This window comes from Falsirhodobacter sp. 1013 (assembly GCF_051195255.1).
GTDB lineage: Bacteria > Pseudomonadota > Alphaproteobacteria > Rhodobacterales > Rhodobacteraceae > Falsirhodobacter.
Map to the genome: position 1 here is coordinate 1 of NZ_JBNJLK010000008.1, position 162,965 is coordinate 162,965.

General features: G+C 66.1%; 153 protein-coding genes, 5 tRNA genes, 1 other RNA gene, 3 pseudogenes and 1 riboswitch. Of the genes and pseudogenes, 80 read left to right on the forward strand and 82 right to left on the reverse strand.

Features of this window, described 5'->3' with window-relative positions; genetic code table 11:
- Positions 1–310 precede the first annotated feature (310 nt).
- Together parE and ACSHZY_RS12020 are read right to left on the reverse strand one after the other, a co-directional pair.
- Positions 311–2,260, reverse strand: a complete 1,950-nt coding sequence (gene parE / locus ACSHZY_RS12015) for a DNA topoisomerase IV subunit B (RefSeq protein WP_435169423.1) — start codon at positions 2,258–2,260, stop codon at positions 311–313.
- 60 nt (positions 2,261–2,320) lie between these two features.
- Entirely contained in the window at positions 2,321–2,974 is a 654-nt protein-coding gene (locus ACSHZY_RS12020; protein WP_435169425.1) for a glutathione S-transferase family protein, read from the reverse strand.
- 122 nt (positions 2,975–3,096) lie between these two features.
- Here ACSHZY_RS12020 and ACSHZY_RS12025 point away from each other — a divergent pair, with 122 nt between their 5' ends.
- The 6 genes and pseudogenes from ACSHZY_RS12025 (at position 3,097) to ACSHZY_RS12050 (ending at position 10,380) form a co-directional block, all read left to right on the forward strand.
- A complete protein-coding gene (locus ACSHZY_RS12025) occupies positions 3,097–4,434 on the forward strand; it encodes an MATE family efflux transporter (protein WP_435169689.1) in 1,338 nt (445 codons plus the stop codon).
- A 57-nt stretch (positions 4,435–4,491) separates the two neighbouring features.
- Positions 4,492–5,277 (forward strand): ribose-5-phosphate isomerase RpiA, encoded by a 786-nt coding sequence (gene rpiA / locus ACSHZY_RS12030; RefSeq protein WP_435169427.1) that lies wholly within the window; start codon positions 4,492–4,494, stop codon positions 5,275–5,277.
- Between the two features lie 4 nt (positions 5,278–5,281).
- Positions 5,282–6,640, forward strand: coding sequence for a glutathione-disulfide reductase (gene gor / locus ACSHZY_RS12035; RefSeq protein ID WP_435169429.1), 1,359 nt, complete (start codon positions 5,282–5,284; stop codon positions 6,638–6,640).
- Between the two features lie 55 nt (positions 6,641–6,695).
- Entirely contained in the window at positions 6,696–7,838 is a 1,143-nt protein-coding gene (gene hflK, locus ACSHZY_RS12040) for an FtsH protease activity modulator HflK (protein WP_435169431.1), read from the forward strand.
- A pseudogene (gene hflC, locus ACSHZY_RS12045) lies at positions 7,838–8,719 on the forward strand (protease modulator HflC); the annotation flags it as partial. The gene hflK and the pseudogene hflC, both read left to right, overlap by 1 nt.
- A 191-nt stretch (positions 8,720–8,910) precedes the next feature.
- A complete protein-coding gene (locus ACSHZY_RS12050; RefSeq protein ID WP_435169691.1) occupies positions 8,911–10,380 on the forward strand; it encodes a Do family serine endopeptidase in 1,470 nt (489 codons plus the stop codon).
- Here ACSHZY_RS12050 and ACSHZY_RS12055 read toward each other — a convergent pair.
- Positions 10,367–10,741: a peptidoglycan-binding protein gene (locus ACSHZY_RS12055; RefSeq protein WP_435169433.1), complete on the reverse strand. Its 375-nt coding sequence runs from the start codon at positions 10,739–10,741 to the stop codon at positions 10,367–10,369. The two genes, ACSHZY_RS12050 and ACSHZY_RS12055, sit on opposite strands and share 14 nt — an antisense overlap.
- A gap of 111 nt (positions 10,742–10,852) precedes the next feature.
- On the opposite strand from ACSHZY_RS12055, the gene ACSHZY_RS12060 reads away from it, so the two are divergent.
- Together ACSHZY_RS12060 and phaR are read left to right on the forward strand one after the other, a co-directional pair.
- The gene (locus ACSHZY_RS12060) at positions 10,853–11,176 is read left to right on the forward strand and encodes a 2Fe-2S iron-sulfur cluster-binding protein (RefSeq protein WP_435169435.1); all 324 of its coding nucleotides are present in this window, start codon (positions 10,853–10,855) and stop codon (positions 11,174–11,176) included.
- A 193-nt stretch (positions 11,177–11,369) separates the two neighbouring features.
- Positions 11,370–11,663: pseudogene (gene phaR, locus ACSHZY_RS12065) on the forward strand (polyhydroxyalkanoate synthesis repressor PhaR); the annotation flags it as partial.
- 119 nt (positions 11,664–11,782) lie between these two features.
- On the opposite strand, the gene ACSHZY_RS12070 reads toward phaR, so the two are convergent.
- Positions 11,783–11,926, reverse strand: a complete 144-nt coding sequence (locus ACSHZY_RS12070; protein ID WP_435169437.1) for a hypothetical protein — start codon at positions 11,924–11,926, stop codon at positions 11,783–11,785.
- 18 nt (positions 11,927–11,944) lie between these two features.
- Here ACSHZY_RS12070 and ACSHZY_RS12075 point away from each other — a divergent pair, with 18 nt between their 5' ends.
- A complete protein-coding gene (locus tag ACSHZY_RS12075) occupies positions 11,945–13,051 on the forward strand; it encodes a PA0069 family radical SAM protein (protein WP_435169438.1) in 1,107 nt (368 codons plus the stop codon).
- Here ACSHZY_RS12075 and ACSHZY_RS12080 read toward each other — a convergent pair.
- Positions 13,033–13,356: a DUF1476 domain-containing protein gene (locus tag ACSHZY_RS12080; protein WP_435169440.1), complete on the reverse strand. Its 324-nt coding sequence runs from the start codon at positions 13,354–13,356 to the stop codon at positions 13,033–13,035. The two genes, ACSHZY_RS12075 and ACSHZY_RS12080, sit on opposite strands and share 19 nt — an antisense overlap.
- Positions 13,357–13,506: 150 nt before the next feature.
- Here ACSHZY_RS12080 and ACSHZY_RS12085 point away from each other — a divergent pair, with 150 nt between their 5' ends.
- The 3 genes from ACSHZY_RS12085 (at position 13,507) to ACSHZY_RS12095 (ending at position 14,866) form a co-directional block, all read left to right on the forward strand.
- Entirely contained in the window at positions 13,507–14,247 is a 741-nt protein-coding gene (locus ACSHZY_RS12085) for a phosphoribosylaminoimidazolesuccinocarboxamide synthase (RefSeq protein WP_435169442.1), read from the forward strand.
- An 11-nt stretch (positions 14,248–14,258) separates the two neighbouring features.
- Entirely contained in the window at positions 14,259–14,498 is a 240-nt protein-coding gene (gene purS, locus ACSHZY_RS12090; protein WP_435169444.1) for a phosphoribosylformylglycinamidine synthase subunit PurS, read from the forward strand.
- A 101-nt stretch (positions 14,499–14,599) separates the two neighbouring features.
- Positions 14,600–14,866, forward strand: coding sequence for a hypothetical protein (locus tag ACSHZY_RS12095; protein WP_435169446.1), 267 nt, complete (start codon positions 14,600–14,602; stop codon positions 14,864–14,866).
- On the opposite strand, the gene ACSHZY_RS12100 is transcribed toward ACSHZY_RS12095, so the two are convergent.
- Genes ACSHZY_RS12100 through glyA form a run of 3 tightly spaced genes read right to left on the reverse strand, consistent with a single transcriptional unit; the run spans position 14,867 to position 17,447 of the window.
- The gene (locus ACSHZY_RS12100; RefSeq protein ID WP_435169448.1) at positions 14,867–15,349 is read right to left on the reverse strand and encodes a metal-dependent hydrolase; all 483 of its coding nucleotides are present in this window, start codon (positions 15,347–15,349) and stop codon (positions 14,867–14,869) included.
- Positions 15,349–16,119, reverse strand: coding sequence for an alpha/beta fold hydrolase (locus ACSHZY_RS12105; protein WP_435169450.1), 771 nt, complete (start codon positions 16,117–16,119; stop codon positions 15,349–15,351). The genes ACSHZY_RS12100 and ACSHZY_RS12105 overlap by 1 nt, the downstream gene beginning before the upstream one ends.
- A 32-nt stretch (positions 16,120–16,151) precedes the next feature.
- Positions 16,152–17,447 (reverse strand): serine hydroxymethyltransferase, encoded by a 1,296-nt coding sequence (gene glyA, locus ACSHZY_RS12110; RefSeq protein ID WP_435169452.1) that lies wholly within the window; start codon positions 17,445–17,447, stop codon positions 16,152–16,154.
- Positions 17,448–17,561: 114 nt separating this feature from the next.
- Between glyA and ACSHZY_RS12115 the strand changes: the two genes are divergently transcribed.
- Positions 17,562–18,329: an NAD kinase gene (locus ACSHZY_RS12115; RefSeq protein WP_435169453.1), complete on the forward strand. Its 768-nt coding sequence runs from the start codon at positions 17,562–17,564 to the stop codon at positions 18,327–18,329.
- On the opposite strand, the gene ACSHZY_RS12120 is transcribed toward ACSHZY_RS12115, so the two are convergent.
- Positions 18,330–20,609 carry an NADP-dependent malic enzyme gene (locus ACSHZY_RS12120; protein ID WP_435169455.1) on the reverse strand — a complete coding sequence of 760 codons (2,280 nt, stop codon included), beginning with the start codon at positions 20,607–20,609 and terminating at the stop codon, positions 18,330–18,332.
- A gap of 112 nt (positions 20,610–20,721) precedes the next feature.
- On the opposite strand from ACSHZY_RS12120, the gene ACSHZY_RS12125 reads away from it, so the two are divergent.
- The 5 genes from ACSHZY_RS12125 to upp are packed head-to-tail and all read left to right on the forward strand — an operon-like array spanning position 20,722 to position 24,994.
- Positions 20,722–21,129: a cytidine deaminase gene (locus ACSHZY_RS12125; protein ID WP_435169457.1), complete on the forward strand. Its 408-nt coding sequence runs from the start codon at positions 20,722–20,724 to the stop codon at positions 21,127–21,129.
- Positions 21,130–22,440, forward strand: a complete 1,311-nt coding sequence (locus tag ACSHZY_RS12130; protein WP_435169459.1) for a thymidine phosphorylase — start codon at positions 21,130–21,132, stop codon at positions 22,438–22,440.
- Positions 22,437–23,576, forward strand: coding sequence for a phosphopentomutase (locus tag ACSHZY_RS12135; protein ID WP_435169461.1), 1,140 nt, complete (start codon positions 22,437–22,439; stop codon positions 23,574–23,576). The genes ACSHZY_RS12130 and ACSHZY_RS12135 overlap by 4 nt, the downstream gene beginning before the upstream one ends.
- Positions 23,566–24,360 (forward strand): hypothetical protein, encoded by a 795-nt coding sequence (locus ACSHZY_RS12140; RefSeq protein ID WP_435169463.1) that lies wholly within the window; start codon positions 23,566–23,568, stop codon positions 24,358–24,360. Before ACSHZY_RS12135 ends, ACSHZY_RS12140 begins: the two co-directional genes overlap by 11 nt.
- Positions 24,350–24,994, forward strand: coding sequence for a uracil phosphoribosyltransferase (upp, locus tag ACSHZY_RS12145; RefSeq protein ID WP_435169464.1), 645 nt, complete (start codon positions 24,350–24,352; stop codon positions 24,992–24,994). The genes ACSHZY_RS12140 and upp overlap by 11 nt, the downstream gene beginning before the upstream one ends.
- Before the next feature lie 9 nt (positions 24,995–25,003).
- On the opposite strand, the gene ACSHZY_RS12150 is transcribed toward upp, so the two are convergent.
- From ACSHZY_RS12150 to ACSHZY_RS12160, 3 genes are read right to left on the reverse strand one after another with little or no spacing between them, the layout of a single operon-like run.
- Complete coding sequence (locus ACSHZY_RS12150; RefSeq protein WP_435169466.1) at positions 25,004–26,032, reverse strand: hypothetical protein; 1,029 nt, start codon at positions 26,030–26,032, stop codon at positions 25,004–25,006.
- Positions 26,029–26,631, reverse strand: a complete 603-nt coding sequence (locus ACSHZY_RS12155; RefSeq protein WP_435169468.1) for a thymidine kinase — start codon at positions 26,629–26,631, stop codon at positions 26,029–26,031. Before ACSHZY_RS12155 ends, ACSHZY_RS12150 begins: the two co-directional genes overlap by 4 nt.
- A gap of 43 nt (positions 26,632–26,674) precedes the next feature.
- Entirely contained in the window at positions 26,675–27,979 is a 1,305-nt protein-coding gene (locus tag ACSHZY_RS12160; RefSeq protein WP_435169470.1) for a DEAD/DEAH box helicase, read from the reverse strand.
- 217 nt (positions 27,980–28,196) lie between these two features.
- On the opposite strand from ACSHZY_RS12160, the gene purQ reads away from it, so the two are divergent.
- The 6 genes from purQ to ACSHZY_RS12190 all read left to right on the forward strand — a co-directional run bounded on the left by purQ (position 28,197) and on the right by ACSHZY_RS12190 (position 36,030).
- Positions 28,197–28,865, forward strand: coding sequence for a phosphoribosylformylglycinamidine synthase subunit PurQ (gene purQ, locus ACSHZY_RS12165; RefSeq protein ID WP_435169472.1), 669 nt, complete (start codon positions 28,197–28,199; stop codon positions 28,863–28,865).
- 46 nt (positions 28,866–28,911) lie between these two features.
- Positions 28,912–30,675 (forward strand): sensor histidine kinase, encoded by a 1,764-nt coding sequence (locus ACSHZY_RS12170; RefSeq protein ID WP_435169474.1) that lies wholly within the window; start codon positions 28,912–28,914, stop codon positions 30,673–30,675.
- A 7-nt stretch (positions 30,676–30,682) separates the two neighbouring features.
- Positions 30,683–32,011, forward strand: coding sequence for a sigma-54-dependent transcriptional regulator (locus tag ACSHZY_RS12175; protein ID WP_435169476.1), 1,329 nt, complete (start codon positions 30,683–30,685; stop codon positions 32,009–32,011).
- A gap of 168 nt (positions 32,012–32,179) precedes the next feature.
- On the forward strand, positions 32,180–32,326 hold the full coding sequence (locus ACSHZY_RS12180) for a hypothetical protein (protein ID WP_435169478.1): 147 nt from the start codon (positions 32,180–32,182) through the stop codon (positions 32,324–32,326).
- Positions 32,327–32,734: 408 nt separating this feature from the next.
- Positions 32,735–35,167 (forward strand): Rne/Rng family ribonuclease, encoded by a 2,433-nt coding sequence (locus ACSHZY_RS12185; RefSeq protein ID WP_435169480.1) that lies wholly within the window; start codon positions 32,735–32,737, stop codon positions 35,165–35,167.
- 113 nt (positions 35,168–35,280) lie between these two features.
- A complete protein-coding gene (locus ACSHZY_RS12190; protein ID WP_435169482.1) occupies positions 35,281–36,030 on the forward strand; it encodes a cytochrome c biogenesis CcdA family protein in 750 nt (249 codons plus the stop codon).
- Here ACSHZY_RS12190 and ACSHZY_RS12195 read toward each other — a convergent pair.
- The 5 genes from ACSHZY_RS12195 to ssrA form a co-directional block, all read right to left on the reverse strand.
- Positions 36,027–36,239 carry a ribbon-helix-helix domain-containing protein gene (locus ACSHZY_RS12195; RefSeq protein WP_435169484.1) on the reverse strand — a complete coding sequence of 71 codons (213 nt, stop codon included), beginning with the start codon at positions 36,237–36,239 and terminating at the stop codon, positions 36,027–36,029. The two genes, ACSHZY_RS12190 and ACSHZY_RS12195, sit on opposite strands and share 4 nt — an antisense overlap.
- On the reverse strand, positions 36,236–36,421 hold the full coding sequence (locus tag ACSHZY_RS12200; protein ID WP_435169486.1) for a DUF4169 family protein: 186 nt from the start codon (positions 36,419–36,421) through the stop codon (positions 36,236–36,238). The genes ACSHZY_RS12195 and ACSHZY_RS12200 overlap by 4 nt, the downstream gene beginning before the upstream one ends.
- On the reverse strand, positions 36,421–37,815 hold the full coding sequence (fumC, locus tag ACSHZY_RS12205) for a class II fumarate hydratase (RefSeq protein ID WP_271971746.1): 1,395 nt from the start codon (positions 37,813–37,815) through the stop codon (positions 36,421–36,423). The genes ACSHZY_RS12200 and fumC overlap by 1 nt, the downstream gene beginning before the upstream one ends.
- Positions 37,816–37,900: 85 nt before the next feature.
- The gene (locus ACSHZY_RS12210) at positions 37,901–38,359 is read right to left on the reverse strand and encodes an SspB family protein (protein WP_435169488.1); all 459 of its coding nucleotides are present in this window, start codon (positions 38,357–38,359) and stop codon (positions 37,901–37,903) included.
- A 57-nt stretch (positions 38,360–38,416) separates the two neighbouring features.
- Positions 38,417–38,771, reverse strand: a transfer-messenger RNA (tmRNA) gene (ssrA, locus tag ACSHZY_RS12215).
- Between the two features lie 48 nt (positions 38,772–38,819).
- Here ssrA and ACSHZY_RS12220 point away from each other — a divergent pair.
- Positions 38,820–39,152, forward strand: coding sequence for a DUF3140 domain-containing protein (locus ACSHZY_RS12220; protein ID WP_435169490.1), 333 nt, complete (start codon positions 38,820–38,822; stop codon positions 39,150–39,152).
- Positions 39,153–39,167: 15 nt separating this feature from the next.
- Here the strand turns inward: ACSHZY_RS12220 and ACSHZY_RS12225 are convergent, their stop codons facing one another.
- The gene (locus ACSHZY_RS12225) at positions 39,168–40,211 is read right to left on the reverse strand and encodes an ABC transporter substrate-binding protein (RefSeq protein ID WP_435169492.1); all 1,044 of its coding nucleotides are present in this window, start codon (positions 40,209–40,211) and stop codon (positions 39,168–39,170) included.
- 159 nt (positions 40,212–40,370) lie between these two features.
- Here ACSHZY_RS12225 and ACSHZY_RS12230 point away from each other — a divergent pair, with 159 nt between their 5' ends.
- The 4 genes and pseudogenes from ACSHZY_RS12230 (at position 40,371) to ACSHZY_RS12245 (ending at position 44,880) form a co-directional block, all read left to right on the forward strand.
- Positions 40,371–41,348 (forward strand): MDR family oxidoreductase, encoded by a 978-nt coding sequence (locus ACSHZY_RS12230; protein ID WP_435169494.1) that lies wholly within the window; start codon positions 40,371–40,373, stop codon positions 41,346–41,348.
- Positions 41,345–42,727, forward strand: a pseudogene (locus tag ACSHZY_RS12235) (cryptochrome/photolyase family protein). Before ACSHZY_RS12230 ends, ACSHZY_RS12235 begins: the two are co-directional and overlap by 4 nt.
- A 69-nt stretch (positions 42,728–42,796) precedes the next feature.
- Entirely contained in the window at positions 42,797–44,005 is a 1,209-nt protein-coding gene (locus ACSHZY_RS12240; RefSeq protein ID WP_435169495.1) for a class I SAM-dependent methyltransferase, read from the forward strand.
- Positions 44,002–44,880, forward strand: coding sequence for an NUDIX domain-containing protein (locus tag ACSHZY_RS12245; RefSeq protein ID WP_435169497.1), 879 nt, complete (start codon positions 44,002–44,004; stop codon positions 44,878–44,880). The genes ACSHZY_RS12240 and ACSHZY_RS12245 overlap by 4 nt, the downstream gene beginning before the upstream one ends.
- A 16-nt stretch (positions 44,881–44,896) precedes the next feature.
- Here the strand turns inward: ACSHZY_RS12245 and thrS are convergent, their stop codons facing one another.
- Complete coding sequence (thrS, locus tag ACSHZY_RS12250; RefSeq protein WP_435169499.1) at positions 44,897–46,837, reverse strand: threonine--tRNA ligase; 1,941 nt, start codon at positions 46,835–46,837, stop codon at positions 44,897–44,899.
- A 127-nt stretch (positions 46,838–46,964) separates the two neighbouring features.
- On the opposite strand from thrS, the gene ACSHZY_RS12255 reads away from it, so the two are divergent.
- Together ACSHZY_RS12255 and ACSHZY_RS12260 are read left to right on the forward strand one after the other, a co-directional pair.
- A complete protein-coding gene (locus ACSHZY_RS12255; protein ID WP_435169501.1) occupies positions 46,965–47,696 on the forward strand; it encodes an alpha/beta hydrolase in 732 nt (243 codons plus the stop codon).
- The gene (locus tag ACSHZY_RS12260; protein WP_435169503.1) at positions 47,683–48,486 is read left to right on the forward strand and encodes an alpha/beta hydrolase; all 804 of its coding nucleotides are present in this window, start codon (positions 47,683–47,685) and stop codon (positions 48,484–48,486) included. Before ACSHZY_RS12255 ends, ACSHZY_RS12260 begins: the two co-directional genes overlap by 14 nt.
- Here ACSHZY_RS12260 and ACSHZY_RS12265 read toward each other — a convergent pair.
- Both ACSHZY_RS12265 and ACSHZY_RS12270 read right to left on the reverse strand, forming a co-directional pair.
- A complete protein-coding gene (locus tag ACSHZY_RS12265; protein WP_435169504.1) occupies positions 48,458–50,047 on the reverse strand; it encodes an ATP-dependent DNA ligase in 1,590 nt (529 codons plus the stop codon). The genes ACSHZY_RS12260 and ACSHZY_RS12265 overlap by 29 nt on opposite strands.
- Complete coding sequence (locus ACSHZY_RS12270; protein ID WP_435169506.1) at positions 50,044–51,060, reverse strand: ligase-associated DNA damage response exonuclease; 1,017 nt, start codon at positions 51,058–51,060, stop codon at positions 50,044–50,046. The genes ACSHZY_RS12265 and ACSHZY_RS12270 overlap by 4 nt, the downstream gene beginning before the upstream one ends.
- Positions 51,061–51,227: 167 nt before the next feature.
- On the opposite strand from ACSHZY_RS12270, the gene ACSHZY_RS12275 reads away from it, so the two are divergent.
- From ACSHZY_RS12275 to ACSHZY_RS12290, 4 genes are read left to right on the forward strand one after another with little or no spacing between them, the layout of a single operon-like run.
- Positions 51,228–52,619 (forward strand): circularly permuted type 2 ATP-grasp protein, encoded by a 1,392-nt coding sequence (locus tag ACSHZY_RS12275; RefSeq protein ID WP_435169693.1) that lies wholly within the window; start codon positions 51,228–51,230, stop codon positions 52,617–52,619.
- 4 nt (positions 52,620–52,623) lie between these two features.
- Positions 52,624–53,574, forward strand: a complete 951-nt coding sequence (locus tag ACSHZY_RS12280; RefSeq protein WP_435169507.1) for an alpha-E domain-containing protein — start codon at positions 52,624–52,626, stop codon at positions 53,572–53,574.
- Positions 53,571–54,368, forward strand: coding sequence for a transglutaminase family protein (locus tag ACSHZY_RS12285; RefSeq protein WP_435169509.1), 798 nt, complete (start codon positions 53,571–53,573; stop codon positions 54,366–54,368). Before ACSHZY_RS12280 ends, ACSHZY_RS12285 begins: the two co-directional genes overlap by 4 nt.
- Before the next feature lie 30 nt (positions 54,369–54,398).
- Complete coding sequence (locus ACSHZY_RS12290; RefSeq protein WP_435169511.1) at positions 54,399–55,124, forward strand: proteasome-type protease; 726 nt, start codon at positions 54,399–54,401, stop codon at positions 55,122–55,124.
- Here ACSHZY_RS12290 and ACSHZY_RS12295 read toward each other — a convergent pair.
- Together ACSHZY_RS12295 and ACSHZY_RS12300 are read right to left on the reverse strand one after the other, a co-directional pair.
- Complete coding sequence (locus tag ACSHZY_RS12295) at positions 55,114–55,968, reverse strand: alpha/beta fold hydrolase (RefSeq protein WP_435169513.1); 855 nt, start codon at positions 55,966–55,968, stop codon at positions 55,114–55,116. The genes ACSHZY_RS12290 and ACSHZY_RS12295 overlap by 11 nt on opposite strands.
- Positions 55,965–56,249 carry an SCP2 sterol-binding domain-containing protein gene (locus ACSHZY_RS12300; protein ID WP_435169514.1) on the reverse strand — a complete coding sequence of 95 codons (285 nt, stop codon included), beginning with the start codon at positions 56,247–56,249 and terminating at the stop codon, positions 55,965–55,967. Before ACSHZY_RS12300 ends, ACSHZY_RS12295 begins: the two co-directional genes overlap by 4 nt.
- A 95-nt stretch (positions 56,250–56,344) precedes the next feature.
- On the opposite strand from ACSHZY_RS12300, the gene ACSHZY_RS12305 reads away from it, so the two are divergent.
- From ACSHZY_RS12305 to ACSHZY_RS12325, 5 genes are all read left to right on the forward strand, one after another.
- A complete protein-coding gene (locus ACSHZY_RS12305) occupies positions 56,345–56,842 on the forward strand; it encodes a tetratricopeptide repeat protein (RefSeq protein WP_435169516.1) in 498 nt (165 codons plus the stop codon).
- Positions 56,843–56,847: 5 nt separating this feature from the next.
- Positions 56,848–59,580 carry a helicase-related protein gene (locus ACSHZY_RS12310; RefSeq protein WP_435169518.1) on the forward strand — a complete coding sequence of 911 codons (2,733 nt, stop codon included), beginning with the start codon at positions 56,848–56,850 and terminating at the stop codon, positions 59,578–59,580.
- A 13-nt stretch (positions 59,581–59,593) separates the two neighbouring features.
- The gene (locus ACSHZY_RS12315) at positions 59,594–59,875 is read left to right on the forward strand and encodes an RNA-binding S4 domain-containing protein (protein WP_435169520.1); all 282 of its coding nucleotides are present in this window, start codon (positions 59,594–59,596) and stop codon (positions 59,873–59,875) included.
- Between the two features lie 114 nt (positions 59,876–59,989).
- The gene (fdxA, locus tag ACSHZY_RS12320; RefSeq protein WP_271971711.1) at positions 59,990–60,328 is read left to right on the forward strand and encodes a ferredoxin FdxA; all 339 of its coding nucleotides are present in this window, start codon (positions 59,990–59,992) and stop codon (positions 60,326–60,328) included.
- Positions 60,329–60,522: 194 nt separating this feature from the next.
- On the forward strand, positions 60,523–61,032 hold the full coding sequence (locus tag ACSHZY_RS12325) for a CarD family transcriptional regulator (protein ID WP_435169522.1): 510 nt from the start codon (positions 60,523–60,525) through the stop codon (positions 61,030–61,032).
- Positions 61,033–61,087: 55 nt separating this feature from the next.
- Here the strand turns inward: ACSHZY_RS12325 and ACSHZY_RS12330 are convergent, their stop codons facing one another.
- The gene (locus tag ACSHZY_RS12330) at positions 61,088–63,436 is read right to left on the reverse strand and encodes a hypothetical protein (protein WP_435169524.1); all 2,349 of its coding nucleotides are present in this window, start codon (positions 63,434–63,436) and stop codon (positions 61,088–61,090) included.
- 150 nt (positions 63,437–63,586) lie between these two features.
- Here ACSHZY_RS12330 and ACSHZY_RS12335 point away from each other — a divergent pair, with 150 nt between their 5' ends.
- Positions 63,587–64,264, forward strand: coding sequence for an SIMPL domain-containing protein (locus ACSHZY_RS12335; protein WP_435169525.1), 678 nt, complete (start codon positions 63,587–63,589; stop codon positions 64,262–64,264).
- Here the strand turns inward: ACSHZY_RS12335 and ACSHZY_RS12340 are convergent.
- Complete coding sequence (locus ACSHZY_RS12340) at positions 64,261–65,247, reverse strand: hypothetical protein (protein WP_435169527.1); 987 nt, start codon at positions 65,245–65,247, stop codon at positions 64,261–64,263. The genes ACSHZY_RS12335 and ACSHZY_RS12340 overlap by 4 nt on opposite strands.
- A gap of 64 nt (positions 65,248–65,311) precedes the next feature.
- Positions 65,312–65,395, reverse strand: a tRNA-Tyr gene (locus ACSHZY_RS12345).
- A 109-nt stretch (positions 65,396–65,504) separates the two neighbouring features.
- On the opposite strand from ACSHZY_RS12345, the gene rlmB reads away from it, so the two are divergent.
- Together rlmB and ACSHZY_RS12355 are read left to right on the forward strand one after the other, a co-directional pair.
- Positions 65,505–66,287 (forward strand): 23S rRNA (guanosine(2251)-2'-O)-methyltransferase RlmB, encoded by a 783-nt coding sequence (gene rlmB / locus ACSHZY_RS12350; protein ID WP_435169528.1) that lies wholly within the window; start codon positions 65,505–65,507, stop codon positions 66,285–66,287.
- Positions 66,288–66,527: 240 nt separating this feature from the next.
- Entirely contained in the window at positions 66,528–66,944 is a 417-nt protein-coding gene (locus tag ACSHZY_RS12355) for a CoA-binding protein (protein WP_435169530.1), read from the forward strand.
- Here the strand turns inward: ACSHZY_RS12355 and ACSHZY_RS12360 are convergent.
- From ACSHZY_RS12360 to hisA, 3 genes are read right to left on the reverse strand one after another with little or no spacing between them, the layout of a single operon-like run.
- Positions 66,934–67,242 (reverse strand): phosphoribosyl-ATP diphosphatase, encoded by a 309-nt coding sequence (locus tag ACSHZY_RS12360; protein ID WP_435169532.1) that lies wholly within the window; start codon positions 67,240–67,242, stop codon positions 66,934–66,936. The two genes, ACSHZY_RS12355 and ACSHZY_RS12360, sit on opposite strands and share 11 nt — an antisense overlap.
- A complete protein-coding gene (gene hisF, locus ACSHZY_RS12365; RefSeq protein ID WP_435169534.1) occupies positions 67,239–68,000 on the reverse strand; it encodes an imidazole glycerol phosphate synthase subunit HisF in 762 nt (253 codons plus the stop codon). Before hisF ends, ACSHZY_RS12360 begins: the two co-directional genes overlap by 4 nt.
- Before the next feature lie 28 nt (positions 68,001–68,028).
- Complete coding sequence (gene hisA, locus ACSHZY_RS12370; RefSeq protein WP_435169536.1) at positions 68,029–68,745, reverse strand: 1-(5-phosphoribosyl)-5-[(5-phosphoribosylamino)methylideneamino]imidazole-4-carboxamide isomerase; 717 nt, start codon at positions 68,743–68,745, stop codon at positions 68,029–68,031.
- A gap of 91 nt (positions 68,746–68,836) precedes the next feature.
- Between hisA and ACSHZY_RS12375 the strand changes: the two genes are divergently transcribed.
- Complete coding sequence (locus ACSHZY_RS12375; RefSeq protein ID WP_435169538.1) at positions 68,837–69,214, forward strand: DUF2147 domain-containing protein; 378 nt, start codon at positions 68,837–68,839, stop codon at positions 69,212–69,214.
- Here the strand turns inward: ACSHZY_RS12375 and hisH are convergent.
- The 5 genes from hisH to ACSHZY_RS12400 form a co-directional block, all read right to left on the reverse strand.
- Positions 69,211–69,846, reverse strand: coding sequence for an imidazole glycerol phosphate synthase subunit HisH (gene hisH, locus ACSHZY_RS12380; RefSeq protein WP_435169539.1), 636 nt, complete (start codon positions 69,844–69,846; stop codon positions 69,211–69,213). The genes ACSHZY_RS12375 and hisH overlap by 4 nt on opposite strands.
- Positions 69,846–70,430, reverse strand: coding sequence for an imidazoleglycerol-phosphate dehydratase HisB (hisB, locus tag ACSHZY_RS12385; protein WP_435169541.1), 585 nt, complete (start codon positions 70,428–70,430; stop codon positions 69,846–69,848). The genes hisH and hisB overlap by 1 nt, the downstream gene beginning before the upstream one ends.
- Positions 70,431–70,494: 64 nt before the next feature.
- Positions 70,495–70,569: transfer RNA gene (locus ACSHZY_RS12390), tRNA-Gly, on the reverse strand.
- A 21-nt stretch (positions 70,570–70,590) separates the two neighbouring features.
- A tRNA-Gly gene (locus ACSHZY_RS12395) sits at positions 70,591–70,665 on the reverse strand.
- A 164-nt stretch (positions 70,666–70,829) separates the two neighbouring features.
- Positions 70,830–71,024, reverse strand: a complete 195-nt coding sequence (locus ACSHZY_RS12400) for a hypothetical protein (protein WP_271971689.1) — start codon at positions 71,022–71,024, stop codon at positions 70,830–70,832.
- A 278-nt stretch (positions 71,025–71,302) separates the two neighbouring features.
- On the opposite strand from ACSHZY_RS12400, the gene ACSHZY_RS12405 reads away from it, so the two are divergent.
- Positions 71,303–73,645: an ATP-dependent helicase gene (locus tag ACSHZY_RS12405; protein ID WP_435169543.1), complete on the forward strand. Its 2,343-nt coding sequence runs from the start codon at positions 71,303–71,305 to the stop codon at positions 73,643–73,645.
- 441 nt (positions 73,646–74,086) lie between these two features.
- On the opposite strand, the gene ACSHZY_RS12410 is transcribed toward ACSHZY_RS12405, so the two are convergent.
- Complete coding sequence (locus ACSHZY_RS12410; RefSeq protein WP_435169545.1) at positions 74,087–74,296, reverse strand: DUF1127 domain-containing protein; 210 nt, start codon at positions 74,294–74,296, stop codon at positions 74,087–74,089.
- A 259-nt stretch (positions 74,297–74,555) separates the two neighbouring features.
- On the opposite strand from ACSHZY_RS12410, the gene ACSHZY_RS12415 reads away from it, so the two are divergent.
- The 21 genes from ACSHZY_RS12415 (at position 74,556) to recN (ending at position 98,856) form a co-directional block, all read left to right on the forward strand.
- On the forward strand, positions 74,556–75,608 hold the full coding sequence (locus tag ACSHZY_RS12415) for an Mrp/NBP35 family ATP-binding protein (protein ID WP_435169547.1): 1,053 nt from the start codon (positions 74,556–74,558) through the stop codon (positions 75,606–75,608).
- Between the two features lie 595 nt (positions 75,609–76,203).
- Complete coding sequence (gene mraZ / locus ACSHZY_RS12420; protein WP_435169549.1) at positions 76,204–76,716, forward strand: division/cell wall cluster transcriptional repressor MraZ; 513 nt, start codon at positions 76,204–76,206, stop codon at positions 76,714–76,716.
- A gap of 2 nt (positions 76,717–76,718) precedes the next feature.
- Positions 76,719–77,684, forward strand: coding sequence for a 16S rRNA (cytosine(1402)-N(4))-methyltransferase RsmH (gene rsmH / locus ACSHZY_RS12425; RefSeq protein WP_435169550.1), 966 nt, complete (start codon positions 76,719–76,721; stop codon positions 77,682–77,684).
- The gene (gene ftsL / locus ACSHZY_RS12430) at positions 77,684–78,028 is read left to right on the forward strand and encodes a cell division protein FtsL (RefSeq protein ID WP_435169552.1); all 345 of its coding nucleotides are present in this window, start codon (positions 77,684–77,686) and stop codon (positions 78,026–78,028) included. Before rsmH ends, ftsL begins: the two co-directional genes overlap by 1 nt.
- Positions 78,025–79,809 (forward strand): peptidoglycan D,D-transpeptidase FtsI family protein, encoded by a 1,785-nt coding sequence (locus ACSHZY_RS12435; RefSeq protein ID WP_435169554.1) that lies wholly within the window; start codon positions 78,025–78,027, stop codon positions 79,807–79,809. Before ftsL ends, ACSHZY_RS12435 begins: the two co-directional genes overlap by 4 nt.
- A gap of 10 nt (positions 79,810–79,819) precedes the next feature.
- On the forward strand, positions 79,820–81,289 hold the full coding sequence (locus ACSHZY_RS12440) for a UDP-N-acetylmuramoyl-L-alanyl-D-glutamate--2,6-diaminopimelate ligase (RefSeq protein ID WP_435169556.1): 1,470 nt from the start codon (positions 79,820–79,822) through the stop codon (positions 81,287–81,289).
- A gap of 61 nt (positions 81,290–81,350) precedes the next feature.
- The gene (locus ACSHZY_RS12445; protein ID WP_435169558.1) at positions 81,351–82,784 is read left to right on the forward strand and encodes a UDP-N-acetylmuramoyl-tripeptide--D-alanyl-D-alanine ligase; all 1,434 of its coding nucleotides are present in this window, start codon (positions 81,351–81,353) and stop codon (positions 82,782–82,784) included.
- Complete coding sequence (mraY, locus tag ACSHZY_RS12450; protein WP_435169560.1) at positions 82,784–83,863, forward strand: phospho-N-acetylmuramoyl-pentapeptide-transferase; 1,080 nt, start codon at positions 82,784–82,786, stop codon at positions 83,861–83,863. The genes ACSHZY_RS12445 and mraY overlap by 1 nt, the downstream gene beginning before the upstream one ends.
- Before the next feature lie 52 nt (positions 83,864–83,915).
- Positions 83,916–85,313 carry a UDP-N-acetylmuramoyl-L-alanine--D-glutamate ligase gene (gene murD, locus ACSHZY_RS12455; protein WP_435169562.1) on the forward strand — a complete coding sequence of 466 codons (1,398 nt, stop codon included), beginning with the start codon at positions 83,916–83,918 and terminating at the stop codon, positions 85,311–85,313.
- 85 nt (positions 85,314–85,398) lie between these two features.
- A complete protein-coding gene (locus ACSHZY_RS12460; protein ID WP_435169564.1) occupies positions 85,399–86,565 on the forward strand; it encodes a peptidoglycan glycosyltransferase FtsW in 1,167 nt (388 codons plus the stop codon).
- Complete coding sequence (murG, locus tag ACSHZY_RS12465) at positions 86,565–87,662, forward strand: undecaprenyldiphospho-muramoylpentapeptide beta-N-acetylglucosaminyltransferase (RefSeq protein WP_435169566.1); 1,098 nt, start codon at positions 86,565–86,567, stop codon at positions 87,660–87,662. The genes ACSHZY_RS12460 and murG overlap by 1 nt, the downstream gene beginning before the upstream one ends.
- On the forward strand, positions 87,659–89,053 hold the full coding sequence (gene murC, locus ACSHZY_RS12470) for a UDP-N-acetylmuramate--L-alanine ligase (protein WP_435169568.1): 1,395 nt from the start codon (positions 87,659–87,661) through the stop codon (positions 89,051–89,053). The genes murG and murC overlap by 4 nt, the downstream gene beginning before the upstream one ends.
- On the forward strand, positions 89,050–89,280 hold the full coding sequence (locus ACSHZY_RS12475; protein ID WP_435169570.1) for a DUF2484 family protein: 231 nt from the start codon (positions 89,050–89,052) through the stop codon (positions 89,278–89,280). Before murC ends, ACSHZY_RS12475 begins: the two co-directional genes overlap by 4 nt.
- Entirely contained in the window at positions 89,277–90,197 is a 921-nt protein-coding gene (gene murB, locus ACSHZY_RS12480; protein WP_435169572.1) for a UDP-N-acetylmuramate dehydrogenase, read from the forward strand. Before ACSHZY_RS12475 ends, murB begins: the two co-directional genes overlap by 4 nt.
- 45 nt (positions 90,198–90,242) lie before the next feature.
- On the forward strand, positions 90,243–91,166 hold the full coding sequence (locus ACSHZY_RS12485; protein WP_435169574.1) for a D-alanine--D-alanine ligase: 924 nt from the start codon (positions 90,243–90,245) through the stop codon (positions 91,164–91,166).
- Between the two features lie 35 nt (positions 91,167–91,201).
- Positions 91,202–92,017, forward strand: coding sequence for a cell division protein FtsQ/DivIB (locus ACSHZY_RS12490; RefSeq protein ID WP_435169575.1), 816 nt, complete (start codon positions 91,202–91,204; stop codon positions 92,015–92,017).
- Between the two features lie 11 nt (positions 92,018–92,028).
- Entirely contained in the window at positions 92,029–93,363 is a 1,335-nt protein-coding gene (gene ftsA, locus ACSHZY_RS12495) for a cell division protein FtsA (RefSeq protein WP_435169577.1), read from the forward strand.
- 176 nt (positions 93,364–93,539) lie between these two features.
- Positions 93,540–95,150: a cell division protein FtsZ gene (gene ftsZ / locus ACSHZY_RS12500; protein ID WP_435169579.1), complete on the forward strand. Its 1,611-nt coding sequence runs from the start codon at positions 93,540–93,542 to the stop codon at positions 95,148–95,150.
- Positions 95,151–95,334: 184 nt separating this feature from the next.
- Positions 95,335–96,255 (forward strand): UDP-3-O-acyl-N-acetylglucosamine deacetylase, encoded by a 921-nt coding sequence (lpxC, locus tag ACSHZY_RS12505; protein ID WP_435169581.1) that lies wholly within the window; start codon positions 95,335–95,337, stop codon positions 96,253–96,255.
- Between the two features lie 96 nt (positions 96,256–96,351).
- On the forward strand, positions 96,352–97,191 hold the full coding sequence (locus tag ACSHZY_RS12510) for an outer membrane protein assembly factor BamD (RefSeq protein ID WP_435169583.1): 840 nt from the start codon (positions 96,352–96,354) through the stop codon (positions 97,189–97,191).
- A 21-nt stretch (positions 97,192–97,212) separates the two neighbouring features.
- Positions 97,213–98,856, forward strand: a complete 1,644-nt coding sequence (gene recN, locus ACSHZY_RS12515) for a DNA repair protein RecN (RefSeq protein WP_435169585.1) — start codon at positions 97,213–97,215, stop codon at positions 98,854–98,856.
- Here recN and ACSHZY_RS12520 read toward each other — a convergent pair.
- The 10 genes from ACSHZY_RS12520 to rlmJ all read right to left on the reverse strand — a co-directional run bounded on the left by ACSHZY_RS12520 (position 98,853) and on the right by rlmJ (position 108,229).
- The gene (locus ACSHZY_RS12520; protein ID WP_435169586.1) at positions 98,853–100,220 is read right to left on the reverse strand and encodes an aminotransferase; all 1,368 of its coding nucleotides are present in this window, start codon (positions 100,218–100,220) and stop codon (positions 98,853–98,855) included. The genes recN and ACSHZY_RS12520 overlap by 4 nt on opposite strands.
- 56 nt (positions 100,221–100,276) lie before the next feature.
- On the reverse strand, positions 100,277–101,548 hold the full coding sequence (locus tag ACSHZY_RS12525; protein ID WP_435169587.1) for an NAD(P)/FAD-dependent oxidoreductase: 1,272 nt from the start codon (positions 101,546–101,548) through the stop codon (positions 100,277–100,279).
- Positions 101,545–102,900: a glutamine synthetase family protein gene (locus ACSHZY_RS12530; RefSeq protein ID WP_435169588.1), complete on the reverse strand. Its 1,356-nt coding sequence runs from the start codon at positions 102,898–102,900 to the stop codon at positions 101,545–101,547. Before ACSHZY_RS12530 ends, ACSHZY_RS12525 begins: the two co-directional genes overlap by 4 nt.
- Before the next feature lie 3 nt (positions 102,901–102,903).
- Positions 102,904–103,578: a type 1 glutamine amidotransferase gene (locus tag ACSHZY_RS12535; protein WP_435169590.1), complete on the reverse strand. Its 675-nt coding sequence runs from the start codon at positions 103,576–103,578 to the stop codon at positions 102,904–102,906.
- A 60-nt stretch (positions 103,579–103,638) separates the two neighbouring features.
- Positions 103,639–104,484 carry an ABC transporter permease gene (locus tag ACSHZY_RS12540; protein ID WP_435169592.1) on the reverse strand — a complete coding sequence of 282 codons (846 nt, stop codon included), beginning with the start codon at positions 104,482–104,484 and terminating at the stop codon, positions 103,639–103,641.
- Positions 104,481–105,371: an ABC transporter permease gene (locus ACSHZY_RS12545; RefSeq protein WP_435169594.1), complete on the reverse strand. Its 891-nt coding sequence runs from the start codon at positions 105,369–105,371 to the stop codon at positions 104,481–104,483. The genes ACSHZY_RS12540 and ACSHZY_RS12545 overlap by 4 nt, the downstream gene beginning before the upstream one ends.
- Before the next feature lie 36 nt (positions 105,372–105,407).
- Complete coding sequence (locus tag ACSHZY_RS12550) at positions 105,408–106,133, reverse strand: transporter substrate-binding domain-containing protein (RefSeq protein ID WP_435169596.1); 726 nt, start codon at positions 106,131–106,133, stop codon at positions 105,408–105,410.
- Positions 106,134–106,153: 20 nt separating this feature from the next.
- On the reverse strand, positions 106,154–106,927 hold the full coding sequence (locus ACSHZY_RS12555) for an ABC transporter ATP-binding protein (protein WP_435169598.1): 774 nt from the start codon (positions 106,925–106,927) through the stop codon (positions 106,154–106,156).
- A 61-nt stretch (positions 106,928–106,988) separates the two neighbouring features.
- The gene (locus ACSHZY_RS12560; RefSeq protein ID WP_435169600.1) at positions 106,989–107,426 is read right to left on the reverse strand and encodes a TerB family tellurite resistance protein; all 438 of its coding nucleotides are present in this window, start codon (positions 107,424–107,426) and stop codon (positions 106,989–106,991) included.
- Positions 107,427–107,458: 32 nt separating this feature from the next.
- Positions 107,459–108,229 carry a 23S rRNA (adenine(2030)-N(6))-methyltransferase RlmJ gene (rlmJ, locus tag ACSHZY_RS12565; protein WP_435169602.1) on the reverse strand — a complete coding sequence of 257 codons (771 nt, stop codon included), beginning with the start codon at positions 108,227–108,229 and terminating at the stop codon, positions 107,459–107,461.
- Positions 108,230–108,364: 135 nt separating this feature from the next.
- Between rlmJ and ACSHZY_RS12570 the strand changes: the two genes are divergently transcribed.
- Complete coding sequence (locus tag ACSHZY_RS12570) at positions 108,365–109,675, forward strand: MFS transporter (protein WP_435169604.1); 1,311 nt, start codon at positions 108,365–108,367, stop codon at positions 109,673–109,675.
- 130 nt (positions 109,676–109,805) lie between these two features.
- On the opposite strand, the gene ACSHZY_RS12575 is transcribed toward ACSHZY_RS12570, so the two are convergent.
- The 6 genes from ACSHZY_RS12575 to ACSHZY_RS12600 form a co-directional block, all read right to left on the reverse strand.
- Positions 109,806–111,449: a CTP synthase gene (locus ACSHZY_RS12575; protein WP_435169606.1), complete on the reverse strand. Its 1,644-nt coding sequence runs from the start codon at positions 111,447–111,449 to the stop codon at positions 109,806–109,808.
- A gap of 152 nt (positions 111,450–111,601) precedes the next feature.
- Positions 111,602–112,036 (reverse strand): preprotein translocase subunit SecG, encoded by a 435-nt coding sequence (secG, locus tag ACSHZY_RS12580; protein ID WP_435169607.1) that lies wholly within the window; start codon positions 112,034–112,036, stop codon positions 111,602–111,604.
- A 69-nt stretch (positions 112,037–112,105) separates the two neighbouring features.
- The gene (locus ACSHZY_RS12585) at positions 112,106–112,312 is read right to left on the reverse strand and encodes a hypothetical protein (RefSeq protein ID WP_435169608.1); all 207 of its coding nucleotides are present in this window, start codon (positions 112,310–112,312) and stop codon (positions 112,106–112,108) included.
- Between the two features lie 155 nt (positions 112,313–112,467).
- Complete coding sequence (locus tag ACSHZY_RS12590) at positions 112,468–112,917, reverse strand: MarR family winged helix-turn-helix transcriptional regulator (RefSeq protein ID WP_435169609.1); 450 nt, start codon at positions 112,915–112,917, stop codon at positions 112,468–112,470.
- Between the two features lie 45 nt (positions 112,918–112,962).
- Positions 112,963–114,147, reverse strand: a complete 1,185-nt coding sequence (locus ACSHZY_RS12595; RefSeq protein ID WP_435169611.1) for a 3-deoxy-D-manno-octulosonic acid transferase — start codon at positions 114,145–114,147, stop codon at positions 112,963–112,965.
- The gene (locus ACSHZY_RS12600) at positions 114,144–114,383 is read right to left on the reverse strand and encodes a DUF6476 family protein (RefSeq protein WP_435169613.1); all 240 of its coding nucleotides are present in this window, start codon (positions 114,381–114,383) and stop codon (positions 114,144–114,146) included. The genes ACSHZY_RS12595 and ACSHZY_RS12600 overlap by 4 nt, the downstream gene beginning before the upstream one ends.
- A 52-nt stretch (positions 114,384–114,435) precedes the next feature.
- Here ACSHZY_RS12600 and ACSHZY_RS12605 point away from each other — a divergent pair, with 52 nt between their 5' ends.
- From ACSHZY_RS12605 to rpoH, 3 genes are all read left to right on the forward strand, one after another.
- On the forward strand, positions 114,436–115,479 hold the full coding sequence (locus tag ACSHZY_RS12605) for an RluA family pseudouridine synthase (protein ID WP_435169615.1): 1,044 nt from the start codon (positions 114,436–114,438) through the stop codon (positions 115,477–115,479).
- A 105-nt stretch (positions 115,480–115,584) separates the two neighbouring features.
- On the forward strand, positions 115,585–116,007 hold the full coding sequence (locus ACSHZY_RS12610) for a hypothetical protein (protein WP_435169617.1): 423 nt from the start codon (positions 115,585–115,587) through the stop codon (positions 116,005–116,007).
- 270 nt (positions 116,008–116,277) lie between these two features.
- Positions 116,278–117,171, forward strand: coding sequence for an RNA polymerase sigma factor RpoH (gene rpoH, locus ACSHZY_RS12615; protein ID WP_435169619.1), 894 nt, complete (start codon positions 116,278–116,280; stop codon positions 117,169–117,171).
- 52 nt (positions 117,172–117,223) lie between these two features.
- On the opposite strand, the gene ACSHZY_RS12620 is transcribed toward rpoH, so the two are convergent.
- The 3 genes from ACSHZY_RS12620 to fni are packed head-to-tail and all read right to left on the reverse strand — an operon-like array spanning position 117,224 to position 121,525.
- Entirely contained in the window at positions 117,224–119,041 is a 1,818-nt protein-coding gene (locus ACSHZY_RS12620; protein WP_435169621.1) for a M3 family oligoendopeptidase, read from the reverse strand.
- Positions 119,042–119,090: 49 nt separating this feature from the next.
- Positions 119,091–120,482 (reverse strand): 30S ribosomal protein S12 methylthiotransferase RimO, encoded by a 1,392-nt coding sequence (gene rimO / locus ACSHZY_RS12625; protein WP_435169622.1) that lies wholly within the window; start codon positions 120,480–120,482, stop codon positions 119,091–119,093.
- Positions 120,483–120,514: 32 nt separating this feature from the next.
- Positions 120,515–121,525, reverse strand: a complete 1,011-nt coding sequence (gene fni, locus ACSHZY_RS12630; protein WP_435169624.1) for a type 2 isopentenyl-diphosphate Delta-isomerase — start codon at positions 121,523–121,525, stop codon at positions 120,515–120,517.
- 100 nt (positions 121,526–121,625) lie between these two features.
- On the opposite strand from fni, the gene ACSHZY_RS12635 reads away from it, so the two are divergent.
- Complete coding sequence (locus ACSHZY_RS12635; RefSeq protein WP_435169625.1) at positions 121,626–122,573, forward strand: polyprenyl synthetase family protein; 948 nt, start codon at positions 121,626–121,628, stop codon at positions 122,571–122,573.
- Entirely contained in the window at positions 122,573–123,079 is a 507-nt protein-coding gene (locus tag ACSHZY_RS12640) for a sterol desaturase family protein (protein ID WP_435169627.1), read from the forward strand. Before ACSHZY_RS12635 ends, ACSHZY_RS12640 begins: the two co-directional genes overlap by 1 nt.
- Here ACSHZY_RS12640 and ACSHZY_RS12645 read toward each other — a convergent pair.
- From ACSHZY_RS12645 to ACSHZY_RS12670, 6 genes are all read right to left on the reverse strand, one after another.
- On the reverse strand, positions 123,064–123,954 hold the full coding sequence (locus ACSHZY_RS12645; protein ID WP_435169629.1) for a phytoene/squalene synthase family protein: 891 nt from the start codon (positions 123,952–123,954) through the stop codon (positions 123,064–123,066). The genes ACSHZY_RS12640 and ACSHZY_RS12645 overlap by 16 nt on opposite strands.
- A complete protein-coding gene (locus ACSHZY_RS12650; protein ID WP_435169631.1) occupies positions 123,951–125,405 on the reverse strand; it encodes a phytoene desaturase in 1,455 nt (484 codons plus the stop codon). The genes ACSHZY_RS12645 and ACSHZY_RS12650 overlap by 4 nt, the downstream gene beginning before the upstream one ends.
- Positions 125,398–126,528 (reverse strand): lycopene beta-cyclase CrtY, encoded by a 1,131-nt coding sequence (gene crtY / locus ACSHZY_RS12655; RefSeq protein WP_435169633.1) that lies wholly within the window; start codon positions 126,526–126,528, stop codon positions 125,398–125,400. The genes ACSHZY_RS12650 and crtY overlap by 8 nt, the downstream gene beginning before the upstream one ends.
- A gap of 127 nt (positions 126,529–126,655) precedes the next feature.
- Positions 126,656–126,730, reverse strand: a tRNA-Glu gene (locus ACSHZY_RS12660).
- A gap of 226 nt (positions 126,731–126,956) precedes the next feature.
- Positions 126,957–128,048, reverse strand: coding sequence for an acyltransferase family protein (locus ACSHZY_RS12665; protein ID WP_435169634.1), 1,092 nt, complete (start codon positions 128,046–128,048; stop codon positions 126,957–126,959).
- 398 nt (positions 128,049–128,446) lie between these two features.
- Positions 128,447–129,745 (reverse strand): O-antigen ligase family protein, encoded by a 1,299-nt coding sequence (locus tag ACSHZY_RS12670; protein WP_435169635.1) that lies wholly within the window; start codon positions 129,743–129,745, stop codon positions 128,447–128,449.
- A gap of 259 nt (positions 129,746–130,004) precedes the next feature.
- On the opposite strand from ACSHZY_RS12670, the gene ACSHZY_RS12675 reads away from it, so the two are divergent.
- A complete protein-coding gene (locus tag ACSHZY_RS12675) occupies positions 130,005–130,976 on the forward strand; it encodes an IS481 family transposase (protein ID WP_435169637.1) in 972 nt (323 codons plus the stop codon).
- 415 nt (positions 130,977–131,391) lie between these two features.
- Here the strand turns inward: ACSHZY_RS12675 and ACSHZY_RS12680 are convergent, their stop codons facing one another.
- From ACSHZY_RS12680 to ACSHZY_RS12695, 4 genes are read right to left on the reverse strand one after another with little or no spacing between them, the layout of a single operon-like run.
- Entirely contained in the window at positions 131,392–132,504 is a 1,113-nt protein-coding gene (locus ACSHZY_RS12680; protein ID WP_435169638.1) for a glycosyltransferase, read from the reverse strand.
- Positions 132,505–132,523: 19 nt separating this feature from the next.
- Positions 132,524–133,432, reverse strand: coding sequence for a hypothetical protein (locus tag ACSHZY_RS12685; RefSeq protein WP_435169640.1), 909 nt, complete (start codon positions 133,430–133,432; stop codon positions 132,524–132,526).
- Between the two features lie 43 nt (positions 133,433–133,475).
- The gene (locus ACSHZY_RS12690) at positions 133,476–134,342 is read right to left on the reverse strand and encodes a glycosyltransferase (RefSeq protein WP_435169642.1); all 867 of its coding nucleotides are present in this window, start codon (positions 134,340–134,342) and stop codon (positions 133,476–133,478) included.
- Positions 134,339–135,880: a lipopolysaccharide biosynthesis protein gene (locus ACSHZY_RS12695; protein ID WP_435169644.1), complete on the reverse strand. Its 1,542-nt coding sequence runs from the start codon at positions 135,878–135,880 to the stop codon at positions 134,339–134,341. The genes ACSHZY_RS12690 and ACSHZY_RS12695 overlap by 4 nt, the downstream gene beginning before the upstream one ends.
- A gap of 501 nt (positions 135,881–136,381) precedes the next feature.
- On the opposite strand from ACSHZY_RS12695, the gene ACSHZY_RS12700 reads away from it, so the two are divergent.
- Both ACSHZY_RS12700 and opgC read left to right on the forward strand, forming a co-directional pair.
- Positions 136,382–137,509, forward strand: a complete 1,128-nt coding sequence (locus tag ACSHZY_RS12700) for a glycosyltransferase family 2 protein (protein WP_435169646.1) — start codon at positions 136,382–136,384, stop codon at positions 137,507–137,509.
- A gap of 121 nt (positions 137,510–137,630) precedes the next feature.
- Entirely contained in the window at positions 137,631–138,815 is a 1,185-nt protein-coding gene (gene opgC / locus ACSHZY_RS12705; protein ID WP_435169647.1) for an OpgC domain-containing protein, read from the forward strand.
- A 207-nt stretch (positions 138,816–139,022) separates the two neighbouring features.
- On the opposite strand, the gene ACSHZY_RS12710 is transcribed toward opgC, so the two are convergent.
- The 16 genes from ACSHZY_RS12710 to purD form a co-directional block, all read right to left on the reverse strand.
- A tRNA-Glu gene (locus ACSHZY_RS12710) sits at positions 139,023–139,097 on the reverse strand.
- 48 nt (positions 139,098–139,145) lie between these two features.
- On the reverse strand, positions 139,146–140,897 hold the full coding sequence (recJ, locus tag ACSHZY_RS12715; RefSeq protein WP_435169649.1) for a single-stranded-DNA-specific exonuclease RecJ: 1,752 nt from the start codon (positions 140,895–140,897) through the stop codon (positions 139,146–139,148).
- A 52-nt stretch (positions 140,898–140,949) separates the two neighbouring features.
- On the reverse strand, positions 140,950–141,918 hold the full coding sequence (glpX, locus tag ACSHZY_RS12720; protein ID WP_435169651.1) for a class II fructose-bisphosphatase: 969 nt from the start codon (positions 141,916–141,918) through the stop codon (positions 140,950–140,952).
- Between the two features lie 78 nt (positions 141,919–141,996).
- Entirely contained in the window at positions 141,997–143,283 is a 1,287-nt protein-coding gene (locus ACSHZY_RS12725; RefSeq protein ID WP_435169652.1) for a homoserine dehydrogenase, read from the reverse strand.
- A gap of 58 nt (positions 143,284–143,341) precedes the next feature.
- Positions 143,342–143,551 carry a hypothetical protein gene (locus ACSHZY_RS12730; protein WP_435169654.1) on the reverse strand — a complete coding sequence of 70 codons (210 nt, stop codon included), beginning with the start codon at positions 143,549–143,551 and terminating at the stop codon, positions 143,342–143,344.
- Complete coding sequence (locus ACSHZY_RS12735) at positions 143,548–144,039, reverse strand: flavin reductase family protein (RefSeq protein ID WP_435169656.1); 492 nt, start codon at positions 144,037–144,039, stop codon at positions 143,548–143,550. The genes ACSHZY_RS12730 and ACSHZY_RS12735 overlap by 4 nt, the downstream gene beginning before the upstream one ends.
- A 54-nt stretch (positions 144,040–144,093) precedes the next feature.
- Complete coding sequence (gene purF, locus ACSHZY_RS12740; RefSeq protein ID WP_435169658.1) at positions 144,094–145,557, reverse strand: amidophosphoribosyltransferase; 1,464 nt, start codon at positions 145,555–145,557, stop codon at positions 144,094–144,096.
- Positions 145,558–145,635: 78 nt separating this feature from the next.
- Entirely contained in the window at positions 145,636–146,238 is a 603-nt protein-coding gene (locus tag ACSHZY_RS12745) for a CvpA family protein (protein WP_435169660.1), read from the reverse strand.
- Positions 146,239–146,253: 15 nt separating this feature from the next.
- Entirely contained in the window at positions 146,254–147,612 is a 1,359-nt protein-coding gene (gene radA / locus ACSHZY_RS12750; protein ID WP_435169661.1) for a DNA repair protein RadA, read from the reverse strand.
- Entirely contained in the window at positions 147,612–148,358 is a 747-nt protein-coding gene (locus tag ACSHZY_RS12755) for an ABC transporter ATP-binding protein (RefSeq protein WP_435169663.1), read from the reverse strand. The genes radA and ACSHZY_RS12755 overlap by 1 nt, the downstream gene beginning before the upstream one ends.
- Positions 148,355–149,137: an MlaE family ABC transporter permease gene (locus tag ACSHZY_RS12760; RefSeq protein ID WP_435169665.1), complete on the reverse strand. Its 783-nt coding sequence runs from the start codon at positions 149,135–149,137 to the stop codon at positions 148,355–148,357. Before ACSHZY_RS12760 ends, ACSHZY_RS12755 begins: the two co-directional genes overlap by 4 nt.
- Positions 149,134–150,183 carry an alanine racemase gene (gene alr, locus ACSHZY_RS12765; RefSeq protein WP_435169666.1) on the reverse strand — a complete coding sequence of 350 codons (1,050 nt, stop codon included), beginning with the start codon at positions 150,181–150,183 and terminating at the stop codon, positions 149,134–149,136. Before alr ends, ACSHZY_RS12760 begins: the two co-directional genes overlap by 4 nt.
- A gap of 48 nt (positions 150,184–150,231) precedes the next feature.
- On the reverse strand, positions 150,232–152,475 hold the full coding sequence (gene ptsP / locus ACSHZY_RS12770) for a phosphoenolpyruvate--protein phosphotransferase (protein WP_435169668.1): 2,244 nt from the start codon (positions 152,473–152,475) through the stop codon (positions 150,232–150,234).
- 18 nt (positions 152,476–152,493) lie between these two features.
- Positions 152,494–153,753, reverse strand: a complete 1,260-nt coding sequence (locus tag ACSHZY_RS12775) for an aspartate kinase (protein WP_435169670.1) — start codon at positions 153,751–153,753, stop codon at positions 152,494–152,496.
- A gap of 66 nt (positions 153,754–153,819) precedes the next feature.
- Positions 153,820–154,707 carry a bestrophin family protein gene (locus ACSHZY_RS12780; protein WP_435169672.1) on the reverse strand — a complete coding sequence of 296 codons (888 nt, stop codon included), beginning with the start codon at positions 154,705–154,707 and terminating at the stop codon, positions 153,820–153,822.
- Entirely contained in the window at positions 154,704–155,969 is a 1,266-nt protein-coding gene (purD, locus tag ACSHZY_RS12785; RefSeq protein WP_435169674.1) for a phosphoribosylamine--glycine ligase, read from the reverse strand. Before purD ends, ACSHZY_RS12780 begins: the two co-directional genes overlap by 4 nt.
- 72 nt (positions 155,970–156,041) lie before the next feature.
- On the opposite strand from purD, the gene xseA reads away from it, so the two are divergent.
- Positions 156,042–157,589 (forward strand): exodeoxyribonuclease VII large subunit, encoded by a 1,548-nt coding sequence (gene xseA, locus ACSHZY_RS12790; protein WP_435169675.1) that lies wholly within the window; start codon positions 156,042–156,044, stop codon positions 157,587–157,589.
- Here the strand turns inward: xseA and ACSHZY_RS12795 are convergent.
- Positions 157,586–157,972, reverse strand: a complete 387-nt coding sequence (locus tag ACSHZY_RS12795) for a hypothetical protein (protein WP_435169677.1) — start codon at positions 157,970–157,972, stop codon at positions 157,586–157,588. The two genes, xseA and ACSHZY_RS12795, sit on opposite strands and share 4 nt — an antisense overlap.
- 116 nt (positions 157,973–158,088) lie before the next feature.
- Here ACSHZY_RS12795 and ftsY point away from each other — a divergent pair, with 116 nt between their 5' ends.
- The 3 genes from ftsY to ACSHZY_RS12810 are packed head-to-tail and all read left to right on the forward strand — an operon-like array spanning position 158,089 to position 160,586.
- Entirely contained in the window at positions 158,089–159,072 is a 984-nt protein-coding gene (gene ftsY / locus ACSHZY_RS12800; RefSeq protein ID WP_435169679.1) for a signal recognition particle-docking protein FtsY, read from the forward strand.
- Positions 159,073–159,088: 16 nt separating this feature from the next.
- Positions 159,089–159,979, forward strand: coding sequence for an EamA family transporter (locus ACSHZY_RS12805; protein ID WP_435169681.1), 891 nt, complete (start codon positions 159,089–159,091; stop codon positions 159,977–159,979).
- 10 nt (positions 159,980–159,989) lie between these two features.
- Complete coding sequence (locus ACSHZY_RS12810; protein WP_435169683.1) at positions 159,990–160,586, forward strand: inner membrane-spanning protein YciB; 597 nt, start codon at positions 159,990–159,992, stop codon at positions 160,584–160,586.
- Here ACSHZY_RS12810 and ACSHZY_RS12815 read toward each other — a convergent pair.
- The gene (locus ACSHZY_RS12815; protein WP_435169685.1) at positions 160,565–161,449 is read right to left on the reverse strand and encodes a hypothetical protein; all 885 of its coding nucleotides are present in this window, start codon (positions 161,447–161,449) and stop codon (positions 160,565–160,567) included. The genes ACSHZY_RS12810 and ACSHZY_RS12815 overlap by 22 nt on opposite strands.
- Before the next feature lie 75 nt (positions 161,450–161,524).
- A riboswitch (SAM riboswitch) is annotated at positions 161,525–161,602 on the forward strand.
- 44 nt (positions 161,603–161,646) lie between these two features.
- Between ACSHZY_RS12815 and metZ the strand changes: the two genes are divergently transcribed.
- Positions 161,647–162,828 (forward strand): O-succinylhomoserine sulfhydrylase, encoded by a 1,182-nt coding sequence (gene metZ / locus ACSHZY_RS12820; protein ID WP_435169687.1) that lies wholly within the window; start codon positions 161,647–161,649, stop codon positions 162,826–162,828.
- Positions 162,829–162,965 lie beyond the last annotated feature (137 nt).

The following is a 162,965-nucleotide window of genomic DNA, read 5'->3' on the forward strand; positions in this document are numbered from 1 at the left end:
GGTCGTCGGGAAAACGATTCACCGGATCGTTTTCTGCTCCTCCTCACTCCCCAACTCCCGGCTCCGCTGCGCGAGCGACGCTTGCGATCGCGGTATCGCGGTATCGCTGCTCGGACAGACTGCGTGGCCGCGGCGCTGTCGTGACGAACTTGTCCCATAGGGCATCCTTCCATTCCAACGAAAGGGTCGCACCATCAAACCGTCCGATCAGACACCTAAGACGCTTCTGAAAATCGCGCAAAGTGAAGGTGTGGTCATGAAGGATGGAGCCACGAAGAAATGGATCCTGCGCAAGCATTTCTGACCTCTCTCAGACGTCCAGCTCTTCCACGAATTTCGCGTTTTCCTGAATGTATTGGAAGCGCAGTTCGGGCTTCTTGCCCATCAGGCGTTCCACCAGATCGCCGGCCTCGCTGTCCTCGTCGATGGAGACGCGGATCAGCTTGCGGGTGGCAGGGTTCATGGTCGTGTCCTTCAGGTCCTTGGCGTCCATCTCTCCCAGACCCTTGAAGCGCTGGACGTCGATCTTGCCCTTGCCGCCCAGACCCTTCTTCAGCCACTTTTCCTTTTCCACGTCATCGGCGACGTACATCCGCCGCGCGCCCTGCGTCAGGCGATAAAGGGGCGGGCAGGCCAGGTACAGGTGCCCCCGGTCGATCAGCGGGCGCATCTGGGTGAAGAAGAACGTCATCAGCAGCGATGCGATGTGCGCGCCGTCCACGTCGGCGTCCGTCATGATGATGATCTTCTCGTAGCGCAGATCGTCCACGTTGAAGCGTGTGCCCATGCTGACGCCCAGCGCTTCGCAGATGTCACGGATCTCGGTGTTGTCGTTCAGCTTGCCGGATGCCGCGCCAAGGACGTTCAGGATCTTGCCCTTCAAGGGCAGCAGGGCCTGCGTTTCGCGCGACCGCGCGCCCTTGGCCGACCCGCCGGCGCTGTCGCCCTCGACGATGAACAATTCGGTCCCCGCGCGGTTCTTGGCCGTGCAGTCGGTCAGCTTGCCCGGAAGGCGCAGCTTCTTCGTGGCCGACTTGCGCTGCGTTTCCTTTTCCGCGCGGCGGCGCATCCGTTCCTCGGCGCGCAGCACCAGGAAATCGAGGATCGCCCCCGCCGACTTGTTGTCCGAAGCAAGCCAGTTGTCGAAGTGGTCGCGGACCGAGGCTTCGACATATTTCACCGCTTCTTCCGTCGACAGCCGGTCCTTGGTCTGGCCCACGAAGGATGGCTCCCGGATGAAGATGGAGATCAGGGCGCAGCCGCCGGCCAGAAGGTCATCGCGGGTGATGTCGGCGGCCTTGCGATTCTTCACCAGTTCCCCGTAAGCCTTGATCCCCTTCAGGATGGCGGCCCAGAAGCCCTGTTCATGCGTGCCCCCTTCGGGCGTGGGCACGGTGTTGCAATAGGAATGGATGAACCCGTCGCGCGCCGGCGTCCAGTTGATCGCCCATTCGATGCGGCCCGGAACGCCGAACTTCTCCTCGAAGATCACCTTTCCGGCGAAGGGACGCTCGGAATAAGTCGTGGTGGTGCCCAGCGTCTCGTTCAGGAAGTCGGCAAGGCCGTTGGGATACTGGAACGTGGCCTCGGCTGGGGTTTCCCCATCGTCGACGGCGGTCTTCCAGCGGATTTCGACGCCCGAGAAGAGATAGGCCTTCGACCGCACCATCTTGTAAAGGCGGGCGGGCTTCAGCTGCAGGTGGCCGAAGATTTCGGCGTCCGGGTGGAAGGTGACGGTGGTGCCGCGGCGGTTCGGGGCGGGGCCGACCTTGGTCACGGGCCCCTGCGGCACGCCGCGCGAGAATTCCTGCACGTAAAGCTCGCGGTTGCGCGCCACCTCAACCCGCATGCGGTCCGACAGGGCGTTCACGACGGACGACCCCACGCCGTTCAACCCGCCCGAGGTCGAATACGCCTTGTTCGAGAATTTGCCCCCCGCGTGCAGGGTGCACAGGATCACCTCCAGCGCGGACTTGCCGGGGAACTTCGGATGCGGATCGACCGGGATGCCGCGGCCGTTGTCGCGGACGGTCACGGAATGGTCGGCGTGCAGTTCCACCTCGATGCGGTTTGCATGGCCCGCCACCGCCTCGTCCATGGAGTTGTCGAGCACTTCGGCCACCAGATGGTGCAGGGCGCGTTCGTCCGTGCCGCCGATGTACATGCCGGGCCGCTTGCGCACAGGCTCCAGCCCCTCCAGCACCTCGATGGAGGAGGCGTCGTAGGTTTCGTGGTTCTGGGAGAGCAGATCGTCGGGCATCGTCATTCCTTCCGGTGGCCCGCCATTAGACCACCGGAGGAAGGGGTGGGCAAGCCGCCCTTACGCGGGCTCCGCCTCGCGCGCGGCCATCATCGCCTTGAAGGCCGGGCGGTCCTGGCATTTGCCAAGCCAAGCGCCAAGGGCCGGAAACTCCGCGATCAGCGCCGAATGGCCTTGGGCGTAGCGGACGCATTCGGCCATGTTGATGTCGGCCACGGTGAAGCGATCGCCCACAAGATGGCCGTGGCGGGCCAGATGGCGCTCCAGCACGGCAAAGGGGCGGCGCAGCTTTTCGGCGCAGATGGCGATGTGGGCCTGCGCCTCAGCGCTGTCTTCCTGCGCGCGGGTCTGCTGGATTTCCAGCGCGGGGCTTTCCACGCTGGTCGCGGCCATCAGTGTCCACTGGTCGGTCAGCGCATCCTCGGCCGGGGTCTGCGGACCCAATGCACCCCCATGCACCTTGGCCAGATACTGCGTGATGGCCAGCGACTCGGTCAGGATCAGGCCGTCCTCCTCCATCACCGGGACCTGGCCCAGCGGATTGACGGCCAGGAACTCCTCGGACCGGGTGTTGAAGGGAGCGTCGGCGGCCTGCGGATCGGCCAGCCGGTAGGCCTGGATCACCGGGACATGGTGGAACGGCATCCCGATCTCCTTCAACAGCCAGAGGGGACGCGTCGCGCGCGAACGATAGACGCCGTAGATCGTCAGCATGGAAAACTCCTTCGTCTGCAGGGGCACCCAAGCATGAAGCGATCGCTACGAAAAGCGTTTTCGCTGTTCACAATCCGCCCGTCCCTTGGGCATAAGGCAGGGGAAGGAGCGTTTCCATGTCCATGACCAAAGCCGCCCATATCCGCGCCACGCTGGTGCTGGGTCTTCCCCTGATCGGCAGCAACCTCGCGCAGATGTCCCTGCATGTCAGCGACTCGGTCATGCTGGGCCGGTACGGGGTGCACGAACTGGCGGCGGTGGTGCTGGGAACGTCGCTGTTCTTTGTGACCTTCATCCTGGGATCGGGCTTTGCGCATGCGGTGATGCCGCTGGTCGCCTCGGCCCTGGGTCGCGGGGACGAGGCGCAGGTGCGCCGCGACACCCGCATGGGCCTGTGGCTGTCCATCGCCTATGGCGCGATGACCTATCCGCTGTTCTGGAATTCAAAGGCGCTGCTGCTGGCGCTGGGGCAGGATCCGGACGTGGCACGGCTGGCACAGGACTTCCTGCGCATCGCGGGGGCCGGCATGATCCCGGCGCTGCTGGTCATGGTGCTGCGCAGCTACCTTGCCGCGTTGGAGCGGACGCGCATCGTGCTGTGGTCCACCCTGTCGGCCGTCGTGCTGAACATCGCCGTGGGCTGGCCGCTGATCTTCGGTCACTGGGGGATGCCGGAACTGGGTGTGCGCGGCGCCGCCATCGCCAGCCTGTTCGTGCAGACGCTGAACATCATCGTTCTGGGCGGTTACGCGGCCTTCCTGCCCGCCCTGCGCCGGTTCGACCTGTTCGCCCGCTTCTGGCGGCCCGACTGGCAGGCGCTGGGGCAGGTGGCCCGTCTGGGCGTGCCCATCGGCCTGACCGGCCTGGCCGAGGCGGGGCTGTTTCAGGCCACCGCCATCATGATGGGCTGGATCGGCACGGTGGAGCTTGCGGCCCATGGCATCGCGCTGGAAGTCGCGGCCCTGTCCTTCATGGTGCATCTGGGCGTGGCCAATGCGGCCACGGTGCGGGTCGCCCGCTTCCACGGGCAGGGGGACAATGCGGCCATGCGGACGGCCGCGCGGGTGGCCATCGGCATCTCGGTTGCGGTGGGCTGCGTGGTGGTCGCCATCTACCTGACCTTGCCGCAGCAGATCATCGGGCTGTTCCTGTCCGAAGGAAAGCCCAACACGGCCACCATCATCGCCTATGGCACGGGCCTTCTGGCCATCGCGGCGCTGTTCCAGTTCGCCGACGCCATGCAGGCCGTGGCGCTGGGCCTGCTGCGCGGGCTGAAGGACACGCGCCTGCCGATGGTGCTGGCCGTCATCAGCTATTGGGTGATCGGGCTGCCCATGGGCTATGCGCTGGGCTTCCCCTTGGGCCTTGGCGGGCACGGGCTGTGGCTGGGGCTGGTGATCGGGCTGGCGCTGGCGGCGGTGCTGCTGATGACCCGCTTCTGGCGGTTCGCGCCGCGCTGATTGTGCGCGGGCGGTGCTTTGCCTATAAGCGGGGCACCCTGTTCCAGAGAGACCGCCATGGCCGCTGACCTGTCCCCGATCGAAAAGGCGAAGTTCGCCGCCTCGAAACGCGCCGTCGATTTCGTGACGGACGGCATGAAGGTGGGCCTTGGCACCGGATCGACCGCCGCATGGATGGTGCGCTGCCTCGCCGACCGCGTGCGCGAGGAGGGGCTGAAGCTCACCTGCGTCGCCACCTCCACCCGCACGGCGGATCTGGCCCGCAGCCTCGGCCTGACGGTGGTCGCGCTGGAGGAGGCGCGCTGGCTGGACCTGACCATCGACGGCGCGGACGAGGCGGACGGGCAGCTTTCGCTCATCAAGGGGGGCGGGGCGGCGCTGTTGCAGGAAAAGATCGTGGCCACCGCGTCCGACCGGATGATCGTGATCGCGGACGCGGCCAAGCAGGTCCACGCCCTTGGCGCCTTCCCCCTGCCGGTGGAGGTGATCCCCTTCGGCTGGATCGCCACCGCCCGCCTGATCGAGGAGCATCTGGCCGCGCAGGACGTGCTGGGCCATGACATCCGCCTGCGCATGAACGGCGACCGGCCGCTGCGCACGGACGAAAACAACTACATCCTCGACCTGCATCTGAAGCGGATCGGCAACCCGCGCGCGCTGGCGCTGATGCTGAACCAGATCGCGGGCGTCGTGGAAAACGGCCTGTTCATCGACATCTGCGACACGCTTGTGCTGGGTCATCCCGATGGCCGGGTGGAGGTGATCGCCGACGATGGCGCGCGAAGCGAGGGGCGCGTCGACATCGCCGCCTCGGCCAACATCTTTTCTGACCTCGGAGACTGAGCCCATGACCTTTGACTATGATCTGTTCGTCATCGGCGGCGGTTCGGGCGGCGTGCGCGCGGCCCGCGTGGCGGCGGGCGATCACGGCGCCAAGGTCGCGCTGGCCGAGGAATATCGCATGGGCGGCACCTGCGTCATCCGCGGCTGCGTTCCCAAGAAGCTGATGGTCTTCGCCAGCGAATATGGCGGCATGGCCGAAGATGCGCAGGCCTATGGCTGGGACCTGGAGGTGAAGGGCTTCGACTGGACCCGCTTTCACGCCAGCCTTGAACGGGAACTGGACCGTCTGGAAGGCGCCTATCGCAACACGCTGAAAAACGCCGGCGTGCAGACCTTCGACCAGCGCGCGACGGTGGTGGACCCGCACACCGTGGCCCTGGCCGATGGCACGCGCATCACGACCAAGCACATCCTGGTCGCCGTCGGCGGTCGCCCCTTCGTGCCGGAGTTCGAGGGGTCGGAACTTGTCATCACCTCCAACGAGATCTTCCACCTGACCGCGATGCCGAAAAAGGCGCTGATCGTGGGCGGCGGCTATATCGCGTCGGAATTCGCCTGCATCCTTAACGGGATGGGTGTGGAAGCGCACCAGTATTACCGTGGCCACCAGATCCTGCGCGGGTTCGACGACGAATGCCGCAACCACATCGCCACCCACATGCAGGCGCATGGCGTCCACATCCACACCGGCCGCGACATCGTCCGGCTGGAAAAGGACGCGGAGGGCCTTCTGGCCACCGCGACGGACGGTTCGACCGACCGCTTCGACATCGTGATGTACGCCACGGGCCGTGTGCCCAACACCGAAGGGCTGGGTCTGGCCGAGGCGGGCGTGAAGATGGGCCTGAAGGGCGAGGTGGTGGTCGACGACTACAGCCAGACCTCGGTTCCCTCGATCTTCGCCGTGGGCGACGTGACCGACCGCATCGCGCTGACCCCCATCGCCATCCGCGAAGGCCACGCCTTTGCCGACACGGTGTTCGGCGGGCAGAAGCGGACGGCGGACTGGGACCTCGTCCCCTCGGCCGTGTTCACGCAGCCGGAATTCGGCACCGTGGGCCTGTCCGAGGAGGAAGCCGCGGCCAAGGGCCCGATCGAAGTCTACACCACCGCCTTCCGCCCGATGCAGACGCTGTTTGCCGGGCGGCAGGACCGCGTGTTCATGAAGCTGGTGGTTTCGGCGCAGACCCGCGTCGTGCTGGGCTGTCATATCGTCGCACCCCATGCGGGGGAAATGATCCAGCTGGCCGGCATTGCGGTCAAGATGGGCGCGACGAAAGAGGATTTCGACCGCACGGTGGCCGTGCATCCGTCGATGTCCGAGGAACTGGTGACACTGCGCAAGCCGGCCCGGACAACTTGATTTCCGGGGCCGGATGGCCAATTTGGCTGAAGCTTGAAGAAGGGAAGACGAGTTCATGTCGAATGGCGGGCCGTGGGGCGGCGGCGGAGGGGGCGGACAGGATCCGCGCGATGACAAAAACCGGGGTGGCCGCAAGCCGGAGGGCAACGGGTCCGACATCGACCAACTGGTGAAGAAGGGCCAGGATCAGCTTCGGGTGATCCTGGGCGGGCGCGGTGGCCGCACGGGGGGCACGCCGCCCACGGGTGCGGGATCCGTTCCGCCCAAGCTGATCGTGCTGGGGGTCATCGTGGCCCTGGCGGTCGCGTGGGCCTTCGCTTCCATCTACACCGTCCGGCCCGAGCAGCGGTCGGTCCAGCTGTTCTTGGGGCAGTTCCAGAAGATCGGCCAGCCGGGCCTGAACTTCGCCCCTTGGCCGCTGGTCACGCACGAGATCGTGGAAGTGACGGGCGAACGCAGCACCGACATCGGCAATGGTCAGCAAGGCGCGCTGGACACCGGGCTGATGCTGACGCAGGACCAGAACATCGTGGACATCGGGTTCCAGGTGGTCTGGAACGTGTCCGATCCGGCGGCGCTTCTGTTCAACCTTCAGGACCCGGCCGACACGATCCGCGCCGTGTCCGAAAGCGCCATGCGCGACATCATCGCGCGCTCCAACCTGTCGCCCATCCTCAACCGTGATCGAGGCGCCATCGCGAACGAGCTTCTGGGCGCGGTGCAGGGCACGCTGGACACCTATGACGCGGGCATCAACGTGATCCGCATCAACTTCGACCGCGCCGATCCGCCCGAGGAGGTGATCGACAGCTTCCGCGAAGTGCAGGCCGCCCAGCAGGAGCGGGTGCGTCTGGAAAACGAGGCCGAAGCCTATCGCAACCGCGTCACCGCCGGCGCGCGTGGCGAGGCGGCCCGGGTGACCGAGGGGGCCGAGGCGTATCGCGCGCAGGCCGTGAACACCGCGCAGGGTGAGGCGAGCCGCTTCAACTCGGTCTACGACCAGTATGTGACGGCACCGCAGGTGACGCGCGAACGCATGTATCTTGAAACGATGGAGCAGGTCTTGGGCGGCATGAACACGACGATCCTCGACGGCGTGACCGGAGAGGGCGGGGTCGTGCCCTACCTGCCGCTGGACCAGTTCGGCCGCGCCCCGGCGCAGGCCCAGGCCCCGGCCGCACAAGGAGGAGCGAACTGATGGGACGCGCAATCTATGTCCTGCCGGCGCTGATCCTGGTGCTGGTGGCGGCCCTCTCCTCGGTCTTCATCGTGGACGAACGGGAAAAGGCGCTGGTGCTGCAATTCGGACAGGTGAAGGCCGTGCGCGAGGAGCCTGGCCTCGGCTTCAAGCTGCCGCTGGTGCAGGAGGTCGTCCGCTATGACGGCCGCATCCTGAGCCTGCAGACGCAGCCGCTGGAAGTGACACCGGCCGACGATCGCCGTCTGGTCGTGGACGCCTTCGCCCGCTGGCGCATCACCGATCTGGTGGAGTTCCGGGAAAGCGTCGGCAACGGCGGCATCCCCGTCGCGCAGGCCCGGCTGGAGCGGATCATGACCGCCGCCATCCGTCAGGTGCTGGGCGGCGTGAACTCCGACCGCGTCCTGTCCGAAGACCGGATCCCGCTGATGGTGCAGATCCGCGACATCGCGCGCCAGCAATCCCAAAGCCTTGGGGTGGAGATCATCGACGTGCGCATGACGCGCACCGATCTGCCGCAGCAGAACCTTGCGGCGACCTATGCCCGCATGCGCGCCGAACGCCAGCGCGAAGCGGCGGACGAGATCGCCCGCGGCAACGAGGCTGCGCAGCGCATCCGCGCCACCGCCGACCGCGAGGTCGTGGAGGTCACGTCCAAGGCCAATGCCGATGCCGACGTGATCCGCGGTCAGGCCGACGCCGAACGCAACCGGATCCTGGCCGAAGCCTACAACCGCGATGCGGAGTTCTTCGCCTTCTCGCGTTCGCTGGAAGCGTATCGCACGGCCCTGCCGCAGCAGGGAAAATCCATCGTGCTGACGCCCGAGTCGGAGTTCTTCCGATACCTCGGTTCCCCCGAAGGGACGGCCCCCGCCGCGCCGTGATCCGACAAGGCCGCCTTCGGGCGGCCTTTCCTTTTGCGATTGTTGCAATCTCTCACACCCAGTTGACGCGGCGCGACGGGTGTTTGCATTGCGCCAAACCCCGCCTAACTGCCATGTCATGGTCATCAGAGCGGATCTTCCGTTCCTGTCAGACACAACGAAAGGAATACGGGGTGCCGTCCAACGTCATGTCCAATCCACGCAATCGCAAGGTTCTCCGCTCTGCGCTGGCGCTGTCCGTCGCCGGTTCCCTGGCCTTCGGCTCGCTGCCGCTGACCGCGCTGCCTGTCGCCGCCCAAGATGCCCCGGCCAGTTTTGCCGATCTTGCGCAGAAGATCAGCCCCTCGGTCGTGAACATCACCACCACGACGACGATCGCGTCCAACACCGACGAACAGCAGCCGATCTTCCCGCCCGGATCGCCGTTCGAGGATCTGTTCCGCGACTTCATGGACCCCCGCGGCCAGCAGCCCCAGCACCCGCAGCGGTCCGAGGCGCTGGGCTCCGGCTTCATCATCTCGGAAGATGGCTACATCGTGACGAACAACCACGTCATCGAAAACGCCGACGACATCCAGATCGAGACGTTCACCGGCAAGACCCTCAAGGCCAAGCTGATCGGCACCGACAAGAGCACGGACATCGCGCTTCTGAAGGTCGAAAGCCCCGAGCCGCTGCCTTTCGTGCCCTTCGGCGACAGCGACCACATGCGCGTGGGCGACTGGGTTCTGGCCATGGGCAACCCGCTGGGGCAGGGCTTCTCGGCCTCCTCGGGGATCGTGTCGGCGCGCAACCGGGCGCTGTCGGGCACCTATGACGACTATATCCAGACCGACGCCGCCATCAACCGCGGCAACTCGGGCGGGCCGCTGTTCAACATGGACGGCCAGGTGATCGGCGTGAACACCGCGATCCTGTCGCCCAATGGAGGGTCGATCGGGATCGGCTTCTCCATGGCGTCGAACGTGGTGCAGAAGGTCGTGGACCAGCTGCGCGAGTTCGGCGAAACCCGCCGCGGCTGGCTGGGCGTGCAGATCCAGGACGTGACCCCCGACGTGGCCGAGGCGATCGGCCTGCAGGACGCGCAGGGCGCCCTGATCACCGACGTGCCGGAAGGTCCCGCACGCGACGCCGGCATTCAGTCGGGCGACGTCGTGACCTCGTTCGCGGGGCAGGAGGTGAAGGACACCCGCGACCTCGTGAACCGCGTGGCGGACGCGCCCATCGGCCAGTCCGTGCCGCTGACGGTCCTGCGCGACGGCAACACCCAGACGCTGAGCGTGACGTTGGGGCGGCGCGAGGAAGCCCAGACCGCCGAAGATGGTGGCGATGATGCCCCCGGCCAGTCGCAAAGCAACGGCGAGATGCTGGGGCTGAGCGTGACGCCGCTGAACCCGCAGGTCGCGCAGGAACTGGGGCTGGAGGCGGGGACCGAAGGTCTGGCCATCACCGGCGTGGACGAGATGTCGGACGCCTTCACCAAGGGCGTGCGCGCGGGCGACGTGATCACCGAAGCCAATCAGGAGCCGGTAACCAACATCCAGGCGCTGGAACAGCAGATCAAGTCCGCGACCGAGGCGGGCCGCAAGTCGGTCCTGCTGCTGATCCGCCGCGAAGGCCAGCCGCGCTTCGTCGCCCTGCCGGTCAGCCCTTCCTGACGGCCGCGCTTTCAACGATCCCCAGCGCCTCGGCCGCAGGCCAGGTCAGCCGGGGGTCGTCCCGCCCGAACAGGGCCTGATACTTCCGGACGGCCTCCTGCGTGGCGGGGCCGTTCTTTCCGTTTGCGGGGCCGGTGTACAGGTTCCGTGCCGCCAAGGCGCGCTGCAGCTCCGTCACGCGGGCGGGGGTCAGGTCCGCGTCGCACAGGATGCGTATTCGGGCCTTGGCGGGACCGTCGAAGCACTGGCCCGCAGGCTCCTCGAGGCGCGCCGCGCCGGTCAGCACCGGGTTCTGCGGTTGCGGCACGTGGGGATAGCTGGAACAACCGGCCAGCAGCAGGACAAGGGCAAGGCGGATCATCACGTTCTCCTCTTTTTCGCCGTTCTGCCGCAAAGGGCGCGTCGGGGGAAGCTGGCATCCCTTCAGGGTTTCGCCTATGTCACCCGCAGGCAATCACCCCCCGAGGATCCCATGGCGAAGATCACCTATATCGAACATGACGGCACCGAACATGTGGTGGACGTGAAACCCGGACTGACCGTGATGGAAGGCGCCCGCGACAACGGCGTGCGGGGGATCGAGGCGGATTGCGGCGGCGCCTGCGCCTGTTCCACCTGCCACGTCTATGTGGATGCCGCGTGGGTGGACCGGCTTCCCGCGAAAGGTGACATGGAGGAGGACATGCTGGACTTCGCCTGGCAGCCCGATCCCGCGACCTCGCGGCTGACCTGCCAGATCAAGGTGACCGAGGCGATGGATGGCCTGGTCGTGCGGATGCCCGAGCGCCAGATCTGAGGCGAAACGGCGTTGCCCGTACCCTGACCGGGTGCTACAGGCTGACCTGCGACAAAACCGCGCAGGTCAGCCAGGGAGCCCGCCAATGGGCCGAGCCTTCGATCCCGACATCCTTCCCCACGCCACGGGCGGCGCTTTCTTTTCTGCCCGCATCCCCCTAGGGTCGGCGAAATCTCGGGGGAGAGGGGAGTGCATGGACCGTGACAAGCCGCTGCTGATCAAGCGCTATGCCAGTCGTCGTCTCTACAACACCGAAACCAGCGATTACGTCACGCTGGAGGATCTGGCCCGCGTGATCCAGGGCGGGCGCGACGTGTCCGTGATCGACCTGAAGACCGGCGATGACGTGACGCGGCAATACCTTCTTCAGATCATCGCGGAGCATGAGGCCAAGGGCAAGAACGTCCTGCCGCTGGGCCTGCTGACCGACCTGATCCGCAGCTATTCCAGCGAAGCGGAGTCGGTCATTCCGCAATTCCTCGCCGCCACCTTCCAGCCCGAACCGCAGCGACCGGCCGACCCGCGGGGCTGGGAAGGCCGGCCCACCAAGGACCTGGCCGAAATCCGGCAGCAACTGGCCGATCTTCAGGACAAGCTGTCGCGGCTTTAACGCAGGCGCAGCACCGCCGCCGCGATCAGGGCGACGACGGCCAGCGCGCCCAGCGTGCCGCTGGCCGTGGCCAGCGCCACGGTGCCGGCCGCCGCCGCGATCACGACCGCCAGAAGTGTCAGGAAACGGGGTAGGGGCATCTGGTAAATGTTCCTTTAATGTTCTATTATCCCGTCATGGGACCGCAGGATGACACGCTTCGCCCCCATCAAAGGGCACGGGCCCGTGGCGCGGTCAGCAACGCCACCGGGCGATATGAAACGGCCACGCATTGGGCCTTTGACGACGGCTGGGACGTCCCCGAGGAGGACCGCCTGATCCGGACCGAGGTCCGCCTGGAGCGCCCCCGTTCGGCCATCACCTACAACCGGTCGCCCGATCTGCCCTTCGACCGGTCGATCAACCCTTACCGCGGATGCGAACATGGCTGCATCTATTGCTTTGCCCGCCCCACGCACGCCTATCTGAACCTGTCGCCCGGCCTTGATTTCGAAACGAAGCTGATCGCGCGGCCCGGCATCGGCAAGGTGCTGGAACAGGAGTTGCGGGCGAAATCCTACATCCCCCGCACCATCGCCCTTGGCACCAACACGGATCCATACCAGCCGATCGAGGCGGAACACGGCGTCATGCGCGAGGTGCTGGAGGTTCTGCATGATTTCCATCACCCGCTGGCCATCGTGACCAAGGGCGCGATGGTGGAACGGGACATCGACCTGCTGGCGCCCATGGCGGCGCAAGGGCTGGCGCGGGTCGGCCTGTCGGTCACCACGCTGGACCCCACTCTTGCCCGCCGGCTGGAACCGCGCGCGGCGGCCCCGGCTCGGCGCCTGGCCGCCATCCGCAGGCTGTCCGAGGCGGGGATACCTGTCCGTGTCATGGTCGCCCCCGTCATCCCCGGCCTGACCGATCCCGAACTGGAAACGATCCTGGACGCCGCGCGGGATGCCGGAGCGGTGGCGGCCAGCTGGATCATGCTGCGCCTTCCGCTGGAAATCTCCCCCCTGTTTCAGGAATGGCTGGAGGCGCATGCCCCCGGCCGCGCCGCCAAGGTGATGGCGCGCATCCGCGAAACCCATGGCGGGCGGGACTACGATCCCGAATGGGGACGGCGCATGCGCGGGCAGGGGATCTGGTCGGACCTGATCGGCCAGCGGTTCGACAAGGCGGTCGCGCGGCTGGGGCTGCTGGTGCCGCAGCCGCCCCTGCGCACTGACCTGTTCCATCCGCCGCCGCGTGCGGGCGATCAACTGACGTTGTTCTGACCGGACAGCTGGGCCTTGGCCTGAACCCCCATCTCAGCCAGCTTCCTGCGGATGTCGGCTTCCGACGCATGGCCCTGAAGGTCCTCCACCAGAAGGCGCACCACATCCTCGGGCCCCGCCTCCTCGAAATCGGCGCGCATGACGGCGGCGGCATAGTCGTCGGCCTCCGTGCCCGTCTTGCCCAGCATTTCGGCGGCCCACAGGCCAAGAAGGCGGTTGCGGCGCGCCTCGATGCGAAACCGCATCTCGGTGTCCTGGGTGAACTGGGTCTCGAAGGCGCGGGCGCGGTCGGTCAGGTTGGCCATGATGTCACTCCTTTTCCCCCGTGAAACATGGGGGCGACGTCCCCGCACTCAAGGCGCGCCCTTGCGACGGATCGCCGCTTCCCGTATAGCGCGTGGATGGAAACGGGTGGCCTTGCGCCGCCCTGTCCGCATTTGGGTTTCGGGGTGATGATGGCACGGCGCAAGAAGGTCTATGAAGGCAAGGCCAAGATCCTTTTTGAAGGCCCTGAGCCCGGCACCCTGATCCAGTATTTCAAGGATGACGCGACCGAAGGCGACGAACGCCCCGAAGGGCGCGGCGTCCTGAACAACCGCTTGTCCGAATTTTTTATGACCGGCCTGAACACGGTGGGCGTTCCCACGCATTTCATCCGCCGGATGAACATGCGCGAACAACTGGTCCGCATGGCCGAGATGCTGCCGCTGGAGGTGATGGTCCGCAACCACGCCGCCACGGGCATTTCCGACCGTCTGGGCATCCCCGAAGGTACCGCGCTGCCGCGGCCGATCGTGGAATACTACTTCAAGGACGACAACCTGGGCTGCCCCCTGGTGGCGGAGGAGCATATCGTCGCCTTCGGCTGGGCCAACCAGCAGGATCTGGACGATATCGTGGCGCTGGTCCTGCGCGTGAACGACTTCCTGTCGGGCGTGATGATGGGCGTGGGCGTCCGTCTGGCCGACTTCCGTCTGGAAGTGGGCCGCGTCTGGGAAGGCGACTTCATGCGCCTGATCGTCGCGGACGAGATCACGCCCGACAACTGCACCCTGTGGGACACGCGGGGCCAGGACGCCGACGGCAACCTGCGCGAGCCGGGCCCCTTGGCCGACATGCCGACCGAACTGGCGCGCCGTCTGGGCGTTCTGCCGTCGAACGTGACGCATATGACGAAATCGACTCTCATCAACTGAAGGTGCATCCGATGAAAGCCCGTGTTCACATCATGCTCAAGGACGGTGTTCTGGATCCGCAGGGCGAAGCCGTCCGCCACGCGCTGGGCACGCTGGGCTTTGCCGGCGTCGAAGGTGTCCGTCAGGGCAAGGTGATCGAGCTTGACCTGACCGCCACCGACAAGGCCGCGGCCGAGACGGAGGTGCGCCAGATGTGCGAAAAGCTGCTGGCGAACACCGTGATCGAAAAATACACGGTCGACATCGTCTGATAGGGTAAGGCGGCGGGCGAAATCCCGCCGCTTTTCCTTTTGGGCCTTCGGGTGTCCGGCCCTAGCTGTTAGGCATCGAGTCCTGAGAAGGAACTACGGCCATGACGCAGAGCCTGCCCCCCCAACATCTGGATCCGGCCACCGCCGCCCTGATCGACAGCCACCTGAAGGCCATCGACGTCGTGCGCATCCGCGTGCTGGGGGATGACCGCTCCGCCTCCGACGCGGTAGAGGCGCATCTTCTGGCCAAGGGGCTGGGGGTGGAGGTGTCCTTGTCCGAGCACATGATCCCCCCGCCGCGCAACCGCTACGTCTTCCGCTATCAGGGGCGGACGGCCTTCCTGACCATCGCCCCCGACATCCCCTGATCAGCGACGATTTCGGCGCAGCGTCCATAGGGCCAGCGCGACGATCGCGAGTTCCAGCCCGAAACTCCCGTGCAGGATGAAGTTCCAAACCCACCACGCGTGGCGGTCCGGAACCTCCATCAATCCGAAGGTCCGGTCGGAGAAGGGGGCGAGCCACGCGATCTCGGCCACGACGCTGTCCAGCACCATGTGCAGCAGCAGCGACGCCAGCGCGACACCGGCAACGACTCCGCCGTCGCGCCAGCCCGCCAGCCGCCCCAAGATCCAGAACAGCGCGGCCACGGCCACCCAGAACAGCGGCCAGTGAAACAGGAAGTCGTGGTGCAGGTTCTGCCGGTCGTTGACCAGATAGAACCACAGAAGGTCGGTGTCCGGCAGCACCGCCGCCACCAGCCCCACCCCCATCAGGCGCCGCCGCCGTTGAAGCCCGCGCGTCAGGCGGTCCGTCAGCAGGTATCCGGCCGGCAGGTGGGCGATGAACATCAGCTGTCGAGGAAGATGCGCACCGTCGCCTCGAACTCGCGCGGCTGGTCAGCGTGCAGCCAGTGGCCCGCCTCCGGCAGCTTCACGATGCGGGCGCGGGGGAACAGGGTGCGGATGACCGGCCGGTGTTCCGGCAGGATGTAGTCGGACCGCCCGCCTGCCACGAACAGGGCCGACCCTTCGAACGGGCCTTCCGCGCCGGTCCAGCCCAGTATGTTTGGCATCTCCCGCTCCAGCACGTCGAGGTTGATCTTCCAGCGCGGGGGATCGGCCTTCAGGTCCAGCGACTGCAGGAAGAAGGCGCGCAGGCCGGGATCGTCCTCGAACTCCGCCAAACGGCGGTCGGCCTCTCCCCGGGTCTTCAGGTCGGTCAGCTTCAGCGCCCGCATGGTGCGGATGTGCTGGCTTTGGTCATGCCCATAGGCCACAGGCGCAATGTCGGCCACCACCAGCCGCCGGATCAGGTCGGGCTGCGTCAGCGCCAGCTGCATCACCGCCTTGCCGCCCATCGAATGGCCCAGCAGATCGACCCTGCCGCCCAGCGAACCGATCACCTCGGCGATGTCGCCCGCCATGTCGGGATAGGTGTGGCTGTCCGCGCGGAAGCTGTCGCCGTGATTGCGCTGGTCCACCGCGATCACGTCCCGCCGGTCGGCCAGGTTGCGCGCGATGGAGTTGAAGTTACGCCCCAGCCCGAACAGGCCGTGCACGATGACCAGCGGCACGGCATCGGACGGTTCGCGCGCAGGATGGACAAGGGTGTTCAGCATCATGAAAAAGGGGGCGCGAGGCCCCCCATCCCTTACAGGTTCGGATACAGCGGGAAGCGCGCGCAGAGCGCCTGCACCTCGGCCGCGACCTTCGCCTCGACCTCGGCATTGCCCTCGCTGCCATGGGCGGCCAGACCGTCCACCACTTCGACGATCCAGTCGGCGATCTGGCGGAACTCCGCCTCACCAAATCCGCGGGTGGTGCCGGCGGGCGCGCCCAGACGGATGCCCGAGGTCACGAACGGCTTTTCCGGATCGAACGGCACGCCGTTCTTGTTGCAGGTGATGTGCGCGCGGCCCAGCGCCTCCTCGGCGGCCTTGCCGGTCACCTTCTTGGGGCGCAGGTCGGCAAGGCACAGGTGGTTGTCGGTGCCGCCCGACACGATGTCGATCCCGCCCTTCATCAGCTGGTCGGCCATGGCGGCGGCGTTCGCCTTCACCTGGGCCGCGTACTCCTTGAACTCGGGGCGCAGCGCTTCGCCGAAGGCCACGGCCTTGGCGGCGATGACGTGCATCAGCGGACCGCCCTGAAGGCCGGGGAAGACGGCGGAGTTCAGCTTCTTCGCCAGCGCCTCGTCATTCGTCAGGATCATGCCGCCGCGCGGGCCGCGCAGCGACTTGTGCGTCGTCGTCGTCACCACATGCGCGTGCGGCACGGGGGAAGGGTGCACGCCACCGGCGACCAGACCGGCGATGTGGGCCATGTCGACCATCAGGTAGGCGCCCACCTCATCCGCGATCTTCCGGAATTCGGCCCAGTCCCAGACGCGGGAATAGGCGGTGCCACCGGCCACGATCAGCTTCGGCTTGTGCTCACGCGCCTTGGCGCGGATGTCGTCCATGTCCAGAAGCTGGTCCTGCTGGCGCACGCCATAGCTGACCACGTTGAACCACTTGCCCGACATGTTCACCGGCGAACCATGCGTCAGGTGCCCGCCCGAGTTCAGGTCCAGACCCATGAACGTGTCGCCCGGCTGCAGCAGCGCCAGGAACACCGCCTGGTTCATCTGGCTGCCCGAGTTCGGCTGCACGTTGACAAAGCCCGCGCCGAACAACTCCTTCGCACGCTCGATCGCCAGCGTTTCGGTCACGTCCACATGCTGGCAGCCGCCGTAATAGCGTTTGCCCGGATAGCCTTCCGCATACTTGTTCGTCAGGACCGAGCCCTGCGCTTCCAGCACGGCCAGCGACACGATGTTCTCGGACGCGATCAGCTCGATCTCGTCGCGCTGGCGGCCCAGCTCGTTCGTGATGGTGGCGAACAGGTTGGGATCGCTGTCGGCCAGGGATTTGGTGAAGTAACCGGCGTCGATGTGCGGGGCGGTCATGGGGCTCTCCTGCGCTTTCCGTTGGCGCTGTTTACCGCAGGCACGCGTCTGCCGAAAGGCCCGACTGGCACACGGGTGCTTGAGTTTTCGTCATGCAGGCCGCAAGACGGACTCATGATCCAGCGCAGCCGCATCCATTTCACCGCCAGCGCCACACCGGTCGCCGCCACCGCCCTGGCCGAACTGACACGCCGGCATGGCCAGACCCCGCTGCCCGAGGCGGAGGTGATCGTCGCCTTGGGTGGTGACGGCTTCATGCTGCAAACGCTGCACGACTTGAACGGGCGCGACGTGCCGGTCTATGGCATGAACCGCGGCACGGTCGGCTTCCTGATGAACAGCTTCTCGCTCGAGGATCTGCCCAAGCGGCTGGCCGAGGCGGAGGAGGAGGTCATCAACCCCTTGGCCATGGTGGCCGAAACCGTGGCGGGGGAGGTGCACCAGGAACTGGCCATCAACGAGGTCAGCTTCCTGCGGCAGGGTCCCCAGGCGGCGCGTTTGCGCATTTCGGTGGATGGCAAGCTGCGGCTGGACGAACTCGTATGCGACGGGGTGATCATCGCGACGCCGGCGGGATCGACCGCCTACAATTATTCGGCGCATGGGCCGATCCTGCCCATCGGGTCCGACGTGCTGGCCCTGACGGCGGTCGCGCCCTTCCGCCCGCGCCGCTGGCGGGGCGCCCTGCTGCCCAACACGGCGGTGGTGCGCTTCGACGTGCTGGACCCGGGCAAGCGCCCGGTGATGGCGGATGCCGATGGCCGGTCGGTGCGCGACGTGCGGTCGGTCGAAGTGCGCTCCCAGCCCGCGATCTGTCACCGGATCCTGTTCGATCCGGGCCACGGGCTGGAAGAGCGACTGATCCGCGAACAGTTCGTCTGATCAGCCGTATTGCGACACGGCCGTGCCGGCGATGGCCGCCACGTTCAGCAACCCGCGCGCGGTGGCGGCCGGCGTCACAATATGCGCCCGGTTGCCCATGCCCATCAGGATCGGCCCGACTTCCAGCGCGCCCGCCTTGGTCTTGAGGATGTTGCGCACCCCCGAGGCCGTGTCCGAATTGGCGAAGATCAGGACGTTGGCCGTGCCTTCGAACCGGCTGCCGGGGAAGATGCGATCGCGCGAGGTCTGGTCCAGCGCGGTGTCGATGTGCATCTCGCCCTCATAGGCGAAGTCCACGCCGCGCGCGTCCAGCATCGCCAGCGCCGCTCGCATCCGGCGCCCCGAATCGTTGTCGAGGTTGCCGAACTGCGAGGAGGAGCAGAGCGCCACCTTCGGCTCGATCCCGAACCGCTTCACGTGGCGGGCGGCGCCCATCACGGTTTCCGTGATCTGTTCGGGCGTCGGTTCGGAATGGATGTGGGTGTCGGCGATGAACAGCGGCCCGTCTTCCAGGATCATCAGCGACAAGGCGCCTACGGGATGCAGCCCGTCCCGTGCCAGGATCTGTTCGATGAACGAAAGGTGCGACAGGTATTGCCCGAAGGTGCCGCAGATCATGCTGTCGGCCTCGCCGCGATGCACCATGGTGGCGGCGATGGCGGTGGTGTTGGTCCGCATGACGGACCGTGCCACCTCGGGGGTGACGCCGTGGCGGGCGCGCAGATGCAGGTAGGTTTCCCAGTATTCGCGGTAACGGGCGTCGCTTTCGGGGTTCACGATCTCGAAATCCACCTCGGGGCGGATGGTCAGGCCCGCGCGTTCGGCGCGCATGGCCACGACCTCCGGACGGCCGATCAGGATCGGCTTGTCGGTCGTTTCCTCCAGCATGGCGTTCGCGGCGCGCAGGACGCGCTCATCCTCGCCCTCGGCAAAGACGATCCGGCGGGAATGCTGGGCCGAGGCTTCGAAGACCGGACGCATGATCAGCGACGACCGGATCATGGAACTGTCCAGCGCGTGCTTGTAGGCGGCCAGATCCTCGATCGGGCGGGTGGCGACGCCGCTTTCCATCGCGGCCTTGGCCACGGCGGTCGCGACCACGCCCATCAGCCGCGGGTCGAACGGCTTCGGGATCAGGTAGTTCGGCCCGAAGGTCAGCTGCTCGCCGGCATAGGCGGCCGCGGCCTCCGCGCTCGTGGTGGCGCGGGCCAAGGCGGCGATGCCTTCGATGCAGGCGATCTTCATCTCGTCGTTGATGGTCGTGGCACCCACGTCCAGTGCGCCGCGGAAGATGAACGGGAAGCAGAGGACGTTGTTCACCTGGTTCGGGAAGTCCGACCGCCCCGTGGCGATCAGCGCACCGGGAGAGGCTTCGCGCGCCACCTCGGGCAGGATCTCGGGCGTGGGATTGGCGAGCGCGAAGATGATGGGCTTCGGCGCCATCTTCGCCACCATCTCTCCCTTCAGGACGCCGGGGCCCGACAGGCCAAGGAACAGGTCGGCGCCGTCGATCACGTCGGCAAGGGTGCGCTTGTCGGTCTTTTGCGCGTATTCGGCCTTCTGGGGCGTCATCTCCTCGGTCCGGCCTTCATAGACCAGGCCGGCGATGTCGCAAAGCCACACGTTTTCACGCTTCACGCCCAGCTTCAGCAGCATGTTCAGGCAGGCGATGCCCGCCGCCCCGCCGCCGGTGGAGACGACTTTGATGTCTTCCCACTTCTTGCCGGTGACATGCAGCGCGTTCGTGGCTGCCGCGCCCACCACGATGGCCGTGCCGTGCTGGTCGTCGTGGAAGACCGGAATGCCCATGCGGCTGCGGCAGATGTCCTCGACGATGAAGCAGTCGGGGGCCTTGATGTCTTCAAGGTTGATGGCGCCGAAGGTCGGCTCCAGCGCGCAGACGATGTCGGCCAGCTTGTAGGGGTCGGGCTCGTTCACCTCGATGTCGAAACAGTCGATGTTGGCGAACTTCTTGAACAGGACGGCCTTGCCTTCCATCACCGGCTTCGACGCCAGCGCACCGATGTTGCCAAGGCCCAGCACCGCCGTCCCGTTGGAGATCACGGCCACGAGATTTCCGCGTGAGGTGTAGCGGCTGGCGTCCTGTGGGTTGGCCTTGATCTCCAGGCAGGCCTCGGCCACGCCGGGGGAATAGGCCAGCGACAGGTCGCGCCCGTTCGCCAGCGGCTTGGTGGCGCGCACCTCCAGCTTCCCGGGGCGCGGGAATTCGTGGTAGTTCAGCGCGGGATGGCGGGTCTTGTCTTGCCGCTGGTCGTCCATGGCGTCCTCCGAAAACTGGTTTAATGTTAAACCATTCCTGACCGGGCACAAGGCGCGCTTGCATCCCGTGCGGCCCGTGCCCACACTTGTGCCGAAGAACCCGGAGCATGCAATGACCATTCCCGACCCCCGCCTTCTGGACGCCGCAAGCGGCGCGCGCCTGAACGCCTATGCGCCTTATTCCAACTTCAAGGTGGGCGCCGCGATCCGCACGCTGACCGGCCACATCTATGTCGGCTGCAACGTGGAGAACGTGGCCTATCCCGAAGGCACCTGCGCCGAGGCGGGCGCCATCGCCGCCATGATCGTTGCCGGAGAGACCGAGATCGCTGAAATCCTCGTGATCGCGGACAGCCCGTCGCCCGTGCCGCCCTGCGGCGGGTGCCGCCAGAAGATCGCTGAATTCGCAGGGCAGGGCGCGACCGTCACCCTGTGCACCACCGACGGCAAGGCGCGCGACATGACGGTGGCGGACCTGCTGCCCGGCGTGTTTTCCGCCCTGCACATGGACCGGGCCTGAATGGACATCCCGCGGTTCCTGCGTTCCCTGCGCGAAGGGGCGGGGCCTTCGCCCGCCGGTCTTCAGGCCTTTGCCCAGGGGCTGGCCGATGGAAGCGTCAGTGACGCGCAGGCCGGCGCCTTCGCCATGGCCGTCTGCCTGCGCGGCCTTGGAGAGGCGGGCCGCGTCGCGCTGACGACCGCCATGCGCGATTCCGGCACGGTGATGGAGTGGAGCCTGCCGGGCCCCGTCCTCGACAAGCATTCCACGGGTGGGGTGGGCGATTCCGTGTCGCTTCTGCTGGCGCCGGCGCTGGCCGCCTGCGGGGCCTATGTCCCGATGATCTCGGGCCGCGCGCTGGGCCATACCGGGGGGACGCTGGACAAGCTGGAAGCGATCCCCGGCGTAAAGGTGGACTTGGATGTCATGGCGCTGCGCCGGCAGGTGGAACAGACCCGCTGCGCCATCGTGGCCGCGAATGACGACATCGCCCCCGCCGACCGGCGCCTTTACGCGCTGCGCGACCGGACGGGAACGGTGGACAACCTTGACCTTATCACCGCCTCCATCCTGTCGAAAAAGCTGGCGGCGGGGCTGGAAGGGCTGGTTCTGGACGTGAAGGTCGGCTCCGGCGCGTTCATGAAGACGCTGGAGGATGCGGAGGCACTGGCCGACGCCCTTGTGGCCGCTGCCCAAGGGGCGGGTTGCAGGACCCGCGCCCTGATCACCGACATGGACCAGCCCTTGTCCACCGCCATGGGCAACGCGCTGGAGGTGGCGGAGGTGATGGAAACGCTGACGGCCACCTCGATCAACCTGTCCCTGTGGGAAGTGACCGTGGCTTTGGGCGGCGAGGCGCTGGTGCTGGGCGGGCTGGCCCCGGACGCCGAAACCGGTGATGGCATGATCGCCGACGCGCTGGAATCCGGCCGCGCGGCGGAATATTTCGCGCGGATGATCGCGGCGCAGGGCGGACCCGCCGATTTCGTGGAACGTTGGCCGGACCGCCTGCCTTCCGCCCCCGTGGTGATGGAAATCCCGTCCCCCACCGCTGGATATGTGGCCGCCATGGACGCCGAGGCGCTGGGCCATGTCGTGCACCGGCTGGGCACGGGGCGGGTGCGGGCGGGTCAGCGGGCCAACCCCTCGGTCGGGTTGACCGACCTTGCGGGAATCGGAGAGCGGGTGGAGCGCGACGAGCCGCTCGGCTTCGTGCACGCGGCGTCGGAATCGGACGCCGAGCGCGCCATTCAGGCCGTTCAGGCCGCCTATCGACGCTTCGAGGCGGAGGAGCCCCCCGAAACCGACCTGATCCATGCGAGGATCGGATGAGCCGCGCTTTCCTGATCGTGATGGACAGCGTGGGCATCGGCGGCGGGCCCGATGCGGCGGCCTTCGTGGATGAAGGGGCGAACACGCTGGCCCATATCGCGGCGCAGCATCCTTTGCGGCTACCGGTGCTGGACGGCCTTGGCCTTGGCGCGGCGCTGCGGCTGGCCAGTGGGGCCGGGGCGCCCGGCCTTGGCGCGGTCCCGACCGGCCTTTGGGGCGCCGCGACCGAGGTGTCGCGCGGCAAGGACACCCCCTCGGGCCATTGGGAGCTGGCGGGCGTTCCGGTGCCGTGGGAGTGGAGCTATTTTCCCGACGCCCCCTTCGATGCGGAACTGGTGGCCGAGGTCTGCCGGCTGGCCGATGTGGACGGCATTCTTGACGGTGGCCATTCCGGCGGGATCGCCGTCCTGAACCGGCTGGGGGAGGAGCATCTGCGGACGGGGCGCCCGATCTGCTACACCTCGGCCGACAGCGTGTTCCAGATCGCGGCGCATGAGGAGGCGTTCGGACGGGACCGGCTGTTGACCCTGTGCGAACGTCTGGCGCCGATGCTGCACGCCCGCCGGATCGGGCGCGTCATCGCGCGGCCCTTCGTGGGCGCTCCGGGTGCGTTCCGCCGCACTGAAAACCGGCGTGACTATGCCATCGCGCCGCCCGCGCCCACGATCCTGGATCGTGCGCAGGCGGCAGGGCATGTCACCCATGCGGTGGGCAAGATCGGGGACATCTTCTCGCATCGCGGAATCGATCGGCTGCACAAGGGCGCGGATGATGCCGCATTGGCCAAACATCTGGTGCGGCTGGCGAAGGAGGCCGAGGACGGTGCGCTGGTCTTCGCCAACTTCGTGGAGTTCGACAGCCTGTACGGCCATCCCCGCGACGTCGAAGGCTATGCCCGGCATCTGGAATGGTTCGACGGCGTGGCGGGCCGACTGATCGACGGGCTGCGGCCGGGGGACATCGCGATCTTCACCGCCGACCATGGCAACGACCCCACATGGCGGGGCAGCGACCACACCCGCGAACGCGTGCCCGTTCTGGTGGCAGGGCAGGGCGCGGGGGAGTTGGGGCTGATCCCCTTCACGGCCGTGGCCGGACTGGTGGCCCGTCATCTTGGAGTGTCCGATGAAGCTTGACCTGACGCTGGACCTGATCGGCAGCGCGCCGCCCCGCCTGATCGCCGATCTGGCCCGCGAAAAGGCGGTGGACCTGTCCCGCCTGTTCAAGGGCGACGGCTATGACCTGCGCCACGGACGGCTTGCGGCCTATGACGCGGCGGCCAGCGTGGTGACGACCCCGCGCGACGTGGCACGTCTGGCCGATGCCGTGCTGGATGCGGGCTATGCCGAACTGCGCCTGACGCCGTCGCCCGGCTGGGCCGATCTGGTCGCGGGCGTGGCCGAGGGGGCGGCCGGGCGGCTGCACACCGTCATCGCCCGCCTTCCGCGCCACCTGGGGCCGGAGGCGCTGCGCCCCATGGCCCTTGTGGCGGCGGAACACGGCTCCTCCCTCGCGCTGACGGGGACGGCGGGGAAGGTGGAGGATCACGCGTGGTCGCTGGACTGTGCGGCGGAGGCAGGGCTGCCCCTGATCCTGGACGGCACCGATGTGACCCGCAGCCCCCGCCGCATCCGCTGCGCCACCCTGACCGACGCCGAGGCGGAACATCTGGCGGAAATCGGGATCGGGGTCGAACTGACGGACTGGAAGGAAGCCGGCCGGCTGTACGACCGGGGGGTCACGCTGGCGCTGGGCCGCGGGTTTGCCGCCTTCGACCCGCTGGACCTGCCGAACCGCCTGCACGACGCCTTTGATTGGGACGACGCGGTTTTCGACGATCTGGACCGGAAGGCCCTTGCCGTGACCGTGTGCGATGATACGACGCGGGACCGCCTGAAGGAGATGACCGATGCCCGATGAGACGCTGCCCCACCTGACCGTCGTGACGCACCCCTTGGTGCAGCACAAGCTGACGCTGATGCGGAAGAAGGACACCTCCACCGCCAGCTTCCGCCGCCTTCTGCGCGAGGTGAGCCTGCTGCTGGGATACGAGATCACGCGCCATCTGGACATGACCACCGTCCGGATCGAGACGCCAGTGACGGAGATGGACGCCCCCATCCTGGACGGCAAGAAGCTGGCGCTGGTGTCGATCCTGCGGGCGGGGAACGGCCTGCTGGACGGGTTGCTGGAGCTGGTTCCGGCGGCGCGTGTGGGCTTCATCGGCCTGTACCGCGATCCGGAAACGCTGCAGCCCGTGCAGTATTACGCCAAGGTGCCCGACGCGCTGGAGGATCGTCTGACCATCGCGGTGGATCCGATGCTGGCGACGGGCAACTCCTCGGTCGCGGCGATCGATCTGCTGAAGGCGAAGGGCGCGAAGAACCTGCGCTTCCTGTGCCTTCTCGCCTCGCCCGAGGGGGTGGAGGTGATGCGCCGCGCCCATCCGGACGTGCCGATCATCACGGCCGCGCTGGATGACCACCTGAACGACCACGGCTACATCGTTCCGGGCCTGGGCGATGCGGGCGACCGGATGTTCGGCACGAAGTAAGGCCGCGGGTCATTCCCGGCAGATGCCCGACAGGCTGACCCATTCGTTGTCGTCCATGATCGCCACGGGGGCGCCGGCGGGAAAAGGTTCGCTGTCCATCAGGGCGGCGGTGCGGGTGCTTGGCGGCAAGGTGCGAAGCCACGGCGTCGTCGGCACCTTGGCCACCGTGAACTGGGTCAGCAGCACCTCGGCCGGAATGTCGGCGGGGGTGGCCTGCGCAAGGGCCTCGGCATAACCATCCATGGCCCCTTCGGGCAGGGCGCCCGTGGTCAGAAGCCGCAGCGTGGCCCAGATGCCGGCATGTTTCAGCAGCGGCCGCAGCGGATCCTCGATCGCGAAACGCAGGCCTTCGGCCAATGCGGCACCGGCCACAGCGTCGGGGGAATCCTGCCCTTCGACCAAGGCCGCCGGGATCAGGATCTGGCGGTTCGGCAGGTGGACGGGGTGGGTCAGCCCTTCCGGCACGATGATGATCCGCCAGGAGGCCGCGCCGAAGACGCGGGTGGCCAGCGTTTCCGTGGCCGCCCGGCCCAAGGGGGCGGCACAGGGAGCACCGGTGACATGCACCATCTCGGCCAGGGCCATCTCTCCCAGACGGGTGCGGGTGGCGGGGGGGACCACGTCGATCGTGTGCGAGATGATGGCCCGCGGCACGAAGAAGGCCGACAGGATGACCAGCGCCAGAAGGCCGCCCAGCATCAGGTTGCGCAGCCGGCCGGGATTGGGACGGGCGGATTCGAGGGCACCGCGCACGGTGGACAGGGCGGCGATCATGTCCGCCTCCTCGATCTCCACGGTTTCGCCCTCATGGTCGTCGCCCGGGGCGTAGATGGCGGGAATGGTGTTGTTCAGGCGCTGGACAGCCGGAAGGGACCAATGTGTCAGGGGCTGGTCGTTCTGCGGATCGGCGAGGATCAGGGACGCCTCGCGGAAGAAGACGATGACCTCGCGCCGCTGGGCGGCTGCATGCTCGCGCCAGAGGCCAGGGCATTCGAGCCGGGCATACTGGCGAAGGGCGGTCATGCGCCGTTGCGTCATGTCATCGTCTCTCCGACCGCCTCGCGCCAGTGCCGGCGGCACAGCGAGACATAGGTTTCATTGCCGCCGATCTGCACCTGCGCGCCTGTCCGCAGGGCCGTACCGTCCGGGCCGCGACGGACGACCATCGTCGCCTTGCGCCCGCAATGGCAGATGGTGCGGATTTCGCGCAAGTCATCCGCCAGCGCCAGCAAAGCGGCCGATCCGGGGAAAAGCTGGCCCCGGAAATCGACGCGCAGGCCATAGCACATGACGGGAATGCCCAGATCGTCGGCCACCTGGGCCAGTTGCCAGACCTGGGCTTCGGTCAGGAACTGCGCCTCGTCCAGAAAGACGCAGGCGGGGGGCGTCACCGCCTGCCGCGCGTGGATGCGGGCGAAAAGGTCACAAGTTTCGGTGAAGGTTTCCGCATCCTCGGCGATGCCGATGCGGCTGGCAATGCGCCCCGGGCCCGCGCGCTCCGGACCTGAACGTGTGTCCAACGCGGCCGTCAGGGTCATCACCTGCATTCCACGTTCACGATAGTTGTGCGCCGCCTGCAGAAGCAGCGTCGATTTGCCAGCGTTCATCGTGGAGTAGTGGAAGTAGAGCTTCGCCATGCGCATCCCATAGCGCAGGGCGAAGCGGTGGGGAAGTGGCCCCTTAGCGTGCGGCGCGGCGCGGTGCCGTGGCACCACCCGGCTTGCCCTGCGGACGCGGCGGGCGCGCCTTGGCCTTGGAGGCGTCCGGCTTGCCCGGGGCATGGCCGCGCGGCTTGTGCTGCGGGCGGGCGCCACGGTTCTGGCCGGGCTTCGGAGCCGCCGCCACGTCCGAGGCGGCCCAGGGCGCGCCACCGACGACCGGGATCGCCTTTTTCAGCAGCTTCTCGATGTCGCGGAACTCGCCCATCTCGGCCGGGGCGCAGAAGGCGATCGCGCGGCCTTCGGTGCCGGCGCGGGCCGTGCGGCCGATGCGGTGGACGTAGTTCTCCGCCACGTTCGGCATGTCGTAGTTGTAGACGTGCTTCACGCCGGGGATGTCGATCCCGCGGGCCGCGACGTCCGTCGCCACCAGAACCTCCACCGTGCCTTCACGGAATTCGGTCAGGGTGCGGTCGCGCTGGTTCTGGCTTTTGTTGCCGTGGATGGACCCGGCCTTGAAGCCCCAGTTGACCAGCAGCTTCATCAGCTTCTCCGAACCGTGCTTGGTGCGGCCGAACACGATCGACCGCTCGCCCGGATGCTCTTTCAGGTAGCTTTCCAGCAGCTTGGCCTTGTCGCCCTGGGGCGTGAAGTGCACGGCCTGCGTCACCTTGTCGGCGGGCTTGCCGGGGGGCGAAACCTGGACCTTCACCGGGTTGCGCAGGTAGGTCTGGGCCAACTCCTCGATGTCTTTCGGCATTGTGGCCGAGAAGAGCATCGTCTGGCGGCGCAGCGGGATGTATTTCGCGATCTTCCGCAGGGAATGGATGAAGCCCATGTCCAGCATATGGTCGGCCTCGTCCAGCACGAGATAGCCGCACTGGTCGAGGTTCACGTCGCCGCGTTCCAGAAGGTCGATCAGGCGGCCGGGGGTGGCCACCAGCACGTCCGTGCCCTTGGACAGGCGTTCGGCCTGACGGAACAGCGACGCGCCGCCCACAACGGTCGTGACCTTGGCGGGCGTGCCCTTGGTGAACATCGTCAGGTTGTCGGAGATCTGGGTGACCAGTTCCCGCGTCGGCGCAAGGATCAGCGCGCGCACGTTCTTGGGCCCCGGCGGGTGGCCGATGTCCAGGATGCGGTGCAGCAGCGGCAGGCCGAAGGCCGCCGTCTTGCCGGTGCCGGTCTGGGCCAGGCCCATCAGGTCCGACCCCTTCATGATGTGGGGGATCGCCTGTTCCTGGATCGGGGTCGGCGTGGTCAGTTTCGTGTGGGAAAGGGCTTTCAGCAGCTTTTCGCTGAGGCCGAGATCGGCGAACGTCGTCATGGGATATCCCTGATTGGCGGTGGTGTGCGGCGGAATTGCCGCGGACCCCTGCGTGATCGTGGGAACCGGATGACCGTGCCTTTGTCGGCTGCTCACGCGGCAGCGGCGGTCGGTTGTGGTGCAGATGGCCGATCCTTGCCCGAAAGTCAAGGCTCTGGTCACGCAGGCCGCTTTGCGCTATGGCACGCGCAATCCTTCCAGCCAGAGGTTCGCGCCCATGAAAGCCGCCGTCATCACCTATCCCGGGTCCAACTGCGACCGTGATCTGGCCGTCGCCTTCCGTGACGCGGGGGCCGAGGTCGTGACGGTGTGGCACAAGGACACCTCCCTGCCGGAGGGCGTGGATGTGGTCGGGGTACCGGGCGGATTTTCCTTTGGCGACTACCTGCGCTGCGGGGCCATAGCGGCACGTTCACCCATCTCCTCGGCGCTGGCCGCGCATGTGGAACGGGGCGGCTATGCCATCGGCATCTGCAACGGCTTTCAGGTCTTGACGGAAACAGGCCTGCTGCCGGGCGCGCTGATGCGGAACGCCGGGCTGAAATACATCTGCCGGCAGGTCCACCTGAAGGTCCACACCGCCGACAGCGTGTTCACCCGAGGCTATGCCAAGGGCGTGTCGATCACCGTGCCGATCGCGCATCATGACGGCAACTACACCGCCGATCCTGACACGCTGGCGCAGCTGGCGGCCGAGGACCGGATCGCCTTCACCTATCTGGACAACCCCAACGGGGCCATGAACGACATCGCGGGCATCCTGTCGGCCAACCGCCGCGTGCTGGGCATGATGCCGCACCCGGAACGCGCGATGGACCCGATGCTGGGCAGCGGCGACGGCCGCGCGCTGTTCGACGCCCTGTTGGGCAGGATGGCGCTTGCCTGATCGAACCCCGCTTGAGGGTGAGCGGGCGCGGGAATATCCTGCGCCGATGACGAAACGCGACCACAGCGACGAGGATGGAGACGCACGCCCGGGAATCTCGTGGCGGCTGCGGATCATCCTTGTCGTGCTGACGGTGATCGCGGTGACCATGGTGCTGGTCACGAACCGCTGGATGACCGAACGCGCCACGGAAACAACGCGCAACAGCGCCGAAGTGCGGATGGCGCTGTATGCGGGCAACCTTCTGAACGAATTGCAGCGCACGTCCGTCGTGCCGCTGCTGCTGGCGCGGGACTCGGCGCTGATCGGGGCGCTGTCCTCCAACGACTACGTTGCAACCTCGCAGCGGCTGATCTCGTTCCAGACCGAGATCGGATCGGCCTCGATCTCGCTTCTGGACCGGACTGGGCGCGTGGTGGGGGCGACGAACCGGAACCTGCTGGGAACCAGCTACCGCAACGACGCCTTCTTCGTGGACGCGATGCGGACGAAGGAAACGGTCTTCTCCTCCACCCGCCGGATCGAGGGGGCGTTCGATTTCACCTACTCCCGTGCCGTGGTGCAGGACGGGCAGGTGATCGGCGTCGTCGCGATCGCGGTGGACCTGATGAAATACGAACGCGCCTGGGCAGGCCTTCAGGACGCGGTCCTTGTGACCGACAGCGAGGGCGTCGTGATCCTGGCCACCGAACCGCGCTGGCGCGGCCTGAAGCTGGCCGAGGCGCTGGCGGTGCAGGACCCGCCTTCGGCCATCCGCCGCGCGTTCCAGCTGACGGCCGACTGGGCGCAAGAGCCGCCCGACGCCTATCTGGCCGGCGAGGCCGTTTTGCGCGCCGACGCGCGCGTGCCCTTCCGTGGCTGGCGGTTGATCACCTTCACCGCCTATGACGGCGTGCGCGAACGCGTGAACGCGGTCCTGGCGCTGGAGATCATGGGCTTTGCGATCCTGATGGCCGCGACCTTCTACATGCTGTCGCGCCGCGCTTGGTCGCGCAGCCTGTCGCTGCAGCGTGAATCCGCGGAACTCCGGCTGTTGAACCAGCGCCTGCAGCGCGAGATTTCCGAACGGGAAAAGGCGCAGAAGGAACTGGCCTCGGCCGAGGCGACGCTGGCGCAATCGTCGAAGCTGGCGGCCCTGGGTGAAATGTCGGCCGCCGTCAGCCACGAGCTGAACCAGCCGCTGGCGGCGATGAAGACCTATCTGGCCGGCGCGCGCCTTCTGTTGCAGCGCAAGCGGACCGAGGAGGCGATGTCCTCGTTCCAGCGCATCGACGACCTGATCGAGCGGATGGGCGCCATCACCCGCCAGTTGAAATCCTATGCCCGCAAGGGCGGCGAGGCGTTCGAGCCGGTGGATGTGCGCCATTGCGTGTCGGGCGCGCTGTCGATGATGGAGCCGCAGCTGAAGGTCCGCGTGGTCCGCATCAACCGCCAGATCCCGCGCAAGCCCGTCATGGTGCTGGCCGACCGGCTGCGGCTGGAGCAGGTGATCATCAACCTGCTGCGCAACGCGCTGGACGCGACCAAGGACGTCGCTTCCCCACAGATCGACATCACGCTGGACGAGGGCCAGACGGTGAGTTTGCGCGTACGCGACAGCGGCCCCGGCATCGCCGATCTGGGCAACCTGTTCGAGCCGTTCTACACCACGAAGAAGCCCGGGGAGGGCGTCGGGCTGGGCCTCGCGATATCGTCAGGGATCGTGAAGGATCTGGGTGGCCGGCTGACCGCGACGAATGCCAGGGAGGGTGGGGCTGTTTTCGAAGTGCAACTGCCCTTACTTCAAGAACGATTGAAAGCAGCTGAGTGAGGTTTGTATGGCTCGAGCAATGAAGGTCGCGATCGTCGACGACGAGGCCGACATGCGGCAGTCGGTCAGCCAGTGGCTGGCCTTGTCGGGGTTTGATGCCGAAACCTACGGGTCGGCCGAAGATGCGCTGAAGGCGATCGGTCCGGATTATCCGGGCATCGTGGTCAGCGACATCCGCATGCCGGGCATGGACGGGATGGCGCTGCTGAAACGGTTCATGTCGCTGGATTCGGGCCTGCCGGTCATCATGATCACCGGCCATGGCGACGTGCCCATGGCGGTGGAAGCGATGCGCCTTGGCGCCTTCGACTTCCTGGAAAAGCCGTTCAACCCCGACCGCATGACCGAACTGGCCAAGAAGGCGACGCAGGCGCGGCGCATGACGCTGGACAACCGCGCCCTGCGGCGCGAGTTGTCGGATGCCAGCGTCATCATGCAGAAGCTGATCGGCACCTCCCCCGCGATGGAGCGGCTGCGCGAGGACATCCTGGATCTGGGGCAGGCCGACAGCCACGTGCTGATCGACGGCGAGACGGGGACCGGTAAGACGCTGGTGGCGCACGCGCTGCACGCCGTGGGTCCGCGGGCGGGCAAGAAGTTCGTCACGATCTCTTGCGCCGCATGGACCGAGGATCAGCTTCAGGCGAAGCTCTTCGGCCCGGTGGAGGAAGGCGGCCTGCCGCTGGTGGACGAGGCGCGCGGCGGCACCCTGTGCCTTGAGGACGTGGAGGCGCTGAGCCACCCGCTGCAATCGCGTCTTCTGACGCTGATCAACCAGCAGGACATTCCGCCGGAAACGCGGATCATCGCGATCTGCAACCAGCACGCGCCCGACAAGACGCTGGAGGACGTGCTGCGGCCCGACCTCTTCTATCGCCTGGGCGCGATGACCATCGTTTTGCCGCCCCTGCGCACGCGGGGCGAGGACATGCTGACCCTGTTCACCCGCATGTCCGAGCAGTTTTCCGAGGAATACGGCTGCGAGGCGCCACAGGTGACGGCGCAGGAAGCGGCGCAGCTTCTGCAGGCCCCTTGGCCCGGCAATGTGCGCCAGCTGGTCAACATCGCGGAACGCGCGGTGCTGCAGAACCGTCGTGGCTCGGGTTCCATCGCGTCGCTGCTGATGGCCGACAACGAGGCATCGGGGCCGGCCCTGACGACCGAAGGCAAGCCCCTGAAGGATTATGTCGAGGCGTTCGAGCGGATGCTGATCGACAACACGATGCGCCGTCACAAGGGCTCCATCGTGGCGGTAATGGAAGAGCTGTGCTTGCCGCGCCGTACGCTGAACGAGAAGATGGCGAAATACAGTTTGCAGCGGGCCGATTACGTCTGACAGCATGGGCGCAGGACACTCCCTGCGCCCTTTTCCATGAGGGCTCGATGCTGCGTATCCTGATGCTGTCGATGCTGGTGGTCGCCTGTGCGCCCCATGAAGGACCCCACCGCGACGTGGTGCTCGGCGGGGGGGCGGGACCAACAGCCCGCGAGGCCTGAAAGCCGGTTGGCACCCGCGTCGGAGCCGCAGACGGAAACCGAGCCGGACCGCGAAGCGACGGGCGCGATCGGTGGCTCGGTCTCGGGCGAGCTGACCGGTGGCGAAGCTGTCGCAGGCGGGCTGATCGGCGGCGGGGTCGGGGCCATCCACTGACGCGGGTTCACGAAACGGGCCTGTGGAAAAGACCCATTGTGTTTTGAACCATGCTGCCCTTATTGTTGCAGGACGTAGCCTTGCGCCGGAAGGCGGGCCGCGTGCACACAGTTTCGCCATCCGCGAAGGACCAAGGGGGAAGCCCTTCTGGCGGACGCAGATGGCAGTTCAGGCCGAAAGGTCACGACATTTGCCCGCCGGGTCTTTGGCGGGTCGATCAACAGGGCGCCTGATGCGCCCGGGACAGAACCGCGATGGGCGCAGGACTGATGACAGGAGATGAGAGGTGCCGTTCCGGCGCCCCGATGCCCTGTCCGCCGCGCATCCACGCCCCTACAAGCCGCCACACGCAGCCTGACCGATCCCGCCTGCGGGGAAGAAACGTCTGTTTGGGCGCATTGGAACACAATGGCCAAGAAAATGCTGATCGATGCCACGCACCCGGAGGAAACCCGGGTCGTCGTGGTGGACGGAAACAAGGTCGAGGAGTTTGACTTCGAGACCGTAAACAGGCGCCAGATCTCGGGCAACATCTACCTTGCCAAGGTGATGCGGGTGGAGCCGTCGCTGCAGGCGGCTTTTGTCGATTACGGTGGGAACCGTCACGGCTTCCTCGCCTTCGCTGAGATCCACCCGGATTACTACCAGATCCCCGTCGCGGACCGTGAGGCGCTGCTGGCCGAGGAACGCGCCTTCGCACGTGACGACGAGGAAGCCTCCAAGCGTCAGGACGCCGAAGAAGCAGCGTCGGTCGAAGAGGGCGAGGACGGCGACGAGGCCGACGAGATCGAGTCGATTGCCGAAGAGGATGTGAGCGAGGAAATCCGCGCGCCCCGCAAGCCGCGCGCCCGCCGCTACAAGATCCAGGAAGTGATCAAGGTCCGCCAGATCATGCTGGTTCAGGTCGTGAAGGAGGAGCGGGGCAACAAGGGTGCCGCGCTGACGACCTATCTGTCGCTGGCTGGCCGTTACTGCGTGCTGATGCCGAACACGGCGCGGGGCGGCGGGATTTCCCGCAAGATCACGCAGGCGGCGGATCGCAAGAAGCTGAAGGAAATCGCGGCCGAACTGTCGGTGCCGGAAGGCGCGGGCCTGATCATCCGCACCGCCGGATCGAAGCGCACGAAGCCCGAGATCCGTCGCGACTACGAATACCTGATGCGCCTGTGGGAACAGATCCGCGAACTGACGCTGAAATCGGTCGCGCCCGCCCAGATCTATGAAGAAGGCGACCTGATCAAGCGCACGATCCGCGACCTCTTCAACTCGGAGATCGAGGAAGTGCTGGTCGAGGGCGAGGACGGCTATCGCACCGCCAAGGACTTCATGCGGATGATCATGCCCGATCATGCGCGGCAGGTGAAACGCTATGCCGACCAGATGCCGCTGTTTGCACGCTATCAGGTGGAAAGCTATCTCGGCGGCATGTTCAATCCGATCGTGCAGCTGAAATCCGGCGGCTACATCGTGATCGGCGTGACCGAGGCGCTGGTGGCCGTGGACGTGAACTCCGGCCGGGCGACGAAGGAAGGCTCCATCGAGGAGACGGCGCTGAAGACGAACCTGGAGGCCGCCGAGGAGGTGGCACGCCAGCTGCGTCTGCGCGACCTGGCCGGCCTGATCGTCATCGACTTCATCGACATGGATGAGCGCAAGAACAACATCGCGGTCGAAAAGCGTCTGAAGGACAAGCTGAAGACGGACCGCGCCCGCATCCAGGTGGGCCGTATCTCGGGCTTCGGGCTGATGGAGATGAGCCGTCAGCGCCTGCATCCGGGCATGCTTGAATCCACGACGCAGCCCTGCTCGCACTGCCACGGCACGGGCCTGATCCGTTCGGATGACAGCCTGTCGTTGCAGGTCCTGCGCCAGCTGGAAGAAGAAGGCACGCGCAAGCGGTCGAAAGAGGTGCTGCTGAAGGCGCCGGTCGCGGTCGTGAACTTCCTGATGAACAACAAGCGCGAACACATCGCGCTGATCGAGACGCGCTATGGCATGGCCGTGCGGATCGAGGCGGACCCGCATCTGGTGTCGCCCGACTACTCGATCGAGAAGTTCAACACCGCCACCCGCATCGTGCCGGCCTCCTCGGTCATCACGGGCGACGCCTCGCTGATGGGCGAGCTGGTGGAAGAGGAAGAGCTGGATCTGCCGGTGACTGTGGAGGAGGTCGAAGAGGCCGAAACCGTGGACATGCGGGACGCGACCGAAGCCGCCGATGCGGCAGACGTCGCGGAGGAGCCGGGTGAAGGCGGCGGCAAGAAGAAGCGCCGCCGTCGTCGCCGTCGCCGGTCGGGCCAGGCCGAACTTTCGGGTGCCGAAGCCGCCTCGGACGAAGACTCGGCGGGCGGTGAAAGCGTGGCCGAGGAGATCGCGGAAGCACCGATCGACCCCGAGCCGCAGCCCGTACCCGCCCCGATCGCCGAGCCTGCGCCGGAGCCTGTCGTGGAAGTGGCGGCCGAGCCGAAGCGCCGCAGCCGCAGCCGCAAGAAGGCCGAGCCTGTGATCGAACCCGCCGCCGAGGCCGAGGAGGTTGCCACCGAGGCCGCGCCAAAACGGACCCGCACGCGCACCCGCAAGGCGGCCGAGCCGGTAGCCGAGGACGCAGCCGCCCCCAAGCGCAGCCGCAAGAAGGCCGAGCCGGCGGCGGAAGCCGCTCCGGCGGAGGAGGCGGCGCCCAAGCGCAGCCGCAGCCGCAAGAAGGCCGAGCCGGTGGCCGAACCCGTGGCGGAGGCGGCACCTGTCGTGGCGCCCGAACCCGCCGCCGCGCCCGAGCCGGCGCCCGCCGAGGAGCCTGCGGAAGACGCCAAGCCGCGTCGCCGCGGCTGGTGGGCCGTGTAAGCCAATCCGGAAGAAAGGGCGCCTTCGGGCGCCCTTTTTGCACGCGGAAGTGACGCTGCCCCTCTCGTGATCCGCGGGCGGATCATGTTATGCCAGCGGGGACAGGAGGGCACATGGCCGGTTTCGACATGTTGGACGCGGGGCTTTTGTCCGCGATGATGATCGCGCTGACCGCAGGCGTGCTCAGCTTCCTCAGCCCCTGCGTGCTGCCCATCGTGCCGCCCTATCTGGCGTATATGAGCGGGATCAGCATGAACGACATGCGCGGGGAAGGGGGGCGCCGCCGCATCCTCCTGCCGGCGCTGTTCTTCGTGATGGGGCTGTCGACCGTCTTCCTGTTCCTCGGGCTGGCGGCCTCGGCGCTAGGCACGGCGCTTCTGCAATATCAGGACGTGATGACGAAGGTGGCCGGGGTCGTGGTGATCCTGTTCGGCCTGCACTTTATCGGCCTGCTGCGCATTCCCCTCTTGAACCGCGAGGCGCGGATGGATGCGGGCGATCAGGGCGGGTCGGCCTTGGGGGCCTATGTGCTGGGGCTGGCCTTCGCCTTCGGCTGGACGCCCTGCATCGGGCCGCAACTGGGCGCCATCCTGTCGCTGGCCGCAACCGAGGCGAACGTGGCGCGCGGCACGGCGCTGCTGGGCGTCTATGCCATTGGGCTTGGGCTGCCCTTCCTGCTGGCCGCGCTGTTCATCAACCGCGCCATCGGCGTGATGAACCGGCTGAAGCCGTGGATGGGCGTGATCGAAAAGGCCATGGGGGCGCTGCTGATCCTGGTCGGCGTGGCGCTGGTGACCGGCCTTTTCAGCATGTTCTCGTTCTTCCTGCTGGAAAACGTGCCGCTTCTGGGCCGCCTCGGCTAGGCCGGGCGAAAGCGCCGCAGCACATAGACGCGGATGGCGGACGCGAGGTTCGCGTCCCCCCGTTCGGCGTCGATCTCGGCGGCCAGAAGGTTGATCGCCTTGCCGTCCTCGTCCGCGATCTCGCGGAAGGCTTTCCAGAATTCCGGTTCCAGCGTCACGCTGGTGCGGTGGCCGTGCAGGGTCAGCGAATGCTTCTCCGGCCCGTTCATTCCGGGGCCCGGTCCGTCTTGTGCCCGTCCAGATCGCGGCGAGCCTTGTCGGACTCGGCTTTCTGACGGTGACGTTCGGCCTTGGTCAAGCCGAACTTCGCGGCGTTGGTGTCGCCCTGCGCGCGTTTCGCCCGCCGCTCCTGCGTCTTGCGGGCGGCGCGCAGGTTGACGACTTCTCCCATCAGCCTTTCGGGCCGATCATGTCTTCGGGACGCACGACGCGGTCGAACGTCTCCCCATCCACGAGGCCAAGGGCGATCGCTTCTTCCCGCAGGGTGGTACCGTTCTTGTGCGCGGTCTTGGCCACCTTGGTCGCGTTGTCATAGCCGATGGTGGGGGCCAGCGCCGTCACCAGCATCAGCGACTCCTTCATCAGCTTGTCGATCCGCGCGGTGTTGGCCTGCGTGCCCACGACCATGTTGTCCGTGAATGAACCGGCCGCGTCGCCCAGCAGTTGCATGGATTGCAGCACGTTGTAGGACATCATCGGGTTGTAGACGTTCAGTTCGAAATGGCCCTGCGACCCGGCGAAGCCCACGGCGGCGTCGTTGCCCATCACATGCGCGCAGACCATGGTCAGCGCCTCGGCCTGCGTCGGGTTCACCTTGCCCGGCATGATGGACGATCCGGGTTCGTTCTCCGGCAGGATCAGCTCGCCCAGGCCCGAGCGGGGGCCGGAGCCCAGAAGCCGCAGGTCGTTCGCGATCTTGAACAGCGACGCGGCCACCGTCTTCAGCGCACCCGAGAACATGACCATCGCGTCATGCGCGGCCAGCGCCTCGAACTTGTTCGGGGCGGTGACGAAGGGCAGGCCGGTGATCGTGGCGATCTCGGCGGCGACGCGGGTGTCCCAGCCCACACGGGTGTTCAGACCGGTGCCGACGGCGGTGCCGCCCTGCGCCAGTTCGTAGATGTCGGGCAGGCAGGCCTTCACCCGCTCGATCCCTTTTTCCACCTGCTTGGCATAGCCGCTGAACTCCTGCCCCAGCGTCAGGGGCGTGGCGTCCTGCGTGTGCGTGCGGCCGATCTTGATGATGTCCTTGAACTCCTCAGACTTCGCGACCAGCGCCTTGTGCAGCTTTTCAAGGCCGGGGATCAGCGTGTCGCGGGCCATCATGCCGATGGCGACGTGCATCGCGGTGGGGAAGGTGTCGTTGGACGACTGGCCCATGTTGCAGTGGTCGTTCGGGTGGACGGGCTTCTTGGAGCCCATCTCGCCGCCCAGCATCTCGATCGCGCGGTTGGAGATGACCTCGTTCGCGTTCATGTTGGACTGGGTGCCCGAACCCGTCTGCCAAACCACCAGCGGGAAGTTGTCGTCGAACTTGCCGTCGATCACCTCTTGCGCGGCGGCGGCGATGGTGTCGGCGAGCTTCGCGTCCATGTCGCCCTGCGCCTTGTTCACCAGCGCGCAGGCCTTCTTGATGACGCCCAGCGCGCGGATGATCGCGACGGGCTGCTTTTCCCAGCCGATCGGGAAGTTCTGGATGGAGCGCTGGGTTTGCGCGCCCCAGTACTTGTCGGCGGGGACGTCAAGCGGGCCGAAGCTGTCGGTCTCGGTGCGGGTCGCGGTCATGTGATCCTCCTGTCGCTGGCCCATGTGATAATTCGGACCGGCGATCAGATCAATCGGCATGCCGCCGCATACGGCGATAACCGTCTTACTTGCGGAACTTGTCCAGGCTGACAATCTCGGCCTCGCCCCGCGGGGGTTCGGGCGGCAGATCGTCGGGGCTTTCGTCCTCGTCCTCCTCCTCGTCGACCTGTTCCTGCGTCTCGAAGCGCAGGCCGAATTCCACGGACGGATCGACAAAGGTGCGGATGGCGTCGAAGGGGATGGCCAAGGGTTCGGGCTGGTTGCCGAAGTTCAGCGTGATCGTGAACCCTTCGTCGGTGACGGTCAGGTTGTCGAACCAGTGCTGGATGACGACGGTCATCTCCTCGGGGTAGCGCATGCGCAGCCAGTCGGCGATCTCCACCCCTTCGGCGTTCGTGTCGAAGGTGATGAAGAAATGATGGTCGCCGGGCAGTCCGTCGCGGGCGACATCCTCCAGAACGTTCTGGATCAGCGTGCGCATCGCGCGATGCATCAGGTTGCCATAATCGATCGTACTGGCCATGCGCTCCTCCGGCTGCTGGGGGAAAGCATAGAACGTCGATCACCGGAAAGGAAGGGAGGTGCAGGATTCTGTTGCCAGGCTCCTGCGGGCCCCGCCTTACGCGGCTAAGCGCAAGGACTTAGGTTTCGATAACCTTTACTGCTTACGCAGCAACGGCCATCGGAGCACGGTTGTCGTTGGCAACTGTACAATTCGGACCGATAACGGTGGTACCTCACCGAGCGAAAGCTGGCCCCTTTAGACGTTCGTCGATCCTGTTTCGGCCCCCTCCGCCCCCAACGAGGGAGTGTTGGTGGAGCCGCCGGGTACCGCCCCCGGGTCCGATCCGCTTATTACGGGTGCGTTTATCGCCATAGTCCGGGCAAGCCCGAACAGCCCTGATATAGGCCGAAGGTTCCGGCGGGGCAAGGGGCCGGAACCTCTGGCGTGCCGGGCGGTTGCCGATGGGAAGGAGAGGCCGATGACCAAATCCCATGACGACATCTGGACCGAATGGTCCGACCTGGTGAACATGACGCCGGCGGCGCTGAAGGCGTGGCTGGACACGGACGAAAGCCAAGGCGTCGGCGACACGCGCGGCGACGGCGAAAGCACGGGCCACCAGTCGGGCCGTCACATCCTGAAGATCAAGGACACGAAGAAGGCCGACCTGTCCGAGGAGGACTGGGCGCACATGGCCAAGGTCGTGGGCTATATCAAGCGCCACAAGGCGCAGGGTGGACCCCAGTCTGACATGGAGCACAGCGACTGGCGCTTCTCCCTGATGAACTGGGGCCACGACCCGATGAAGTGACGCGGGGCCGGGGGATCAGAACCCGGCCTTGATCTCCTCGAACGTCTGGACCATGCGGTCGCGCATCTGGTTGTCGATCGGCGTCTGCGACAGCAGCGTGCCCTCGACCGGATCCAGATAGGCGGCCTTCAGGTCGTCTTCCGACACCATCGCCATGCCGTCGGGGTTCGTGTGGGCATAGCCGATGTTGTCCACCAGCACCTGCGCGGATTCGGGGGCCAGCCAGGCGTTGATGAAGTCGTAGGCCTTGTCTTCGTTGCCCGGACCTTCCTTGAAGTTCACATAGCCGCAGAAGAAGGAAGACGCGCCTTCCTCGGCCTGGCGGTTGAAGGCGATGGGGAAGTTGTCTTCCTGCATCAGCGCCACGCCGTCATTCCACGACCAGGACACCTGAACCTGACCGCCGGCCATCAGCTGCGTCAGTTCGGCCGGATCGGCCCAGTAGGCGACCACGCTGGGATGCACGTCGCGCAGCCACTGGGCGGCGGCTTCGAACTGTTCGTCCGTGGCCTTGGTCCAGTCGGTCACGCCTGTCGCCAGATAGGCCAGCGCCCAGATGTCGTCGGTGTTGTCGGGAAGGGAGATGCGGCCCGCATATTTCGGGTCCTTGAAGACCTGAAGGCTTTGCACATCCTCTTCCGGGACGGTGTCGGGGTTGTAGGCGACGGCGGTGTAGGCATAGTCGGTCGGGATGAACCAGACGCCGGAGTCATCCTTAAAGATTTCGGAATCCGTGAAGCGGGCGTCGATCTTTTCGTAAGCCGGGATGCGCGACACGTCCCAAGGTTCGATCAGGCCGGCGTCGCGGTATTTCGACACCATCTGCGAACAGGGATGGCCCACATCCGCGCGGAAACCGGATGCGACCTTCTGGAACGCTTCGTCATCATCGCCGAACAGCGAATAGGTGGGCGCGTCGCCGTTCTTGTCGATATAGGCCTGTACAAGGCCGGGAACGTCGAAACCGGCCCAGTCCAGCACGATCAGATCGGGATCGGCGGCATGGGCGGGCAGGGCAAGGGCGATGGCCGAGGCGGCGCCGAGAAGCGTCTTGGTCATGGTATCCTCAAACATGGAAATTCACGAGAAATCCTATGGCGGGGGCGGGGATGCGTCCAGTGCGGATTGCCCAACGGACGGGCTTTGCCCAAATCTTGGGCGCCCTTGGCAAACGGCCCCCGCCCTCTACCTGACAGGCAGCTTGAATGGAGTGACCGCATGACACAGTTCCGTGCCCTTGTGATGGACGCCGACGGTCCGCCCCGCTTGGCCGATCTGGACGAAAGCCGGCTGCCGCAGGGCGACGTGACGGTGGCGGTCGAATGGTCCACCCTGAACTACAAGGACGGGTTGATCCTGAACCGGCAGATGGGCGGGATCGAACGCTGGCCACATGTGCCGGGGATCGATTTTGCGGGCACGGTCACCGCCTCGGACGATCCGCGTCATGCGGTGGGCGAAAAGGTCGTGCTGACCGGCTGGCGCGTGGGCGAACGGCAATGGGGCGGCTATGCCACCCGTGCGCGGGTGAAGGGCGACTGGCTGGTGTCGCTTCCCCCTGGCCTGTCGACCCGCGATGCGATGGCGCTGGGCACGGCGGGCTTCACCGCCATGCTGGCCGTTCTGGCGTTGGAGGATCACGGGCTGGAAGAGGGCGAGGTTCTGGTGACCGGCGCCTCGGGCGGGGTGGGGTCGGTGGCGGTGGCGCTGCTGGCGGCGCTGGGCCACCGGGTCGTGGCGTCCAGCGGGCGGGACGCGGTCAGCGACTATCTGACGGGGCTGGGTGCGACGCGGATCATCCCGCGCGACGATTTGGCGGATCCGCCCGCCAAGCCCGTGGACAGCGAAACCTGGGCGGGATGCGTCGATTCGGTGGGTGGCGCGACGCTGGCGCGGGTGCTGACGCAGATGCGGTATCGCGCCTCGGTCGCGGCGGTGGGGCTGGCGGGCGGGACGGAGGTTCCGACCACCGTGCTGCCGTTCCTGCTGCGGGGCATCAACCTGCTGGGCATCGATTCCGTGATGTGCCCCACGCCCTTGCGTCAGCGGGCGTGGGACCGGATCGCGCAGGACATGCCGATGGACAAGGTGCGCGACACCGTGACGGAAGTGGGGCTGTCGGACCTGCCGGATCTGGCGGGGGCCATCCTTAGGGGCGGGGTTCGTGGGCGCACCGTGGTCAACGTGAACGCATGAGCGCACCCGTTCTTTTATGGCTGCGGCGCGACCTGCGGATCGCTGACAACCCGGCCCTGACGGCGGCGCTGGCGGCGGGTGGTCCGGTGATCCCGGTCTTCATCTTGGATCCGGAAACGGAGGCGCTGGCCGCCGCGCCCAAGTGGCGGCTGGGGGAGGGGATCAGGGTCTTCGCGCAAAGCCTGGAACGCATTGGCAGCCGCCTGATCCTGCGGAAAGGCGAGGCTGTGCAGGCCCTGACCGATCTGGCCCGCGAAACGGGGGCGGAGGAGGTGCATTTCACCCGCCTGCACGACGCCGCGTCCCGCGCGCGGGACGAGAAGGTGGCGGCGATAGAGGGGCCGCGTGTCCACGTCCATCACGGGCACACGCTGCATCCTCCGGACGCGATCCGGACGAAGACGGGCGGGTATTACAAGGTCTACACCCCGTTCTGGAACACGCTGCGGCAAATGGGCGTGAACGCGCCGGCCCCGTCTCACGACCGGTTGAGCCCGCCGGATGCCTGGCCCGCCTCGGACCGGCTGGAGGACTGGCGGATGGGGCGGGCGATGAACCGCGGCGCCGATGTGGTGGCCCGCTTCGCGGTGGTGGGGGAGGAGGCGGCCAATGGGCGACTGCGCATCCTGCTGGACGGGCTGGCGGGATATGTCCGCGCCCGCGACGACATGACGGCGCGCGCCACCTCGGGCATGTCGGAAAACCTGACTTATGGAGAGATCGGTCCCCGCACCCTGTGGCACAGGGCGATGGACGCGCTTCAACACGGCGCGCCGGGGGCCGAGACGTTTCTGCGCGAACTGGCCTGGCGCGACTTTGCCCATCACCTTCTGTGGCACGTCCCCACCTTGCCCACGCAGCATTGGCGCGAAGGGTGGGAGCGTTTTCCATGGCGGGCCGACAACGAGGATGCCGAAGCCTGGCGCCGCGCCCAGACCGGAGAGCCGATCGTGGACGCCGCCATGCGCGAGATGTTCACCACCGGCACCATGCACAACCGCGCCCGCATGATCGTGGCCAGCTACCTGACGAAACACCTCTTGACCGACTGGCGCGTGGGCCTGCGCTGGTTCGAGGAGGCACTGATCGATTGGGACCCCGCGTCGAACGCGCTGAACTGGCAATGGGTGGCGGGCTGCGGGCCGGACGCCTCGCCCTATTTCCGGATCTTCAACCCCGCGGCGCAGGCCGAGAAATTTGACGCCAAGCGCCGCTATCGCGACCGCTGGCTGACCGACACGCCCGAATCGCGCGCCTTCTTCGAAGCCGTGCCGCGGCGCTGAGGGCTGGACCCGAAGGCGCGGCCGGCCCCGCTGGTCGATCTGAAGGGCGGACGGGAACGCGCGCTTCTGGCCTATGCGCAGCAACGCAAGGCGTGATGTGCGGAGGGGGGACTTGTCGGAGGGGGAAAAACACGGTCACATCCGAACGATGGATGGGAGAAGCGCATGACGGGTCTGACATCGACAGCGGAAGAGGCCGCACTTCCGCGCTATTTCAAACGGGTTTTCGACGTAGTGCAAAAGCTGGACCACGGGCGGTTGCAGATCGTGCTGCCCGACGGCCGGACCTTCCGCCACGACGGCGCGAAGCCCGGCCCGGCAGCGGAATTGCGCATCCACGATCCGGGGGTGTTCGCGCGGCTGGTGCGCGAAGGCGATCTGGGCTTCTGCGAGGCCTACATGGACGGCGAATGGTCCACCCCCGATCTTCAGGCGTTTCTGGACCTGATCCACATGGATCACGAACACATCTATGACGGCTTTCCGGGGCAGGCCTTCCTGCGCGCCTATGAACGCCTGCGCCACTGGATGAAGTCGAATTCGAAGACGCAGGCGCGCCGGAACATCGAATACCATTATGATCTGGGCAACGACTTCTACCGGATGTGGCTGGACGGCACGATGACCTATTCCTCGGCCCTGTTCGACAGCGCAGAGGAGACGCTGGAGGAGGCGCAGCGCCGCAAATACGCCGCATTGGTGGACCGGATGAATGTCCAGCCCGGCGATCACGTGCTGGAGATCGGATGCGGCTGGGGAGGGTTCGCCGAATACGCGGTGGCCGAACGCGGATTGCGGGTGACGGGGCTGACCATTTCGCAGGCGCAATACGATTTCGCGCTGGACCGGATCGTGCAGGCGGGCCTGTCGGACCGCGTGACCCTGAAGCTGCAGGACTACCGGGACGAGAAGGGCCGCTATGACGGCGTCGCCTCCATCGAGATGTTCGAGGCGGTGGGCGAAGCGTATTGGCCCGCCTATTTCAAGACGGTGCATGACGCGCTGAACCCCGGGCGCAGCGCCGCGCTGCAGATCATCACCGTGTCCGACGCGCGGTTCGAAACCTATCGCAACGGAGTCGATTTCATCCAGCGCTACATCTTCCCCGGCGGCATGCTGCCTTCCCCCACAGCGCTGCGGCATCAGGTGGAAAAGGCGGGCTTGCGGTTCGACGGCTCGCACGAATTCGGGGAAAGCTATTCGCGGACCCTGCGCCAGTGGTACGCCACCTTCAACGACAGATGGGACCAGATACAAACCATGGGCTTTGACGACCGCTTCCGCCGCATGTGGAACTTCTACCTTGCCGCCTGCGCCAGCACCTTCCAGTGCGGCAATTGCGACGTGACCCAGGTGACGGTGACCCGCGCATGACCGATCTTTCGACAGGGCTGCACGCCATCGTGCGCGGCGACGATCCGGCGCAGGAACCGGCGCGGGAAGCGTTCTTCGACGCCGCCACGGGCGGGGACGTGGCGGACGACGCGGCCGGGCGCATCCTGGCCCGCGACGTGATGGCGCTGATGGGCCAGCGCGACCCGCAGGCGATCCGGAAGCGGCTGGGCCAGATGCGCGTGTCCGCCGCCAGCCGGTTGCGGGCCATGGGATCGCCCGCGCCCGTCGGCCTGCGCCACGACGCCGCCTCCGGCGACGTGGAGGAGGTGCGCCGCATCCAGCCCTATGCCCACTACTTCGCGGTGGAGGAATACGACGTGCGCTTCCGCCGCTTCGACGGCAGCATGAGCGAGGTGGTCAATCGCGGCGTCTTCATCTCGGGCGATGCGGTGACGGTGCTGCCCTATGATCCGGTGCGCGACCGTGTGCTGCTGGTGGAACAATGGCGCGCTGGTCCTTGGGGCCGCGATGATCCGCAGCCCTGGCTGCTGGAGCCCATCGCCGGCCGCATCGATCCCGGCGAGCCGCCGGAGGACACTGCCCGTCGCGAGGCGGTGGAGGAGGCGGACCTGGCCATCGGCGCACTGCATCTGGCCAGCGCCTTCTACCCTTCACCGGGCGCGAAGGCCGAGTTCGTCTATGCCTATGTGGGCATGGCCGACCTGCCGGACGGTGCGGCGGGCGTTTTCGGCATGGAGGGGGAGGCGGAGGACATCCGCGGCCACCTGATCCCCTTCGCGGACCTGATGGACCGGATCGCGGGCGGAGAGATCCAGAGCGCGCCGCTCTTGATCACCGCCTACTGGCTGGCCAGCCAGCGGGATCGTCTGCGCGGCGGGGTGACGGGGGCCTGAACGGCCCCCGCCCATGTCAGCCGGGCATGCGCGCCTCGGCGCCCAGCGTGGTGACGATGTCCGCCAGTTCGGCGCTTTCCGTGCGGGTTTCGCCCAGGCGGCGGACGGACACGGTGCGGTTGCCCACCTCCTGCATGCCGACGGCCAGGATCACCGGAACCTTGCCGACCGAATGTTCACGGACCTTGTAGTTGATCTTCTCATTCCGCAGGTCGGTTTCGGCCAGAACGCCCACGGCCTTCAGCGCCTCGGCCACCTCGCGCGCATAATCGTCCGCGTCCGACACGATGGAGGCGACGACCACCTGGCGCGGGGCCAGCCAGAAGGGCAGCTTGCCCGCGTAGTTTTCCAAGAGGATGCCGATGAACCGTTCGAAGCTGCCCAGCACGGCGCGGTGCAGCATGACGGGCATGTGCTTGGCCCCATCCTCGCCGATGTATTCGGCCTTCAGGCGGTCGGGCAGGTTGAAGTCGGCCTGAAGCGTGCCGCATTGCCATTCGCGCCCGATCGCGTCCGTCAGCTTGAAGTCCAGCTTCGGGCCATAGAAGGCGCCGTCGCCAGGGTTCACCTCATAGGCATAGCCCGCCTTTTCGATCGCCTGCGCCAGCGCGGTTTCCGCCTTGTCCCAGATCGCGTCGGACCCCACGCGCACCTCGGGGCGGGTAGACAGCTTGATGTCGAACCTTTCGAACCCAAGGTCGCGGTAGACGGTGGACAACAGTTCCAGGAAGGACGCGGTTTCCGCCTCGATCTGATCCTCGGTGCAGAAGATGTGGGCGTCGTCCTGCACGAAGCCGCGCACCCGCATCAGCCCGTGCATGGAGCCCGAGGATTCGTAGCGGTGGCACGAGCCGAATTCCGCGAGCCGCAGCGGCAGGTCGCGATAGGATTTGAGGCCGTGGTTGTAGACCTGCACATGGCAGGGGCAGTTCATCGGCTTCAGCGCGTTGATGCGCTTTTCCTTGGCGCCCTCCTCGTCCACCTCCACGATGAACATGTTCTCGCGGTAGGCTTCCCAGTGGCCGGACTTTTCCCACAACACGCGGTCCACGACCTGCGGGGTCTTGATCTCCTGGTATCCCGCCTTTCGCAGACGGCCGCGCATGTAATCTTCCAGACGGCGGTAGATCTGCCAGCCGTTCGGGTGCCAGAAGATCATGCCCGGCGCTTCTTCCTGCAGGTGGAACAGGTCCATCTCGCGGCCCAGCTTGCGGTGGTCGCGTTTCGCGGCTTCCTCCAGCATGGTCAGATGGGCCTTCAAATCCTCGCGGTTCTTGAAGGCCACGCCGTAGATGCGTTGCAGCATGGGGCGGGTGCTGTCGCCCAGCCAGTAGGCGCCCGCGACCGTGGTCAGCTTGAAGGCGTCGGCCGGAAGCTGTCCGGTGTTCTGCAGGTGCGGGCCGCGGCACAGGTCCATCCAGTCGCCGTGCCAGTACATGCGGATCGGCTCGTCGCCCGGGATGCGGTCCAGCAGTTCGACCTTGAAGGGCTCTCCGGCGGCCTCGTAATGCGCGCGGACGCGGTCGCGGTCCCAGACCTCGGTCTTCACGGCCTCGCGGGCGTTGATGATGTGCTTCATCTTCGCCTCGATCTGGCCGAGGTCTTCGGGCGTGAAGGGTTCCGCCCGGTCGAAGTCGTAGAACCAGCCCTGGTCGCGGACCGGGCCGATGGTGACCTTCACGTCCGGCCACAACTCCTGCACCGCACGCGCCATGACATGGGCGAAGTCGTGACGGATCAGTTCCAGCGCCTGCGCGTTGTCCTGCATCGTGTGGATGGCGATGGAGGCGTCCGCCTCGATCGGCCATTGCAGGTCGAAATGTGCACCGTCGACGGTGGCGGAGATCGCCTTCTTGCCAAGGCTGGTGGAAATGGCGGTCGCCACCTCGCCGGGCGTGGTGCCCTGCGGGAACTGGCGCTGGTTGCCATCGGGGAAAGTGAGGGTGATCTGGGCCATGCAAGGCTCCTCGTCGGTTCGGCGCCCACGGAACGCCCGGTTGCGGGTTTACGGGGTGGTTGTTGCGGGGCGGGGGTGGAAAGTCAACCATGGCCCGGACTAAGCTGCCCAAAACCCCGGAGCGCGCATGACCCAATACCTGACCACCCCCGAAACCCGCCGCATCGCCTATGACCTGACGCCGGGGACGGGGCCGGCGGTCGTGTTCCTTGGTGGCTTCCGGTCGGACATGGAAGGCACGAAGGCGGTGGATCTGCGCGACTGGGCCGTGGCGCAGGGCCGCGCCTTCCTGCGCTTCGACTATTCCGGCCACGGCCTGTCCGCGGGCCGGTTCGAGGACGGCGCCATCGGCGACTGGTTCGAGGACGCCCGCGCGGCCCTGTCGCTGGTCGAAGGGCCGGTGGTTCTGGTCGGATCGTCCATGGGCGGCTGGATCGCGCTGCAACTGGCCCGCGCGATGCCGGAAAGGGTGGCGGCGCTGGTCGGCATCGCCGCCGCCCCCGACTTCACCGAAGATCTGATGTGGGCGTCCTTCGACGACGCCCAGCGCGCGCAGGTGATGGCGGGGGCCTATCCGCTGCCGTCGGCCTATGGCGAACCGACGCCGATCACCCGCCGCCTGATCGAGGAGGGTCGCGACCGTCTGGTCCTGCGCGACCCCTTGCCCCTGCCGTTCCCCGTGCGGCTGCTGCAAGGCACCGCGGACGCCGAGGTTCCGGTGTCCGTCGCCCTGCGCCTGATGGAGCATGCCCAGTCCCCCGATCTGCGCCTGACGCTGGTGAAGGGCGCGGATCACCGCTTCTCCTCCCCCGAATGCCTGGCGCTGATCCGGCAGACCGTCGCCGATGTGGCCGGATGAACCGGGCGTCGCGGGCAAGGAGATCGTCCGCATCGCCGAGCGCACCGATCTGGCGCTGGTCTATCTGCACGGCTTTTCCGGCTCGAAATGGGAGATCGACCCGGTGCATCGCCGCGTGGCGCAGCGGCTGGGCGCGAACCTGTTCCTGACGCGCTTTGCCGGCCACGGGATGGACGGGGAGGCGCTGGCCGGCGCCTCCCCCGCCGCCTGGCTCGCCGACATGGAGGAGGCGGTGGCCGTGGGCCGCAACCTTGGCCGGCGGGTGGTGCTGATCGGAACGTCCACGGGCGGGCTTCTGGCGGCGCATGCGGCGGCGCGGGGGATGGCGGACGGGGTGGTCCTGATCTCTCCGAACTTCGCGCTGAACCCGAAGGTGGCGTGGCTGTTCCGCCTGCCGCAGATCCGCCGCTGGGGGCCGCACGTCTTCGGTCAGACGCGGACGCTGGCCACGGCCGAGGATCCGCAGAAGCAGTACTGGACGGCCAGCTATCCGACCCGCGCGCTGTGGCCGCTGATCGACCTGATGCGGATGCCGCTGGACGTGGGCCGCGCCCGCTGCCCCGCGCTGTTCCTGTGGTCCGAAGGGGACCGGGTGATCAGCCCCCGCGCCGTCCGTCGCGCCGCGCGCCTTTGGGGCGGGCCGGTTACGCGGGTGCCGCTGATGCCGGAGCCGGGGGACGATCCGATGCGGCACGTCCTGGCCGGGGACATGCTGTCGCCGGGGATGAACGACCGGGTGACCGACCTCATCGTCGACTGGATCAGCCGTGAAGGGCCAGCAGCTCCTTGAGGGTGTCGAGCGTGTCGATCTCCTCCACCGGCTTGTCGTGGCGCCAGCGGGACATGCGGGGAAAGCGCAGGGCGATGCCCGACTTGTGGCGCGAGGACGCCTGGATCCCCTCGAACGCCACCTCGAACACAAGTTCGGGCGGGACGCGGCGGACGGGGCCGAACTTTTCCAGCGTGTGGCGGCGGACCCAGCGCGTGATCTCGTTGAACTCGGCATCCGTCAGGCCGGAATAGGCCTTGGTGAAGGGCACGAGCTGGTCGCCGTCGCGCACCGCGAAGGTGAAGTCGGTGAAAAGGTTCGCCCGCCGCCCGCTGCCCGATTGCGCGTAAAGCATCACGCAATCCACGGTGAAGGGATCCAGCTTCCACTTCCACCAGTCCCCGCGTTTCCGCCCCACGTGATAGGGGGAGGACAGGCGCTTCAGCATCAGCCCTTCGGCGTTCTTCTCGCGCGCGGTGGCGCGCAGGCGGGCCATCTCGTACCAGCTGTCAACGTTGATTTCGGGCGACAGGCCCAGCGGCATCCCGGCGGGCAGGGCGGCGATCAGCGCCGTCAGCCGCGCGCGGCGGTCGGACAGGGGCAGGGCGCGCAGATCCTCACCCCCCTCCTCCAGAAGGTCGTAGGCCAGAAGATGGGCGGGTGTATCGGTCAGCATCTTCTTCGACACGGTCAGCCGCCCGATGCGCTTTTGCAATTGCGAAAAGGGCAGAGGGCGGTCATCGCCCCAGGCCAGCACCTCGCCGTCGATCACGGTGCCTTCGGGCAGGAAATCGGCCAAGGGCGCAAATTCGGGAAAGCGGTCGGTGATCAGCTCCTCGCCCCGCGACCACAAGGCGAAGGCCTCGGCGCGGCGGATGATCTGGCCGCGGATGCCGTCCCATTTCCATTCGGCCAGCCAGTCCTCCGGCGCGCCCAGCGTTTCGGGATCGTCCAGAGGCGAGGCGAGGGCGAAGGGATAGGGTCGCGCCCCCGCCGCGGCCGGATCGTTGGACCGGATCAGGCTGTCCCAGGATGTCGTGCGCGGTTCCCAATCGCCCATCAGGCGGTGGGCCAGTTCCGTCTCCTCCATCCCCGTGGCCTGGGACAGGGCGCGGACCATCAGGCCCTGGCTGACCCCCATGCGGAAGCCGCCGGTGATCAGCTTGTTGAACAGGAACCGTTCCCCTGTCGTCAGCCGGTCCCAAGCGTCCAGGATCGCGGCGCGGCGGGTGTCGGCGGGCTGGCCGGTCAGTGCGATCAGGTCGGTGATCCAGTCGGCCAGCGGCCGGTCGTCGCGCCGCGTGGCAGGCGGCAGCACGAGGGAGATCGTTTCCGACAGGTCGCCCACGACGGGATAGGCTTCCTCGAACAGCCACAGGGGAATGCCCGCCGCCTCGGCCGCCCAGTTCCGCAACTCGGTGGAATTCACCGCACGCTTCGGGCGGCGCCCGGACAGCAGCGCGATGGTCCAAAGGCGGTCGGCCTCCGGCGCCTCGCGGAAATAGTCGGCAAGGGCGGCCACCTTGGCGTTTGTCTTGGTGGTGCGGTCCAGCGCGTCGAACAGCGCGAAGAAGCGGATCATTCCAGCACCTCCACGTCATCCTCTTCGGCCTCGTCCCCTTCGTACTGGGTTTCCACGATGCCGGCGTCATAGCCCTGTTCGGCCAGCCAGCGGCGGAACACCTGGGTGTAGCCGTGGGTGACGAAGACCTTTTCCGCCCCCGTGGCGCGGATGGCCTCGTTCAGCCCCTGCCAATCGGCGTGGTCCGACAGCACGAACCCCTGCGCCAGCCCGCGCCGGCGCCGCACGCCGCGCATCGCCATCCAGCCCGAGGCGAAGGCCTGCGACGCCCCCTTGAACCGCCCAGCCCAAGGCGTGTTCAGCGCGGACGGGGGTGCTATGACCAGCGCGCCGGGATGGGTGGTGCTGTTCACGTCCGGTCCCGCCCAGACGGTGTCGGGCAGGCGGATGCCTTGCGCGCGCAGCACGCGATTCGTCGCCTCCACCGCGCCATGGGTCAGGATGGGGCCGATGCCCGCATCCACGTTGGCCAGAATGCGTTGCGCCTTGCCCAAGGAATAGGCGCCAAGGATGGAGGTCCGCCCCTCGGCCGCGTTCCCGGCCCACCAGGCGTTCACGTCGGCCATCACCTCGGCCTGCGGGCGCCAGTGGAAGACGGGCAGGCCGAAGGTGCATTCGGAGATGAAGGCGTGGCAAGGCACGGGTTCGAACGGTTCGCACAGCCCATCGGGTTCGGTCTTGTAGTCGCCCGACACGACCCAGACGCAGCCCCCCACCTCCACCCGGATCTGGGCGGAGCCGGGAAGGTGCCCCGCTGGGTGGAAGGACACGGTCGCGTCGCCGATGCGCCGGATTTCGCCGAAGGCGATCGTCTCGCCCCGGATGGCACCCAGGCGGTGGCGCATGACGGGCATCGCCACATCCGTCGCCAGATAGCGCGCATGCCCGCCGCGCGCGTGATCGGAATGCCCGTGCGTGATCAGCGCCCGTTCCACCGGCCGCCACGGGTCGATGAAGAAGTCGCCCGCCGGACAGAAGATGCCGCGATCGGTGAAGGTCAGGACCTGTTCCATGCCCAACAGGTAGCCGAGCGGGTGGCCCGGTCCAGTCCGCGAAGCTTTTGCGAAATCTTCTTTTCAGCCGTGAAGACGCCTGATTAGACTTCGTTCACATCGGCACCAGATTAACCAGTTGAGGCGAGTATGAAGGGTCCAGCAGTGTGACGACGTATTTCAACGAGATGTTCGACGCCGACACCGTGCGTGCGCCTTATGCCGGGCTGGAAGGCTGGACGCGCAACATGCCCGCCGCACTGCGCCACATGAAGCAGGCCGAGGCCGAGGCGCTGTTCCGTCGCATCGGCATCACCTTTGCCGTGTATGGCGAAGGGGGCGATCCCGACCGGCTGATCCCCTTCGACATGTTCCCTCGCGTGTTCACGGCCAGTGAATGGGGCCGGTTGGACCGGGGCATCCGGCAAAGGGCACGGGCGCTGAACGCTTTCCTCGTGGATGTGTATGGCCGGGGAGAGATCGTTCGCGCCGGAAAGATCCCCGCGCATCTGGTGTATCGCAACGACGCGTTCGAAAAGGCGGTGGTGGGCTTCGTGCCGCCCAAGGGTGTCTATTCCCACATCGTCGGCATCGATCTGGTCCGTACCGGCCGGGACGAGTTCTTCGTGCTGGAAGACAATTGCCGCACCCCTTCCGGCGTCAGCTACATGCTGGAAAACCGCGAGATCATGATGCGCATGTTCCCCGACCTGTTTCGGGAAAACCGGATCGAGCCGGTGGACAACTATCCTGCGCTGCTGCGCCGCACGCTGGCCTCGGTCGCGCCGGTGAAATGCGACCGTGAACCGACGATCGTGCTGCTGACGCCCGGCCACTACAACTCCGCCTACTACGAACACAGCTTCCTTGCCGACATGATGGGGGTGGAACTGGTGGAAGGGCAGGACCTGTTCGTGGAGGGCGATTTCGTGTGGATGCGCACCACCGAAGGCCCGCGCCGGGTGGACGTGATCTATCGCCGGATTGACGACAGCTTCATCGATCCCCTGTGCTTCCGCCCCGACAGCATGCTGGGCGTTCCCGGCCTGATGGACGTCTACCGCTCGGGCGGGGTCAACATCTGCTCCTGCCCCGGCGCTGGGGTGGCGGACGACAAGGCCGTCTATTGTTTCGTGCCCGAGATGGTGCGCTTCTATCTGGGAGAGGAGCCGATCCTGAACAACGTGCCCACCTGGCAATGCGGCAAGACCGACGACCGCAAGTATGTGCTGGAGCATCTGGACGAGCTGGTGGTGAAGGAGGTCCACGGTTCGGGCGGGTACGGGATGCTGGTCGGCCCGAAATCCACGAAGGAGCAGATCGAGCGGTTCCGCGCACGGATCGAGGCGGATCCCTCGAACTACATCGCGCAGCCGACGCTGGCCCTGTCCACCACGCCCACCTTCGTGGAGGAGGGGATTGCCCCCCGCCACGTGGATCTGCGGCCCTACTGCCTTGTGGGCGAGCGGGTGGAACTGGTGCCGGGCGGGCTGACCCGCGTGGCGCTGACGGAGGGCTCGCTCGTCGTGAACTCGTCGCAGGGCGGCGGGGTCAAGGACACTTGGGTTCTGGCGGAGTGATGATATGCTGAGCCGGACCGCGAACAACCTCTTCTGGATCGCCCGTTACATGGAACGGGCGGAAAACATGGCGCGCCTGCTGGAAGTAGGGGCGCGCATTTCTCTGCTGCCGTCGATCCACGGCTATCGCAGCGAATGGGACAGCCTGCTGCAAGCCTCCGGCACGGCCGAGGGGTTCCAGCGCAAATATGGCGATCCGGTGGCGCGCAACATCGAAAGCTATCTGTTCTTTGACCGGGATAACCCGTCCTCCGTCATCTCGTGCCTGACGGAGGCGCGGGAAAACGCCCGCATCGTCCGCACGGCGCTGACGACGCAGGTCTGGGACGCGCTGAACATGGCGTTCCAGGAGCTGAAGCAACTGGAGCGGACGCCGCGATCCGAACTGGAACTGACGCAGCTGACCGAATGGGTCACGCGGACGGCGGCGCTGGTGCGCGGGTCCATCGGGGCCACGCTGCTGCGCAACGACGGGTACGAGTTCCTGAACCTCGGCTATGCTCTGGAGCGGGCGGACGCGACGGCGCGGCTGATCGACGTGAAGTATTACGTGCTGCTGCCGCGGGTGGAGTTCGTGGGCTCCGGCCTCGACAACTATCAGTGGATGACGCTGCTGCGCGCGCTCTCGCTGCACCGGGCGTTCCACTGGAGCTATGCGGGCGACATCACGGCGCGCAAGATCGCGGACTTCCTGATCCTGAACCCGCAGAACCCCCGCTCGCTCGTGACCAGCGTGGAAGCGATCAACGCCTCGCTCACGCAGATCTCGAAGGCATATGGGCGTCAGATGGACAGCCAGATCCGGGCTCAGGCCCTGCTGGCCACACTGGGTGAACAAAGCGTGGACGAGATCTTCGATCAGGGGATGCATGAATTCCTGTCGGGGTTCATTGGCGAGGTGGCGATCCTGTCCCAGCAGGTTCGTGAAAATTATCTGACGGGGGACGTGCGATGATCCTGACGGTCGAACATATCACGCGTTACCGCTACGATTCGCCGGTGCGGGGGCTGGTGCAAAGCCATCGGCTGACACCGGCCACGACCGAAGGCCAGCGGGTCCTTGACTGGCAGGTGGTCGTGTCGGACGGCCTTCAGGGCGGCACCTTCCGCGACGGCGCGGGCGATGTGATCGAAAGCTGGTCCGTCCTTGGCCCGGTGGACGAGGTGGAGATCCGCGTAACCGGCCGGGTGGAAACCAACGATCAGGCGGGCGTGCTGCGCGGGCACCGCGAAACGATCGCGCCCTTCTGCTATCTTCGCGACACGGCACTGACCCATCCGGGCGGGGCTATCCCGACGCTGGCGCGCAGCGCGTTGGGCCGGGAACCGTTGGCGGCGGCGCATCATCTCGCCTCGCTTGTGGGGGAGATGATCGTCTGGACCACGGGCGCCACGCAATCCCAGACCACGGCCGCGGAGGCGCTGGAACGCGGGCAGGGGGTTTGCCAGGACCACACCCATGCGCTGGTCACGCTGGCGCGGGAGATCGGGATGCCCGGACGCTACGTGTCCGGCTATCTAATGGCCGAAGGTTTGCAGGAAGCGGCCCATGCCTGGGCTGAACTTTACGTGAATGGCTTGGGCTGGGTGGGCTTTGACGCGGCCAACCGGTGCTGCCCGGATGACCGATATATTCGCCTGGGCTCGGGACTTGACGCGCAGGACGCGGCCCCGATCCGCGGATCGGCCCGCGGCGGCGGCGGCGAGGTTCTGGATGTGACGGTTGCGGTCCAGCAGGCACAGCAGTAGGGTCCGTGCCTGAAAAGGAACGGATGAACGATGACTTACTGCGTTGGCCTCTTGCTGAATGAAGGGATGGTCCTTCTGTCGGACACGCGAACGAATGGCGGGTTCGACAACATCGCCACCTATCGCAAGATGTTCCTGTTCGAGGAGCCGGGCGACCGCATCATCGCCATCATGACGGCCGGATCGCTGTCGGTCACGCAGACGACAATCGCGCGCCTGCGCGAACAGATCAAGGCGCGGGACGCCGACGGGGACACCTCGATCATGAAGGCGCCCTCGATGCTGAAGGTGGCCGACATCATCGGCAACATGCTGGCCGAGGTGCGGGCCGACGTGGATGACAAGCTGTCCTCCATGCGGCAGTCGGCGCTGGCCAGCATGATCGTGGCCGGACAGGTCAAGGGCGGCGAGATGCGGATGTTCCTCATCTATCCCGAGGGCAACTTCATCGAAGCGACCGAAGACACGCCCTTCCTGCAGATCGGCGAGCACAAGTACGGCAAGCCGATCCTGGACCGGGTGGTGCGGCCGCAGACGTCGCTGGACGACGCACGCAAGGCGGTTCTGCTGTCGATGGATTCCACCCTGCGCTCGAACCTGTCGGTCGGGATGCCGCTGGACCTTCTGTGCGTGCGCCGCGACGACCTGCGCGCGACCGAGTTGCGGCGGATCGAGGCGGGGGATCCCGTCTTCCGGGAAATGTCGGACGCTTGGTCCAACGCCCTGCGCGACGCCTTCGTGAAGATCAGCGTCTGAACAGCGCTTCCGCCGCGTCCAGGAAGGCCGCGCGGATTTCGGAACGTTCCATCAGGATCTCATGCTCTGCCCCCTCGATGGCGGTCAGGACGGCGCCCTCCCACCGGGCCATGCGCGCTCGGATGGCCGCCACGTCCACCACCCGTTCACGCGACCCGACCATGGCCATCGCGGGCACGGGCGGGCAGGAGCGCGCGGCAAGGGTCCGCATCTCGCGCAGCGCGGCGTTCAGCCAGCCCAGGCTGGGCCCGCCCAGCATCCGGTCGGGCATCGCGGCGGCTTCGGCCTTCAGCCGGGCAAAACTCTCGGGGTCGGAGGTGAGGGTGTTTCCCGCAAACGCGGCCTCGGCCACATAGGGGATGGACGTCAGACCGGGGACCGACCGGTCTGCCCGGTTCAGAAGCGAGGGACGGCCGGCCACCAGATGCGCCACGGGCCGCATCAGCCCTTCCATCGGCAGCCCCCACATGGGTGCGCTGAAGGCGACGGCGGCCACGTCGGCCCCATCCATCAGCCAGCGCAGGGCGATCAGGCCGCCCATGGAATGCGCGATCACGAAGACCCGCCCCGCAAGCAGGGGAAGGATCGCGCGCAGGTCCATCTGGTAGTCGGAAAAGTCCTGCACATGACCGATCATCGGGTCAGGCAGGAGCCGGTCGGACCCGCCCTGTCCGCGCCAGTCCAGTGTGACGACGGACCAGCCGCGGGCCACCAGCACTTCGGCCACCGGCTCGTACTTTTCAATGTACTCGGTGCGGCCTTGCAGCAGAAGAACGGTGTCCGCCCCGCCGTCCCATCGCCGGGCGCGCAGGCGGGTGCCGTCTTCGGCCACGAGCACCCTCACGACAGGGACGCGCCCAGTTTCATGGCCATCGGCATGGAGCCGTCGACCTTCAGCCGCCCCGTCATGAAGGCCGTCGCGGGCTTCAGGCGCCCTTCCAGCAGCGCACGGAAATCCTCGACCGAGGCGGTGAGGGTCACGTCCGCGTCCCCGTCTGCCTCGCGCACGCCGGTGTGATCGGCCAGGATCGTGCCCTCGCCCTTCAGCACGAACTTCGCCCGGCCCTCGAAATCCTTGAGCCGCGCGCCCAGCCGTTCCACCGCCTTGTCGATCACTTCTCCCATCTGCACTCCTTGGGGGTTCTGGTAATTTGCGCCTGCGGCGTTACGTTGGGAATATGAAAGCGCGCCGCCCGATTTTCCATGCCCTTCTTGCGACCTTGTTGGCCACCCCCGCCGGGGCGGCCGATCTGGACGCGCTGTACGACCGTCTGGCCACCGCCTCCGAACAGGAGGCCCCGCGGCTGGAGGCCGAGATCGAGGGCGAATGGCAGAGGTCCGGATCCGCAAGCATGGACCTGCTGTTGCAGCGGGGGCAGAACGCGCTGGCCGCCGGTGACACGGCGGCCGCCATCGACCATTTCAGCGCCGCGATCGACCACGCACCCGATTTCGCCGAAGCCTACAATTCCCGCGCGGCGGCCTTCTTCCAGGAAGGGGATTTCGGCCCCGCGATCACCGACATCGGGCAGGTCCTGAGGCTGGACCCGCGCCATTTCACGGCCATCACCGGCCTTGCCCTCATGCTGGAGGAGATGGACCGCCCCAGGGAGGCGATCGAGGCGTATCGCGCCGCGTTTGCTATACATCCCCACCTGCCCGGGGTAAGGGACACCATCGACCGGCTGACGGCCGAAACCGACGGGCAGGAGATCTGACGCCGATGCGCCAGAACGGGCGGGTGACGGCGGTCCTGGGGCCGACCAATACCGGAAAAACCCATTACGCGATCCAGCGGATGCTGGGCCACCGGACCGGCGTCATCGGGCTGCCGCTGCGGCTGCTTGCGCGCGAGGTGTATGACCGCATCGTGGCGCAGCGCGGCCCTTCGGTCGTGGCGCTGGTCACGGGCGAGGAGCGGATCGTGCCCGAGCGCACCCAGTACTGGGTCTGCACCGTGGAAGCGATGCCCCAGGAGATCGGCGCGGATTTCGTCGCCATCGACGAGATCCAGCTGTGCGGCGACCCGTCGCGCGGACATGTCTTCACCGACCGCCTTTTGCGCGCGCGGGGGCTGCACGAGACGCTGTTCCTCGGCTCCGAGGTGATGCGCGGGGCCATCGCAGCCTTGGTGCCGGGGGTAGAGTTCATGCGGAGGGAGCGGTTTTCCACGCTCACCTATTCCGGATCGAAGAAGATCAGCCGGATGCCGCCGCGCAGCGCCATTGTCGGATTTTCGGTCGAGAACGTGTATGCCATCGCGGAACTGATCCGGCGGACCAAGGGCGGATGCGCCGTGGTGATGGGCGCGCTATCGCCCCGCACGCGGAACGCGCAGGTGGATCTGTATCAGAACGGGGACGTGGATTACCTGGTGGCGACGGACGCCATCGGGATGGGCCTGAACCTTGATGTGCGGCACGTGGCGTTTTCGTCGACCGAGAAGTTCGACGGCCACCGGATGCGCCCCCTGTTCCCCCACGAACTGGCGCAGATCGCGGGCCGGGCCGGGCGGCACACCGAACCCGGCACCTTCGGCGTGACCGGCGAGGCGAGCCCGCTGGAGCCGGAGGTGGTGCGCGCGATCGAAGAATCACGCTTCGCCCCGATCAAGAAACTGCAATGGCGCAACGAGGCGCTGGAGTTCGGCACCATCGACCGTCTGGTGGCGAGCCTTGAGGCGCCGACGCAGAACGAATGGCTGTCCCGCACCCGCGAATCCGACGACCTGCACGCGCTGAAGGCGCTGGCGGCCCTGCCGGACATCCGCGACCGCGTTCGGTCCCCGCAATCGGTGCGGCTGCTATGGGATGTCTGCTGCATCCCGGATTTCCGTGGAAAATCAGGGGGTGAGCATATCAGCCTGCTGACCCGCATCTTCGAATTCCTGCAAGGCGGCAAGGTCCCCAACGACTGGCTGGCCGGCGTGATGAAGCGCATTGACCGTACGCAAGGGGACATTGACGCCCTTTCCCGCCGGTTGGCGTATATTCGCACATGGACCTATGTGGCGCAGCGCAAAGGCTGGGTGGAAGACGAAACCCATTGGCGGGACGAAACGCGCGCTGTAGAAGACCGACTGTCGGATGCGCTTCACGCGCAATTGACCCAACGATTTGTCGACCGGCGCACTTCGGTGTTGATGCGGCGGTTGAAGCAGAAGGAGACCCTCGTGGCCGAGGTGAACGACAAGGGTGAAGTGACGGTCGAAGGCGAGTTCGTCGGTCGTCTGGAGGGCTTCCGCTTCCGGCAGGACGCATCAAGCTCTTCCGAAGAAGCGAAGACGCTGCGGCAGGCGGCCTTCCAGGCGCTGCGCCCCGAGTTCCACCTGCGGGCGGACCGGTTCTACAACGCGCCGGACACGGAGATGGACTTCACCGAGCAGGGGGGCCTCATGTGGGGCAACCAGGCGGTGGGCAAGCTGGTGACGGGCGGCGATCCGCTGAAGCCGCAGGTCGAGGCGTTCGTGGACGAGGAAGCCGGCCACGACGTGTCTGAGAAGGTGAAGCGCCGTCTTCAGCACTTCATCGACCGCAAGGTGGCGGCCCAGTTCGAACCGCTGCTGAACATGGCGCGCGACGAATCGCTGACGGGTCTGGCGCGGGGCTTTGCCTTCCGCCTGGTCGAAGGCATGGGCGTTCTTCCCCGCGACGGCATCGCCGAAGAGGTGAAGGCGCTGGATCAGGACTCCCGCTCGGTGCTGCGCAAGCATGGCGTGCGGTTCGGCCAGTTCACGGTGTTCCTGCCGCTGCTGCTGAAGCCCGCCGCGACGCGTCTGCGTCTGGTGCTGTGGTCGCTGGCCAACAACCTGTCGGAATTCCCTGAAAGCCCGCCCCCGGGCCTTGTCACGATCCCGAACGTGGACGGTGTTCCGCGTGAGCATTACACGCTGGCCGGCTATCACCCCGCCGGCGTGCGCGCGATCCGCATCGACATGCTGGAACGTCTGGCCGACCTGCTGCGCGGTCAGGACAGCCGTGGCGGGTTCGAAGCGACGCCGGACATGCTGTCCATCACCGGCATGACGCTGGAACAGTTCGCCGACCTGATGGGCGGTCTGGGCTACAAGGGCGAAAAGGCGGAACGTCCGAAGGCGCGTCCGGCCAAGCCGGTGGATGGCGCGGACCCTGCGCCCGAACAGAACCCCATCCCGGAAGGCGAAACGGCCGAGGTGGAGATGGAGTCGTTCTACACCTTCACCTGGGCGCCGCGCCGTCGCGATCCGCAGCCGCGCCGCGAGAACAACCGCCCGCCGCGCAAGGAGGGCGAACAGCGTTCCCCCCGCAAGGAGGGCGAGGCCCGCAGCGACGCCCCCCGTCAGGGCAAGCCGAAGCCCAAGGGCAAGAAGCCCGAGCGTGAGGATCGTCCCCGCCAGTTCGAGGCGCGTCCCGAACGTCCGGTGAAGATCGATCCCGACAACCCCTTCGCGGTTCTGGCCGCGTTGAAGAAAAGCTGACATGCGGCCCGTGATGCGCCTGGACAAATGGCTGGTTCAGGCGCGTTTCTTCAAGACCCGCGCGATTGCCCTGGCCGAGGTCGAGGCCGGGCATGTGCGGATCAACGGCACGAAGACGCGCAAGCCGTCCAGCGGCGTCGGGGCCGGGGACGCGCTGACCTTTCCGCAAGGCGGTCGGATCCGGGTGATCCGCGTGATGGACCTTCCGATCCGCCGGGGACCCGCGTCCGAAGCGCAAGCGCTTTACGTCGATCTGACGGAGGATGTTCCCCTGGGTGAAGACGAGGCGGAATGACTTTCCTGCAGGACCGGCGGCCATGTGGCACCGGTCTTTCCTTTTGCTGGGCGCTTGCCCTTTTCCCGCGCGGGGAATAGGTAACGTGCCACCAGCCGCAAGCGGATATTCGTTATGACCTATGTCGTCACCGACAACTGCATCGCCTGCAAATACACCGACTGCGTGGAGGTGTGTCCGGTCGACTGCTTCTATGAAGGCGTGAACACCTTGGTGATTCACCCGGATGAATGCATCGATTGCGGCGTGTGCGAACCCGAATGCCCGGCCGACGCCATCCGCCCCGACACGGAGCCGGCGATGGACGAGTGGGTGGAGTTCAACCGCAAGTTCTCGCTGCAGTGGCCGGTCATCACCCAGAAGCGCGATCCGCTGCCGGAAGCCGCGGAACGTGACGGCGAAACCGGCAAGCTGGAGAAGTATTTCATCGCGGAGCCGGGCGAGGGTAACTGACCTTTGCAAGGCGGCGGTTGGAAACGGCGCGATTCTGTGGTATGACGGTGTCACAACAGTCGCGGAACCGGCAAATGCGCCCTTCTGCATGTGACGCGGAGACCTTGTTCCAACGACAAATCTTCCCCCTTGTCCCCCCGAAATTCGTTTCGGGCGGATATTTGTCGTCGGTCAGGTGAAATACGAGGAATCGAATGACCAAGACCAAAAAGCCCGAATACCGCCCGGATGATTTCGTCGTCTATCCCGCGCATGGCGTGGGAAAGATCATCTCGATCGAGGAGCAGGAAATCGCGGGCATCAAGCTCGAACTGTTCGTGATCTCGTTCGAGAAGGACAAGATGACGTTGCGCGTGCCCACGCACAAGGCGACGGAAATCGGGATGCGGTCGCTGTCGGATCCGGACGTGGTCGCGCGGGCGCTGGACACGCTGAAGGGCAAGGCGCGCGTGAAGCGGGCCATGTGGTCGCGTCGGGCGCAGGAATACGAACAGAAGATCAACTCGGGCGATTTGATGTCGATCGCCGAAGTGGTGCGCGACCTGCACCGGTCGGACGATCAGCGTGAACAGTCCTATTCGGAACGTCAGCTGTACGAATCGGCGCTGGAGCGTTTGACTCGTGAAGTGGCCGCGGTGTCGGGCACCGACGAGGCTGGGGCGCAAAAGCAGGTGGACGACGTTCTGCTGTCGCGCGCGGCCTGAACGGCCTGTCGTTTCGTGTATGCAAGCCGCGGCCCCGCGCCGCGGCTTTTGCATGTCAGCCCGGCATGTTCAGGGCGTAAAGCTGGTTGCCCTTGCGATAGTGGACGGCGTTTTCGGTGATGGCGGCGACGACGCCACCGTCGATGCGGTCACCCACGCGAAGGCGGCTGATGCGCCCGTTGGTGCCGCGCACAAGGGCGGTGCGGTTCGACGATTTGCCGGTGATGCTGATGACGTTGGTCTGGCCCAGGGGCATGGCGTCCTGTTCGGTCGCCTGCTGCGCGACCGAAGCGCGGGTGGGGATGCGGGGGGCCGTCGGCGTCGGTTCGGCCTTGGCCACCCGCGCGGGCTGACGCGGTGCCGTCACGGGCGCTGGCGGGGCGGCGGCAGGGGCGGGCGCGGCCTGCTGCACCGGCGGGGGGGGCGGAGGGGCTTCCAGCGCCGCCGCCAGCGCCGCGTTGACCGAGGCGCGCGACACGCCCGAGGGCCGCATCTGGGGCCGTTGGGACACGGCCACCGCAAGCTCCGTTCCGCGTTCCTGGGGTGCTGCCGTGATGGCCGCATTGGCCGCCATTTCCGGACGGATCAACGGGCGGGGGCTGGCGTCCAGTCCGCCTTCCTCATCCACCGCTTCGGCCATTTCCTCTTCGGTGGGGGCCAGATCCTCGGGGCGCAGGCGGGGACGCATCTCTGAAATGGCAGAGGCTGCGTCCGTGACAACGGACGCAGCCTCGGAAGCCGGTTCTTCGACGGTGGCCACGGGAAGCGCGGGGCGAGCGCGTGGCGTCACCTGCGCCAGACGTCGGTCTGGATCGGGCGGGGCCGTGTCCGCCTGGGCCAGAAGCAGGGCCGGCGGAGGCGCCACGGCCTGCGCCAGGATGACCGTGGCCGGCCGATCGTCCGCCGTCGCCCGGTAGACATGCGCCGTCTGGACCACGTACGGCGGCGGCGCGTCCTGCGTCAATGAAGCCGCGATCAAAGTCGCCGGGGCCGTCGCGGCCTCGGCCATGGAGATCATGGCCATTGGGCGGGTCGACACGCCGGCCTGAGCCGCCTTGGGCGCGGCCCCTTCAAGGAAATAGGAGGAGAAGGCCGCCGCCACCGCCAGCGCCAGAAGCAGAAGCACCGTCAGCACTATGCCCATCAGGCGGGGCTTCACGCGCTCCCCAGAGGGGCGGCCGGTCGCGGCAGGCTTGGGCCGGCGCTGCGTGACCCGCAACGGAGGCGGCGTCATGTCCGTGCGGGCGGATTTCGGGGCGAAATCCACGAACGGTGCTTCGTTGGCGGCCGAGGTGACGCGCGGCGTCAAGCGGTTGGACTTGGCTTCCACACGGCGCACGGGCGCCGGGCCGCGTTCGGCGCGCAGGGTCGGCTTGGCGGTGAAGGACGGATGCTCGAACACCGGAAGGGGGGCCGCGACGGAAGCCGCGGGCGCTTCGGGAATGGGCCGCGGCTCCGGCTCCGCCTCGGGCGGGGCGGGGGGCGGCGTGGGTTCGGACTCGTACAACTCCGGCTCCGGCTCGAACGGCTCTGGTTCGGGCAGGTAGCGGGCGGTTTCCGGTTCCGGCTCGGGAAGATAGCGGGATGTTTCGGGTTCCGGCTCCGGCAGGTCCACGTAATGCTGTTCGGGTTCGGGTTCGGGTTCCGGAAGGGATACGGGTTCGTCTTCCGGAAGGGACACGCGTTCGACGAACGTCTCCTCCACGGGCATCGCTTCCGCCACCGCAGGGGCCGGCTCCGGTTCCGGCTCTTCCGTCAAGGGTTCGGGAGTCGTTTCGAACGGCTCCGCTACCGCTTCGGCGGGGGGGACGTCGTCCTTGACGACAGGGGGAACCTCCTGTTCCACCGGCTCGTCCCACAGGTCGACGGGTTCGGCGGCCACCGAGCGCAGAAGCAATGCGTCGCGTTCCACAACGTCGCCGTTCACGAAACGGGGCGCGACCATCGTGGTGCCGAACCACGGTTCCTCGGGGAGGCGGCCTTCGGGGGACAGGGCGGTGAACGCCACGGGGTTGAAGCCGTGATCGGTGGCAAAGCCCTCCACCTCGTGCAGAGTTTCGCGGGCGACGATGGCCAGATGCGCCTGCCCGTCCCGCAATTCGCGGTCATACACCAGTTCGGACACGTCGTAGGGGGTCCGCCCCTCCAGCGCCTCCAGGATGCTGGCGTCGTGATCGTCCCCCTCGATCCGAACGGTGGTGTACAGGATCTGCGAGGTGGGAATGGCCAGCTTCGTGACCAACGTCCCCTCGGCCAGCCCCTCGGCGCGGGCGCGCAGGTCGGACAGGCGTTCGGCCAGATCGGGATCGTCCAGCGCCACCGTGTCGATCGGCGTCCAGCCGTCCTGCCGATGCAGGAGCGTCACGGTTTCTTCGCTGAAGACAAGGGCAAAAGCGGGGATCATGGGGTGGTCTGCTCTGTCGCAAGGGGGCGGGAGTTGACCTCCCATTCTGCCAAGGATGTTAAAGCAGCTTTCTGCCGAGGGAAAGAAGAACGCGTGGGCTCCGGCAATTTCACGCTATGTTGGCCGCAGACACGCATGAAGGAGCGCGGAATGAACACGTTGAAGGCCATGTTGCTGGGCACCCTCCTGGCCGCACCGACGTTGGCGGTGGCCGATCACATCACGGTCACGGGCGAGGGGCAGGTCGCCGCCGCGCCGGACATGGCTACCCTGATGCTGGGCGTGACGGCGCAAGGCGCCACGGCGACCGAGGCGATGCAGGCCAACGCCACGCAGCTGACGGCCGTGATGGACCGGCTGAAAGCGGCGGGCATCGCCGACGCCGACATCCAGACCACCGGCCTGCAACTGAACCCCAACTGGACGCAGGCGGAAAATCAGGCCCGCCGCATTGATGGCTACACCGCCGACAACATGCTGACCGTCCGCCTGCGCAAGATCGACGGCTTGGGCGAAGTTCTGGACACGGTGGTGGCCGACGGGGCCAACACGCTGAACGGCATCTCGTTCGATCTGGCCGATCCGAAGCCGCTGATGGACGAGGCGCGCAAGCGGGCCGTGGAAGATGCAAAGGATCGCGCGCGCCAGCTGGCCGAGGCGGCGGGCGTGCAACTGGGCGGCATCGAATCGATCATCGAAGGCGGCGGCGCGCAGGGGCCGGTTCCGATGTTCCGCATGGAAGCCTCGGCCGCGACGCCCGTCGCGGGGGGTGAAGTGACGCGTTCGGCGCAGGTCACCATCACCTTCGACATCCCCGACGCGACCTAACGCGTCCAGAACCCTTCGCGGCGGATGCGGTTGCGAATGGCCTGTTCTTTCCGGGGCAGGTCGTCCTGATCGAACAGGGCACGGACGCTGTCGCCGTGACCGTCGTACAGCATCTTCCGCGCGGGGCCGTACTTCTGAAGCACGGGGCGCACCACGGCCTGCTGGGACACGCGCTTCATCATGGCGATGGCCCGGTCGCTTTCGCGGGCGAACATCAGGGGCAGGACACGCCAATGGCAGGTCACGTCCCCGTCCAGCCCCGCAAGCTCCGGCCCTGGGCGTCCACCGCCGAAGGACGCGATGACCAGCGGCAGCACCGCCTGGTCCAGCCACGGGTCCATCGGCTGGCAGGCCAGAACCTCCGGCCGGTCGCGCCAGAGGCGGGTGGCCCAGTCCAGATAGCGCGCCCCGAAGTCCTGCGGGCGGCTGTGGAAGAACCAGCCCGCGTTGAAATAAAGATAGCGCTGCCAGTAATCCTCCGGCTCCTCGGGGGCGAGGGTTGGCTCGAACGGCACATCGAACAGTTCGTAAAGCGCCTTCCACGTTTCCCCGACCGTGGGGCCATACGGCTCTTCCTGCGGCCAGGTGTTTTCCCGCTTCATCGAGGCCGAGGGGCGGTCGAAGTCGAAGGTCACCTTGGCGAAGCTGTCGGTGATGATCGTGTCGGTGTCCAGAAACAGGAACGGCTCGTTCGGAAGGGCCGACAGCGCCTCGATCTTGTTGCCGTTGGGATAGGCCGCGCCGAACACCTCGGACTTGAAGGGAATGATCTCGGCGTCCAGCTCGCGCAGCAGGTCGCGGGTCTTCTTGCTGATGCGGGGATCCTCGTCGCCCCAAAGACGACCCGGCTGGGGTTCGGCGATGAACAGTGTGCCCGGAAAGTCCGGATCCGCCAGGCGGAGGGAGGCGGCCAGGATGACGGCTTCGTATTCCAGCCGGCCGGATTGCGCGATCGCGAGGATGTTGAAGGACTGACGTGCCATGAGCTTCCCGAATGCAGCGTTCACCAACCTTTATAAAGGGTTGTCGGCCGGAGGGAAGGAAAGATGGTGGGCGACCCTGGAATCGAACCAGGCACGAGTCGCCTCGGCGGAGTTACAGTCCGCTGCCGCACCTTGCAGCACGTCGCCCACTGGAGGCGGGACATAAAGAAGCCTGTCGCGGGCGTCAAGCGGGAAAGTTCCGCTTGCACGCGCGGGCCCGTCGGGCGATTGTCGCGGCCTTCCAAAGGAGCCAAGCGATGAGCAAGAAACCGGTCTGGGTGATCGAGAAGGAGCGGGCCAAGCGCGCCTCGGCCGCCGAGACGGTGTGGCTGTTCGGCATCCATGCCGTGCGCGATGCCCTGCTGAATCCCGCGCGCGAGAAATTGCGCCTGGTCGTGACGAAGAACGCGGCCGACCGTCTGGCCGACGCCATTCCTGAAAGCGGGATGGAGCCGGAGATTGTCGATCCCCGCAAGTTCGACGTGCCGATCGATCCCGAATCGGTGCATCAGGGCGCGGCGCTGGAAGTGAAGCCCCTGTCTTGGGGCAGCCTGGACGAGATCTGCGCCTCGGGCGAAGGCGCACCCCTGGTGGTGTGCCTGGACCGCGTGACCGATCCGCACAACGTGGGCGCCGTGTTGCGGTCGGCCGAGGTGTTCGGCGCCCGCGCCGTGATCGCGCCGCACCGTCATTCGGCACCGGAAACAGGCGCGCTGGCCAAGACCGCCTCGGGCGCGCTGGAACGCCAGCCCTATCTGCGCGTGCAGAACCTGTCGGATGCGATGGAAGATCTGCGCGGCATGGGCTTCGTCCTTCTGGGGCTGGAAGGGGAGGCGGATGTCACCCTTGGCGAGGCGCTGGCCGAAGTGGGCGATCGTCCCGTCGCGCTGGTGCTTGGCGCGGAAGGCCCGGGATTGCGCGAAAAGACGCGCGACACCTGCGACCGACTGGTGCGCATCCCCTTCACGGGGGCCTTTGGCTCGCTCAACGTGTCCAACGCGGCGGCCATCTCGCTTTATGCGGCAATCACGCGGCAGTGACTTGCACGTCTGTGGCCCCTATGTCACATGGGACGCAGAACGACGACGGGTTGATTGACAGGATCAAGTTTTTTCGGTCGAAGTGTTCACAGAATCGCGAAAGGGCTTCCAATTTGTTTTGGGGGCCCTATTCTATTTCAAGGACGGGGCCGGAACCCCCGTTTCCTGACTTCACTGTCCCTCGTTCCGTAACTTCGCCCGGTCTTCGTGATCGGGCGTTTTTTTTAGCCGGAGGCGTGAATGAGCCAAAGCGACGAGATGATCCGCGAGATCCTGCGCAGCACCCGCACCATTGCCGTCGTGGGCTGGTCGCCCAACCCCGGGCGGGCCAGCCATCAGGTCGCGGCCTTCCTGAAAACCCGCGGTTATCGTGTCTTCCCCGTCAATCCCGGACATGCGGGGGCGGAGGCTTTGGGCGAAACGGTGGTGGCCGATCTCCCCTCGCTTCCCGTAGTGGTGGACATGGTGGACATCTTCCGCCGGTCCGAGGATGTGCTGCCCGTGGTCGAACAGGCCGTGGCGCTGGAGGGGGTGAAGACGATCTGGATGCAGCTGGGCATCTCCAACGCCGAAGCGCGGGCCTTGGCCGAGGCCCGCGGTGTTCAGGTGGTGGAAGATCGTTGCCCGGCGATCGAGATCCCGCGCCTCAGCGTTTAGCCTTTTCCTCGATCCCCGAAGTGCCTTCGCGCCGTTCCAGTTCGGCCAGCACCTCGGCCAGCGTCACGTCGCGTGCGGCCAGCATGACCAGCAGGTGATAAAGCACGTCCGCCGCTTCCGACGTCAGCTTCGCGCGGTCGCCTTTCACGGCCTCGATGATGGCCTCCACGGCCTCCTCGCCGAACTTCTCGGCGCATTTCTCGGGGCCCTTGGCCAGCAGCTTCGCGGTCCAGGACGTGTCGGGATCGGCCCCCTTGCGGGAGGCCACCGTGGCGGCAAGGCGTTCCAGCGCGGTCATGCCATCCTCATCGGAATGCCGGCGGCGGCCATGTGGGCCTTGGCCTCGCCGATCGTGTGGGTGCCGAAGTGGAAGATCGACGCGGCGAGCACAGCCGACGCGCCGCCTTCCGTGACGCCTTCCACCAGATGGTCCAGCGTGCCGACCCCGCCTGAGGCGATGACGGGCACGTTCACCGCGTCCGAGATCGCGCGGGTCAGCGGGATGTTGAAGCCCGACCGTGTGCCGTCCCGGTCCATGGAGGTCAGCAGGATCTCGCCCGCGCCCTTGGCGGCCACGGTGCGGGCGAAGTCGACCGCGTCGATGCCGGTGGATTTGCGGCCGCCATGGGTGAAGATCTCCCACCGGCCCGGCTCCACGGTCTTGGCGTCGATGGCGACGACGATGCACTGGCTGCCGAAACGGTCCGCCGCGCGCGCCACCACGTCCGGATCCGCCACGGCGGCCGAGTTGAAGGACACCTTGTCGGCCCCCGCCAGCAGCAGGGCGCGCACATCCTCGGGCGTACGGACGCCGCCACCCACCGTCAGGGGCATGAAGCAGTGTTCCGCCGTGCGCGTCACGAGGTCGAACATCGTGCCGCGGTTTTCATGCGTCGCGTGGATGTCGAGAAAGCACAACTCGTCCGCGCCCGCCGCATCATAGGCGCGCGCCGCTTCCACCGGGTCGCCGGCGTCGATCAGGTCGATGAAGTTCACGCCCTTGACCACGCGGCCATCGGCGACGTCCAGGCACGGAATGATGCGGGTTTTCAGCATGGGGCCACCGGCGGGTGAAAGGTTGCGGTCAGCGAAGAACGGCCAGCGCCTCGGCCAGGTCGATCGCGCCATCGTACAGCGCGCGCCCCGAAATGGCACCGGCGATCACGCCCGTGTCGCGCAGGGCTGTCAGGTCCGACATCCGCGATACCCCGCCCGAGGCGATGACCGGGATCGACACGGCGCGGGCCAGCGCCTCCGTCGCCTCGATGTTGGGACCGCCCATGGCGCCGTCGCGGTCGATGTCGGTGTAGATGATGGCGGCCACGCCCGCATCCTCGAAGCTGCCGGCAAGGTCGGTCACCATGACGTCCGTCTCCTCGGCCCAGCCCTTGGTCGCGACGCGGCCCTTGCGGGCGTCGATGCCCACGGCGACGCGGCCGGGGAAGGCGCGGGCGGCCTCCCGCACCAGATCCGGGTTCTCCACCGCGACGGTGCCAAGGATGACGCGGGCAAGGCCCTTGTTCAGCCACATCTCGATCGTGGCCATGTCACGGATGCCGCCGCCCAGCTGGCAGGGCACGTCTACGGCGGACAGGATCGCCTCCACCGCCGCGGCGTTCACCGGCTGCCCGGCGAAGGCGCCGTTCAGGTCCACCAGATGCACCCATTCGCAGCCCGCATCCACGAACTTGGCGGCCTGAGCCGCCGGATCGTCGCCGAACACAGTGGCTGCCTCCATCTCTCCGCGTAACAGGCGCACGCACTGGCCGTCCTTGAGGTCGATGGCGGGGTAAAGGATCATGGCGCGGCTCCGGTTGCTTTGCCGCTTCCTAGCGCGGCTTCGGCGTCCGCGCAAACCTTGCCGCAGGGCAGGGGCGGATTACCTGCGCCAGATGCGTATCCTTGCCCTGCTGCTCATGGCCAGCCCCGCCTTCGCCGCCGACCCGATCGAGGGGACCTGGCGCACCACGCCCAATGGCAAGGGCGGGGTGGGACTTGTGCAGGTCGCGCCCTGCGGCACGGGTTTTTGCGGCACGGTTGCGGGTGATCTGGACGCGCGGGGGCAGGTGGTGCCGTCCGACATCCAGGGGCGGGCGGTGTTCCAGAACGTCCAAGGGGCGAACGGCAGCTATTCCGGTGGGCGCGTCATCAATCCGACCAATGGAAAAAGCTATGCCGCCCGCCTGATCCTGAAAGGCGACACGCTGGACGTGGGCGGCTGCCTTCTGGGCATCTGCCGGTCGGGCGGGGTGTGGCAGCGCCTGGATTAAGGGCGCCAGGCCAGGAAGTTGCGGATCAGGCGCATGCCGGTCGCCTGCGATTTTTCCGGGTGGAACTGGGTGCCGACCATGTTGTCGCGCCCGATGATGGCCGTAATCTGTGTCCCGTAGTTCGCATAGGCCAGCCGTTCCGCCGGATCCGTCACCCGGAAGTGATAGGAATGGACGAAATAGGCGTGATCGCCCGTGGCGATCCCCTCCAGCACGGGGTGCGGGTGGTCGATCACCAGATCGTTCCAGCCCATATGCGGCACCTTCAGGGACGGGTCGTCCGGCGTGATCTTCACGACCTCGCCTCCAACCCAATCGAAGCCGCGCACATCCTCGTACTCGCGGCCCCAGGTGGTCATCATCTGCATGCCCACGCAGATGCCAAGGAAAGGCCGGCCCTTCACGGTGACCGATTCCTCGATCGCCTCGAACAGCCCTCCATAGGCCCCCAATGCGCGGCGGCAGGCGGGGAAGGCACCGTCTCCCGGCAGCACGATGCGGTCGGCGCGGGCCACATCCTCGGGCTTGTCCGTCACGATCACGGTGCCGCCGGTTTCGGCCGCCGTCTTCTGGAACGCCTTTTCCGCCGAGTGCAGGTTGCCGCTGTCGTAATCGACCAGAACCGTCAGCATCAAAGCATTCCTTTCGTCGAAGGCAGGCCGGGGCTGCGGGGATCGGGCTCCACCGCTTCGCGCAGGGCGCGGGCGACGGCCTTGAAGGTGGCTTCGGCGATGTGGTGGCTGTTGACGCCGTGGATCAGGTCCACGTGCAGCGTGATGCCGGCATGGGTGGACAGGGCCTGGAAGAACTCCCGTACAAGCTCGGTGTCGAAGGACTTGATGGCGGGCGTGGGGAAGGGGACGTTCCAGATCAGGAAGGGGCGGGCCGACAGGTCCAGCGCGCAACGCACCAGCGCGTCGTCCATCGCAAGATGGAACGAGCCGTAGCGGCGAATGCCGCGCTTGTCGCCCAAAGCCTTGGTCAGCGCCTGACCGATGGCGATGCCGCAATCCTCGACCGTGTGGTGGTCGTCGATATGGGTGTCGCCGGTGGCGCGCAGCGTCAGGTCGATCAGGGAATGGCGCGACAGCTGGTCCAGCATGTGATCGAAGAAGCCGACGCCGGTCTGCACGTCGTAAACGCCCGTTCCGTCCAGGTTGACGGTCAGCGTGATGTCGGTTTCGGCGGTCTTGCGGGTGATGTCTGCGGTGCGCATCGCGGGTCTCCTTGTCCGGGGCCTTATAGGCGGCGGAAGAAATCCCTGCAATGTCTTGGTGATCTGGAGCGGGCGAGGCGATTCGAACGCCCGACCCTAACCTTGGCAAGGTTATGCTCTACCCCTGAGCTACGCCCGCGCTTCAGATCATCGGTCCAATTGGAGCGGGCGAGGCGATTCGAACGCCCGACCCTAACCTTGGCAAGGTTATGCTCTACCCCTGAGCTACGCCCGCACCGTTTGGACTGGCGGGGATTTAGGCCACGGCGCCGACGGGCGCAAGAGGAAAAATGAAGGCCAGCGAAAACAAAAGGGCGGCACCCACGGGTGCCGCCCTTTCTGACGCTGGCATGGCTGGCTGGCGGCGCAAAGCGCGGCTGGCTGGCGTGCCGGCGAAACTTATTCCGCCGCGATCTGGCCCGTGAAATGGCCGCACCAGTCATTTGCCGTCACGACCGGCCAGAAACCGCGCGCGTCGGCGGAGGGTTGCGTGACAGGCGGGTTGAAGCGGCACAGGCCGGCATCACGAACCGCCGGGGTTCCGTTGGCGACGTGGTCTTCGAAGAACACGCACTCGGCGCAATGTTTGGTCATATCCGAATCTCCATCAGAAGCTTGTTCATTCGGAGGCGCTCGGCCTTCCTTGGAATCAATCTAAGTCGACATACGCAGAACGTCAAGAAAAATAACCAATAAAAACATATAGATGACAGGTTCAGTCAGGTATGAAGGTCCAAGAAAAACAGTCGGTTTTGAAAGCAAAACGGTCGGCTTTACGTGCCTCCTGCCGAAGTCCCTGGCACCACATCGCTTTCTGGTGAACAGACCGCGAACGCTTTTCATTTGTCCCATCACGGGCTATCTTCCCATCCATGACCGGATCCGATGATTTCGATGCCTTCGAGGCGGCGGTGCCGCTGAGCCAGCGCGCCATGGCGGCGCGTCCCACCCCTTATCTGGAGGACCTGAACCCCGCACAGCGCGCGGCGGTGGAGGCCCTGGACGGTCCCGTGCTGATGCTGGCCGGGGCGGGGACGGGCAAGACCAAGGCGCTGACCTCGCGAATCGTGCACCTGCTGAACACGCAGCGGGCCCGCCCGAACGAGATTCTGGCCGTGACCTTCACCAACAAGGCCGCGCGCGAGATGAAGGACCGCGTGAGCCGCCTGCTCGGCGGGATGGAGGGGATGCCCTGGATGGGCACCTTCCATTCGATCAGCGTGAAGATCCTGCGGCGCCATGCCGAACTTGTGGGGCTGAAGTCGAACTTCACGATTCTGGACACTGACGACCAGATCCGCCTGCTGAAGCAATTGATCGTCGCCGCCAACATCGACGAGAAACGCTGGCCCGCGCGGATGATGGCGGGAATCATCGACGGCTGGAAGAACCGCGCCTGGACCCCGCGCCGCGTGCCGGCGTCCGAGGCTGGCGCCTTCAACCACCGCGGGACGGAAATCTACGAACAGTATCAGGACCGGCTGAAATCCCTGAACGCGGTCGATTTCGGCGACCTGCTGCTGCATGTGCTGACGATCTTCCAGGATCATCCCGACGTGCTGGCGCAATACCAGCGCTGGCTGCCCTACATCCTCGTGGACGAATATCAGGACACCAACTCGGCCCAGTATCTGTGGCTGCGGCTTCTGGCGCAGGCCCACAAGAACATCTGCTGCGTGGGGGACGACGACCAGTCGATCTACGGCTGGCGCGGTGCCGAGGTGGGCAACATCCTGCGATTCGAAAAGGATTTTCCCGGCGCCAAGGTCATCCGGCTGGAGCAGAACTACCGCTCCACCGAACACATCCTTGCGGCCGCCTCGGGCGTGATCGCGACCAATGCGGGGCGTCTGGGCAAGACGCTGTGGACCGCCGCCAAGGGTGGCGAGAAGGTGCGCCTTATCGGCCACTGGGACGGCGAGGAGGAAGCCCGCTGGATCGGCGAGGAGATCGAGGCGATGCAGCGCGGCACGCGGCGCATGGATCCGGTCGGCCTTGATTCGATGGCGATCCTTGTCCGCGCCTCCCACCAGATGCGCGCGTTCGAGGACCGGTTCCTGACCATCGGTCTGCCCTACCGCGTGATCGGCGGCCCGCGCTTCTATGAACGGTTGGAGATTCGGGACGCGATGGCCTATTTCCGGCTGGCGGTGTCGCCGGACGACGATCTGGCGTTCGAACGCGTGGTGAACACACCGAAGCGCGGCTTGGGTGACAAAGCGCAGCAATCCATCCAGCGGGCGGCACGCGAGGCTGACATGCCTCTTCTGGAAGGCGCGCGCGCGCTTCTGGCGCAGGGCGGGATCGGCGGCAAGGGCGCGGGCCAGCTGCGCCAGTTCGTCGAAGGCATCGACCGCTGGCACGCGGCCACCCTGCGCGAGCACAACCATATCGAGCTGGCCGAGACGATCCTTGACGAATCCGGCTACACCGCCATGTGGCAGAACGACAAGACGCCCGAGGCGCCGGGCCGGCTGGAAAACCTCAAGGAACTCGTGAAGGCGCTGGAGCAGTTCGAGAACCTTCAGGGATTCCTTGAACACGTGGCCCTGATCATGGACAACGAGCAGGGGGAGGTGGGGGAGAAGGTGTCCATCATGACCTTGCACGCGGCCAAGGGGCTGGAGTTTCCCGCAGTCTTCCTTCCCGGTTGGGAGGATGGGCTGTTCCCGTCGCAGCGCGCCATGGACGAATCCGGCCTGAAAGGTCTGGAGGAGGAACGGCGGCTGGCCTATGTCGGCATCACGCGGGCCGAACGGATCTGCACCGTGTCCTTTGCCGCCAACCGCCGCGTCTACGGGCAATGGCAATCGGCGCTTCCGTCGCGCTTCATCGACGAACTGCCCGCCGCGCATGTGGAGGTGCTGACACCGCCTGGCCTTTACGGGGGCGGCTTCGGCGCGGCGGCGACACCGATGGACCAGCGGGTGGCAAGCGCGGACGTCTACAACTCCCCAGGATGGAAGCGGATGCAGGATCGCGCCACGTCGCGGCCCATGTCGCAGCCCCGCGAATCAAAGAACGTGGTGATCGACCTTCAGGCCGTGGCCAAGTTCACGACGGGCGATCGCGTGTTCAGCACGAAGTTCGGCTATGGCACCGTGCAGGGCGTGGAAGGCGACAAGCTGGACGTGGCGTTCGACAAGGCCGGGTCGAAGAAGATCGTCGCCAGCTTCGTCGTGGCCGCCGATCGGGCGGACGACGTTCCCTTCTGACACCACCGGACACCGGACAAAAGAAAACGGCGGCACCCAGGGAGGAGGAGGGGTACCGCCGTTTCTGTCACGTCCGGCCCAGGGAGGAGGAGGGGCCGTCGATCTGAAGGAACATCGCCCAGGGAGGAGGAGGGGCGCCGTTCCAGCCTTGCAGCCACCGGGGAGGAGGTGGTGACCGAAGAGGGTGGCAGCGCCCAGGGAGGAGGAGGGGCGCCGCCATATCGTCAGTGGCCAGGGAGGAGGAGGGCCACCGATGAAACTTTTTGCGGCGACCCCAGGGAGGAGGAGAGGGTCGCCGCGTAACGGACGGCCCAGGGAGGAGGAGGGGCCGAACGCATCTTGTGTGAAGCACGAGGCTTCGAACAGGTGCGGCAACATCAGGGAGGGGATGCTACCGCTCTTCGTAAGGCCCAGGGAGGAGGAGGGGCCAGACGAGGAAACTTACTTGCCGTATGCGGCTTCGCGGGCCACATTGCGGATGGACATCCGGTTCAGCCCCAGATCACCCAGTTCGCGGGCCGACAGGGCGTTGAGTTCGGCCACCGTCTGGCGATACAGGGCGCGGCGCTGGAGGCCCGACTTGATCACGTCGAGCAGGCCACCGAAGCGGAAACCGTCGCGAGCGATCTGAGCGGAGGCTGCCTGAGCCATGGTCTTTCACCTTGTGTCTGTGTTTGCGCTATCTTCGGCGGTTGCCATGTCCGGCGCTGTTGAAGCCAATGTGCGGGTTTTGCTGCACCTGCACAATCCCGCTTCGCGTCAACGCTGCCATGCAGCATCCGCATGGCTGGCCCGGCGCACCGCATACGTCCTGCACGGCACTGCCCGAAAAGCGGGCAGGTCGTGAACAACGCCTTGCGCTTCCACCGGTTCTGACCAAGTTGTCGCTGGACTGTCACAGGAGTGGACCATGACCCCAAGCCGCGATTCCATCCTTGCCGCACTGGACCGGATCGAGGTTCCGGGCGGAACGCTCGTGTCGCGCGACATGGTGCGCGCGCTGGTCATCGAGGAGGGCGCCGTCCGCTTCGTGATCGAGGCGGCCTCGGCCGAGCAGGCCCGCCTGATGGAGCCCGTGCGCGCCCGGGCGCAGGCCGCGCTGGAGGCCCTGCCGGGCGTCCGCTCCGCCTCGGTGGTGCTGACGGCCGAGGCGGCCGCGCCGAAGCTGAAGCTGGGGCGACATCCCACGCCGGACCAGGGGCCGCAGGCCGTTCCCGGCGTCCAGCGCATCCTGGCCATCGGGTCCGGCAAGGGTGGGGTGGGCAAATCCACCGTGTCGTCGAACCTCGCAGTGGCGCTGGCGCGGCAGGGGCGGCGGGTCGGGCTTCTGGACGCCGACATCTACGGTCCTTCGCAGCCGCGGATGATGGGCGTGTCGAAGCGTCCGGCCTCGCCCGATGGAAAGACGATCATCCCGCTGAAGGCGCATGGCGTGACGATGATGTCCATAGGCCTGATGGTGAAGGAGGAGGAGGCCATCGTCTGGCGCGGGCCCATGCTGATGGGTGCGTTGCAGCAGATGCTGGGACAGGTGGCATGGGGGGAGCTGGACGTTCTTCTGGTCGACCTGCCGCCCGGCACCGGGGACGTGGCCATGACCCTGTGCCAGCGCACGCAGCTGACCGGCGCCATCGTCGTGTCCACCCCGCAGGATGTGGCGCTTCTGGACGCGCGCAAGGCCCTGGACATGTTCCACCGGCTGGGCACCCCGGTTCTGGGCCTGATCGAGAACATGAGCGTGTTCGTCTGTCCCAATTGCGGCCACGAATCCCACATCTTCGGTCACGGCGGCGTGGCGGCCGAAGCGGCGCGTCTGGATGTGCCTTTCCTGGGGGAGCTTCCCCTGGAGTTGTCGGTGCGTCTCGCGGGCGATGCCGGAACGCCGGTCGCGGCGGGGGAAGGGCCCATGGCCGACGCCTATGCCCGTCTGGCTCAGCGCCTGATCGGCGGCGATCTCGCCTGATCCGGGATCGGCTGGGACGGACGGGATTTTCCGGGACGGCCTGACATTTCAAAGAATCACGAAACGGCGAGGCGGGGGCGCGGCGGGCAAAACCTGTGGCGCCCCCGCCGCATTGGGGCGGGAATGAGCGAGTTTCAGCACAGCGGCTGGGACAATCTGGGCGGGCGAAAAAACACAAGATAGGGTGCGGCAACCGCTGAATATCGCTAAATCTTGAAGTAATTTACAATCTTGGGAAGATGTGGATCGGAAGGGTGCCTCTGGCGTCACAAAATGTTCCGGAACAAGACCCATTTTTTTCCTTTACGTCCCACCTCATCCCATGTCATCCCTGTTCTCACGACGACGAGGGCGGCAGTTGAACAGGGGCACGCAAAGACCCCGAAACGGCAAGAACCTTTCAGGTTTCATACAGGCAACCGCTTTCGTCACCAAAAACAGATCCGGCGCGCGGCCGAGCAGTCATCCCCCGAGGTGGGCGCGCGCAGCTGGACACCCAGCGATGGGACAGACCGGCGGATCGGGCAGTGGCAGCCGCTCGATCCGCCGTTTTCCGTTCGGGGATCCCCCTCGGACATGAAGGCAGGATGCGGGTGTGTCGGAAGCGTTCAGAGGCGAGTTCAACCAGAAGGTTGACGCGAAGGCGCGGGTCCTGATCCCCGTCGCCTTTCGCCGCGTGCTTCAGGACGGCGACCCGCTGGCCAAGGAAACCAACCGCCCGCGCATCGTGATGGTGTATGGCGACGCGCGCCGCAAGTTCGTCGAATGCTACACCATGGCCGAAATGGCGCTGCTGGAGCAGAAGATCCTTCTGTTGCCCGCCGGTTCGCCCCAGCGCCGCATCCTGGAGCGCAACTACATCACCCTGTCCGCCACGATCGAGGTGGACGAGGATGGACGCATCGTCCTGCCGCCCAAGGTCCGCGACAAGCTGGGCCTGTCCGCCGACGCCATCAAGGCCACAGTGGAGGCGGTGTTCGCCGGCACGCTCAACACCTTCCAGATCTGGACCCGCGACGCCTTCGACGAGGAGCTTGCCGCCCGCGAGGACGAGGAGCTGGCCCTTCTGGAGGGCGGTGTCGACATGCTGACCCTGTTGCAAGGCTGATTATGGACGCCCCCCACGTTCCCGTTCTTCTGACCCCGCTGCTGGCGGCGGTGGCGCCGGTTTCCGGCCTTTGGCTGGATGGCACCTTCGGCGCCGGCGGCTACACCCGCGGCCTGATCGAGGCGGGGGCCGACCACGTCATCGGCATCGACCGCGATCCCCTGGCGCTGGAGATGGCGGCGAAGACGGATTGGGACGGCAAGGTCAAACTGGTCGCCGGCACCTTCTCGGATCTTGACGACCATGGTCCGCTGGATGGGGTGGTGCTGGATCTGGGGGTCTCCTCCATGCAGCTGGATCTGGCCGAACGGGGCTTTTCCTTCATGAAGGACGGCCCCTTGGACATGCGGATGAGCCAAGACGGCGAATCTGCCGCCGATCTGGTGAACACCGCCTCCGACACCGTTCTGGCCGACATCCTGTATCACTTCGGCGAGGAGCGGGCCTCGCGCCGCATCGCGGGCGCCATCGTTCGGGCCCGTGCCGAAAAGCCGATCACCACCACCCTGCAACTGGCCGAAATCGTGGCGAAATGCCTGCCGCGCCCGAAGCCGGGGCAAAGCCATCCCGCCACCCGCAGCTTCCAGGCGCTGCGCATCGCGGTGAACACCGAATTCGATCAGCTGGTGCTGGGGCTGGAGGCGGCGGAGCGTGCCCTGAAACCAGGCGGCAAGCTGGCGGTCGTGACCTTCCATTCGCTGGAAGACCGCATCGTCAAGCGCTTCTTCCAGCACCGGTCCGGGCAGGAATCGCAGGCCAACCGCTATGCCCCCGCCGTGCAGACCGAAGCGCCGCGCTTCGTGCCGCTGACCAGGCGCGCCGTCGGCCCGGACGAGGACGAGCTGGCGGTGAACCCGCGTTCCCGCTCGGCCAAGCTGCGGGTGGGGCAGCGCACCGACGCGCCCGCCGGTCGCACCGATCCTTCCGTTCTGGGCGTGCCGATGCTGCCGAAGAAGGGAGGGCGCTGATGCGTCCGTTCCTGTACATCGTCAGCTTTCTGGCCGTGATGTTTCTGGCCTTCTGGGCGTATCGCGAAAACTACACCACGCAGAACATGCTCAAGGAAGTGTCGTCGCTGAACCGCCAGATCGCGGACCTGCGCACGCGGCTGGCCATGCAGAACGCCGAATGGGCCTTCCTGAACCGTCCGGACCGCTTGCAGGATCTGGTCAATGCCAATTTCGACCGCCTTCAACTGCTGCCGATGACCGCCGCCCAGTTCGGCGGGCCGGAGCAGGTGACCTATCCGCCCGAACCGCTGTTCGGCCTGACCATTGATCCCAACGCCGCGCAGGATGAGCTGATCCCATGATCCGAGTGCCGCTTCGCCCGCTTGCCCGCATCCTTTCGGCCCGTCAGATGGGCGGCGACCCCGACGCGATCGAGCGTGAGAACCTGCGCCTGCGGCACGAAAGCATGCGTGACCGTGCCCGGACGCGCGCCGAAGGCCGCCTTCTGTTCATGGGCCTCGCGTTCTTCATGATCTTCCTGGTGATCGGCGTGCGGATGGGACTTCTGGCCTCGGACGAGCCGACGGAGCCGCGCCTGGCCCTTCCGGGGCACGAGATTTCAGCCAACCGGGCGGACATCGTGGACCGCCGCGGCCGGATCCTGGCCACGAACATGCAGACCTATGCGCTGTACGCCCACCCGCAGGACATGGTCGATCCGCACCATGTCGCCGTGGAACTGGGCAAGCTGTTCCCCGAGATGGACGCCGCCGCGCTGGAGCGTCGTTTCACCGACGGGCGCAAGTTCATGTGGATCCGCAAGAAACTGTCGCCCGAACAGATGCAGGCGGTTCACGACATCGGCGATCCGGGGCTGCTGTTCGGCCCGCGCCAGATGCGCCTTTATCCGAACGGGACGCTCGCCTCGCATGTGCTGGGCGGGGCGACCTTCGGCGCCGAAGGCGTGGCCTCGGCCGAGGTGGTCGGCATGGCGGGGATCGAACGGTTCGAGGATGCGCGCCTGCGCGACCCGGCCCAGACCGAGCCGCTGGCCTTGTCGCTGGACATGACGTTGCAGCAGGCGGTCACCGACGTGTTGGACGCCGGCATGAAGATGATGAACGCCAAGGGCGCCGCCGGCGTGCTGATGGACGTCAAGACGGGCGAGGTGCTGAGCCTCGTGTCGTTGCCCGACTTCGACCCGAACGACCGGCCCGCGCCGCTGCTGACCGGGGATCCGGGCGACAGCCCCCTGTTCAACCGCGCCGTGCAGGGGGTCTATGAACTCGGCTCCACCTTCAAGATCTTCACGGCGGCCAATGGCATCCAGCTGGGGCTGGTCACGCCCGACACCATCATCGACGGCAACGCGCCGCTGATCTGGGGCAAGTACCGCATCAACGAATTCGAAGGCCACAACTACGGCATGCAGACGGTGGCGGAGGTGATCCAGCATTCGTCGAACGTGGGTACCGCGCGCATCGCGCTGGAGATCGGGGCTGAACGCCAGAAGGTGTTCATGCGCTCGCTCGGCCTGTTCGACCCGTCGCCGATCGAACTGGTGGAAGCGCCGGGTGCCAAGCCCATCGTGCCCCCCCGCTGGCCCGAGATCGTGACGATCACCACCTCCTATGGGCACGGCATCGCGGCCAGCCCGATGAATCTGGCCGCCGCCTACGCCACCATCGCCAATGGCGGTGCCAAGGTGACGCCGACGCTGCTGAAGCGGGATGGTCCGGTGCATGGCGAACAGGTCATGTCCTCCGAGGTCGCGGCGCAAGCCGTGCACATGCTGCGGCTTGTAGTCACCAAAGGCACGGCCAGCTTCGCGCGCATCCCCGGCTATCCAGTGGGGGGCAAGACGGGCACGGCCGACAAGCCCAACCCGCATGGCGGTTATTATAAGGACCGCGTTGTGAACACCTTCGCTTCGGTCTTCCCGACCAACGACCCGAAATATGTTCTGGTGGTGACGTTGGACGAGCCTTCGGACAACACCCTGGCCCGGCCGCGCCGTTCGGCGGGCTGGACCGCCGTGCCCGTCGCCGCCGAGGTGATCCGCCGCGTTGTTCCCCTTCTGGGCCTGCGCCCGACCGAGGAGCCGGAGGAAGCCGTGGCCGAACTGACCGCGAACGTGGAATGACGGAGACCGCATGGCACGACCGACCAAATCCCTGGCCGATCTGGGCCTGACCGCGCGCGGCGGCCGCGAAGCGCGGATCGCCGGACTGGCCGCCGACAGCCGCCAGGTGCGCGACGGCTTCCTGTTCGCGGCCCTTCCTGGCAGCCACGCCCATGGCGCGGATCACGTGCCCATGGCGGTGGAGCAGGGGGCGGTCGCCATCCTGACCGACGCGGCCGGGGCCGCCCGCATCGGGGCCGTCGATGTCGCGGTGATCGTGGCCGAGGATCCCCGCCAGTCGCTGGCCGGGTCCGCCGCCCTGTGGTTCGGGGCCCAACCCGCGACGATGGTCGCGGTGACGGGCACCAACGGCAAGACCTCCGTCGCCACCTTTGCGCGGCAGATCTGGGCGCTGCTCGGCCGTGCGGCCATCAACATCGGCACCACCGGCGTGGAAGGGGCATGGACCGCCCCGTCGCCCCACACGACGCCTGAACCCATCACCCTGCACCGCCTGCTGGCCGAGGCCGCGCAGGCCGGCGTCACCCATGCCGCGATGGAGGCGTCCTCGCACGGGCTGGACCAGCGCCGGCTGGACGGGGTGCACCTGAAGGCAGCCGGGTTCACGAACTTCACGCAGGACCATCTGGATTATCACGGCACGTTCGACGCGTATTTCGACGCCAAGGCCGGGCTGTTCACCCGTCTTCTGCCGCCCGAAGGCGTGGCGGTCGTCAATCTGGACGATCCGCGCGGGATGGATGTGGCCCGTCTGGCCGCCGAACGCGGCATCGCCACGATGGGCGTCGGGGCAGGGGACAAGGCCGATCTGCGCATCCTCGCCCAGCGCTTCGACGCCACGGGGCAGGAGCTGCGTCTGCACTGGAAAGGCGCGGCCCATCAGGTGCGCCTGAACCTGATCGGCGGCTTCCAGGCACAAAACGTCGCGCTCGCGGCCGGCCTTGTCATCGGCGCTGGCGCCCCCGCGCGGGAGGTGTTCGAGGTTCTGCCCGACCTGACCGGCGTGCGCGGCCGGATGCAACTGGCCGCCACGCGCCGCAACGGGGCGGCGGTTTATGTCGACTACGCCCACACGCCCGACGCGATCGCGACGGCGCTGAAAGCCCTGCGCCCGCATGTGATGGGCCGCATCGTCGTCGTCTTCGGCGCGGGCGGCGACCGTGACCGCACGAAGCGTCCGCTGATGGGGGCGGCCGCCGCGAAACATGCCGACATCTGCATCGTCACCGACGACAACCCGCGCTCCGAAGATCCGGCCACGATCCGTGCCGCGATCCTGGAAGCCTGCCCCGAGGCGACGGAAGTCGGCGACCGGGCCGAGGCGATTCTGCGCGGCGTCGATGCGCTGGGCTCGGGCGACGCACTTCTGATCGCGGGCAAGGGGCATGAAACGGGGCAGGTCATCCGCGGTGATGTCTTCCCCTTCGACGATGTCGAACAGGCTTCCGTCGCCGTGGCGGCGCTGGATGGGGTCATATGATCCCGCACGTGACTTCAACCCAAGGAAAGGCGCGGAACCTCGCGGTTCCGCTGCAACGCTGATGACCGATACACCGCTCTGGACCTCCACCGAGGCTGCGGCCGCCACGGGTGGCCGCACCGGCGCATGGGACGCCACCGGCGTGTCCATCGACACCCGCACCCTGAAACCGGGCGACCTGTTCGTGGCCCTGACGGATGTGCGGGACGGCCATGATTTCGTGGAAGCGGCGCTGGCCCGGGGCGCGGCCGCAGCACTCGTGTCCCGCGTGCCCGAAGGTGCGTCCGAAGGCTCGCTTCTGGTGGTGCCGGACGTGCTGCAGGCCTTGCGCGATCTGGGCGCCGCCGCACGGGCGCGGACGAAGGCGAAGGTGATCGGGATCACGGGGTCGGTCGGCAAGACCTCCACCAAGGAGATGTTGCGGGCCGCCCTGTCGGGGCAGGGCCGCGTCCATGCGGCCGAGGCGAGCTACAACAACCACTGGGGCGTGCCGCTGACGCTGGCCCGCATGCCCGCCGACGCGGATTTCGCCGTGATCGAGATCGGGATGAACCATCCCGGAGAGATCGCCCCGCTGGCGCGGCTGGCCGATCTGGACGTGGCGATGATCACGACCGTCGCCCCCGCGCATCTGGCGGCCTTTGCCAATGTGGAGGAGATCGCGCGCGAGAAGGCCGCGATCTTTGAAGGGCTGCGCGCGAACGGCGTGGCGGTCCTGCCGGCCGATCTGGAGGTGACGCCCGTGCTGCTGGAAGGCGCGCAGGGCCATGCCGTGCAGACCTTCGGCACCACCGGCAATTACCGCGCCTGTGACATCCAGGCGACCGAGTTCGCGACTGTGGTGCGCGTCGCGCATGAGGGGCAGGAGCGGCTGTTCAAGGTCGCCACCCCCGGCCGCCATTTCGCGATCAACGGGCTGGGCGTGCTGGCGGTGGCGGACGCCTTGGGCCTTGATCCCGCGCTGACCGCCGCCGATCTGGGCCGGTGGAGCCCGCCCGCCGGCCGCGGCACCCGCGAACGGATCGTGCTGGACCCGGTGGACGACCTGTTCTTCGATCTGGTGGACGACGCGTTCAACGCGAACCCCGCCTCGGTCGCGGCCAGCCTTGATCTGGTGGCGGTGATGCGCCCGCAGGACGGGATGGGCCGCGTGGGCAAGGGCCGCCGCATCGCCGTTCTGGGCGACATGCTGGAACTGGGGAACACGGAGGCCGCGCTGCACGCCGCCATCGCGGACCACCCCGCCATCGCCGCCTATGATTGCATCCATTGCGTCGGTCCCCGCATGCGCGCGTTGCACGAAGCGCTTCCCCGCCGACAGCGGGGGGAGTGGGTGGCCGATGCGCAGGATCTTGCCATGCAGGCGCGAACGCTGGTCGATGCCGGCGACATCGTGCTCGTCAAAGGATCCAAGGGCATCAGGGTCAGCCTCGTGGTTGACGCGCTGCGCAAACTGGGGCAGGGCACGCACTCTTTGGAACAAGGGGCGGACTGATGCTTTCTCTGCTTACGCAACTGTCGGACGGCGGGGATATCTTCAACCTGTTCCGCTACATCACCTTCCGGGCGGGGGGCGCGTTCTTCACGGCACTGGTCTTCGGCTTCCTGTTCGGGCGTCCGCTGATCAACTTCCTGCGCATCAAGCAGAAGAAGGGCCAGCCGATCCGCGCCGACGGCCCGACGACCCACTTCTCCAAGGCCGGCACGCCGACAATGGGGGGGCTCCTGATCCTCACCTCGCTGGTGGTGTCGACGTTGCTTTGGGCGCAGTTGTCGAACCCCTATGTCTGGATCGTGCTGCTGGTGACGCTGGCCTTCGGGCTGATCGGCTTTGCCGACGATTACGCCAAGGTCACGAAGCAGACGACGGCCGGCGTGTCGGGGCGGGTGCGGATGGCGCTGGGCCTGCTGACGGCGCTTCTGGCGACGCTGGCGGCCGCTCATTTCCATCCGGACGCGTTGACCAACGAACTGGCGCTGCCCTTTGTCAGCACGATGATCAACCTCGGCATCTTCTTCATTCCGTTCGGGATGCTGGTGATCGTGGGCTCGGCCAACGCCGTGAACCTGACCGACGGTCTGGACGGGCTGGCCATCATGCCGGTGATGATCGCGTCGGGCACGCTGGGCGCCATCGCCTATGCCGTGGGCCGGGTCGACTTCACGACCTATCTGGGCATCCACTATGTCCCCGGCACGGGGGAGTTGTTGATCTTCGTCGCGGCCCTGATCGGCGGCGGCCTCGGCTTCCTGTGGTACAACGCGCCGCCCGCCGCCGTCTTCATGGGCGACACGGGATCGCTGGCCCTGGGCGGGGCGCTGGGCGCCATCGCCGTCTGCGCGAAACACGAGATCGTCTGGGCCATCGTCGGCGGCCTTTTCGTGGTGGAGGCGCTGTCCGTCATCATCCAGGTCCTGTACTTCAAGAAGACCGGCAAGCGCGTGTTCCTGATGGCCCCGATCCACCACCACTTCGAAAAGAAGGGCTGGGCGGAGCCGCAGATCGTCATCCGCTTCTGGATCATCTCGCTCATCCTCGCGCTGATCGGGCTGGCCACCCTGAAGGTGCGTTGATCTCGTCCTTCCGTCGCCGCATGGTGCGGGCAAATGGCGAAGGGGTGATCAGATGATTCCGGTTCAGGGCTATGCAGGGCGGAAGGTCGCGGTTCTGGGGCTGGGCCGGTCGGGGCTTGCCACAGCGCACGCGCTGGTCGCGGGCGGGGCGGAACCGCTGGTCTGGGACGACAGCCCCGAGGCCCGCGCCCGCGCGGAAGGGGAGGGGTTCACCCCCTTCGACCTGACCCGCAACTCCGCCTTCGACGATGTGGCGGTGCTGATCGTCAGCCCCGGCATCCCGCATCTCTATCCCACGCCGAACAAGGTCATCGCCCGCGCGCTGGAACTGGGCGTGCCGGTGGACAACGACATCGGCCTGTTCTTCCGGTCCTTCGCGACCAAGGACTGGGACGCGTTCGACCAGATGCCGAAGGTGATCTGCGTCACGGGATCGAACGGCAAGTCCACCACCACCGCCCTGATCCACCACATCGTGGAGGAGGCCGGCCGCCCCGTGCAGATGGCCGGCAACATCGGCCGCGGCGTGCTGGATCTGGACCCCGCGCAGGATGGTGAGGTGATCGTGCTGGAACTGTCCAGCTACCAGACCGAACTTGCCCGCGCGCTGACGCCGGATGTTGCGGTCTTCACCAACCTGTCGCCGGACCATCTGGACCGGCATGGCGGCATGGGCGGCTATTTCGCGGCCAAGCGACGGCTGTTCACGCAAGGCGGGCCAGACCGCTGCGTCATCGGCGTGGACGAGATGGAGGGCCGCTTCCTTGCGAACCAACTGTCCGTCGCCCCCGAGGATGACCGCGTGATCCGCATCTCGGTCGAAGGAAAGCTGGAAGGGTTCGGCTGGTCCGTGTCGGCCCGCAAGGGGTTCCTGAGCGAGTGGCGCCGGGGGCGGCAGGTCGCCTCGGTCGACCTGCGGGGGATGACGGGGCTGCCCGGATCGCACAACCATCAGAACGCCTGCGCGGCCTATGCCGCCGCGCGGACACTGGGCCTGAACCCCCGCCAGATCGAGGCGGCTCTGGCCTCGTTCGCGGGCCTGCCGCATCGCAGCCAGCTTGTGGGCGAACGCGGCGACGTGCGATTCGTGAACGATTCCAAGGCGACGAACGTGGACAGCGCGGCCAAGGCCCTGCAGGCCTTCGGGCGCATCCGCTGGATCGCGGGCGGCATGGGCAAGGACGGGGGCATCGCGGCGCTTCAGCCGCATCTGGGATCGGTGGTGAAGGCTTACTTAATCGGCCATTCCGCGCGCGACTTCGCGCTGCAGCTGGGCGGCACCCCGCACGAGATCTGCGAAACCATGGAACGCGCCGTCGAGCGTGCGGCGGCCGAGGCTGAGCCGGGCGACGTGGTCCTTCTGGCCCCCGCCGCCGCAAGCTTCGACCAGTATCCGAATTTCGAAAAGCGGGGTGAGCATTTCACCGCCCTCGTGGCCGCGCTGGGCTAAGGTTTCCGCTGGTCAGACGCCAAGGCATGCGCTACGCTTTGTCACAGACCCGGAAAACCGGGCATGGCAGTGACAGGCAGTTTCCATGACAGAAATGGTTCATGGCGCGATTCCCGCACGGGCGTCGGAGCCGGTTCTTCCCCGTTGGTGGCGGACCATCGACAAGTGGTCCCTGACCTCCATCTTCGTGCTGTTCGGGCTGGGGCTGCTTCTGGCGCTGGCGGCGTCGGTTCCGCTGGCGACACGCAACGGGCTGCCGCAATTCTATTACGTGGAACGTCAGATGTTCTTCGGCGGCATGGCGATGGTCGCGATGGTGACCATTTCCATGATGTCACCCGACATGGTGCGTCGTCTGGGTGTCCTCGGGTTCGCCCTGTCCTTTGTCGCGCTGGTCTTCCTGCCCTTTGCCGGGACGGATTTCGGCAAGGGCGCGATCCGGTGGTACAGCCTTGGCTTCGCATCATTCCAGCCGTCGGAATTCCTGAAGCCCGGCTTCATCATCGTGGCCGGCTGGCTGATGGCCGCGGGGCAGGAGATCAACGGCCCGCCCGGCAAGCGCATCAGCTTCGTGCTGCTGATCGTCATCGCGGGCTTCCTGTCCATGCAGCCCGACTTCGGCCAGACCGCCCTGATCCTGTTCGGGTGGAGCGTGATCTACTTCGTGGCCGGTGCGCCGATGGTGCTGATCCTCAGCTTCATGGGGGCGATCGCCTTCGCGGGCACGCTGTTCTATGAAAGCTCCGAACACTTCGCCCGGCGTATCGACGGGTTCCTGAACCCCGAACTCGACCCGCGGACCCAGCTGGGTTACGCGGCGAACGCGATCATCGAAGGCGGGTTCTTCGGCGTCGGCGTGGGCGAGGGGCAGGTGAAATGGTCGCTGCCCGATGCGCATACCGACTTCATCATCGCTGTCGCGGCCGAGGAATACGGGTTGATCCTCGTCCTCTGCATCATCGCGCTGTACGCCACGGTTGTGGTGCGCAGCCTGTTCCGCCTGATGCGCGAACGCGATCCCTTCATCCGGCTGGCGGGCACGGGATTGGCCTGCATCTTCGGCGTGCAGGCGATCATCAACATGGGGGTGGCAGTGCGCCTGCTGCCCGCCAAGGGGATGACGCTGCCCTTTGTCAGCTATGGCGGATCGTCGGTCATCGCGGCCGGGATCACCGTGGGCATGCTGCTGGCCCTGACCCGCACCCGCCCGCAGGGCGAAATCGGCGACATCCTGTTTAAGCGGAGCCGTTGATGGACGCGACACCGGAAAGCCCCCTCCTGCTCATCGCGGCGGGGGGGACCGGCGGGCATATGTTTCCCGCACAGGCGCTGGCCGAGGCGATGATCGCCAAGGGCTGGCGCGTCAAACTTTCCACCGATGAACGCGGCGCCCGCTATGCCGGCGGGTTCCCGGCTGCGGTGGCGGTGGAACAGGTGGCCTCGGCCACCTTTGCCCGTGGTGGAACGCTGGCGAAGGCGGGTGTTCCGTTCCGCATCGCGCGGGGGGTCTGGACAGCGTATCGCGCCATGCGCCGGGACCGCCCGGCGATGGTGATCGGCTTTGGCGGCTATCCATCCATCCCCGCACTGACGGCGGCCGGGATGTTGCACCTGCCACGCGTGATCCATGAACAGAACGGCGTGCCGGGGCGGGTGAACCGCATTTTCGCCCCGAAGGTGAACGAGGTCGCCTGCGGCATCTGGCCGACAGATTTGCCCAAGGGCGTGAAGGCGATCCACACCGGCAACCCCGTGCGTCAAAGCGTGCTGGACCTTGCGGCCGCCCCCTATGCGGCGCCCGAGGGGATCCTGCAGGTGCTGGTGATCGGCGGCAGCCAAGGCGCCCGCGTGTTGTCGAAGATCGTGCCGGACGCCTTTGGCCGCCTGCCGCGGGCCCTGCGCGAACGCCTGCGCATCAGCCACCAGGCCCGGGCCGAGGATGCCGAGGCCGTCATCCGCACCTATCGCGACAGCGCGATCGAGGCGGAGGTCCGTCCCTTCTTCGACGACGTGCCGCAGCGCATCGCGCAGGCGCAGCTCGTGATCTCCCGCTCGGGTGCAAGTTCCATCGCGGACATCACCGTGATTGGCCGTCCGTCGATCCTGATCCCCTTTGCCGCGGCGGCGGGTGACCATCAGACCGCCAACGCGCGGCCGCTGGTGCAGGGGCAGGCGGCGTCGATCCTGCCCGAAGCGCAGCTTGACGCCATCACCCTTTCCGAACACATCACCGCCATCCTGAACCAGCCGGAGGCCGCGCGCCGCATGGCCGCCAATGCGCTTGCGCTGGGCCGGCCCGATGCCACCGAGCGGCTGGTCGAGGTGGTGGAAGCCCTGAGGACCAAATGAACGCTGCAACCAAGCTGCCGGGAGAACTCGGCCCCATCCATTTCGTCGGCATCGGTGGCATCGGCATGTCCGGCATCGCCGAGGTTCTGATGACGCTGGGCTATTCTGTGCAGGGGTCGGACGCGAAGGCGTCGAAGATCACCGAGCGGCTGGTGGGCCTGGGGGCGACTTTCTTCGAAGGCCAGCGGGCCGAGAACATCGGCGAGGCGGCCGTGGTCGTCATCTCCTCTGCCATCAAGAAGGGCAATCCGGAGCTGGAGGAGGCGCGCCGTCGCCAGCTTCCCGTCGTCCGACGGGCCGAGATGCTGGCCGAACTGATGCGCCTGCGGTCCAACATTGCGGTCGCGGGCACGCATGGAAAAACGACGACCACAACGATGGTGGCGACGCTGCTGGACAAGGGCGGCTTCGACCCCACAGTCATCAATGGCGGCGTGATCCACGCCTATGGCTCCAACGCTCGGGCCGGGGCGGGGGAGTGGATGGTGGTGGAGGCGGATGAGAGCGACGGTTCGTTCAACCGCCTGCCTGCAACCATCGCCATCGTGACCAACATCGACCCCGAGCATATGGAGCATTGGGGCAGCTTCGACGCGCTGCGAAAGGGCTTCCACGATTTCGTGTCGAACGTGCCGTTCTATGGTCTGGCCGTCTGCTGCACCGACCATCCCGAGGTTCAGGCGCTGGTCGGGCGGGTGACGGACCGCCGCATCGTGACCTTTGGCTTCAACGCGCAGGCCGATATCCGGGCGATCAACCTGCGCTATGAAAACGGCATCGCGCATTTCGACGTGGCGCTTCAGGCCGAGGGGACGGTGATCGAGGGCTGCACCCTGCCGATGCCGGGCGATCATAACGTGTCGAACGCCTTGGCCGCCGTGGCCGTGGCCCGCCATCTGGGCATGAAACGGGCCGAGATCCGCGAGGCGCTGGCCGCCTTTGGCGGCGTCAACCGCCGCTTCACCAAGGTGGGGGAGGTCGGTGGCGTCACCATCATCGACGATTACGGCCACCATCCGGTGGAGATCACGGCCGTCCTCAAGGCCGCGCGTCAGGCCACGAAGGGCCGCGTGATTGCCGTCCACCAGCCCCACCGTTATTCCCGTCTGCACAGCCTGTTCGAGGATTTCTGCACCTGCTTCAACGAGGCGGACGTGGTCGCCATCGCCGACATCTACGCAGCGGGCGAGGAGCCGATCGAGGGTGCGGGCCGCGATGATCTGGTGGCCGGCCTGATCGCGCATGGTCACCGCCACGCGCGCGCCATCCTGTCCGAGGATGATCTGGAGCGGCTGGTCCGCGAACAGGCGCGTCCGGGGGACATGGTCGTCTGCCTTGGCGCGGGCACCATCTCGGCCTGGGCGAACGCCCTTCCGGGGAGGCTTGGATGATCGTCGCCCTTCCGGTCGCGTTATGGTTCCTGTGCGCCTTCGTTCTTCGGACACGGCCGAGGGCGGGAATCGGATGGCTGCTGACGCTGACGGGAATACCGATGCTGGGTCTGGTCACATGGCAGGCGGGCCCGCTTTGGGGCTTCGTGGCGATGGCCGTCGCGCTGACGCTGCTGCGGACCCCGTTCCGCACCGTGCGCGCGCGTGCGAGGAGGGCGGTGGAATGATGCCGGACGTGCGCGGGACCATGACCGCCAACCGGCCTATGGCCGACCTCACCTGGCTGCGCGTCGGCGGACCGGCGGACTGGCTGTTCCAACCCGCGGACGAGGAGGATCTGGCGAGCCTCCTGTCCAACCTTCCGGACACGGTGGCCGTGTTCCCGATGGGCGTGGGATCGAACCTGATCGTGCGCGACGGGGGATTGCGGGCCGTTGTGATCCGTCTGGGGCGCGCCTTCAATGAAATTCGGGTGGACGGCGACCGCGTGATTGCCGGTGCCGCCGCGCTGGACGCGCATGTGGCCCGCAGGGCCGCCGAAGCGGGCCGCGACCTGACCTTTTTGCGCACCATACCCGGCAGCATCGGCGGCGCGGTGAGAATGAACGCGGGCTGCTATGGCAGCTACGTTTCCCATCATCTGGAAGAGGTGCGGGCTGTCACGCGGGCCGGGAAGGTCGTGACGATCCCCGCCGCCGAACTGAACCTGCGCTATCGCCAGTCCGACATTCCCGATGGCTGGGTCGTGACGCAGGCCGTGTTCCGCGCCGGGGCAGCGGACCCCGAAGCCTTGGCCGCGCGGATGGCCGACCAGCTGGCCAAGCGCGACGAAAGCCAGCCCACGAAGGACCGCAGCGCCGGTTCCACCTTTCGCAATCCGGTGGGCCACTCCTCCACCGGCCGCGCGGACGATTCGCACGAGTTGAAGGCGTGGAAGGTCATCGACGACGCCGGAATGCGTGGCGCAACCCTGGGTGGAGCGCAGATGAGCGTGAAACATTCCAACTTTCTGATCAATATGGGGGGGGCCACCGCCGCCGATCTGGAGAATCTGGGCGAACTGGTCAGAAAGAGGGTTTCCGAAACCTCTGGTCTTGCATTAGAGTGGGAAATCATGCGGGTCGGAGAATCCGCTGAAAAATAACGAAGAATTAACAGCCGGTTAACGGTTGGGACCAGAGGCAGTGAAATGGCGGGCATGTCTGGCAGGACAATCCGCAAGGTTGCCGTTTTGATGGGTGGCCCCTCGGCCGAACGCGAGGTGTCTCTTGTCTCCGGGCGCGCATGCGCGGCAGCCCTGCGGGAAGCAGGATATGAGGTGGTCGAGCTTGATGCCGGCCCGGATCTTTCCGCACGCCTGATCCAGATCGCCCCCGACGTGGTGTTCAACGCCCTTCACGGCCGCTGGGGCGAAGACGGATGCGTTCAGGGCATCCTTGAATGGATGCGCATTCCCTACACCCATTCCGGCGTCCTCGCCTCGGCCCTTGCCATGGACAAGACCCGTGCGAAGGACGCCTACCGTGCCGCTGGCCTGCCGGTCGTCGAAAGTGTCATCGCCGAGCGGGAGCGGGTGGAGGCGGAGCATGTCCTGCCGCCACCCTACGTGGTGAAGCCGAACAACGAAGGCTCCTCCGTCGGCGTCTACATCGTGCACGAGGCGGCCAATGCCCCGCCGAAGCTGTCCGACGCGATGCCCGCCACCGTCATGGTGGAAACCTATGCCCCGGGACGGGAGATGACAGTCAGCGTGCTGGGCGACCGCGCCCTGTGCGTGACGGACATCATGACCACCGGCTGGTACGACTATGACGCGAAATACACCACCGGCGGGTCGCAGCATGTGGTCCCCGCGCAGATCCCGGCCGAGATCGAGGCGGCCTGCAGGACCTATGCCCTGCGCGCCCATGAAGCGTTGGGCTGCCGCGGCCTCAGCCGGACCGACTTCCGTTGGGACGAGGCGCGCGGCCTGGACGGTCTGGTGCTTCTGGAAACCAACACCCAGCCGGGCATGACCTCCACCTCGCTTTCGCCCGAACAGGCGGCGCATTGCGGAATGTCCTTTGCCAACCTGTGCGACTGGCTGGTGAGGGACGCGTCGTGCAATCGATGAGCCGTCCGCCGCACCGCGACCCGGCGCCAAGCCGTATGGCTTACCGCCTGCAGCGGATGATGCTGACGCCGATCTACCGCAAGATGCTGCGCTTCGGTCTGCCGCTTCTGGTGCTGGTGCTGATCCTGCTGATCGTGCTGGGCAGCGCCGATCGGCGGGCGGCCATCGCGGCCTCGTTTGCCGGACTGGTGGAGTCTGTCCAGCAGCGTCCTGAATTCATGGTCAACCTGTTCCGCGTGGACGGCGCCTCGCCTATGCTGGCCGAGGGTATCCGCCGCATGATCGACCTGAACCTGCCGCAAAGCTCGTTCGATCTGGATCTGGCGGGGTTGCGCGACCGCGTGCTGGAACTGGACGCCGTGCAGGATGTGGATCTGCGCGTGGAAGCGGGCGGTGTTCTGACCGCGCATGTGACCGAACGCGTGCCCGTGGCCGTCTGGCGCTCCGGCCCGAACGTGGAGCTTCTGGACGCCACCGGCCACCGCGTCATGCTGGTGGGGGAGCGGAACGACCGGTCCGACCTGCCGCTGATCGCGGGGCGCGGCGCGAACATGGCCATGCCCGAGGCGGCGGAGCTGATGACCGCAGCCGCCCCGATCATGCCGCGCGTGCGCGGTTTCGTGCGGATGGGGGAGCGCCGCTGGGACATCGTGCTGGATCGCGGGCAGCGCATCCTGTTGCCGGTGGATCAGCCTGTCGCGGCGCTGGAACGGATCCTGGCGCTGGACAAGGCGCAGGATCTGTTGGCGCGCGACGTGACCACCATTGATTTTCGACTGAAAGAACGCCCCGTGCTCCGACTCTCGCCCCATGCGGTGGCCGAGCGTCAGGCCGCGCGTGGCCAGGATTGACGAGGGCGCCGATGACCGATCTTTACCAGTCCCAACGTGCCATGCGGAACATGCGCCGCGCCGCCATTCAGAGGGGCGTGATCGCCATTCTGGACGTCGGTTCGACGAAGATCGCCTGCCTGATCCTGCGCTTCGACGGTCCGGACCGTTTGCGTGATCAGGACGGTGTGGGTTCGATGGCCGGCCAAAGCCAGTTCCGCGTGATCGGTGCCGCCACGACCCGTTCGCGTGGCGTCCGCTTTGGCGAGATCAGCGTCATGAACGAAACGGAGCGGGCTATTCGGACCGCGGTCCAGGGCGCGCAGAAGATGGCCAATGTGCGCGTGGACCACGTCATCGCCACCTTCTCGGGCGGGGAGCCGCGCAGCTATGGCCTGGCGGGGGAGTGGGAGTTGCAGGACTCCGTCGTGACGGAACAGGACGTGGCCCGTGTGCTGTCGGCCTGCGACGTGCCCGACATCGGCGTAGGACGCGAGGTGATGCACGCCCAGCCCGTAAACTTCGCGCTGGACCATCGCACTGGCCTTGGCGACCCGCGCGGGCAGATCGGCAACCGGCTGGCCTGCGACATGCACATGCTGTCCGTGGATGCGAGCACGATCCAGAACCTGCTCTATTGCATCAAGCGCTGTGATCTGGAACTGGCCGGTATCGCGTCCTCGGCCTATGTCGCGGGCGTGTCCAGCCTGGTGGAGGATGAGCAGGAACTGGGTGCGGCCTGCATCGACATGGGCGGCGGGTCCACCGGCATCTCCATCTTCATCAAGAAGCACATGATCTATTCGGATTGCGTCCGGATGGGCGGCGATCACGTGACGCTGGACATCTCCAAGGGTCTGCAGATCCCGCTGGCGCAGGCGGAAAAGATCAAGGCCACCCATGGCGGCGTCTATGCCACCGGCATCGACGACCGCGAGATGATCTCCATCGGGGCCGACACGGGCGACTGGGACAAGGACAGCCGCACCGTCAGTCGGACGGAGCTGATCGGCATCATGCGCCCGCGCGTGGAGGAGATCCTGGAAGAGGTGCGCGCCCGGCTGGACGCGGCGGGCTTCGATCACCTGCCCAGCCAGCAGATCGTGCTGACGGGCGGCGCCAGCCAGGTGCCGGGGCTGGACGGGCTGGCCGCGCGCATCCTCGGCCAGCGCGTCCGTCTGGGCCGGCCGCTGCGCGTGCAGGGTCTGCCGCAGGCGATCACGGGTCCGGCCTTCGCCTCGGCGGTAGGGTTGTGCCTGTTCGCGGCGCACCCGCAGGACGAATGGTGGGACTTCGAGATTCCGAGCGAACGTTACCCCGCACGGTCCTTCAAAAAGGCGATCCGCTGGTTCCGGGAGAACTGGTAAGATCCTTTGCGGCAGCGGCGGCAAGATGCCGCCGACACCGCGTATTTCAAGGACGGATCGTGGACGTTGCCGCTTTTTCGGGTGACGTTGGGCGTGTCAAAGTCTAGGATCGGCCACAAAGCATCGAACAGGCACCCTCGAATGGTGCCGCGAACACTGAACACAGGCGGAAAGTCATGCGTCTCACCTTGATGAACGACCAACAGGAAGAACTGAAGCCGCGCATTACCGTGTTTGGCGTAGGTGGTGCGGGCGGCAACGCCGTCAACAACATGATCGAGAAAATGCTGGAAGGCGTGGAGTTCGTGGTTGCGAACACCGACGCCCAGGCGCTGCAGCAAAGCAACGCCACGGCCAAGATCCAGATGGGCATGAAGGTCACCGAAGGTCTGGGCGCGGGCGCGCGTCCCTCCGTCGGCGCCGCCGCCGCCGAGGAAACGATCGAGGAGATCATCGACCACCTGGCCGGCGCGCACATGTGCTTCATCACGGCCGGCATGGGCGGCGGCACCGGCACCGGCGCGGCCCCGATCATCGCGCAGGCCGCGCGTGAACTGGGCGTGCTGACGGTGGGCGTCGTGACGAAGCCCTTCCAGTTCGAAGGCAACAAGCGTATGCGCCAGGCCAACGAAGGGATCGAAGCCCTCCAGAAGGTCGTGGACACGCTGATCATCATTCCGAACCAGAACCTGTTCCGTCTGGCCAACGACCGCACCACCTTCACCGAAGCCTTCGCCATGGCCGACGACGTCCTGTACCAGGGCGTGAAAGGCGTGACGGACCTGATGGTGCGTCCGGGTCTCATCAATCTCGACTTCGCGGACGTGCGCGCCGTGATGGACGAGATGGGCAAGGCCATGATGGGCACGGGCGAGGCCGAGGGTGACGACCGCGCGAAGCTGGCCGCCGAGAAGGCGATCGCCAACCCGCTGCTGGACGAAGTCAGCCTGAAAGGCGCCAAGGGCGTCCTGATCAACATCACCGGCGGATACGACCTGACGCTGTTCGAACTGGACGAGGCCGCCGAGGCGATCCGCACGCAGGTCGATCCCGACGCGAACATCATCGTCGGCTCCACCCTGGACACAACGATGGAAGGGCGCCTGCGCGTGTCCGTCGTCGCTACCGGGATCGAGGCGAAACCGCAGGAAGAGCCGGCTCCAGCCCGCCGCCCGCTGTCCCAGCCGCTGACCCAGTCCGCCCCCAAGGTGGAGGAGCGTCCGGCCCCCGTCGCCGCACGTCCCGCGCCGGCACCGCAACCCGCACCCCAGCCGGTGCAGCGCGCCGTGTTCGAACAGCCCCAGGATGACATGATGCCCGAAGCGGATGACGTGCCGCCGCCGGCTTATCGTCCGCAACCGGCGGCTCAGGCCCCGGCGCCGCAGCCGCGCGTGCAGCGTGCGGCCCCGCAGGTGCAGAACGACGCCTCCAGCTTCGTCGCGCCTCGCGCCCGTCCTACCACCGGTCAGCCCGGCACGCCGTCGCCGGAAACGCTGGCCCGTCTGGCCGCCGCCGTGCAGAAGGCGCCGCCCCGCGGGACCCCCGGTCCGCAGCAGCGTGCCGCACAGCCCGCCGCGCAACCGGCCCCGCGCCCTGCGCCGCCAGCGGAAAAACCCCGCTTCGGCATCGGTTCGCTGATCAATCGCATGGCTGGCCATGGTGAACAGCACGAACCGCGTCCTCAGCCCCGCGCCCAGCAACAGGTCGCCTATGAGGAAGAGCCGGAAGCGAGTCCCGATCAGGAGCGGATCGAAATCCCGGCTTTCCTGCGGCGGCAGGCAAACTGAACCTTTCACATGATCGCGGGAACCCGGCCACTGGCCGGGTTTTTTCGTTTTAGGTCAATATGTTAACTATGTGACACTTCATGTCACACAGCGTCACAAAGAGTGAATTGAGAACCGCCCGATCATTTCTTAATTAAACGTTGTGCCGCAACCCGTTGTGGCAGGAATGAAGAAAGGTCACGTCATGCAACGCACGCTGAAATCTGCCGTCAGCTTCACCGGTCTGGGTCTCCACACCGGGCGTGCTGTTCGCATGATCGTTCGTCCGGCTTCGGCCGATTACGGCATCTGGTTCCGCCGCACGGACCTCACCTCGGGCGACACGCTCATCCCGGCGCGCTGGGATGCGGTGATCCCGTCGAAGCTGTGCACGCTGGTGGAAAACCCGGAAGGGGTCAGCGTTTCCACCGTCGAACACATCATGGCCGCCCTGGCCGGCTGTGGCATCCACAACGCGTTGGTGGAGATTGATGGCCCGGAAGTTCCGATCCTCGACGGTTCCGCCGCCATGTTCGTGGAGCGTTTCCTCGCCGCGGGCCTGCGCGAACAGATGGTGCCGGTGCGCGCCATCCGCATCCTGCAAGCGGTCGAAGTGCAGGACGGCGCCGCCGTGGCGCGTCTGGAGCCGTCGGAGATGCTGGAAATCAACTTCAGCATCGACTTTGCCGAACAGGCCATCGGGCATCAGGAAAAGCACCTGAACATGTCCAACGGCGCCTTCGTGCGGGAACTTTCGGACAGCCGCACCTTCTGCCGCAAGGCGGATGTGGACGCGATGCGTGCCAATGGTCTGGCTTTGGGTGGCACGATGGACAACGCCGTGGTGTTCGACGGGGACCGCGTTCTCAGCCCCGGTGGCCTGCGTCACGCTGACGAACCCGTGCGCCACAAGATGCTGGACGCGCTGGGCGATCTGGCGCTGGCGGGGGGGCCGATACTTGGCCGCTACACCGGCACCCGCGCGGGCCATGCGATGACGAATCGCCTGCTGCGCGCCCTGTTCGCCCGCCGCGACGCCTGGAAGATGGTGGAGTGCGGCCCCATGACCGGATTGAAGCTTCCGGGCATGGGCGTGGTGCGCGCCGATCTGCCCGCCGTCGCCTGAAAGGCGTTTTGCCACCCGGATTTTTCTATGCTAGGACCAGCGAAAGACGTGTCCTTTCAAGGCGCGACGCGGTGACAGCACGAGGACAGGCAGAAGATGACAGGCTGGAAGTCGGGCAGACAGATCCTCGGTGCCGTTGTGGTTGTGGGCCTGCTGGCGGGATGCGCACGGCAAGATCGTGCCGACCGCGAACTTGAAACCATGACGGCGCCGCAGATCTTCAGCCGCGGCGAGGAGCAACTGGCCGCCGACAAGCCTGAACAGGCCATCAAGTCCTTCTCCGAAGTCGAACGCCGGTTTCCCTACACTCAATACGCCAAGCGCTCGCTGATCATGCAGGCCTACGCGTATCACCAGGCGAAGGAGTATGAGGACGCGCGCGGGGCGGCGCAGCGCTTCCTCGACTTCTATCCGGCGGATCAGGATGCGGCCTATGCGCAATACCTGCTGGCGCTGTCCTATTACGACCAGATCGACGAGGTGGGTCGCGATCAGGGCCTGACGTTCCAGGCGCTGCAGGAACTGCGCAAGGTGATCGAGAACTATCCTGACAGCCCATATGCGCGCCAGGCCGTCCTTCAGTTCGACGTCGCCTTTGACCAATTGGCGGCGAAGGAAATGGAGATCGGCCGCTTCTATCTGAAAAGCCGCAACTACACCGCCGCCGTGAACCGCTTCCGCGCCGTGGTGGAACAGTACCAGACCACCAGCCACACGCCGGAGGCGCTGGAGCGTCTGGTGGAGGCCTATCTGGGTCTGGGCCTGACCGCCGAGGCGCAGACGGCCGGCGCGATCCTTGGCTACAACTACCGCTCGTCGCCCTTCTATGACGACGCGTACCGTCTTCTGACGGGCCGTGGTCTTGATCCGAAGGTCACGGGCGATAGCTGGCTGTCTTCGATCTATCGGCAGACCATTCGGGGTGAGTGGCTGTAACCTCCTCCACGCAGGGGCCTCATGCTTCGCTCGCTCGACATTCGTGACATGCTCATCATCGAGAGGCTTTCGCTGGCGTTCCAGCCGGGGCTGAACGTGCTGACCGGGGAAACCGGGGCGGGGAAGTCGATCCTTCTCGATTCGCTGGGCTTCGTGCTGGGATGGCGGGGGCGGGCGGAACTGGTCCGCGCCGGCGCCGACACGGGCGAGGTGACGGCCGTGTTCGACCTGCCGCCGTCGCACGCCGCGCGCGCCGTGCTGGACGAGGCCGGAATCCGGGCGGAGGATGAGCTGATCCTGCGCCGCGTGAACCACAGCGACGGCCGCAAGACCGCCTGGGTCAACGACCGCCGCGTGTCGGGCGAGGTGCTGCGCGCCTTGTCGGATGCGCTGGTGGAACTGCACGGCCAGCATGACGACCGTGGCCTGCTGAACCCCCGCGGGCACCGCCTGATGCTGGACGCCTTCGGGGCGCTGGACACCGGCCGCGCCCGCCGCGCCTGGACCGATCTGGGCGCCGCGCGCCGCAGGTTGATGGAGGCGGAGGCCGCCTTGGACAGCATCCGCGCCGAGGAAGACTTCCTGCGCCACGCCGTGGGCGAACTGGACAAGCTGGACCCCCAGCCGGGCGAGGAAGCGAGCCTCGACACCCGCCGCCGCGCCATGCAGGGGGCGGAACGTATCCGCGACGACATCGCGCGGGCCCACAGCGCCCTGTCCGATCAGGGGGTGGAGGGTTTGCTGACGGACGCGACGCGCTGGCTGGAGGGCGCTTCGGACCGTGCCGAAGGTCGGCTGGACGCGGCGCTGGCCGCCCTTGGTCGCGTCATGGTCGAGTTGGGTGACGCGCAGCAAGGGGTCGAGGATTGCTTGAGAGGGCTCGACTTCGACCCGAACGAACTGGAGTCGCTGGAAGAACGCTTGTTCGCCATCCGCGCCATGGCCCGTAAGCACGGCGTCTTGGCGGATGAGCTGGGCGATTTCGCCGAAGGCCTGCGCCGCCGTCTGGCCGCGCTGGACGGGGGGGAGCGTGACATCGCCGGCCTGCGCAGCGCCGTCACCGAAGCCGAACTGACCTATCGCCGCGAGGCGGAGGCCCTGACCAGCGCCCGCCGTAAGGCCGCCGTGCGGCTGGACAAGGCGATGGCGGCGGAACTCGCGCCGCTGAAGATGGAACGCGCCGTGTTCGAAACGCTGGTGACGCAAGCCGACGCCGGCCCGGAAGGCGCCGATGCCGTGGCCTTCACGGTGGCGACGAACCCCGGCGCGCCTCCTGGTCCATTGAACAAGATCGCTTCGGGTGGCGAACTTTCGCGCTTCCTTCTGGCGTTGAAGGTCTGCCTGACAGGCGATTCTCGCGACATCACCATGATCTTCGACGAGATCGACCGGGGCGTGGGCGGAGCGACGGCGAACGCGGTCGGGCGGCGGTTGCGCGCCTTGGCCGAAGGGGGTCAGGTTCTGGTTGTGACGCACTCGGCGCAGGTGGCGGCCTTGGGCGCGCATCACTGGCGCGTGGAAAAGCGGGTGCGCGACGGGATGACCACCTCCACTGTGGTGGGCCTGACCACCGATCAGCGGGTGGAGGAGGTGGGCCGGATGCTTGCCGGCGACACCATCACCGAGGCCGCGCGCGAAGCGGCGCGCGACCTGCTGGCCGGTTAGACGATTTCGGCGAAGACCTTCTTCAGCGCGGCGTCCAGCTTCTCGAACATCTCGTCCAGATGCGCTTCGGTGCAGATGAAGGGCGGGCACAGCACGATGCTTTGCCCCAGCGGACGGCAGATCAGGCCGTGATCGGTGCAGGTGTTGGCGATCCGCTCGCTGACCGACAGGGTGCCGGGGAAGGGGGTCTTCGTGGCCTTGTCCTGCACGGCCTCCAGCGCGGCCATCAGGCCCTTGCCCCGCCATTCGCCGATGTTCGGGTTTTCCGCCAACTGGGCCAGTCCCGCTTCGAACTTCGGGGTCAAGGCGCGGACGTTTTCCGCCAGCCCGCCGTTCACGACCAGATCGATGGCCGCCAGCGCGATCGCACATCCGACCGGGTGGCCGGAGGCGGTGAATCCGTGGGGAAACTCCTCGATCGCGTTCGAGGCATCCTGCAGCCGGTCCGCCAGATCCGGACCCAGCAGGATCGCGCCCATCGGGAAATAGCCCGCCGTCATGGCCTTGGAGGCGATGATGGCGTCAGGCACGAAATCATATGTCTGGCAGCCCCAAAGGTTGCCCGTGCGCCCGAAGCCGGTGATCACCTCATCCGCGATCAGCGGGATGCCGTATTTCTTCAGAACGGCCTGAACCGCCTGGAAATAGCCTTCCGAGGGCGGGATGACCCCACCCGCGCCGATGATCGGTTCGGCAAAGAAGCCCGCGATGGTGTCCGGGCCTTCCTTGATGATGGTTGCCTCCAGTTCGCGCGCAAGCCGTTGCGTGAATTGGGCCTCCGTCTCCCCTTCTTGCCCGAAGCGCCAGTAGTGGGGCGAGCCGACATGGAGAAAGCCCGGCAGCGGCAGCCCGAAGACCGAGTTGTAGGGCTTGCCCGTCATCGACGCCGCCACCGCCGTCACCCCGTGATAGCTGTTCCAGCGGGTGATGATCTTGCGGCGCTGCGGCTGGCCTTCGGATGCGCCGAGGAACCAGAGCATCTTGACCATGGTGTCGTTCGCCTCCGACCCGGAATTGGTGTAGAACACCTTTCCGTGGGCATAGGGCGACACTTCGATCAGGGTTTCGGACAGCATCACGGTCTGGTCCGACATACGGCCGAACAGCGAATGATAGCCGGGGAAGCGGTCGTACTGGGCCTTCGCCGCCTCGGCCAGCTTGGGGTGGTTGAAGCCCGCCACCATGTTCCACAGGCCAGAGTTCGAATCGAAATATCGCTTGCCGTTCGTGTCGTGGACGTAAGGCCCGTCGCCATGCGTCAGCACGACGGTGCCCCGTTCTGCGATGGTAGGCAGGTCGGTGAAACCGTAGAACGACGCGCTTTCGGCGCGGGCGTCCCAACTGTTCGGGGCAGTGTCACGCATGGGGAGGCTCCTTGAGGTTGGGGCCAGCCTAGCCGTGGCACCGGGGGCTGTCCATCTCAGACGCCCAGCCGATCCCGCATCGCGTACCACGTCATCGCGAGCGCCAGCAGGGGGCTGCGCAGCGCCGGGCCGCCGGGAAAACGGGGCTGCGGCAGGCCGGCCATCAGGTCGAAGCGTTCGGCCTGACCGGCCACGGCTTCGGCCAGTATCCGACCGGCCAAGGTCGCCAGCGCGACACCATGGCCGGAATAGCCCGACACGGACAGCACGTTCGGCGCCACGCGGCGGAAGCAGGGCATGCGGTTCATCGTGATCGACAGCGTGCCACCCCAAGCGTAATCGATCCGCACGTCCTTCAGTTGGGGATACACCTCCCGCATCGGCTTGCGGACCGTCTCGACGATGTTGTGGGGAAAACGGTAGCCGTAGCTTTCGCCGCCGCCGAACAGCAGGCGGTTGTCCTCGCTCATCCGCCAGTAATTCACGACGAATTTCGTGTCATGGGCGGCGATGGGGGCCATCAGCCCGCGCAGCGGTTCGGTCGCGACGATGAAGTTGTTGATGGGCATGACCCGCGCCGCGACCTGCGGCTCCAACCCGCCCAGATAGCCGCCACAGGCGAGGATCACGTGATCCGCCCGCACGCGGCCCCTGTCGGTGTGGACGGTGGTGCCGTCGATCCGAGTGACCGTGCTGCGTTCGAAAATCCGCGCTTTGGCCGCGCGGGCCAGACCAAGGGCGAAGTTCAGCGGATGGATGCTGCCCGCACCCCGGTCGATGTCGCCGCCCAGAAACCGGTCCGTGCCCAGCAGGGAGGAGAGTTCGCCCGCATCCAGCGGCTGTACCTGGTCGTAGTCGTAATCCCGCGCCAGCTTTTCGGCATAGGCGTGGGAATGGGCGACCTCGGCCTTGGTGCGGGCGGCGTGGGCGATGCCGGGGCGGAAGGTGACGGGCATGGCATGCCGGTCGATCAGGTCGCGCACCAGCGCCTTCGCTTCTTGTCCCAGATCCCACAGGCGGCGGGCGTCGGTGCGGCCGACCATCGCCTCCAGATCATCCTGCTCCAGCCGTTGGCCGGACCCCACCTGACCGCCGTTCCGCCCTGAGGCGCCGAAGCCCACGCGATGCGCTTCCAGCACCACCACGTCAAATCCGCGTTCGGCCAGATGCAGCGCCGCCGACAGCCCGCTGTAGCCGCCGCCCACGATGCAGACATCGGCCCGCACCGCGCCCTGCAATTCGGGGAAGGGGGCAAGGGGGATGGCGGTCGCCGCGTAATAGCTGGCCGGGTATTCGCCCGGGCGGTCGTTGGCGGTCAGAAGGTTCATACGTTCAGCAGCAGATGTTCGCGCTCCCAGGGAGAGATGACCTGCAGGAACTCCTTGTACTCGTTGCGCTTCACGGCGTCGTAATACTTGCAGAATTCCTCGCCCATCACCTCGCGCAGGGCCGTGTTCTCCTCCAGCAGGTCCAGCGCGTCGCCGAGGTTGTAAGGCAGGTCCGTCTCGCTCATGTACGCGCTGCCGATGCATTCGGAGCGTGGCATCTTCTTTTCCATCAGCCCCAGATAGCCGCAGGCAAGCGAGGCGGCGATGCCGAGGTAGGGATTGCAGTCCATCCCGGCCAGCCGGTTTTCCAGCCGTCGCGCCTCGGCCGAGGAGATGGGGATGCGCAGGCCCGTGGTGCGGTTGTCGCGGCCCCATTCGAGGTTGATCGGCGCGGCGAAGTCCGGAACATAGCGACGATAGCTGTTCACATAGGGCGCCAGAAGGGCCACCGCGGCGGGCAGGTGGTTCTGCATGCCGGCGATGAAGTGCAGGAACTGGTCCGTTTCGCTGCCCCCGGCGTCCGAGAAGATGTTCTTCCCGCTCGTGATGTCGGTGACCGAATGGTGGATGTGCATGGCGCTGCCCGGCTCCCCCTCGATCGGCTTGGCCATGAACGTGGCAAAGCAGTCGTGACGAAGGGCGGCCTCGCGGATCAGGCGCTTGAAGAAGAAGATCTCGTCCGCCAGCTTTACCGGATCGCCGTGCGCCAGGTTGATCTCCACCTGACCGGCGCCACCCTCCTGAAGGATGCCGTCGATCTCGAAGCCCTGAAGCTCGGCAAAGTCGTAGATGTCGTCAATGACCTTGCCGTATTCGTCGACCGCGCTCATGGAATAGGCCTGACGGCCGGCGGCGCGGCGGCCCGAACGGCCCATGGGCGGCATGACCGGCATGTTCGGGTCGATGTTGCGCGCGGTCAGGAAGAACTCCATCTCGGGCGCGACGATCGGCTTCCAGCCTTGGTCGGCGTAAAGCTGCACGATCCGCTTCAGCACGTTGCGCGGGGCGGTGCCGACCGGTTCGCCCGACTGGTTCACGGCGTCATGGATGACCTGCAGGGTCACGTCCGCCGTCCACGGGGCGGCGGTCGCGGTCGAATAGTCGGGATACAGGATCATGTCCGGTTCGGTGAACGAACCGATGGGGTTATCCGCCCATTCGCCGGTGATGGTCTGCAGGAAGATGGAGTTCGGGAGGAAAAAGCTGCTCTGCTTCGAGAATTTCGAGGCCGGCATCGCCTTGCCCCGCGCCACGCCGGCGATGTCCGAAACGATGCACTCTACCTCGTCCAAGCGGCGGTTGGCGATGTAGTCGCGTGCCGCTTGCGGGATCTGATCGGTCCAGTCGGACATGGGCTACCTCGGTTGCAGGAAGAATTGGGCGATCCGCTCGGCGATCCGCTCGGAGTCGTTCGGCTGGCCCATGCGGGCCCGAGCCTGCTGCAAGAGCGGTTCCGGCACCACATCGCCGCGGGTGCGGATCAGGCCGTCGATGAAGCGGTCCGGAAACTCGGGATGCGCCTGGATGGTCAGTGCGCGGTCGTCATAGACCAGCGCCGCGTTCGTGCAGAAGTCCGAGGTGGCGAGGATTTCCGCCCCCTCGGGCGCTTCCACGACCTGATCCTGATGCCAGGCGTTCAGGGTCATCGTCTCGTCGGCGAAGCGGTAGGGGGTGGCGCCGACGGACCAGCCGCCGGCAAACTTCTCCACCCGGCCGCCCAGCGCCTTGGCGATGATCTGGTGGCCAAAGCAGATGCCCACCATCGGCACATGCGCGGCATAGGCGTCGCGGATCAGCGCTTCCAGCGGGGGGATGAAGGCGTGATCCTCATACACCCCATGGCGCGAGCCGGTGATGAGCCAGCCATCCGCCTGTTCCTCGTCCAGCGGGAAGGCGAGGTCCACGACCCGCCAGGTGCGGAAGGCAAAGCCGTAGCCGTCCAGCAACCGTTCGAACATGTCGGGGTAATCCCCGTGGTCCGCCTGAAGATCCTTGGGCGCGTCGCCCGTCTGCAATATGCCGATCCGCATGAATGTCCGTCCTTGTCTCGGGCCACCCTAGCCAGCCGGTCGGAGCATGTCGAGACGGGCCTACCGGATGATCTGCGGCAAGAAGCGCGGCTTGCGGCGGGCGCGCTCGTTGGAGGGCAGGTGACGGTTCAGCCGGCGGCCGATCCGCGAAAACGCCCATGTCAGAAGCAGGGTCAGGCAGATGAAATAGAAGGCCACGATGGGATAGGGCACGAAGGGGTTGAACGTCCGCCCCGCGAAATAGCTGGCATAATACAGCGCGTCGCCCCGCTGCTGGAACGCCGGGAAGCCGGAAAAGAACACGAGCGTCGTGGCGTGGAACAGGAAGATCGCCTCGTTCGTGTAGGCGGGCCAGGCCAGCCGCATCATCGTGGGGAAGCGGATGCGGCGGAAGCGCGACCAGCCGCTGATGCCGTAGGCGTCCGCTGCCTCCAGATCCCCCCTGGGGATGGAGCGGAGGGCGCCGAGGAAGATTTCCGCAGTGTAGGCGGCGGTGTTGAAGAACAGGACCAGCGCCGCCCCCGCCCAAGCCCGCGTCATCCAGTCGGTGCCGATGTGCAGGTCGAATAACCCCAGCGGGACGCGGATCCCGTCGCCCGGCAGCAGAACCAGAAGCTGGTAGGCCACGAAGAACTGGATGAAAAGCGGCGAGCCGCGGAACACGAAGACGAACCAGTCGCTGGGTTTGCGGATCCAGACGCTGCGCGAATCCTTGCCCAGCGCCAGTGCCACGGCCAGAAAGAAGCCCAGCGCCAGTGCGATCACGGCGAAATACACGTTCCAGATCAGGCCGGACCCGATCAGCGTGAACTGCTGGCACAGGTCATACCCTTCGCGCGGCAGAAGCCGTTCGCCAAGGCCGAGGGAGCGGAAGGCATAGGCCTGGATCGTTTCAACGCAGGTCATGCGGTCTGGCCCCCTTCGCGGCGCTGGGCCTCACCCGAGGCGGTGGCCTGCCCGCGGCTGAGCCGCCGTTCCAGCCGCCCCAGCACACGTTCGGACAGCGCCGTCATCAGCAGGTAGAAGACCAGAAGGCCCAGGAAGTACCACAGCCGCCAGTCGGGGTGCGCATAGGTGTAGGTGGAGGTCTTGGATCCCCCCAGTTCCCGCGCCCAGTAGACGATGTCCTGCACGCCCAGAAGAAACAGCAGCGGCGTCGCCTTGATCAGGACCAGCCACAGGTTGGACAGGCCCGGCAGGGCATAGATCCACATCTGCGGCACGAGGATGCGGCGGAAGACCTGCCGCTGGGTCATGCCATAGCTTTCCGCCGTTTCGATCTGCGCGCGGGGAACGGCCTTCATCGCGCCCGACAGGACGTTGGCGGCAAAGGCGCCGAAGACCAGCGCAAAGGTCACGACAGCCAGGGCGAAGCCATAGATCTGGTGGATGATTTGCGGGGCGGAATTCGGGGGCATCTTGGCCTGCGGGCAGACGCGGAATTCCAGCCCGGTGCGGATCGGGTCGGTCCAGTCGGGGCAGCGGGCCTGATGGATCAGCCACTCGATCCCCTGATCCAGCGCGATCACGAAGAACAGGAAGAACACGATGTCCGGCACGCCGCGCACCATCGCCATGTAGCCCTTGCCCAGCCAGCGCAGAGGCGCGGCCCCCGAACGGGAGGCCATCGCGCCGCCAAAGCCGAAGGCCAGCGCGATGGGCGCCGTCACCCCCAGCAGCACCAGAACGGTCAGGAACGAGGCATAGAACGACAGATGCGTGCCCGTCGTGAGGTAGCACGACAGCCAGGTCAGACCTTCCAGCGATTTGGGATCAGCGCAATATGCGAACATCGGGGTCGGGGCGCGGGGATGCCGCGCCCCCTCCTCTCAGAATTGGGGGGCGTCCTCGCCGAACCACTGCACGGCCATCTTGTTGAGTGTGCCGTCCTCTTTCAGGGCGGTCAGCGCTTCGTCCAGCTTGCCCTTCAACTCGGTGTCGGACTTGCGCAGACCGATGCCAAGGCCGCCGCCCAAGGCGATATCCTCACCCGTCCACGAGAATTCGCCGTTCGATTCTTCCACGATCGGGACCAGGAAGTCCTTGTCGGCGAAGACCGCGTCGGCCTCGCCGTTGCGGACGGCGGCGACGGCCTCGTCCGGGGTGGCGAATTCCAGCAGCGTCGCACCGGATTCGGCGACATAGCCCGCCTGGATCGTGCCGACCTGCGCCGCGACGACCGCGCTTTTCAGATCGGTGTCCGGCTCCATCGTCGCATAGGCCGAGGCCAGCGGCGGTAGGTAGTTCTGCGTGAAGTCGATCACCTCGCGGCGTTCGTCCGTGATGCTCATCCCTGCGACGATCGTGTCGAAGTTGCCCGATTGCAGGTTGGGGATGATGCTGTCCCAGTCGGTGGTGACCCATTCGCAGGTCAGGCCGGCCTTTTCGCACACCGCGTCGCCCACGTCGCGGTCATAGCCGTCGACCTCGCCCGCGTCGTTGATGAAGTTGTAGGGAGGGTAGGCGCCCTCGGTCCCCATGCGGACCACGTCTTGCGCCAGCGCGCCGCCGGCCGTCAGGGCCAGAAGGGCCGAAGATAGGATAAGCTGTTTCACTGGTTCTCTCCCTAAGGTGGTCAGGTGCCGGCGGACAGGAACGCGCGCAGGCGGGCGGATTGCGGATTGCCGAACAGCGTGGCGGGATTGCCCTGCTCCTCGATGCGGCCCTGGTGCAGGAAGATGACGTGGTCGGAACAATCCGCCGCCATCTTCATGTCATGGGTGACGATGATCATCGTGCGGCCTTCGTCGGCCAGCGCCTTGATGACGCGGACGACCTCCTGCTCCAGCTCCGGATCGAGGGCGCTGGTCGGTTCGTCGAACAGAAGGGCACGGGGTTCCATGCACAGGGCGCGGGCGATGGCAGCGCGCTGCTGCTGGCCGCCCGAAAGTTGCGACGGCCACGCATCGGCCTTGTCGGCGATGCCCACCTTGGCCAGATAGGCGCGGGCCTTTTCCTCCACCTCGGCGCGCGGGCGGCCCAGGACGGTCAGCGGCGCTTCCATCACGTTCTGCAGGATCGTCATGTGGGACCAGAGGTTGAACTGCTGGAACACCATCGACAGGTTCGTGCGGATGCGCAGCACCTGGTTCCGGTCGGCCGGCTGCCGGTGGGACCCCTCGCCGCGCCACATCACGGGCTCCCCCTCGAAGCGGATGGAGCCATCCTGGCTGTTTTCCAGCAGGTTGCAGCAGCGCAGCAGCGTCGACTTCCCCGACCCCGAGGAGCCGATCAGCGAGATCACGTGCCCGCGCGGCGCCGTCAGGTCCACGCCCTTCAGCACCTCGAGCCGGTCATAGGATTTGTGAAGGTTCCGGATTTCAAGAACCGGAGCGGTGGGTGGGGTCACGTTGCCTCGCCTGTTTTGCGTTCTATTACGGGCGCAGGGTGGCGGTATGCAACGCGGAATCTCAGCCTTCCTGCACCTTCTGACGTGCAAGGGCGGATTCCTGATCGGTAACGCCCAAAAGTTTGGCAGCCAGACGGATCAGCTGATCCTCCACCGCGTCGCGACCGCCATCGGCCAGCGCCACGGCCCACAATGCCTGCATCAGCCCGTCGCGGTCTTCATGCGGCACCGCGTCCTTCAGGGCGCGCGTGAAACGCACGGTGTCGGGGGCCTGCGCTTCCAGCGCTTCGGCCTGATGCCGCAGGACGGTGGCGTCCTGCGCGGACAGGCCATGCCGTCGGGCGAGAACGCGGTCGATCCGACCGATCTCGATCTCGGTGTATTGCCCGTCGGCGCGGGCGATGCGGACCAGAAGCGCCGCCAGCGCCAGACGGCTGTCCGGTTCGGGCAGGCGGGTGTCGGATCCATCGGTGATGCGGCGCAGAAGTTGTTCAAACATGCCGATGATCATGGTGCGCTGCGCGCCCGAGTCTAGGCGAAAAGCGCCGAAAGGCGTTTCGCTTCATCTTCCGTGCCCCAGGGGGCGTTGATGATGAACATGCCCGACCCGATCATCTTGTGCCCCTCCTTGGCCGCCGGGAAGCGCACCTCGTGGCGCAGGGCGTCGGGGAAGCGCTGGGACAGGTCGGCCAGCATGCCGATATGGGCGGCGTTGGTCAGCAGCGGATACCACAGCGCGATGATCCCCACGTTCCACTTCTTCGCGATGCTGGCGATCTGGCCCGGGATGACGTCGTAATCGGACTTCACCTCATATGAAGGGTCGATCAGCATCAGGCCGCGGCGCGGGGTGGGCGGCGTCAGGGCCAGCGCCATCGCGAAGCCGTCCTTTTTCTGGACATGGGCGTCCCACAGGTGGATCACCTCGGACAGGATGCGGTGTTCCTGGGGATGCAGTTCGGCCAGGTGGATCTTGTCCATGTCCCGCAGGGTCATGGCGGCCAGAAGGGGCGATCCCGGATAGGCGGCGTCGCCCCAGCGGGCGCGCGTTTCCTCCAGCCGCTGGCGATAGGGGTGGTCGGGGGCGAAGGCTTCGCGCACGGCGCCGATGCCCTTTGCCGCCTCGCCCGTCTTCACCGCTTCCTCGGCGTCCAGCATGTAAAGGCCGCGCCCGGCGTGCGTCTCGATATAGGTGAGGGGTTTGTCCTTCTGCACCAGATAATCGAGCATGAAGCACAGCAGCGCGTGCTTCTGGACGTCGGCCAGATTTCCAGCGTGATACAGGTGTTGATAGGACAGCATGGCCTTCTCGCTATCGTTTGGCCCCGCCTTGCACAAGGAAACTTTATCCAAAGTAACAAAACCCTTATTTTGCGGGTTCACAGGGTTTTAAAATTGCGCTATCGCGGCGAATTGCAACTGAACCGGAAACACGTCATGACCGATATTTCCTCCGACGCTGCGACCGGCACCGCGCAACCGCTGAACAAGCCGTCGCGTGTGCTGGCGGCCAGCCTCATCGGCACCACCATCGAATTCTACGACTTCTACATCTATGCCACCGCGGCCGTGCTGGTCTTCCCGGTGCTGTTCTTCCCGGGCACGGATGAAACGACGGCGCTGCTGGCCTCGTTCGCGACCTTCTCGGTCGCGTTCTTCGCGCGTCCCTTCGGCGCGATCGTCTTCGGCCATTTCGGCGACAAGATCGGCCGCAAGGCGACGCTGGTCGCGGCGCTGCTGACCATGGGGATTTCCACGATCGTCATCGGCCTGCTGCCCACCTACGCCTCCATCGGGGTGCTGGCGCCGCTGTTCCTGGCGTTGTGCCGGTTCGGGCAGGGCTTCGGTCTGGGCGGCGAATGGGGCGGCGCGGTCCTGATCGCCACGGAAAACGCCCCTCCGGGCAAGAAAAGCTGGTATGGCATGTTCCCGCAACTGGGTGCGCCGGTCGGCCTCTTCATCGCGTCGGGCGTGTTCTACATCCTGCTGCACTTCGTGCCCGAAGGGCAGACGGCCGGCGCATGGCTGGCCGAAAGCGGCATCTGGCGCGCGCCGTTCCTCGCCTCGGCCATCCTGATCATCATCGGCATGTGGGTGCGGCTGTCCATCACGGAAACGCCCGACTTCCAGAAGGCCATCGACAAGCATGAACGCGTGGCCGTTCCGGCGGCCGAGATCTTCACCAGCTACAAGCGCAGCCTGTTCCTTGGCACCTTCGTGGCGCTGGCGACCTTCGTGCTGTTCTACATCGGCACCGCATACCTGCTGTCCTACAACACCAAGGTCATCAAGATGCCGCTGCTGGAGGCGATCGAGATACAGCTTCTGGGCGCCATCGCCTTCGGCCTGTTCATCCCGATCGTGGGCAAGCTGGGCGACCGCTTCGGCCGCCGCCAGGTGCTGACGGCCGTGACGATCGGCATCGCGGTGTTCTCGTTCGCGCTGGCCCCACTGTGGTCCATGGGCACGTCGGGCATCATCATCTTCGTGCTGATCGGCATGGCGCTGATGGGCATGACCTACGGCCTGATCGGCACGGCGCTGGCCGCACCGTTCCCGACGCGCGTCCGCTACACCGGCTCCTCGCTGACGTTCAACTTCGCAGGCATCTTCGGCGCGTCGCTGGCCCCCTATGCCGCGACCTACCTGCAGTCGAACTACGGCCTGCACGCGGTGGGTTACTATCTTGGCGGCGCGGCAGTCATCACGCTGCTGTGCATCTGGGGTTCGCGCAAAGGCGAAGTCTGAGCGCATCGTTCGACTTGCCGACAAAGGCCGTCCTGCAGGGCGGCCTTTCCTCGTTCAGGGTTCGGCTTCGTGACGGACATGCAAAAAGGCGCCCCGTAGGGCGCCTTTGGTTTCGCGCAGGCGGGAAGCGTCAGACCAGACGGCTGGCTTCGATGGCGGCGCGGACGAAATCGGCGAACAGGGGATGCGGCGCGAAGGGTTTCGACTTCAGCTCCGGGTGGAACTGCACTCCGATGAACCAGGGATGGCCCTTCATCTCCACGATCTCGGGCAGGCGACCGTCGGGCGACATGCCGGAGAAGGTCAGCCCGCAGCTTTCCAGCTGGTCGCGATAGGCGATGTCCACCTCGTAGCGGTGGCGGTGACGTTCCTCGATCTCGGTCGCGCCATAAACGCGGGCGACCAGCGAATCCTCGGCCAGTGCCGCCGTGTAGGCGCCAAGGCGCATGGTGCCGCCCTTGTCGTCGCCGATCTTGCGTTCGACGACGTGGTTGCCCTGCACCCATTCCTTCAGGTGATACACGACCGGCGTAAAGCGTTTGTGGCCGGTTTCGTGGTCGAACTCCTCCGAACCCGCGTTCTTGACCTTTGCCAGATTGCGGGCGGCCTCGATCACGGCCATCTGCATGCCAAGGCAGATCCCCAGATAGGGCAGGTTCTTTTCGCGGGCGTATTGCGCCGCGCGGATCTTGCCTTCCGTTCCGCGTTCGCCGAACCCGCCGGGCACCAGGATCGCGTGATACCCGCCCAGATAGGGGGCGGGGTCCTCATGCTCGAACTGCTCGGCGTCGATCCATTCGGCCTTCACGCGCGTCCGGTTGGCCATGCCGCCATGGGTCAACGCCTCGGCGATGGATTTGTAGGCGTCTTCCAACTGCGTGTATTTGCCGACGATGGCCACACGAACCTCGCCCTCGGCATGGACAAGCCGGTCCATGACATCGGTCCAGCGCGACAGGTTGGGCTTCGGCGCGGGCGAGATGCCGAACGCGTCCAGAACCGCCTGGTCGAAACCCTCGCGGTGATACGCCAAGGGGGCTTCGTAGATCGTCTTAAGGTCGGGTGCCGCGATCACCGCATCCTTGCGGACGTTGCAGAAGAGGGCGATCTTCTCGCGCTCCTTCGCGGGGATCTCATGCTCCGACCGCAGCAGCAGGACGTCGGGCGCGATGCCGATGGACCGCAACTCCTTGACCGAATGCTGGGTAGGCTTCGTCTTCAGCTCTCCCGAGGCGGTGACGTAGGGCAGCAGCGTCAGGTGGACGAAGATGCACTGGCCGCGCGGCTTGTCCTGTGCGAACTGGCGGATGGCTTCGAAGAAGGGCAGACCCTCGATGTCGCCGACCGTGCCGCCGATCTCGCACAGCTGGAAATCGACCTCGTCCTCGCCGATGGAAAGGAAGTCCTTGATCTCGTTCGTGACGTGGGGAATGACCTGGATCGTCTTGCCGAGGTAGTCGCCCCGGCGTTCCTTTTCCAGCACCGTCGAATAGATCCGACCCGAGGACACGCTGTCGGTGTTGCGCGCGGCGACGCCGGTGAAGCGTTCGTAATGGCCAAGATCAAGGTCGGTTTCCGCGCCATCGTCGGTGACGAAAACCTCGCCATGCTCGAACGGGCTCATCGTGCCGGGATCGACGTTCAGATAAGGATCCAGCTTGCGAAGACGGACGGAATAGCCGCGCGCCTGCAAAAGCGCACCCAGTGCGGCCGAAGCCAGGCCCTTGCCGAGCGAGGACACCACGCCGCCGGTGATGAAAACATATCGCGCCATGCGTGGAATACTCCCGTGAATTCGATTTAAGACAGCGATTCGGCAATGCGGAATCGTATCATCACGGGACTCGGGGTATAACGCAGGGTGTCACCCTGCGCAACCGGCCTCGGGATGAAGGACGGACCTTGCGGCCCGACGCGCGTGATGTGTCAGTTGGCCGGAGCCGGAGCCGGAGCCGGAGCCGGAGCCGGAGCCGGAGCCGGAGCCGCCGCGTCGTCCGCGCGCGGCGGGGTCAGCGAGCCCGCACCGGACGTGCCACCGGTCGTCGGGGGCAGAAGGCCGGCACCCGGCTCGGCATCGTCACCCTCGGCGTCCGGCGCCGTGGAGCTGCCGATCTGGTCCAGAACCGAACCGCCCGACGAGTTGGACGCCGCGACGATGGTCAGCGCGACCGAGGTGCAGATGAAGGCGATGGCGATCAGCCAGGTGGCCCGCGTCAGGGCGGTCGCCGCCTGACGGCGTGTCATGGCGCCGCCACCGCTGCCGCCCATGCCAAGGCCGCCGCCCTCGGACCGTTGCAACAGCACGACCCCCACAAGCAGCAGGGCGAGGATCAGGTGAACGGTAAGGATGACGTTTTCCATGCAGGAACGGCCTTCGGATGCTGACGCGCCTATCTAGAAGGATGTGACCCGCCCCGCAACCCCAAAGGGTCAAAGGCGGCGAAGCGTCTCGGCCAGAAGGCGGGCCAGCCGCGCCTCGGCCCCCGTGGCGGCGTCGGCGCGGCGCTCCAGATCCTCCGCCACGCGGGCGGGATCCAACCCCAAGCCCTGCAGGACGAGGTCATGGAGTATGTCCACGGCCGCACGCCGGGTCGCGACCACTTCGCGCTCCAGCTCGATCAAACGCTCGGTTTCCATCCTGAGGTCCCTGAGGGGCTTTCAACCCAAGATAGTATATCGCGGGCCCCGTGACCACTTAGCTGTTCGTCACTTCGATTAGCATTTGCACGATCGGCGCGAGGCGTGGCCTGCCGAAGGGACGAACGCATGCGAATCATGCCGAAAGACTGGTTTCAATTCTCTGAGGGTGCGGACAGGACCGGGCAGACATTGGTCAGGATGCAGCCCATGATGCGGTTGGCTTCCTTCAGATCGTCTTCGGACAGGTTGCGCAGGATTTCGGACCGCAACTTGGCAACATAGGACAGAAGGTCGCCCGCCTGTTCGCGGGCCGCCGGGGTCAGGTGCACGGTCCGCTGCCGGCGATCCCCGCCATTGGCGCGCCGTTCCACAAGGCCCGCCTTTTCCAGCGCATCGACCAGCCCAACGATGGACGGCTGTTCCACGTCCAGATGCTGGGCAAGCTGGGTCTGCGTGGGGCCGTCCTCGCGGGCAAGTTGCACCAGAAGGCGCGCGCGCGACAGGGTCAGCCCCATTTCCTTGGCACGCGCATCGAACAGGGTCCGCATCTTGCGGTTCACCTTGATCAGCGTGTCGAGGAACTGCTCCGATTGTGAGGGCATAACGGCCTTAGGAAGCGAATGATTATTATCCGATGTAAATACGGATCATCGGGCGTCAACTCTTATTCTCGTGATAAGGGCGTTCAGCGCCGTCAGGACCACCCCCGCCGCGTCGTCCGGACGAAGGGCGGAGGCCGCCGTTCGCACCATGATCCCGCGCCGCAAAGGGTCCAGCGAGCCCAATGTCGCGGCCAGCGTTTCCGCCTGTGCCGGAAGGGCCGCACCCTCCCGATCCAGCGCCTCGAAGATCGCGGCGAAGTTGGCCACATGCGGGCCATGGATCAGGGCGGAGTCGTAAAGGGCGGGTTCATAAGGCGTATGGCCCCCCTTGGGCACGAAGCTGCCCCCGATCACCGTGACGCAGGCCGCGCGATACCACAGCGACATCTCGCCCAAGGTGTCGGCGACGTAGACCTCCCCCGCCGGGGCCTCGCCATCCGACCGCCGCGCCACGGTAAAATCGCGGGCGAGGGCCAGTGCAGCCACCTCGGCCCCGCGGGCGGGATGGCGCGGGGCCAGGATCAGCCAGCGAAAGCGGCTTTGCGCGCGGAAGGCGTCCAGGATCACCTCATCCTCCCCTGGGTGGGTGGAGGCGGCGAGAACCGTGTCCTCACGCGGATGGGGTAAGGGCGGCATCGGACCCTCGTCGCGCGAAAGCGCGGATTTCAGCGTCAGGCGCGGACCGATGCGGTCGGCGGGCAGGCCAAGATCCCGCAGCCGTCCTTCGCTGCCCGCGTCCTGCGCGCTGACCCAGGACAGGCGCCGCAGCACCCGCCGCATCAGCCCGATCCGCGCCCAGCGGCGGGACGACCGTTCCGACATCCGCGCGCCGATCACCAGCACGGGCATGGGGGCGGACAGGATGCGTTCGGGCCACAGCTCGTTCTCCACCACGATCAGGGCGCGGGGGCGGGCGCGCAGGAAGCGGCGCACCACGGGCCGGGCGTCGAAGGGGGCCAGGCGGGCCGTCACCCCTGGCAGGTTCCAGCCGGCCACCATCGCCTTGGCCGTGGGGTTGTTGCAGGTCACCAGAACCGTGTCGCCCTGCGCGGACAGCCCCTCGATCACCGAACGGGCCGAGGTCAGCTCGCCATTGCTGGCGCCGTGCACCCAGATCGCCTCCTGCGGCAGGGGCGCCCGGGCCATCCGCTCCGCCAGCGTGCCCCGACGGGCCGCCATCAGCGCCAGGACCGGCAGCGCGGCCAGCATCAGCAGACGGTAAAGGATCATTCGACCCGAACCTCTTGCCGAAGACTGCCGTCGTCGTTGAAGATCAGGATGCGGTTGTCCTCGGTCACCACGGCGGTCCAGCCGCGGCCCAGCGTCACGGCGGTGGGCACCGCACCGTCCAGACGGATGGCCGGGGGCAGGGTGGGCACGCGGTCCAGCGCCTGCGGCACGCGCGTGACAAGCAGCCAGATCACGGTTATCAGGCCCCCGATCAGCACCATCGTCAGGATGGTCACCAGTGCCTTCAAAAAGCCCAATCCGGGCGGCAAGCCTTGCGGAGCCTCATCCATGGCGAACCTTTCCGGCCCCGATGCGGGCCAAATCCAAGTGGTGATCGGGCCGAACCCGCCTGACCGCCTTGATAAGGCCCTCGCGCTCGAGGTGCCAGAGGAGGCGGCGCTGTCGCGGTCCCGCCTGATGAAGATGATCGCGGCCGGCGAGGTGCTGCGCGATGGTCGGCCGGTCGCGGCAAAGGACCGCGTGGCCGAAGGCGACGTGCTGACCCTGATCCTGTCCGAGCCCGAAGAGGTGGAGGCCCGCCCCGAGGCGATCCCACTGGTTGTGGTGTATGAGGATGACGACCTGATCGTGATCGACAAGCCGGTCGGCATGGTCGTCCATCCCGCACCCGGTTCCCCCACGGGCACGCTGGTGAACGCGTTGCTGGCGCATTGCGCGGGCAGCCTGTCGGGGATCGGGGGCGAAAAGCGTCCGGGCATCGTGCACCGCATCGACAAGGACACTTCGGGCCTTCTGGTCGCGGCGAAATCCGACCGCGCGCATCACGGTCTGGCCGCGCAGTTCGAAGCGCACAGCGTGATCCGCCGCTATCTGGCGCTGGTGCACGGGACGCCCAGCGCGACGGATCCGCGTCTGCGTGGCCTGCAGGGCGTCAGCTTTGAACAGGGCGGCATCCTGAAGATCGCGACGCATCTGGACCGTCACCGCTCGGATCGCCAGCGTCAGGCCGTGACGTTCCATGGTGGCCGCCACGCCATCACCCGCGCCCGGGTGCTGGAGGATTACGGCGTCGCCTCGCTGCTGGAATGCTGGCTGGAAACGGGCCGCACCCATCAGATCCGGGTGCACATGGCTTATGCCGGTCACGGCCTTCTGGGCGACCAGACCTATGGCGGCAAGCGCAAGGTCGCGGCAAAGGTGCTTGGCGCGGCGGCGGCCGAAGCGGCAGCGCACTTCACCCGTCAGGCGCTGCACGCGGCCACGCTGGGATTCGTGCATCCGGTCACCGGCAAGGAACTGGCCTTCGAGGCCGGGCTGCCCGAAGACATGGCCCACCTGCTGGACGCGCTTCGCCAAGGGGAGGCACCCTGAAGCGCGGGTCTTTGCCGAGTTCACGAAAACGTAATGACATATAGCAGACGGAACAAGCGGGCGGCTGCGTTCTATTCTCCGGATAGACAACGGAGTATGTTTTCCATGGTACGTTTTATTTCGACCTCGTTGCTGGCACTGACCCTCACGACCGCGGGCACCGCCTCCATGGCCCAACCGGTGCCGCCGCCGCCCTGCCATGGCGAGCATTGCGACAAGTTCCCGCCGCGGCCCGGCGAACCCCTGCGCCACGACGATCGTCGCGACCATGACCGCCGCGACGCCCCTTGGGAACAGCAGCGTGACCATGACCAGCGCCGCGACCACGACGGACGCCATGACAATCGCCGCGATCACGACGATCGCCAGGATCCGCGCCGCGATCACGACGGACGCCATGACGAGCGGCGCCAGGACGGTCCCGGGTATCGTGCGGACCGGGACGGCGACCAGGACCGTGGAGAGCATCGCGGGAACGACCATTGCAAGCCGGGCGACCGCAACTGCAAACCGTCCCGCCCGAACTGAGATCGGCTGACGACCTCAACGCCCCGAGCATCTTGGGGCGTTTTTCCTTGGAGGGCAGATTCGGGGGCGAAAGTCGGAATTTTCGTCGCCTCCCGCTCTTCGAAGTCTTCAAAACTGAAACAACATCCCCATATCGACCACGTTCGCGTGAACATGCGCAACAATTGCGTTTCCGCGACGGTTTCCCCTGCGACACGCGTTATTCAGATGTGGCGCCCCGGCAATGGGCCGTCGCCTCGGCAACGCCGCAGGCATGATTGGAGGTTCTACATGGCCAGCTATACCAACCTTCCCGCCCCGTCCCCCGAACAGGGCCTGAACCGTTACATGCAGGAAATCCGCAAGTTCCCCCTGCTGGAGCCGGAGGAAGAATACATGCTGGCCAAGAGCTGGGTGGACCACCAGGATTCCAGCGCGGCGCACCGGCTTGTCACCTCTCACCTTCGCCTGGCGGCCAAGATCGCCATGGGTTATCGCGGCTACGGCCTGCCGCAGGCCGAGGTGATTTCCGAGGCGAACGTGGGCCTGATGCAGGCCGTTAAGCGGTTCGACCCGGAAAAGGGTTTCCGTTTGGCCACCTATGCGATGTGGTGGATCCGCGCCTCGATCCAGGAATACATCCTGCGGTCGTGGAGCCTTGTGAAGCTGGGCACCACTTCGGCCCAGAAGAAGCTGTTCTTCAACCTGCGCAAGGCGAAGGCCAAGGTCGGCGCGTTGGAGGAAGGCGATCTGCGCCCCGAGAACGTGGCCCGCATCGCGACGGACCTGAACGTGTCGCAGGAAGAGGTCATCTCCATGAACCGCCGTCTGGCCGGTTCCGACGCCTCGCTGAACGCGACGGTGGGGTCCGAGGATGGCGGAGCCCAATGGCAGGACTGGCTGGAGGACGAGGACAGCGATCAGGCCGCCGATTATGCCGAGCGGGACGAGCTGGAAACCCGGCGCGAGTTGCTGATGCAGGCGATGGACGTGCTGAACGACCGCGAAAAGGACATCCTTGCGCAGCGCCGCCTGTCGGATGAACCTGTGACGCTGGAAGACCTGTCCGAAACCTATGGCGTCAGCCGCGAACGCATCCGCCAGATCGAGGTTCGCGCGTTCGAGAAGCTGCAGAACAAGATGCGCGATCTGGCCCGCGGCAAGGGCATGGCCATCCCGGCCTGATCCTGCCTTCTGATTCAAAAAACGCCCGCGAGAAATCGCGGGCGTTTTTCGTTCAGTCTTCCATCGCTTCCAGTTCGTCGATGAAGCCCGCGATCATCGCAAGGCCCTTGTCCCAGAAGGCGGGATCGGAGGCGTCGAGGCCGAAGGGGGCCAGAAGCTCCTTGTGATGCTTCGATCCGCCGGCCTTCAGCATCTCGAAGTACTTGTCCTGGAAGTCGGCCCCGCCCTCGGCATAGACGGCGTAGAGCGCGTTCACGAGGCCATCGCCGAAGGCATAGGCATAGACGTAGAAGGGCGAGTGCACGAAGTGCGGGACGTAGGACCAGAACGTCTCATACCCGTCCATGAACTCGAAGGCGTCGCCTAGGGACTGTGCCTGCACGGACATCCACAGGGCGTTGATGTCGTCCGGCGTCAGCTCGCCTTCCGCACGGGCGGCGTGCAGCTTGCATTCGAAGTCGTAGAAGGCGATCTGGCGGACGACCGTGTTGATCATGTCCTCCACCTTGCCGGCCAGCAGGGTCTTGCGCTCGGCCTTCGTCTTGGCTCCGTCCAAGAGCTTGCGGAAGGTCAGCATCTCGCCGAACACGCTTGCCGTTTCGGCCAGAGTCAGGGGGGTGGAGGACAGGAGTTCCCCCTGTTCCGCCGCCAGCACCTGATGGACGCCATGCCCCAGTTCGTGCGCCAGCGTCATCACGTCGCGCGGTTTGCCGAGGTAGTTGAGCATCACGTAAGGGTGCACCGTCGTGACCGTCGGATGCGCGAACGCCCCCGGCGCCTTCCCTGGCTTCACGCCCGCGTCGATCCAGCCCTTGGTGAAGAACGGTTCCGCGAGCTGCCCCATGCGCGGGTCGAAGGCGTTGTAGGCGTCGCGGACGGTGGCGCAGGCTTCGTCCCAGCCGATGGTGCGGGGCGTTTCGGTCGGAAGGGGGGCGTTGCGGTCCCAGACCTGCAGCGTATCGAGGCCGAGCCACTTCGCCTTCAGCCGGTAATAGCGGTGGGACAGCTTCGGATAGGCCGCGACGACGGCATTGCGCAGGGCCTCCACCACCTCCGGCTCTACATGGTTGGACAGGTGGCGACCGGTCTGGGGCGTCGGCATCTTGCGCCAGCGGTCCTCGATCTCCTTCTCTTTCGCCAGCGTGTTGTGGATGCGGGCGAAGAGCTTGATGTTCTTGTCGAAGACCACGGCCAGCGCGCGGGCGGCCGCTTCGCGCTTCGCGCGCTGGCCGTCGGTCAGCAGGTTCAGCGCAGCTTCGAGGTTCAGCTCCTCGCCATCCACGGTGAACATCATGCCGGCGGTGGTTTCATCGAACAGACGGTTCCACGCGGCGGCGCCCACGGTGGACTGGTCGTGCAGGAAGGTTTCCAGCTCGTCGCTCAGCTGGTGCGGGCGCATGGCGCGCATCCGTTCGAACACCGGACGATAGCGGGCGAGATCGGCGTTTTCCGCCAGAAGCCCGTCCAGATGCACGTCGTCCAGCCGGTTAAACTCCAGCGTGAAGAACACGAGCGGGGTGGTCGCTTCCGTGATCTCGTCCTGCGCGTCGGACATGAACTTGGCACGCTCGCTGTCCATGGTGTTCTGGTAATAGCGCAGGCCGGCATAGGACATCAGGCGGCCGGCGGTGATGTCGATCTGTTCGTAAAGTTTGACGCAGTCCAGCAGCGCGGCCGCGTCCAGCGTTGCCAGCTTGCCTTGGTAGGTGGCGGCGAAGCGGGCGCAGGTGTCGCGCACCCAGTCCATGTCGCGTTCGACTTCCGGCGCGTCGGGGGCGGCGTAGAGGTCCGTCAGGTCCCATTCCGGCAGCTTGCCGAACGCACCCCCGCCGCTGGTGGTGGCGTCGAAGACAGGGCGGGGCAGGGTCATGGAGTGTCCTTTCAGTTTCACCCCATGTAGGCCCGGCCCCCGCCGGAGTTCAAGTGAGCGAGCCCCAGAGGTCGTATTCGCTGGCCTCGTCCACGCGCACGGTAACCATGTCGCCGGGCTTCAGATGCTCGAACCCTTCATCGATGAACAGGTTGCCGTCGATTTCGGGCGCGTCGGCCTTGGTGCGGCAGGTGGCGCCGTCTTCGTCCACCTCGTCCACGATGACCTGTTGGAGGGTTCCGACCTTGCGGGTCAGCTTCGCTTCGGAAATGGCTTGCGCCTTTTCCATAAAGCGGTCCCAGCGTTCCTGCTTCACCTCGGCTGGGACATGGTCGGGCAGGTCGGCCGAGCGGGCACCGGCCACGTTCTCGTATTGGAAGCAGCCGACGCGATCCAGCTGCGCCTCGTCCAGCCAGTCCAGCAGGGTCTGGAACTCGGCCTCCGTTTCGCCGGGATAGCCGACGATGAAGGTGGACCGCAGGGTGATGTCGGGGCAGGCGGCGCGCCATGCGGCGATTTCATCCAGCGTCCGCGCGGCGGCGGCGGGACGCGCCATCCTCTTCAGCGTGTCGGGATGGGCGTGCTGGAACGGGATGTCGAGGTAGGGCAGCACCAGCCCCTCCGCCATCAGCGGGATCAGGTCGCGCACATGCGGATAGGGGTAGACGTAATGCAGCCGCACCCATGCGCCCAACTTGCCCAGCTCACGGCTCAGGTCCGTGATGTGCGCGCGGACGTCGCCGCCCTTCCACGGGGCGAAGTCGTGCTTGCGGTCAAGACCATAGGCCGAGGTATCCTGCGAGATGACCAGCAGTTCCTTCACGCCCGCCTCGACCAGCTTTTCGGCCTCGCGCAGCACGGCATGGGCGGGACGGCTGACCAGACGGCCGCGCATGTCCGGAATGATGCAGAACTTGCACTTGTGGTTGCAGCCCTCCGAAATCTTCAGATAGCTGAAATGCCGCGGCGTCAGGCTGATGCTTTGCGCGGGCAGCAGGTCGAAATAGGGATCGGGCTTCGGCGGGACGGCGCGGTGCACGGCGTCCAGCACGGCTTCGTACTGGTGCGGACCGGTGACGGCCATGACCTTGGGATGCGCGCCCGTGATGTATTCGGGATCCGCGCCGAGGCAGCCGGTGACCAGCACCTTGCCGTTCTCGCGCAGCGCCTCGCCAATGGCGTCAAGGCTTTCGGCCTTGGCGGAATCGAGGAACCCGCAGGTGTTTACGATGACTGCATCCGCGCCCTTGTAATCGGGGCTGATGGCGTAGCCTTCGGCCCGCAGGCGGGTCAGTATGCGTTCGCTGTCCACCAGCGCCTTGGGGCAGCCAAGGCTGACCATGCCGATGGTCGGCTGGCCGGCGCGCGGGGGCGCGTCGATCACGATCCTGGGGGCCAGGTCGGGGCGGAGATTCGGCGGGTTCTGGGTCATCGCGCCCATATAGCGATGGGCGGCCCCTCACGGAAGAGGGTTCAGAGCAAGGCCGCCTTGCGCAGGGCGGCAAGATCGCGTGATCCTGTGCAGAAGCAGGCGACGCGCAACTGCCCTTCCAGCACGGCGAACACCTCGGCCACCGCGTCGGGGCCCTTGATCGCGGCGACCAGCAAGGGGGCAGCGAACCCAGCAAGATCCGCGCCCAGCCGGATCGCCCGCGCCGCATCCAGCCCGTTCGTCACCCCCCCCGAGGCGATGAGGGTGCTGTCGGGGCAGGCGGCGCGGATCTGGCGGAGGGCGGTGGCGGTGGGAATGCCCCAGTCGGCAAAGGCCGCAGCGATGGCGGCGTCGCGGGGGGAGGTGGTCCTTGCCCCTTCCACCGCCGCCCAGCTGGTGCCGCCGGCGCCGGCCGTATCGAAATGACCGATGCCTTCGTTCGCCAGCAACCCGGCCATCCGGCCCGACAGGCCCGCACCCACTTCCTTGACCACGACGGGCACGGGCAGGTCCCGCGCCAGCGTCCCGATTTTCGCCAGCAACCCGCGCCAGTCGCGGTCGCCTTCGGGTTGCAACGCTTCTTGCAGGGGGTTGAGGTGGATGATCAGGGCGTCCGCCTCGATCGCCTCCACCGCGCGGCGGGCGTGATCGGTGCCATATCCAAGGTTGAACTGCGCGGCCCCTAGGTTGGCAAGGATCGGGATGTCGGGCGCCGCCCGCCGCAACGAGTGGTCCAATCCCCCCGCATCCCCCGTTTCCAGCGCCACGCGCTGCGAGCCGACGGCCAGCGCCACGCCCGCCGCCTGACAGGCCGCCGCAAGGTTCGCGTTGATGCCTGCCGCCCGCGCCGGCCCCCCGGTCATGGAACTGACAAGGAAGGGCAGCGCCACCCGCCGACCCAGAAAGTCCGTCGTCAGGTCGATCGCGTCAAGATGCAGATCGGGGAGGGCCACATGCTCGAACAGGACCGAATCCAATCCGGTTTTTCCGTTGCCCGCGGCCCGACCCTCCAGCACGATGTCCAGATGCTGGGACTTGCGTTCGCTGGTCATGGGCGGGGGGTTCCGAAAGCTAGTGTTTGACATGAGGCCGTGGTCGTCCAGATAGTGCCTGATGACATCTGCGGCAAACGTAAGCGACCCTGATATGAACATGACGCCCGACCTTGCACTGGCCGGAAGCCACGCGGAACGCTTTGCGGTCTTCCGCGCGGCGCTGGAGCAGAGGATGCTTCGCCATGTCGGCGCGCCCGCGGGCGCGCCTGCGCGCCTGATGGCGGCGTCCGCGGACGCGATCTTGGCCTCGGGCAAGCGGATGCGGCCCTTCCTCGTGCATCTGGCGGGGGCGGGGGCGGACGACACGGCCCTTCTGGACGCCGGATGCGCGCTGGAGATGGTTCATTCGGCCTCGCTGATCCTGGACGATCTGCCCTGTATGGACGATTCAGGCCTGCGCCGCGGGCGTCCCGCGACCCATGTGGCCTGGGGGCAGGCGACGGCGATCCTGGGGGCGGTGGGCCTGCTGAACCAGTCCTATGCGATTCTGGGCACCCTGCCGGCCACCGACGCGCAGCGTGTGGCGCTGGTGAACGTGCTGTCGTCGGCCGTGGGCTGGGGCGGACTGGTCGCGGGGCAGGAATATGACGTGAACGGTTTTGGCGTGGACGAAGATCCCGCCTCGGTCCTGCAACGCATCGACCAGGTGAACCGTATGAAGACCGGCGTCCTTCTTGTGGCGGCGGTGGAGATGGGGGCGATCCTTGCCGGTCAGGACGATACCCGGCGCGGTCATCTGCGACAATTTGCCACCGATCTGGGGCAGGCCTTCCAGATCGCGGACGATCTGGGCGACGGCATGAAGACCGCCGAGGAATTCGGCAAGGACGTGGGCAAGGACGTGGGCAAGGACACCTTCGTGGCCGAACTGGGCCCCGAACGCGCCCTGCGCCGCTGCCTGGATCTGCTGCTGCGGGCCCAGCACGCGCTGGATGCGGCGGGCGTGGATCCGGCGCCGTATCAGTGGATGATCGGGGAGGTGTTCGACCGCGACCTGCTGGTGGCGCGCATGGCGACACGCCGTGAAGAAAAGGTGTCCTCGTGATGGGTTGGATCGTTCCGGTTGTCGTCGTCATCGCCACCGTTGCCTTCATGGAATGGGTGGCGTGGGCGTCGCACAAGTACATCATGCACGGCTGGGGCTGGGGCTGGCACAAGTCCCACCACGAGGAGACGCATGGCCCGTTCGAGATGAACGACCTTTACGCCGTGGTCTTCGCCGTCTTCGCCATCGGCCTGTTCCTGGCCGGCGAATGGTGGTGGCGGCCCGCGACATGGCTGGGCATCGGCGTCACGCTGTATGGCGTGCTGTATTTCGTCGCCCATGACGGTCTGGTGCACAAGCGCTGGCCCTTCAACTATATCCCCCGCAAAGGCTACGCCAAGCGGCTGTACCAGGCGCACCGCCTGCACCACGCGGTGGAGGGGAAGGAGGGCTGCGTATCCTTCGGCTTCATCTGGGCCAAGCCCGTCAAGGCGCTGGTGAAGGAGCTCGACCAGAACAAGCGCACCGACCGGGATCTGGTGCGCGACGTTCAGGACGGCCGCTGATAAAGACCGACACGCGGCCTGGGCTTTGCGAACCGGCTGCGCGCCACATCCAAGGAGGCTGCGGCGAACAGCGCCGCCTTTTCGGCCTTCGTCGTGCTGACGCGCTGGTCCCACGCGGCCGGGCCGCCCTTGCGCAGCTTCACCCCGATGGCCCGATAGACCCGCCGCGCGGCGGCGATGGCCAGCGCGGATCGCGGGGGCAGGGCCGCCATGCCGGTCAGGGCGCTGTCGTAATACGCCTCGGCCAAGTCCAGAAGATGCAGGGCCACGCGGTACAGGTCGTCGCGGCTGCGGTCGCCCAGCAGGTCCTGCGGCAGGTAGGAGCGTCCGGCGGCTGCATCCTCCATCACGTCGCGGGCGATGTTGGTCAGCTGGAACCCGATGCCGAGGTCCGAGGCGCGGTCCAGAACCTCCGGATCGCGGGCGCCCATGATCTGCGCCATCATCACGCCCACCACGCCCGCCACGTGATAGCAATAATCCAGCAGATCCTTGGTGGTGCGATATTCCCGTTCGGCCACGTCCATGGCGAAACCGTCCAGAAGCTGGTTCGGATAGAGCGCGGGGATCGCGTTGCGCTGGGCCACGCGGCGCAGGGATTCGAACACCGGATCCGTTTGCGGTTCCCCCGCCAGCGCCGCCGCCGTCTGCGCGCGCAGGGTCGCCAGCCGCTGCATCTGCCCCGGTCGGAAATCCGGACTTTGCGTCATGCCATGATCCTGCCCGTCGATCACGTCGTCGCAATGGCGGCACCAGGCGTACAGCATCACGCAATCGTCGCGGATCTGACGGTCGAAGATGCGGGCGGCGGCAGCGAAGCTTTTGGAGCCCTTGGCGATACTGTCCTCGGCATGGGCGACGGTGGTGTCGGTCATATCATCAGCCCTGCCGTGGCTTCGGCGCTGCCCACGACACCAGGGATGCCCGCGCCCGGATGCGTGCCCGCGCCCACGATGTAGAGGTTCGACAGCTTTTCATCCCGGTTGTGTGGACGGAACCACGCGCTTTGCGTCAGGATCGGCTCGATCGAAAAGGCGCTGCCCATGTGGGCGTTCAGCTCGTCGCGGAAGTCGAAGGGGGTGAAGTGGCGCACGGTCATCAGGTCACGGCGCAGGTTGGGGATGTAGTGCGCCTCCAGATAGTCGAGGATGCGGTCGCGGTATTGCGGGCCGACCACGTTCCAGTCGATGTCGGCCTGCCCCAGATGCGGCACGGGGGACAGCACGTAATAGGCGCTGCACCCTTCGGGTGCGAGGCTGTCATCCGTGACCGACGGCGCGTGCAGATACAGCGAGAAGTCGTCCTGCAACTCGCTCCCGTGGAAGATTTCCTGGATCAGCGCGCGATAGCGTTTGCCGAACAGGACCATGTGGTGGCGCAGGTCGGGCCGTTCGCCCCGCAGCCCGAAATAAGTCACGAACAGCGACATCGAATGCCGCTTTTTCGCCAGTGCCGGCCCCTTCGGGCTTCCCAGCAGCTTCGAATAGGTGTGCACCACATCCGCGTTGCTGGCGATCATGTCGAAGGCGTGCCGCTGGCCGTTCACGCGCAGCGCGGTGGCACAGTTGCCTTCCGTCTCGATCTCCTCCACCTCGGCGTTGCAGTGAAGGATGCCGCCCAGATCCTGGAACAGGTTCACCATGCCCTGCACCAGCGCCCCAGTGCCACCCTTGGCGAACCAGACGCCGCCCTGCCGTTCCAGCGCATGGATGAGGGCGTAGATCGACGACGTCTCGAACGGGTTGCCTCCGACCAGCAGCGTGTGGAAGCTGAAGGCCTGCCGAAGCTGGTCGTCCTTGATGAACTGCGCGACCATGGAATAGACCGACCGCCACGCCTGCAATTTCGCCAGTTGCGGCCCCGCCTTGATCATCGACCGGAACTGAAGGAACGGGACGGTCCCCAGCTTTTCATACCCTTCGCGGTACACATCCTGCGAATAGCGCAGGAAGCGGCGATAGCCCGCCACGTCCTGCGGCGACTTCAGCGCGATCTGGCGGTCGATGGCGTCCTGATCGTCGGCATAGTCGAACTTGAACCCGTCTTCCCAGCACAGCTGGTAGAAGGGCGCCACGGGGAGGAGGGTGACGTAATCCTCCATCCGCCGACCGGACAGGCGCCACAGCTTCTTCAGGCATTCGGGATCGGTGATGACGGTCGGCCCCGCGTCGAAGGTGAAGCCCGCATCCTTGTAAACGTAAGCACGGCCGCCCGGCAGGTCGCGCTTCTCGAACAAGGTGGTCCGGATGCCCGCGGATTGCAGGCGGATGGCCAGCGCAAGGCCGCCAAGGCCTGCGCCGATCACGGCGGCGGTTCTGTCAGACATGGGGGATCCTTTCAGGCAGGGCGCGCAGGGCTCGACCCAGCGGAACGGGGGGCTTGCCGATCAGGATGCGCGCTATGTCGGCTGTGGTGGTGCGGCCGGCGTAAAAGCGTTCGATCAACGGTTCGGGCAGCCGGTAGAAGCGCTGCATCACGTGACGGCGCTGGGCGGGATCGGCGGCGCGGAACAGCATGCGGTTCAGCAGGCGATAGAAGCCGCTGGTCCGTGCCAGCGCGTCACGCCGTATGGCCTGCGCCAGATTGGCAGAGCCTTCGGCCCAGTGCCGTTCCACCACCGCCGAGGTGCGCACCGCATCGGGCAGGGAATAGCCCGTTACGGGGTGGAACTGGGCCGCCCGCATCCCGATGCGCGGCAGATCGGCATCGGCCCAGAACCGTGCGGCGTCGAAACCCAGCATCAGGGGCAGGGCGCCCGATTCCTCGGCCACGATGTCGTGGATATGCCACCCCTGGGTGACGGCATAGGCGGCGATGTCACGGCGCACCGCCTCGGCCGGAAGGTCTGCGGTATCGGAGTAGCGCGTATCCTCGATCAGCAGACGGGTCGCGCCAAAGGGCAGGACATAGACAAAGCGGTAGCCGTCGATCTGGTCCACCGTCGCGTCCATGATGATCGGGCGCTTCAAGCCATGGGGTGCGGCAAGTTCCACCTCCTGCCCCAGAAACTTCTGGAAGGCGAGGTCCAGCGCCGGATGCGCCTGCACCCCACGTGCATCGATGACACAGTCGGCCTGCACCCGCGTGCCTTCGCTCAGTAGAAGGTGGTCGCTGGCCAGAACATCCACCCTCGCCGGATGAACGGTCAAACATGGGTGCTGCAAGGCGGCCCGTAGGCGCGCGGGCGTGATGGTGGCGTAACCTGCCCGCAACTGGCGGCGGTAGGCGGGAAAACGCACATCCTGTCCGAGCCATTCATGCGCGATGGCCGGGTCCAGCCAGTCGCGGTCGTCGTCCGACACGTCATGCTGATGGAAGGACCAGGTCCGGCCGTCCAGAGGCGCAGGATCGAAGATGTGGATGCGCGGCGGGGCGGGACGCGCCAGAAGCCGCAGAGCCGTGATGGCGCTGGCAAGGCCCCCACCGGCCATCGCAATCTGTGTCTGCATCCGTCCCTCTTCACGTTGGAGGGATGGTAGCGGACGGCACCGGAAAGGCGAGGGGAATTCGCAGGAAATCTGCGTCCGGTCTGGGAGCCGGGAAGATGATTTCCACAGCGATTTCTTGGAAGTACCCTGGCAGCCCGTAGGGGAGTCGAACCCCTCTTTTCAGGTTGAAAACCTGACGTCCTAACCGATAGACGAACGGGCCACTTGGGTAGCGGGCTTCTACGCAGAAGCGCCGGAGGGCGCAAGAGGGAAAGTTGCGTGGGCGAGGGATTTTCTTGCCGGGAAGCGCAGGGCGTCGCGAAGGTTGGGAGCGTTACCGGAGCGAGGGTGTTTCAGGGATCGCGGCAGATCGCCCGGGACAAGGTTGGGCGGCTCAACATCACGGATCGATTGGCCGGCGCTGTACCGTTCACTACCGGCCACGATGTTCAGACCGGCAATGTGGGCGCCCCGCCTACGCTGCGGCGCTTGCCCACCCGATTCTTAAGATAGCGGCGCAGAGGCTCATCGAGATGGTAGGTGCCGATCCACGACACGACGAGTACGGTCACTACGATCGAAAAGCCGATCATGGGCTTATGGTTTTCCCATTGCTCTCCCAGCAAGACCTTGGCGACGCCCGTTTGGAACAAGACGATCGGCGCGTGAAGGATGTATATGCCGTAGGACAAGCGTCCCAGGTGGTTGCACAGGACAGCGGCGGCGCCCTGGATCTGGTAGGCACCTCCGGCCATGAAGGCGAGGGGGAACACCACGGTCACCCAGAACGTGCTGATCTCCACAGCCCCTTTTGGAAGCGCCACGAAGGCAAAGCAAAGCATGGAGAGGTAGAACGGAAGGCGCGCGGTCTGCAAATGCGTCAGGAAGTGCCTGAAGATCACGACCCCAATGCTGAACGAGAACCAGAAACGCGCCGAGCCGCCCAACGCCGTGGAAGTGCTCCACCCCATATCAAGCGTTCCCCATTGACCTGCTTGATGAAGCAGGACGGCCAAGGAAATCGCAATGATGGCCAACAGGGCTCTCGTACCCAAGCGAACCGCAAGAAGCGCATAGAGAATGTTGTACCAGAACTCAAAGCTCAGGCTCCAGGCTGAAGGCGCAAACGGATAGGGTGTGAAGCCCCATTCCACCGCCGAAGGCCAAGGGGCGAGCAGGAGGGTTGCGGGCAGAACGTCAATTATCTGTCCCGGAGTGGGGGCATCATCGATACCTGCGATTTGTTTCATCAGAAAATAAGTGGCGCCGATGCAGCACGCCATCAGATAAAGAGGATAAAGCCTCAGCACCCTGGTCCAAATGAACGACAGGAGTGACCGGGTGCCACTGATAAGCGATTCCTCATAGGACAGAGCTATGACAAATCCGCTCATGAGGAAGAATAGATCTACAGCAAGAAAGGAGCTTTCCAGAACCCTCAACCCGCCAAAATATTCCTTGATATGATATAGAAAAACACAGACAGCCGCTATTCCGCGTGCACCATCCAAAGCCGGGAAGTGCGCCCTCTTGTCACTCATAATAACTCTACTATTTAATTAAAAATTATACACGCAGATCATCTGCTAGTAGAGCTAAACATATGCGCGAATATACCGCTAGTAGTTTATCCTGCGACTAAGAAGCGTGGCGTCTTGATTTGTTGGTGTGACAATCCGTACATGCACATCGTATCGAAGACAATCTGTCGGCCCTGGAACAACCCGTTGATTTAAATCTTCATTTTTCCTAAATACAAGAGGATGAGGCATGCTCCGCGGCGTGCGAAGCGGTGTCGCACTCCAAGCAGGGCCAAATTTACGACAAAAAGCGACTTTACTGACTTGGGATGTCCATCCTGCAGAGATCCTCTATAAGAGCGGCTTTCCTAAAATGCTCTTTATTGGCTCTGGTGTCAGGTGCTGCACGATCTTCTGGTTCAACGGCCAGGCTTCGGGCCGAGGCTGCGTGCTTTGAGTGCGGCCGTTTCCGCAGCCTTATCCATCAAGCGGAAACTGCGTCCGTAATAGAGGGCGGCGACCATCAATATCGTCTCCACGCCGAATTGGAAGAAGAATACGACCTCCACTCCCATCAGCATCATCTGTCGCACCATGAACAGGGCCAGGAACAACGACGCGGCCGATCGGGTGCGCACGGCCCATACTAGGCTGAAATACACGGCCGAGAAGAAGAGAGCAGCCTGCATGGCCACGCCGATCAGCCCGATTTCGACGGCGTTGGAGATCAGCGTGTTGTGGAAGTTGAAGCCGGATCTGCCTCCGATGCCAAACTGTGCCCACAACTCTTCGGCGCGGGGGTTGCCCTGAACCCAGAAGGCTTGGAAGCCCGTCCCCAGGAACGGCCGCTGCAGGATCTCGCTGAAGGCGACGCTCCACAAATCGGTACGCCCCGTGAGGGTGACGTCTTTCCCGGTCGTATTCAGGAAGGCCAAGGCAAGCTTATCCGCCATGGTCGAAAGCATGACCGCCGCCGCCGTGATAAGAACCACGCTCAATATAATGACGATCACGCGTGCGTTCGTCTTCATCCGCTGCAGCAGCAGGATGGGCGCGACGGCTGCCAGGGAGGCGGCCACGGCCACCAAGGCGCCCGTCGATTGTCCCATCACCATGAGCATGGCCCCCAGCCCGGCTCCCGGCAGGGCCAGCCCCCGCCAGAACCGAGGCATCCGCCGGTCAAGGAGAACAGCCAAGGAAACCAGAAGCAGCGTTCCCATCGCGAAGGCCAGCGCGTTCTTGCTGGCGTAGATTCCAAGAAAGCCCATGCCGTCGCCACGCGCCCGGCCCGACGCGAAACTCAGGACGGCTGCGATGCCATAGCTCAGCAAGACGATCTTGATCAGCGCTTGTGGTGTGATCCTCTGACAGATGGCGATCGCGATCATCACGGTCAGCAGAAGCTGGACCCCGTACCGCAAGCTGACGGCGGGATAATCCGACCACGCCAGCGAGACCAGGCACCAAAGTGCCATCACGATCAGCAACCATTCCCGGCGCAGGCCGCGCAGCAGATGGTCCGGACTGATCACCACGAGCGCCATTCCCCCTATCAGGAATAGCAAGACGCCCTTGGCGCCCAGAAGCGCAACTAGCGTCAGTCCCAAGAACGCGACGAACGAGGCCAGGATTTCAGGCGACCAAGGAATGGCGAGCCCCGTTCGGACGGCACGGCGTCTCCGCAACGGTTGCGGGAAGGCGGAAGGGGCGCTCTGCATGTGATCGACCTAGAAGCAGACAGGGATGGTTCAGCGTCGGAGTGAATAGGCAAGCGAGATCATAAACGGTGCAGGCTCGCTTATCCAGCCAGCGGCGTTCAAGTTCGGACGCGTCTCATTCATCAATACTCTGATCGTGAATGAAAGGCCATGAAGGATAAGCTAAGTGTTCCATCCCGGATGATCACATAGACCCTCGCCGGACTGCGCTCTTCATGGCAAGATCGATCCTGCGCGAGGTTCGGGACGGGAGGCGAGGATGCGGATCTCTCTTCACAGGCAGGCGACGACGACGCCAAAGATCCGGGCCGCGATCCAGGCGAGCATAGAACCCGCCTGGAGGGTTGCGGAGCGCTACGGCATCTCCGAGCAGACCGTCTGGAAGTGGCGCAATCGCGACAGCCTCCATTACCGCAGCCATACCGCGCACAGGCTTCAGACGACGCCCACGCCCGCGCAGGAGGCCGTGACGGTGTCCGTGCGCAAGACCCTGCTGCTGCCGCTGGACGACCTGGTGTCGGTGGTGCGTGAGTTCCTGAACCCGCACGTCTCGCGCTTCGGCCTGAACCGCTGCCTGCGCCGGCATGGGACGGGGAACCTGCGTGCGCTGAGGCCTGTTGCGCCACGGCCTGCGCATGGGGCCTTCAAGGCCTACGAGCCGGGCTATGTGCATGTTGACGTGAAATACCTGCCGCAGATGGCGGACGAGGACCGGTGCCAGTATCTGTTCGTCGCCATCGACCGTGCCACGCGATGGGTCTTCGTGCGCATCTACACGGCCAAGACCGCCGCCAACGCCCGGCGCTTCTTGCGTGACCTGGAGCGTGCCGCACCGATGACGATCACCCGCGTGCTCACCGACAATGGCAAGGAGTTCACCGACCGTCTGTTCGGCCTTCGCCGCCGAGCTTCCACGGGCAACCACGACTTCGACCGCCTTTGCGCCGACCTCGGCATCGAGCATCGTCTGGCCCCACCCATGCACTCCCAGACCAATGGCATGGTCGAGCGCTTCAACGGACGGATCGAGGACGTGTTGCAAAGCCACCGCTTCCGCAGCGGCGAGGATCTCGAACAGACGATCCTGCGCTACGTCCGCCTCTGCAACGGTCAGCTCCCGCAATCGGTGCTCAAGGGCCGAACGCCTATCGACGCCCTCAAGGACCGGCAGAAACAAAAGCCAGACCTCTTCAGGAAGCGACCCTGCAATCACGCGGGATGTGACAACTAGTCTGGTTCTGCAGCAGAGAGCCCTGCGGTTGAGAATCTTTATCTCGCATTTCAACGACATTTCTTTTCCGCGGCTTCGAGATCTGCACCTTCACGATATTGGCAGCGAGTTGTGGGACGCATTCTGAAACGACATCTCCAATGGGCAGAGCCACGTTCGCAGAGATGTCAGTCGCCCTCACCTTGGGAGAGGATGTGCGGCCGACTTTATTCGCCTCAGGTTGCCGCGCCGACGCCCGCGCCCCCTCTGCACATTTCGGAAGGTGTTTCTGAAAACGCCGTTCGTCACGGCAGGCGGCCGAAAGTTTTCCGGATGAAGCTGTGCCAAGGATTCTCGATGACATCCCGGCACTCAAAGTCATGATGTCATTGCCCTCAGTTCGGTCAAACGACGCCCGGGGGTCATCGAACGCCCATCAGGTTCTTTCGACTTGATTGGCACCACGGTCGCCAAACATCCGGATGGCTTGCATCAAAGCGTCTTCATGCGCCTTCATCTGGCGATGGGGGTTCAGTTCTGGTCTTTCCGCGGACCGGATCGCAGCCTCACTCAGCTTATCATAAAGTGCTACGTCCGAGTTCATCTTGTTCAGGGCCTCTGCCCAGACCTCAGGCGGGGCGTCTGCATCCAGGAGCAAGCCCCCGCCTTCCACGGCCTCCGGGATGCCGCCGCGCGTCGAAGCCAGCACAGGAATGCCGCTGATCTGCGCTTCGTTGACGACACGCCCGTAAGCCTCGTCCCACTGGCTCGGGACAAACAGGATCCGGCATTCCCCATAGACCTCGCGCATGTCCGAGCAGAACGGCTGATAGATCACGTTCGGCAAGGTGTAGCGGTTGGGATTAACGGGGTTGTCCTGCTCATCGGTGTCGGGAAGATTTCCGACGAAGGTGAACGGGATCTGGGGGCACAGCCGGGCCACCTCGTAAGCGGTGCGCAAGCCTTTCCGGAAGATCGGATTGATGAAGGTCACCCGGCGCCGGCTGCTAACGACCTTGTAATCCTCCAGCGGCATGAACGGGTAGATGACCTGTGCATTCGCGCCGTGCCGTGTCCGGTAGACCTCGGCCGTGAATTTCGAATTGGCGATCACCGGAAGATCGACCACCTCACGGAAATCACCCTTGTGCCATTCGTCTTCGACATCATGGACTTGGATGACCGTCGGAAGACCCGTGCGTCGTGCGCTGTGGGCAACTGGAACAACCGCACCCCCCATCACCACGATGACATCCGGTCGCTCCGCCTTCGCCACACCCTCCACCGCATCCTGCGGATTCCAAGAGCGCCATACGGGGTAGGAGAGGCGTGTGTCGCGCGAAGCGGCCGTTCCGGTGAAACGTTTGCGGGCGGCCATTCCGATCCGGTTGCGCAGGCTCAGAACGTCCCGTGCCTTCCGGAATCCCGAAAGAACGACCACCTCGTGTCCGCGGGATTTGAGCCCGAGGCACAGTTGGTGCAGCGTGTTCGCCATGCCGCCATAGGACTGAGGCATGTAGTAGTGCGTGTTCACAAACAGGATTTTCACGTCGCCGCTTCCGCCTTCTTCAGGATGCCCGAGCCATGCCGGGGGCCAGGATCTTGGTCAGCTTCCGACGCACGCGTGCGTTCAGGCGCTTGGCCTTGTAGGTCGCCTGCATGTAGGCCTTGCGTCCCCGGCTGATCTTCCGGCCGGCCATCAGTTCCTGCTGGGCCACGAGATAAGCGGGATGGTCATACCAGTCGCCGCAGAAGTGGCAGATGGCCGGGGAAACAGGGTGGCCTTCCTTGACGAATTGGCAGGAGCCTTCGATGACGTCGAGGTGAACCGCTCCCTGCGAATTCAATGGGGTCCGCATCAACCGGCCGCCGTCATCATAGAAACTCGTCACCCGCATCTGCGACAGCGCGAGCCCGAGGAGCGTTTCCTCCCCGGGGCCGGATTTGTCGAAGTCGAGAATCCCCAACTCTTCGGACCGGGCGTTGATGGCATGGGCAGTGGCGAAGACCTCTTCGGCGAACCTGCTTTTCCGATAGAAGTACACGCCTCCGTTGAACTTGGGGAAGGGCGTCCCATCCACACGTCGGATCGCCTCTCCCACATTCCTGATCCACAGGTCCGTGTCGCCGGCCGACAGGAACTTGGTCACGATGGGGCTGAAATCATACTGGCGGATCTGCTCCAGCTGCTCATGAAACGGTCTGGCGACGATGCAGTCGGCGTCGATGAAGAACGTCTCCTCGAACGGCGAATAATGATAAAGATCCGCCTTCAGGAGCGTGCCGGCGATTTCGACGGGATCGATCGGCACCCGGATGTCGAAGAGCGAGCCTACATCCTCCCGGTCCGTCACGATGGCGATGCGGAAGCCCGGCATATGCCGGCGCAACGAGCGCGCCAGGGATTCGGCCTGGTGGAAGTACTTGTCCGCACCGAAGGCCATCGTGATGAAACCGATTTTCTTGAGGTCGTCCATGCCGCTACACTCTGTCTTTTGATGCATCTCGGATCGGCCCATGTCAGGCCGTCCCTTTGAGGAAGCCATAATGCGCTTCCATGGCCTTGATCTGCGTGTCGTTTCCGCTGCCCAGAAGGTTGTCGTTGTACAGCGCATTGTCCTGGGTGGAGGGCCACTCGATCACGTCGAACCAACCCTTTGCCCGCAGATGTTCCAGACCCGCCCGCCGGGCCATCCAGAAGAACCAGATATCGTCCCCCCGCGGGCAAAGGCGCATGAAAAGGTCCTCGTCGAAGACGTCGTCATGGAAGGCCATGGGGGGATAAAGAATGCCCCCCACTCCGGTCGGGAACATGGCGTGGCGGCTTGTCGGGGGATGCCGTTTGGTGGTGGCCAGTTCCCATTCCGCATAGGGCTTCAGGCTGCCGTCGGAATTGAACTTGGCAACATGAACGCGCCCCCCGACAATGGCTTTCGGGTTCGTGGCCGCGACGCTGACCAGGCTGTCCAGCCAGGTCGGGGGATAGTAGACGTCGTCGTCCGCGGTCACCACGTATTGGTTCGGGCAGGTCCGCAGGCTCGGGATCAGCTTCTTGTAGGACCGGATGTCCTCGCACGTCTCGATGGACAGGCCATGTGCCTGCAGTTCCAGAACATCTGCCGGAAGGGCGGCCTTGTCGTTATGGGCGATCCACAAGACGACATGATCGGCCGCGATCGTCTGGTCGAGGAGGCTGCGGATCGTCCTCGCAAGGTAGGGAAAACGAAGCGGATAGGATGTCAGCGTGATGGACAACGGCGCACCAAGGCTGTGAGGCATCTTGACCCGCGTCTGCGGAAAGCGCCGCACGTTCCTTTGCGCCTGCCTCCGCAGCCACGACATCCGCAGCGCGCGCAGGGCCAGTCTGGCCCGGTAGGTGCCGATCATGGGCCGTTTCCTTCCGTGCCACCAAGCGCCGGCCGTGCCTTGCGGACGACCATGCCCCTGAGGCTGCCGAGCATCCGGATCGCTTCCGCTTCGGCGGAACTGGGCCTTCCGCTGGCGACCCATGCGACAAGAAGTGCCGCGACGTAGACAGCGATTCCCGCCACGACAAGAAGCAGAAGCATCGCCAGATCCGGATCGCCGGAGGTTCCGAGCAGATGAGGAGCAAGCACGTAGGTCAGCAGGACGAACATGACGGCTGAGGCGATGAGGGGCCGGATGACCACGGACACCTGCCGCACCAGGGTGATCCCCGTCATCTTCTGGATCAGCGTCATGTTCCAGGTCACGTTGATGAGGCTGGCAACGCCTCGTCCGGCGATGGCGCCCATCACGATGGCGAAATCTCCTCCGACCTGCCACCCCACCATCATGCCGGCGATCAGAAGGGGCAGGCGTACCGCGAAGGCGCGCATCTCGCGTCCGAACATCGCCTTCGTGCGTCCGAGGGCCATGGCCAAGGGCTGATACCCTTCACAGGCTTCGAAGGCCATGATCAGGGCCAATGCCTGGATCATCGGAACCGCAGGGATCCACGCTTCGCCCAACATCAGGCGCACCGCAGGCTCCGCGACGGCGGCGAAGCCGGTTCCGATCGGAAGGGCCAGAACGCACAAGAGTCCCTGAGCGCGAAGATAGGCGGCACACAGCCGGGGCATGTCGTTCTTGATGCGGGAAAACGCCGGGAAAAGCGTCTGCCGGATCGGACCCAACCCTTCCCGGATGGGCATGCCCGCCAAGTTGTCGGACATCGAGTATTGGCCAAGAGCGCCGGGCTGGATGGCGGCCCCGAGGATCAGCGGGTCGGCACGCCAGTTGATCATCTGGACCGTCTTGCTGAACGTGAGCCAGACCGAGAAGGAAAGCAGTTCCTTGTAGCCGCGGAGCCCGATCCTTGGCCGGTAGGGGGCGAAGATATAGGACGCGATGCACCGGACAATGCGCGCCGCCGCACCGCCAAGGATGAGGGCCCAGTAGTTTTCCAGGATAATCGCGGCTGTGACACCCGCGATGAAGCCCGCAAGCTTCTCCGTCACGCTGAGGGCGAATTCCTGCCAGAACACGAGGTTCCGTTGGAAGACGATCAGTCGCGGGCTTTGCAGGCCGTCGATGAGGGTCGTGCCCGCAAGGAAAAGCATGATGGTGAGCAGTCGGGGATCGCCGTAGGCCGTCGCCACGGGATGCGCGCTGGCCGCGATCAGAACGCTCAGAAGGATCGAGCGGGTGTTGTTGAGGGTCCAGGCCGTGTCGTAGTGATGATCCTGAGGATCATCATGCTGCACCAGCGCCTGCGCCAGCGAAAGCTCCGTGATGGACGCGATCACCATCGTCACCGCGCCCGCAATCGCGACAAGGCCGAAGTCCTCGGGCACCAGAAGACGGGCAAGGATCAGCGTGCTTGCCAGGCCGATCAGCGTCACGAAGATCCGGGCCAACGCAATCCAAGAAGCTCCCTTCATGACGAGGCTTCTATTACTCATTACTCGATCTCTTCTTCGTGCTTACAAAAAATAAACAATTTTACTAAATTTCGGAAACCTACGTCTTTAAGGTTTGGAGCCCGAATTGAACGCTTGGATATAACATTAAAATTTTAGGTGCAGCGTGCCTTAATGCTGTCTCCCCGTCTATGACCGAAAAGTAGGTATCCTTCAAGTGGTATAGATCTTCTTGGCTGCGACCTTATTCCACATCTGCTGTATATCGGCGATACCTGACGTGGGCCATTTCCCCAGGTCTGGCGTGGTAATAAATCATGAGAAATAAAGGATAAAATAAGATCTTCATAATGCTCATACAAACTTCCTGATCGTGTAGATCATAGGCAACGCACAACTATAAGTCGTTGCATCATGCCCCAATCACGGAATAGTCAGGGTATTCAGCAAGTGCCTGATATAACGCCCGCTTGCATTTTGGTCGCAATATTGTCAGGGATTTGGCCGTTGCTTAACGAGGTGTTTTGAGGGCAGAAGAACGGCATGAAGCATCGTATCAGTGTCATCCTCCCGACATACAATCGCGCCGGCTTGATCGGCGAAACGATTGACAGCCTTTTGGCGCAAACGCGCAAACCGGATGAGATCCTTGTCATCGACGATGGCTCGACCGACGGCACGGCGGGGGTCCTTGCCGGATACGACGCCCTGACGGTCGTGCGGACCGAAAATCAGGGAAAGGCTGCGGCGTTGAACCGTGCCCTTGGAATGATCACGGGCGACCTTGTCTGGATCGTGGACGACGACGACCTGCTTCTGCCCGGAGCTTGCGCCGCTCTGTCCGCTCCCCTTGAGAATGACGAGACTCTCGATTTCTGCGCGGGACGCCATATCGACTTCGAAGTGGATCCCGAGACGGGGAAGAAGCTCACCCGGGACCCCGGATACATGCGTTCCTCGTCGCCCGACCAGATCTTCCCGGACCTCCTTGAAGGCTGCCACATCTTCCAGCCGGGCCTCATGGTCAAGCGTCGCGTCTACGACACCGTCGGGCCCTTCGATCAAAGCCTCGTGCGGTCGCAAGATTACGAGATGCTGCTGCGCATCGCCCGCAGCCATCGCGGGCTGCAACTGGCCGAAACCGTCTTCCTGCATCGTGAGCACAAGGGCATCCGGGGCACGGCAACCACAAGTTTCGCGGCGTCCCGCAATGCCGACACTTGGGCCGTTTACAACCGCATCATCTTTACGCGCCTGCTGGACAGCCTCACGGACGAGGAGATCCTTGCAAGATCCGACCTCGACACCCTGCCGAAAGCCGTCCGTTCGCGTGTCGCGCGTGTGAAGCGTGGCTGCGTGCTGGCGCGGCAACGCATGTGGCCGGAGGCGGTCGCTGTCTGGCGCGAAGCAGCGGGAATGCACACGTCGGCGCTGTCGCCACTGGAACGCGAAATGCTCGCGCGCAGTCCGAACTCGCCGTTGGGTGCGCCCGAACTGCTCACATCGCCCCAGATCCGTTCCGAGTTCCTTGCCCTGTCCCGCATGCCCGTGGCCGGGTCGGAGATTGCGGCGGTCGTACGCCGTGCTGCGCGCTGGTACGTCCGGGCCGCTGTGAAGTCGCGCGACTGGCGCTTCGCGATGAATGGAGCTCGCTTCCTGCTCGGCAGGTGAAGCCGTTCGGCCCCGAGGGTCGATCAAGAAACGCAGGCCGCGCCACCCTTGGCGCGGCGATCTGCCGGTGTGTCTTGCTTTCCAAGGCCGCTGATAAAGAAGACTTGGGGACGTTTGCAACATGCGAGTGATCGGCATCGATGTCGTAAGAAGCGCGGCCATTTTCTTCGCCATGTTCTCCCATATCTATGCCGACATCGAACTGGGACACTACATGTCACCCGACATGGCACTTCCCCTTCGGGTCGTGTTGCAAACGGCCACCCCCATCTTCGTTCTGCTTTTCGGAACGATGCTGGAGCTGGTCTATTTTCCGAAATGGGTCTCCGGCAAAAGGCAGATGGTGACATCGCGCCTCCTGAAGCGCGCGCTGCAGTGCTGGATACTGTATGCACTGTCGATCTTTTGTCTCTTCCTGGTGGACGACGGATATTCGTGGAAGTTCAGCATCTCGTGTCTGATCTTCATGGGAAATTCGCCCTATACCGAGATCCTCAAGTTCTACGCCGTGGCCTTGTTGCTTACGCCGCTTCTTCTTCGGCTTCGCGAACGGGCAGGGCTCTGGCCCTTGGTGGTGCTGGCCCTTTCCTATCAGGCGGCTTGGCCGTTTCTCCACGCCCTTCCGGACGCCTACGATGATCTGGGCGCCCCCCTCCAGATCGCGCGGCTGATAAAATTCCTGACCGGATTCGGCAATCGGAGCCTGATGGGTCCCTCCGTGCTGCATGGGCTGAGCCTTGTGATCTTCGGCTTGTGCTTGGGACGTTTCATCTCGCAGGGGCGTGACGGAAAGACGACAGGGCAGGATACGGGATCCACCCGATCCGCGGCCTTCGCCAGAAAGATCGCGGCCGGCCTTGTCGTCTCGTTGGCCTTGACGCTTGCGGGCGCGCTGACCGTTCCAGACGCGGTTTTCCGAGGCTTGGCAAACATGAGTCTGAGGCTGAACAGCAGCGTGATCTATTTCGCGGCCGGGACCCTTTCCGCAGTCTCACTGACCTTGGCCCTCATATGGATCGTGGATGTCTGGGCTCCGATCCGATCAACCGTCTGGCATTCGGTATCCTTCTTCGGCCGAACCAGCATGTTCACCTTCGCGTGGGGAAACATGCTGCTGTACCTCCTGGATTACCGGCCGACCAATGCCGTCAGCGCTTACGGAACGGCCGGGCTCTTGCTGGCGGCCATCTGCTTGATGAGCTTCTGCTTCGACCGGGCCATGCGTCGCTCTCGGCGGGCTGGCGCCCTGCTTGAGATGATCAACAGGCCGCTCGACCGGCTGACGCGCCTGTCCATCCGGCCTTAAACGACGCTCCCGCTGCAGGCACAGGCCACAACCACTTTCGAAGTGAAGGCACTCCCCCATTCCTGCCGCTCGGTCTTGCTGCCTCCAAGGCGGTCAAATCACACAAGTCCGTCGGCGGCTAAACCAGTTGGGAACTGCCGATACCTGAACCTTCATGGATCACGAAGAAGATGATTGCTATGCAGTGTCAGTAACAAAGGGAAGAAGTGGCAGCCCGTAGGGGAGTCGAACCCCTCTTTTCAGGTTGAAAACCTGACGTCCTAACCGATAGACGAACGGGCCACTGCGGGGGCTTCTAGTGTGCGGCGCGAGGGTGCGCAAGAGGAAAATTCAGATCTCTTCCGCAGCGTCTTCCAGCCGAAGCTGGACACGGTTGCGCCCGCCATAGCTGTTGATTTCCAGCCGTCCAGCCAGATGGAATCGCCGGGTTCCGCAGTTGTCGAAAGCGGGTCCCAGCGGGCCGTCAAAGGCGCCAAAGGCCACCGCATCCACGCGCGGACCGCCAAGCCCGCCGAAGTTCAGCCGCAGATGATTCTCTCCGATACGCCGGGCGGTCACGCCCTGCGCGGCAAACGCGAATCGCGGGGCGGGGGAGCTGGCCCCGAACGGTCCCGCGCTTTCGATCTGTTCGATCAGGGCGGGGGTGCAGGCCTCGGGCATAAGCAGCCCTTCAATCCGCAGGTCCGACGGCCCGGCACTGCCGGCGCCCTGCTTGGCCAGCAGTTCGGCCAGACGCTCCATCGCCTCGGGCAGGCGCGCTTCCTCCACCGTCAAGCCCGCGGCCATCTTGTGCCCGCCGCCCTTCAGCAACAGCCCTTCCGACGCCAGCCGATGGATCGACGCGCCAAGATCCACGCCCGTTACCGAGCGGCCGGAGCCTTTGCCGATGCCTCGCTCCAGCCCGATGACGACGGCGGGGCGATTCGTCGCTTCCTTGAGGCGCGAGGCGACGATGCCAACCACGCCCGGATGCCAGCCTTCGCCCGCGGCCCAGACCAGCGGCGCGTCCAGACCGCGCGCCTCGGCCTGCGCCATGGCTTCCGCGCGCACCCGCGCCTCGATGTCGCGGCGCTCGGTGTTCAGCTCGTCCAGTCGTGCGGCAAGGGCCGCCGCTTCGCGCGGGTCCTCGGTCGCCAGGAGGCGCGCGCCCAGATCGGCCTGCCCGATGCGGCCGCCGGCGTTCACGCGCGGCCCCAGCAGGAAGCCCAGCGAATAAGGCGTAGGCGCTTCCGTCATCCGCGCCACGTCGGCCAGCGCCGTCAAGCCGACACGTTCCCGCCGCGCCATAACCTTCAGCCCCTGCCGCACCAGCGCGCGGTTCACCCCGATCAGCGGCGCCACATCGGCCACCGTCGCCAGCGCCACCAGATCCAGCATACCGATCAGGTCCGGCCCCGTCACACCGTCCTTCCGCAACCGGCGGTTCACCTCCACCAGCACCAGGAACACGACCGAGGCCGCGCAGAGATGCGCAAGCGACCCGTCCTCGTCCTGCCGGTTGGGGTTCACGACGGCCAGCGCGGGCGGCAGCGTCTCGGCGCCCAGGTGATGATCCAGCACGACGACGTCGGCAGCCGCGGCGGCGGCGATGGGCTCATGGCTCAACGTGCCGCAGTCGACGCAGATGATCAGATCATGGCGCGCGGCCAGATCCTGCATCGCGGGCACGTTGGGGCCGTAACCTTCGTCGATCCGGTCGGGAATATACAGCGTCGCATCCCGCCCCATGGCGCGCAGCCACACGATCAGCAGCGCGGCCGAGGCGCCGCCGTCCACGTCGTAATCGGCGAAGATGGCGATCCGCTCGTTCCGGCGCACGGCCTGCAGGATGCGTTCGGCGGCCGGACCCATGTCGCGCAGGATCATCGGATCGGGCAGCAGGTCACGCATGGCAGGGGCAAGATACAGGGCCGCGTCGGCGGGCATCACGCCGCGGCGCACCAGCGTGCGGCACAGGGCGGCGGGCAGGCGGGTGGACTGGCCCATCGCCTCGGCCAGGCGATCCTCGTCATCCGTGGGGCCGACCCAGCGGCGACCAAGGAGCGAGCGTTCGACATTCAGAAATGCGCGTGGGGGGATCATCCGCCCCCCATACCCCAAAGCGGAAGGGGCGGCAACGCCGCCCCCGCCGGGATCAAATCGCCTTGATCGGGTTGCGGTAGGTCATCCGCCGGACGGACCCCGTGCGCGAACGCATCAGGATCGTTTCGGTCGTGACCCAGCCCACCTCGCGCTTGATGCCGGCGACAAGGTTGCCATCCGTCACGCCGGTGGCGGCAAAGATCACGTCGGCCGTCACCAGTTCGTCGCGGGTGTAGATGCGGTCCAGATCCTCGATCCCGGCGGTGCGGGCGCGGCCGATCTCGTCCTCGTTGCGGAACAGCAGCTTGCCATAGAACTGGCCGCCCATGCATTTCAGGGCCGAAGCCGCCAGCACGCCTTCCGGCGCGCCGCCCGAACCCATGTACATGTCGATGCCCGTGCCGGGGGTCGAACAATGCATCACGCCGGCCACGTCGCCATCGGTGATCAGGCGGATCGCGGCGCCCGTGGAACGGACTTCGGCGATCAGGTCGGCGTGGCGGTCACGCTCCAGGATGCAGACGGTGATGTCGGCGGCCGAACCGCCCTTGGCCTTGGCCAGCGCATGCACCCGTTCCGAAGGCGACATCGCCAGCGTCACGGTGTCCACCGCGTAATCCGGACCGATCGCCAGCTTCTCCATGTACACGTCTGGCGCGTGCAGCAGTGTGCCGCGCGGGGCCATGGCGATCACGGTCAGCGCGTTCGGCATGTCCTTGGCCGTCAGCGTGGTGCCTTCCAGCGGGTCCAGCGCGATGTCCACGGCCGGACCGCTGCCCGTGCCCACTTCCTCGCCGATGTACAGCATCGGCGCCTCGTCCCGTTCGCCTTCACCGATCACGACAACGCCCGCAATGTCCAGCAGGTTCAGCTGTTCGCGCATGGCGTTGACGGCGGCCTGATCGGCGGCCTTTTCGTCGCCGCGCCCGATCAGGCTGTGCGAGGCAAGTGCCGCAGCCTCCGACACCCGGGCGAGGCCCAGCGAAAGCATACGGTCTTGAAATTGTTCTGCGTTGGCCATCTTGCCCCTCGTCTCCTTCGTTCCCGACAAGTGGTAGAGCGGGGGGAGGCGAGGGGCAAGCGTGGTGGCGCTAACGCTTCAGACGTCCTCGATTCTCAAGGCGACAGGCTCGCCCACAAGCACGCCGGTGGTGCGGAAGGTCTTCAGCGCGACAAGGATGTCGTCGCGCGTCGCCTTGTGCGTCACGATCAGGACCGGCGCGTCGCCGTCCATGTGGCCGTATTGGCGCATGCGGTTGATGGACACGCCCGCCTCGCCCAGCTTGGTCGCGATCTTGGCCAGCGCACCCGGCTTGTCCATCAGGCGCATCCGCAGATACCAGGCCGCCGGTGCGGCGGAGCGGGCCGCCACGGGCTTGGTCAGCGAGGTGGCGGGCTGCCCGAAGGTCGGCAGGCGCAGGCCCCGTGCAAGGTCGATCACGTCGCCCATGACGGCGCTGGCCGTCGGCCCCTGACCCGCCCCTGCGCCGCGCAGGACGATCTGACCCACGGCATCGCCCTCGACGACGACCATGTTCGTGCCGCCCGACAACTGCCCCAGCGGGCTGTCGCAGGGCACAAGGCAGGGTGTCATCCGCTGTTCCAGCCCGCGCCCCGTCATCTGTGCCACGCCCAGCAGCTTGATGCGATAGCCCATGTCCGCCGCGCGCCGGATGTCGTCGATGGAGATTTCGCCGATTCCCTCCAGCTCCACCGCGTCAAAGGCCACCTGAGTGCCGAACGCGATGGAGGACAGGAGACTCAGCTTGTGGCCCGCGTCGATTCCCCCGACGTCCAGGTTCGGATCCGCCTCCAGATAGCCCAAAGCCCGCGCCTCCTCGAACACGACGTCATAGGGCAGGCCCGTATCCTCCATCCGCGTCAGGATGTAGTTGCAGGTGCCGTTCATCACGCCCATCACGCGGCGGATGCCGTTGCCGGCCAGCCCCTCGGTCAGGGTCTTGATGATCGGGATGCCACCCGCGACCGCCGCCTCGAAGCGGATGGTGCGGCCGGCGGCCTCGGCCATCTCGGCCAGGGCCTGACCGTGATGCGCCAGCAGGGCCTTGTTGGCCGTCACGACATCCTTGCCGCTGGCCAGCGCCGCCTCGATCGCGTTCTTGGCGGCGCCTTCATGGCCGCCCATGACTTCCACGAAGACGTCGATGTCGTCGCGGCGCGCCAGCGCCACGGGATCATCTTCCCACGCAAAGCCCGACAGGTCCACGCCGCGATCACGTCCCGCGCTGCGGGCCGAAATCGCGGTAATCATCATGGGACGGCCCGCGCGCATGGCGATCATGTCCGCATGTTGCTGGACGATCTTGATGACACCGACGCCGACCGTTCCAAGGCCGGCAAGTCCGATACGCAGGGGAGCGGGCATGTATCCTCCGAAAGTTGCCGAAGGATTGATAACGCGGGACGGCGGTCCCTGCCAGCGTTTACCGCAGGGCGGCGGCGCGGGCGCGCAGGGCCGCGGCGCGTGCGTCAAGGCTGCCTTCGGTGGCCGGACCGGTCAGGTTCTTTCCGATCCGCGCGTCGATCTCCGCCTGCGGCAGCAGGACGGGCGGGGCTGCCGCGGCCGGGGGAAGGGGACCCACATCCGGACGGGGGGCGCAGGCGGCCAGAAGAAGAACTGCGATCCACTTCATGCAAGGGCCTTGAACTTGCCGGCGTGGAAGATCATCGGCTGCCCTCCGCCCAGGGTCACGCGCCCGACACGCCCGACCATGATCAGATGGTCGCCACCATCATGGGTGGCGTGGGTGGTGCATTCGAACCGCGCCAGCGCGCCCTCGATCAAGGGCACGCCCTGTTCGTTCGGCCCGTGTGACACGCCGTCGAACCCGGCCGCCCCGCGGCCGAAGGCCATCGAGATGTCGGCCTGCGCGTCCGACAGGATGTGAATGGCGAAATGCTGCGCCCGTTCGAAGAACGGAAAACGGGTCGACGATCGCGCCGGCGACCACAGAACCAGCGGCGGGTCCAGCGACACCGACGCGAAGCTGTTGGCCACCATTCCCACCGGACCCTTGTCGGACAGGGTGGTCACCAGCGTGACACCCGTGGCAAAGCGGCCAAGGGCGTCACGGAACGGAAGCGCGTTGCCGGTCGCGTCGAATGTGGTGATCTCGGTCATGCCGCCCCCTGCCGTTTGACCGATTTATGGGGGGCGGACGGGATGGTGTAAACCCTACTCGGCGGCCTGTTTCATCTCGAAGCCTTCCGCCAGCTTGTCGCTGGGGATCACCGGATATTCGCCCGAGAAGCAGGCGTCGCAATATTTTGGCGATTTCGGGTCACGACCCGCCGCTTCCCCGGCCGCACGGTACAAACCGTCGAGCGAGATGAAGCGCAGCGAATCGACGCCGATCCAGTCGCGCATCTCGTCTTCCGACATGTTGGCGGCCAGCAGCTTTGACCGTTCCGGCGTGTCCACGCCATAGAAGCAGGGCCATGCCGTCGGCGGGGAGGCGATGCGGAAGTGCACCTCCGCCGCGCCGGCGTCCAGGATCATGTCCTTGATCTTGCGGCTGGTGGTGCCCCGCACGACCGAGTCGTCCACGAGGATGACGCGCTTGCCGCGGATCAGCGCGCGGTTCACGTTCAGCTTCAGACGCACGCCCATGTTGCGGATGGACTCGGTCGGCTCGATGAAGGTCCGGCCCATGTACTGGTTGCGGATGATCCCCATCGCATAGGGAATGCCCGACTCCTGGCTGAAGCCGATGGCCGCCGGCGTGCCGCTGTCGGGCACGGGGCAGACCAAATCGGCCTCCACCGGCGCCTCGCGCGCCAGTTCCACGCCGATCTGCCGGCGGGTTTCATACACCGAACGCCCACCGAGGATGGAGTCGGGGCGCGAGAAGTACACATGCTCGAAGATGCAGAAGCGCGAATTGGCGGGGGCGAACGGACGGGAGGAGGTGATCTCCCCATCCTCGATCACCACCATCTCGCCGGGCTCCACCTCGCGCACGAACTCCGCGCCGATGATGTCGAGGCCGCAGGTTTCCGACGACAGCGCATAGCCTTCGCCGACCTTGCCCAGAACCAGCGGGCGCACGCCCAGCGGGTCACGCACGCCGATCAGCTTCGTGCGCGTCATCGCGATGACCGAGAAGGCCCCCTCAACCCGCCGAAGCGCGTCCTTCATGCGTTCCGGCACCGTGCGCTGAATCGACCGCGCCATCAGGTGGATGATGCATTCCGAATCCGAGGACGACTGGAAGATCGATCCACGCTCGATCAGTTCACGGCGCAACTGGGCGGCGTTGGTCAGGTTGCCGTTATGGGCAATGGCGGCGCCACCCATGGAAAACTCGCCAAAGAAGGGCTGCACGTCGCGGATGGCGGTCGCACCCTTTGATCCGGCCGTGGAATAGCGGACATGGCCGATCGCCAGTTCGCCCGGCAGCGTGTCCATCACCTTCTGGTTAGTGAAGTTGTCGCGCACATAGCCGAAGCGGCGGGCGGAGTTGAACCCATGCTCGGGGTGATGCGAGACGATGCCGGCCGCTTCCTGTCCCCGATGCTGAAGGGCATGCAGCCCGAGGGCCGTGAAGTTCGCCGCATCGGCCACGCCGATCACGCCGAAAACACCGCATTCTTCCTTCAACTTGTCATCGTCGAAGGGGTGGGACATGAAGGGTCGCATGGGCGCGCTCCGAATCCGTGGAATTGCCCTTCATGTAGTCGCTAACGGCGCGACTGTCACCCACCTGTAACGAAATCCCTAACCGTTTTGCGGCGCCGGTGCCACTTCGGGGGCGATCGGCTGCACGGGTGCCCCACAAGTGCCCACAAGTTTCTCGTATTGCTGGACAACCCAGCCCGGCGCGTCATCGGGAACCTGCGCGTCGATCTTGCCCTGGAACGAGGCGAAGACGTGGGCGGAACGCGAATTGTCGACCATCGGGATGGTCTGGGCGCCGATGACCTTGTCATAGACAAGGAAGGCCACCGCCACGAGGACGATGCCCCGCGCCGCCCCGAAGGCAAAGCCCAGCGCCTGATCCACCGAGCCCACGGCCGTCCCCTGGATGGAGGAGGACAAAAGCGGCGTGAAGAGCGAGATCACCACCAGCGATAGCGCGAAGATGGTGGCAAAGGCCGCGACCATTGACAGTTCGCAACTGTCGCCCAGAAACTCCCCAACCACCGGGATCTGAAGCACCAGCGGCTGGGCCATGGCCGCGAAGGTGAAGGCAAGAACGGCCGCAGCCACCCAGCCGATGATCGCCATGACCTCGCGCACCAGCCCGCGCGCATAGGCGAGGACGGCCGACAAGACGATGACCACCGCAACCACGGCGTCGATGATGGTAAAGCCGTCCATGAACCTCTCCCGGTCTCAGCCCGCCCCGAACACGTCACCCACGAAGGCGGTCAGGTCCGACATCTGCCGAACCTCCATCCCGGTGGTCGAGCCGAGCTTCGATCGGCTGGGGGCAATCGCCCGTGTGAAACCAAGTTTCGAGGCTTCTTTCAATCTGTTTTCCGTCTGTCCCACAGGACGCAGCGCCCCGGAAAGGCTGATCTCTCCGAAAAGCACCATGTCTGGCGGAATTGCCACATCCTCGCGCGCCGACAGAAGGGCGGCGGCGACGGCCAGATCGGCGGCCGGTTCGTTGACCCGCATGCCGCCGGCCACGTTCAGGAACACGTCCAGACCGGCAAAGGGGATGCCGCAGCGCGCTTCCAGCACGGCCAGGATGGTGGACAGGCGGCCCGAATCCAGTCCCACCACCGTCCGCCGCGGGGTGCCGAGGGGGGAGGGGGCGACCAGCGCCTGAATCTCGGTCAGGACCGGCCGTGTGCCTTCGATCCCTGCGAACACGGCCGATCCGGGGGCGGGCTTGTCACGTTCCGACAGGAACAGTGCCGAGGGGTTCGCGACCTGCGCCAGACCATCGCCCGTCATCTCGAACACCCCGATCTCGTCCGCGGGGCCAAAACGGTTCTTCACGGCGCGCAGGATGCGGAACTGGTGGCCCCGTTCGCCTTCGAAGTACAGCACCGTATCGACCATGTGTTCCACCACGCGGGGACCGGCGATCTGGCCCTCTTTGGTAACATGGCCCACGAGGATGATCGCGACGCCCTTCGTCTTGGCAAAGGTCACCAGTTCATGCGCCGAAGAACGGACCTGGCTGACCGACCCCGGCGCGCTGTCGATCGTGTCCAGCCACATGGTCTGGATCGAATCGATGATGGCCAGGGCGGGGCGTTCGCGGTCCAGCGTCGTCAGGATTTCGCGCAGGTTGGTTTCGGCGCCAAGGGACACGGGCGCGTTGGTCAGACCCAGCCGCTGGGCGCGCATCCGCACCTGCGCGGCCGCTTCCTCGCCGGAAATGTACAGGCATTTCAGCCCCGCATGGGCAAAGCTGGCGGCCGCCTGCAACAGAAGCGTGGACTTCCCGATGCCCGGATCACCACCGACCAGAATGGCCGAGGCGGGAACCAGACCGCCGCCCAGCACCCGGTCCAATTCATCCATCCCCGACGCCGCACGGGGCGGGGGCGCTTCCTCCGTGGCAAGATCGGTGAGTTCGATCCCCTTACCGCGCGCGCCCAAGGCTTTCGGGCCGGCGGTCAGCGGGGCTTCCTCGACGATGGTGTTCCACGCGCCACAGGCGTCGCATTTGCCCGCCCACTTGCGATGCACCGCGCCGCAGGCCGTGCAGGTGAAGGCGGGGACCCCCTTCGCCATCAGCGGACGCTTTCGATCGGCCCCTCGGCCCGCCCATGGATGAACTGCTGGACATAGGGATCGTCCGTCGCATCCAGTTCGGACACCGGACCGGTCCAGCGCACCTTGCCGCCATGCAGCATCGCCACATTGTCGGCGATCGCCCGGACGGAGGTCATGTCATGCGTGATGGTCATCGCGGTCGCCCCCATCTCGGTCACGATCTCGCGGATCAGGTCGTTGATGACGCCGGACATGATCGGGTCGAGGCCGGTGGTCGGTTCGTCGAAGAAGATGATCTCAGGCTCGGCCGCGATGGCGCGGGCCAGGCTGACGCGCTTCTGCATGCCGCCCGACAGTTCGGCCGGATACTGGTCGGCCACATGTTCCTTCAGTCCCACGCGGCGCAGCTTTTCAATCGCGATGGCGCGAGCCTCGTCCTTTGACCGTTTCTGCACGCCCTGACGCAGACGGAAGGCCACGTTTTCCCAGACGCGCAGCGAATCGAACAGCGCACCGCCCTGGAACAGCATGCCGAAGCGGGCCAGAAACGCCTCGCGGTCGCCCTTGGTCACGTCCTGCCCGTCCAGCGTGATGGTGCCGCTGTCCGGCCGCACCAGTCCCAGCACGGATTTCAGCAGCACCGACTTGCCCGTGCCGGACCCGCCGATGATCACCATGCTCGTACCCTTGGGGATCGTCAGGTTGACGCCCTGCAGGACCTTGTTCGACCCGAAGGCCTTATGGACGTTCGAAAGCTCGATCATGATCCGAAGAACACCCGTGTCAGAAGGAAGTTCGCCGCAAGGATCAGCACCGAGGCCGCGACGACCGCCGATTTCGTGGCGGCGCCCACACCCTGCGCGCCCCGGCCGGAGTTCATGCCGTGATAGACGCCCATCAGCGCGATGATGAAGCCGAAGGCCGCGCCCTTCACCAGGCCCGAGCCGATGTCCCAGAACTGCAGGAAATCGACCGTGTTCTTGATGTAGGTGGAGGAGTTGAAGCCCAGCTGGTTCACGCCCACCAGCCAGCCGCCCGCGATGCCGATGGAATCGCCCACGGCCACCAGCACCGGCACCACCAGCACCGCCGCGACGACCCGCGGCACGGCCAGGTATTTCAGCGGGTTCGTGGACAGGGTCACCAGCGCGTCGATCTGTTCGGTCACCTTCATGGTCCCGATCTCGGCCGCGATGGAGGACGTGACGCGCGCCGCGACCATCAGGCCGCCCAGAACGGGACCCAGTTCGCGCACCATGCCGATGGCGGTGATGGCGGGCACCGCCGCCTCGGCGCCATAGCGTGCACCGCCGGCATAGATCTGCAGGGCCAGCGCCCCGCCGGTGAACAGGGCGGTCAGCCCCACCACCGGCAGGCTGAACCAGCCGATCTGAAGGATCGCGTTCAGGAATTCGCGCGGATAGAAGGGTGGGCGCAGGATATGGCTGACCACCTGCGCGGCAAAGATGGAGATGCGCCCGATGCCGGCCAAGGCCCCCAGCACCACGCGGCCAAGGGCCGCCAGCGGGGTCGTCAGGATCATGCGCCGTCCTCCAGATACTCTTTGCGATATCGCGGACCCAGCGAGGTCAGGATTTCATAGCCGATCGTTCCGGCAACATCGGCCAGATCGTCCACGGTCTGCTGCGGGCCCAGGATGTCCAGCTCCTCTGGAACGTGATCCAGATGCGTGACGTCCACGGTGATGAGGTCCATCGACACCCGGCCGATCAGCGGGCAGGGGATGTCCCCGGCCCACAGCGTGGCCTGACCCGACAGGGTGCGCGGCAGCCCGTCGGCATAGCCGGCCGCGACGGTCGCGACATAGCTCGGCCCCTCCGCCCGCCATGAGGCGGCGTAGCCCACGGCCTCTCCGGCCTGAACCTCCCGCACCTGAACGACCGGCAGGGACAGGCGCAGCGCCGGGAAGCCCAGATCGTAGGGACGGCCGCCGTGCAACCCGATGCCCGGACGCGTCAGGTCGAAATGGAACCGTTCGCCCAGCAGGATGCCTCCGGTGGCCGCAAGCGAGCGGGGAACGCCGCAGCCATCGGTCATCGCGTGAAATGCCGCCAGTTGCGCGTCGTTCATCGGATGGTCCGGCTCGTCCGCGCAGGCGAGGTGGGACATGATCAGTTCGGGCCGCAGTTCCAGCACCATGGGCGCCACGGCCTGCCATTCGGTCATCTCCAGCCCAAGGCGGTTCATGCCGGTGTCCAGCTGGATCCCGAAGGCATGGCCGGGCAGCGTTTCGGCGTGGCGCATGATCTGTTCGATCGAATTCAGCATGGGCGTCAGATCGAGCGCGTGGATCAACTCCGCGTCGCCCGCCATATGGCCGGCAAAGACGTTGATCTGCGGACCGTGGCCCAACGCCTCGCGCACGGCAGCGGCCTCGTCCGCGGTGGCCACGAAGAAGCGGCGTGCCCCGGCCTTGGCCAGCGCCTGGGCGACACGCCCCGCGCCTGTGCCATAGGCATCGGCCTTCACCACCGCGCCGGTCTGGCAATCGGGGGCGGACATGCGGTTCAGCGCGCGCCAGTTGGCGGCAATGGCATCAAGATTGATGGAAAGACGTGCGGTGGCCATGGTGCTGTTTCGGCAGAAGGGCAGGGAAGGTCAAGCCCAAAGGCGGGCTCAGCCCTGTTCGGCCTGCTGGGACAGCCACTCGATCACGGGTTCGCGAACGCTGTCGCCGTGCAGCATGGCCGCGTCGATCAACTCCCGCAGCTCGGACAGGTCGATCCGGCGCAACAGCGTCTTGACCGGCCCGATGGAGGCCGGACGCATCGAAAGCGTGCGGATTCCCATGGCCGCAAAGCACATCGCCTCGATCGGGCGGCCCGCATCCTCGCCGCAGAAGGACAGGTCGGTGCCATGTTCCTCGCAGCGCTGGACGATGCGGCGGATGAACTCCAGGAACGCCACGGACAGCGTGTCGTAACGCCGGCGCACACGTTCGTTTTCGCGGTCGGCGGCGAAGAAGAACTGCTTCAGGTCGTTCCCGCCGATGGAGATGAAGTCCACTTCGCGGAAGAAACGGTCGGGCGCGAAGGCCAGCGCCGGCGTTTCCAGCATGGCCCCGATGCGCAGGCTGGCGGGCACCGTGTGGCCCATCGACCGCTCTCGCTCCATCTCGCGCAGAAGGGTGTCACGGGCTTCGCGGAACTCCACCCCCTCGGTGATGAAGGGGAACATCACGGTCATCGGCTGCCCGCGATGCGCGCGGATCAGCGCCTGCAACTGCATCCGCAGCACGCCCGGCTTGTCCAGACCGACGCGAATCGCGCGCCAGCCCATGGCGGGGTTCGGTTCGTCCTGCGGCTTCATGTAGGGCAGGACCTTGTCCGACCCGATGTCCAGCGTGCGGAAGGTGACCGTCCTGCCCTTGGCGGCGTCCAGCACGCGGGCATAGATGCGGGCCAGCTCCTCGCGCTTGGGCATCTGGTTGCGGATCAGGAACTGCAATTCCGTCCGGAACAGCCCCACGCTTTCGGCGCCCGAATGCTCCAGCGACGGCAGGTCGGCCATCAGGCCCGCGTTCATGTGCAGCGCCGTCACCGTCCCGCAACGGGACACGGCCGGCAGACCGCGCAGGGAGGTGTAGCGTTCCTGCGCCTGCGCCTGCATCGCCATCTTGTCGCGGAAGGCGCGGGCGACGGTTTCCTCGGGCCGCAGATGGACGATGCCCTGATCCCCGTCCACCAGGATGGGATCGCCGTTCAGCGCCTCGGACGTGATGCGATCGGCGTGGATGACAAGCGGGATCGCCAGCGCGCGCGCCACGATGGCCGCGTGCGATCCGACAGAGCCTTCCTCCAGCACGATGCCTTTCAGCTTGCGGCCGTAATCCAGCAGTTCCGCAGGCCCGATATTGCGCGCCACCAGAACGGGGTCGGAGGGCATCTCGGCCCCGGTATCGCGCCCCTGTCCGGTCAGGATCCGCAGCAGGCGGTTCGCAAGGTCGTCCAGATCGTGCAGACGGTCGCGCAGATAGGCGTCCGGCACCTGTTCCATCCGGGCGCGGGCCGAGGATTGCTCCTTCTGCACGGCCGCCTCGGCCGACAGGCCACGGGTGATGTCTTCCTCCATCCGGCGCAGCCAGCCGCGCGAATGGGCGAACATGCGATAGGCTTCCAGAACCTGCCGCTGTTCCTTGTCCAAGGACGCGAGCGACAGAAGATCGTCCACCGACACCCGCAGCTTGGCCACGGCGTCGCGGATGCGCTCGATCTCGGTCAGGGGGTCGTCGGCGACGGGGTTGGTCACCACCACGCGCGGTTCGTGCAGCCACACATGGCCTTCGGCCGCGCCTTCCTGGCCCGTGCCGCCGCGCAGCAGGACCGGGTGGGTGTGCTTGACGCCCATCCCCTCATCGCTGTTGAAGGCGCCGAGTTCGGCCATCTCGGCCAGCACCATCGCGACCACTTCCAGCGCGTCGACCTCGTCCTCGGCGTAAAGGCGTTCGGCCTTGGATTGCACGACCAGCACGCCCAGCCGTTCGCCCACCCGCTGGATCGGCACGCCAAGAAAGGCGCAATACGCCTCCTCGCCGGTTTCGGGCATGTAGCGGAAGCCCTTGGCGGCGGGCGCGTTCGCGGTCTTCAGGGGCTTTCCCATGCGGGCGACCTGGCCCACCAGACCTTCGCCCAGCTTCAGGCGGGTCTGGTGAACGGCTTCGGGCTTCAGCCCCTCGGTCGAACACAGTTCCAGCGTTTCGGGATCGCGGAACAGGTAGATGGAACACACCTCCGACCCCATCGAATCCGCGATCAGGTGCGTGATGCGGTCAAGACGGTCCTGCCCTTTGCCGGGCAGAGCGAGGCTGTCACGCAAGCGCCGCAGAAGGCGGCGGCTGTCGCTGTCGGTGCGTTCCGGCAAAATGCCCCCTATGGGCCGTCAGGCCTTCTCCAACTCGAAGGCATCATGCAGCGCCTGCACCGCAAGTTCCATATACTTCCGGTCGATCAGCACCGAAATCTTGATCTCCGAGGTGGAGATGACCTTGATGTTGATCCCGTCGGCGGACAGGGCCTTGAACATCTTGGCCGCGACGCCCGCGTGCGACCGCATGCCGATCCCCACCACGGACACCTTGGCCACGTCCTCGTCGATGATCAGCTCGTCATACTTGATCAGGTTCTTGGCCTGCGCCTCTTCCAGCGCCTTCTTCGCGCGGGCGACCTGGTTGATCGGGCAAGAGAAGGTCATGTCCGTGACGGCGCCCGGATGGTCGTCGTCATAATCCTTTTCCGAGATGTTCTGGACGATCATGTCCACGTTGATCCCGGCATCGGCCAGCGGCCCGAAGATGCCCGAGGCGACGCCGGGGCGGTCCTCGATCGTGAACAGGGTGATCTTGGCTTCCTCGCGCGAGTAAGCCACGCCGGAGACAACTTTCGATTCCATGATATCATCCTCTGCGCAGACAAGCGTGCCGGAGTTTTCGTCGGTATCTTCAAACGAGGACAGCACCCGCAGGCGCACGTTGTAGCGCATCGCCAGTTCCACCGAACGGGTCTGCAGCACCTTGGCACCCAGCGAGGCCAGTTCCAGCATCTCCTCGAAGGCAATGCGGTCCAGCTTCTTGGCCTTCGTGGTGATGCGCGGATCGGTGGTGTAGATGCCGTCCACATCGGTGTAGATGTCGCAACGTTCGGCCTTGAAGGCGGCGGCAAAGGCGACGGCGGTCGTGTCCGACCCGCCCCGGCCCAGCGTCGTGATCCGGCCTTCGGGCGACACGCCCTGGAAGCCCGCGACGACGGCGACCTTGAAGCCTTCGGCGAATTTCGCGTCGATGTTGGCGCGCGGGATGTCCACGAACCGGGCCGACGAGTGGGCGGAGGTCGTGTTGATCGGCACCTGCCAGCCCTGCCAGGATCGAGCGGGCACGTCCATTTCCTGAAGGGTCAGCGCCATAAGGCCGGCCGTGACGTTTTCGCCGCTGGCGACGACCGCGTCGTATTCGCGCGCGTCGAACAGGGGAGAGGTCTGTTCGACCCATCCCACCAGTTCGTTGGTCTTGCCCGACATGGCAGACACGATGACGATGACGTCATACCCGCGTTCCACCTCTTTCCTGACCTTCTGCGCCGCATTCTTGATGCGCGCGAGATCGGCCACCGAGGTGCCCCCGAATTTCATGACGAGAAGTGGCATGGTCCCCCCTCTGCCGGACATACGGAGACCCCTGTAGCGTCACGGCCTGACAAGGGCAAGCGCCTGTCAGGACAGGTAATGATCTTTCGCGGCCGGCACGGGCGGCGGCGTGCGGCCCAGATGGGGGGCGACACTCATGCCCACATTGGTGCAGATGGCGTCCAGCGGCAGGGCGTTCTCGGTGTGGCCGAAGGGTTCCACCAGTTCCTCGGTCACCTCGGCCAGTCCCATGAAGACATAGGCGATGGTGGCGGCGAAGAAGGGGGTCATCCAGCCCGCCGCCTCGATCAGGGACAGGGGAATCAGCAGGCAGTAGAGCCAGGTGGTGCGATAGATCAGCAGCGAATAGGCGAAGGGCAGGGGCGTCAGGGCCAGACGTTCGCACCCCGTCTGGTGCTGCGTCATCAGGCCCAGCCGTTCGGTCAGGGCGCGCTGGGCCACCGGGTTCAGGTCCAGTGCGGCGATCCGGTCCGCGATCCGGTCCAGCGCGGCGCAGGGCGGGTGGATGGCGTCGGCCAGATCGGTGTGGGGCCCAAGGGCCGCGCGGGCGGCTTCGTCCAGCGACAGGCGGCGCAGGAACAGCCGCGTCAGGTGCATGTAGCCTTCCGCCAGCCCGATGATCTCGGCCCGCGCGGGGGCGGAGGGGACCATGATCTGAACCTCGCGCGCAAAGGCCCGAATGTCGGCCATCATCAGCCCGATCAGCGTCCGCCCTTCCCACCAGCGGTTGTAGGCCGCGTTGTTGCGGAACCCCAGGAACAGGGACAGCGCCACCCCGAACGCGCCAAAGGCCGCGGTGCTTGGATGCTGCAGCGGGATCACCCAGCGGTCCACCAGCATCGTGACCAGCGCCGCCGCCCCCACCAGCACGACCCGCCACCAGATCCGGGGCAGGATGGACCCGCGCACCGCGAACAGCACGTCCTTCGGGTGGGGGCGGCGGCGGGTGATCATCCCAGCGCGCGCCAGCCGATGTCGCGGCGGGCAAACCCTTCGGGCCAGTCGATCTGGTCCAGCATCCGGTAGGCCTCGGCCTGCGCTTCGGCCAGCGTGGCGCCGCGGGCCGTCACGTTCAGGACGCGGCCGCCGGTGGCGACGATCCGGCCGTCCTTTTCCGCCGTGCCGGCGTGGAACACCATCTGGCGGCTGGTTTCGGGCAGGGTGTCGAGCCCGCCGATCACGCTGCCCTTGTCATAAGGGCCGGGATAGCCGTTTGCGGCCATGACCACCGTCAGCGCGTGATCGTCGGCCCAGTTCACCTGCGCCTGATCCAGCTTTCCTTCGGCACAGGCCATCAGCAGGTCCAGCGCCTGGGCCCCAAGGCGCATCATCAGCACCTGGCATTCCGGATCGCCGAAGCGGGCGTTGTATTCGACCAGCCGGGGCATCCCGTCCTTGATCATCAGCCCGGCATAGATCACGCCGCTGTAGGGCGTGCCGCGACGGGCCAGTTCGGCCACGCAAGGCTTCACGATCTCCTCCAGCGCCAGCTTCGCGATGGCGTCGTTCAGGACGGGGGCAGGCGAATAGGCGCCCATGCCGCCGGTATTTGGCCCCTCGTCGCCGTCAAAGGCGCGCTTGTGGTCCTGCGCGGTGCCGATGGGCAGGCAGGTCACGCCATCGGTCAGGATGAAGTAGGAGGCTTCCTCTCCCTCCATGAACTCCTCGATCACGACCTCGGCCCCGGCCGCGCCGAACTCGCCGCCGAACATGTCGTCGATGGCGGCCAGCGCCTCATCCTCGGTCAGGGCCACGATGACGCCCTTGCCAGCCGCCAGACCATCGGCCTTGACCACGATTGGCGCGCCCTGCTGGCGGATGTAGTCCTTCGCGGGTTCCGCCTGGTCGAAGCGGGCATAGGCGGCGGTGTGGGCGCCGCAGGCGTCGCACAGTTCCTTCGTGAAGGCTTTCGACGCCTCGATCTGCGCGGCGGCGGCCGAAGGGCCGAAGGTCAGAAGGCCCGCTGCGCGGGTCGCGTCCGCCACACCGGCCGCCAGCGGCGCTTCCGGCCCCACGATCACGAAATCGATGGAATTCGCCTCGCAGAACGCCACCACCGCGTTGCCATCCAGGATGTCCAGCGCGGCGCATTCGGCCACGCCCGCGATGCCCGCATTGCCGGGCGCGACGATCAGCCGGTCGCATTTCGGGTTCTGCTTCACTGCCCAGGCCAGCGCATGTTCGCGCCCGCCGCTGCCCAGAATAAGGATGTTCATCGCCGTGCCCCCGCTTGGCCTTTTCGCCCCCGCGTTCTAGGGTTCCCCCCGTCAAACCGCAAGAAGGCCGACATGGATCTGTTCGAACCGCCTACCGACAACGCCGCCGAATTCACCGTCTCCGAGCTTTCGGGTGCCGTGAAGCGCGTGATCGAGGGGGAGTTCGGGATGGTCCGCGTGCGCGGAGAGATCGGCCGCGTGTCGCGCCCCGCCTCCGGGCATCTGTATTACGACCTGAAGGACGACCGGTCCGTGATCGCCGCCATCACGTGGAAGGGGCAAGCCGGCAAGCTGACCGTCCGGCCCGAGGAGGGGATGGAGGTCATCGCCACCGGCCGCATGACGACCTTCCCCGGCCAGTCGAAATACCAGCTGATCATCGACGACATCCGGCCCGCCGGCGCCGGTGCCCTGATGGCGATGCTGGAAAAGCGACGGCAGGCGCTGGCGGCCGAAGGCCTGTTCGACGCCGACCGCAAGCGCCCGCTGCCCTGGCTGCCCGAGGTGATCGGCGTCGTGACCTCGCCCTCCGGCGCGGTGATCCGCGACATCCTGCACCGGCTGCGCGACCGTTTCCCGCGCCATGTGCTGATCTGGCCCGTCGCCGTGCAGGGCGACAAATGCGCGCCCGAGGTGGCGGCCGCCATCCGCGGCTTCAACGCGCTGCCCGAAGGTGGCCCCATTCCGCGCCCCGACCTTCTGATCGTGGCACGCGGCGGCGGCAGCCTCGAAGACCTTTGGGGCTTCAACGAGGAGATCGTGGTCCGCGCCGCCGCCGAATCGCGCATCCCGCTGATCTCGGCCGTGGGGCATGAAACGGACACGACGCTGATCGACCACGCTTCGGACCGCCGTGCGCCCACGCCGACGGCGGCCGCCGAGATGGCGGTGCCTGTGCGGGTGGAGCTGCTGGCCACCGTGGACCAGCGCGCGGCCAGCCTGTCGCGCTGCATCGCCACCGGCTTCGTGAACCGCGCGCATCGCCTGCGCGATCTGGCCCGCGCGCTCCCGCGCCCCGAAACCCTGACGCAGACGGCGGCGCAGCGGCACGACCTGTGGACCGGACGTTTGGACGGGGCGCTGGGCGTGGGTGTCGCGCATCGGCGGGCGAAGCTGACGGAACTGGCGGTCCATCTGCGCCCCCGCCTGCTGGCCGATCTGGCGGCAAGGGGAAGGGAACGTCTGGCCGACCGCGCCCGCGCACTGGACACCTGCACCCACCGCCGCCACGAACGCGGAGCAGAGCGGCTGGCGACCTTGTCGGCCCGTCTGGCCCCCGCCTATGCCCGCGCCTTGGCCGAAGCGGATCGCGACATGGCCCGCCGTCGGGACAATCTGGACAAGCTGGAGGCGCGCCTGAACGCCGCCCCCGCCACCCGCCTGCGGGCGCTGGCCGACCGGCTGGAAGCGACGGACCGCCTGCGCCAGACCCTGGGTTATCGCGAAACGCTGGCCCGCGGCTATGCCGTGATCCGCGGCGACGGGGAGGTGGTGACGACGAAGGCGGCCGCCGAAAAGGCCGCCGTGCTGGAAGCCGAATTCCTTGATGGCCGCGTCACCCTTGGCGCGAAGCCGAAGAAGGCGCGCCGCGACACGCCGGAACAGGGTTCCCTGTTCTAGACCCCCACATCCGGCCCGGGACAGTTCAGCGGGGCGGAGGAACGGTTCACCTCCGACAACTCCATGCCGACCGCGTCGTTCATGTAGCGGGCGGCAAGGCCGGTGCCCTTCTTCCAGAAGGTCCAGCACTGTGGCTCGCCATCCTCGTAGGCAAAGCAGATCTGGTCGTCCTCCGGATACCAGCGGCCGTATTGGCAATCCTCCCCCTCGAACGCCCAAACGACACGGCGGTTGGGAAGGTACTGCTCCGTCCCGAAGACCTGCCCGCCGGCGGCATAGGACAGGGTGCGCCCGGTGGCATAGCCCTCGAACTCCTCGGGGGTGACGGGGGTCTGGGCGGCGGCGGGCGCGGCCAGAAGAAGGAAGGGGATGACTTTCAGCATGCCGGCGATCCTGTCAGAAGGCTGACGGCAAATCCAGTCACGCCCGCTTGACCGGCGGACGTTGCCCTTGACCGTCAAAGCGCATAGGTCAGGGGAAACCCAAAGACGAGGCCCCGATGGCGTCCTTCTTCAGCAAGCTGCGCGCAAAGATGACGCGCTCCTCGGACAAGCTGTCCGAAGGGATCGACGCCGTCGTGGCCGACACGCCCGCCGAGGCGCCGAAGCCCGGCCTTCTGAGCCGCCTGATCGGCGCCGAAGAACCCAAGCGCGAATTCGACGACGCCATGCTGGAAGGGCTGGAAGAGGTCCTGATCGCCGCCGACATGGGCGTGGACACCTCCCTGCGCGTGGCCGCCAACATCGCCGAAGGCCGCTTCGGCCGCCGCGTCTCCCCGACCGAGATCCGGACCGCCTTGGCCACCGAAGTCGCCCGCATCATGGAGCCTGTGGCGCGCCCGATGCCGCTGACCGCGCGCCGCCCGCAGGTGGTGCTGGTCGTGGGTGTCAACGGATCGGGCAAGACGACGACGATCGGCAAGCTGGCCAGCCAGTTCCGCGCGGCGGGCAAGACGGTCGTGATCGCGGCCGGCGACACGTTCCGCGCGGCGGCGGTGGAACAGCTTCAGGTCTGGGGCCAGCGCGCGGGCGTGCCGGTGCTGACCGCGCCCGAAGGCTCGGACCCGGCCAGCCTTGCCTTCGACGCCATGACCAAGGCCGAAGCCGATGGCGCGGACCTTCTGATGATCGACACGGCCGGCCGCCTCCAGAACCGCGCCGACCTGATGGAGGAGCTGTCGAAGATCGTCCGCGTGATCCGCAAGAAGGACCCGACGGCCCCGCACAACACGCTTCTGGTGCTGGACGCGACCACGGGCCAGAACGCGATCAACCAAGTGGAGATCTTCCGCAAGATCGCCGACGTCTCCGGCCTCGTGATGACGAAGCTGGACGGGACGGCCCGCGGCGGGGTGCTGGTGGCGCTGGCCGACAAATTCGGCCTGCCCATCCACGCGATCGGCGTGGGGGAGCAGATCGACGACCTTGCCCCCTTCGATCCGGACGATTTCGCCCGGGCGCTGGTCGGCATCGACGCCAAATGACCAAGGGGCTCCGGCGGTGATCGACTGGCTCAATTCCATCGCTGGAACGCCGACGGGCAGCCATGTGGGCATGGCGCTGGCCTTGTGTTCGGCCTTTGCCCATGCCTGCTTTGGCGCCCTGCAGAAGGGCAAGGCCGATCCGTGGATCAGCCGCGCGGGGATCGACCTGTGGATCGCGATCTATACGCTGCCGGTGGCGCTGTTCCTGGTGCCCTGGCCGCAAGGGGGCGAGTGGCTGATCCTGACGGGGGCTATCGGCATCCACCTCGTCTACAAGATCTGCATGGCGCGCGCGTACGAACGGGGGGCCTACACGGTCGTCTATCCGGTGGTCCGGGGGACGGGACCGCTGGTCACGCTGACCTTCGCCGCTCTGTTCCTGGGCGAACACTACGTGGGCATCCAGTGGTTCGGCGTCGCGGTGCTGTCGGGGTCTATCCTGTGGTTGGCCAAGCTGAACCTGGACGCGGCACCCCTGAACCGTCCGGCGCTGATCGCAGCGCTGGGCTGGGCGCTGGTCACGGGCATCACGGTGGCGGTCTACACCACCTATGACGCGTGGAGCATCCGGCTCTGGGAAAACCCCTTCGCCTTCCTCGTGTGGTTCTTCCTTGTCACCTCGGTCGATTTTCCGGCCTGGATGGTGGTGCGGCGGCGGGGGCTGGCCTGGGCGCGGCCCGTGCTGTGGCGCGGGGCGGTCGGGGCGCTGGTGGCCTTTGTCAGCTTTGGCGGCGTGATGCTGGGCACCCGGATCGGCAAGGTCGCGGAGGTCTCCTCGCTTCGTGAAACGTCGACGCTCTTTGCCGCATTGATCGGATGGGTGGCTTTGGGTGAAAAGTCCTCTCCGTCGCGCATCGCGCTGATGGGGGGAATCGCCGCGGGTGCGGTGCTGGTGCAGCTGGGCTGAAAGGGACGACATGGAACGCCGCAAGATCAATCCGATGCTGAAGATGGTGCTGGAGGTCGGCCCCGTCGTGCTGTTCTTCGTGGCCTATGTCCTGCTGAAGGACCGGGTGTTCACCGTCGGGGGCACCGATTACGGCGGCTTCATCGTGGCCACGGCGGCCTTCCTGCCGCTTCTGGTCATCACCACGCTGATCCTCTGGCGGCTGACGGGGCACCTGTCGAAGATGCAGATCGCGACGGTGGTGCTGGCGGTGGTGTTCGGCGGCCTGTCGGTCTGGCTGAACGACGAACGCTTCTTCAAGATCAAGCCGACGCTGATCTATCTGCTGTTCGGCATCATTCTGGGCGTGGGCCTTCTGCGCGGCCAAAGCTACCTGCGTCTGGTGCTGGAGGAGGCGATCCCCCTGAAGCACGAAGGCTGGATGATCCTGACCAAGCGCCTGTGCGCTTTCTTCTTCGCCCTCGCCCTCGCGAACGAGGTGGTGTGGCGCATGTTCTCCACCGAGGTGTGGGTCAGCTTCAAGACCTTCGGCCTGACGGCGGCGCTGTTTTTGTTCTTCATGGGGCAGGGCAAGCTGCTGCAAACCTACGGCATGGAAAAGCGCTGACCTTCCGGTTCGGGGCCGCGCAGGCGTGACCAGCGCGGCGTCACCTCGGCGGGCAGGGCGGCGCGCAGGGTGGCCATCGGCAGCGTCTGCGGGTCCAGCAGGAACCGCCGATACAGCCGGAACAGGCCCGCGCGCTGATAGCTGGACCAGTGGCAGATGCGCCGGTCCGGCGGACGCGTGGGAAAGCCGAGGCTCGCCAGCGCGTGACGGTGTTCGCGATGGTCGATCTGCAGCGTCGTCACGCGGGGGCCGGAGGGGAGGGCGCTGATCGCCCGCCGCCCCGAAAACGGCGCGATCAGGTTTTCATACAGCATGTCGTAGCCGTCATTCTCGCGGCTGGTGATGTTCAGCACCTCCGTCGCGGCGCCGGCCAGCGCGGCTTCGGCCGTGTCGCGAAACTCCGCCCCCGCCAGCAGCACCATCCGGGTGACGTCATGGGCCGTCAGATGCGGCAGCGCCGACAGGGCGACGCGGGCCCCAAGGCTGTGGGTCAGGACGCCCAGCGGGCCGTGATGCCGGGAGCGGACCCTTCGCGCCAGACCGGCCAGAACGCGCCCCGCCTCGGCCGCGCGGCGGTTGGCCTGCCACAGGGTGCCGGTGCCGTTCCAGCAGAAGGCGATGCACAGGCCCGCCTGTCCGCGCCCGAAACCCAGCCGCCGTGGCCAGCCGGCGGGACCCAGCAGGCCGGTGAAGGGATCGTCGCTGTGCGGGGCATAGCGATAGCCGTGGATCAGGATCGTGACGGGGGCGTCGGGGGGCAGGCGCCTCAGGGCTTCGTCCAGCGATCCGGCCCGGCGTTCGACGGGTGCTTCCCATTCGGCGTTGATGGCGATCAGCATGGTGCCCCACTCATGTCCCCTCACCCTCATCCTGCGCGGGGAAGGCGAAACCGACATGACGCGAACGTGAAGGATTGACGAAATGCGCCCCGGGGCCTAATCCGCCTGTGTGGTGCTTTGAGACCGGATTGCGGGCCACGTTAAACAACCCGCTAAAGAGGTGAAGGCAACGCCTCCGCGCTTCCGGCGCCGGGGGCTTTTTCTGTTTTGGGAGTCGGACGATGGCCAACGACTGGAAACCGCGCACGAAGCTTGTGCACACCGGCAGCCGCCGCAGCCAATATGGCGAGATGGCGGAAGCGATCTTCCTGACGCAGGGCTTCGTCTACGACACCGCCGAACAGGCCGAGGCCCGGTTCGAAGGCATCCAGGGCGACGAGTTCATCTATGCCCGTTACGGCAACCCCACGACCCGCATGTTCGAGGAACGCATCGCCGCGATCGAGGGGGCGGAGGACGCCTTCGCCACCGCCTCAGGCATGGCGGCCGTCAACGGCGCGCTGGTGTCGATCTGCAAGGCCGGCGACCGGATCGTGGCCGCGCGGGCGCTCTTCGGCTCCTGCCTCTACATCCTGGAAAATATCCTCGGCCGCTTCGGGGTGGAGATCGTGCTGGTCGACGGCACCGATCTGGACGCCTGGCGTGCGGCCGTGACGCCCGGCACGAAGGCCGTGTTCTTCGAATCGATCTCCAACCCCACGCTGGAGGTCATCGACATCAAGGCCGTGGCGGAGATCGCCCACGCCGTCGGAGCGCTGGTCATGGTGGACAACGTCTTCGCCACGCCGATGTTCTCCGACGTGATCCGACTGGGCGCGGATGTGGTGATCTATTCCACCACCAAGCACATCGACGGGCAGGGCCGGGCGCTGGGCGGCGTGGTGCTGGGCACCACCGACTTCATCCGCGGCACGCTGGAGCCGTACATGAAGCACACCGGCGGATCGATGAGCCCGTTCAACGCCTGGATCATGCTGAACGGCATGGCCACGCTGGATCTGCGCTGCCGCGCCATGGCCGAAAGCACGTGGAAGATCGCGCAGGCGCTGCAGGGCGACGATCGCCTGTCCCGCGTGATCCATCCCTTCCTCGACACCCATCCGCAGCAGACGCTGGCCCGTGCGCAGATGTCGGAAGGCGGCACCATGATCGCGTTCGAGGTGGCGGCGGGCAAGGAAGCGGCTTTCCGTGTTCTGAACGCGCTGCAGATCATCAAGATGTCGAACAACCTCGGTGACGCGAAGTCCATCGCGACCCATCCCGCCACCACGACGCATCAGCGCCTGCCGGCCGACCAGAAGGTCACGCTGGGCATCACCCCCGGCCTGATCCGCCTGTCGGTGGGGCTGGAGGATGCGGACGACCTGATCGCCGATCTGCGTGCGGCGTTGGACGCGATCTGACTTGGGTTTGCGGCGCGGCTGGATTATGATCGCCGCGCCAATACTCCTGAAGGTGTCGCCATGAACATTCGTGCTGATCTTCCTCCGACGCGGGCCGAGGCGGAGGCGGCGCTGGACGTGCTGCGCGGCTACACGGC

What these genes read in the sequence shown, in the direction of transcription:
- parE (WP_435169423.1), bottom strand. Translation starts at nt 2,260, where the DNA reads ATGCCCGACGATCTGCTCTCCCAGAACCACGAAACCTACGACGCCTCC.
- ACSHZY_RS12020 (WP_435169425.1), bottom strand. Translation starts at nt 2,974, where the DNA reads ATGCTGACGATCTACGGCGTCTATCGTTCGCGCGCGACGCGTCCCCTC.
- ACSHZY_RS12025 (WP_435169689.1), top strand. Translation starts at nt 3,097, where the DNA reads ATGACCAAAGCCGCCCATATCCGCGCCACGCTGGTGCTGGGTCTTCCC.
- rpiA (WP_435169427.1), top strand. Translation starts at nt 4,492, where the DNA reads ATGGCCGCTGACCTGTCCCCGATCGAAAAGGCGAAGTTCGCCGCCTCG.
- gor (WP_435169429.1), top strand. Translation starts at nt 5,282, where the DNA reads ATGACCTTTGACTATGATCTGTTCGTCATCGGCGGCGGTTCGGGCGGC.
- hflK (WP_435169431.1), top strand. Translation starts at nt 6,696, where the DNA reads ATGTCGAATGGCGGGCCGTGGGGCGGCGGCGGAGGGGGCGGACAGGAT.
- ACSHZY_RS12050 (WP_435169691.1), top strand. Translation starts at nt 8,911, where the DNA reads ATGTCCAATCCACGCAATCGCAAGGTTCTCCGCTCTGCGCTGGCGCTG.
- ACSHZY_RS12055 (WP_435169433.1), bottom strand. Translation starts at nt 10,741, where the DNA reads ATGATCCGCCTTGCCCTTGTCCTGCTGCTGGCCGGTTGTTCCAGCTAT.
- ACSHZY_RS12060 (WP_435169435.1), top strand. Translation starts at nt 10,853, where the DNA reads ATGGCGAAGATCACCTATATCGAACATGACGGCACCGAACATGTGGTG.
- ACSHZY_RS12070 (WP_435169437.1), bottom strand. Translation starts at nt 11,926, where the DNA reads ATGCCCCTACCCCGTTTCCTGACACTTCTGGCGGTCGTGATCGCGGCG.
- ACSHZY_RS12075 (WP_435169438.1), top strand. Translation starts at nt 11,945, where the DNA reads ATGTTCTATTATCCCGTCATGGGACCGCAGGATGACACGCTTCGCCCC.
- ACSHZY_RS12080 (WP_435169440.1), bottom strand. Translation starts at nt 13,356, where the DNA reads ATGGCCAACCTGACCGACCGCGCCCGCGCCTTCGAGACCCAGTTCACC.
- ACSHZY_RS12085 (WP_435169442.1), top strand. Translation starts at nt 13,507, where the DNA reads ATGGCACGGCGCAAGAAGGTCTATGAAGGCAAGGCCAAGATCCTTTTT.
- purS (WP_435169444.1), top strand. Translation starts at nt 14,259, where the DNA reads ATGAAAGCCCGTGTTCACATCATGCTCAAGGACGGTGTTCTGGATCCG.
- ACSHZY_RS12095 (WP_435169446.1), top strand. Translation starts at nt 14,600, where the DNA reads ATGACGCAGAGCCTGCCCCCCCAACATCTGGATCCGGCCACCGCCGCC.
- ACSHZY_RS12100 (WP_435169448.1), bottom strand. Translation starts at nt 15,349, where the DNA reads ATGTTCATCGCCCACCTGCCGGCCGGATACCTGCTGACGGACCGCCTG.
- ACSHZY_RS12105 (WP_435169450.1), bottom strand. Translation starts at nt 16,119, where the DNA reads ATGCTGAACACCCTTGTCCATCCTGCGCGCGAACCGTCCGATGCCGTG.
- glyA (WP_435169452.1), bottom strand. Translation starts at nt 17,447, where the DNA reads ATGACCGCCCCGCACATCGACGCCGGTTACTTCACCAAATCCCTGGCC.
- ACSHZY_RS12115 (WP_435169453.1), top strand. Translation starts at nt 17,562, where the DNA reads ATGATCCAGCGCAGCCGCATCCATTTCACCGCCAGCGCCACACCGGTC.
- ACSHZY_RS12120 (WP_435169455.1), bottom strand. Translation starts at nt 20,609, where the DNA reads ATGGACGACCAGCGGCAAGACAAGACCCGCCATCCCGCGCTGAACTAC.
- ACSHZY_RS12125 (WP_435169457.1), top strand. Translation starts at nt 20,722, where the DNA reads ATGACCATTCCCGACCCCCGCCTTCTGGACGCCGCAAGCGGCGCGCGC.
- ACSHZY_RS12130 (WP_435169459.1), top strand. Translation starts at nt 21,130, where the DNA reads ATGGACATCCCGCGGTTCCTGCGTTCCCTGCGCGAAGGGGCGGGGCCT.
- ACSHZY_RS12135 (WP_435169461.1), top strand. Translation starts at nt 22,437, where the DNA reads ATGAGCCGCGCTTTCCTGATCGTGATGGACAGCGTGGGCATCGGCGGC.
- ACSHZY_RS12140 (WP_435169463.1), top strand. Translation starts at nt 23,566, where the DNA reads ATGAAGCTTGACCTGACGCTGGACCTGATCGGCAGCGCGCCGCCCCGC.
- upp (WP_435169464.1), top strand. Translation starts at nt 24,350, where the DNA reads ATGCCCGATGAGACGCTGCCCCACCTGACCGTCGTGACGCACCCCTTG.
- ACSHZY_RS12150 (WP_435169466.1), bottom strand. Translation starts at nt 26,032, where the DNA reads ATGACGCAACGGCGCATGACCGCCCTTCGCCAGTATGCCCGGCTCGAA.
- ACSHZY_RS12155 (WP_435169468.1), bottom strand. Translation starts at nt 26,631, where the DNA reads ATGGCGAAGCTCTACTTCCACTACTCCACGATGAACGCTGGCAAATCG.
- ACSHZY_RS12160 (WP_435169470.1), bottom strand. Translation starts at nt 27,979, where the DNA reads ATGACGACGTTCGCCGATCTCGGCCTCAGCGAAAAGCTGCTGAAAGCC.
- purQ (WP_435169472.1), top strand. Translation starts at nt 28,197, where the DNA reads ATGAAAGCCGCCGTCATCACCTATCCCGGGTCCAACTGCGACCGTGAT.
- ACSHZY_RS12170 (WP_435169474.1), top strand. Translation starts at nt 28,912, where the DNA reads ATGACGAAACGCGACCACAGCGACGAGGATGGAGACGCACGCCCGGGA.
- ACSHZY_RS12175 (WP_435169476.1), top strand. Translation starts at nt 30,683, where the DNA reads ATGGCTCGAGCAATGAAGGTCGCGATCGTCGACGACGAGGCCGACATG.
- ACSHZY_RS12185 (WP_435169480.1), top strand. Translation starts at nt 32,735, where the DNA reads ATGGCCAAGAAAATGCTGATCGATGCCACGCACCCGGAGGAAACCCGG.
- ACSHZY_RS12190 (WP_435169482.1), top strand. Translation starts at nt 35,281, where the DNA reads ATGGCCGGTTTCGACATGTTGGACGCGGGGCTTTTGTCCGCGATGATG.
- ACSHZY_RS12195 (WP_435169484.1), bottom strand. Translation starts at nt 36,239, where the DNA reads ATGAACGGGCCGGAGAAGCATTCGCTGACCCTGCACGGCCACCGCACC.
- ACSHZY_RS12200 (WP_435169486.1), bottom strand. Translation starts at nt 36,421, where the DNA reads ATGGGAGAAGTCGTCAACCTGCGCGCCGCCCGCAAGACGCAGGAGCGG.
- fumC (WP_271971746.1), bottom strand. Translation starts at nt 37,815, where the DNA reads ATGACCGCGACCCGCACCGAGACCGACAGCTTCGGCCCGCTTGACGTC.
- ACSHZY_RS12210 (WP_435169488.1), bottom strand. Translation starts at nt 38,359, where the DNA reads ATGGCCAGTACGATCGATTATGGCAACCTGATGCATCGCGCGATGCGC.
- ACSHZY_RS12220 (WP_435169490.1), top strand. Translation starts at nt 38,820, where the DNA reads ATGACCAAATCCCATGACGACATCTGGACCGAATGGTCCGACCTGGTG.
- ACSHZY_RS12225 (WP_435169492.1), bottom strand. Translation starts at nt 40,211, where the DNA reads ATGACCAAGACGCTTCTCGGCGCCGCCTCGGCCATCGCCCTTGCCCTG.
- ACSHZY_RS12230 (WP_435169494.1), top strand. Translation starts at nt 40,371, where the DNA reads ATGACACAGTTCCGTGCCCTTGTGATGGACGCCGACGGTCCGCCCCGC.
- ACSHZY_RS12240 (WP_435169495.1), top strand. Translation starts at nt 42,797, where the DNA reads ATGACGGGTCTGACATCGACAGCGGAAGAGGCCGCACTTCCGCGCTAT.
- ACSHZY_RS12245 (WP_435169497.1), top strand. Translation starts at nt 44,002, where the DNA reads ATGACCGATCTTTCGACAGGGCTGCACGCCATCGTGCGCGGCGACGAT.
- thrS (WP_435169499.1), bottom strand. Translation starts at nt 46,837, where the DNA reads ATGGCCCAGATCACCCTCACTTTCCCCGATGGCAACCAGCGCCAGTTC.
- ACSHZY_RS12255 (WP_435169501.1), top strand. Translation starts at nt 46,965, where the DNA reads ATGACCCAATACCTGACCACCCCCGAAACCCGCCGCATCGCCTATGAC.
- ACSHZY_RS12260 (WP_435169503.1), top strand. Translation starts at nt 47,683, where the DNA reads ATGTGGCCGGATGAACCGGGCGTCGCGGGCAAGGAGATCGTCCGCATC.
- ACSHZY_RS12265 (WP_435169504.1), bottom strand. Translation starts at nt 50,047, where the DNA reads ATGATCCGCTTCTTCGCGCTGTTCGACGCGCTGGACCGCACCACCAAG.
- ACSHZY_RS12270 (WP_435169506.1), bottom strand. Translation starts at nt 51,060, where the DNA reads ATGGAACAGGTCCTGACCTTCACCGATCGCGGCATCTTCTGTCCGGCG.
- ACSHZY_RS12275 (WP_435169693.1), top strand. Translation starts at nt 51,228, where the DNA reads ATGTTCGACGCCGACACCGTGCGTGCGCCTTATGCCGGGCTGGAAGGC.
- ACSHZY_RS12280 (WP_435169507.1), top strand. Translation starts at nt 52,624, where the DNA reads ATGCTGAGCCGGACCGCGAACAACCTCTTCTGGATCGCCCGTTACATG.
- ACSHZY_RS12285 (WP_435169509.1), top strand. Translation starts at nt 53,571, where the DNA reads ATGATCCTGACGGTCGAACATATCACGCGTTACCGCTACGATTCGCCG.
- ACSHZY_RS12290 (WP_435169511.1), top strand. Translation starts at nt 54,399, where the DNA reads ATGACTTACTGCGTTGGCCTCTTGCTGAATGAAGGGATGGTCCTTCTG.
- ACSHZY_RS12300 (WP_435169514.1), bottom strand. Translation starts at nt 56,249, where the DNA reads ATGGGAGAAGTGATCGACAAGGCGGTGGAACGGCTGGGCGCGCGGCTC.
- ACSHZY_RS12310 (WP_435169518.1), top strand. Translation starts at nt 56,848, where the DNA reads ATGCGCCAGAACGGGCGGGTGACGGCGGTCCTGGGGCCGACCAATACC.
- ACSHZY_RS12315 (WP_435169520.1), top strand. Translation starts at nt 59,594, where the DNA reads ATGCGCCTGGACAAATGGCTGGTTCAGGCGCGTTTCTTCAAGACCCGC.
- fdxA (WP_271971711.1), top strand. Translation starts at nt 59,990, where the DNA reads ATGACCTATGTCGTCACCGACAACTGCATCGCCTGCAAATACACCGAC.
- ACSHZY_RS12325 (WP_435169522.1), top strand. Translation starts at nt 60,523, where the DNA reads ATGACCAAGACCAAAAAGCCCGAATACCGCCCGGATGATTTCGTCGTC.
- ACSHZY_RS12330 (WP_435169524.1), bottom strand. Translation starts at nt 63,436, where the DNA reads ATGATCCCCGCTTTTGCCCTTGTCTTCAGCGAAGAAACCGTGACGCTC.
- ACSHZY_RS12335 (WP_435169525.1), top strand. Translation starts at nt 63,587, where the DNA reads ATGAACACGTTGAAGGCCATGTTGCTGGGCACCCTCCTGGCCGCACCG.
- ACSHZY_RS12340 (WP_435169527.1), bottom strand. Translation starts at nt 65,247, where the DNA reads ATGGCACGTCAGTCCTTCAACATCCTCGCGATCGCGCAATCCGGCCGG.
- rlmB (WP_435169528.1), top strand. Translation starts at nt 65,505, where the DNA reads ATGAGCAAGAAACCGGTCTGGGTGATCGAGAAGGAGCGGGCCAAGCGC.
- ACSHZY_RS12355 (WP_435169530.1), top strand. Translation starts at nt 66,528, where the DNA reads ATGAGCCAAAGCGACGAGATGATCCGCGAGATCCTGCGCAGCACCCGC.
- ACSHZY_RS12360 (WP_435169532.1), bottom strand. Translation starts at nt 67,242, where the DNA reads ATGACCGCGCTGGAACGCCTTGCCGCCACGGTGGCCTCCCGCAAGGGG.
- hisF (WP_435169534.1), bottom strand. Translation starts at nt 68,000, where the DNA reads ATGCTGAAAACCCGCATCATTCCGTGCCTGGACGTCGCCGATGGCCGC.
- hisA (WP_435169536.1), bottom strand. Translation starts at nt 68,745, where the DNA reads ATGATCCTTTACCCCGCCATCGACCTCAAGGACGGCCAGTGCGTGCGC.
- ACSHZY_RS12375 (WP_435169538.1), top strand. Translation starts at nt 68,837, where the DNA reads ATGCGTATCCTTGCCCTGCTGCTCATGGCCAGCCCCGCCTTCGCCGCC.
- hisH (WP_435169539.1), bottom strand. Translation starts at nt 69,846, where the DNA reads ATGCTGACGGTTCTGGTCGATTACGACAGCGGCAACCTGCACTCGGCG.
- hisB (WP_435169541.1), bottom strand. Translation starts at nt 70,430, where the DNA reads ATGCGCACCGCAGACATCACCCGCAAGACCGCCGAAACCGACATCACG.
- ACSHZY_RS12400 (WP_271971689.1), bottom strand. Translation starts at nt 71,024, where the DNA reads ATGACCAAACATTGCGCCGAGTGCGTGTTCTTCGAAGACCACGTCGCC.
- ACSHZY_RS12405 (WP_435169543.1), top strand. Translation starts at nt 71,303, where the DNA reads ATGACCGGATCCGATGATTTCGATGCCTTCGAGGCGGCGGTGCCGCTG.
- ACSHZY_RS12410 (WP_435169545.1), bottom strand. Translation starts at nt 74,296, where the DNA reads ATGGCTCAGGCAGCCTCCGCTCAGATCGCTCGCGACGGTTTCCGCTTC.
- ACSHZY_RS12415 (WP_435169547.1), top strand. Translation starts at nt 74,556, where the DNA reads ATGACCCCAAGCCGCGATTCCATCCTTGCCGCACTGGACCGGATCGAG.
- rsmH (WP_435169550.1), top strand. Translation starts at nt 76,719, where the DNA reads ATGGACGCCCCCCACGTTCCCGTTCTTCTGACCCCGCTGCTGGCGGCG.
- ftsL (WP_435169552.1), top strand. Translation starts at nt 77,684, where the DNA reads ATGCGTCCGTTCCTGTACATCGTCAGCTTTCTGGCCGTGATGTTTCTG.
- ACSHZY_RS12435 (WP_435169554.1), top strand. Translation starts at nt 78,025, where the DNA reads ATGATCCGAGTGCCGCTTCGCCCGCTTGCCCGCATCCTTTCGGCCCGT.
- ACSHZY_RS12440 (WP_435169556.1), top strand. Translation starts at nt 79,820, where the DNA reads ATGGCACGACCGACCAAATCCCTGGCCGATCTGGGCCTGACCGCGCGC.
- ACSHZY_RS12445 (WP_435169558.1), top strand. Translation starts at nt 81,351, where the DNA reads ATGACCGATACACCGCTCTGGACCTCCACCGAGGCTGCGGCCGCCACG.
- mraY (WP_435169560.1), top strand. Translation starts at nt 82,784, where the DNA reads ATGCTTTCTCTGCTTACGCAACTGTCGGACGGCGGGGATATCTTCAAC.
- murD (WP_435169562.1), top strand. Translation starts at nt 83,916, where the DNA reads ATGATTCCGGTTCAGGGCTATGCAGGGCGGAAGGTCGCGGTTCTGGGG.
- ACSHZY_RS12460 (WP_435169564.1), top strand. Translation starts at nt 85,399, where the DNA reads ATGACAGAAATGGTTCATGGCGCGATTCCCGCACGGGCGTCGGAGCCG.
- murG (WP_435169566.1), top strand. Translation starts at nt 86,565, where the DNA reads ATGGACGCGACACCGGAAAGCCCCCTCCTGCTCATCGCGGCGGGGGGG.
- murC (WP_435169568.1), top strand. Translation starts at nt 87,659, where the DNA reads ATGAACGCTGCAACCAAGCTGCCGGGAGAACTCGGCCCCATCCATTTC.
- ACSHZY_RS12475 (WP_435169570.1), top strand. Translation starts at nt 89,050, where the DNA reads ATGATCGTCGCCCTTCCGGTCGCGTTATGGTTCCTGTGCGCCTTCGTT.
- murB (WP_435169572.1), top strand. Translation starts at nt 89,277, where the DNA reads ATGATGCCGGACGTGCGCGGGACCATGACCGCCAACCGGCCTATGGCC.
- ACSHZY_RS12485 (WP_435169574.1), top strand. Translation starts at nt 90,243, where the DNA reads ATGGCGGGCATGTCTGGCAGGACAATCCGCAAGGTTGCCGTTTTGATG.
- ACSHZY_RS12490 (WP_435169575.1), top strand. Translation starts at nt 91,202, where the DNA reads ATGGCTTACCGCCTGCAGCGGATGATGCTGACGCCGATCTACCGCAAG.
- ftsA (WP_435169577.1), top strand. Translation starts at nt 92,029, where the DNA reads ATGACCGATCTTTACCAGTCCCAACGTGCCATGCGGAACATGCGCCGC.
- ftsZ (WP_435169579.1), top strand. Translation starts at nt 93,540, where the DNA reads ATGCGTCTCACCTTGATGAACGACCAACAGGAAGAACTGAAGCCGCGC.
- lpxC (WP_435169581.1), top strand. Translation starts at nt 95,335, where the DNA reads ATGCAACGCACGCTGAAATCTGCCGTCAGCTTCACCGGTCTGGGTCTC.
- ACSHZY_RS12510 (WP_435169583.1), top strand. Translation starts at nt 96,352, where the DNA reads ATGACAGGCTGGAAGTCGGGCAGACAGATCCTCGGTGCCGTTGTGGTT.
- recN (WP_435169585.1), top strand. Translation starts at nt 97,213, where the DNA reads ATGCTTCGCTCGCTCGACATTCGTGACATGCTCATCATCGAGAGGCTT.
- ACSHZY_RS12520 (WP_435169586.1), bottom strand. Translation starts at nt 100,220, where the DNA reads ATGCGTGACACTGCCCCGAACAGTTGGGACGCCCGCGCCGAAAGCGCG.
- ACSHZY_RS12525 (WP_435169587.1), bottom strand. Translation starts at nt 101,548, where the DNA reads ATGAACCTTCTGACCGCCAACGACCGCCCGGGCGAATACCCGGCCAGC.
- ACSHZY_RS12530 (WP_435169588.1), bottom strand. Translation starts at nt 102,900, where the DNA reads ATGTCCGACTGGACCGATCAGATCCCGCAAGCGGCACGCGACTACATC.
- ACSHZY_RS12535 (WP_435169590.1), bottom strand. Translation starts at nt 103,578, where the DNA reads ATGCGGATCGGCATATTGCAGACGGGCGACGCGCCCAAGGATCTTCAG.
- ACSHZY_RS12540 (WP_435169592.1), bottom strand. Translation starts at nt 104,484, where the DNA reads ATGACCTGCGTTGAAACGATCCAGGCCTATGCCTTCCGCTCCCTCGGC.
- ACSHZY_RS12545 (WP_435169594.1), bottom strand. Translation starts at nt 105,371, where the DNA reads ATGTTCGCATATTGCGCTGATCCCAAATCGCTGGAAGGTCTGACCTGG.
- ACSHZY_RS12560 (WP_435169600.1), bottom strand. Translation starts at nt 107,426, where the DNA reads ATGTTTGAACAACTTCTGCGCCGCATCACCGATGGATCCGACACCCGC.
- rlmJ (WP_435169602.1), bottom strand. Translation starts at nt 108,229, where the DNA reads ATGCTGTCCTATCAACACCTGTATCACGCTGGAAATCTGGCCGACGTC.
- ACSHZY_RS12570 (WP_435169604.1), top strand. Translation starts at nt 108,365, where the DNA reads ATGACCGATATTTCCTCCGACGCTGCGACCGGCACCGCGCAACCGCTG.
- ACSHZY_RS12575 (WP_435169606.1), bottom strand. Translation starts at nt 111,449, where the DNA reads ATGGCGCGATATGTTTTCATCACCGGCGGCGTGGTGTCCTCGCTCGGC.
- secG (WP_435169607.1), bottom strand. Translation starts at nt 112,036, where the DNA reads ATGGAAAACGTCATCCTTACCGTTCACCTGATCCTCGCCCTGCTGCTT.
- ACSHZY_RS12585 (WP_435169608.1), bottom strand. Translation starts at nt 112,312, where the DNA reads ATGGAAACCGAGCGTTTGATCGAGCTGGAGCGCGAAGTGGTCGCGACC.
- ACSHZY_RS12590 (WP_435169609.1), bottom strand. Translation starts at nt 112,917, where the DNA reads ATGCCCTCACAATCGGAGCAGTTCCTCGACACGCTGATCAAGGTGAAC.
- ACSHZY_RS12595 (WP_435169611.1), bottom strand. Translation starts at nt 114,147, where the DNA reads ATGATCCTTTACCGTCTGCTGATGCTGGCCGCGCTGCCGGTCCTGGCG.
- ACSHZY_RS12605 (WP_435169615.1), top strand. Translation starts at nt 114,436, where the DNA reads ATGGCGAACCTTTCCGGCCCCGATGCGGGCCAAATCCAAGTGGTGATC.
- ACSHZY_RS12610 (WP_435169617.1), top strand. Translation starts at nt 115,585, where the DNA reads ATGGTACGTTTTATTTCGACCTCGTTGCTGGCACTGACCCTCACGACC.
- rpoH (WP_435169619.1), top strand. Translation starts at nt 116,278, where the DNA reads ATGGCCAGCTATACCAACCTTCCCGCCCCGTCCCCCGAACAGGGCCTG.
- ACSHZY_RS12620 (WP_435169621.1), bottom strand. Translation starts at nt 119,041, where the DNA reads ATGACCCTGCCCCGCCCTGTCTTCGACGCCACCACCAGCGGCGGGGGT.
- rimO (WP_435169622.1), bottom strand. Translation starts at nt 120,482, where the DNA reads ATGGGCGCGATGACCCAGAACCCGCCGAATCTCCGCCCCGACCTGGCC.
- fni (WP_435169624.1), bottom strand. Translation starts at nt 121,525, where the DNA reads ATGACCAGCGAACGCAAGTCCCAGCATCTGGACATCGTGCTGGAGGGT.
- ACSHZY_RS12635 (WP_435169625.1), top strand. Translation starts at nt 121,626, where the DNA reads ATGACGCCCGACCTTGCACTGGCCGGAAGCCACGCGGAACGCTTTGCG.
- ACSHZY_RS12640 (WP_435169627.1), top strand. Translation starts at nt 122,573, where the DNA reads ATGGGTTGGATCGTTCCGGTTGTCGTCGTCATCGCCACCGTTGCCTTC.
- ACSHZY_RS12645 (WP_435169629.1), bottom strand. Translation starts at nt 123,954, where the DNA reads ATGACCGACACCACCGTCGCCCATGCCGAGGACAGTATCGCCAAGGGC.
- ACSHZY_RS12650 (WP_435169631.1), bottom strand. Translation starts at nt 125,405, where the DNA reads ATGTCTGACAGAACCGCCGCCGTGATCGGCGCAGGCCTTGGCGGCCTT.
- crtY (WP_435169633.1), bottom strand. Translation starts at nt 126,528, where the DNA reads ATGCAGACACAGATTGCGATGGCCGGTGGGGGCCTTGCCAGCGCCATC.
- ACSHZY_RS12665 (WP_435169634.1), bottom strand. Translation starts at nt 128,048, where the DNA reads ATGAGTGACAAGAGGGCGCACTTCCCGGCTTTGGATGGTGCACGCGGA.
- ACSHZY_RS12670 (WP_435169635.1), bottom strand. Translation starts at nt 129,745, where the DNA reads ATGCAGAGCGCCCCTTCCGCCTTCCCGCAACCGTTGCGGAGACGCCGT.
- ACSHZY_RS12675 (WP_435169637.1), top strand. Translation starts at nt 130,005, where the DNA reads ATGCGGATCTCTCTTCACAGGCAGGCGACGACGACGCCAAAGATCCGG.
- ACSHZY_RS12685 (WP_435169640.1), bottom strand. Translation starts at nt 133,432, where the DNA reads ATGGACGACCTCAAGAAAATCGGTTTCATCACGATGGCCTTCGGTGCG.
- ACSHZY_RS12690 (WP_435169642.1), bottom strand. Translation starts at nt 134,342, where the DNA reads ATGATCGGCACCTACCGGGCCAGACTGGCCCTGCGCGCGCTGCGGATG.
- ACSHZY_RS12695 (WP_435169644.1), bottom strand. Translation starts at nt 135,880, where the DNA reads ATGAGTAATAGAAGCCTCGTCATGAAGGGAGCTTCTTGGATTGCGTTG.
- ACSHZY_RS12700 (WP_435169646.1), top strand. Translation starts at nt 136,382, where the DNA reads ATGAAGCATCGTATCAGTGTCATCCTCCCGACATACAATCGCGCCGGC.
- opgC (WP_435169647.1), top strand. Translation starts at nt 137,631, where the DNA reads ATGCGAGTGATCGGCATCGATGTCGTAAGAAGCGCGGCCATTTTCTTC.
- recJ (WP_435169649.1), bottom strand. Translation starts at nt 140,897, where the DNA reads ATGATCCCCCCACGCGCATTTCTGAATGTCGAACGCTCGCTCCTTGGT.
- glpX (WP_435169651.1), bottom strand. Translation starts at nt 141,918, where the DNA reads ATGGCCAACGCAGAACAATTTCAAGACCGTATGCTTTCGCTGGGCCTC.
- ACSHZY_RS12725 (WP_435169652.1), bottom strand. Translation starts at nt 143,283, where the DNA reads ATGCCCGCTCCCCTGCGTATCGGACTTGCCGGCCTTGGAACGGTCGGC.
- ACSHZY_RS12730 (WP_435169654.1), bottom strand. Translation starts at nt 143,551, where the DNA reads ATGAAGTGGATCGCAGTTCTTCTTCTGGCCGCCTGCGCCCCCCGTCCG.
- ACSHZY_RS12735 (WP_435169656.1), bottom strand. Translation starts at nt 144,039, where the DNA reads ATGACCGAGATCACCACATTCGACGCGACCGGCAACGCGCTTCCGTTC.
- purF (WP_435169658.1), bottom strand. Translation starts at nt 145,557, where the DNA reads ATGCGACCCTTCATGTCCCACCCCTTCGACGATGACAAGTTGAAGGAA.
- ACSHZY_RS12745 (WP_435169660.1), bottom strand. Translation starts at nt 146,238, where the DNA reads ATGGACGGCTTTACCATCATCGACGCCGTGGTTGCGGTGGTCATCGTC.
- radA (WP_435169661.1), bottom strand. Translation starts at nt 147,612, where the DNA reads ATGGCGAAGGGGGTCCCCGCCTTCACCTGCACGGCCTGCGGCGCGGTG.
- ACSHZY_RS12755 (WP_435169663.1), bottom strand. Translation starts at nt 148,358, where the DNA reads ATGATCGAGCTTTCGAACGTCCATAAGGCCTTCGGGTCGAACAAGGTC.
- ACSHZY_RS12760 (WP_435169665.1), bottom strand. Translation starts at nt 149,137, where the DNA reads ATGATCCTGACGACCCCGCTGGCGGCCCTTGGCCGCGTGGTGCTGGGG.
- alr (WP_435169666.1), bottom strand. Translation starts at nt 150,183, where the DNA reads ATGGCCACCGCACGTCTTTCCATCAATCTTGATGCCATTGCCGCCAAC.
- ACSHZY_RS12775 (WP_435169670.1), bottom strand. Translation starts at nt 153,753, where the DNA reads ATGCCACTTCTCGTCATGAAATTCGGGGGCACCTCGGTGGCCGATCTC.
- ACSHZY_RS12780 (WP_435169672.1), bottom strand. Translation starts at nt 154,707, where the DNA reads ATGATCACCCGCCGCCGCCCCCACCCGAAGGACGTGCTGTTCGCGGTG.
- purD (WP_435169674.1), bottom strand. Translation starts at nt 155,969, where the DNA reads ATGAACATCCTTATTCTGGGCAGCGGCGGGCGCGAACATGCGCTGGCC.
- xseA (WP_435169675.1), top strand. Translation starts at nt 156,042, where the DNA reads ATGGATCTGTTCGAACCGCCTACCGACAACGCCGCCGAATTCACCGTC.
- ACSHZY_RS12795 (WP_435169677.1), bottom strand. Translation starts at nt 157,972, where the DNA reads ATGCTGAAAGTCATCCCCTTCCTTCTTCTGGCCGCGCCCGCCGCCGCC.
- ftsY (WP_435169679.1), top strand. Translation starts at nt 158,089, where the DNA reads ATGGCGTCCTTCTTCAGCAAGCTGCGCGCAAAGATGACGCGCTCCTCG.
- ACSHZY_RS12810 (WP_435169683.1), top strand. Translation starts at nt 159,990, where the DNA reads ATGGAACGCCGCAAGATCAATCCGATGCTGAAGATGGTGCTGGAGGTC.
- metZ (WP_435169687.1), top strand. Translation starts at nt 161,647, where the DNA reads ATGGCCAACGACTGGAAACCGCGCACGAAGCTTGTGCACACCGGCAGC.